The sequence below is a fragment of the Micromonospora cathayae genome, from assembly GCF_028993575.1.
GTDB classification, from domain to species: domain Bacteria; phylum Actinomycetota; class Actinomycetes; order Mycobacteriales; family Micromonosporaceae; genus Micromonospora; species Micromonospora cathayae.
Window position 1 is genome coordinate 5,887,902 of record NZ_CP118615.1, and the last position, 230,686, is coordinate 6,118,587.

Annotated in this window: 212 protein-coding genes, 2 tRNA genes and 2 pseudogenes (1 of these 216 running past the window's edge); 95 read left to right on the forward strand and 121 right to left on the reverse strand. The window is 71.5% G+C overall.

Annotation, left to right across the window (positions count from 1 at the left end; genetic code table 11):
* Positions 1–7: 7 nt before the first annotated feature.
* The 15 genes from PVK37_RS25890 to PVK37_RS25960 all read left to right on the forward strand — a co-directional run bounded on the left by PVK37_RS25890 (position 8) and on the right by PVK37_RS25960 (position 18,062).
* Entirely contained in the window at positions 8–823 is an 816-nt protein-coding gene (locus PVK37_RS25890; protein ID WP_275030423.1) for an IclR family transcriptional regulator, read from the forward strand.
* A gap of 276 nt (positions 824–1,099) precedes the next feature.
* The gene (locus tag PVK37_RS25895; protein WP_275030424.1) at positions 1,100–3,190 is read left to right on the forward strand and encodes a hypothetical protein; all 2,091 of its coding nucleotides are present in this window, start codon (positions 1,100–1,102) and stop codon (positions 3,188–3,190) included.
* 32 nt (positions 3,191–3,222) lie between these two features.
* Positions 3,223–5,430, forward strand: a complete 2,208-nt coding sequence (locus PVK37_RS25900) for a hypothetical protein (RefSeq protein WP_275030425.1) — start codon at positions 3,223–3,225, stop codon at positions 5,428–5,430.
* Positions 5,431–5,462: 32 nt separating this feature from the next.
* Entirely contained in the window at positions 5,463–6,725 is a 1,263-nt protein-coding gene (locus PVK37_RS25905; RefSeq protein WP_275030426.1) for a Gfo/Idh/MocA family protein, read from the forward strand.
* A gap of 23 nt (positions 6,726–6,748) precedes the next feature.
* A complete protein-coding gene (locus tag PVK37_RS25910) occupies positions 6,749–7,984 on the forward strand; it encodes an ABC transporter substrate-binding protein (protein ID WP_275030427.1) in 1,236 nt (411 codons plus the stop codon).
* Between the two features lie 91 nt (positions 7,985–8,075).
* Positions 8,076–8,978, forward strand: a complete 903-nt coding sequence (locus tag PVK37_RS25915) for a carbohydrate ABC transporter permease (protein ID WP_275030428.1) — start codon at positions 8,076–8,078, stop codon at positions 8,976–8,978.
* Complete coding sequence (locus PVK37_RS25920) at positions 8,975–9,874, forward strand: carbohydrate ABC transporter permease (RefSeq protein ID WP_275030429.1); 900 nt, start codon at positions 8,975–8,977, stop codon at positions 9,872–9,874. The genes PVK37_RS25915 and PVK37_RS25920 overlap by 4 nt, the downstream gene beginning before the upstream one ends.
* A gap of 5 nt (positions 9,875–9,879) precedes the next feature.
* Positions 9,880–10,902, forward strand: a complete 1,023-nt coding sequence (locus PVK37_RS25925; RefSeq protein WP_275030430.1) for an NAD-dependent epimerase/dehydratase family protein — start codon at positions 9,880–9,882, stop codon at positions 10,900–10,902.
* Position 10,903: 1 nt separating this feature from the next.
* The gene (locus PVK37_RS25930) at positions 10,904–11,911 is read left to right on the forward strand and encodes a dihydrodipicolinate synthase family protein (RefSeq protein ID WP_275030431.1); all 1,008 of its coding nucleotides are present in this window, start codon (positions 10,904–10,906) and stop codon (positions 11,909–11,911) included.
* Entirely contained in the window at positions 11,895–12,962 is a 1,068-nt protein-coding gene (locus tag PVK37_RS25935; RefSeq protein ID WP_275030432.1) for a hydroxyacid dehydrogenase, read from the forward strand. Before PVK37_RS25930 ends, PVK37_RS25935 begins: the two co-directional genes overlap by 17 nt.
* A gap of 56 nt (positions 12,963–13,018) precedes the next feature.
* Positions 13,019–13,849 carry a fumarylacetoacetate hydrolase family protein gene (locus PVK37_RS25940; protein ID WP_480212889.1) on the forward strand — a complete coding sequence of 277 codons (831 nt, stop codon included), beginning with the start codon at positions 13,019–13,021 and terminating at the stop codon, positions 13,847–13,849.
* The gene (locus PVK37_RS25945; protein ID WP_275030434.1) at positions 13,846–14,787 is read left to right on the forward strand and encodes a GNAT family N-acetyltransferase; all 942 of its coding nucleotides are present in this window, start codon (positions 13,846–13,848) and stop codon (positions 14,785–14,787) included. Before PVK37_RS25940 ends, PVK37_RS25945 begins: the two co-directional genes overlap by 4 nt.
* Complete coding sequence (locus tag PVK37_RS25950; RefSeq protein ID WP_275030435.1) at positions 14,784–15,644, forward strand: SMP-30/gluconolactonase/LRE family protein; 861 nt, start codon at positions 14,784–14,786, stop codon at positions 15,642–15,644. The genes PVK37_RS25945 and PVK37_RS25950 overlap by 4 nt, the downstream gene beginning before the upstream one ends.
* 356 nt (positions 15,645–16,000) lie before the next feature.
* Positions 16,001–17,326: a sensor histidine kinase gene (locus tag PVK37_RS25955; RefSeq protein ID WP_275030436.1), complete on the forward strand. Its 1,326-nt coding sequence runs from the start codon at positions 16,001–16,003 to the stop codon at positions 17,324–17,326.
* 55 nt (positions 17,327–17,381) lie between these two features.
* The gene (locus PVK37_RS25960; protein WP_275030437.1) at positions 17,382–18,062 is read left to right on the forward strand and encodes a response regulator transcription factor; all 681 of its coding nucleotides are present in this window, start codon (positions 17,382–17,384) and stop codon (positions 18,060–18,062) included.
* A 41-nt stretch (positions 18,063–18,103) separates the two neighbouring features.
* On the opposite strand, the gene PVK37_RS25965 is transcribed toward PVK37_RS25960, so the two are convergent.
* The 4 genes from PVK37_RS25965 to PVK37_RS25980 form a co-directional block, all read right to left on the reverse strand.
* Positions 18,104–18,868, reverse strand: coding sequence for an enoyl-CoA hydratase-related protein (locus tag PVK37_RS25965; protein ID WP_275030438.1), 765 nt, complete (start codon positions 18,866–18,868; stop codon positions 18,104–18,106).
* A gap of 16 nt (positions 18,869–18,884) precedes the next feature.
* Positions 18,885–20,237: a ferredoxin reductase domain-containing protein gene (locus PVK37_RS25970; protein ID WP_275030439.1), complete on the reverse strand. Its 1,353-nt coding sequence runs from the start codon at positions 20,235–20,237 to the stop codon at positions 18,885–18,887.
* Complete coding sequence (locus PVK37_RS25975; protein WP_275030440.1) at positions 20,234–21,886, reverse strand: amino acid adenylation domain-containing protein; 1,653 nt, start codon at positions 21,884–21,886, stop codon at positions 20,234–20,236. Before PVK37_RS25975 ends, PVK37_RS25970 begins: the two co-directional genes overlap by 4 nt.
* 382 nt (positions 21,887–22,268) lie before the next feature.
* Positions 22,269–23,294, reverse strand: coding sequence for a hypothetical protein (locus tag PVK37_RS25980; protein WP_275030441.1), 1,026 nt, complete (start codon positions 23,292–23,294; stop codon positions 22,269–22,271).
* A 117-nt stretch (positions 23,295–23,411) separates the two neighbouring features.
* Between PVK37_RS25980 and PVK37_RS25985 the strand changes: the two genes are divergently transcribed.
* The 6 genes from PVK37_RS25985 (at position 23,412) to PVK37_RS26010 (ending at position 31,872) form a co-directional block, all read left to right on the forward strand.
* Positions 23,412–24,089, forward strand: a complete 678-nt coding sequence (locus PVK37_RS25985) for a TetR/AcrR family transcriptional regulator (protein WP_275030442.1) — start codon at positions 23,412–23,414, stop codon at positions 24,087–24,089.
* A 55-nt stretch (positions 24,090–24,144) separates the two neighbouring features.
* Positions 24,145–27,240, forward strand: coding sequence for a type 2 lanthipeptide synthetase LanM family protein (locus tag PVK37_RS25990; protein ID WP_275030443.1), 3,096 nt, complete (start codon positions 24,145–24,147; stop codon positions 27,238–27,240).
* Positions 27,241–27,320: 80 nt separating this feature from the next.
* Entirely contained in the window at positions 27,321–27,602 is a 282-nt protein-coding gene (locus tag PVK37_RS25995) for a hypothetical protein (RefSeq protein ID WP_275030444.1), read from the forward strand.
* A 38-nt stretch (positions 27,603–27,640) separates the two neighbouring features.
* On the forward strand, positions 27,641–30,541 hold the full coding sequence (locus tag PVK37_RS26000) for an ATP-binding protein (RefSeq protein ID WP_275035231.1): 2,901 nt from the start codon (positions 27,641–27,643) through the stop codon (positions 30,539–30,541).
* A gap of 124 nt (positions 30,542–30,665) precedes the next feature.
* Positions 30,666–31,049, forward strand: coding sequence for a hypothetical protein (locus tag PVK37_RS26005; RefSeq protein ID WP_275030445.1), 384 nt, complete (start codon positions 30,666–30,668; stop codon positions 31,047–31,049).
* Positions 31,050–31,128: 79 nt separating this feature from the next.
* Entirely contained in the window at positions 31,129–31,872 is a 744-nt protein-coding gene (locus tag PVK37_RS26010) for a proprotein convertase P-domain-containing protein (RefSeq protein ID WP_275030446.1), read from the forward strand.
* Between the two features lie 57 nt (positions 31,873–31,929).
* On the opposite strand, the gene PVK37_RS26015 is transcribed toward PVK37_RS26010, so the two are convergent.
* From PVK37_RS26015 to PVK37_RS26045, 7 genes are all read right to left on the reverse strand, one after another.
* On the reverse strand, positions 31,930–33,027 hold the full coding sequence (locus tag PVK37_RS26015) for an SAM-dependent methyltransferase (RefSeq protein ID WP_275030447.1): 1,098 nt from the start codon (positions 33,025–33,027) through the stop codon (positions 31,930–31,932).
* 32 nt (positions 33,028–33,059) lie between these two features.
* Positions 33,060–34,172, reverse strand: a complete 1,113-nt coding sequence (locus PVK37_RS26020; RefSeq protein ID WP_275030448.1) for a scyllo-inosamine-4-phosphate amidinotransferase — start codon at positions 34,170–34,172, stop codon at positions 33,060–33,062.
* Between the two features lie 2 nt (positions 34,173–34,174).
* Positions 34,175–34,780 carry a MaoC family dehydratase gene (locus PVK37_RS26025; RefSeq protein WP_275030449.1) on the reverse strand — a complete coding sequence of 202 codons (606 nt, stop codon included), beginning with the start codon at positions 34,778–34,780 and terminating at the stop codon, positions 34,175–34,177.
* A complete protein-coding gene (locus PVK37_RS26030) occupies positions 34,770–36,011 on the reverse strand; it encodes an 8-amino-7-oxononanoate synthase family protein (protein WP_275030450.1) in 1,242 nt (413 codons plus the stop codon). The genes PVK37_RS26025 and PVK37_RS26030 overlap by 11 nt, the downstream gene beginning before the upstream one ends.
* Before the next feature lie 48 nt (positions 36,012–36,059).
* The gene (locus tag PVK37_RS26035) at positions 36,060–36,902 is read right to left on the reverse strand and encodes an HpcH/HpaI aldolase/citrate lyase family protein (protein WP_275030451.1); all 843 of its coding nucleotides are present in this window, start codon (positions 36,900–36,902) and stop codon (positions 36,060–36,062) included.
* Positions 36,902–37,933 carry a quinone oxidoreductase family protein gene (locus PVK37_RS26040; RefSeq protein WP_275035232.1) on the reverse strand — a complete coding sequence of 344 codons (1,032 nt, stop codon included), beginning with the start codon at positions 37,931–37,933 and terminating at the stop codon, positions 36,902–36,904. Before PVK37_RS26040 ends, PVK37_RS26035 begins: the two co-directional genes overlap by 1 nt.
* Before the next feature lie 139 nt (positions 37,934–38,072).
* A complete protein-coding gene (locus PVK37_RS26045) occupies positions 38,073–39,407 on the reverse strand; it encodes a preATP grasp domain-containing protein (RefSeq protein ID WP_275030452.1) in 1,335 nt (444 codons plus the stop codon).
* 307 nt (positions 39,408–39,714) lie between these two features.
* Here PVK37_RS26045 and PVK37_RS26050 point away from each other — a divergent pair, with 307 nt between their 5' ends.
* The 3 genes from PVK37_RS26050 (at position 39,715) to PVK37_RS26060 (ending at position 41,892) form a co-directional block, all read left to right on the forward strand.
* The gene (locus tag PVK37_RS26050) at positions 39,715–40,344 is read left to right on the forward strand and encodes a DUF4291 domain-containing protein (protein ID WP_275030453.1); all 630 of its coding nucleotides are present in this window, start codon (positions 39,715–39,717) and stop codon (positions 40,342–40,344) included.
* A 169-nt stretch (positions 40,345–40,513) separates the two neighbouring features.
* Complete coding sequence (locus PVK37_RS26055) at positions 40,514–41,377, forward strand: MBL fold metallo-hydrolase (RefSeq protein WP_275030454.1); 864 nt, start codon at positions 40,514–40,516, stop codon at positions 41,375–41,377.
* Positions 41,378–41,394: 17 nt separating this feature from the next.
* Complete coding sequence (locus PVK37_RS26060; RefSeq protein ID WP_275030455.1) at positions 41,395–41,892, forward strand: MarR family winged helix-turn-helix transcriptional regulator; 498 nt, start codon at positions 41,395–41,397, stop codon at positions 41,890–41,892.
* A 51-nt stretch (positions 41,893–41,943) separates the two neighbouring features.
* On the opposite strand, the gene PVK37_RS26065 is transcribed toward PVK37_RS26060, so the two are convergent.
* Both PVK37_RS26065 and PVK37_RS26070 read right to left on the reverse strand, forming a co-directional pair.
* Positions 41,944–43,149: an ARPP-2 domain-containing protein gene (locus PVK37_RS26065; RefSeq protein ID WP_275030456.1), complete on the reverse strand. Its 1,206-nt coding sequence runs from the start codon at positions 43,147–43,149 to the stop codon at positions 41,944–41,946.
* Positions 43,146–44,573, reverse strand: coding sequence for a hypothetical protein (locus tag PVK37_RS26070; protein WP_275030457.1), 1,428 nt, complete (start codon positions 44,571–44,573; stop codon positions 43,146–43,148). Before PVK37_RS26070 ends, PVK37_RS26065 begins: the two co-directional genes overlap by 4 nt.
* Positions 44,574–45,027: 454 nt before the next feature.
* Between PVK37_RS26070 and PVK37_RS26075 the strand changes: the two genes are divergently transcribed.
* Positions 45,028–46,140, forward strand: a complete 1,113-nt coding sequence (locus tag PVK37_RS26075) for a glycoside hydrolase family 53 protein (RefSeq protein WP_275030458.1) — start codon at positions 45,028–45,030, stop codon at positions 46,138–46,140.
* 554 nt (positions 46,141–46,694) lie between these two features.
* A complete protein-coding gene (locus tag PVK37_RS26080) occupies positions 46,695–47,999 on the forward strand; it encodes a CE1 family esterase (RefSeq protein ID WP_275030459.1) in 1,305 nt (434 codons plus the stop codon).
* Positions 48,000–48,069: 70 nt separating this feature from the next.
* Here PVK37_RS26080 and PVK37_RS26085 read toward each other — a convergent pair whose 3' ends face one another.
* Genes PVK37_RS26085 through PVK37_RS26095 form a run of 3 tightly spaced genes read right to left on the reverse strand, consistent with a single transcriptional unit; the run spans position 48,070 to position 51,593 of the window.
* Positions 48,070–48,900, reverse strand: a complete 831-nt coding sequence (locus PVK37_RS26085) for a M23 family metallopeptidase (protein WP_275030460.1) — start codon at positions 48,898–48,900, stop codon at positions 48,070–48,072.
* Positions 48,901–48,943: 43 nt separating this feature from the next.
* On the reverse strand, positions 48,944–50,023 hold the full coding sequence (locus tag PVK37_RS26090; RefSeq protein ID WP_275030461.1) for a LacI family DNA-binding transcriptional regulator: 1,080 nt from the start codon (positions 50,021–50,023) through the stop codon (positions 48,944–48,946).
* Between the two features lie 16 nt (positions 50,024–50,039).
* Positions 50,040–51,593, reverse strand: a complete 1,554-nt coding sequence (locus tag PVK37_RS26095; RefSeq protein ID WP_275030462.1) for an FAD-dependent oxidoreductase — start codon at positions 51,591–51,593, stop codon at positions 50,040–50,042.
* Positions 51,594–51,785: 192 nt separating this feature from the next.
* Between PVK37_RS26095 and PVK37_RS26100 the strand changes: the two genes are divergently transcribed.
* The 7 genes from PVK37_RS26100 (at position 51,786) to PVK37_RS26130 (ending at position 64,378) form a co-directional block, all read left to right on the forward strand.
* Positions 51,786–53,474 carry an FAD-dependent oxidoreductase gene (locus PVK37_RS26100; protein ID WP_275030463.1) on the forward strand — a complete coding sequence of 563 codons (1,689 nt, stop codon included), beginning with the start codon at positions 51,786–51,788 and terminating at the stop codon, positions 53,472–53,474.
* Between the two features lie 91 nt (positions 53,475–53,565).
* Positions 53,566–55,098, forward strand: a complete 1,533-nt coding sequence (locus PVK37_RS26105; protein ID WP_275030464.1) for an FAD-dependent oxidoreductase — start codon at positions 53,566–53,568, stop codon at positions 55,096–55,098.
* Between the two features lie 5 nt (positions 55,099–55,103).
* Positions 55,104–58,676 (forward strand): glycoside hydrolase family 38 N-terminal domain-containing protein, encoded by a 3,573-nt coding sequence (locus tag PVK37_RS26110; protein ID WP_275030465.1) that lies wholly within the window; start codon positions 55,104–55,106, stop codon positions 58,674–58,676.
* Positions 58,669–60,282 carry an extracellular solute-binding protein gene (locus PVK37_RS26115; protein ID WP_275030466.1) on the forward strand — a complete coding sequence of 538 codons (1,614 nt, stop codon included), beginning with the start codon at positions 58,669–58,671 and terminating at the stop codon, positions 60,280–60,282. Before PVK37_RS26110 ends, PVK37_RS26115 begins: the two co-directional genes overlap by 8 nt.
* A gap of 54 nt (positions 60,283–60,336) precedes the next feature.
* Positions 60,337–61,275 carry an ABC transporter permease gene (locus tag PVK37_RS26120; RefSeq protein ID WP_275030467.1) on the forward strand — a complete coding sequence of 313 codons (939 nt, stop codon included), beginning with the start codon at positions 60,337–60,339 and terminating at the stop codon, positions 61,273–61,275.
* A complete protein-coding gene (locus tag PVK37_RS26125) occupies positions 61,272–62,213 on the forward strand; it encodes a carbohydrate ABC transporter permease (protein ID WP_275030468.1) in 942 nt (313 codons plus the stop codon). Before PVK37_RS26120 ends, PVK37_RS26125 begins: the two co-directional genes overlap by 4 nt.
* An 83-nt stretch (positions 62,214–62,296) precedes the next feature.
* Positions 62,297–64,378, forward strand: a complete 2,082-nt coding sequence (locus PVK37_RS26130) for a hypothetical protein (RefSeq protein ID WP_275030469.1) — start codon at positions 62,297–62,299, stop codon at positions 64,376–64,378.
* A gap of 214 nt (positions 64,379–64,592) precedes the next feature.
* Here PVK37_RS26130 and PVK37_RS26135 read toward each other — a convergent pair whose 3' ends face one another.
* Positions 64,593–64,985 carry a VOC family protein gene (locus PVK37_RS26135; RefSeq protein WP_275030470.1) on the reverse strand — a complete coding sequence of 131 codons (393 nt, stop codon included), beginning with the start codon at positions 64,983–64,985 and terminating at the stop codon, positions 64,593–64,595.
* Between the two features lie 385 nt (positions 64,986–65,370).
* Entirely contained in the window at positions 65,371–66,003 is a 633-nt protein-coding gene (locus tag PVK37_RS26140) for a TetR/AcrR family transcriptional regulator (RefSeq protein ID WP_275030471.1), read from the reverse strand.
* Positions 66,004–66,094: 91 nt separating this feature from the next.
* Here PVK37_RS26140 and PVK37_RS26145 point away from each other — a divergent pair, with 91 nt between their 5' ends.
* Positions 66,095–67,063 carry an NADP-dependent oxidoreductase gene (locus PVK37_RS26145; protein WP_275030472.1) on the forward strand — a complete coding sequence of 323 codons (969 nt, stop codon included), beginning with the start codon at positions 66,095–66,097 and terminating at the stop codon, positions 67,061–67,063.
* A 151-nt stretch (positions 67,064–67,214) separates the two neighbouring features.
* Here the strand turns inward: PVK37_RS26145 and PVK37_RS26150 are convergent, their stop codons facing one another.
* From PVK37_RS26150 to PVK37_RS26210, 14 genes are all read right to left on the reverse strand, one after another.
* Positions 67,215–68,249, reverse strand: a complete 1,035-nt coding sequence (locus PVK37_RS26150) for an extracellular catalytic domain type 2 short-chain-length polyhydroxyalkanoate depolymerase (RefSeq protein ID WP_275030473.1) — start codon at positions 68,247–68,249, stop codon at positions 67,215–67,217.
* Between the two features lie 305 nt (positions 68,250–68,554).
* Positions 68,555–69,256, reverse strand: coding sequence for a hypothetical protein (locus PVK37_RS26155; RefSeq protein WP_275030474.1), 702 nt, complete (start codon positions 69,254–69,256; stop codon positions 68,555–68,557).
* Entirely contained in the window at positions 69,244–70,215 is a 972-nt protein-coding gene (locus tag PVK37_RS26160; RefSeq protein ID WP_275030475.1) for an NAD-dependent epimerase/dehydratase family protein, read from the reverse strand. The genes PVK37_RS26155 and PVK37_RS26160 overlap by 13 nt, the downstream gene beginning before the upstream one ends.
* On the reverse strand, positions 70,212–71,600 hold the full coding sequence (locus tag PVK37_RS26165; protein ID WP_275030476.1) for a nucleotide sugar dehydrogenase: 1,389 nt from the start codon (positions 71,598–71,600) through the stop codon (positions 70,212–70,214). Before PVK37_RS26165 ends, PVK37_RS26160 begins: the two co-directional genes overlap by 4 nt.
* A 57-nt stretch (positions 71,601–71,657) precedes the next feature.
* Positions 71,658–72,659 carry a glycoside hydrolase family 191 protein gene (locus tag PVK37_RS26170; RefSeq protein ID WP_275030477.1) on the reverse strand — a complete coding sequence of 334 codons (1,002 nt, stop codon included), beginning with the start codon at positions 72,657–72,659 and terminating at the stop codon, positions 71,658–71,660.
* Positions 72,656–73,552: an NAD-dependent epimerase/dehydratase family protein gene (locus PVK37_RS26175; protein ID WP_275030478.1), complete on the reverse strand. Its 897-nt coding sequence runs from the start codon at positions 73,550–73,552 to the stop codon at positions 72,656–72,658. Before PVK37_RS26175 ends, PVK37_RS26170 begins: the two co-directional genes overlap by 4 nt.
* Complete coding sequence (locus PVK37_RS26180; protein WP_275035233.1) at positions 73,549–74,394, reverse strand: sugar phosphate nucleotidyltransferase; 846 nt, start codon at positions 74,392–74,394, stop codon at positions 73,549–73,551. The genes PVK37_RS26175 and PVK37_RS26180 overlap by 4 nt, the downstream gene beginning before the upstream one ends.
* A gap of 39 nt (positions 74,395–74,433) precedes the next feature.
* A complete protein-coding gene (locus PVK37_RS26185) occupies positions 74,434–76,086 on the reverse strand; it encodes a hypothetical protein (RefSeq protein ID WP_275030479.1) in 1,653 nt (550 codons plus the stop codon).
* Positions 76,083–77,798: a GT4 family glycosyltransferase PelF gene (gene pelF, locus PVK37_RS26190; RefSeq protein WP_275030480.1), complete on the reverse strand. Its 1,716-nt coding sequence runs from the start codon at positions 77,796–77,798 to the stop codon at positions 76,083–76,085. The genes PVK37_RS26185 and pelF overlap by 4 nt, the downstream gene beginning before the upstream one ends.
* Before the next feature lie 47 nt (positions 77,799–77,845).
* On the reverse strand, positions 77,846–79,984 hold the full coding sequence (locus PVK37_RS26195; protein WP_275030481.1) for an Agd3-related carbohydrate-binding protein: 2,139 nt from the start codon (positions 79,982–79,984) through the stop codon (positions 77,846–77,848).
* A gap of 772 nt (positions 79,985–80,756) precedes the next feature.
* Positions 80,757–81,104, reverse strand: coding sequence for a pentapeptide repeat-containing protein (locus tag PVK37_RS31930; RefSeq protein WP_423791113.1), 348 nt, complete (start codon positions 81,102–81,104; stop codon positions 80,757–80,759).
* A 386-nt stretch (positions 81,105–81,490) separates the two neighbouring features.
* Complete coding sequence (locus tag PVK37_RS26200) at positions 81,491–82,312, reverse strand: alpha/beta fold hydrolase (RefSeq protein ID WP_275030482.1); 822 nt, start codon at positions 82,310–82,312, stop codon at positions 81,491–81,493.
* A 19-nt stretch (positions 82,313–82,331) separates the two neighbouring features.
* Positions 82,332–82,901: a DJ-1/PfpI family protein gene (locus tag PVK37_RS26205; RefSeq protein ID WP_077939326.1), complete on the reverse strand. Its 570-nt coding sequence runs from the start codon at positions 82,899–82,901 to the stop codon at positions 82,332–82,334.
* A gap of 87 nt (positions 82,902–82,988) precedes the next feature.
* A complete protein-coding gene (locus PVK37_RS26210; RefSeq protein ID WP_275030483.1) occupies positions 82,989–83,732 on the reverse strand; it encodes a GntR family transcriptional regulator in 744 nt (247 codons plus the stop codon).
* A 456-nt stretch (positions 83,733–84,188) separates the two neighbouring features.
* Between PVK37_RS26210 and PVK37_RS26215 the strand changes: the two genes are divergently transcribed.
* The 7 genes from PVK37_RS26215 (at position 84,189) to PVK37_RS26245 (ending at position 92,584) form a co-directional block, all read left to right on the forward strand.
* Positions 84,189–85,553 (forward strand): extracellular solute-binding protein, encoded by a 1,365-nt coding sequence (locus PVK37_RS26215; protein ID WP_275030484.1) that lies wholly within the window; start codon positions 84,189–84,191, stop codon positions 85,551–85,553.
* A complete protein-coding gene (locus tag PVK37_RS26220) occupies positions 85,550–86,500 on the forward strand; it encodes a carbohydrate ABC transporter permease (RefSeq protein ID WP_275030485.1) in 951 nt (316 codons plus the stop codon). The genes PVK37_RS26215 and PVK37_RS26220 overlap by 4 nt, the downstream gene beginning before the upstream one ends.
* A complete protein-coding gene (locus PVK37_RS26225) occupies positions 86,500–87,411 on the forward strand; it encodes a carbohydrate ABC transporter permease (protein WP_275030486.1) in 912 nt (303 codons plus the stop codon). The genes PVK37_RS26220 and PVK37_RS26225 overlap by 1 nt, the downstream gene beginning before the upstream one ends.
* Positions 87,411–88,478 (forward strand): ABC transporter ATP-binding protein, encoded by a 1,068-nt coding sequence (locus tag PVK37_RS26230; protein WP_275030487.1) that lies wholly within the window; start codon positions 87,411–87,413, stop codon positions 88,476–88,478. The genes PVK37_RS26225 and PVK37_RS26230 overlap by 1 nt, the downstream gene beginning before the upstream one ends.
* Entirely contained in the window at positions 88,478–89,554 is a 1,077-nt protein-coding gene (locus PVK37_RS26235) for an ABC transporter ATP-binding protein (protein WP_275030488.1), read from the forward strand. Before PVK37_RS26230 ends, PVK37_RS26235 begins: the two co-directional genes overlap by 1 nt.
* A gap of 174 nt (positions 89,555–89,728) precedes the next feature.
* Complete coding sequence (locus PVK37_RS26240) at positions 89,729–91,189, forward strand: NAD-dependent succinate-semialdehyde dehydrogenase (protein WP_275035234.1); 1,461 nt, start codon at positions 89,729–89,731, stop codon at positions 91,187–91,189.
* 186 nt (positions 91,190–91,375) lie between these two features.
* On the forward strand, positions 91,376–92,584 hold the full coding sequence (locus tag PVK37_RS26245; RefSeq protein WP_275030489.1) for an iron-containing alcohol dehydrogenase: 1,209 nt from the start codon (positions 91,376–91,378) through the stop codon (positions 92,582–92,584).
* A 94-nt stretch (positions 92,585–92,678) separates the two neighbouring features.
* On the opposite strand, the gene PVK37_RS26250 is transcribed toward PVK37_RS26245, so the two are convergent.
* The gene (locus PVK37_RS26250) at positions 92,679–92,942 is read right to left on the reverse strand and encodes an SbtR family transcriptional regulator (RefSeq protein WP_275030490.1); all 264 of its coding nucleotides are present in this window, start codon (positions 92,940–92,942) and stop codon (positions 92,679–92,681) included.
* 534 nt (positions 92,943–93,476) lie between these two features.
* Here PVK37_RS26250 and PVK37_RS26255 point away from each other — a divergent pair.
* A complete protein-coding gene (locus PVK37_RS26255) occupies positions 93,477–95,012 on the forward strand; it encodes a ricin-type beta-trefoil lectin domain protein (protein WP_275030491.1) in 1,536 nt (511 codons plus the stop codon).
* A 139-nt stretch (positions 95,013–95,151) separates the two neighbouring features.
* Here the strand turns inward: PVK37_RS26255 and PVK37_RS26260 are convergent, their stop codons facing one another.
* Positions 95,152–96,456, reverse strand: a complete 1,305-nt coding sequence (locus PVK37_RS26260; RefSeq protein ID WP_275030492.1) for an alpha/beta hydrolase — start codon at positions 96,454–96,456, stop codon at positions 95,152–95,154.
* Between the two features lie 224 nt (positions 96,457–96,680).
* On the opposite strand from PVK37_RS26260, the gene PVK37_RS26265 reads away from it, so the two are divergent.
* Positions 96,681–97,934: an ROK family transcriptional regulator gene (locus tag PVK37_RS26265; protein WP_275030493.1), complete on the forward strand. Its 1,254-nt coding sequence runs from the start codon at positions 96,681–96,683 to the stop codon at positions 97,932–97,934.
* A 169-nt stretch (positions 97,935–98,103) separates the two neighbouring features.
* On the opposite strand, the gene PVK37_RS26270 is transcribed toward PVK37_RS26265, so the two are convergent.
* Positions 98,104–99,075 (reverse strand): glycoside hydrolase family protein, encoded by a 972-nt coding sequence (locus PVK37_RS26270; protein ID WP_275030494.1) that lies wholly within the window; start codon positions 99,073–99,075, stop codon positions 98,104–98,106.
* Between the two features lie 148 nt (positions 99,076–99,223).
* On the reverse strand, positions 99,224–100,249 hold the full coding sequence (locus tag PVK37_RS26275) for a LacI family DNA-binding transcriptional regulator (protein ID WP_275030495.1): 1,026 nt from the start codon (positions 100,247–100,249) through the stop codon (positions 99,224–99,226).
* 377 nt (positions 100,250–100,626) lie between these two features.
* Between PVK37_RS26275 and PVK37_RS26280 the strand changes: the two genes are divergently transcribed.
* From PVK37_RS26280 to PVK37_RS26325, 10 genes are all read left to right on the forward strand, one after another.
* Positions 100,627–101,988, forward strand: a complete 1,362-nt coding sequence (locus PVK37_RS26280) for an ABC transporter substrate-binding protein (protein WP_275030496.1) — start codon at positions 100,627–100,629, stop codon at positions 101,986–101,988.
* Complete coding sequence (locus PVK37_RS26285) at positions 101,985–102,941, forward strand: carbohydrate ABC transporter permease (protein ID WP_275030497.1); 957 nt, start codon at positions 101,985–101,987, stop codon at positions 102,939–102,941. Before PVK37_RS26280 ends, PVK37_RS26285 begins: the two co-directional genes overlap by 4 nt.
* Positions 102,938–103,762, forward strand: a complete 825-nt coding sequence (locus tag PVK37_RS26290; protein ID WP_275030498.1) for a carbohydrate ABC transporter permease — start codon at positions 102,938–102,940, stop codon at positions 103,760–103,762. The genes PVK37_RS26285 and PVK37_RS26290 overlap by 4 nt, the downstream gene beginning before the upstream one ends.
* A gap of 3 nt (positions 103,763–103,765) precedes the next feature.
* Positions 103,766–104,923 (forward strand): serine hydrolase domain-containing protein, encoded by a 1,158-nt coding sequence (locus tag PVK37_RS26295; RefSeq protein WP_275030499.1) that lies wholly within the window; start codon positions 103,766–103,768, stop codon positions 104,921–104,923.
* 59 nt (positions 104,924–104,982) lie between these two features.
* Positions 104,983–106,866 carry an alpha/beta hydrolase-fold protein gene (locus tag PVK37_RS26300; RefSeq protein WP_275030500.1) on the forward strand — a complete coding sequence of 628 codons (1,884 nt, stop codon included), beginning with the start codon at positions 104,983–104,985 and terminating at the stop codon, positions 106,864–106,866.
* A 114-nt stretch (positions 106,867–106,980) separates the two neighbouring features.
* Entirely contained in the window at positions 106,981–107,307 is a 327-nt protein-coding gene (locus tag PVK37_RS26305) for a hypothetical protein (RefSeq protein WP_275030501.1), read from the forward strand.
* Positions 107,304–107,696: a GntR family transcriptional regulator gene (locus PVK37_RS26310; RefSeq protein ID WP_275030502.1), complete on the forward strand. Its 393-nt coding sequence runs from the start codon at positions 107,304–107,306 to the stop codon at positions 107,694–107,696. The genes PVK37_RS26305 and PVK37_RS26310 overlap by 4 nt, the downstream gene beginning before the upstream one ends.
* Positions 107,697–107,866: 170 nt before the next feature.
* On the forward strand, positions 107,867–108,523 hold the full coding sequence (locus PVK37_RS26315) for a vWA domain-containing protein (RefSeq protein WP_275030503.1): 657 nt from the start codon (positions 107,867–107,869) through the stop codon (positions 108,521–108,523).
* Positions 108,520–109,374, forward strand: a complete 855-nt coding sequence (locus tag PVK37_RS26320) for a protein phosphatase 2C domain-containing protein (protein WP_275030504.1) — start codon at positions 108,520–108,522, stop codon at positions 109,372–109,374. Before PVK37_RS26315 ends, PVK37_RS26320 begins: the two co-directional genes overlap by 4 nt.
* Positions 109,371–111,005 carry a protein kinase family protein gene (locus tag PVK37_RS26325; RefSeq protein WP_275030505.1) on the forward strand — a complete coding sequence of 545 codons (1,635 nt, stop codon included), beginning with the start codon at positions 109,371–109,373 and terminating at the stop codon, positions 111,003–111,005. Before PVK37_RS26320 ends, PVK37_RS26325 begins: the two co-directional genes overlap by 4 nt.
* 832 nt (positions 111,006–111,837) lie before the next feature.
* On the opposite strand, the gene PVK37_RS26330 is transcribed toward PVK37_RS26325, so the two are convergent.
* Positions 111,838–112,212: a hypothetical protein gene (locus tag PVK37_RS26330; RefSeq protein ID WP_275030506.1), complete on the reverse strand. Its 375-nt coding sequence runs from the start codon at positions 112,210–112,212 to the stop codon at positions 111,838–111,840.
* A gap of 53 nt (positions 112,213–112,265) precedes the next feature.
* Here PVK37_RS26330 and PVK37_RS26335 point away from each other — a divergent pair, with 53 nt between their 5' ends.
* From PVK37_RS26335 to PVK37_RS26345, 3 genes are all read left to right on the forward strand, one after another.
* Positions 112,266–115,133, forward strand: a complete 2,868-nt coding sequence (locus tag PVK37_RS26335) for a CHAT domain-containing protein (RefSeq protein ID WP_275030507.1) — start codon at positions 112,266–112,268, stop codon at positions 115,131–115,133.
* 169 nt (positions 115,134–115,302) lie between these two features.
* On the forward strand, positions 115,303–116,235 hold the full coding sequence (locus PVK37_RS26340; RefSeq protein ID WP_275030508.1) for a LysR family transcriptional regulator: 933 nt from the start codon (positions 115,303–115,305) through the stop codon (positions 116,233–116,235).
* Positions 116,232–117,152, forward strand: coding sequence for a serine hydrolase (locus PVK37_RS26345; RefSeq protein WP_275030509.1), 921 nt, complete (start codon positions 116,232–116,234; stop codon positions 117,150–117,152). Before PVK37_RS26340 ends, PVK37_RS26345 begins: the two co-directional genes overlap by 4 nt.
* Before the next feature lie 114 nt (positions 117,153–117,266).
* Here PVK37_RS26345 and bla read toward each other — a convergent pair whose 3' ends face one another.
* From bla to PVK37_RS26365, 4 genes are all read right to left on the reverse strand, one after another.
* Positions 117,267–118,172 (reverse strand): class A beta-lactamase, encoded by a 906-nt coding sequence (gene bla, locus PVK37_RS26350; RefSeq protein ID WP_275030510.1) that lies wholly within the window; start codon positions 118,170–118,172, stop codon positions 117,267–117,269.
* A gap of 226 nt (positions 118,173–118,398) precedes the next feature.
* A complete protein-coding gene (locus PVK37_RS26355; RefSeq protein ID WP_275030511.1) occupies positions 118,399–119,283 on the reverse strand; it encodes an NAD(P)H-binding protein in 885 nt (294 codons plus the stop codon).
* Between the two features lie 64 nt (positions 119,284–119,347).
* Positions 119,348–119,950, reverse strand: a complete 603-nt coding sequence (locus tag PVK37_RS26360; RefSeq protein WP_275030512.1) for a response regulator transcription factor — start codon at positions 119,948–119,950, stop codon at positions 119,348–119,350.
* On the reverse strand, positions 119,947–121,101 hold the full coding sequence (locus PVK37_RS26365; protein WP_275030513.1) for a sensor histidine kinase: 1,155 nt from the start codon (positions 121,099–121,101) through the stop codon (positions 119,947–119,949). Before PVK37_RS26365 ends, PVK37_RS26360 begins: the two co-directional genes overlap by 4 nt.
* Before the next feature lie 107 nt (positions 121,102–121,208).
* On the opposite strand from PVK37_RS26365, the gene PVK37_RS26370 reads away from it, so the two are divergent.
* From PVK37_RS26370 to PVK37_RS26385, 4 genes are all read left to right on the forward strand, one after another.
* Positions 121,209–122,090, forward strand: coding sequence for an ABC transporter ATP-binding protein (locus PVK37_RS26370; RefSeq protein ID WP_275030514.1), 882 nt, complete (start codon positions 121,209–121,211; stop codon positions 122,088–122,090).
* Positions 122,091–122,116: 26 nt separating this feature from the next.
* The gene (locus PVK37_RS26375) at positions 122,117–122,836 is read left to right on the forward strand and encodes an ABC transporter permease (RefSeq protein WP_275030515.1); all 720 of its coding nucleotides are present in this window, start codon (positions 122,117–122,119) and stop codon (positions 122,834–122,836) included.
* Entirely contained in the window at positions 122,833–123,531 is a 699-nt protein-coding gene (locus tag PVK37_RS26380; protein WP_275030516.1) for a GOLPH3/VPS74 family protein, read from the forward strand. The genes PVK37_RS26375 and PVK37_RS26380 overlap by 4 nt, the downstream gene beginning before the upstream one ends.
* A gap of 257 nt (positions 123,532–123,788) precedes the next feature.
* Positions 123,789–125,120, forward strand: a complete 1,332-nt coding sequence (locus PVK37_RS26385) for an SMI1/KNR4 family protein (protein ID WP_275030517.1) — start codon at positions 123,789–123,791, stop codon at positions 125,118–125,120.
* A gap of 213 nt (positions 125,121–125,333) precedes the next feature.
* On the opposite strand, the gene PVK37_RS26390 is transcribed toward PVK37_RS26385, so the two are convergent.
* Positions 125,334–125,906, reverse strand: a complete 573-nt coding sequence (locus PVK37_RS26390) for a GIY-YIG nuclease family protein (RefSeq protein ID WP_275030518.1) — start codon at positions 125,904–125,906, stop codon at positions 125,334–125,336.
* Positions 125,907–127,015: 1,109 nt separating this feature from the next.
* Here PVK37_RS26390 and PVK37_RS26395 point away from each other — a divergent pair.
* Complete coding sequence (locus PVK37_RS26395) at positions 127,016–127,714, forward strand: helix-turn-helix domain-containing protein (protein WP_341483458.1); 699 nt, start codon at positions 127,016–127,018, stop codon at positions 127,712–127,714.
* A 38-nt stretch (positions 127,715–127,752) separates the two neighbouring features.
* On the opposite strand, the gene PVK37_RS26400 is transcribed toward PVK37_RS26395, so the two are convergent.
* Positions 127,753–128,760: a zinc-dependent alcohol dehydrogenase family protein gene (locus tag PVK37_RS26400; protein ID WP_275030519.1), complete on the reverse strand. Its 1,008-nt coding sequence runs from the start codon at positions 128,758–128,760 to the stop codon at positions 127,753–127,755.
* A 587-nt stretch (positions 128,761–129,347) separates the two neighbouring features.
* The gene (locus PVK37_RS26405; RefSeq protein ID WP_275030520.1) at positions 129,348–129,680 is read right to left on the reverse strand and encodes a MerR family transcriptional regulator; all 333 of its coding nucleotides are present in this window, start codon (positions 129,678–129,680) and stop codon (positions 129,348–129,350) included.
* 450 nt (positions 129,681–130,130) lie between these two features.
* Here PVK37_RS26405 and PVK37_RS26410 point away from each other — a divergent pair, with 450 nt between their 5' ends.
* A complete protein-coding gene (locus tag PVK37_RS26410; RefSeq protein WP_275030521.1) occupies positions 130,131–130,538 on the forward strand; it encodes a RidA family protein in 408 nt (135 codons plus the stop codon).
* Positions 130,539–131,144: 606 nt separating this feature from the next.
* Here PVK37_RS26410 and PVK37_RS31935 read toward each other — a convergent pair.
* The 4 genes from PVK37_RS31935 to PVK37_RS26425 form a co-directional block, all read right to left on the reverse strand.
* Positions 131,145–131,684 carry a transposase gene (locus PVK37_RS31935; protein ID WP_423791114.1) on the reverse strand — a complete coding sequence of 180 codons (540 nt, stop codon included), beginning with the start codon at positions 131,682–131,684 and terminating at the stop codon, positions 131,145–131,147.
* A 272-nt stretch (positions 131,685–131,956) separates the two neighbouring features.
* Positions 131,957–132,691, reverse strand: a complete 735-nt coding sequence (locus PVK37_RS26415) for a hypothetical protein (RefSeq protein ID WP_275030522.1) — start codon at positions 132,689–132,691, stop codon at positions 131,957–131,959.
* A 658-nt stretch (positions 132,692–133,349) separates the two neighbouring features.
* Entirely contained in the window at positions 133,350–133,955 is a 606-nt protein-coding gene (locus PVK37_RS26420; protein WP_275030523.1) for a hypothetical protein, read from the reverse strand.
* Positions 133,956–134,316: 361 nt separating this feature from the next.
* Complete coding sequence (locus tag PVK37_RS26425) at positions 134,317–134,643, reverse strand: hypothetical protein (RefSeq protein WP_275030524.1); 327 nt, start codon at positions 134,641–134,643, stop codon at positions 134,317–134,319.
* Positions 134,644–134,795: 152 nt separating this feature from the next.
* Here PVK37_RS26425 and PVK37_RS26430 point away from each other — a divergent pair, with 152 nt between their 5' ends.
* The 6 genes from PVK37_RS26430 to PVK37_RS26455 all read left to right on the forward strand — a co-directional run bounded on the left by PVK37_RS26430 (position 134,796) and on the right by PVK37_RS26455 (position 141,262).
* A complete protein-coding gene (locus PVK37_RS26430) occupies positions 134,796–134,942 on the forward strand; it encodes a hypothetical protein (RefSeq protein WP_275030525.1) in 147 nt (48 codons plus the stop codon).
* A complete protein-coding gene (locus tag PVK37_RS26435) occupies positions 134,935–135,156 on the forward strand; it encodes a hypothetical protein (protein ID WP_275030526.1) in 222 nt (73 codons plus the stop codon). Before PVK37_RS26430 ends, PVK37_RS26435 begins: the two co-directional genes overlap by 8 nt.
* Positions 135,157–136,741: 1,585 nt before the next feature.
* A complete protein-coding gene (locus tag PVK37_RS26440) occupies positions 136,742–138,169 on the forward strand; it encodes a hypothetical protein (protein ID WP_275030527.1) in 1,428 nt (475 codons plus the stop codon).
* 1,431 nt (positions 138,170–139,600) lie between these two features.
* On the forward strand, positions 139,601–139,840 hold the full coding sequence (locus PVK37_RS26445; RefSeq protein WP_275030528.1) for a hypothetical protein: 240 nt from the start codon (positions 139,601–139,603) through the stop codon (positions 139,838–139,840).
* Positions 139,833–140,537: an RNA polymerase sigma factor gene (locus tag PVK37_RS26450; protein ID WP_275030529.1), complete on the forward strand. Its 705-nt coding sequence runs from the start codon at positions 139,833–139,835 to the stop codon at positions 140,535–140,537. Before PVK37_RS26445 ends, PVK37_RS26450 begins: the two co-directional genes overlap by 8 nt.
* A gap of 11 nt (positions 140,538–140,548) precedes the next feature.
* Entirely contained in the window at positions 140,549–141,262 is a 714-nt protein-coding gene (locus PVK37_RS26455; RefSeq protein ID WP_275030530.1) for a hypothetical protein, read from the forward strand.
* Positions 141,263–141,758: 496 nt separating this feature from the next.
* Here the strand turns inward: PVK37_RS26455 and PVK37_RS26460 are convergent, their stop codons facing one another.
* The 23 genes from PVK37_RS26460 to PVK37_RS26570 form a co-directional block, all read right to left on the reverse strand.
* Entirely contained in the window at positions 141,759–142,682 is a 924-nt protein-coding gene (locus PVK37_RS26460; RefSeq protein ID WP_275030531.1) for a tyrosine-type recombinase/integrase, read from the reverse strand.
* Positions 142,675–142,926, reverse strand: coding sequence for an AbrB/MazE/SpoVT family DNA-binding domain-containing protein (locus PVK37_RS26465; RefSeq protein WP_275030532.1), 252 nt, complete (start codon positions 142,924–142,926; stop codon positions 142,675–142,677). Before PVK37_RS26465 ends, PVK37_RS26460 begins: the two co-directional genes overlap by 8 nt.
* Positions 142,927–143,491: 565 nt before the next feature.
* On the reverse strand, positions 143,492–143,989 hold the full coding sequence (locus tag PVK37_RS26470; RefSeq protein WP_275030533.1) for a hypothetical protein: 498 nt from the start codon (positions 143,987–143,989) through the stop codon (positions 143,492–143,494).
* Positions 143,990–144,005: 16 nt separating this feature from the next.
* Positions 144,006–144,425 carry a hypothetical protein gene (locus tag PVK37_RS26475; protein ID WP_275030534.1) on the reverse strand — a complete coding sequence of 140 codons (420 nt, stop codon included), beginning with the start codon at positions 144,423–144,425 and terminating at the stop codon, positions 144,006–144,008.
* The gene (locus PVK37_RS26480) at positions 144,422–144,895 is read right to left on the reverse strand and encodes a hypothetical protein (protein WP_275030535.1); all 474 of its coding nucleotides are present in this window, start codon (positions 144,893–144,895) and stop codon (positions 144,422–144,424) included. The genes PVK37_RS26475 and PVK37_RS26480 overlap by 4 nt, the downstream gene beginning before the upstream one ends.
* A 415-nt stretch (positions 144,896–145,310) precedes the next feature.
* Complete coding sequence (locus PVK37_RS26485; RefSeq protein WP_275030536.1) at positions 145,311–145,490, reverse strand: hypothetical protein; 180 nt, start codon at positions 145,488–145,490, stop codon at positions 145,311–145,313.
* A gap of 128 nt (positions 145,491–145,618) precedes the next feature.
* The gene (locus PVK37_RS26490) at positions 145,619–146,671 is read right to left on the reverse strand and encodes a ParB/RepB/Spo0J family partition protein (protein WP_275030537.1); all 1,053 of its coding nucleotides are present in this window, start codon (positions 146,669–146,671) and stop codon (positions 145,619–145,621) included.
* Positions 146,672–146,812: 141 nt separating this feature from the next.
* A complete protein-coding gene (locus tag PVK37_RS26495; protein WP_275030538.1) occupies positions 146,813–147,076 on the reverse strand; it encodes a hypothetical protein in 264 nt (87 codons plus the stop codon).
* A gap of 220 nt (positions 147,077–147,296) precedes the next feature.
* A complete protein-coding gene (locus tag PVK37_RS26500; RefSeq protein ID WP_275030539.1) occupies positions 147,297–148,202 on the reverse strand; it encodes a recombinase family protein in 906 nt (301 codons plus the stop codon).
* Between the two features lie 440 nt (positions 148,203–148,642).
* On the reverse strand, positions 148,643–149,314 hold the full coding sequence (locus PVK37_RS26505; protein ID WP_275030540.1) for a hypothetical protein: 672 nt from the start codon (positions 149,312–149,314) through the stop codon (positions 148,643–148,645).
* Positions 149,263–149,616, reverse strand: coding sequence for a hypothetical protein (locus tag PVK37_RS26510; protein ID WP_275030541.1), 354 nt, complete (start codon positions 149,614–149,616; stop codon positions 149,263–149,265). The genes PVK37_RS26505 and PVK37_RS26510 overlap by 52 nt, the downstream gene beginning before the upstream one ends.
* 161 nt (positions 149,617–149,777) lie before the next feature.
* On the reverse strand, positions 149,778–150,068 hold the full coding sequence (locus tag PVK37_RS26515; protein ID WP_275030542.1) for a hypothetical protein: 291 nt from the start codon (positions 150,066–150,068) through the stop codon (positions 149,778–149,780).
* A gap of 84 nt (positions 150,069–150,152) precedes the next feature.
* On the reverse strand, positions 150,153–150,392 hold the full coding sequence (locus tag PVK37_RS26520) for a hypothetical protein (protein WP_275030543.1): 240 nt from the start codon (positions 150,390–150,392) through the stop codon (positions 150,153–150,155).
* Positions 150,393–150,584: 192 nt separating this feature from the next.
* Complete coding sequence (locus tag PVK37_RS26525) at positions 150,585–150,902, reverse strand: hypothetical protein (RefSeq protein WP_275030544.1); 318 nt, start codon at positions 150,900–150,902, stop codon at positions 150,585–150,587.
* 70 nt (positions 150,903–150,972) lie between these two features.
* On the reverse strand, positions 150,973–151,509 hold the full coding sequence (locus PVK37_RS26530; RefSeq protein ID WP_275030545.1) for a hypothetical protein: 537 nt from the start codon (positions 151,507–151,509) through the stop codon (positions 150,973–150,975).
* Positions 151,506–152,588 (reverse strand): AAA family ATPase, encoded by a 1,083-nt coding sequence (locus PVK37_RS26535; protein WP_275030546.1) that lies wholly within the window; start codon positions 152,586–152,588, stop codon positions 151,506–151,508. Before PVK37_RS26535 ends, PVK37_RS26530 begins: the two co-directional genes overlap by 4 nt.
* A 41-nt stretch (positions 152,589–152,629) precedes the next feature.
* Positions 152,630–152,875 carry a hypothetical protein gene (locus tag PVK37_RS26540; protein WP_275030547.1) on the reverse strand — a complete coding sequence of 82 codons (246 nt, stop codon included), beginning with the start codon at positions 152,873–152,875 and terminating at the stop codon, positions 152,630–152,632.
* 2 nt (positions 152,876–152,877) lie between these two features.
* A complete protein-coding gene (locus PVK37_RS26545) occupies positions 152,878–153,582 on the reverse strand; it encodes a hypothetical protein (protein ID WP_275030548.1) in 705 nt (234 codons plus the stop codon).
* A gap of 192 nt (positions 153,583–153,774) precedes the next feature.
* Positions 153,775–154,077, reverse strand: coding sequence for a hypothetical protein (locus tag PVK37_RS26550; RefSeq protein WP_275030549.1), 303 nt, complete (start codon positions 154,075–154,077; stop codon positions 153,775–153,777).
* Positions 154,078–154,416: 339 nt separating this feature from the next.
* Positions 154,417–155,334, reverse strand: a complete 918-nt coding sequence (locus PVK37_RS26555) for a glycine-rich domain-containing protein (protein ID WP_275030550.1) — start codon at positions 155,332–155,334, stop codon at positions 154,417–154,419.
* Positions 155,331–156,416: a hypothetical protein gene (locus PVK37_RS26560; protein ID WP_275030551.1), complete on the reverse strand. Its 1,086-nt coding sequence runs from the start codon at positions 156,414–156,416 to the stop codon at positions 155,331–155,333. The genes PVK37_RS26555 and PVK37_RS26560 overlap by 4 nt, the downstream gene beginning before the upstream one ends.
* Positions 156,394–160,158 (reverse strand): hypothetical protein, encoded by a 3,765-nt coding sequence (locus tag PVK37_RS26565; RefSeq protein ID WP_275030552.1) that lies wholly within the window; start codon positions 160,156–160,158, stop codon positions 156,394–156,396. Before PVK37_RS26565 ends, PVK37_RS26560 begins: the two co-directional genes overlap by 23 nt.
* A complete protein-coding gene (locus tag PVK37_RS26570; protein ID WP_275030553.1) occupies positions 160,159–162,978 on the reverse strand; it encodes a hypothetical protein in 2,820 nt (939 codons plus the stop codon).
* A 277-nt stretch (positions 162,979–163,255) separates the two neighbouring features.
* Here PVK37_RS26570 and PVK37_RS26575 point away from each other — a divergent pair, with 277 nt between their 5' ends.
* The 10 genes from PVK37_RS26575 to PVK37_RS26620 all read left to right on the forward strand — a co-directional run bounded on the left by PVK37_RS26575 (position 163,256) and on the right by PVK37_RS26620 (position 168,825).
* Positions 163,256–164,125 (forward strand): helix-turn-helix domain-containing protein, encoded by an 870-nt coding sequence (locus tag PVK37_RS26575; RefSeq protein ID WP_275030554.1) that lies wholly within the window; start codon positions 163,256–163,258, stop codon positions 164,123–164,125.
* Between the two features lie 14 nt (positions 164,126–164,139).
* Complete coding sequence (locus tag PVK37_RS26580) at positions 164,140–164,346, forward strand: DUF397 domain-containing protein (protein ID WP_275030555.1); 207 nt, start codon at positions 164,140–164,142, stop codon at positions 164,344–164,346.
* 210 nt (positions 164,347–164,556) lie between these two features.
* Positions 164,557–164,976, forward strand: coding sequence for a hypothetical protein (locus PVK37_RS26585; protein WP_275030556.1), 420 nt, complete (start codon positions 164,557–164,559; stop codon positions 164,974–164,976).
* On the forward strand, positions 164,973–165,374 hold the full coding sequence (locus PVK37_RS26590; RefSeq protein WP_275030557.1) for a hypothetical protein: 402 nt from the start codon (positions 164,973–164,975) through the stop codon (positions 165,372–165,374). The genes PVK37_RS26585 and PVK37_RS26590 overlap by 4 nt, the downstream gene beginning before the upstream one ends.
* 26 nt (positions 165,375–165,400) lie before the next feature.
* Positions 165,401–165,727: a hypothetical protein gene (locus PVK37_RS26595; RefSeq protein ID WP_275030558.1), complete on the forward strand. Its 327-nt coding sequence runs from the start codon at positions 165,401–165,403 to the stop codon at positions 165,725–165,727.
* Positions 165,728–166,001: 274 nt separating this feature from the next.
* Positions 166,002–166,850 carry a peptidoglycan recognition protein family protein gene (locus tag PVK37_RS26600; protein ID WP_275030559.1) on the forward strand — a complete coding sequence of 283 codons (849 nt, stop codon included), beginning with the start codon at positions 166,002–166,004 and terminating at the stop codon, positions 166,848–166,850.
* Between the two features lie 31 nt (positions 166,851–166,881).
* Entirely contained in the window at positions 166,882–167,211 is a 330-nt protein-coding gene (locus PVK37_RS26605; RefSeq protein WP_275030560.1) for a hypothetical protein, read from the forward strand.
* A gap of 43 nt (positions 167,212–167,254) precedes the next feature.
* Positions 167,255–167,776, forward strand: a complete 522-nt coding sequence (locus PVK37_RS26610; RefSeq protein ID WP_275030561.1) for a hypothetical protein — start codon at positions 167,255–167,257, stop codon at positions 167,774–167,776.
* A 22-nt stretch (positions 167,777–167,798) separates the two neighbouring features.
* Positions 167,799–168,122, forward strand: a complete 324-nt coding sequence (locus PVK37_RS26615; protein WP_275030562.1) for a hypothetical protein — start codon at positions 167,799–167,801, stop codon at positions 168,120–168,122.
* A 229-nt stretch (positions 168,123–168,351) separates the two neighbouring features.
* Positions 168,352–168,825, forward strand: coding sequence for a hypothetical protein (locus PVK37_RS26620; protein ID WP_275030563.1), 474 nt, complete (start codon positions 168,352–168,354; stop codon positions 168,823–168,825).
* Between the two features lie 248 nt (positions 168,826–169,073).
* Here the strand turns inward: PVK37_RS26620 and PVK37_RS26625 are convergent, their stop codons facing one another.
* The 18 genes from PVK37_RS26625 to PVK37_RS26710 form a co-directional block, all read right to left on the reverse strand.
* Complete coding sequence (locus PVK37_RS26625) at positions 169,074–169,304, reverse strand: hypothetical protein (protein ID WP_275030564.1); 231 nt, start codon at positions 169,302–169,304, stop codon at positions 169,074–169,076.
* Positions 169,305–169,348: 44 nt separating this feature from the next.
* The gene (locus PVK37_RS26630) at positions 169,349–169,699 is read right to left on the reverse strand and encodes a hypothetical protein (protein WP_275030565.1); all 351 of its coding nucleotides are present in this window, start codon (positions 169,697–169,699) and stop codon (positions 169,349–169,351) included.
* Between the two features lie 9 nt (positions 169,700–169,708).
* Positions 169,709–170,140: a hypothetical protein gene (locus PVK37_RS26635; protein WP_275030566.1), complete on the reverse strand. Its 432-nt coding sequence runs from the start codon at positions 170,138–170,140 to the stop codon at positions 169,709–169,711.
* Entirely contained in the window at positions 170,140–170,400 is a 261-nt protein-coding gene (locus tag PVK37_RS26640) for a hypothetical protein (RefSeq protein WP_275030567.1), read from the reverse strand. The genes PVK37_RS26635 and PVK37_RS26640 overlap by 1 nt, the downstream gene beginning before the upstream one ends.
* Before the next feature lie 5 nt (positions 170,401–170,405).
* A complete protein-coding gene (locus PVK37_RS26645) occupies positions 170,406–170,948 on the reverse strand; it encodes a hypothetical protein (protein ID WP_275030568.1) in 543 nt (180 codons plus the stop codon).
* Positions 170,945–171,727: a hypothetical protein gene (locus tag PVK37_RS26650; RefSeq protein ID WP_275030569.1), complete on the reverse strand. Its 783-nt coding sequence runs from the start codon at positions 171,725–171,727 to the stop codon at positions 170,945–170,947. Before PVK37_RS26650 ends, PVK37_RS26645 begins: the two co-directional genes overlap by 4 nt.
* Before the next feature lie 7 nt (positions 171,728–171,734).
* The gene (locus PVK37_RS26655) at positions 171,735–172,652 is read right to left on the reverse strand and encodes a PKD domain-containing protein (protein ID WP_275030570.1); all 918 of its coding nucleotides are present in this window, start codon (positions 172,650–172,652) and stop codon (positions 171,735–171,737) included.
* Positions 172,653–172,804: 152 nt separating this feature from the next.
* Positions 172,805–173,188 (reverse strand): hypothetical protein, encoded by a 384-nt coding sequence (locus tag PVK37_RS26660; RefSeq protein ID WP_275030571.1) that lies wholly within the window; start codon positions 173,186–173,188, stop codon positions 172,805–172,807.
* An 84-nt stretch (positions 173,189–173,272) separates the two neighbouring features.
* A complete protein-coding gene (locus PVK37_RS26665) occupies positions 173,273–173,557 on the reverse strand; it encodes a hypothetical protein (RefSeq protein ID WP_275030572.1) in 285 nt (94 codons plus the stop codon).
* Positions 173,557–173,985 carry a hypothetical protein gene (locus tag PVK37_RS26670; protein ID WP_275030573.1) on the reverse strand — a complete coding sequence of 143 codons (429 nt, stop codon included), beginning with the start codon at positions 173,983–173,985 and terminating at the stop codon, positions 173,557–173,559. The genes PVK37_RS26665 and PVK37_RS26670 overlap by 1 nt, the downstream gene beginning before the upstream one ends.
* Positions 173,982–174,485 (reverse strand): hypothetical protein, encoded by a 504-nt coding sequence (locus tag PVK37_RS26675; protein ID WP_275030574.1) that lies wholly within the window; start codon positions 174,483–174,485, stop codon positions 173,982–173,984. The genes PVK37_RS26670 and PVK37_RS26675 overlap by 4 nt, the downstream gene beginning before the upstream one ends.
* Positions 174,482–175,006 carry a hypothetical protein gene (locus PVK37_RS26680; RefSeq protein ID WP_275030575.1) on the reverse strand — a complete coding sequence of 175 codons (525 nt, stop codon included), beginning with the start codon at positions 175,004–175,006 and terminating at the stop codon, positions 174,482–174,484. The genes PVK37_RS26675 and PVK37_RS26680 overlap by 4 nt, the downstream gene beginning before the upstream one ends.
* A gap of 145 nt (positions 175,007–175,151) precedes the next feature.
* A complete protein-coding gene (locus PVK37_RS26685) occupies positions 175,152–175,541 on the reverse strand; it encodes a hypothetical protein (protein ID WP_275030576.1) in 390 nt (129 codons plus the stop codon).
* Positions 175,542–175,643: 102 nt separating this feature from the next.
* Positions 175,644–176,645 (reverse strand): N-6 DNA methylase, encoded by a 1,002-nt coding sequence (locus PVK37_RS26690; protein ID WP_275030577.1) that lies wholly within the window; start codon positions 176,643–176,645, stop codon positions 175,644–175,646.
* 266 nt (positions 176,646–176,911) lie between these two features.
* The gene (locus PVK37_RS26695) at positions 176,912–177,238 is read right to left on the reverse strand and encodes a hypothetical protein (protein WP_275030578.1); all 327 of its coding nucleotides are present in this window, start codon (positions 177,236–177,238) and stop codon (positions 176,912–176,914) included.
* A gap of 382 nt (positions 177,239–177,620) precedes the next feature.
* Complete coding sequence (locus tag PVK37_RS26700) at positions 177,621–178,034, reverse strand: hypothetical protein (RefSeq protein ID WP_275030579.1); 414 nt, start codon at positions 178,032–178,034, stop codon at positions 177,621–177,623.
* Positions 178,035–178,042: 8 nt separating this feature from the next.
* A complete protein-coding gene (locus tag PVK37_RS26705; protein ID WP_275030580.1) occupies positions 178,043–178,870 on the reverse strand; it encodes a hypothetical protein in 828 nt (275 codons plus the stop codon).
* Positions 178,871–178,931: 61 nt separating this feature from the next.
* Complete coding sequence (locus tag PVK37_RS26710; protein WP_275030581.1) at positions 178,932–180,578, reverse strand: major capsid protein; 1,647 nt, start codon at positions 180,576–180,578, stop codon at positions 178,932–178,934.
* 210 nt (positions 180,579–180,788) lie between these two features.
* Between PVK37_RS26710 and PVK37_RS26715 the strand changes: the two genes are divergently transcribed.
* Positions 180,789–181,781 (forward strand): DUF4238 domain-containing protein, encoded by a 993-nt coding sequence (locus PVK37_RS26715; protein ID WP_275030582.1) that lies wholly within the window; start codon positions 180,789–180,791, stop codon positions 181,779–181,781.
* Here PVK37_RS26715 and PVK37_RS26720 read toward each other — a convergent pair.
* From PVK37_RS26720 to PVK37_RS26745, 6 genes are read right to left on the reverse strand one after another with little or no spacing between them, the layout of a single operon-like run.
* Positions 181,771–181,929 carry a hypothetical protein gene (locus PVK37_RS26720; protein ID WP_275030583.1) on the reverse strand — a complete coding sequence of 53 codons (159 nt, stop codon included), beginning with the start codon at positions 181,927–181,929 and terminating at the stop codon, positions 181,771–181,773. The two genes, PVK37_RS26715 and PVK37_RS26720, sit on opposite strands and share 11 nt — an antisense overlap.
* Before the next feature lie 11 nt (positions 181,930–181,940).
* On the reverse strand, positions 181,941–184,139 hold the full coding sequence (locus PVK37_RS26725; RefSeq protein WP_275030584.1) for a phage head morphogenesis protein: 2,199 nt from the start codon (positions 184,137–184,139) through the stop codon (positions 181,941–181,943).
* 2 nt (positions 184,140–184,141) lie between these two features.
* Entirely contained in the window at positions 184,142–184,411 is a 270-nt protein-coding gene (locus PVK37_RS26730) for a hypothetical protein (RefSeq protein WP_275030585.1), read from the reverse strand.
* On the reverse strand, positions 184,404–184,631 hold the full coding sequence (locus PVK37_RS26735) for a hypothetical protein (RefSeq protein ID WP_275030586.1): 228 nt from the start codon (positions 184,629–184,631) through the stop codon (positions 184,404–184,406). The genes PVK37_RS26730 and PVK37_RS26735 overlap by 8 nt, the downstream gene beginning before the upstream one ends.
* The gene (locus tag PVK37_RS26740) at positions 184,628–186,514 is read right to left on the reverse strand and encodes a hypothetical protein (protein WP_275030587.1); all 1,887 of its coding nucleotides are present in this window, start codon (positions 186,512–186,514) and stop codon (positions 184,628–184,630) included. Before PVK37_RS26740 ends, PVK37_RS26735 begins: the two co-directional genes overlap by 4 nt.
* Before the next feature lie 3 nt (positions 186,515–186,517).
* Complete coding sequence (locus PVK37_RS26745; RefSeq protein WP_275030588.1) at positions 186,518–186,832, reverse strand: hypothetical protein; 315 nt, start codon at positions 186,830–186,832, stop codon at positions 186,518–186,520.
* 119 nt (positions 186,833–186,951) lie between these two features.
* On the opposite strand from PVK37_RS26745, the gene PVK37_RS26750 reads away from it, so the two are divergent.
* Positions 186,952–189,366, forward strand: a complete 2,415-nt coding sequence (locus PVK37_RS26750) for an NACHT domain-containing protein (protein WP_275030589.1) — start codon at positions 186,952–186,954, stop codon at positions 189,364–189,366.
* Between the two features lie 143 nt (positions 189,367–189,509).
* Complete coding sequence (locus PVK37_RS26755) at positions 189,510–189,755, forward strand: hypothetical protein (protein ID WP_275030590.1); 246 nt, start codon at positions 189,510–189,512, stop codon at positions 189,753–189,755.
* 331 nt (positions 189,756–190,086) lie between these two features.
* On the opposite strand, the gene PVK37_RS26760 is transcribed toward PVK37_RS26755, so the two are convergent.
* Positions 190,087–190,326: a DUF1360 domain-containing protein gene (locus PVK37_RS26760; protein ID WP_341483459.1), complete on the reverse strand. Its 240-nt coding sequence runs from the start codon at positions 190,324–190,326 to the stop codon at positions 190,087–190,089.
* Between the two features lie 658 nt (positions 190,327–190,984).
* Here PVK37_RS26760 and PVK37_RS26765 point away from each other — a divergent pair.
* On the forward strand, positions 190,985–191,803 hold the full coding sequence (locus tag PVK37_RS26765) for a hypothetical protein (protein WP_275030591.1): 819 nt from the start codon (positions 190,985–190,987) through the stop codon (positions 191,801–191,803).
* Positions 191,804–191,818: 15 nt separating this feature from the next.
* Here the strand turns inward: PVK37_RS26765 and PVK37_RS26770 are convergent, their stop codons facing one another.
* From PVK37_RS26770 to PVK37_RS26790, 5 genes are all read right to left on the reverse strand, one after another.
* Positions 191,819–192,643: an abortive infection family protein gene (locus PVK37_RS26770; protein WP_275030592.1), complete on the reverse strand. Its 825-nt coding sequence runs from the start codon at positions 192,641–192,643 to the stop codon at positions 191,819–191,821.
* Between the two features lie 180 nt (positions 192,644–192,823).
* A complete protein-coding gene (locus PVK37_RS26775) occupies positions 192,824–195,274 on the reverse strand; it encodes a DEAD/DEAH box helicase (protein ID WP_275030593.1) in 2,451 nt (816 codons plus the stop codon).
* Positions 195,271–196,839, reverse strand: coding sequence for a site-specific DNA-methyltransferase (locus PVK37_RS26780; protein WP_275030594.1), 1,569 nt, complete (start codon positions 196,837–196,839; stop codon positions 195,271–195,273). Before PVK37_RS26780 ends, PVK37_RS26775 begins: the two co-directional genes overlap by 4 nt.
* A 191-nt stretch (positions 196,840–197,030) precedes the next feature.
* Positions 197,031–197,915 carry a hypothetical protein gene (locus tag PVK37_RS26785; RefSeq protein ID WP_275030595.1) on the reverse strand — a complete coding sequence of 295 codons (885 nt, stop codon included), beginning with the start codon at positions 197,913–197,915 and terminating at the stop codon, positions 197,031–197,033.
* 144 nt (positions 197,916–198,059) lie between these two features.
* Positions 198,060–199,394 carry a helix-turn-helix domain-containing protein gene (locus PVK37_RS26790; RefSeq protein WP_275030596.1) on the reverse strand — a complete coding sequence of 445 codons (1,335 nt, stop codon included), beginning with the start codon at positions 199,392–199,394 and terminating at the stop codon, positions 198,060–198,062.
* A 152-nt stretch (positions 199,395–199,546) separates the two neighbouring features.
* Between PVK37_RS26790 and PVK37_RS26795 the strand changes: the two genes are divergently transcribed.
* Together PVK37_RS26795 and PVK37_RS26800 are read left to right on the forward strand one after the other, a co-directional pair.
* A complete protein-coding gene (locus tag PVK37_RS26795; protein ID WP_275030597.1) occupies positions 199,547–200,332 on the forward strand; it encodes a DapH/DapD/GlmU-related protein in 786 nt (261 codons plus the stop codon).
* Entirely contained in the window at positions 200,329–201,546 is a 1,218-nt protein-coding gene (locus PVK37_RS26800) for an acyl-CoA dehydrogenase family protein (RefSeq protein WP_275030598.1), read from the forward strand. Before PVK37_RS26795 ends, PVK37_RS26800 begins: the two co-directional genes overlap by 4 nt.
* Positions 201,547–201,598: 52 nt before the next feature.
* Here the strand turns inward: PVK37_RS26800 and PVK37_RS26805 are convergent, their stop codons facing one another.
* The 9 genes from PVK37_RS26805 to PVK37_RS26845 form a co-directional block, all read right to left on the reverse strand.
* Positions 201,599–202,081 carry an NUDIX domain-containing protein gene (locus tag PVK37_RS26805; RefSeq protein ID WP_341483400.1) on the reverse strand — a complete coding sequence of 161 codons (483 nt, stop codon included), beginning with the start codon at positions 202,079–202,081 and terminating at the stop codon, positions 201,599–201,601.
* Between the two features lie 205 nt (positions 202,082–202,286).
* Entirely contained in the window at positions 202,287–202,736 is a 450-nt protein-coding gene (locus tag PVK37_RS26810) for a hypothetical protein (protein ID WP_275030599.1), read from the reverse strand.
* A gap of 12 nt (positions 202,737–202,748) precedes the next feature.
* Positions 202,749–203,483: a hypothetical protein gene (locus PVK37_RS26815; protein WP_275030600.1), complete on the reverse strand. Its 735-nt coding sequence runs from the start codon at positions 203,481–203,483 to the stop codon at positions 202,749–202,751.
* Between the two features lie 26 nt (positions 203,484–203,509).
* Positions 203,510–205,099: a ParB/RepB/Spo0J family partition protein gene (locus PVK37_RS26820; protein ID WP_275030601.1), complete on the reverse strand. Its 1,590-nt coding sequence runs from the start codon at positions 205,097–205,099 to the stop codon at positions 203,510–203,512.
* 87 nt (positions 205,100–205,186) lie between these two features.
* Positions 205,187–206,581, reverse strand: a complete 1,395-nt coding sequence (locus tag PVK37_RS26825; protein WP_275030602.1) for a terminase large subunit domain-containing protein — start codon at positions 206,579–206,581, stop codon at positions 205,187–205,189.
* Positions 206,582–206,584: 3 nt separating this feature from the next.
* Positions 206,585–206,959 (reverse strand): hypothetical protein, encoded by a 375-nt coding sequence (locus PVK37_RS26830; protein WP_275030603.1) that lies wholly within the window; start codon positions 206,957–206,959, stop codon positions 206,585–206,587.
* Entirely contained in the window at positions 206,956–207,096 is a 141-nt protein-coding gene (locus PVK37_RS26835; RefSeq protein WP_275030605.1) for a hypothetical protein, read from the reverse strand. Before PVK37_RS26835 ends, PVK37_RS26830 begins: the two co-directional genes overlap by 4 nt.
* Entirely contained in the window at positions 207,074–207,694 is a 621-nt protein-coding gene (locus PVK37_RS26840) for a hypothetical protein (RefSeq protein ID WP_275030607.1), read from the reverse strand. Before PVK37_RS26840 ends, PVK37_RS26835 begins: the two co-directional genes overlap by 23 nt.
* Before the next feature lie 72 nt (positions 207,695–207,766).
* Positions 207,767–208,048 carry an Acb2/Tad1 domain-containing protein gene (locus tag PVK37_RS26845; protein ID WP_275030608.1) on the reverse strand — a complete coding sequence of 94 codons (282 nt, stop codon included), beginning with the start codon at positions 208,046–208,048 and terminating at the stop codon, positions 207,767–207,769.
* A 275-nt stretch (positions 208,049–208,323) separates the two neighbouring features.
* On the opposite strand from PVK37_RS26845, the gene PVK37_RS26850 reads away from it, so the two are divergent.
* Positions 208,324–208,890, forward strand: a complete 567-nt coding sequence (locus tag PVK37_RS26850) for a hypothetical protein (RefSeq protein ID WP_275030609.1) — start codon at positions 208,324–208,326, stop codon at positions 208,888–208,890.
* Here PVK37_RS26850 and PVK37_RS26855 read toward each other — a convergent pair.
* The 3 genes from PVK37_RS26855 to PVK37_RS26865 form a co-directional block, all read right to left on the reverse strand.
* Positions 208,875–209,795: a ParB N-terminal domain-containing protein gene (locus tag PVK37_RS26855; protein WP_275030610.1), complete on the reverse strand. Its 921-nt coding sequence runs from the start codon at positions 209,793–209,795 to the stop codon at positions 208,875–208,877. The two genes, PVK37_RS26850 and PVK37_RS26855, sit on opposite strands and share 16 nt — an antisense overlap.
* Complete coding sequence (locus PVK37_RS26860) at positions 209,792–211,144, reverse strand: putative antirestriction adenine methyltransferase (RefSeq protein ID WP_275030611.1); 1,353 nt, start codon at positions 211,142–211,144, stop codon at positions 209,792–209,794. Before PVK37_RS26860 ends, PVK37_RS26855 begins: the two co-directional genes overlap by 4 nt.
* 24 nt (positions 211,145–211,168) lie before the next feature.
* Positions 211,169–211,240: transfer RNA gene (locus PVK37_RS26865), tRNA-Gly, on the reverse strand.
* A gap of 173 nt (positions 211,241–211,413) precedes the next feature.
* Between PVK37_RS26865 and PVK37_RS26870 the strand changes: the two genes are divergently transcribed.
* Positions 211,414–211,593 (forward strand): helix-turn-helix domain-containing protein, encoded by a 180-nt coding sequence (locus tag PVK37_RS26870; protein ID WP_275030612.1) that lies wholly within the window; start codon positions 211,414–211,416, stop codon positions 211,591–211,593.
* A 192-nt stretch (positions 211,594–211,785) separates the two neighbouring features.
* Here PVK37_RS26870 and PVK37_RS26875 read toward each other — a convergent pair whose 3' ends face one another.
* The 3 genes from PVK37_RS26875 to PVK37_RS26885 all read right to left on the reverse strand — a co-directional run bounded on the left by PVK37_RS26875 (position 211,786) and on the right by PVK37_RS26885 (position 213,763).
* Positions 211,786–212,091, reverse strand: a complete 306-nt coding sequence (locus tag PVK37_RS26875; protein WP_275030613.1) for a hypothetical protein — start codon at positions 212,089–212,091, stop codon at positions 211,786–211,788.
* 27 nt (positions 212,092–212,118) lie between these two features.
* Positions 212,119–213,426, reverse strand: coding sequence for a tyrosine-type recombinase/integrase (locus PVK37_RS26880; RefSeq protein ID WP_275030614.1), 1,308 nt, complete (start codon positions 213,424–213,426; stop codon positions 212,119–212,121).
* A 250-nt stretch (positions 213,427–213,676) separates the two neighbouring features.
* Positions 213,677–213,763 (reverse strand) — tRNA-Leu (locus PVK37_RS26885).
* A gap of 156 nt (positions 213,764–213,919) precedes the next feature.
* Here PVK37_RS26885 and PVK37_RS26890 point away from each other — a divergent pair.
* A pseudogene (locus PVK37_RS26890) lies at positions 213,920–214,201 on the forward strand (hypothetical protein); the annotation flags it as partial.
* Between the two features lie 1,082 nt (positions 214,202–215,283).
* Here PVK37_RS26890 and PVK37_RS26895 read toward each other — a convergent pair.
* Entirely contained in the window at positions 215,284–215,556 is a 273-nt protein-coding gene (locus PVK37_RS26895) for a hypothetical protein (RefSeq protein ID WP_275035344.1), read from the reverse strand.
* Between the two features lie 463 nt (positions 215,557–216,019).
* Between PVK37_RS26895 and PVK37_RS26900 the strand changes: the two genes are divergently transcribed.
* From PVK37_RS26900 to PVK37_RS26920, 5 genes are all read left to right on the forward strand, one after another.
* Entirely contained in the window at positions 216,020–216,595 is a 576-nt protein-coding gene (locus tag PVK37_RS26900; RefSeq protein WP_275035345.1) for a fibronectin type III domain-containing protein, read from the forward strand.
* A gap of 271 nt (positions 216,596–216,866) precedes the next feature.
* The gene (locus tag PVK37_RS26905; RefSeq protein WP_275035238.1) at positions 216,867–219,425 is read left to right on the forward strand and encodes a fibronectin type III domain-containing protein; all 2,559 of its coding nucleotides are present in this window, start codon (positions 216,867–216,869) and stop codon (positions 219,423–219,425) included.
* A gap of 34 nt (positions 219,426–219,459) precedes the next feature.
* Positions 219,460–220,455 (forward strand): AAA family ATPase, encoded by a 996-nt coding sequence (locus tag PVK37_RS26910; RefSeq protein ID WP_275030615.1) that lies wholly within the window; start codon positions 219,460–219,462, stop codon positions 220,453–220,455.
* A 10-nt stretch (positions 220,456–220,465) separates the two neighbouring features.
* On the forward strand, positions 220,466–221,602 hold the full coding sequence (locus PVK37_RS26915; protein WP_275030616.1) for a DUF58 domain-containing protein: 1,137 nt from the start codon (positions 220,466–220,468) through the stop codon (positions 221,600–221,602).
* The gene (locus PVK37_RS26920) at positions 221,578–224,022 is read left to right on the forward strand and encodes a transglutaminase TgpA family protein (RefSeq protein WP_275030617.1); all 2,445 of its coding nucleotides are present in this window, start codon (positions 221,578–221,580) and stop codon (positions 224,020–224,022) included. Before PVK37_RS26915 ends, PVK37_RS26920 begins: the two co-directional genes overlap by 25 nt.
* Positions 224,023–224,143: 121 nt before the next feature.
* Here the strand turns inward: PVK37_RS26920 and PVK37_RS26925 are convergent, their stop codons facing one another.
* From PVK37_RS26925 to PVK37_RS26935, 3 genes and pseudogenes are all read right to left on the reverse strand, one after another.
* Positions 224,144–224,881, reverse strand: coding sequence for an META domain-containing protein (locus PVK37_RS26925; RefSeq protein WP_275030618.1), 738 nt, complete (start codon positions 224,879–224,881; stop codon positions 224,144–224,146).
* 333 nt (positions 224,882–225,214) lie between these two features.
* Entirely contained in the window at positions 225,215–226,030 is an 816-nt protein-coding gene (locus tag PVK37_RS26930; protein ID WP_275030619.1) for an SDR family oxidoreductase, read from the reverse strand.
* 112 nt (positions 226,031–226,142) lie between these two features.
* Positions 226,143–227,099 (reverse strand): annotated as a pseudogene (locus PVK37_RS26935) (LLM class F420-dependent oxidoreductase); the annotation flags it as partial.
* A 100-nt stretch (positions 227,100–227,199) separates the two neighbouring features.
* Between PVK37_RS26935 and PVK37_RS26940 the strand changes: the two are divergent.
* Entirely contained in the window at positions 227,200–228,459 is a 1,260-nt protein-coding gene (locus PVK37_RS26940) for a low temperature requirement protein A (RefSeq protein WP_275030620.1), read from the forward strand.
* Between the two features lie 77 nt (positions 228,460–228,536).
* Positions 228,537–228,989, forward strand: a complete 453-nt coding sequence (locus PVK37_RS26945; RefSeq protein WP_275030621.1) for a YbhB/YbcL family Raf kinase inhibitor-like protein — start codon at positions 228,537–228,539, stop codon at positions 228,987–228,989.
* Between the two features lie 67 nt (positions 228,990–229,056).
* Here the strand turns inward: PVK37_RS26945 and PVK37_RS26950 are convergent, their stop codons facing one another.
* Positions 229,057–229,944: a phosphatase PAP2 family protein gene (locus PVK37_RS26950; protein WP_275030622.1), complete on the reverse strand. Its 888-nt coding sequence runs from the start codon at positions 229,942–229,944 to the stop codon at positions 229,057–229,059.
* Positions 229,945–230,031: 87 nt separating this feature from the next.
* Between PVK37_RS26950 and PVK37_RS26955 the strand changes: the two genes are divergently transcribed.
* Positions 230,032–230,686, forward strand: partial view of a DUF3159 domain-containing protein gene (locus PVK37_RS26955; RefSeq protein WP_275030623.1) — the 5' portion only. 38 nt of this gene lie beyond the right edge of the window; only the first 655 of its 693 coding nucleotides appear in the window; the start codon lies at positions 230,032–230,034; the stop codon falls past the right edge of the window.

Consider the following 230,686-nt stretch of genomic DNA (forward strand, 5'->3'; position numbering starts at 1 on the left):
AAGGACCATGACCACCACCGAAGACGGGGACGCCTCCCGCTACCTGGTGCGCAGCGTCAGCCGCGCGGCCATGGTGCTGGAGGTGCTGGCGGCCGCCGCCCCCGGCGAAGGGCTGAGCGTCACCGACGTCGCCGCCACCTGCGGGCTGTCCAAGAGCGCCGCGTTCGCCACCCTGCACACCCTGTGCCACCACGGCCTGGCCGCCGACGACGGCGAGGGGATGAACCGTCGCTACCGCCTCGGGATGGCGCTCGCGCGCCTCGGCGTCCGCGCCCAACAGCAACTCTCGCTGCGGGACATCGCCCGCCCGATGCTGGCCGCGCTGACCCGCGAGACCGGGCTCAGCTCCCGGCTGGCCGTCCCCGAGGGCGCCCACGCCGTCGTCATCGACCAGGTCAGCAACGGCGAGCGCATCCAGATCGAGCTGCGGATGGGCACCCGCGAACTGCCGCACTGCACCGGACTGGGCAAGGCCCTGCTGGCCGAGATGTCCACACCGCAGGTCACCGAACTGATCGGTCGCGTCGGGCTGCCCCGGCGCACCGACCACACCATCACCGACCTGGACTCGCTCCTGGCCCACCTCGACGACGTCCGCAAGGCCGGGTACGCCCTCGACGACGAGGAGGACGCCGAGGGGGTGTTCTGCATCGGCAGCGCCCTGCGCGACCACACCGGGCGGTGCTGCGGCGCGATCAGCGTGACCGGGCTGAAGCTGGGTCTGCCCAGTTGGCGCTACCAGGAACTGGGACGTCAGGTGCGGCAGACCGCCGAGGCCGTCTCCGCCCGACTCGGCCACATCCCGGCCGACGCCACCCCTTGACAGCCGCTTCACCAGCTGTTTAACGTTCCCGCCAACGCCGCGACCCAGGTCACGGCGGGTCGCGGCCCCCGGCCGCGACCACCTCGGGCGAACAGCTGACTCCCGACGCGCCGCAGCCCCGGCGCCGGGCGTTCCGGTCAGCAGCTCCGCCGCCTGCGCGCCTCGCGCGTTTGCCCGACCTTCCCCCGCACCGCGGCGTCCCGTGACGCCCGCGGACCCCCAGCACCGCCGTCCGACGCCACTCGGACGGCTGGCCCGCGAAGGTTGAGGCTCGACATGGGTCTACTCGGCACGTCCACACTCACTCCCCGGGACCAGGTCCCGTGCGTCGACACCGTCACCGGCCTGTCCACCGTCGCTCCCGCCACGCTGACGGCCCGCGGCCTGGTACGGGTCGTCGGCTACCACACCCCCGGCGACGGCGGCGGCGGACTGCTGCGCTGGGACCCCACCAGCACCGCCCCCGCCAACGGCGGCACCGTGCACGACCCGTACCGGAGACCGCGCGGCCGGTGGCTGGCCCTGCACGACGGGATCGGTGACTTCCGACGGTTCGGGATCTTCGGCCGGGACACCCCCGCCGACGCCGCGCTGGCCGCGATGGTCGCCGATCCGGCGATCCGGCGGATCGAGGCCCACACCGACCTGCGCTTCGTCAAGCGGCACACGTTCGGCCGCAGTGACGTCGAGCTGGACTTCGGCGGGCACACCGTGCACACCGACGGCATCGAACGCAACACCCACGACAACCCGTTCGGCGCGGTGCTCTTCTTCCGCGGCACCGTCACCGACACGGTGATCACGCACACCCTCACCGAGACCGTGCCCGAACTGACCGACGTGTTCCCGGTGCCCGACTCCCGCCGGTTCACCGTCGGGCAGTGGTGGACGGCCACCAGCGACTCCCTCACCGGCGCCGACGAGCGGGAGCTGCAGAAGATGGTCCAGGTCACCCAGATCGTCGACGGCACCCACATCCGGGTGGGCTACCTCAACGGATGGCCTCTGGAGCCCGGCCGCACCATCACCTGGCGCCGGGTCGAGCCGGTCCAACGCGCCCACGTCCGGAACATGGTCTTCCGGGGCCACGTGGCCTTCACCGGCGAATACCCCGGCTCCGGCCCGGACGACCGCGAGTACAGCGGCTCCCACCCGGTCGCCTACGAGTACGCGGTGCGCTGCGACGTCTCCGGTATCGACGCCACCGGCACCTGGTGGCCGGTGATCATGCGCCGCTGGTGTACCCACTTCACCACCGCCGGCTGCGTCCTGACCAACCCCCCGACCGTGATGTACGGCGGCGCCGGCTACCTCACCCAGCAGATCTACTGCCTGTACGGGCACGTCGTGGACTGCCGCACCTCCAATGTCCGGCACCTCAACGACTGGACCGCCTCGGCGTACTGCACGGTGGAGAACTGCCACGGCGACGGCGACGACGCCGGGGGCAACCCGTTCACCACCCACGGCCAGTACGAGCACGACCTGGTCTTCACCGGCAACTCCGGTCTGATGGACATCGCCAACAGCGGTGGCCAGTGGGGCATCAGCGCCAAGCGGATCACCGTCCGCCGGCACGTCTGCTCCTGGTTCGTCGCCGGCACCAAGATCACCGACCTGACGCTGGAGGACGTGCGGGTGATCGCCCGCTCCACCTTCGACCCGGCCGGCACGCTCCAGATCAACGCCGACGGCGCGCAGCTACGCGGCTGCTCGGCACGGACGTTGAGCATCGCCCAACGCTCCACCCGCTCCCGCCGACCCACCGTCGTCGCCGACTGCGACTTCGATCAGCCCGCCGGCACGGTCGTCGTGCAGACCCCGGTCAGCAACCCGGTGCACTTCGTGCGTACCACCTTCCGGGGCCTGGACGGGGCGATCCTGCGCGGCTCCGGTCCGGTGCACCTCACCGACTGCACGCTCACCGGGTCACCCGGGGCCGCCCCGCTGCTGGTCGGCGCGGCGCAGGTGGTGATCCACGGCGGCACCCTGACCGACACCGGCATCGAGCTGTCCGCCGTCCGCGACCAGCGCCTCGCCGTCGGCGGCGGCGCGGTGTTCGCCGGCACCAACGCCCGGCGGGCGCTGCTGACCCGGGCCGCCGGCCCCGGGGCGGTCCGCGTGGAGCTGGGCGACTACACCAGCACCGCAGCCGACCCGGGCACCGCCCACGTACGGCTGGACACCGGCGTCAACCGGTACCGGGCCGTCGGCTCGCGGTTCACCGGCGGCCGGCTGACGCTCACCGACGCCGCCTTCGGCGCCACCTCCACGCTGCTGCACACCGGCTGTGTCGAGGAGGGCGTCGCCCGGGAGCTGCCCGCCGACTCCGACCGCGTCGCCACCGCCGACAACCTCACCCTGTGAACGCCCCGGCCCCTGGAAGAGGAGACACCCCCATGGACCGCTCCGAACCGACCTCCCGCCGAACCCTGCTGCGCGCCTCCGGCCTCGGCGGACTCGCCGTCGCCGGTACCGCCCTCGCGCTCTCCCCCGCCACCGCCGCGTCCGCCGCACCGGAGCCGGGCGCCGCCGCGGCCCCGCCGGCCCCGGGTCGCGACGCGATCCTGCACGTCGGCACCGTCGCCGCGCTGCTCGACCTGCCGACCCGGGCGCTGCGCGACGGGCAGGTCGTGCACGTCGACGGGTACTTCGCCGCCGGCGACGGCGGTGCCCGCCTGGTCCGCTGGGACGCGACGAGCACCGCCGTGGACAACGGCGGCACGGTCCTCGCGCCCGACAGCGCCGGACCGCGCCGCGGGGACGGCCGGCGGGACCGGCCCGGCCGCTGGCTCCAGGTGCACCACGGGGTCGTCGAGTTCCGGCACTTCGGCATCTTCGACGCGAGGACCCCCGCCGACGCCGCCCTGGACGCCATGGTCGGCGATCCCACCGTGCACCGCATCGAGGCCCACTCCGACCTGCGCTTCGTTCAGCGGCACCGGTTCACCCGCAGCGACCTGGTGCTCGACTTCGGTGGGCACACCATGTCCACCACCGGCATCGCCGACGCCGGCCGCGACGACCCGTTCGCCGCGGTGCTGTTCTTCCGTGGGAAGGTCACCGACGAGGTACGCACCCACACCCTCACCGAGACCGTCCGCGAGGGTTGGGACTCCTTCCAGGTCGCCGACTCCGCCGCCTTCGCGGTCGGCCAGTGGTACGCCGTCGAGGTCAACCGCCTCGCCGGCACCTGGGAACGCGAGCTGCAGAAGCTGGTCCAGGTCACCCAGATCGTCGACGGCACCCACATCCGGGTCAACTACAAGAACGGCTGGGAGCTGGCCGCCGGCCGGACCCTCACCTGGACCCGGGTCGAGCCGGTCAGCCGGGTGCACGTACGCAACCTCGTCTTCACCGGTGCCGGGGCCGACCAGTACACCGGCTCCCACCCGATCGCCTACGAGTACGCGGTGCACTGCGACGTCACCGACGTCGACGCCACCGGCACGTTCTGGCCCGTGATCATGCGACGGTGGTGCACCTACTTCCACACCGCCCGCTGCACGCTGACGAACCCCACCTCGGTCACCTGGGGCGGCGCCGGCTACCTGACCCAGCAGATCTACTGCCTGTACGGGCACGTCGAGGACTGCCGCACCTCCAACGCCCGGCACCTCAACGACTGGACCGCCTCGGCGTACGGGTACGTCACGAACTGCCACGGCGACGGCGACGACCAGGGCCCGTTCGTCACGCACGGCCAGTACGAACACGACCTGGTCTACACCGGCAACTCCGGGCTGATGACGTTCGCCAACTCCGGGGCGGCCTGGGGCTCGGCGGCCAAGCGGATCACCGTGCGCAAGCACGTCTGCTCCTGGTTCGTGGCCCGGGTGAAGGTGACCGACCTGACCCTGGAGGACGTCCAGGTCATCCGTAAGGCCGGGCTGGCCGGCTCCGGCATGATGTGGGTCAACGCCGACGGCGTCCAGCTCCGTGGCTGCTCCGCCGACGACACGCTGATCATCTCCCAGCAGTCCACCCGGTCGCAGCGGCCCAACGTCATCGAGGGCTGCTCCTTCACCCTGGCCACCGCCGGCACCGACGTGGTGCAGGCCAACGTCACCACGCCGGTGCATTTGGTCCGCACCACCATCCGTGGCGTCGACGGGCACACCTTCGGCGGCCCCGGGCGACTGCACCTGACCGACGTGACCCTCGTCGGCGCGCCGGACGCCGCGCCGGCCACCGTGAAGTCCGCCGACCTGCGCGTGACCGGCGGCACCTTCACCGACACCGGCATCCGCCTGGCCGGCGCCACCGACCAGCGGATCAGCGTCGGCGGCGGGGCGGTGATCAGCGGCACCAACGCCGCGAAGGCGCTGCTGTCCCGGGCCGCCGCCACCGGTGCGGTGCGGTGGGAGCTGGGCGGCTACCTGAGCACCACCAGCGACGCCGGCACCGCGCACGTGAGCGTCGACGGCGGCGTCAACCGGTACTCCGCCGTCGGGTCGCAGTTCACCGGCGGGCGGCTGCGGCTGGCCGCTGCCGGCTTCGGCGAGGGGTCCCATCTGCACCACACCGGGTGTGTGGAGGAGGGCGTGTCCCGGGAGCTGCCCGCCGTCGGGCCGCGCGTGCGCGACGCCGGGAACCTGACGGTCTGACCACACCGCGACGAGAGAAGGCGAGGAGCCAGGTGCGACAGCAGGACCGGCCGGTACGGGTGGCGCTGGTGGGCGCGGGCAACCGGGGCCAGACGTACGCCCGGTGGGTGGCCGCCCATCCGGGACGGGCGCGGCTGGTGGCGGTGGCCGACCCGCGCCCCCACCAGCGGGGGATGATCACCGCCGCCCACCCGGGCGCGGCGGACTTCGCCGACTGGCGGGACCTGCTCGCGGCGGACCCACCGGTGGACGCCGTCATCGTGGCCACCCAGGACCGGATGCACGTGGAGCCGGCCGTCGCGTTCGCCAGGGCCGGCCGGCACCTGCTGGTGGAGAAGCCGCTCGCGCCGACCGCCGACCAGTGCCGCGAGATCGTCGACGCGGTACGCGCCACCGGCGTGCTGTTCGCCGTCTGCCACGTGCTGCGGTACACCCCCTACACCGACCTGGTGAAGCGGGTGGTGGACAGCGGGCTGCTGGGCGAGATCGTCTCCGTCCAGCACCTCGAACCGGTCGGCTGGTGGCACTACGCCCATTCCTACGTCCGTGGTCCGTGGCGCCGGGAGGACCTGGCCACCCCGATGTTGTTGGCCAAGTCCAGCCACGACCTGGACTGGATCGGGTACGTCACCGGCCGGCGCATCGAGCGGGTCGCCAGCTTCGGCGGGCTGCGTCACTTCCGACCCGACCAGGCGCCGGCCGGGGCGACCGCCCGGTGCCTGGACTGCCCGGTCGAGCCGGCGTGTCCGTACTCGGCGCCGAAGCTGTACCTGCCGGTGCTGCGCGAGCACGGGCCGATCTGGCCGGTCAGCGTGGTCACCGACGGCACTGACGAGGCCGCGCTGGTCAAGGCGCTGCGCACCGGCCCGTACGGGCGGTGCGTGTACTCCGGCGACAACGACGTCGTCGACCACCAGGTCGTGGCGATGGAACTGACCGGCGGCGTCACCGCCACCTTCACCATGGCCGCCTTCACCGAACAGACCCACCGGCAGACCCAGCTGTTCGGCACCCACGGATCGCTGTCCGGTGACGGTGAGCGGGTCCGGGTGCACGACTTCCGCGCCGACCGGATCGAGGTCCTCGACGGCGGCACGGTCGGCGGGTCCACCGCCGCCGACGACCACGGCGGCGGCGACACCGGGCTGATGGACGCCTTCGTCCGTGCCGTGGCCACCGGCAACCGCCACCACATCCGGTCCGGGCTGGACGAGACCCTCGCCAGCCACCTCGCGGTCTTCGCCGCCGAGACGGCCCGGCTCACCGGCACGGTCGTGACCGTGCCCGCGCAGTGAACCACTTCGAGAGGAACGCACAGATGAGACTTCGCAGGTTCGCACCGGTCGCGGCCGTCGTGCTGGCGGCCGGGCTGCTCACCGCCTGCGGCGGCGGCTCCGAGGCCGGCGGCGACAAGCAGAGCGTCACCATGTGGATCTACCCGGTGGTCCCCGACGAGGCCGCCCACAGGGGCTTCTGGGACAAGCAGGTCACCGCGTTCGAGGCCGACCATCCGGACGTCGACGTCAAGGTCGAGATCTTCCCGTGGGCCAAGCGGGAGGAGTCGCTGACGGCGGCGATCGCCGGCGGCAAGGGCCCGGACGTCGTCTACCTGATCCCCGACCAGCTCGGCAAGTTCCACAAGATGATCGAGCCGGTGGACGACTACCTGCCCGCCGACGCGAAGGCCGACTACCGGGAGAACGTCCGGGCCGCCGTCACCCTCGACGGCAAGATGCTCGGCGCGCCGATCCTGACCAGCAGCAACCCGCTGATGTGCAACGCGAAGGTGTTCGCCGCCGCCGGGCTCACCGAGTACCCGAAGACCTGGGCCGAGCTGCTGGCCCTCGCGCCGAAGCTGAAGGCGAAGGGCTTCGACGCCACCAACTACTACGCCGACCCGAGCGCCACGCTCAACCAGTCCTTCTACCCGCTGCTCTGGCAGGCCGGGGGTGACGTGTTCACCGCCGACGGCACGTCCGTGGCCTTCGCCGGGCCCGAGGGCGTCAAGGCGCTCACCTTCCTCAAGCAGCTCGTCGACGGCGGCTACGTCGAGAAGGACCTGATCACCAGCATCCCGGCGTTCGAGCAGACCAACGTGGCGAAGAACAAGGTCGCCTGCACCTGGCAGCACGTCCCCGCCGACGTGGAGAAGTTCTGGGGCAAGGAGAACATCAAGATCTTCCCGCCGCTGAGCGACGTCAAGAGCGTCGGCTACGGCACCGTGGGCAGCCTCTCGATCCTCAAGGGCAGCAAGGCCAAGAAGGCCGCGGGCGAGTGGATCACCTTCGTCACCGCGCCGGCGGTCGCCTCCGCGTACGACGTCGCCGGCGGCTACTTCTCCGCCAAGACGTCCGCCGGGTCGCTGTACCCGCAGGACCCGGTGAACACCGAGATGGAGAAGACCCTGGGCACCACCACGGTCGGCCCGCTCAACGAGAAGAGCCGCGAGGTGATGGGGGTGCTCGCCCCCGAGATCCAGGCCGCGCTGATCGGCAAGAAGACCCCCGAGCAGGCGCTCGCCGACGCGGCCAAGGCCGCCGACGCGCTGCTCTGACCCCACCGGCCCGTCGCCGCGGGGTGGCGGCGGGCCGGGCACCGCCCACCGGCCGACTCGGCCGGTCCGACCTGCGAAGAAGGATGGCGAGATGGCCGTACCAGCTCAGTTGCCGGCCCGGCGGGCCCGGCGGGTGATCGCCCGGCGCGAGGCACGATGGGGTCTGCTCTTCGTCCTTCCCGCGTTCCTGCTGTTCCTGGCGTTCCGCTTCGGCCCGGCCATCGCCGGGCTGGTGCTCGGGTTCATGGAGTACACGATCGGCGGCGACGCCGAGTGGACCGGTCTGGAGAACGCCCGGCGGCTCGCCGACGACCCGGTCTTCTGGCAGTCGCTGCGGGTCACGGTCGGCTACACCCTGCTGTACGTGCCGTTGACCGTGGCCACGTCGGTCGGGCTGGCGTTGCTGGTGCGGCGGGGTTTCCGGGGCGTCGGCTTCTTCCGGTCGGTGTTCTTCCTGCCGGTGGTCACCAGCCTGGTGCTGGTCGCCACGGTGTTCTCCTGGGTGTTCTCCTCCGCCGGCCCGTGGTCGCGCATCCTGGGCTGGCTCGGCCTGCCCGACGACTCGTGGCTGGCCTCCAGCACCCTGGTGCTGCCGGCGCTGGCGATGGTCGGCGTCTGGTCGCACTTCGGGTACGGCATGCTGATCGTGCTGGCCCGCCTGCAGGACCTGCCCCGCGAACAGGAGGAGGCGGCGCTCACCGACGGCGCCGGACCGTGGCAGCGGTTCCGCTGGATCGTGCTGCCCCAGCTCAAGCCGGTGCTGTTCTTCCTGCTGGTGATCGAGACGACCGCCTCGTTCCAGGTCTTCGACCTGGTGTACGCGATGACCGGCGGCGGTCCGGCCCGCGCCAGCTACACCCTCGTCATGGCCCTGTACGAGCAGGGTTTCAAGTACTTCGACCTCGGCTACGCCAGCGCGATCGGCGTCGCCCTGTTCGCGATGACCCTGGTCGTCGCCCTGATCCAGCGGCTGACCTTCGGGAGGAACACGTGACCGCCACGAGCACCGCCCCCACCCGCACACCCACCGCGCCCGGCCCGCCGGCCCGGCGACGCCGCTCCTACCGGGCGCTGCAACCGGGACCGGCCGGCACCGTGCTGCGGTTCGTGCTGCTCACCGTGGCCAGCGTGGTCACCCTCTTTCCGTTCTACGCGATGGTCGTGTTGAGCTTGAAGCCCGCCGCCGCCGTCGAGTTCCCGGGCAGCCTGCTGCCGTGGCCGCTCGGCGTCGACGCGTACGCGACGGTGCTCGACTCCCGGAGCATCCTGCGCTGGCTGCTGAACACCACCATCTACTCGGTGGTCAGCGTCGTCGCGGTGCTGCTGCTGGCCGCGATGGCCGGGTACGCGTTCGCGAAGAAACGGTTCCCCGGCCGGGAGACGATGTTCTGGTCGTTCCTGGCGATGGTGATGGTGCCCTACCACGTCACCCTGATCCCGACTTTCATCCTGATCGCGAAGGTCGGCGGGGTGGACACCTACTGGGGGCTGATCCTGCCCACCCTGGCCAACGCGCAGGCGGTGTTCCTGATGCGGCAGTTCATCCAGGGGCTACCCGACGAGCTGTTCGAGGCGGCGAAGATCGACGGCGCGTCGGAGTGGCGGATGTTCGTGCGGATCGTGCTGCCACTGTGCAAGCCGATCCTGGCCACCCTCGGCGTCTTCGTCTTCCTGTGGCACTGGAACGACCTGCTCTGGCCGCTGATCATCGGGCAGAGCGGGGACATGCGCACCCTCACCGTCGGCATCGCTTCCCTCCAGCAGGAGCAGGTGCCGCTCAACGTCATGCTCGCCGGCTCGGTCGTCGCGTTCGTGCCGATCTTCGCCGCCTACCTCGTGGGCCAGCGGTACTTCACCGAGGGCGTCACGATGTCCGGAATCAAGGGATGAGTGCAGTGTTCAGAAGTGAGTCCGAGGTGGAGGACCGGCTGGCCCGGCCGTCCGCGGCGCTCGTCGCCGACCTGGCCGGCGACACCGGCGACCTGGTGGTGCTCGGCGCCGGCGGCAAGATGGGCCCGTCGCTGTGCCGGCTGGCGCGCCGGGGGCTCGACGCCGCCGGCCGCACCGGCGACCGGGTGTACGCGGTGTCGCGCTGGTCGGACCGGGCGGCAGCCGACGCGCTGGCGGCCGACGGGGTGGAACCGGTGACGTTCGACCTGCTGGGCGACGTCGACCTGGCCGGTCTGCCGGACGCCGCCGACGTGGTCTTCATGGTCGGCGCGAAGTTCGGCACCGCCGCCGCCCCGCACCTGGCCTGGATGGTCAACACGGTGCTGCCCGCCGCGGTGGCCCGCCGTTACCCGACCGCCCGGATCGCCGCCTTCTCCACCGGCAACGTCTACCCGATGGTGCCGGTCACCAGCGGGGGCTCGGTGGAGAGCGACCCGCCCGGCCCGATCGGCGACTACGCGATGAGCTGCCTCGGCCGGGAGCAGGTCTTCGCGCACGCCGCCGCGACCCGGGGCACCCCGGTCGCGGTGCTGCGCCTCAACTACGCGGTCGACCTGCGGTACGGGGTGCTCGCCGACATCGGTCAGGCGGTGCTGGCCGGTGAGCCGGTGGACGTCACCACCGGCCACGTCAACGTGGTCTGGCAGGGGTACGCCAACGAGGTGGCGCTGCGGTCCCTGCGGCACGCCTCACCCGACGTGTTCGTCCTGAACCTGACCGGCCCGGAAACCGCCTCGGTGCGTCGGATCGCCGCCCGGATGGGTGAACGCCTCGGCCGGCCGGTCTCGTACGTCGGTACCGAGGCGTCGACCGCGCTGCTCAACGACGCGACCCGCTGCCACGCGCTGTTCGGCTACCCGGACGTGCCGTTGGGCACGCTGATCGACTGGCAGGCCGACAGCCTGGCCGCCGGCCTGCCGACCTCCGGCAAGCCCACCAGGTTCACCGTCCGCGACGGCAGGTTCTGACATGTCCCTGGATCTGCTGCGCGGCGGGACCGTCATTCCCGCGCACCCGCTCGCGCTGACCGCCGACCGTCACCTCGACGAGCGTCGGCAGCGGGCGCTGACCCGCTACTACCTGGCCGCCGGAGCCGGCGGACTCGCCGTGGGCGTGCACACCACCCAGTTCGGCATCCGCGAGGCCGGGCTGCTGCGACCGGTGCTCGCCCTGGCCGGCGAGACGGTCGACGCCGAGGCCGGCCGGCCGGTGGTGAAGATCGCCGGGGCCTGCGGCGACACCGCCCAGGCCGTCGCCGAGGCGGAACTGGCCGCCGGTCTCGGCTACCACGCGGTGCTGCTGTCCCCGGTCGTGCCCGGCGTCGACGAGGCGCACCTGCTGGACCGGGCCCGGGCGGTCGGCGAGGTGCTGCCGGTGATCGGCTTCTACCTCCAGCCGGCCATCGGCGGGCCGCTCCTGTCGACGTCGTTCTGGCGGGCCTTCGCCGACCTGCCGTCGGTGGTCGCGGTGAAACTCGCCCCGTTCGACCGCTACCGGACCCTGGAGGCGGTACGCGGGATCGCCACCGCCGACCGGGGCGCCGAGGTGGCGCTCTACACCGGCAACGACGACCACATCCTCGGCGACCTCCTCGGCGACTTCGCCGGCCGGCGCTTCGTCGGTGGGCTGCTCGGCCAGTGGGCGGTGTGGACGCGCGCGGCGGTGGCCATGGTCGACCGGGTACGGGCGGCCCGGGCGGGCGACGCGGCGGCGCTGGCGGAGCTGACCGCCCGCGCGGCGGCGGTCACGGACGCCAACGCGGCGGTCTTCGACGCCGCGAACGGGTTCCACGGCTGCATCGCCGGGGTGCACGAGGTGCTGCGCCGGCAGGGCCTGCTCGACGGGGTCTGGTGCCTGGACCCGGCCGAGGGGTTGTCACCTGGCCAAGGCGCGGAGCTGACCCGGGTGGCCGCCGCCTACCCGTGGCTGACCGATGACGACTTCGTCGTGGAGCACCGCGATGACTGGCTCCGGTGACCGGCCGCCGGCGGGCGGTGGACCGGTGACCCCGCCCGGCCGTGGCCGCCGTCCGGTGACGGTGGTGTCGGTGTCCGCGCCGCTGCGCGCCCAGTTCTTCCCGGACCGGATCGGCGACCGGCTGACCACGATCACCGACGCCACACCGGTCGACGACCACGCGGCGCTCACCGGCGTCGACCTGGCACCGCTGCTGGCCCGGGCGGAGGTGCTGGTCACCTCCTGGGGTGTCCCCCGGCTCGACGCGGCCCTGCTGGACCGGGCCCCGGCGCTGCGGCTGGTCGCGCACACCGGCGCCTCGGTCAAGCCGTTCGTGACCCCCGAACTGTTCGCCCGGGGTGTCGCGGTCACCCAGGCCGGGCAGGGCATGGCCCGGTCGGTGGCCGAGGTCGCCCTCGCCTTCACGCTGGCCCTGCTGCACCGCACGCACCGGTTCGACCACGCGTTGCGCGCCGGCACGAGCTGGGACCGGGCGGAGCAGGCGCCGCCCCGGCACGAGATCCTCGGCTGCCCGGTCGGCGTCGTCGGCGCGTCCCGCACCGGTCGGGCGTACCTGGAACTGGTGCGCGCGCTGGGCGCGGAGGTCAGCGTGTACGACCCGACCCTCAGCGTGGCGGACGCCGCCCGGCTCGGCGTCCGGCTGGTCGGTCTGGACGACCTGCTCGCCGGCAGTCGGGTGGTGGCGTTGCACGCGCCGACCCTGCCGGAGACCCGGCACCTGCTCGGTGCCCGTGAGCTGGCGCTGATGCCCGACGGCGCCGGGCTGGTCAACACCGCCCGGTCGTGGCTGGTCGACGAGGCAGCCCTCGTCGCGGAGTTGTCCGGCGGCCGGCTCGACGCCGCGTTGGACGTCTTCGACGACGAGCCGCTGCCCACCGGCCACCCGCTGCGGGCGCTGCCCAACGTGTTGCTCACCCCGCATCAGGCCGCCGGCACCGTGCAGGGCCGCCGGCGGCAGGGCGAGATCGTCGTCGACGAGATCGTCCGCTACCTGGCCGGCCGGCCCCTCGTCCACGCGGTGACACCGGACCTGCTCGCCCGCACGGGCTGACGCCACCCATGTCGCAATCCCCGCCCAGCCCTCCTGGAGAGGACACCATGAGATTCATGCGGATCGGCCCGGTCGGCGCCGAACGGCCGGTGCTCTTCGACGGCGACCGTCACTTCGACCTCAGCGGCGTCACCACCGACATCGACGCGGCGTTCCTCGCCGCGGACCCGACCGGACGGGTCCGGGCGGCCGGGCCACTGCCGCAGGTCGACGTGACCGGGCAGCGGATCGGTGCCCCGATCGCCCGGCCCGGCGCGGTGCTCTGCATCGGGCAGAACTACGCCGCGCACGCCGCCGAGTCCGGTGCGGCCCCTCCGGACCGGCCGATCCTGTTCCACAAGTCACCGAACACGGTGGTCGGCCCGTACGACCCGGTGCTGATCCCGCGCGGGTCGACGAAGACCGACTGGGAGGTCGAGCTGGCCGTGGTGATCGGGACGCGGGCCCGCTACCTCGACTCCCCGGCGCAGGCCCTCGCCCACGTGGCCGGGTACGCCGTCACCAACGACGTGTCCGAACGGGACTACCAGTTCGCCGACCCCGGCGGACAGTGGTCCACCGGCAAGTCGTGTGAGACGTTCAACCCGCTCGGCCCGTGGCTGGTCACGCCGGACGAGGCCGGTGACCCGCAGGCGCTGCGGCTGCGCTCGTGGGTCAACGGCGAGCCCCGACAGGACTCCCGCACCGCCGACATGATCTTCGACGTGGCCTACCTGATCTGGCACCTGTCCCAGTTCACCGTGCTGGAGCCGGGTGACGTCCTGAACACCGGCACCCCGCAGGGGGTGGCGCTGTCCGGCCGGTTCCCGTACCTGGTGGCCGGCGACGTGCTGGAGACGGAGATCGAGGGGCTCGGCCGGCAGCGCAACCCGCTCGCGTCGGCGTGAGCGCCCCGGTCGAGTTCCGCCCGGCCACCGCGGCGGACGTACCGTCGCTGCACGCGCTGTGGGACGAGGCGTTCACCGACGCGCACGTCACCGAGTTGCACGGCCGCGACCCCGGCAGCCTCCCCCGTACCCTGCTGGCGGTGCAGGCCGCGACGGTCGTCGCCGCCGTCCACTACCTGCCCCGTCGGATCCGCAACGCCGCCGGCGGCATCGACCTGGTCGGGGGCGTCGCCAACGTGGCCAGCCGCGCCGAGTCGCGGGGCCGGGGCCACGTCCGTCGCCTCCTGGAGCTGGCCGGCGCGGTGATGGCGGCGGACGGCTGCGCCTGGTCGTTGCTGTTCACCGGCACGCCCGGCGTCTACCTGTCCAGCGGCTACCGGCCGTTCACCCTGCGCTACCCGAGCGGCCGGCCGGCGGCGGTACCCGCCCCGGTCCCGTCGGGCTGGACGGTGCACGCGCCCGCCGCCGTGGACTGGGCGGAGCTCGCCGGGATGCACGCGGCGTTCAACGCGCACCGGCCGCTCAGCACGGTGCGCGACGCGGCCGACTGGGAGCTACGGGTGCCGGTGTGGTACGCCCCGCCCACCCGGACGCTGGTCGCCCGGTTCCGCGGGCAGCCAGCGGGCTACCTGGTCTCGCGCTGGACACCCGGGCACGTCCAGGTGGTGGAGGTCGCCGTCCGACCGGACCGGCCGGACGCCCTGTCCGTCCTGTTCGGCGCGGTCGCCCGCGCCGCCGCCGACCACCACGTACGACGCTGCACAGCGCGGCTACCGGCCGACCCGGCGGTCGTGGCGGCGCTGCCCGCCCTGTTGACCGAACCGGTGACGGAGACCGACGACACCGGCATGGTCCGGCCGGTCCACGCCACACCCGGGCACGTCCGGGCGATCGTCGAGGCGCCCGGTGCCTTCCACTGGCCGGCGGACTACCTGTGAACGCCGGCCCGCTGGAACAGGTCACCGCGCCGGTAGCCGAGCACGGGGAAGGGCCGGTGTGGTGTCCCGCCGACCGGCGGCTGCGCTGGGTCGACATGCTGGCCGGCGACATCCTGACCCTGGACCCGACCAACGGGGCGGTCAGCCGCCGACACGTCGCCCCGGTGGTCGCCGCCGTCCGGCCACGAGCCGGCGGTGGACTGGTCGCCGCGGTCGAGCGGGGCTTCGCGCTGCTGCGCGACGACGCGGTGGAACTGCTGCCGGAGATCTGGTCTGACCCGTCGGTCCGGATGAACGACGGCGGGTGTGACCCGTGGGGACGGTTCTACTGCGGTTCCATGGCCTACGACGCGGCACCGGGTCGGGCGGCCCTGTACCGGCTCAGCCCCGGCGGTGCGGTCGAGACGGTGCTCACCGGGCTGACCGTCTCCAACGGCCTCGCCTGGACCCGGGACGGCACGACCGCCTGGTACGTCGACTCGGCGACCCGGCGGGTCGACACCTTCGCGGTCGCCCCGGCCACCGGCGAGTTGCGGGACCGCCGGCCGGTGGTGGTGGTACCGCCCGACGTGGGCACGCCGGACGGTCTGTGCGTCGACGTCGAGGGTGGCGTCTGGGTCGCCCTCTGGGACGGGGGCGCGGTCCACCGGTACGCCCCGGACGGCCGGCTCACCGCCGTCGTGTCGCTGCCGGTCCGGCGGCCCACCGCCTGCACGTTCGGCGGCCCGGACCTCGCCGACCTGTACGTCACGACCTCCCGGCAGGGGCTGCCGGCCGGCGACCGGTCCCCGGCGGGGGCGCTGTTCCGGATCCGGCCACGGGTACCCGGCTTCCCCGACCACACGTTCGCCGGCTGACCGGGAGCACCCCGCCACGAACGGTCTCCGCAGCGTCGACGCGGCACTTCTCGGCGGGCTGGTGGTGCTGGTCGATGCCGTCCCGCCCACACCTCGCCCGGTTGCCAGTGCGGGGACGGCTCCGGCAGATCGACGTGACCGTTGGGGAAGCGGAGCAGCTACCGGGTGACGCTTCATCGCCACCCGCACCATTCGCTCCCCACCGACCGCCAACGTCATTGCGGAGGCCCGCCATTCGGGAGGACCCTCCGATCCCTTCCGATCCGATGGGTGATGTGCCATCTTCGATGGATGCGGGTCGGTGGCCGCGCTGGCAGACGAGGTGGCGCCCGCGCACGCAGGCACGGGGCGGCGCGGTGCCGCTGACCGTTCGGGTGCGGCCGGCCACCCGCGCCCGGCCCCGCACCGGGCTGGCCGTCGGCCTGCTGGTCGTCACGCTGCTGGCCCTGGTCGGGGGCCTCGCCTACGCCGCCCTGCTGCACGTCCAGCAGGCGAAGATCCGCCACGAGCTGAGCTGGGCGATGGAGCACGGCCGACCCGCCGACCCGACCGGCTGTACCTGGATCTTCGGGGGTGCCAGCGACACCGGACACGGCGGCGCGCTCCCGCCCGGCTTCCCGCAGCACGCGGCCATCCGTGCCGTTGCCCGCACCGGCCGACCCCAGGTCGACCAGGTGGCCCGTAACGGCACGGTCTACTACGTGCGCACCCAGCAGCGCGGCGACGAGGTCGTCCAGGTGATCTTCGACGCCCGTTTCCAGCTCGCCGAACGGCGGCACCTGCTCTGGGGGGTGTCGGCCGCCGCGGTGGCGGTCCTGGTCGCGGCGACCGCGACCGACCTGCGGCTGCGTCGCCGGTCGGTGCTGCCGCTGACCGAGGCGCTCGACCGGCAACGCCGCTTCGTCGCCGACGCCAGCCACGAGCTGCGTGCCCCGATCACCCGGGTGCACACCGCGGCCCAGTTGCTGGCGCAGCGGACGGCCGACGCCGAGCACGACGCGGATCGGCAGGACCTGGACCGGCTGCTGCGCACCACCCGACGGCTGGGCGAGATCGTCGACGAGTTGCTGCTGTCGGCCCGACTGGCCGACCCGGCGGCGGTGACCCGGCCGCCGGCCACGGTCGACCTCGCCGCGCTCGTCGTCGAGGCGGTCGAGGCCGACGCGCCGCGCGCCGCCGAACACGGCGTGACGCTCACCGTGGCCGGTGCGGGCGCGCCGGTGCCGGTCTGCGGCGTCGGGCCCGCGCTGGTCCGGGTGGTGGCGGAACTGCTGGCGAACGCCCTGCACCACACCCCGGCCGGTGGTCGCGTCGAGGTGCGGTTACGCCCGACGGGCGTGGGCCAGGTCGAGCTGGCGGTGAGCGACTCCGGCCGGGGGTTCGACCCTCGGCACACCGACCGGATCTTCGACCGGTTCCATCGTGGTCCCGGTGCCGGGGACCGCCGGGCCGGCCTCGGGCTGGCACTGGTCCGCGAGGTGGTCACCGCACACGGCGGCACGATCAACGCCACCGGCCGACCGGGGGCGGGCGCCACCTTCACCGTACGGCTGCCGGTGCGTGGTGCCGGGCAGGCCGGCCCGCCGCCGACGGACGGCGACCCCGCCGGCTCACGGTGGCCCTTCTGCTGGCGGACGAACCGGGACCGGGCGGACGAGCAGCACGACATGAGCCGGTTGTGACCGGCGAGAAATTCCACCGGTCAACCTTCGCCCGTTTCGATGCGACCATGAACAGATGACCGACCCGCCGATCCCGGCACACAGCCCGTTGCTCCTCGTCGAGGACGACGCGGAACTCGCCGACATGCTGGTCGAACTGTTCCGCCGGGCGGGGTACCGGATCGATCTGGCCCGGGACGGCCAGCGGGGCCTGCACCTGGCGCTGCGCGGCCCGTACCAGGTGATCATGCTGGATCGACGGCTACCGGCGATCGACGGCGTCGACCTGCTCATCCGGCTGCGGCGGTGCGCGATCGCCGCCCGGGTGCTCATGCTCAGCGCCCTGGCCGACCCCGACGAGCGCATCCGGGGCCTGGACGCGGGTGCCGACGACTACCTGCCGAAGCCGTTCGAGGTGACCGAGCTGATGGCCCGGGTCCGGGCGCTGACCCGCCGCCGCTTCGACGGTGCCGAGCTGATCCCCATCGGCGCCGGGCAGCTCGACCTGGCCCAGCGCGGGGTACGGCTGCCCGACGGCCGGGAGGTGACGCTCAGCGGGCGGGAGTTCGAGCTGATCCGGCTGCTCGCCACCCAACCCCGGATGGTGCACAGCCGCAGCCAGCTGCGCGGCCGGGTGTTCGGCGCCGACCGGACCGAGGCGGTGGTCGACACGTACGTGCACTACCTGCGGCGCAAGCTCGGCGACCAGGTGGTCCGCACCGTGCACGGCCTCGGCTACCAGATCGGCGCGCTCTGAGCCGGCGGCCCGGGACCGGCGTCCCGGGCCGCCGGGTGGGCTCAGCGACCCGTGAACCGGGCCGGTCGCTTCTCCAGGAAGGCGGCCATGCCCTCCCGCTGGTCCTCGGTGGCGAACAGGGTGTGGAAGGCCCGCCGCTCGAACAGCACCCCGGCCCGCACGCCGACCTCGTCGGCCTGCCGGACCGCCTCCCGGGCCAGCAGCGTCGCCAGCTTGGGATGCCCGGCCACCACCGCCGCCGCGGCCTGGGCCTCCGCCAGCAGCCGCCGCGTCGGCACCACCCGCGACACCAGACCGCACCGGTGCGCCTCCGTCGCGTCGAGCTGCCGTCCGGTGAGGACCAGGTCCATCGCCCGGGCCGCGCCGATCAGCCGGGTCAGTCGCTGGGTGCCGCCGATGCCGGGCATCACCCCCAGTCGCAGCTCCGGCTGCCCGAACCGGGCGTTCTCCGCCGCGAAGATCAGGTCGCACATCATCGCCAGCTCGCAGCCGCCGCCGAGGGCGTACCCGGCCACCGCCGCGATCTTCGGGGTACGCAACGCGGCGAACGCGTCCCAGCCGGCGAAGTGGTCCTCCAGCGCCACGTCCAGGAACGACTTGCCCGCCATCTCCCGGATGTCGGCGCCGGCGGCGAACACCTGCTCCGATCCGGTGAGCACGAAGCAGCCGACGCCCGGATCGCGGTCCAGCGGTCGCAGCGTCTCCACCAGTTCCGTCAGCAGCGCCGTGTCCAGCGCGTTGCGCGCCTCGGGCCGGCACAACCGCACCGTGACCACCCGGTCGTCCTTCTCCACGGTGATCCTCATCGTCGCCTCCATGTCGTCAGGAATCCCAGATGGCGCCGTACGCGGGCACCCCGCGTTCCTCCATGCCCCGCACCACCTGCCAGGTCAGCGGGCGGTTCGAGATGCAGATGACCGCCTCGGCGTCGAACCGGCGGTACGCCTGCCAGGCCAGTCGCAGCATGTCGGGTTTGCCGTCGCGGGCGGTGTCCCACAGCAGCGCGTCGGGCTGGTGGACGAGGATCTCGTCGACCAGGTCGTCGCCGAAGGTCTCCCGGTGCCGGCGGGCCACCCAGACCAGTCGGGCCGGCACCTGCCCGGCCAGCAGGTGCGGCAGCACCGGGCCGATCCCGCTGCCGGTGGCCACGTACACCACCCGCCGGAACAGGGTCTCGATGTTCGCCACCCCGGCCGTGCTGATCCCCTTCACCCAGACCCGGTCCGGTGGGTCGTCGATGAACCGCCCGGTCCAGTCGCCGGCCCGGGAGACGGTCAGCCGGAACCCGCGGCGGCCGGGCGTCGGCACGTTGGCGAAGGAGTGCCACTCCCACAGCGGGCTGCGGCTGACCGCGGTGGACGAGCCGGGGAACGGGGTCACCCCGTGGTCGAAGTGGGCCAGCGCCACGTGCGACGAGGGACGGTCGACCACGACGGGCACCCGGCGCAGCCGCAGCCAGGGCAGGGCGACGCTGACGGTCAGCACGGCCAGCACCCCGCCCTGCGGGGAGGCCGCCAGCGCGACCGGCCCACCGGCCAGGAAACCGGCCTGTACCCAGAGCAGCAGCAGGACCGCCCAGCCGCCGAGCCGGTGGGTGCGTTCGAACAGGTCGTGCCGGCGGGACCGCACCGGCGGCAGCGCGGTGCCGACGACCGCCAGCAGCAGGCCGGCGACGGCGTACCCGGTGACCAGTGCCCCCGCCCCGCCGGGTCCGTCGCCGACGGTCAGCGCGCCGAGCTGCGCCAGGAACCAGGCGGTCCCGGCCAGCGCCGCGCCGACGTGCAGCCCGCCGAAGTGGTAGACCTTGCCCAACGTCGCGCGGACCGGCAGGGGCCAGTGGGTGGGTGCCCGGGTGGCCAGCCAGAACAGCAGGTTGATCACGTACTGCTGGCGTACCAGCACCGCCAGCGCGACGTTCGCCAGCGCGGCGGCACCCAGGGCGTCGGGCGCGCCGGGGCCGTGCCACCAGCCGGCGGCCAGCCCGTACGCCAGCAGCGCGGTGTTGGTCGCGCCGACCGCCGCGACGAGCCGGTGGTGGTGCATGAACCGGGGGTGGGCGAGGATCCGGCGCAGCGTCGAGACCGGTGGCGGCGGCGCGTCACCGGGCGCGCTCGCCGGGTCGGTACCCGGGTGCGTCGCCGGGTTCGGCGCGGGCCGGAGATCGGTGGTGGTCACGCCGCCGCCTCCTCGATGTGGGCCCACTGCCACCGCAGGTCGAGGGCGAGCCGGCGCAGCGCGTCCCGGTCGACCTTGCCCCGTCCGGTCATCGGTAGCTCCGGCAGCGGGTGCACCGCCGTCGGCACGCAGTAGTAGGGCAGCGCGGCGGCCACCGTGTCCCGGCACCGCTGCGGGTCCAGCTCCGCCGGGGCGACGAAGGAGACCAGGTCCCGCTCGGTCAGCTTGAGGGTGACCGCCCGCCGGCAGCCGGGCACCGTCTCCAGCACGGCGGAGACGGCGTCCAGCTCGACCCGGAAGCCCCGGACCTTCACCTGGTCGTCGGTGCGGCCCAGGTGCTCCAGTTCCCCGTCGGCGCGCCAGCGGCCCCGGTCGCGGGTGCGGAACATCAGTCGGCCGCCGCCCAGGAACGGGTCCGGGGCGTACCGCTCGGCGTTGAGCGGGTCGTTGTCCAGGTAGCCGGCGGAGACGCAACCGCCGCCGGCCCACATCTCACCGACCTCGCCGATGCGGCAGGGTCGCCCGTCGGCGTCGAGGACGTAGACGGTGTTGTTCGGCGTCGGCCGGCCGATGGTGAGCGCCGCGCCGGGCCGGTGGCGGTGCATGGTGTTGACGATGGTGGTCTCGGTCGGGCCGCAGCAGTTGTAGAAGACCCGGCCGGCGGCCCACCGGTCGGCCAGCGGGCGGGGGCACGGCTCCCCCGCCACGGCGACCACCCGCACCTGGTCGCACCGGTCCAGGTCGATCCGGCCGAGCACCGAGGGGGTGGCGATCACCACCTCGGCGCGGGCGGCGGTGGCGGTGAGGTCGCGGTCGCGGACGAGCAGGGTGCCACCGTTGGCGAGGCAGCCGAGGATCTCCCAGGCCGCCATGTCGAAGGCGACGTTGAGCAGTTGGGCGACCCGCCGGCCCGGTCGGATGCCCAGGTTGCCCGGGGCGGTGAGCAGGATGTTGGCGACGTTGCCGTGGGTGACGGTGACGCCGTTCGGGGTGCCCGTGGTGCCGGAGGTGAACAGGACGTAGCAGCCGTCGTCGGCGCGCACCGGACGGTCCGGGGCCGCGGCGGTCAGGTACCGGCCCGGTGGCAGCGGCTCGGCCATCACCTCGTCGACCGCGAGCCGGGCCACGCCGGGCAGCGTCGGCACGGCGTCCAGGGTCGCCGACGTGGTCAGCAGCACCCGGCACCGGGCGGTCGAGGCGACCTGCCGCAACTGTGCGGCGGGGGCGATCCGGACGTCCTGCGGGACGTAGGCCGCCCCGGCCTTCAGCGTCGCCAGGATCCCCACCAGCATCGGGATGGACCGGCTGGCGAAGACGCCCACGGTGTCCCCGGTGCGTACGCCGAGGGCCGTGAGCCGGGCGGCGAGCCGGTTGGCCTGGCGGTCCAGTTCGCGGTAGCCGATGCGCACCCCGAGGTGTTCGGCGGCGACGGCGTCCGGGGTGGCGGCGGCCCAGCGGGCGAACGCCTGGTGGATGCGCAGGTCGGGCACGGGCACCAGCGGTCCCCGGCCGAACCGGTGGAAGAGCCGGCGCTCGCGCGGTGGGAGCTGGTCCAGCAGGGGTCCTTGCCAGCCGTCCGGTTCGGCGGGGAGGGTGCCGACCGGGCGGGTGGTGGGGTCGTCGATCGTGTCGAACTGTCGTACGGACATCGGCTGCTCCTGTTCCGACAGCCGCCCTACGCGGCCATCAGAATCGATGCTCGCCAATGCAAATGGGAAATCTCTTAGATCCGGGGCCCGGCAGCCGACCGGGGCGGCGGCACCGCGATCGCGCCGGACGACCGCGCGGCGCCGGCGGCGACGGCGACCGGCCGTCGTCCTGCTGCTCATCGCCGGCGCGATTCCGCCGGCCCGCCTGCCGCCGGTCCGCCTGCCGCCGGTCCGGCTGACGGCGGACCGGCGACGCCGGCACGTCGAGCCTGGCAGGGCGTCGGAGGGAGCCGGCCGTGGTCGACGGCCGGCTCCGGCCACCGCCCGGACCGTGCCGGCCCGGTGCCGCAGATCCCGGGCCGTGGTCACCGACGCGGGCCGGTCACCTCCGGTACCGCTGCGCCACGGCCGCGAAGGCGGCCTTGGGTTCCCATTCCAGGTCGGGGTAGGTCCGTCCCCGGTGTCCTTCGAGGAGCTTGACGATGCCCGGGCTGGCCCGGTCCAGGTCGTCCCGGGGGTCGCCGTCGGGGCGGTGCGGGTAGCCGGTCAGGGCGAACAGGAACACGAACGCGCTGTCCACGCCCTCGGTCTCGAAGATCTCCAGCAGTTCGTCCAGATAGGTGGCCTGACCGGCCTCGTCCCGCTCGTAGTCGCCGTTCAGCCGTACCGGGGCCTTGGTCTCCGGGTCGTACTCGACCACCTCCAGCACCCGCCCGCCGCGGTCTCCCGCGCCCCGGTAGGCGGCGGTGCCGAAGCCGGTGATGGCGAGCGGCTTCGGACCCTGGGCCAGGGTGCGCACCGCGTCCCGGAACCGGTCGGCCACCTCGGCGGAGCGGATCAGCTCGAACGTCACGATGTCGAAGGGTTCCCAGTCGACCTGCTCGAACTGGATGGCCGAGTAGGTCAGCCGGCCCTGGAAGCGCTCGCGTACCGTGGCCACGGCGTCGCTGAGGAACGCGTTCATGCGCACGCCGAGTTCGCGCATCGCGTCAGCCCGCCGCTCGGGCTGGCCCAGCAGCTGCTCGACCCGCTCCTCGGGACTGTCCCCGGGCAGGAACCCACGGTTCATCACGCTCAGTTCGACCCCGGCGACGAACACGACGGTGGCCCCCTGTCGCCGGAGCCGTTCCGCGCGCTCGGCGCAGTCACCGAAGAGGGTGAGGATCTGCGCCGGGTCCAGCTCCAGCGGGTAGGGCGAGAACCAGACCTCCAGGCCGAGTTCGGCGGCGGCAGCGGCGGCCGACTCCAGTCGGTCCGGGTCGCCGCCGATGATCTGGACCGCGTTGCAGTGCAGGTCGTCGCGGATGATGGCGAGTTCGCGCCGGACCACCGCCGGGTCGAAGTGCTCCCGGGATGTCTGGCCGTGTACGACGAATCCGGTGTCGTAGGTCATTCCTCGTGCCCGCATGGCGACGCCCTCTCGGTCGGTTTTCTGCGGGGTCGACACTGACAGACAAGTTGCGCGCACGCAAGTTTACGTGTGCGCAGATTTTCGTCCGCGCAGTGTTTGTGGAACACTGTCGTCGTGACGACACCGCCACCGAGCCTGCGGGAGCGGAAGAAGCAGGCCACCCGCGAGGCGCTCCGCGAGGCGGCCCTACGCCTGGCGGTGGAGCGCGGACCGGACCAGGTGCGGGTCGAGGACATCGCCGAGGCCGCCGGGGTCTCGCCGCGCACGTACAACAACTACTTCGCCAGTCGCGAGCAGGCGATCGTCTCCGCCGTCACCGCCGACCGGGAGGCGCGGGTCGCCGCGGCGGTCGCCGCCCGGCCCGTGGCGGTACGGCTGGCCGACGCCGTCACCGAGGCGGTGGTCGAGCAGTACACGAACACCGGCGAACGCGAACGCGAGGCACTGCTGCTGATCACCGCCCGGACCGCGCTACGTGACGCCTTCCTCGACAGCACCGCCGACATCGAGGCCCCGCTCACGGCGGTGATCGCCGAACGACTGGGTGACTCCGCGGCACCCACGGCCCACGTCCTCGCGGCGAGCGTGGCCGCCGCCGTCCGCATCGCGTTGGAAGGCTGGCTCCGGCCGACCGGAGACACCACGGGTGCCGGCGGGCTGGTGGTGCCCTCCGGCTCGATGCCCGACCGGCTCCGCGCCGCGCTGGCCCCGCTCGCGCCCGCCTTCGACGCCGCCGAGCGACACGCCCACCGGGACGTCGACCCGACCGGGACGTCCGCCCGACATCGATAAAAGTGCGTGTCCGACACGCATGAACCATGGGTACCCGGACCGGCACCGTTGGCGCATGAACACCGCACCGGCCCTGCCGGCCGCTGACGCCCCCGCGGCCCCGGGCCACGACGACTGCTGGTGGGCTCCCGCGCTGGCGTTGCACGAGCGGACCCACGGGGTCGACCAGCTCAGCGGGCCGGTGGACGGGGCGGCCCGGGCCCGGCTCCACCGGTGGCGGGACCGTTACGGACCGCACGGCGAGCCGATGTTCCGGCAGCGGCTGGCGGACCTCGGGCTCGACGAGGCGGGCCTGCTGCGGCTGCTCGCCGAACCGCCTGCGGTGCTGGCCGCCCGGACCGGTCGGCCCGGCTGGGCGCGGATCGTGGAGGAGGCGCTCGGGGCCACGGTGCCCCCGGCCGCGGGGACCCCGGTGCCGGCGGGATGGCAGAACGCGTTCGCCTGGCCGGTGCAGCCGTTCGTGGCGGCGGCGGTGCGACAGCTCGCCGACCGGCTCACGCCGTACCGGTCGGTGGCGTGGTTGGACGTGTCCGCGGTGCTCGCCGGATTCGGCAGCGACCTGCGCCGTCGGCTGGTGACACTGGCCGCCCCCACCCTCGTCGCCGAGCTGCACGCCTGGCGGGACGCCGGTCGGCTCAGTGGTGCCGACGGCCGGCAACGGTTCGTCGACTTCGTCCGGCGGGTGAGCGAGCCGGCCGGGTTGTGGCAGCTGGTGACGGACTATCCGGTGCTGGCCCGGCTGCTGGCCGAGACCGGCCAGGGCGAGGTCGAGGCGTTGGCCCGGCTGGTGAGCCGGTTCGCGGCGGACCGGGACGGGATCGTCCGCGTCGTCCTCGGCGGCGTCGACCCGGGGACGCTCTACGCCGCCAGCGCCGGCCTGGGCGATCCGCACCAGCGGGGGGACAGCGTCCGGGTCGTCCGGTTCACCGGCGGCGCCCAGATCGTCTACAAGCCACGCGGCATCCAGGCCCAACTCCACTTCGACGAGCTGGTCGACTGGCTGACCACCGCCGTCCCCGGGCTCGGCCTGCGCAGCCCGGCGGTGCTCGCCGTGGCCGGGCACGGCTGGCAGGAGTTCGTCGCGCCCCGGTCGGCGGCCGACACCGACGCGGTGTCGGCCTACTACCGCCGGCTCGGCGCGCTGCTCGTCCTGATGCACGTCACGCACACCACCGACATGCACTGCGAGAACCTGCTGGCCGCCGGCGACCAGCCCCTGGTGGTCGACGCGGAAACCCTGTTCCATCCGCATCTGCCGGCCATCCACCACGACGACCCCGCCATCCGGACCCTGGCCGGCTCGGTGGCCCGTACCGGGCTGCTGCCCTCCGCCGAGTTCGGTGGTTCCGGCGGCCCGGACACCTCGGCGTTGGCCGGGTCCACCGGGTCCGCCGTCGCCTGCTGGGAGGCGGTCGACACCGACCAGATGGCCCCGGCCGGACGGGTCACGCACCGGGAGGTCGGCCCCAGCCGCCCCCGCCTGGCCGGACAGCCGACGGATCCCGGCGGCTACCTGCCGGACCTGCTGCGTGGGTTCCGGTCGGCCTACGACGCGGTGCACCGGGACCGGGACCGGCTGGCCGCCATGGTGGGTCGTTGCGCCGACCTCGACGTACGGCTGGTGCCCCGCCCGACCCGCCGTTACCGGGCGATGCTGGAGGAGGCGAACCGTCCCGAGGCGCTGCGTGACGGAATCGACCGGGACCAGGCGTTCGATCCGCTGTGGATCGAGGCGCACGGCCCGCTGCTGCGCGCGATCGCGGCGCACGAGGCGGCCGACCTGTGGGCCGGCGACATCCCGCTGTTCCAGGCCCGGCCGGGCGGTCGTGACGTGTGGACGTCGCACCGGAGCCGGCTACCGGGGCTGCTGGACCGGCCGGTGGGCGAGCGGATCGGGGAGACGCTCGACCGGCTCGGCGACGTGGACCGCCGGGACCAGGAATGGATCGTCAAGGCGGCCCTGGCCACCCGGGTGGCCGTCCCGGCCCACCGCTCCGCCGGCCGCGCGCTCACCAGGGTGGACTCGGTCGCGGCCCCGCCGCAGCGCCTGCTCGCCGCCGCCTGCGAGATCGCCGACCGGCTCGTCGCGTCCGGCATCTCCGACGGCGACCGGGTCAACTGGTTGGGGCTGGAACCGGTGGACGAGCAGCGCTGGCTGCTCCTGCCGGCCGGAGCCGGCCTCACCCACGGCAGCCTCGGTATCGCCCTCTTCCTGGCCCAGACGGCCCGGCTGAGCGGGGTGCCGAGGTACGCCGAGGTCGCCCGGCGGGCGATCCGTGGCTACCCCCGGCTGAGCCGGCTGCTGACCGACCACCCGGAACTGGCGTCCGCGATCGGTTGCGGCGGCCTGTCCGGGCTGGGCGGCATGGCGTACGCGCTGGCCCGGTTGGCGGGGCTGCTGCGGGACGCGGAGCTCGCCGCGCTCGCCGAGGACGCCGTCGGGCTGGCCGCCAGCGCGGCGGAGCAGGCCCCGCCGGACTGGCGGGACGGCCTCGCCGGTTGCCTGGTCGCGATGCTCGCCGTACACCACGAACTCGGGCTGGCCTCCGCGTGGCGGCTCGCCCGGCGCTGCGTCGACCTGCTGGCCCCCGTCGTGTCCGGGGCTGAACCGGACGACCTGCCGAACACCTTCGCCACCGGATGGGTCGGCGTCGGCTTCGCCCTGCACCGGATGGCCGGTCCCTTCCCCCGCTACCGGTCCCTCGCCGCGCGGGCCGTGGCGCTGTCGGCGGCCGCCCCGGCGGCGACCACCGATCCCGGCTGGTGCTCGGGCAACGCGGGACGGCTGCTGAGCGCGGTCGTCGGAGCAGCTCCCGGCGGCGACGTCGAGCGGGGTATCCAGGCGGTGGCCAGCCAGCCGATCCTGCGGGACCTGAGCCTCTGCCACGGGGAACTCGGCGTGACCGAGGCGCTGACCGCGCTGGCCGGGACCGGCCGCCACCCCCGGACCGCGCAGATCCGCCACCGTCGGGCGGGCCTGGTCCTCGACGCCATCCGTCGGCACGGCCCGATCTGCGGCACCCCCGACGAGGTCGACACGCCGGGACTGCTCACCGGGCTGGCCGGTATCGGCTACGGGTTGCTGCGCCTCGGCTTCCACAGCCAGGTCCCCTCGGTCCTGCTGCTCGAACCCTCGGCGGACCGGTGGTGAACCGGTCCCTGGCCGGATCCACGGTCGCCGCCCGCCACTGTCCGCCGCTCCACACCGTCCAGTCCCACCGGGAGGATGACATGCTCAGCGACCACGACACGGCGACCGGCACCGACCAGAACCCACCCGAGCCGAACTGGCGGCGGGACCCGGCGCGCCCCGCCGTCTCCCTCGGGGTCCGGGCGGCGATCCTCGCCGGGCTGGTCGTCGCCACCGCCGGCGGCGGCCTCGCCGCGCCGGAACCGCACGACGAGCCGGTCCGGCTGATCAGCGGCGGCAGCTCGACCTGCTGCCCACCGAACTGGCCGGCGGCCGACCCCGGTGCCGACCCGGAAGCAGCCGAGCCGGCGGTCACGCTGTAGACCACCGCCACGACAGGCGGTAGCGTCCGCCCGTGGGGATGCGTTCATCGATCATCGTTGGCCGGGAGGACGAACAACGGAGGATCCGGCAGGGGCTGTCCGCCGCCCGGGCCGGTCATGGCGGTGCCATCTTCCTCGTCGGCGAGGGCGGGATCGGCAAGTCCCGGCTGGCCGCGGCCGTCGCCGACCTCGCCTACGGCTCCGGCATGCGCCTGATGCGCGGGCGCAGCAGCACCACCGGGCCACTGGTGCCGTACCGGTCGTTGACCGAGGCGGTGCTGTCGCTGCTGCGTGCCGGGGAGCCGATCGACCTCGACGCGCTCGGGCCGTACCGCCCGCTGCTGGGTCGGCTGGTGCCGGATCTGCGTCCGAGCGCCGGCGACTACGGCGACGCCTCCCTGGTCGTCCTCGCGGAGGCGGTGCTCCGGCTGATGGGAGTCGCCGGGCGGGAGACCGGCTGCCTGTTGACGTTGGAGGACCTGCACGACGCGGACCCGGAGACCCTCGGGGTGACCGAGTACCTGGTCGACAACCTGACCCAGCAGCCGGTGCTGCTGCTCGGCACCCTGCGCCCCGAGCCCGGCCCGGCGCTGGACCTGGTGCGCTCGGTCGCCCAGCGGGGCCACGGCCTGCTGCTCGAACTGTCCCGGTTGGACCGTCCCCAGGTGCTGCGGATGGCGGCGTCCTTCCTGGACACCGACGAGGCAGCGGTGCCGGAGGCCGTCACCGACCTCGTGTGGGCCGGCAGTACCGGCAACCCGTTCCTGGTGGAGGACCTGCTCACCGGCATGTGCGAGAGCGAGGTGCTGACCCAGAGCACCACCGGCTGGCGGATCCACGACCATCTCCTGGCCAGTCGGCCGGACACGTTCGTCCGTAGCGTCCGACGCCGGGTCGGGCAGCTCTCCGACCGGACCCGGGACCTGATCATGGCCGGCGCGTTGCTCGGTTCCCGGTTCCCGCTCGCGGTGGCCCAGGCGGTGACCGGCATGCCCGACCGGGAACTCCTCACCCACCTTCAGGGACCGCTGGCCGCCCAACTGGTGGTCGCCGACGACCAAACCCCGGACTGGTACCGCTTCCAGCACCCGATGGTGCAGGAGGCGCTGTTGACGCTGTCGGAGCCCGCCGAGCTGACCCGGCTGGCCCGGCGTACCGCCGACGCGGTCGCCGCGGTGCACCCCGGTCTGCCCGGCGAGTGGTGCCAGGTCGCCGCGGCGCTCCGACTGGCCGCCGGCGACCGGGCAGCCGCCGGGCGGCTGTTCGCCGAGGCGGGTCGACGCAGCCTGACCGAGGGCGCCGCCCTCTCCGCCGTCACCCTCCTGCAACGGGCCTGGGAGTTGCTGGCCGACGACGACGCGACGGTCCGGGCCGAGACGCTCGAACCACTGATCCACGCGATGGCCGAGGCGGGCCGGATCGACCAGGCCCTGGCGTTCGTGGGCATCGTCGAGCAGGTTGCCGGCGTGCTCGACGAGCGGCGGTTGGCCCGGTTGCACACCAGGCTCGCCTGGGCCGCGATGCTGGCCGGCGAACTGGACGAGGGGCTGGACCGGGTACGGTCGGCCCGCGACCTGCTCGGCCCCGACGCCCGACCCGCCGACCTCGCCGAGGTCGACGTGGTGGCCGCCCACCTCGAACTCGACCGCCCCGGGCCGGGCCGGTTGGAGCTGGTGGAGGCGATGGCCCGACGCACGGCGACCATCGCGGAGTCGACGCCCCTGCCGGTGGTCGCCTGCCAGGCATGGCAGTTGCTCGGCGCGCTGGTCCGGCACCGCGATCCGGCCGAGGCCACCGCCTGCCTGGACCGGAGCCGGGCCATCGCGGTGGCCCACAACCTGCCGATCTGGGAGATCCACGCGCTGGTCCGGCTCGGCAACGACGACGCGCTCCGCGCGGCCGACCCGGGGCGGCTCGAACAGGCCCGGACGAAGGCCACCCGGATCGGCGCGGTGACCGCCCGGTACCAGGCGGAGGCGAGCCTCGCCCTGCAGGCGATCCTGCGGTGCGATTTCGACCAGGCGGGCACCCTGATCGACGAGGTGTGCACCGCCACCGGCCGGCTCCAGCTTCTGGAAACCACCGAGTACGTCATGCTGCTGCGGATGGTTCTCGCCGCCCATCAGGGCCGTCGCCGGGAGATGGACGAGGCGTTCCGGCACCTGGAGGACGCCCACGGCGACCAGACGCGCAACAGCCCCCGGGTGCACGGTCTGGCGCGCGCGGTCTGCGCCCTGCTGGAGGAGAACCGTCCCCGGGCAATGGACGAGATGGCCGAGGCGCTCGCGGCGGACGCCCGCAACCCGAGCACCATCCAGCTGGTCGGACGAGACGGGATGCACCTGCTGCTCGTGGCCCTGCGGGGGCGGGACGAGGAGACCGAGCGGAGGCTCGCCGGCCCGCTCACGCCGTTCCGCTGGGACCGGCAGTTCGCCCTCTTCGCCCGGGCCGTCGTCGCCGGGCGGGCCGGCGACGGACCGGCCGCAGCCGCCGCCGTCGCCGAGGCGACCCGGGTCGGGCAGCCGTACCCGATGGGTCGGCACCTCGGGCTCCGGTTGGTCGCCGAGGCGGCCCTGGCCGACGGTTGGGGCACCCCGGTCGACTGGCTGCGCGCCGCCGAGGCCCACTTCCACGCCGCCGACGTGAGCGCCGTCGCCGGCGCCTGCCGTACCTTGCTGCGCACCGCCGGTGTCCGTGTCTCGCAGCGGCGCACGGGCTTCCAGCAGATCCCCGGTGCGCTGCGAACCGCCGGGGTCACCGTCCGGGAGTTCGAGGTGCTGCAACTGCTGGTCGAGCGGCTCAGCAACCGGGAGATCGCCGAACGCCTGTTCCTCTCCACCCGGACGGTGGAACGGCACATCTCCAACCTGATCGTCAAGACCGGGCTACCCAACCGGATCGCGTTGAGCGAGTTCGTCGCCCGGGAATACCGGGGCTGACCGACCCGTCCTCGATTCGTTGACAGCGAAACTATCCTGATGGATCGTTGGCATCGACAACGATGACTCCGACTCGGAGTCGGACCCGCTCCTCTTTCCTGCACACCGCCCAGGAAGGACACCCATGCCCACACCCGTCACCCGGGTCGCCGCAGGCGTCGCCGCCGCCGTGATCGCCACGCTGACCGTGGCCGTGCCGGGCTCACCGGCCACCGCCGGGGAACCGTTCCAGAGCCCCGACCAGGGCCTGGTCTTCTACTCCAGCTACCCGACCGAGGTGGTCGGCCGACAGGCCACACCGGACGACCTCTGCCGGCCGGTCCCGGCCGGGGCGACCTGGGCGCTCGGCTGGAGCGGCGGCTTCCACGTCGTCGCCGGCTACCGGACCGCCGACTGCAGCGGCCCGGCGGGCAACCTGAACAGCTTCCACAGCTGGCCGGAGGGCTCCTACCTCTCGTACCGGGCGCCGGCGAACCTGTTCGAGATCCCGTCCCTCGCGACCCGCTGACCAGCGCTCCCGGTGGCCGTCCGCGGACGGCCACCGGGCGGGTCCGACTGGATGGCGGCCCGGCGCGCGCCGGGCCGGCGTGCCCGACGGTGCCACGGCCACCTTCCGGCCCGCGGGCATTCCCTCGAACGGCAGCACCGGACTCACCATCACCACCGGACCGGGAACGGCGGCCGGCAGCTACACCGTCACGGTCATCGGCACCGGGCCGAGCGCCACCCGGTCGGCGACGTTCCAGTTACGCGTCGACGACCCGCCCGGCTGCGTCGGCTCGTACGGTGCCGACACGCGGATCGACCCGGACCTGTTGTTCCACACCGGTGGCAGCGGCGACGACATCGACCACACGTTCAGCTACGACCTGTCGGCCGAGACCGCCAACGGCACCTGGCGGTTGTACGTCAACGATCCCCGCTACCCCAACTCCGGCCCGCTCGACTCGTGGCGGATCAACCTGGCCGGCGAGGACCTGCCGGCACCGGCGTGCGGCGGCGTCGCCACCGCTGACGTGACCGTCCCGGACGTCGGGGTGGCCGAGTCGCCGCTGACCGTGGCCGCCTGCGGCCGGGCGCCGTCGGCCACCAGCTACGTCGAGGTGCAGGTCCGGCACCGCTGGGTCTGGGCCATCAGGGTCACCCTGGTCGCGCCGGACGAGCGGACGTTCGTGCTCAAGGACCCCGGTGGGATGGGGCCGACGAACATCTACCAGACCGTCGCCGTGGACCTGTCGGGCACGTCGACGGGCGGCACCTGGAAGCTGCGGGTCGAGGACCTCCACGCCGGCGACGAAGGCGTGATCGAAGGCTGGAAGCTGACCCTCTGATCTGGTGGGCCAGGCGGGTCTTCCACCGGCCACCGGTTCCGGCGGCGGCCACGCCGGCTACGGGAAGAGGTGCCGGTGGATGGGGTGGTCGCGGAACGGGCCGCCCCGGTACGGGGAGGTGTGGCTGCCCGTACGGCTGCCGGCGGACGTGTGCAGCACCGCGTCGAGGTGGTAGTCCGGGTGCACCCCGTCGTCGCCGAGGGTCGACGTGACGGTCAGGTCGAGCGTGTCGCCCGGCTCGACCGGGTGCTCGGTGTCGAACAGCGGGAAGTAGATGGACGCCCAGTTGCTCGCCTCGCGCAGCGCGTCCAGTGGCTCCCCGTCCGGCAGGGACCACAGCCGCAGCCAGGTGAGCACCCCGTCCACGACACCCGGCCGGTCGACGGTTAGGCGGACCGTGCGGCGCTGCTCCAGCGGCAGGTGCCCGTTGAGGTCGAGCACCTCCACCACCCGGCCGGCGCCGAGCAGCGCGTCGCGGGCCGGGTCCGTGACGCGCAGGCGCACGTCGAAGGGGCCACCGTGCCACGCGAAGATGGTCCGCAGGTAGCCGACCGTGTCCGCGCCGAAGGCCACCGGGCCGCCGCCGAGGAGCCGGCGGAAGGCGACCGGCGCGGCGAGGGTGACGCACCGGTGCGGCACCACCACGGCACCGGGGGCGAGGTGCCGGCGTCGGGCGTCGGCGAGCACCGCGGCGACGCCCTCCGCGCCAGCCAGCGACCCGATGATCTCGGCGACGCAGACGTCCGCCAGCGGGGTGACGTCGAGTTCGGTGGAGAGTCCACGCAGCAGGGTGACGCGTTCCCCGAGGTCCGGTTCGGCCAGCCAGGTCCCGGCCCGGCGGAAGGACTCCTCCATCGCCTCCACCGCGACGACCCGGCGGGCGCCGTACCGGACGCTCTCCCGGGCCCAGAGCAGGTCCGCGCCGGTGCCGACGTCGAGCACCACCCGGCCGGGGGCCAGCCGGGCCAGCGCGGCGCGGAACCGCCGGTTGCGCTCCTCGTCGTCGGTCATCCGGGCGTACGAGGCCGGGTCGTAGCAGGGGTACTCGCCGATGCTGGGGCCGAGGGTGGGGACGCCGGGCGTGGTGCCGCCGGCCGGGTCCACCCGGACCCGCACGGTCGACCCGGCCACCACCATGTCGACGGAGGTGGTCATCGTGCTCCTCGATCGGGCTGGAAGGGGTCCGCTCAGTCCAGGTAGTTCTCCGGTCCGCCACTGCGGACGGTGTCCAGGGTGACGCAGTGGAAGCCGCCGCCGAGCAGCCGGGAGTGCCGCAGCCGGTGCGGCAGCACGGTGATGCCGTGCCGCTCCAGGGCGGCGATCAGCTCCGGCTGGTCGGCGTCCACGACCGCGTGCTCCTCGTCGACCATCAGCAGGTTCATGCTGATCCAGTGCTCGCTCAGGGTGGGCTGCGGGCTGGCGGTCCGGCGGGGCTCCGGGCACCACAGCACGTCCCAGCCGCGCAACGGTTCCGGTACCGCGTCGGGCCGGACCCGGCCCGGGTTGAGCAGCACCAGGCCGGGCCGCAGGAACGAGATGGTGCTGTCGATGTGGGTGTAGCCGTAGATCCCGCGCAGCGGGTGCACCCGGACGTCCCCGAGGAGCCGGACGGTGGACTCCAGCCAGCGCAGTCCGAGTTCGTTGCCGCTGCGGGACACCTGGTAGAAGAGGTCCCGGCCGAGGCGGAGCACGTTGGCGGCGTCGAAGACCGGCTCGGTCTCCCCCAGGTCGGGCAGGCCGTCCGGGTCGAACAGGTACAGCTCGTCGGCGAGCTGCGGCCGGGGGGCGGCCAGCCAGGTGGCCCCGCGCAGCAGGTAGTCGTGGAAGAGCGGGCGGAGCCCGAACAGTTCGAAGTAGCGGGCCCGGGTCGGGCTCGCGGTCTCGATGATGGTGGAGCCGACCACCAGGGTGAGGTCACGCGGGCAGTACGACTTGAAGCCGGCGCTGCGCCACTGCGGGGTGCCGAACTCGACGCTGTGGTCGACGGGCGCGGGCCGGTGCACGGTCACGCCCAGCGCCCGCAGGCTGGCGCAGAACTCGGCCAGGTCCTCGTTCGTCTCCTCGACGATCTGCGCCGGCACCTCGCCCACCTGGAGCCGGCTCAGCTCGGTCCGGGTCAGCTTCGGGAAGCAGGTCAACCAGGCCGACGGGTCGTCCTGCTCGGGGAGGCGGATGTGGGTGGCGTCCCCGACGACGATCTCGTGCAGCCGGCTGAACTCGTCCCAGGAGTTCACCGCCGGCAGCCCGGTCCGGCCGGGCGTGGACGCGGCCGACGTGGTGACGATCTGGTCTGCGGTCACGGTCAGTATCCTGTCCTGTGGTCGGTGCGGGTGCGGTGGGTCGGCAGCAGGAAGCTGCGCTCGAAGGTGATCACCACCTCGCCGGTGGCCTTGAGCCCGGTGGTACGGCAGCTCACGATGCCCTCGCCCGGACGGCTGGCGGAGAGCCGCTTGCCGGTCACCTCGCTCTCGGCGTAGAGGGTGTCGCCGACGAAGACCGGGTGGGACAGGCGGATCCGGTCCCAGCCGAGGTTGGCGATGGCCCGGCCGCTGGTGCTGCGGGCGGTCATCCCGCCGACGATGCTCAGCGTCACCAGGCTGGACACCAGTGGCCGGCCCCACCGGCCCCGGGTGGCGTACGCGTCGTCGATGTGCAGCGGTGACGCGTTCATGCTCAACATGCTCATCAGCACGTTGTCCATCTCGGTGACGGTGCGGCCGGGGCGGTGCTCGATGACCGTGCCGACGACGATCTCGTCGTAGTGGAACCCGACCTGTTCGCGGTACCGGTTCTCCCCCACCCTGCGGTACCCGGCCGGGTGGGGCCGGTCGGCGGCCACGCGGTGGGCATCGGGGTCGGGCCCCGGGGCGGCGTCGGTGGTCGGTGCGTCGTCCGGCTCAGTCGACATCGGTGAGCTCCCGGACGTGGTCGGCGAAGGTGGCCAGGGTGGCCCGGTCGAGGTCCGCGCGGATCATGATCCGCAGGCCGGCCTGACCCTGCGGCACGATCGGGAAGAACACCGCCGAGCTGTAGAAGCCACGCCGGTACAGCTCGGCGGAGAGCCGGACCGCCCGGTCGGCGTCGCCCACGGTGATCCGGCGCACCGGCAGGCCGTTGCCGGCGAACGGGGTGGGCAGGAGTTCGTCGAAGTACGCCACGTTGTCGTGCAGCCGGCGCTGCAACTCGCCCAGCTCGGGTGAGCGGTGGATGGCGGCGCTCGCCAGGGACGCGCCGACCAGCGGCAGGGCCATGTTCTGTGACCAGCCCACCGGTCCGGCGTGCCGGGTCAGGAAGCCGTACCTGGCCGGGTCACCGAGCATGGCCACGCCGCCGCCGGTACCGAAGCCCTTGCCCAGGCTGGTGACGATGACGGTGAGCGGGTTCATGGTCAGCCGGGACCGGACGAACCCCTCGCCCCGTTCTCCCACGATCGACAGCGAGTGCGAGTCGTCGACGAACAGGAACAGCCCGTACCGGTCCTGGAGTTCCAGCAGGCCGTCCAGGGCCGCCGCGCCGCCCATCGAGTACGCGCCGTCGGCGACGTACGCCACCCGGGGGTACCGCCGGCAGACGTCCTCCAGGTAGTTCAGGTCGTTGTGGTCGCAGGTGAGGACCAGGCTCTCCTCGGCGCAGATGGGCTTCACGTACGACATGCAGAAGTGGCAGAACCGGTCGAAGACCATCACCCGGGGGCCGCCCGGCGCGAGGTGGCCGGAGGCGACCAGGGGCAGGATGCCGGCGGTGAGCGCGCTGCACGAGGTACCGGGCAGCACCCGCGCGCCGAACAGGTCGCCCAGTTCCTCCTCCAGCCGGGCCAGCAGGTCGTGCCGGATGCGGGTGGTGGAGGTGACCAGCCAGGTGGCACCGGTCTCCCGCAGGGCCGACACGGCCCCCTCGATCACCGCCGGGTGGTGGTTGAGTCCGAGGTACGCGCAGGAACACATGTTGACGAACTCGTGGCCGGTGTCCCGGTCGACGAGCCGGTTGTTCGCGTCGCCCGAGGGCGTCCCGACCCTGATCCCGGTCAGGCCGTGGTCGGCCGCCGCCTGCCACACCGGGTCGGCGGTCCGGATCATCTTCTCGCCGTTGCGGTACCGGTGCGGCCCGACGACGCTCTGCTGTTCACCGGTGCTCGTCATCTACCTCTCCCTGCCGATGGACGTGCCGGTCGGGGTGCCGACGTGGGGTCAGCCGGACGGGTCGAACTCGTCGAGCAGCCGGCGGGACGCCTCGAAGAAGGGGCGGCCCACCATCACGCCGTCGACGGTGGTGACGCCCTGGCCGCTGCTCTGCCCGGCGGCCACCACCCGCCGTGCCTGCGCCAGCGACTCGGCGTCCGGTGAGAAGACCTGGTTGATGACGGCCACCTGGCGGGGATGCAGGGCGATCTTGCCGCTGAAGCCGAGGTCCTGGGCCAGGGCGGCCTCCCGCCGTACCGCGCTCAGGTCCCGCACCTGGAAGGTCGGTGAGTCGATCGCGTCGACGTCGGCGGCCCGCGCGGCGTTGACGATGCGGGTCCGGGCGTGCAGGAGCGGCTCCCAGCTCAGCCGGATACCGAGGGCCGAGGCGTAGTCCGCCGACCCGAAGATCAGCGCCCGGGGCCGGGGTGCGGTGGCCGCGATCGCCGCGACGTGCTCCACCCCCCGGGGCGTCTCGATCACCGCGAACAGTTCCAGGTCCGGGCGGACCGGCCGGAGCAGCCGCGCCACGATCTCGAGGTCCCGGGGTGACTCCACCTTGGGCACCAGCACGATGGCCGGCGGCACCGGGTAGTCGCGCAGGGCGAGCAGGTCCCGCATCCCGTCCGGGTCGGTGATCACGTTGACCCGGACGGCGCACCGGCGACCGGTCGCGCTGTCGCCGGTGAAGAACGCCGTCGCCCGCGCCCGCGCGTCGGCCTTGGCCGGTGCCGGCACCGAGTCCTCCAGGTCGACCAGGCAGATGTCGGCACCGGAGCGGTGGCAGGTGGCGTACCGGTCGGACGCGGTCGCCGGGGTGCAGAGCATGGACCGGCAGTACCGGGTGAACATCACACCTCCCGGCGTACGTCGACGAGGACCTTGCCCGTGGTGGCCCGGGCGGCGACCGCCGCGTGGGCCGCGCCGACCTCGTGCAGCGCCACCGTCCGGTCGACGTGCACGGTGAGCCGGCCCTGGGCGGCCAGGGCGAAGAGCCGGTCGGCGATGCGGCACAGCAGGTCCCGGTGGTCGACGACGTGCCGCATCCAGAACCCGGCGCAGCCGATGGAGCCGTGGGCCAGTTGCGCCGTGGTCACCGCGACGACACCGGCGTCGGCCGGGTCGACCGGGCCCGGCGGATGGGTGCCGGCCGGCGGGTGGGTGCCGGCCGGGGCGTCGGGTCCGGGTCGCCAGCCGAGGCAGACCAGCCGGCCGAACGGGGCCAGCGCGGCCAGGCCGGCCGAGGCGACCGCACCGCCCACCGAGTCGACGAACACGTCGACCCCGATGCCGCCGGCGGCCTCGCGCAGCCGGTCGGCCAGTTCCGGGTCGGCCGGGTCCAGCGCCACGTCCGCGCCGAGCGCCGTGACGAACCGCCGCTTGGCCGGGGTGGACGCGAGCCCGATCACCGGGGACGCGCCGAGCGCCAGGGCGAGCTGCACCGCCAGGTGGCCCACGCCGCCGGCCGCCGCGGAGACCGCCACGCTCTCGCCGGCCCGCAGCCGACCGGCCAGCAGCAGCGCGCCGTACGCGGTGCCGCCCTGTTCGAACAGGCCGACCGCATGCGCGTCGTCGAGGCCCGCCGGGATCTCCACCGTGTACGCGTCCCGCGCCGCCACCACCTCGGCGTACCCGCCGCCCCGGCGCAGCAGCGCGACCACCCGGCGGCCGTCGGTCCGGCGGCGGCCGGCCGCCTCCAGTCCGAGCACCGTGGGCAGCGGCAGTCCGGGTTGGGTGCCCGAACGTTGCTCCAGGTCGTCGAAGTTGATCCCGCTGAGGCTCACGTCGATCAGGCTCTCGCCCGGCCCGACCGACGGTTCGGGGACGTGTTCCACCCGGAGGGCCTCCGGACCGCCCGGACGACGCAGCACCGCCGCCCGCATCCGCCGGGTCACCGCGGCCACCGGGGGTCGGCCGGAGCGCCGGGTCCCGTGCCCACGCCGTCGTCGCGGGTCCGGGCGTGCCGCGGAACGCGGGTCGGCACGCGCCCTCCGGGCCGGGCCCGTCCAGCCGGAACGCGGGTCACCGCAGGTTCTCCGGGCCGAGTCCGCCCAGCCGGCGGTGCATCTCCTCGGCGGCGGCCAGGTCCCCGGCGATCGCGCAGCAGGTGACGGTACCGTCCGCGTCGACCTCGTTCGAGGTGACCACGACCCCGGTACGGCTGGTCGGGTCGTAGCCCAGGCCGGCGGCGGCGAGCCGCTCGACGGCGGCCGGGAACGACGGCACCGCCCAGCCGGAGCGTTCCAGGAAGACGCGTTCGTCCCGGTGGTCGGCGTCCACCACGCGACCGTCGAGCACCAGGTGCACGTGGGTGGAGCCGGTGAGGCGGCAGTTCGTCTCGGTGAACAGCACCGGCCCGTCCGGGGTGTGGATGGCGTCGGCGCTGACCACGCCCCGGTAGCCGAGCACGCGCAGGGACTCGACCAGCCGCTGGGCGCCGTCGAGCAGTTCGGCCCTGGTCTGCGGGCCGATCGTCTGGGCGGGCAGCACCGCGCCGATCGCCACCGGTTCCATCAGCAGCTCACCCACCCCGATCAGCCGGGCCCCCTCGTCGGCGACGAGGTACTCGGCGTAGAGGGTGGTCGAGTCGGGGAAGAAGCGTTCCACCACCAGCCGGTGCGCGCCGCCGGCGGTGAGCCACTCCCACCGTCGTTCCAGGTAGGACAGCACGGCGGCCCGGTCCGGCAGCACCTCGACGCGTGGCGCGCCGGCCGGCGCGACCCCGCCGGTACGGCTGAGGATCTCGTTGCCGTATCCGCCGCCGTTGAACTCCAGCTTCACCATCACGCTGTGGCCCCGGTCGAAGAGGTCGGTGACGGCGGTCAACGCCTGTTCCGGTCGGGTGACCACGGTGCCCGGGGCGATCGGCACGCCGGCCCCGGCGGCCAGGGCCCGGAAGCCGGCCTTGCTGTTGACCAGCGCGTCGCCGGCCTGGGCGCTGAACGGGTAGCCGGGCAGGGCCGTCTCGGCGGCGAGCGCGCGGGCGAGTCCGGTGACGGTGACGTCCTTGTAGACGGCGAGGATCTCGTGCGGCGGCTGGTCGCCGAGGGCGTGCCGGAGCCGGCGCAGGAAGCCGGGGTCGGTGAGCCGGTCCGGGGCGAGGATCTCGGTGCCGAGGCGGCCGGGTGGCGGTACCACCACGGCGAGGGTGTCGGGGTCGGTGCCGGTGAGGCCGGTGACGTAGTCCCGGTACTCCGGTGGCGGGGCGAACGGCAGTACCAGTACGTCGCCGTCCCGGGCGAACCAGAGCATCCGCTGGGCGACGCAGCCACCGGCGCGGAGCTGGGCCGGGGTGAGTGCCGCGAGGTCACCGACCATCTCCGAGGTGCGACTGTTGCCGATGATCAAGGTGGTCATGACCGCTCCGTCACTGTCGGCGGTATGCCTGGGCCAGGGGTCCGCGCAGCCGGAGACGGCCGGCGTTCGGGCGTGTGGCAGCAGGTCGACCGGAGGTCACCACCTGCAAAGACATCGATATATCGACATGCTTAACGGTTCGGATACCGTACCAACCGCCGCCGGCGACCGCAAGGAGTGATCTTGCAGGCACCCAGGGTGATCTCGAACCGCTCCGGTCGACCAGGGCCGGGGCTCCACGTCCGGCACCGGCGGGAACACCGAAACCCGGTGGAGCGGTCGGGCCCGGCCGGCGAGGATCGGGGGTGTGGCCGTTCCCGACCGTCAGATCCGTGCCCGCCACTCGGCCGACACGATCACCGTGTACCAGGCGTACTCGCCGCAGATCGCGCTGCCCGCCGTGGCGGCCGGCCGCTTCGTGGCCCCGTTCAAACGGGACCGGATGACCTGGATCAAGCCGTCCTTCCGCTGGATGATGTACCGCTGCGGTTGGGGCACCAAGCCGGGGCAGGAGCGGATCCTGTCCATCGACATCACCCGGCAGGGCTTCGAGTGGGCGTTGGCACGGGCCTGCCTCAGTCACTACGACCGTGCGGTGCACGGCGACCGGGCGACCTGGTCGCAACACCTGAAGACCAGCCCGGTACGCGTGCAGTGGGACCCGGAACGGACCCTGCGCCTCGACCCGCTGCCGTACCGGTCGTTGCAGGTCGGACTGGCCGGCGAGGCGGTCGACCGGTACGTGGACGAATGGATCGTCGCGGTCACCGACGTCACCCCCACCGTCCACCACATCCGGGACCTGCTCCGCGCCGACGACGCACGGGCGGCAGCGGCCCACCTTCCGGTCGAGGCCGCCTACCCGCTGCCGGCCCGGATCGGCGACCGCCTCGGCGTCAGCCCGGACGGCACCGGCGACCCGGCGTCCGGGCGGTGACGCCCGCCAGCCGGTGAACGACGTCCGGGCGGGCACGCCGAGACGGTGCTCGAGGCCACCAGGGCGGACCGGACGACGGACTGAGCCCGGCACCACCGCGGTGACCGCCCACGGGTCCGCCCGGCCAAGTATTCTTGTCTCAGACTATCTTGAGTCGTACGATGCCGTGATGAAGCCCCTCGTGGCACCGCCCGCCTGGACGCAACCGCTGCCCGAAGCCGACCCACCCGCCGGCATGGCCGTCCATCAGCTGCCGACCGGCACGTACGAGACGCCCGCGGCCCTCGCCGTGCGCGGCGGATCGTTCCGCGACAAGCGCCAGTTCGCCGCGTCGGCGATCCTGGTGCGACATCCCAGGGGTGACCTGCTCATCGACGCGGGCTTCGGCGCCGACCTCGCGGCACACGTCGCGATGCTCCCCCGGTTCATGCGCTCCGCACACCACGTCGGCCGGACGGTGGGCGAGCAGCTCGACGCCAGCGGCTACGACCGCAGCCGCCTGCTCGGCGTGGTGCTGACCCACTCGCACTGGGACCACGCGAGCGGTCTGGACAGCCTCCGCGACACGCCGATCTGGCTGAACGCGCACGAGCGGCGGCACGCCGCCGAACACTGGGACGGCAAGGTCTTCCGGCACGTGTCCCGGGGCCACGAGATACACGAGTACGGCTTCGACGACCGGCCGTACCTCGGATTCCCGTCCAGTCACGACGTGCACGGCGACGGCGCGGTGGTGATCGTCCACGCGGGGGGCCACACGACCGGATCCGTCATCGTCTTCGTCACCGTGCCCTCCGGCACGCGGTACGCCTTCATCGGCGACCTGACCTGGCAGCTCGACGGCATCCGTCGGCGCGCCGAACGACCGTGGCTGATGAGCAGGCTCGCCGACCGCGATCCCCACCAGGTACGCCAGGATCTGCTGCGCATGATCGCCCTCGAGGGGACGATGCACATCGTCCCCGCTCACGACCTCCGCGCCTACGAGGGCATCCCCGGACTGACGCCGGAGCCCGCCGGCCCTGCGCACTGAAGGCATAGGCTCCCCGCATGCGCCGCCCGACACCGCCGACGCCCGCCGGCCCCGCACCCCCGACCGCAGGTCCCGGCCCCACCGTCGACTCCGAGATCACCTGGCTGCTGCACCGCGCGGCCCAACGCATGCGCCACGCGACCGGGGAGAAGGCCGAGAAGCACGGACTGACGCTGCGCGACTACATCGTGCTGAGCGCGCTCCGGAAAAGCCCGGGCCTGACGCAGGGCGACCTGGGCAGATCCCTCGGGCTGGACAAGACCACCCTGATGAGCCAACTGGACCGGCTCGAACAGCGGGGACTGATCGTGCGCCACAGCAGTCCCCGCGATCGTCGCCTCCGCATTCCGGTCATCACCGAGGAGGGCGAAGCCCTGCGGGCCACCGTGGCCGACGCCTGCGCCGCCGTCGAGGACTCCGCGCTCGCCGGCTTCCACCACGACCAGATCCAGGCGTTCCGGCACCTCCTCATCACGCTCATCGGCGACAGCGAGGACCCCGGATCCTGCCTCTGACCGGCCGCCCGTCGCCGGCGAGGTGGGCACCCGGTACGACGTCGTACCCGGTCATCGGCTCCGGTCCGGTGGTGGGCCGGCCGTCGTCGCCCGGCCGCGCGGCTCCCGGGCGTGCCTGCGGCTGGAATCGACGATGTCGGGGCGGAGCAGGTGGCCGAGTCCGGCGCGGTCGAGTCGTCGGATCAGCCCGTCGCGGTCGGTACGGAGCGCGGTGGCGGTGGCGTCGAGGTTCCAGTCGGTGGCGGCCAGTTGGGACAGCAGGTGTCCACGGCGGATCTGGGCGGCCGACAGCCGGAACGTCTTGAGGTAGGCCGTCCGGCCGACCTCGTCGGTGATGGTCTCGCCGATGTGGTTCTCGGCTTCGGGGTCGAAGGCGGGCAGGAACCGGGACAGGGTGAACCGACCCATCCGGTGTACCGGGGTGACGGTGCGTCGCCCGGCGCTGAGCAGCCCACCGGCCATGCCGGCGTGGAACGCGGTCCACTCGGCGCCCACCTGGGCCAGCTGGGCACGCAGGTCGGCGACGCTGGCGATGCGGGTGTCGTCGAGACGGGTCGTGAAGTCCGGTACGGCGGGATACAGGTGGGTGTAGTGGAACAGCAGTTCGCCGTAGAAGTCCTGCAACAGGGTGGGGTGCAGGGCGCGGTAGTCGTCCGGGTGCGGGACCACGAACGCGGCGGCGAGGGCGTCGGCGGCGTAGAGCATCATGCCGCACTGGTCGGGGTGGATCTCGAAGACGCGCAGCGCGTCGTCGAGGCCGGTGACGGCGGCACCGGTGTAGCTGGCCTCCACCCGGGGGGACAGGCCCCGGGTGACCGCGTTGCGGGTCCATTCCTGCCAGGCGACCGGCGGGCCGCCGAACTGCAGCGTGAGGTACCCCTCCATGGCCAGGTGCAGCGGCAGGAAACGCAACCGCTGCCGGTCCTCACGGCGAGCCATCCGGCGGCGCGACACCAGCCGGATGCCGGTGGGAGCGCCGGTGTCGGCGGGGCCGCACAGCTGGGTGCCGTACGCGGCGGCCGGGGCGGTGTCGGTGCTCCAGGTGGCGACGAACGCGTGCGGGACGTACGAGAGGTAGGCGGTGCGTGGCGAGGTGTGGACGATCGACAGGTCGTCGGGGTGGTGGAGGCGGGCGTGCAGCCGCAGGTCGGTGATGGGGACCGGCCGCAGGAGCGGGACGAGGCGGATCGCGCCCCACGTCTGGGCGGGGCCGGGGGTCAGCCCGGTCAGGTCGATGCCGTCGGCGGGGGCCGTCACGACGCCGCCGGCCCGGCGTTGAGGAACCCCTCGACCCGGTCGGCGAGGTGGCGGCGCAGCTCGTCGAAGCCGGCGCTGCCGGTGGCGAAGCGGGCCAGTTCGACGAGCGCGGCGACGTCCTCGGCGTCGCGGACGCCCACGGTGGCCACGCCGGCGGCGAGGCGGCGTACGTCGAAGGTGTCGGCGTCGTAGACGGGGTTGAGGTGCACGACGCTCGTGACCTGGTGGGGGTCGAGGCGGGTACGCCAGACCCGCAGCACCTCGGCGGCCTGGCCGGGTGGGTCGTTGTCCCAGCCGTCGGAGACGATGACGAGCCGGTCGGGGCGGCGTTCGAGGGCGTCGACGAGGCGCACGCCCAGCCCGGTGGCGCCGATGGGGTGCACCAGCAGCGGGTCGCCGCGGTGGTGCAGCCACAGCCCCGTGTAGTCGGTGGCGAGGGCCTCCAGCAGATAGTGGGTGGCCAGGGCGACGGCGAGCGGGCGGCAGCGCTTCACGCCGGAGCCGGCGGCGGAGTAGCTGTCGTCGAGGACGGCCACCACCCGGCCCCAGGTGCCCGCCTGCCGGCGGGCGGCGCGGCGCGCGGCGGCCCGCAGCGCGCCGGTGAGCTCGTCGCGTCGCCGGGCGCGTTCCGGGCGGGGCAGGGACAGCGCGTAGGTCGCGAGGCGGGTCAGGGGTGCGGTGGCGAGGTCCATGGCGACCGCCGCGACCCGGTGCCGTACGGCGGCCCCCTGCAGCCGCAGCCGTTCGCCGTCGGTGAGCCTGGGCGCGATGCCGGACAGGAACCGGGCCCGGTCGATGCCGTGCTGGGCGGCCAGGCCCTCGGCGACGGTGTAGGGCAGGTCGTACAGGGCGCGCTGCTCGTAGTGGGCGCGTCGCCACGCCTCCAGGATCGGTGTCTGGTAGCGCTTCGGGCGACGCCAGTCGAACAGCACCGTACCGACCTCGCCGGGAAGGGGAAGGTGGGCGTGGCGGGCGGCGAACGACAACGACCGGCGGTACTTGACCGCGTCGAAGGCCGGGTCGGGCCGGGCCGCCACCCAGTCCCGCACGATGGCGCGGGTACGGCGGTTGTTGATCCTCAACCGGCGCAGCTCGCGGAAAACGCCGTACACCCGCTGCGGTGGCAACGTCCGCAGCCGCGCCGCGATCAGCCGCCCCTCCGTCGCGCGCTGCTGGTCGCTCGCCTCCCGCGCGGTGCGCAGCAGGTTCGTCACGACCATGGCGGTGTTGCCGTGGTTGACGTCCAGGGCCAGCGTCGCGGCGTACAGGTCACGGTAGTTGCCCAGCACGTACTCGTGCAGGAAGGCCAGCGACAGGCGCTGGGCGGCGGCTCCGGAACGGAACTCACGCTGGCCCGTCGCGGCGATCGCGGCGTTGACGAACATCACCACGTCCTCGCACGCGACCCGATCCGCCCGTGACACGACCGCGGCCCACCCTTCCACGCCATGCTGATGGGGCCGACCGGGGATCGGGGGCACGAACTGCGAAGCATCGCTTCAGAGGCGGGTTCCGGAAGTCGCACCGGAGTCCCGCGGCCGGCCCGGCCACGATACCCGTCACGATTCCGGGCCCGCAGGCCGCCGACCGGCCCGGGGAGACGCCACCGCCGGACCCGGTGCGGTCACCCTCCCCCGCGCGGCCGGCACCGACCGTGGGTGACGGCCGGTGGTCTTTCCGCCCATCGACCGTACGGACACCCCGCGCGACCACGCGCAGCATCGCCCGGACATCTACTATCGTCACTTGAAGGCCCCACCGTGCGTGACCGCTGGCCGGCACCCCCCCGGCCGGTACCCCCCGCGACACCAACCAGGTCAGGTCCACCGGCCGCCGGGCGCCCGGCCCGGCCGGCGGACCAGGTTCGAGGAGGTCGGAATGGTCGTCCGCAGCCGTCGGTGGAGGGCAACGCTGGCGTCGGCGGTCGTGGTGGTGACCACGGCCGTACTCGGCGTCGCCGCGCCCGCCTCCGCCGCCCCGCTGACCATGCTGGGCGCCGACGTCTCCAGCCTGCAACGCGCCAACGACCTGGGCGCGCCGTACCTCGACGCGAGCGGTGTCCGGCGGGACGCGCTCGACATCCTCACCGGCGTCGGCGTCAACTACGTCCGGCTGCGGGTCTGGCACAACCCCCGCAGCGGCTACAACAACAGGGACAAGGTCCTCCAGTACGCCCGCACGGTCAAGGCCAGGGGCCTGAAACTGCTGATCGACTTCCACTACTCCGACACCTGGGCCGACCCCGGTCGGCAGGGCAAGCCCGCGGCCTGGTCCGGCCACGGCATCGACCAGCTCACCACCGACGTCCACGACCACACCTACGACGTGTGCCGCAGCCTGAAGGCGCAGGGCACCGCCCCGGACAGCGTGCAGATCGGCAACGAGATCAACACGGGCATGCTGTGGGACGACGGGCGGGTGACCAACGACGACTTCCGCAACCTGGGGCGGTTGCTGAAGGCGGGTTACCAGGCGACGAAGTCGTGCAACAGCGGCACCCAGGTGATGATCCATACCGCGTACGCCGACAGCATGGCCAACGCGCGCTGGTTCTACGACGGTATCCGCGCGCAGGGCGTGCAGTGGGACCTCACCGGGCTGTCGTACTACTGCGTCTGGCACGGCTCACTGACCAACCTGTACGACGTGATCGTCGACCTGCGGACCCGCTACGGCAGGCCGGTCGTCGTCGCCGAGACCGCGTACCCGTTCACCTCCGCCAACGCGGACGGCACCGGCAACCACGGGGCCGCCGGCTGCTCCGGCTACCCGCTGACCTGGCAGGGGCAGGCGACGAACTTCGCCCACGTGCAGAACACCGCCCGCAACGCCGGCGCGGTCGGCGTCTTCTACTGGGAGCCCACCTGGTACGCGGTCCCCGGCAACGGTTGGGACCCGGCGGACATCACCGGCAGCGGCAACGGCTGGGACCACATGGCCGTCTTCAACTGGAGCGGACAGCTCAACCCGCACATCCGGTGGACCCCCTGACCCCCGGCCGGTAGGCGGCTCGTCCATCACGGCCCGCACGGCTCGTCGTGGCCCTTCACGGCTCGTCGCCGCCGGCCGCCCGGCCGGCCATCGTCCGCGACGACGTGTCACCGATAACAGGCGACGTGTTACCGATAACAGCTTCCGGTCGCCGCGCGTCGTCTGCGCTGCGGTTCGATCGCCGAAACGGGCAGCTCGCCGCCACCGGCACCGGACGGAGGCAGCGAAAGGTTGAGCATGTTATCGATAACCTGCTATCTTCGACCCCGGGAGCGAAGGGCAGGCTCCCGTCACCAGTCAGCCGGTGCAGGCACGTGAGGGCCGTGATCCCGTCGCCTCCCGGACGGCGACAGTTCGGGCCACTGTGCCGACGCCAGGCGATCGCGGGCGGTCGTCGATCGATGTCGCTCCGCCGCATGCCCAGCTTCCGACCTTCGTCGCAGGCCGCGCACGCCCGGTGCCGACGGGTGGCCCGCAGGCAACCGCGCACGTCGTACGGTCCGGCCGGAGCATGCCGGCCGGTCGACCGGACGACCGGAGACAGGAGTCATGCGATGTCGAGACGTAGATACGGCCTCCCGGCCCTGGCGGCGGCGGCGATGCTGCTCGTGGCCGCCGCCGGGGCCACGCTCAGCGGCGGGTTGGGCGAAGCGGCGGAGGCCGCCACGCCGGGCACCCTCGCGGCGACCGCCGGTTGCGGCAAGGCCCCCACGCTGACCAGCGGAAACCGTACGATCCAGAGTGGCGGACAGAGCCGCAGCTACATCCTGCGGATCCCGGACGGGTACGACCGGAACCGCCCCTACCGGCTGGTCTTCGGCTTCCACTGGCTGAACGGCTCGGCGAACAACGTCGCCTCGGCCGGCTACTACGGCCTCCAGCCGCTGTCGAACAACAGCACCATCTTCGTCGCGCCCCAGGGCCTCAACGCCGGCTGGGCCAACACCAACGGTCGGGACCTCACCCTCTTCGACGACATCTCCCGGCAGGTCGAGAACGACCTCTGCGTCGACACCACCCAGCGCTTCGCCCTGGGGTGGAGCTACGGCGGGGCGATGAGCTACGCGGTGGCCTGTGCCCGGCCCACCGTCATCCGCGCGGTCGCCGTGCTGTCCGGAGCCCAGCTCAGCGGCTGCAACGGCGGCACCCAGCCCGTCCCCTACTTCGGCATCCACGGCATCTACGACAGCGTGCTGAACATCTCGCAGGGCCGGCAGCTGCGCGACACCTTCGTCCGGAACAACGGGTGCACCGCGCAGAACCCGCCGGAGCCGGGCCGGGGCAGCCTCACCCACATCACCACCGTCTACTCCGGATGCCGTGCCGGCTACCCGGTGCAGTGGGCCGCTTTCGACGGGGACCACACCCCCAGCCCGGTCGACGGGTCGTCCAGCCCGAACGACTCCCGTACCTGGACCTCGGGGGAGATCTGGCGGTTCTTCAGCCAGTTCCAGTCCACCACTCCCCCCACGTCAGCGCCGCCGACCACCCCGCCGCCGACCACTGCCCCGCCCACCACGCCGCCCCCGACCACCCCGCCGCCGACCAGCGGGCCGGCCGCCTGCACCGCCACCTACCGCACGGTGAACAGCTGGAACGACGGTTTCCAGGGTGAGGTCACGGTGACCAACACCAGCGCCGGCGCTCTCAACGGCTGGACCGTGCGGCTGACCCTGGCCAGCGGTCAGGCCATCAGCAGCCTCTGGAACGGCACCGTCACCGGCGGCACCGGTACCGTCGTCGTCGGCAACGCCCCCTACAACGGCACGCTGAGCCCGAGCGGCACGACCACCTTCGGGTTCACCGCCACCGGCAACGGCGCCACCCCGCCCGGCGCCCTCACCTGCACCAGCCCCTGATCCACCCCGAACGGGCCCGGAGCCGGACGGCTCCGGGCCCGTTCCGGACGGCCCGACGGGGCGGCGTGCCTCAGCCGATGCCGTCGACGGCGGCCCTGAGCGCACTGATCGACGGGTCCCAGCTGAAGTTCAGCACGGGGATGCCGGAAGCGGCGGCGTTGCTGTCGCCCCCGAGGACCACTGCGCGCGGCTTACCGGTGCCCTGGGGGACCACGAGGTACCAGTTGCCCTTCACGTTCGCGATGAACACTTCGTCTACCTCCTGGTCGGGCGGGTTCGGGTTGGCGACGTCCCCGACGTGGTTCTCGAAGTCCACCGTCGCGGCGAAGTTCGTCGGGCTGCCGGTGTTCAGCCAGAGACTCGTGTGCACGTGCGGTCCGACACCCTGGTCACTGCCGTACGCCGAGGCGCCGGAGTAGGCGATCGGCTGGCCCCGCGACACCCGTTGGCCGGTGGCGACGGTGATCCTCGACAGGTGCAGGTGCCGGGTGTAGTTGCCGTCGTCATGGGCCATCCCGACGACGCGTCCGGTCGCGGTGGAGGTGTCGGTCTTCACGTAACGGATCGTGCCGTTCGCCGCGGCCACCACGGGGGTACCGGTGCCGACCGCGTAGTCGGTGCCCGGCTCGCCCGAGGGCGGCGTCCGGTTCCGGTGGTCCTGCCAGGAGCTCGAGATCCGGACGTTTCCGCACGGCCGTTGATAACTGCCGGCAGCCTGGGCGGACCCGGGCAGCAGAGCGAAGGCGGCCGACACCCCGGAGGCCGCCAACGCGGCGCTGGTGATGAACCCCCGCCTGGAGAGCGCGCGCAGGTAGGCGACGCCACCGAGATCCTCGGGCGGCAGGTCACCGGGGCCGACCTGCCGAGGAGGATCAGGGTGGGACTCCCCACTGAGGATCATCAATGCAACCTAAGGCCACGAGCGGTGAAGGACAAGGGTTTCCCTACGGGCGATCGCCGACGGCGCTGCGGGGCGGGGCGGTGGTCGGGCCCAGGGTGTGCGCGCAGGGCAGCAGCACCTGCCGCTCGTGGTCGCCGGCCGGGTCGTTGAGCAGGGTGGCGAGCATGCGTACGGCCCGCCGGCCCATCGCGTTGCGGGGGATGTTCAGCGATGCCCACCGGCTGGGGCCGAACTCGCCGCCCGGGTCGTCGACGAGCAGCACGACGGACAGGTCGGCGGGAATGGCCAGCCCCCGGAGGCTGGCCATGGCGGCCAGGACCCGCAGCAGGCTGACCGACTCGACCAGGACCGCGGTGGCCCCACCGGCGACCGCCGTGTCCAGCCACTGCGCGGTGAGCTGGTCGGGACGGGTGAACGCCGGGGCGGGAACCGGCAGGCCGAAACGGTCGAGGGCGGCGGCGAAGCCCTCCCAGCGGTCCACCTGGGGTTCGTGTCGGGTGGTCTCGCCGAGATAGGCGAAGCCACGGTGGCCGAGCGCGACGAGGTCGTCGACGATCCGGCCGGTGGCCGACCGGTAGTCGCCACCGACGTAGCACATGTCGACACCGGGCATCTCCCGCCGGCCGATGTAGACGTACGGGTGGCCGTCCTCGGCGAGCCGGAGCAGGTCGTCGCGGTTGGCGTGGTGGCCGAGCAGGACGCTGCCGGCCGCCTGGCCCAGCGCGTTCACGCCGTCACGGTAGATCCGGCGTACGCCGTTCTCGTCGCGGGCGGCGGTGAACAGCACGAGGTTGCAGCCTTCGAGTCCGGCCTGCTCCTCGATGCCCTGGAGGAACTCGAAGTAGTAGTCGCCGGCGCTGGTGGGGAAGATCGGCTCGAAGGTGTGCACGCCCATCAGGTACGGCGCGACGGCATGTCGTTCGACGCCGGCCCGTGGCGGGTTGGCGGTGGTCGTCCGGTAGCCGAGGCGGCGCGCGACGCCGAGCACCCGGCGTTGGGTGTCCGGTGAGATCCGGCTGAGGTCGCCCGCGCCGCGCAGCACCATGGACACGGTGGACTGTGACACCCCGGCCTCGCGGGCGATGTCGGCCTGCCGCGAGGTCTGCCCCCGTCGATTGCTCACTCCGTTTCCTCTCCGGTCACGCCGACGGCGGCCACGTCAGCACCGATCCACCGCGTAGCAGGGCCTTACGCAGCGTCTCATAGTCGACCTCGGGTACCGAAACCCTGCGCTCGACGGCCTGGGCGGCGGCGTAGCCGGCGGCCTCGCCGACCATCATGAACACCGGTTCCATCCGGGCCGAGGAGAACGCCACGTGTGAGGCCGACAGGGCCCAGGTGACCAGCAGGTTCGCGCACTCGTCCGACTGCGGGACGATCGACCGGTACGGCACGCCGAACGGCACGGTGACCGGGTGCTGGACGTTGCCCTCGTTGCGGGGCCGGCCGTCGACGAGTACCCGCTTGGTGTTGTGCGAGTCCATCACGTAGGAGGCGAGGGCGACCGGGTCGGCGGCGGCGATCCGGCCGGACGCGTCGTGCTGGGTGATGACGTAGCTCGACACCATCCGTCGGGCCTCCCGCACGTACAACTGGTGCGGCCAGTGGGCGGTGCCGGTGAACTCGGCCGGGGCCAGGCCGTAGCGCCGGGTGTCCTCCCGGACAGCCGCCGGCAGCCGGGGGTCGGTGGCCATGAAGTGCAGCAGGCCCGCCTGGTAGCGGACGTGGTCCTGGAAGATCTCCTCGCGCCGGGCGTAGCCGGCCTCGGGCCAGTCGTAGTTGGCGCCGATGTGGTCGGAGGAGACCGCGCCGTGGTTGTTCATGTCGAAGACGCCGGGGCGGACCTCGGTGGTGCGGCCGAACAGCTCGTACCCGCCGGCGTCGACGTAGCGGCGCAGCAGTTCGTACCGGTCGGGGTCGTAGCCCTCGGGTTCGGGGAACGGCAGCCGGCGGGCGGAGGTGGTGACGTGCAGCCGGAAGTTGTACGCCTGGACGCGGTGGTCGCCGGTGCCGATCGCCTCGTACGGGTCGGCGCTGATGCCGGGCAGCAGCCCGCTGGCCGGGCGGCCCGGTTCCCGCCACGGGTCGACGTCGAGGGTGAACTGGTGGTTGTCGCTGTACTGGACGCCGGCCAGCGGTTCGCCGTAGCGGTCCCGGGATTCCCGGCCGACCGTGTACGTCACGCCGGCCGCGGCCATCAGGTCGCCCTCGTACGACGCGTCGACGTAGACCGTGCCCCGGTACCGGTTGCCGTCGTCGGTGCGTAGCTCGGTGATCCGCCCGTCGGCCGTGGTGACGTCGGCGAGGTGCTGGCGGTGGCGGACCCGGACACCGGTGTCGCCCAACCAGCGGGCGAAGATCTCCTCGGCGACGTGCGCCTCGACGCCCCAGTGCGGGTCGGGGGCGTGGTAGGCGGCGGCGACCTGGGCGTAGAACCGGCGGGCGAGACCGCCGACGGTCTCCGGGCGGCCGACGTCGGTGGTGCCGAGTCCGGCGGCGCTCATGCCGCCGAGGTGGTCGTCGAAGGCGAGCAGCAGCACCGACATCCCCTCCTGGGCGGCGCGCACGGCCGTGGCGACACCGCCGGAGGTCGCGCCGTAGACGACGACGTCGGCGTGGGTCGGCTCGGCGTCGTGCGCGGTGACCGGCGGGAGGTGGTAGCGCAACCCGGGCAGCGCTGGTGCGGTCTTCATGGTCTGCGTTTCTAACATGTTGCGGACCGGTTGGGAATCGCTAATAAAAGCTAATCGCAAGTTACCGCATCGTCACCGAAACTCCTGGCTGTGCGCGTCTTGACATTCCGGCGATGGCGAGATGTAACGTACTCGCAATCGATCGGGAGCGAATCGATCAGCAGATATTAGCAGACGCGAGGAGCGCGCAGCATGGGTCATCCCTCCGAACGGCACACCGACCTACTCGTGGTCGGCGGCGGGCTCGGCGGCGTCGCCGCCGCGCGGACCGCCGCCCGGCTCGGGCTGCGGGTCGTGCTGGCCGAGGAGACCGACTGGCTCGGCGGCCAGCTCACCGCCCAGTCGGTGCCGTCCGACGAGCACCCGTGGATCGAGTCCGGCCACACCTCGCCCGGCTACCACGAGCTGCGCACCCGGATCCGGGACTACTACCGGCGCAACTACCCGCTGCGGCCGGCCGCCGTCGAGCTGCCGACCCTCAACCCGGGCCTGGGCAACGTGAGCCGGCTCTGCCACGAACCGCGGGTCGGCGTCGCCGTCATCGACGAGATGCTGGCCGGCTACCGCTCGGCCGACCGGATCAGCGTGCTGTACGAGCACGTCCCGGTCGCCGCGACCACCGACGGCGACCGGATCACCGCGGTGACCCTGGAGAACCGCCGCACCGGCACCCGGACGACCGTCACCGCGCCGTTCGTCGTCGACGCCACCGAACTCGGCGACCTGCTGGACCTGGCCGGCGTCGAGCACGTCGTCGGCGCCGAGTCGCAGGCCGAGACCGGCGAGCCGTACGCGTCGCCGGTCGCCGACCCGACCGACCAGCAGGCGATCACCTGGTGCTTCCCGCTGGAGTACCGCCCCGGCGAGGAGCACGTCGTCGACCGGCCGGCCTCGTACGACCACTGGAAGACACACGTCGACCCGTTCTGGCCCGGACCGCAGCTGTCCTGGGAGAAGATCGACATCCACACCATGAAGGGGCGGACCAACCGCATCTTCGAGGGCGACCTGGACGGCGTGCACCTGCCGGACCTGTGGCACTTCCGGCGGATCCGGGCCCGCAGCCAGTTCGACCCCGCCCTGGTCGACACCGACATCACCCTGGTCAACTGGCCCAACATCGACTACTGGGAGTCGCCGCTGGTCGGCGCGGACATCGACCAGGCCGCCCGGCAGACCGCGCTGCGCCGGTGCCGCGAGCTGTCGCTGTCGTACCTGCACTGGATGCAGACCGAGGCGCCCCGCCCGGACGGCGGACACGGGTACCCGGGGCTGCGGCTGCGCCCCGACCTGACCGGCACCGACGACGGGCTGGCCAAGAGCGCGTACATCCGGGAATCACGGCGGATCAAAGCCCGGTTCACCGTGCTGGAGCAGCACGTGGCCGTGGTCGACCGCCCCGACGGCGCCGGCGCGGTCGTCTTCCCCGACTCGGTCGGCATCGGCCACTACAACATCGACCTGCACCCGAGCACCGCCGGCGTCAACTACGTCAACCTGGAGTGCTACCCGTTCCAGATCCCGCTCGGCGCGCTGGTCCCGGTCCGCGTCCGCAACCTGCTGCCGGCCAACAAGAACATCGGCACCACGCACATCACCAACGGCTGCTACCGGCTGCACCCCGTCGAGTGGAGCATCGGCGAGGCGGTCGGCGCGCTGGCCGCGTACTGCGTCACCGCACACAGCGAGCCGCACGCGGTCGCCGACTCCCCGGAGCGCACCGCCGACGTGCAGCGCCTGCTGGCCGACACCCTCGGCATCCCGACCGCCTGGCCGGACGAGATCCGCCGGATGCGACCGTCGCAGGCGGCCAGGGGTGCGACGCCGGTCCTGGCCAAGCCGCGCCAGCGCAGCGTGCCGGCCGTGACCCGGACCATCTGACCCCCGCCCGCCACCCCAGAACGCCGCCACCCCAGAACGCCGTGAAACCCGAACGCCGCGACCCGCGACGCTCCGAAAGGACCCGCCGGACATGCCGACCCCCGAGCCCACCCCCGCCGACGACGGGTACGACGTCATCATCTACGGCGCCAGCCTCGCCGGCATCATGGCGGCGCTGCGGCTGCGCCTGCGCGGCCTGAGCAGCCTGATCCTGGAACCCACCGGACACGTCGGCGGCATCGTGGCCGGCGGCCTGGTCAAGACCGACACACCGAACGTCGCCGAGGCGCTCGCCGGGCTGACCCTGACCCGGTTCTTCGCGGGCATCGGCGCGGAGTACGGCCACGACGGCCCCGAGTACCGCTTCGAGCCGAAGGTCGCCGAGCGGGTCTCCCGGCAGTTGCTCGACGAGGCCAAGGCGACCGTGCTGCTGCACGAGCGGATCCACGGACCCGACGACGTCGAGGTCAGCGGCCGGCGGATCCGGGGCGTCCGCACCACCCGGGGCTGGCGTCGGGCCCGGTTCTTCATCGACGCGTCGTACGAGGGCGACCTGATGGCCGCCGCCGGGGTGCCGTACACGTTCGGCCGGGAACCCCGCGCCACCTACGACGAGCCGTTCGCCGGCTTCCAACCGGTGCAGGCGTACCGCAAGCGGGGGTTCACCCCGAACACCCTGTACCCGGTCCGGCCGGTGCCGGACCTCGCCGCCGGTGACGGCGACGACAAGACGCAGGCGTACAACTTCCGGGGCGTGCTGTCGACGAACGCCGACCGGATCCCGTTCCCCCGGCCGGACGACTACGACCCGGCCCGGTACACGTACCTCGGGCAGCTGCTGCGGCAGCGGCGACTGCCCGGCCTGTCGTCGATCGTCACGCACACCGCGCTGCTGCCCAACGGCAAGTACCAGACCAACCAGGCGCTCTACTTCGGCTTCGACCTGCCCGGCGCGAACTGGGACTACCCGGACGGCAGCTGGCGGCGGCGCGAGGAGATCATCGCCGAGCAGGTGGCCTGGCACCAGGGGCAGCTCTACTGGCTGGCCAACGACCCGTCGCTGCCGGAGTCGTTCCGGGCCGACGCGCAGACCTTCGGCCTGCCACCGGACGAGTTCGTGGACAGCCCGTACGGGCCGGGCTTCCCGCACGCCCTCTACATCCGCGAGGCCCGCCGGATGATCGGCGCGACCGTGCTGACCCAGCACGACCTGCTCAAGCCGAACAACACCAAGGCCCGCCCGGTCTGCTGCTGGAAGTACGGCATGGACAGCCATCTGGTGCAGTACTACGCCGAGGGCGACGACACGGTCGTCGGCGAGGGCACGCTCAGCGGCGACGAGACCAACCCGCCGGTCGACCTGTACCAGATGCCGGCCGAGTGCCTGTTCCCGGCGCGCGGCGGGATCGAGAACATCACCGTCGGCATCTGCTTCTCGGCCAGCCACGTCGGCTACACCTCGCCCCGGATGGAACCCAACTACGGGATGCTCGGCGAGGCGTGCGGCGAACTCGCCGCCCAGTCGCTCGCCACCGGCCGACCGGTGCAGGAGTACGGGTACGCCGAACTGGCCGCCGCCCTGGTCGAACACGGCAGCGTGCTCAGCCTGCCCGGACTGGACTGACGGCGATGTTCCCGCTGACCCTCGCCGTACCCGGCGTCGACCTGCCGGCCTTCCAGCCGGGGCCGCTCAACGCGTCCACCGGTTGGCAGCCGCACCGCGTCGAACTGCCGGTGCGGATCGGCGCCGACCACGCCGCCGGCTGGCTGCTGCGGCTGGAGTTCGCCGCCGGGCACGGACCCTGCCCCGACCTGGAGATCGACATCGACGGCGTACACCGGGGGTTCTTCCACCCGACGGTGCGCCGCGAGGACCGGTCGGAGACCTACCGGCACGGCCCGATCGCCGGTGACGTGCTGCTGGAGGTGCCGCTACCGGCCGAATGGCTGGCCGAGGGCGACCACGTCGTCACCGTCACCACCACCGTCGACCCGGCGGCGGCGACCGGGCCGGTCGAGCCGCCGGACGGCGAGCGACGCCGGCACCGGGAACAGTTCGGCAACCACTTCGGCAGCGGCATCACCTGGCACCGGCTCACCCTCGACCAGACCGCGCCGCCCCCGGCCGGGATCGACGTCGACCTCACCCCCACCCCGCTGTACCTGGACCGCGACGGGGAACTGCACGAACTGGTCGAGCTGACCGTCTCGGTACCGGCCGGCACGCCCGGCTGGCCCCGGTTCGCCCGGGTCGTGCTCGCCGGCCACCGCTACGAGTTCGACCTGCGGCGTCCCGGCCGCGACTTCGGCCAGGTACGGGTCAGGTTCGCGGTGCCCGTCTTCGACACGACCACCGCCGAGGTGCGCGTCGACGACGTACCGGCCGGGGTCTTCGACCTGGTCGCGGCCCGGCGGTGGACCCTGCACCTGGTCCCGCACGTGCACCTGGACGTCGGCTACACCGACGTGCAGGGCAAGGTCCTCGAACTGCACAGCCGCAACCTCGACCGGGCGTTGGACGCGCTCGACCACGACCCCGGCTTCGCGTTCTCCGTCGACGGGTCGCTGGTCGTCGACCAGTACCTGGCGACCCGCTCGGCGCAGCGGGCCGAGCGGATGCTGGCCGCGCTGCGCTCCGGCCGGCTGGCCGTGAACGCGTTCCACAGCCTGTTCCTGTCCGGCATCGCGTCGCTGGAGGAGGTGTACCGGGCGGCGTACCTGGCCAGCCGGCTCCGGGAACGCCACGGGGTGCCGGTGACGTACGCGAACCTGACCGACGTGCCGTCGTACAGCGCGGCCGTGCCGTCGATGCTGCGGGCGCTGGGCATCGACGCGTTCGTCGGCATCGAGAACCACCACCGTGGCGGCAACGCCGACAGCGACCTGCAACACCTGGCCAGCCCGGTGCTGTGGGAGGGCGTCGACGGGGCCCGGGTGCTGACCCACTTCTCCGACACGTACTCCCAGCTGCGGTTCATGGTCGGCGACCCGCAGACGATCGTCGGCGGCGCGCACGCCCTGCCCCGGCTGCTGGCCCGCTACGACCGGCCCGACTACCTGCCGACCGACCTCGCGGTGATCGGCACCCACGCCGACAACGAGGACCTGGCCGACGGCGACGCCGGATTCGCCGCCCGGTGGAACGCCCGGTACGCGTACCCGAGGATCCGGGTCTCCACCATGGAGGAGTACCTCGCCACCGTCCGGCCGCTGGCCGACCGGCTGCCGGTGTGGCGGGGCGACGGCGGCAGCTACTGGGAGGACGGCGTGGGCACCGGCGCGGCGGTCACCGCCGAGCACCGCCGGGTGCAGGCGCTGCTGCCGACCGCCGAAGGGCTCGCCGCCCTGGTCGGGCTGGTCGACCCGGCCTACCGGCCGAACCGGGCCGCGCTGGACGCCGCCTGGGAGGGCGCGCTCTACGGCTGCGAACACACCTGGACCTGGGCGCACGGCACCGCCCACCCGCACGGGCAGCAGGTCGACGACCAACTGGACTGGAAACGGCACCAGGTGCACGGCGCGTACCGGGGCGCGCTCGACGAGGTCCGCCGGGCCCTGAGCCAGCTCGGGGAGCTGGTCAGCACCGACGGCCCGACCCTGCTGGTGCACAATCCGCTGGGCTGGCGGCGGGACATCGAGGTGCGGGTGGAGACCGTCCGGGCCGACCCGGTCGGTCCGGACGGGCCACTGCCGGTCGAGGTGCTGGCCGAGTGCAACGGGCTGCGGACGCTGCGGGTGACCGTGCCGGACGTGCCCGCCTTCGGCTACCGGGCGCTGCCGATGGACGCCGCCCGGACGCTGTCGCCGGGCGAGGAGGCCGGCACCCCGGGCGGCGGGCCGAACGCGGTCGAGCCGGCGGACGGCTGGCGTCCGGTGCCGCCGACGCTGGTCACCGCCCGCTGGGAGGTCACCCTCGACCCCCGGACCGGCGCGGTACGCGGGCTGCGGCACCGGGCCACCGGCCGGGACCTGCTGGACACCACGCGGTGGACCCTCGGGCAGGTGCTGTACGTGCTCGACGGCCCCGAGACGCTGACCCGTGGCGACGGCAGCGCGGCGTCGGCCGCCGGCGGCGGCGGCGCGGCGTCGACTGCCGACGGCAGCGCGCACGGTGGGCAGCCGCATCACCATCCGCACAGCGGGCAGCCGCACCACCATGACCCCTACCCGCGCAGCACCCTGCTCGGTCGACGCCCGGACCGGAACCTGCCGGACCTGACGGTGCTGCCGGCGACGATGCGGCCGGTCGGGCTGCGCCGCACGTACGACGGCTGGCGGCTGCGGACCGTCGGCGACGCGCCGAGCCTGCCCCGGATCGAGGTCGACGTGCTGCTGCGCGACACCGACGACCGGGTCGACGTGCTGGTCGACCTCGACAAGCGGCGGGTGCTGGCCAAGGAGTCGGTGTACGTGGCGTTCCCCTTCGCCGCCGCCGACCCGACGTTCCGGTACGACCGGCAGCAGGGCTGGATCGACCCGGCCACCGACCACGCGCCCGGCGCCTGCCACGACTGGTTCACCACCGCCTACGGGGTGCTCGTGCAGGACGGCGCCGACGGGCCCGCGGTGGCCTGGACCTCCGCCCACGCCCCGCTGTTCACCGCCGGGGACATCGTGCGCGGGCACTGGCACGAACGGTTCACCCCGGCCGGCGGCGCGGTCTTCTCCTGGGTGCTGAACAACTACTGGCCGACCAACACCCCGCCGGAGCAGGACGGGCGGCTGCGGCTGCGCTACGCGTTCACCCCGCTGCCCAGGCCCGATCCGGTGGCCGCCGGCCGGTTCGGTCGGGAGGTACGCGCCGCCCCCGCGGTCTCCGAGGTGACCCGGCTCGACAAGTTCGACGTCGAGCCCCGGCCACTGCACCGACCCGCCGGCAGCCTGCTCGACCTGGGGTTGCCCGAGCACGTGCACGCCAGCGTCGCGCCGGCGCGGGCCGGGGCCGGGCTGCTGCTCCGGCTCCAGGACCTGTCCGGCCGGGCCAGCGAGTTCTCCGTACGGCATCCGGCCGGGCCGGCCGCGCCAGCCGTGCGGTGTCACGCCGACGAACGCGTGATCGCGGCCTGCCCGGCGGATCCGGGCGGCGCGGTCCCGGTCCGCCTCGGCGCGTGGCAGGTCGTTTCCCTGATCCTGTACCCCCTCGACGCGGCCGAGCCGGCCCCGTCCACCACCGCACCAGATCGGAGCGTGGACCATGTATGACCACAGCCTGACCAGACGCCGGTTCCTGACCATGGCCGGTGGTGCCGCGGTCACCCTGGCCGGTGCCGGCGCACTCGCCGGATGCAGCGGCTCGACGTCGTCGAGCGCGCCGGACGGCGCGAAGAGCGCCGTGCTGCCGGACTACGTGCCGTCGCAACTGGTCCGCCCGGATCTGCCGCCGACCCCCGAAGGGGTGATGGCCGGCTATTACCGGTACCCCCGGCAGCTGGTCAACGCGTTCGACGGCAAGCCGGCGGCCGGGCTCGGCGACGTCCGGATCCTGACCAACATGTTCAACCCGGTGCCGCCGGCCGCCGGCAGCAACCAGTACTGGCAGGAGCTGAACAACCGGGTCGGGGCGAACCTGGACATCACCATGACCCCGTCGGCCGACTACCTGAACAAGCTGTCGACCACGCTCGCCAGCGGCGACCTGCCCGACATCATCCTGATCTCCGCCCGGCTGGCCCGCCGGGCCGACGTGCTCACCCGGCTCTGCGCGGACCTGTCGGACCTCCTCGCCGGTTCGGCCGCCGCCGACTTCCCGTTCCTGGCGAACATCCCCCGCGACTCGTGGCTGTCGACCGCGTACGGCGGGGGGATCTTCGCGGTGCCGATCTCCCGGTCGGTGGTGGGGACGATCATGTTCGGTCGGACCGACCTGATCGCCCAGCGGGGCCTGAACCCGGCACCGGGTAGCTACGCCGAGTTCCTGGCGTTGGCGCGGGGCCTGACCGACGCGCGGGCGAACCGGTGGGCGTTCGGCAGCGCCAAGGGAGTCATCACCTTCGTCGGCAACATGCTCGGCGTGCCGAACGCCTGGCGGGAGGAGGGCGGCCGGTTCGTCTCGGAGATCGAGACCCCGCAGCGCAAGGAGGCGGTCGCCCGGGTCGCCGAGATGTACAAGGCCGGGGTCTTCCACCCGGACGCGATCGGGGGCCGGCTGCAACTGCGCGACCTGTTCGGCAACGGCACCATCGCGCTGAACTCCGACGGCTACGCGGCCTGGGACATCCTCGCCGACACGTACCCGGTGCAGGTCGGCGGGATTCCCGCCCCCGGCTTCGACGGTGGCAAGCCGGTGCACCGGGCGGGCACGCCGACGTTCGCCCTGACCGCGTTCCGCAAGACCGACAAGGACCGGTTGGGGAAGCTGCTGCGGCTGGCCGACTGGCTGGCGGCGCCGCTGGGCACCAGCGAGTACATGTTCCGCAAGTTCGGCGTCGAGGGTCGGCACTACACCTGGCAGGACGACGTGCCGGTCCGCACCGACCTGGGCAACGTCGAGGTCAAGCTCCCGCTGGAGTACGTCGCCGACTCGCCGCACGTGCTCGGACCCGCCGACCGTACCCGGGTCGACGCGCAGCGCGCGTACCAGGAGAAGGTGGTGCCGAACCTGTTGCGTAACCCGACCGAGGGGCTGAACTCGGAGACCTCGGTCAGCAAGTCCGGCGAACTGCTCAAGATCATTGACACCGCGGAGCTGGACATCGTGGCCGGTCGGAAGCCGATCAGCGCCTGGGACGACGCGGTCGCCCAGTGGAAGGCCGCCGGCGGGGACCAGATCCGTGGCGAGTACGAGAAGGCGCTCGCCGACCAGAAGTAGGAGCCGGTCGCGGCGTCTCGCCCCACCCCCAGCGGAACTCGGATCGGAGGCAGTATGGCTACCAGCGCGCCGGCCAGGCGCAACACCCGCTGGCAGCGTTTCAAGCGGGACCGCTTCCTGCTCCTGCTCGCGCTGCCCGGCGTCACGCTGGTACTGCTGTTCCAGTACGTGCCGATGCTGGGCAACGTCATCGCGTTCAAGGACTACCAGCCGTACCTGACCATCGCCGAGTCGCCGTGGGTCGGGTTCGCCAACTTCGAGGTGATCTTCAACGGGGATCCGGCGTTCCTCAACGCCCTGAAGAACACGCTGATCATCTCGTTCCTCCAGATCGTCGTGGTGTTCCCGATCCCGATCGGGCTGGCCCTGCTGCTCAACAGCCTGCTCAGCGAACGGATCAAACGCGTCGTGCAGTCGGTGCTCTACCTGCCGCACTTCATGTCCTGGGTGATCGTGGTCGCGCTGTTCCAGCACATGCTGGGCAACGCCGGCATCTACAACAACTGGGCCCGCCAGCACGACCTGCCGCTGCTCAGCATCATCGGCGACCCGGAGTTGTTCTTCGCCCTGATCACCTCGCAGGCGATCTGGAAGGACGCCGGCTGGGGGACCATCATCTTCCTCGCCGCGATCTCCCGGGTCGACCTGGAACTGTTCGAGTCGGTCGCCGTCGACGGTGGCGGCCGGCTGCGGCAACTCTGGCACGTCACCCTGCCGGCGATCCGGTCGGTCATCGTGCTGCTGCTCATCCTCAAGCTCGGCGACGTGCTCACCGTCGGTTTCGAACAGATCGTGCTGCAACAGGGGCAGGTCGGCCTGGAAACCTCGGAGGTGCTCGACACGTACGTCTACAACCGCGGCATCGTCGGCGGGAACTGGGGCGTGTCGGCGGCGGTGGGGCTGGTCAAGGGCCTGGTCGGCGCGATTCTCGTGCTGGGCGCGAACAAGGTCGCGCACCTGTTCGGGGAGAGGGGGATCTACTCGAAATGGTGACCACGACCGAGCGCCGCACGATGCCGTCGCGGCCGCCCGGCGGCGCACCCGGCCGCCGACGACGCACCGTCAACGGCGCGGCCGAACCCCACCTCGCGGTACGCGGCCTCAAGGGCGTCGTGCTCCTGCTCTGCTGTGCCGTGGTGGTGCTGCCGTTCGTCGCCGTCATCGCCACCTCGCTCGCCGACCAGGCCCAGATCACCGAGGCGGGCGGCTACGTGCTGTGGCCGACGAACCCGTCCTTCGACGCGTACGCGGCGATCTTCCGCGGTGGCGTGGTGACCAGGGCGACGCTGGTGTCGGTCGGCATCACCGTGGTCGGTTCGGCGCTGTCGGTGTCGGTGGTGGCGTTGCTGGCGTACTCGCTGTCCCGGCCCGGCAGTTGGGGGCACCGGCCGATCCTGCTGCTGGTGCTCTTCACCATGCTGTTCAACGCCGGCATGATCCCGAACTACCTGCTGATGAAGGAACTCGGGCTGATCGATTCGTACTGGGCGCTGATCCTGCCCGGCCTCACCTCGGCCTTCCAGGTGATCATCATGCGGGCCTTCTTCATGGAGGTGCCCCGGGAGATCGTCGACGCGGCACGGATCGACGGCGCGGGGGAACTCCAGATCCTCACCCGGATCATGTTGCCGCTGTCCAAGGCGGTGATCGCGGTCATCGCGCTGTTCAACGCGGTGGCGTACTGGAGCGCCTTCTTCAACGCGGTGCTCTACATCAACTCGACCGAGAAGTGGCCCCTGCAACTGGTGCTGCGCACGTACGTCGTCGACAACACGCAGATCGGCACCGACCTGCCCGGTGAGGTCGTCCCACCGCAGCAGTCGTTGCAGATGGCCATCCTGGTCGTCTCCCTGATTCCCATCTGCCTCGTCTACCCCCTGCTCCAGCGGCACTTCGCCAAGGGCGTCGTCATCGGTGCCGTGAAGGGCTGAACCACCCCCACCCCCACCCCTTGCCCGCGACCGGCGCCGATCCGGCGTCGCGTCGCCGGCTGCCCGGAAACAGGAGAATCCCCATGGACGAAAGGTCCCCCGGCACCGTCCGGCGACGCGCCCTGGCCACCTTCGGCCTGGCCGGCCTCGCCGCCGGCTCGCAGCTCGTACCCGGCGCCGCCGTCGCGTCCCCGGCGCGACCGGGCCGGGTCTTCGCCGGTGCCGACGCCCGGGCCAGCGTCGCCGACCTGCGGGGCACCGCCGGAACCAGCGACGGCGAACAGGTCCAGTTGCTCGGCTACCACGCCGATGCGCCCGGCGTCGGCGGCGGGCCGCTGTACTGGGACGCCGACGCCACCGAGGACGACAACGGCGGCACCGTCTTCGCGGTCACCGGCGTCGCCACCGGCCGGTGGAAGCGCCCCCACGACACCCGGATCGACCTGGCCTGGTTCGGCTGGCGGGGCACCGGCACCGAGAACGACTCGCCGAAGGTGCAGGCCGCCGTCGGTGCCCTGCCGGCCGGTGGCACCATCGCCGCCGGGCCGGGCAAGGTACGTCTCGACGACACCATCGAGGTGGTCGGTGTACCGATCGTGTTCCAGGGCGCCGGGGTGAGCGACAACGACGAGTACTCCACGCAGTACGTGGTGGCCACCGGCGCCGACGACGGTTTCCGGCTGTCCGGCGTACGCGGCGGCGGGCTGCGCGACCTCCAGGTGCGCGGTTCCGGCCTGACCGGCGGGAGCATCCTGTCCACCAGCCGCAACGGCACCGACGGCAACTACATGCTGACGTTCACCAACGTCCGGTTCAAGGACGGCTACAACGGGTTGACGCTGCGCGGATGCAACACCGTCCGGTTCGCCAACTGCGTCTGGAACGGCTTCACCGGTCAGCAGGTGATCCTGCTCAACGGGGTCAACAACGACTCCCGTGCGGACCCGGTCGAGTTCGTCCAGTGCGGGATCGCCGCCGGCAGCGCCAACCCGGGCACCGACAACCTCGTCATCGACGGTCTCGGCGGCTCCATCAAGTTCTTCGCCACCGCCATCCTGTTCGGCCGGCACGGCATCTGGATGAAGAACACCCCCGGGGCTTCGATCCCGAAGTTCCTCTACTTCGAGGGCGGTGGCTTCGAGAACGGCCACGGCGTGCCGGTGCTGTTGGAGGCGGGCGCGCAGGCCCAGTTCACCAACACCTACATCTCGGCCGACAACGAGCACGACAACGTCCGCATCGGCGCGGGCTTCACCGGAAGCGCCACCTTCAGCAACAGCATCATCCGGGGCAGCGGCCGCAACGGCCTGGACATCGCGTCGACCCGGATCACCGTCACCGGCTGCCTGATCGGCAACAACGGCCGCACCGGGCATCCCAGCTTCGCCCGGACGATCACCGGCGCGGCCGACAACGGTGCCGGCAAGGTACGGCTGACCACCGGCTCGGCACACGGCTGGGAGACCGGGGACCGGATCTCGATCCAGGGGGTCACCGGCGCCAACGGCACCCGGTCGATCGAGGTGGTCGACCCCACCACGTTCGACCTTCCCGAGGTCGCCTACTCCGGCGGCTACTCCGGTGGCGGCACCGGCTACCGGCTCGGCGCGGGCATCAACATCCGCTCCACGGCCAGCCGGGTGGTGATCGTCGGCAACGTCGTCGGCGCGCTCGCCGACGGCATCTCCCGTCAGGACTACGGCATCGTCAACGCCGCCGCCGACGTGCTGATCAGCGACAACGACCTGAACGGCAACACCGTCGGGCCGTACCGGCTGACCGGCGTGACGACCGCGCAGACCCGGATCACCGGCAACAAGGGCGTCGAACAGATCGACGGTTGGCTGACGGTTCGGGTCGCCGGCCCGGTCACCGACGGGCTGTTCGACTTCGGCAACCTGCTCTACCTCGACGCGCAGCGGATCCGGGTGGTCCGGGTGACCCGGGTGCTGGAATCCGGTGGCTGCGACGTGCGCCTGGACGCCGACGGGGTGAGCGCCGGTGGCGCTGCCGTCGCGGCCGGCACCACCGTGCAGACCACCAGCCTCGCCACACCGTACCTGGTCGACGGGGCCGGCGGCCCGAAGCGGATGCAGGCCCGGGTGCTGAACGCGACCGGTGCCGCCGGCCTGCTGGTGCAGTTCGGCTACCAACTCGTCAGCTAGGGCTACGAGCGGGTCCGGTCCCGGCGTCACCGCCCTGCCGCCACCGTCGTGACGTGCAACGGCACCGCCGGGACCGCGGCACCGTCACAGCACCGCCAGGACCGCGCGGATCGCGGCGGCCATCACCCTTACGGCGTGGTGTCCCGTGGGGACAGCCAGCCACGACCCGAGCGATCCTCCCGTGGCCCTCGCGGTCCGCGTGCGACGTCTGGCCTCAACGCCGGACAGCAGGGGCACCGATGATCCGCTCGACCAACTCCGGCACCCACTCGACGTACTCGACCTCTGCCCCACCAGCATGCCGGGCATACAGGTAGCGGCCGGTCGGACTGGTCGCCTCCGGCGTGGTGATCTCGCCGCCCGCAGCGGTCAGCCCGGTGACGACAGCGTCCAGATCGTCGACGATCACGGTGGCGGAGGCATGCCCGTACCGGGCCCGCTCCTCCGCAGGGCCGGCGATCACCAGGAAGTCGCCGATCGCGGCCAACTCGATCGCGTCGAACGCGAACCGCAGATCCGGCTCCGCGCCGACCAGGGTCCGCAGCGACGGCAGCGAGGCATCAAGGTCATCCACCCAGAGCCGGGCGTACGTCTTCAGGACGGCCATGTCCCCTACCGTACGTCGAGATCGTCGACCCGACCGTACGGGAGCCTGGGGGCGTGCGTCATCCGGTGCGGCGCGGAAGCCTCCACCGGCGGGACCGGCGTGGTGGCGGCCGAGCGCCACCGCGGCCCCTGCCCCCGGCCGCATCCGGATCAACGGCGACCGGCCGCAGGTCGGCAGGGGGTTCCCGTCGCCCCGCCCGGTGCCCCCGCGGTGGGCGAACGCCAGCGGGGCCGGCGCGTCGAGGGAGGCGTGGGACACGCCGGCACAATCCGCTGCCGATCGGGGAGGTCGTGACCGTGTGGGAGGACCCGCACGGGCAGTGGGACGTCGCGCTGATCAGGATGTGACGAGGTCGGCGAGGGTCCGTGACGCCTGTCGATCGGAATCAGGGCGGTGTCGAGAGTCGCGTCGACGAGCCGGCCGATGCAGCCGGTGGCGGGTGGGGCAGCGGGTGGGCGCCTTCTGGGCGTAGGCCGTCGAAGATGATGGACAGGTATCGTCGCCACAGGTCAGGCGGGGCATCCGGCACGTAGCTGGTGACATGGTTCGGTGCGCACATCAGCAGGATGATGTCCTCGCCGGTGACGTCGGCCCGCACGGCCCCGTGCTCGCGGGCCCGGTCGACCAGCGTCTGCACGATGTGGAACATCCGGGTGCGGACCCTGGTGACCTCCGGGGCCAGCTCGCCGGCCTCCTGCAGGAACGACAGGTCGCGTTGTTGCCGCTGATGCGCGGCGACGGTGAGGAACTCCAGCAGCGCGGCGCCCGGATCAGCCGCTTCGAGCAGTCGTTCGCCGACCGTGTTGAGCGCGTCGATCCGGTCGAGGACGATCGCGGCGATCAGGTCGTCCTTCGTGGGAAAGTGCCGGAACACGGTGCCCTTGCCGACACCGGCCCGGCGGGCGATGTCGGCGACCGAGGCGTCCAGCCCTCGCTCCGCGAACTCGTCTGCGGCCGCAGCCAGCAGCAGCCGCCGGTTGCGGGCGGCGTCGGCGCGCAGCGGCCGGGTCGAGGTCATTCAGCCACCCTAGCAAGTTGACCGCGCGGTCCGCTTATTGCTAGCTTGACGACCAATAACATGACCACTCGGTCCGTTTCTGGAGGGGCCCATGAAGGCAGTTGTCGCAACCGGCTACGGGCCACCCGAGACGTACACGCTGGCCGACGTGCCAGCGCCCCGGCCCGGACCAGGGCAGATCCAGGTACGGATCGCCGCCGCCTCGATCAACCCAGCGGACGTCCGGCTGCCTGGTGGCGATTTTCGCGACGTCATGCCGCTGGAGTTTCCGCACGTGCCCGGCAACGACTTCGTCGGCACGGTCAGCGAGGTCGGTACCGGCGTGACGGCCTACCAGGTGGGCGACGAGATCTTCGGCCTGGCCGTGCCCCGGGCACTGCGGGCGACGGCGGGTGCGACCCGGCCGTCGTTGAGTACCGGCTCGCTGGCCGAGTACGCCGTCTTCGAGGCCGACACCCCGTTCCTGACACACCGCCCGGCAGGCCTCGACATCGAGCAGGCGGCGGCTCTGCCCACCGTCGGATTGACCGCACGGGCACTGATGGCTACCGCCGACGTGCAGTCTGGTGAAACCGTCCTGGTGGTGGGTGCTACCGGCGGCGTCGGTACTGCGGTGGTCCCGCTGCTCTCCAGAGCGAAAGCCCGGGTGATCGCCACCGCGACCGCCGCCGATGCCGACGTCCTGCGAGCTCTCGGTGCCGAGGAGACCATCGGTTACGCGACTTCCGAGTACCCCGCAGGCGTCGACGTCGCGTTCAACCTGGCTCTGCCGAGCGACCACCTCACCGGAGTCGCGAGTGCCGTCCGCCCGGGCGGACGTCTCCTCACGATCACCTACCCCGTGCCGCAACAGGAGTGGATCGGCCGCGACGACGTGGGTCTGCACTTCGTGCTGGACATGGACGGCACGCTCGGCGGGATGCGCGAGGTCGGCGACCTGGCGGTTCGCGGCGAACTGCCGGCCACCATCGGCCGCCGCTACACCCTTGACGAAGGCGTTCGTGCGTGCGTCGACTTCGTCCGCCTGCATACGACAGGCAAACTGGTCGTCACGATGTGAAACACACTGCGCAGCGCGTACGGCGCGACAACTCCACGAGGGCACCGGTGGTGTGTCGGCCCGCCGCCTCCCGGGTGACGACGGCGACCCGTGACGTGGCAGACGCCGGCAACGAGCCGGCTCCGGACCAGCGGAGCCGGCGCCGCCGCGGTCAGCCGTCCAGCCGACGGACCATGTTCATGATCGTTTCGAGCTGGGCGCCGCCCTTGATCGGGTAGTTGGTGGCCCCGAGGTAGCCCCACCAGTCCCAGCACCCGTTCGGGTTCACCGCCGTCGGGATCGCCTGCGGGTACAGCACGATGAGCTGGTTGGTGTCGGCGTACTGGTTGAGGTTCGCCCGGTCGACGAACGCGGTGCCGACCCTGCTGTGGCCCTGGGCGCAACCGTGCAGGGCGACCAGCAGGCGGCAGGTCTGGCCGGCGGCGCAGGCGCTCGGGACGTACGCGAAGCCGTTGGTGTCCATGCTGAGCCCGTTGGCCCAGCCGTTGACCGCGAACGAGTCCTGGCCGAACCGGATCAGGGTGCCGCCGAGCGGGCCGGTGTTCGGCGGCGACACCGCACCGAGCAGCTTGCCGAGGAAGGTGCGCTGGGGGTCGGTACCGCAGTCGTTCAGGAACGGTGCCGCGGTCTGCGCGCAGCCGACCGTACCGTACGGGGTCACCCAGGCGTGGCCGGCGGCGCTGCCGGCGTCGTACTGGACGCTGGCGCCGAAGTCCCGGTAGTAGCGGGCCAGGTCGTTGGTGACCGAGGTCTTCACGACCCCGTCGTTGCTGCCGTGGTGGACGTAGACCGGCTGGCCGGAGAGGTTGGCGGTGCCGTCCACCCAGCCGTACGACGCCCAGGTGCGGGTGTGGCTCTCCAGCGTGGACAGATAGGTGGGGTAGATGTTGTCGCCGCAGCCGTACAGGGCCTGCGCGGCGTTGTTCTGGGCGCAGTAGTACGGGCCGGCCGCGAAGATCGCGGCTCCCCGGATCCGCGCCGAGTAGGCGACCTGGAGTTGCGTGGCCATGTATCCGCCGGAGGAGATCCCCGCGACGTAGACGGCGGAGACCGGGTAGCTACGCAGCGAGCCGGAGACCGGGATCTTGGTGTGGGGGGTGCCGGCGGCGTGGGCGGCGACACCGCCGGGCAGGACCAGCAGGGCGGCGGCGACGAGGGCGACGAGGGCTTTCCACGGTGTTCTCATGACGTTCTCCCGTCGGAGCGCCGGCGGGACGGCCGGCGTGCGGAGACGGTAACGTGACATCGAACACAGCCAATATCCTCGCGATCGACATCTCGGCGTCGGGCACGGTGTGGGCAACCCACCCGACCGTGTGTCTCGCGGCGACCGCCCCGTTGACCGGCACGACTCCGACCACGGCTCGGCCCGTCCTCGTCGCCGGCCGCAGCCAGAGCCCGACCCGCAACCGGGAGAGGCTGCCCGAGCAGGACGTACCGATGACCGACCCCCCGACCGGCAGCCGAGGTCGGAGGGTCGGCGTCGGCGGGTCAGAGCCGGGACAGGGCGCGGTCGCTGACCACGGACTGGAGCCCGAACTGGCGGGCCCGACGCTCGGCGAAGTCGGTCAGCCCGGGGGTGTCGGCGTAGTCCAGGCTGTACAGGTCCAGCTCCAGGTGGAGCAACTGCTCGGCGATCTGGGCATGGAACTCCAGCGTGTCGGGTGGCCAGGGGGCGTAGCCGTCGTCGACCCACCGGGTCGAGAACGACTCGAAGACGATGCCGTCGACGATCTCGGCCAGCCGGGGCAGCATGCCGAAACCCCGGTTCGCCAGCAGGTACGCCGGCTTGGCCTCCTCCCGCACCGCGGCGATCAGGGTGAGCAGGTGCGGCACGTCCTCGGGATAGGTCAGCTCGACGTTGAGGGTGTCCAGGAAGAGCCCGGCGAACCCCTGCGCGATGGCCGCCTGCGCCGCGCCGACCACGTGCGCCACCCAGAGCGGATGGCCGACCTTGACGAACGCGCCGCCCCAGTCCGGGTTGCGGTCCGGGCGTTGCCAGGGCGCGGGTGGCCCCTGGTCCTCCGAAAGGGACAGGTAACCGAGGGTCTGCACGTCCTGGTCGGCCAGGTGACGCAGCTCGGCGGGCCGATAGAACTCCGGCTGGAGGATCACCCGCTGGTAGCCGAGGATGTCGTCCAACCGTCCGTCGCCGTAGTAGAAGCAGATGGGGCGGCGGTTCACGACGGCCATCCGTGCTCGCGGTACCAGGCGAAGGTGGTGCGTACCCCCTCCTCCAGGCTGACGGTCGGTTCGTACCCGGTCAGTTCGCGCAGCCGGGTCAGATCCGGGCAACGGCGGCTGACCGAGCCGGGCGGTGCCGCCTGCGCCGCGATGGCGGGGCTCACCCCGGCCACCCGCAGCACCAGCTTGGCGAGGTCGCCGATGTTGGTCTCCTCGCGGTCGTTGCCGATGTGCACGATCTGCCCGGCGGCGGCCGGGGTCGCCATCAGCCGCAGCATCGCCTCGACCGCGTCGTCCACGTGGCAGAACGCCCGGTACTGGTCGGCACCGGGGACCGGGAACGGGTCCGCGCCGCGCATGGCGCGCAGCGACATCTCCGGGACGACGTGGTCGGCACCCATCCGGGGGCCGTACACGTTGTGGAAGCGGCCGACCACGGTCTCGAAGCCACGGGCCCGGGCGGTGTGCAGGAAGGCCGCCTCACCGAGGAGTTTGCTGGCCGCGTACGCGAACCGGGGCGCGGTGATGTCGGAGATCATCGTGGGCACGGTCTCGGCGGTGGGCACCGGCACCACGCCCGCCTCCACTCCCCCGGCGTAGACCTCGCTGGTGGAGGCGAAGAAGACCCGCTCGCCGGGGGCCACCCAGTCGAGCAGGTGCAGCGCGACGAGCGTGTTGATCCGGACCACCCGGGCCGGGTCCTGCTCCACGTTGCGCACGCCGACGACGGCGGCGAGCAGGTAGATCTGGTCCCAGCCGGACGGCGGCAGGGCGGCCCAGGTCGCCGGGGCGGTCAGGTCCCCGGAGACCACCCGGACCGTCGGACAGCTGCGCAGCCGGTCGAGGTCGGCGTCCTGCCGGCCGCGCGAGAAGTCGTCCACGATGGTGACCTCGTGGCCGTCGGTGACCAGGCGGCGGGCGAGGTGCAGGCCGATGAAGCCGGCCCCGCCGAGCAGGAGCACCTTCATGCCGACACCTCCGTGACCGACGGGTCCGACCCGACCGACCCGACCGACGTACCCGATGGGGCGGTGCCGGCGACCGCCGGCGCTTCCGGGGCGGGCGGCAGATAGCCGAGGCCGGCGTAGCGGATCCCGGCGGCGCGTACCGCGTCCTCGTCGAGCACCCGCCACGAGTCGTAGACGAACGACGGTCGGGCCGCGCCCAGCACCTCGGGGACCCGGATCGCCCGGTAGTCCGGGTGGTCGTTGATGATCAGGACGGCGTCCGCGTCGGTGAACGCCTTGTCCAGGCTGACCGGCTGCCCCCCGTACTGGCGGATCACGTCGTCGGTGACCATCGGGTCGTGCCCGAGGACGGTGATCCCGGCGGCGGCGAAGACCCGCATCATGGTCGCGATCGGGGTGCCCCGCATGTCGTCGGTCGCCGGCCAGCCCTTGTACGCCCAGCCGAGCACCGCCAGGCGCGCGCCGTGGCTGTGCCCCCGCGCCTCGACCAGCATCCGGACCACCGTCTCGCCGACGTGGATCGGCAGGTACTCGTTGAGCTGCCGGGCCTTGCCGACCAGGAACGGCCGCCGGTCCCCCGCACTGTCGATCATGATGTACGGGTCCTTCGAGAGGCAGCCGCCGCCCACGTACCCGGGCTTGGCCAGGTCCGGGCGCGGATAGTCGACGTTCGTCGCCCGGATCACCTCCAGCGGGTCCAGTCCGTGCCGCTCGGCGATCAGCGCGATCTCGTTGCCGAAGGAGTAGATCAGGTCGGTGTGGCAGTTGTTGGAGAGCTTCACCAGTTCGGCGGTCTCCAGCCCGGAGACCGGCACGATGCTCTGCGCCAGCCCCTCGAAGAACGCGATCCCGGCTTCCAGGCTCGCCGCGTCCAGGCCGCCGACCACCTGCGGCAGCTCGACGAGCTCCCGCAGCGCCTGACCCTGGATGGTCCGTTCCGGGGCCATCACCAGCTTGACCCGGTCACCCCAGGCCGCCCGCAGCTCCGGCAGCACCACCCGGCGGCTCGCGCCGACCGGCACGGTGCTGCGCACCACGACCAGCGTGTCCGGGCGGCAGCTGGCGGCGACCGCGCGGGCGGCGGCGGCCAGGTTCGCCAGGTTCGGGCGGTGGGTGACGTCGTCGACCGGCGTCGACACGCTGATCACCGCCACGTCCACGGTGTCCTTGGGCAGCTCGGTGTCCACGTGGATGTCCCGGCCGATCCGGGTGGCGAATATCTCCTCTACACCGGGCTCGAAGATGTGCGGCCGGCCCCGGGACAGCGACGCCAGCACCGCCGGCGAGACGTCCGCGCCGTACACGGTGAAGCCCTTGTCGGCGAGTGCGGCGGTGAGGGTGAGCCCCACGTAGCCCAGGCCGACGACTCCGACCTTTGTCCCCATCGTTGTTGTCCTTCCGGTTGTGGTTCGTCCTGGTCCGGCCGGCCGCTGCGGTGCGGTTCAGCGGCAGGGCGTGGTGAGTCGGTCGAGGTCCCGGACGGTGACCGTCCCGGCGAACCCCTCCGTCCGGTACCGGCCGCAGGCCGTCCGGACGTGGTCGGTGCGCACCGCGTAGTCGACGGCGAGGACGAACTTGCCCGCGTCGCGCAGTGCCCGGGTGTGCGCCAGGTTCTCCGCGCACCAGTCCCGGGTGCACGGTTCGTCCGTGGCGCGGTAGAAGAGTTCCTCCATCGCGATGCCGTCGACGGCGGCGGGGTAGCCCGGCTGCTCGCGCAGTTCGGGGGAGTTCTGCGGGACGACCAGGAAACCGGGGCGCTGTTCTTTGGCGTACCGGCTGATCCGGACGATCAGGGCGGCCATCTCGGCGGCGAGTCGCGCGCGGTCACGGCCCTGCGCGGCCGTCAGGTCGATCTCCTCGTACGCCAGCGGCGTGTCCAGGTAGACACCGTCGAAGCCGGCGCGTAGCGCCTGGTCCACCCGGGGCCGTACCACCCGGTCCCACCAGCGGGCGTCCCAGTAGCGGACGAAGTACTCGCCGGGCCAGTCCGGCCATTCGTTGGCCAGCAGGTCCGCCGCGTCCCGTCGCAGCGGCGGGTACTCCGGCCGGAAGTCCTCGATGCTGCCGATCTCGAAGTACGCCAGCACCCGCTTGCCGCTGCGGCGCACCGTGTCGATCTCGGCGGCGGTGAACCAGTCGGTGTGCGCGTCCCGGGCCAGGTCCACCACGGCGAGCTGGTAGGGGCCGCGGGTCAGCGCGTCGAGTCGACCGTCGGGGTACCCCTGGAGCTGGTACGCCCAGGTCGTGATCGCTTCGGGCGGAGCCGGCCGGGAGCCGGCCCCCGACGGCGGACCGGCACTCGACGTTGGACCGGCCCCCGACGGCGGACCGGTGTCCGGCCGGTCGGCGGCGACCGCCCACACCGCGACCGCCGCCAACACGGTCGCTCCGGCGAGGACGGCCACGAACCGTCGCCATCGGCGTCGGGTGGCCCGCAGGTTCACCGCTGCTCCCCCGCGGCCCAGATGTCCTTGACCGAGGTGGCCAGATCGCGCAGCGGCGTCCAGCCCAGTTCCGTGCCGGCCCGGCCGACATCGGCCCGGATCCAGTCGACGGCGGTCGAGCGTTGCGGCCCGACCCCGGCCTCCCGGATCCGGCCCCGCCACCCGGCGGTGGCGGCGAGCAGCTCCACCGCCGACCGCGCGGTGACCGCCCGACCGCTGCCCGCATTCAGCACCCGGTGGCGAAGCTCGGGCGCGAGCACCACCGCGACGATCAGCGCGGCGAGGTCCCGGACGTCCACGAAGTCCCGGTACGCCGAGAGCGGCCCCAGGGTGATCTCCGGGGCGTCCTCGGCGAGCGCGGCGCGGATCCGGGCCGCCGCCCGGCCGAGCAGGTTCTCCTCCGACATGCCGGGGCCGATCGGGTTGAACACCCGCAGCGACACCGTGTCGGCCTGCCCGGACTCCCCGGCGAGCTGGAACAGCCGGGTCCCGGCGAGGTGGCTGACGCCGTACGCGCTGAGCGGTTGCGCCGGGTCCTCCTCGGTGACCGACTCCCCGTCCGGTACGACGCCGTACTCGCCGGCCGAGCCGAGCCGGACCAGCCGGGCCTGCGGGGCCGCCCCGCCGGCCGCCGCCAGCAGCTTCGCCGCGACCAGCGTGTTCGCCACGAGCAGTTGCTCGGCCGAGCCGGTGAGGGCGCCCACGCAGGTGACGACCGCGTCCGGGGCGGTCGCGCGCAGCAGCTCGGCGAGCCCGTCCGCGCTGCCGCCGAGCAGGTCGTAGCTGGCCCGCCCGGGGCAGATCACCTCGGCGATCCGCGGGTCGGACTCCAGCGCGACCCGGGCGTGTCCGCCGATGAAGCCGGACGCCCCGAAGAGCAGGACCCGCGTCACACCAGCTCCCCGGTGGCAGTGGCACCGACCGGCCCGCCGGCGACGGTACCGACCGCCTCACCGACGGGGAGGGCGCCGACCGTTTCCCCGACGACCAGGGCCCCGACCGGGTCGCCGACGGTGAGGGCCACGGCCCTCGGGCCGGCGGGCAGCAGGATCGGCTGGAGCTGGGCGAACGTCCGGTTCGCCTCGTCGTAGTCCTCCGGCCGACCGATGTCCAGCCAGAACCCGTCGAACGGGTAGGTGGCCGGGTGCTCGCCCGCCGCCAGCAGGTCCAGCACCAACCGGTCGATGCCGAGGGCCAATCCGGGCGGGTACGGCGTGAGCGTCGTGCGGGACATCCCGTACGCGCCCATGCTGACCGGGTAGCGCAGCGCCGGCTTCTCCCGGAAGCCGACGATCCGCCCGGCGTCCACGTCCAGGACGCCGAAGTCGATCTGGTGCACCCGTTCGGTGGTGGCCACGGTCAGCCCGGCACCGGAGCGGGTGTGCGCGCGGAGCAGGTCCGCGTAGTCCAGGTCGGTGAGGAGGTCGCCGTTCATGACCAGGAAGTGGTCGGGCAGCCGGTCCTTGAGCCCGAAGAGCGGGCCGACCGTGGAGAGTGGCCGGTCCTCCTCGACGTAGTCGATGGCGAGCCCCCACCGGCGGCCGTCCCCGACGAACGCCCGGATCAACGGGCCGAGGTGGTTGATCGCCAGGGTGACCGAGGTGAACCCGCGCGAGGCGAGCTGATCGAGCACGATCTGCAGGATCGAGTGGCTGTCGCCGATCGGCATCAGGGGTTTGGGCAGCGCCGTCGTATACGGTCGCAACCGCACCCCCTTGCCACCGGCCAGGATCACCGCGTGCAACGCAGACCTCCCCAAAGGTCTCGAAGCGGACTATCGGTAGTGCCGGACCTGCCCGACCACCGGAAGGAGACCGAGCGCGAACAGGGCCTGGAGCAGCAGGACGCTGCCCAGGTGGATCGTGGTGTCGGCGAGCGGCGAGCCGCCCTGGCCGAGCAGGGGCGCGACGCCGAGCGCCGCGCCGACCGCGAGGTGCAGCGCGACCGCGATCGTCATGGCGAGACAGAGCCAGCCGTACCGCCCCCGGCCGACCAGCAGGAACGCCAGGTAGTAGGCCCCGGCGAGGGCGACGTGCGCGGCCGTCATCACCACGCCGGCGGCGGAGAGCATCCCCGCGTGGGCCAGGCCGGCCAGCAGCACCGCCCCCAGTGCCGCCGGGACCGCCAGGCAGGCGGCCAGCTCCCGGCCGATCGTGCGCCACACGCCGGCGGCGAAACTCTCCGGCCGGCGGGCCGACCGGGTCAGCTCGATCGCCCCCGGCCGGAACCGGCTGGTCCGCCACTCCACGAACCCCATCGACAGGATCAGCGGTGCGGCAGCCGCCGCGACGTCCAGCCGACCCAGCAGGTACGGCGCCTGGGCGTGGAAGAGCAGCACCGCCGAGCAGAGGCCGTAGCCGACGACACCGAGGAGCGCGGACGCCGCCGGCCAGAGCGGGTCGCGCGCGGCCGGTTCCCCGGCCGCGGCGGCGGACCGGGTGGCCACCAGGGCCGCGGCGAACGCCGCCACCACCCCGGCCGCCGCCACGGCCACGGACCACCAGCGCAAGGCCGCACCGCCCTGGAACAGGTGGGCGGCCCCGGTCACGAAGGCCGGGGCCATCGCCCCGGCCAGCCATGCCTCTCGCCGGTAGAAGATCAGGAGGGTGCTGGCCATCTGGTACGTCAGCAGGCAGACCGCCAGCACGGCCAGCGGCAGCCCGCCGAACGGCAGCAACGCCGCGCCGAGGGCCGCCCCCAGCACCGGGCCGGCCAGCGCCGCCGTCCGCAGCACCCGGGCCGCCGACCGCGGCCGGCTGAGCCCGAGCAGGCGATGACCCGCGTACGCGGCCACGCCGGACCAGACCCAGCCGAGCGTGCCGGCGAGAACCAGCCCGAGCACCAGCCCCGGTCGGCCGACGGTCGACAGCACGGCCGGGAACGCGGCGCTCGGCAGCACGTAGAGCGGCCCGTGCGCGATCAGTCGCAGGGCCGCCCACCGGCCGGGGCGGGTCGTCGCCGCCGCACCGCCCTCGTCGTCCGGTGTAGGTGGACCCAGGCGCTGGTACACCTCGGCGGCGAGCACGAAGACGTCCCGGTAGCCGTACTCGACCTGGGCGGTCCGGTCGGTGTGCCCGTCGGCCTCCAGCGCGGCGGCGACCTGGAGCGCGTCGACCGCCCGGGCCAGCCTGGGTCGGACCCGGTCGGCAAGTTCGTCGACCGGGTCGGTGGAGATCCGGGGCAGCAGGATGGTGCGCTCGGGCTCAGCCGCCCGGTCGCCCTCGGCCGGTGCCGCCTCGATGTTCGCCGGGTCCGGCGACCGCCGGTCCAGGATCACCGTCTCGGCGTCCACCGACTGCCCGGAGGAGGCCGCGGCCGGCCGCCGGTCCAGGATCACCGTCTCGGCGTCCACCGGCTGGCCGGTCGGTGCGGTGCGGTGCCGCGCCCGCAGGATGACCGTGTCGGCGTCGTGGGGGGAGACGGTCATCGGGGCTCAGCCGCCAGGCGTACGGTCCCGACCGTCGGCTCGGGGCGGACGGGTGTGGCCGCCGGCCGCGCGGAGCGGTCCAGGTCACGGCCCGGGGCGTACGGCGGGTTGGTCCGGAGGTGTTCCTCGGGGGCCCGCTGTCGGGGCACGCGGGCGGTGACGGCCGCCACCCCGGGCCGGGTCCTGCGGTCCGGGACCCGGACCACGCCCTGCGCCTGGCCCCGCAGGTGCCGGGGCGGCGCGGCGGGCGTGCGGGGCGTCGTGAGCCCGTCGTAGATGTCGCGGTACGCCTGGAGCGAGCGTTGCAGCGTGAACCGCTCCAGGACCCGGGCCCGGGCCACCGCCCCGAGCCGTAGCCGCAGTTCGCGGTCGTTGAGCAGCTTCACGCAGGCCGCCGCGACCGCGGCGACGTCGCGCGGTGGGACGACGATGCCGGTCTCCCCGACCGCCTCGGCGACGCCACCGACGTTGGTGCAGACGGTCGGCCGCCCGCACGCCATCGCCTCCACCACCGTGTACGGGAAGCCCTCGGAGATGCTGGTCAGCGCGACCAGGTTGCCGGCGTGGTAGGCCTCGACCGCGCTGCCGACCCGGCCTTCCAGGGTGGCGTGCCCGGTCAGCCCGAGATCGTCGATCAGGGCCTGACAGCTGGCGTGGTAGACCTTGTTGGCCGCCGGGGTCCCGCCGAAGATGCGCAGTCGGGCCGCCGGGATCTCCGCGCGCACCAGTGCGAACGCCCGGATCAGGGTGTGCAGGTCCTTGAGCGGGTCGACCCGGCCCATGAAGGAGATGGTGGGCACCTCCGGTTCCCCGGCGGCCGGGGGGAACTCGTCGGGGTCGACGCCGTTGTACATGGTCCACATCCGCTCGGGGTCGGCGCCGTTGTGCAACTGCCAACGCCGGTTGTACTGGGAGTGCGGCGCGAGCGCGCTGGTCATCAGGTAGGCCGCTCCGGCGAGGGAGCGGAAGAAGCTCAGCACCAACACCCGGACGGCGTGCGGTGCCTTGTCGTGCAGGTAGGAGATGTACCGTTCCCGCAGGTAGATGCCGTGCTCGGAGAGGACGGTCGGGGTGCCGTGGGCCCACGTCGCGGCCATCCCGACCAGCGTGGCGAGGCCGTTCATCGACGAGTGGACGATGTCCGCCCGCACCGGTGGCGCGCTCAACGGCCGCATCATGTGTGAGATCAGCCAGGCCGCTTCCAGGGCGTCGGCGACGGTGAGCGCCGGCCCGGTCTCGTCGACCCGCAGGGTGTGCCAGGCGTCCAGCATCATCCCCAGGGCCTGGTTGGAGAGGATGCCCGCATCCAGGTCGCCGCCGTCGGCGGCGTACTCGAACATGCCGCGCAGCGCGAGCAGGAAGGTGCTCCGGTTGACCGCGCCGGCCTGGGAGCGGGTCGACTCCAGGGGCGTGACCAGCGCCCGCAGGAACACCTCGTACGACTCCACGAATCCCGCACCGGGTCGCCCGGTCGGGACGAGGGTCCCCCGCTGGGGGCGGCGGCCCTGCGGCCGTCCGCCCCACAGCGGGATCGAGTGCACCCGGTCCAGGTTCTCCGGTCGGTCGAAGACCGGTTTCTCGGTGCCGTCCACGGTGAGCGCCACGACCTCCCACCGGTGGTCCGGCATGCCGCGGATGAGCTGCTCGCACCAGATACTGACGCCGCCCATCGCGTAGGGGTAGGTCCCCTCCGAGACCAGTGCGATCCTCACCGAGTGCTCCCGTTCACTTCTGCTTCACCGGTCTCCGCGCTCAGGTGTCAGGGGCGCGGAGCGGCGTTGAACGTCACGGCGGTGTTCGCCGTGAGGGTCACCGGCACGGTGACGTCGGTGCCGTAGGTGGTGGCACCGGAGGTGGCCGTGGTCACCCCGGCCAGGCGGAGCGAACCGGCGGCCGGCGAGATCACCGAGATGGTGCCGGTGGTCCGGTCGTAGACGGCGTCCGCTCCGGCGCTGAGGGCGGCGAAGTGGGCGTTGCGGGCCAGGCCGTACGCGGCGATCTGCGTCCACGACTGGTTCAGCAGCGGCACCGAGAAGTAGCTGGTGTACTTCGCCAGCACCGCGCCGGTCCAGTCGGTGAGCAGGGTGTTGCCGGATCCGTAGTCGCGCACGTTGGCGATGTGGAAGGTGTGCGGGTAGATCGAGCCGGACGCCACGTGCTGCAACGCCACCCCGGCCTCGTAGTCCAGCAGCTGCGGGTAGGTGCGGTTGCTGGGCCAGTACGGGAAGAGCCCGTTCGGGCCGTAGAAGGAGTTGTAGAAGACGGTCTGCTCGGCCGGCGTCGTGGTGTGGTAAGCGATGTTCGTCGGCCAGCAGGGCATCACCTGGATGGTCGGGTTCAGCGGGTGGATCCGGCCGGCGTTGAAGTGCGCCGGCTTGTGGCTGTTGAACGACATGTTCCCGGCCATGGTGGTGACACCGAGGTCCTCGGCCGCGTCCAGCAGCGCCGTGTTGGACGCCTCCAGCCCGTGGTCGGTGGGGGTGCCGGTGTCGTCGTCCGGGTCGTCGTTGTAGACACCGAGGCCGGAGTACTCGGGGGTCTTCAGCACACTGGCCGGGGCGTTCAGCCCGATCGCGTTGCCGGCGGTCCGGTTGTCGTCGATCTCCGCGTAGGAGGTGGCGTAGTTGGTGCTGTTCAACTCGGGATGGTTGAACGTGTGGTTGATCCACCGGAAGTTGTTCTTGAGGCACTTGGTGGTGGCGGTCAGCGTGGTGGCGTCCCCGTTGGGGCTGCACTGGTCACCGGCGAACGGGTCGATGTCCGAGCCGTTGTACGCGATGTTGTAGGTGAGCCCGGCGGCCTGCGGGTACGCGGTGCGCAGCGCGCTCTGCTTCGCGTCGAGGTTGACCAGGTCGTGCCCGCTGACCTGGAAGCCGGGGCTGTACTCGACGGTCCCGTCCTCCTTGTAGTGGTCGGAGGTGTTGAACCAGTCGTCGATGTCGACGTTCAGGTGGTGCTTGCGCTCACCGAGGTGCAGGCCCTTGCTGGTCCACCGGAACAGGCCGTAGACCAGCAGGTCGGAGTGGAGCAGGTACTGGTTCGAGGTGAAGGTGAGCGCGATCCGCTCCCGGCCGTCGGTGGAGGTGGTGCGGACGGCCAGCACGTCGGATCCGTTGGTCATCAGCGCGTCGGCGGCGCAGCCGGACCGGATCGAGGTGCGGTAGACGTACGACTGGGTGACCGGGATCTGGGCGCTGCTGTTGAGGTAGTCGAAGACGCCGGCGCCGGCGGTGGTGAGCGAGACGTTCAGCGGGGTCTCACCGATCGCGGTCTCGCCGTTGGAGGTGAGGCAGTAGTCCTCCGGCCAGGTGCCGTAGCTGGTGTAGAGGGCGGCCTGCCGGACCTGGAAGTTGCGCTCGTACGCCCAGAGGGTGTTCCACTCGGTGCTGGTCAGCCCGCTGAGGTAGTTCCCGTTGTGCTCGTACATCTGCATGCTGTTGGTCAGCATGACCGCGTTGTACTTGCCGACGCCGTCGGAGCGGACGAGCGTGCCGGCGGTGATCGTGTCGGTGGCGGTGTAGACGATGTCGTACTGCGCGCCGACCCGGTCGAGCGTGGTGGTCAGCGTGGGTACGCCGAAGTCGCTGGTGTTGGTGGCCACGATCAGCGTCCGGAGCGCGACCTTGTCGTTGAGCGCCTGGGTGCCGACGTCGCCCTGCCCGACGGTCAGCTTGGACCCGGTGGCCTGGACGGTGCCGGCCTTGCGGGGCAGCGGGCCGGGCCGGGCCTGCTGCGGGTACGCCACCTGGCCGAGGCCGGGGACGGTTGGCGGCTGGACCGGCTCGGCTGCCGGCCGGGCGAGCCCGGGGGCCTGGGTGCCGAGGACGACCGTGAGTGCGGTCAGCCCGGCGAGGGCGAGTCGTGTTGCGCGCAGGCGCGCAGGTCCGGTGTGGACCATCTACTGACCTCCGATGAGGAGACGACCGGGAAGCTGGGTCCACTGTGGACTGTGGACTGTGGACGTGTCGCCGAAGGCTACCAACGGGAAATTCCTGACGGCAGAGGTCGCAGCTGTCTCCTGGGGCATTGACGGAGATACGGCGAACTGCTAGCCCGAGATCTTGGCCCGACGATTCTGATCAAGCGGCTCCGATCCTGTGGAACTGCGGGACGGAGCTTGGGCCAACCGCCCTGAACGGCCATGGACTCCCGACTCGGTAACCGCGCCGCAACATTTCCGTCATGAATTCCCGCGCCGCCAAGGCGCGGAGCGACGGCCGCCGGACAGCCGTGCACGGCCGGGACAATCGACCGAACAGCGGCCGGGCCACCCGACCGGGCGGTGGAGTACATACGTTCGACGGGCGACACGCGCCGTCCGTGCCACAGATCCATGACACCGACATGAGGAACCGGCCCGGCAGATGTCGGATATTCGAGGCTTGAGCCGACCGCCGGCGCAATCCCGAACGACGGGCACTCCCCTACTTCCCGGACCCGTCCCCGTCATTCGATCGAGTGTCGCAACCCGTCAGATAATCATTGTTTCTGGACATCGATCCGACAGCTGAGCGATACCACTACGGAAACCGGGGCGGGGTGGGCGGCCGGGACCAGGCCGAGAGGGCCCGGCTCCGTCCCGGGACGCGCCGGGGCCTCGGCCCGCCGATTCTGTCGCCACGGCCGCAAGATCATTGTTCCGGGACAGCGGGGTGTAGGCCCTGTGGACGTCAGTCATCGCACGGCACCGGCCACGGCAGTCCCGCAGGCCGCCGCGTGCGGTCATCAGTCTTGGCGCACGTCAGGTTCGCGTCGGTCAAGTCCGCACGAGCCAGGTTCGCGGTCGAGTTCGCCAACACATTCGCGATTCTCGCGCTGATCCGCCTGTCAGGTTCGTGCCGTTCAGGAAACCCTTGGGTCAGGTTCGCTCGGGTCAGGTCCGCGCCAGCCGAGAGTGCGTGAGTCAGGCTCGCGTGGATCAGCGCCGCGCCGGTCAGCTCCGGGGGTGCGGCCGAAAACCTACGCAGTCCCTCGCCGGCAGCTCCGATGATGTCCGCAACACCCTGCGGAACGCCCACAGCGACGACAAGAGCAAGGTCTACCGCGAACTGGGACTCGCCCTCACCGACAAACAAAAATCAGCGAGGCTGGGCCTGACTCTGATTACTGCTTGGTAACTGGACGCGGCCGAGGGGTGACCTCGATGACATATCCATGGTCACCATCAGGCATGTGCTGGTGCTGTCACCTCAGGCGACAGCCCACCGAACCAGGGCCGGTCTGCTACGCCGCACGGCCCGTCCGCCGGCGGCGAAGCGTGCGACCTGGTAAACGCGTTGATCGGGCGCGTCGAGGACGTTCAGGACCAGGTCGACCACGATGGGCCCCGCATGTGGGCGCAGATGGTCGTCGACCGTCGCGGTTGACTACACGAGCCGGGACGCTTTGGGGCCTGCCGCAGCGATCAGTGACAGCGGTCCCGGCGGAGGAAGACCGACAGCAGCTGCCTGAACTCGTGCGGGTGCTCGATCGCCGGCACGTGCCCGCATCGGCCGAGCACGTGCAGACGGACATCGGCCAGGTGTGCGAGTAGGGGCAGGGCTGCCGTCTCGAGCGGGGTGACCCGGTCCTCGGCGCCGTGCACGAGCAGCACGGGCGCGCGGACCGCTGCCAGCGTCCGGGCCGGGAGGGTGAGATCGGCGACCCAGCGTGCCCTGGGCGGAGGGAACAACGGCGCGAACGCGGCCGCTCCCGCCCGCATCGCGGCTGCCCGGGCGTCGACGGCCGCGTCGGTCACGAGCGCCTGGTCGAGGACGAGGCGGCTCAGCATGTCCCGCGCCCCGGGCGGGCCGGCGGGGGCGGCCCAGACCGCGTCGAGGTCGGCGGAGAGCGGCGCGCCGGGGGCACCCATCGTCGAGACCGCCACGACCCGGGTGACCTGCTGGGGGCGGGCGGCCGCCAACGCCAGCGCCACGGCACCGCCCATGGAGTGACCCACCACGGCGTAGTCCTCGATACCGAGCGCGTCCATCAGGCCCGCGGCCTGCTCCGTCCACAGTCGGAGCCCGCCCCGGGAGCCCACCGGGACAGGTGTACGGCCGAATCCCGCCTGGTCCGGAGCCACCAGGCGCCAGGACGTGCCCAGCGCCTGCGCCGTGGTCGCCCAGGCTCCGGACCCGGTCGTGCCGGGTCCGGAGCCGTGCAGCATCAGCACCGCGGGCCCGGCACCACTGTCGAGGACGTGGACGGGTGAGCCGTCGACGGTGACGGTCCGACGTGCGGTCACCGGGGCGGGCCGGGGGTGCTCACGCCGACGCGGGGTCGACGGACTTCGAGAAGACCTCCATCATCGCCCGGCCGAACTGCGGCATGTCGGGCCAGCCCCGGCAGGAGACGAGGTTGCCGTCCACGACGTCGGGAGCGTCGATGACCGTCGCGCCCGCGTTCTCCATGTCACCGGTGATCGGCGGGAAGCAGGCCGTCTTCCGACCCTTCAGCAGCCCGTACACCGCTGGCACCTGCGCGCCGTGGCACACCAGCGCGATGGGGAGGTTGCGGGCGAAGAAGTGCTCGGTGATGCGCCTGACGTCGGCGTCGACCCGGATCCATTCGGGGGCCCGGCCCCCGGGGATGATGAGGGCGTCGTAGCGCTCGACGTCGACCTCGGCCCAGGGCACGTCGACCGGCAGTTTCCGGCCGTTCTTCTCCACGTAGGCGTCGGAGTTGGGGTCGAACTCGTGGATGACCAGTTGCACGTCACGCAGCGTCCGGGACGAGACGTCGACGTCCCAGCCGCCCTCCTGCACGCGGTAGTAGGGATACATGGTGTCGAGTTCCTCGGCGGCGTCGCCGGTCAGGAGCAGCGCTCTGGGCACCTGCTTCTCCTCGCATCTGGTGGCGGTGAGGTGGACGCGATCCAATCCGATCCGATTGGGCTAGCATTCCTCTGCCCCGCCCGCCCGTCAAGCCTCCACCGTCATCGCGTCCGCACCCTCGGCCTGGTCGAAGAGTCGTCGGAAGCGTTCGCCGGAGCGCAGGATGTGGCGCCGCATCGCGTAGGCGGCGGCGTCGGGGTCGCGCGCGGCGATCGCGGCCACCACGTCCTCGTGCTCGGCCATGGCCAGGTGGGTGACCTGGGTGTCGTGGTGCAGCCGGAAGAGGTGCACGTGACTGTGCAGGCGGGCGAGCACTTCCCGGATGACCTGGTTCTCCGCGCTCAGGGCGACGAGATCGTGGAAGGCGGCGTCGCGTAGCCCGAAGGCGCCGTACGCCGTGGGCCCGCTGCCCCCCTCCAGCTCCGCCATCTCCGCCAGCATCCGGCGCAGACCGGCCACCTGCTCCAGGGACGCGCGTTCGGCGGATCTGCGCGCCGCCGCCGGTTCGAGGAGCAGGCGGACCTCGAGCATGTCCTCGAACCGGCGTCGGGTGATCTGGGGCGGAATGCGGTAGCCGGCGTGGGGCACCCGCACGACCAGGCCCTCGGCCTCCATGCGGTTCAGCGCGTCCCGGATCGGTGTCTGCGAGACTCCCAGCTGCCGCGCCAGGACGTCGATCGTGACGCGGGAGCCAGGCTCGATCCGTAGCGACATCAGCTGTCCGAGCAGCGTGTCGTACACCTCGTCGGCGAGCCGGCCGCCAGATCTTCCCGACGACGTTCCGCCCGTCACGGCCCTCCGGCCCCGCGCGCTCATCGCTTCGTCGTCCATCGTGACGTGAGGTCCTTCCTTGCATCCCCGGGAACCTGTTGACACCAGTCACAACGCTGCGACATGCTGACGCCCCCCGCTCGATCGTATAGGAAAAGCGGCGGACCCCCGTCATCCTGCACCGCCGGAACCACCCACCACCGCTCCACTCGATCATCTGGAGCTCCCATGAGCATGCTCGACGTCCCGCCCGGCCCGCCACCGGGCCGCCGGTGGACCGACGCACCTTCCGACGGCACGACGACCCGGCACGTCGCGGCGTACTCGTAGCGCCGGTCCGCGGGTTCGGCCCCCGCGACAGCCCGGCGACACGCCCGCACCACCCAGCAACTGCTCGGCGAAACACCTAGCGAGGCTCCCGTCCCGACCCAGAAAGCAGGCCAGAAGATGCGGCAGCGAAAGCTGACAGGACGATTGTCCGTTCCCGGGCGAAAGGTACAGCTGGCGACCGCGGCCATGCTGCTGGTGGCCACGACCGTGGCGGCCTGCGGCGACGGCCAGGACGACGGCGCGAAGGTGAGCGCCCCGAAGGCCCCGGCGACCATCCCGGAGCTCACCAAGGACCCGCTGACCCTCAGCTTCATCTGGTTCGACTGGCCGCCCGCCCACGCCCTGGAAGCGTTCGCGAACGCGGAGTACAAGAAGGAGCGGCCGAACGCGACCATCAAGGTCAACACCGTGCCGAACGCGAACTGGCACGACGCGATGTTCACCCAGTTCGCCGCGCGCAAGACCGACTTCGACATCGCGATCCTGGACTCGCAGCACATCGGCGAGGCCGTGACGAACGGCAACATCCTCGACCTCACCGACTTCGTCAAGAGCAACATCGACGTCAACGCCTACAACCCCTACCTGCTGGCGGCCTACGGCCAGTTCCCGCAGGCGGAGACCGGTAAGCGCGACGAGAACGCCAGCCTGTACGGACTGCCGCTGCTCGGCGACACCTGGACGATGATCTACCGCAAGGACCTGATCGGCGACAAGCCACCGCAGACCTGGGACGAGATGATCTCCGTCGCCGGGAAGTGCCAGGCCGAGAACCCGGGCGTCAGCGGGCTGGCCTTCCACCAGGCCAACGGCTCCGACGCCGCGGCCGTCACCTACAACACGGTCAACGGCGTCTACGGCGGCAACCTCTGGGACCCCAAGACGCGCAAGATCCAGGGCGTCCTCAACGACGCTGCGGGCCACGAGGCGATGGACGTCCTGGTCAACAAGATGAAGCCGCTGACCGCCAAGGGCTCCGGCAACTGGTTCATCGACGAGGTGAACGCGGCGGTCGCCCAGGGCAAGGCCTGCATCGCGTTCAACTGGATCGCCGCGAGCGGCGGCCTGCTCGATCCGAAGCAGTCGACGCTCGGCACCACGCGGGAGCAGATCCTCGACAAGCTGGGCTTCGCCACCCTGCCGAGCCAGAAGACGAACCTGGTCCCGCTCGGCGGCATGGGGATGCACGTGTCGGCCTACTCCTCCACGGCGAACCAGGCGGAGGCGCTGAACTTCATGAAGTGGTTCGAGCGGGCCGACATCCAGAAGAAGTGGGCCGCGGCCGGTGGCGTGCCAGCGCGTACGGACGCCCTGGAGTCGCCCGAGTTCCTCAACGCCGGGCCGTTCAACCAGGTGTACGCCGACTCGGTGCCCCGGATGCGGGACATGTGGAACGTGCCCGAGTACGCGCGCCTCGTCGACATCGAGAACACCAACGTGAACGCGGCTCTCAACGGCGCGAAGAAGCCGAAGGACGCGCTCGACGACATCGCCAAGGAGCAGCAGAGCGTGCTCGACTCGAGCGGCCGCAAGGGCGGCGGCGGGCTGTGAGTGACCCCGTCCCCCTGACGACCGACGACCCCGGGCAGGTGGCGTCCGCGACACCACCTGCGCCGGGCCGGTCCCGCCGGCTGGGCGACCGCGGGCTCGCCGTGGCCTTCATCTCCCCCGCGCTGCTGCTGTTGCTCGCCATGTCGGTGTTCCCGTTGCTGTGGGCGTTGTACCTGTCCTTCACCGACTACTCGGCCACCCGCGGCGGGCCCGCCAACTTCGTCGGGTTCGGCAACTACACCGCCATCCTGACGTCGGCGCAGGTCCACGCGAGGGCCCTGACCACGTTGGTCTACGTGGTCGGCGCGGTCTCCCTGCAGACCGGGCTCGGTTTCACCATCGCCTACCTGATCTCCCGACGTACGCACGGGCGGGGTGCGCTGACCACACTGTTCCTGGTCCCGATGATGCTGTCGCCGGTCGTGGTCGGGCTGTTCTGGCGGTTCATGCTCGACGCGCAGTTCGGCGTGATCAACAGCATGCTCGGCTCGGTCGGTCTGGGGCAGGTGGAGTGGCTCACCCGGCAGCGGACGGCGCTGGTCTCCCTGATCGTGGTCGACACCTGGCAGTGGACGCCCTTCATCATGCTCATCGCGCTCGCCGGCCTCACCGCGGTCCCCAAGTACCTGTACGAGGCCGCCTCGATCGACCGGGCGTCCGAGTGGTTCCGGTTCCGCACCATCACCCTTCCGCTGGTGTGGCCGCTGCTCCTCATCGCCGTGCTGTTCCGGGCCATCGAGGCATTCCGGCTGTTCGACCTCGTCTACATCCTCACCAGCGGAGGCCCGGGGGTCTCCACCGAGACGTTGTCGTTCCACGTCTACAAGGTCGCGTTCCTGGGCTTCAACACCGGAACCGCCTCGGCGTACGGAATCCTCATGGTCCTCGTCGTCGTCGTCCTCACGCAGCTCTACCTGCGCTACCTGAACAAGCTCAAGGAGGGCTGATGGCCGTCTCCGTCGACGAGGCCGTCTCCACAGGTCCCGCCCGGGACCGGACGCCTCCCGCGCGCCGCTTCGGCGGTCGGGGCCGCTCCGCGCTGGAGATCGTGCTGCTGGCCCTGCTGGCCGTCGTGATGCTCTTCCCGGTGCTGTGGATGATCGAGACGTCCATCAAGGAGAACCGGGACGTCTACGCGATCCCGGCGAAGTTCTTCGACTTCGACGTCACCATGGACCATTTCAGGGACGTGTTCGTCGCCCCCGACGGCGGACGCTCGGCCCTGTCCGTCGCGTTCCTCAACTCCGTGGTGGTCGCCGGGGTCTCCACGCTGCTGGCCACCGTGCTGGGGGTGCCGGCGGCCTGGGCCTACTCCCGCTTCGGGGTGAAGGCCAAGAAGGACCAGCTGTTCTTCATCCTGTCCACCCGGTTCATGCCGCCCGTGGTGGTGGTGATCCCGATCTTCCTCATGTACCGCCAGGTCGGGCTCATCGACAGCAAGCTCGGCCTGATCCTCATCTACGCCGCGTTCAACGTCCCGTTCACGATCTGGATGATGAAGGGTTTCGTCGACGAGGTGCCCGCGGAGTACGAGGATGCCGCCATGCTCGACGGCTACACCCGGTTGCAGGCGTTCTGGAAGTTCACCCTTCCCCTGCTCGTGCCCGGCATCGCCGCGACGGCGGTCTTCGCCCTGATCTTCTCGTGGAACGAGTTCGTGTTCGCCATCTTCCTCACCTCCAGCGACGGCGTACGGACGGCCCCACCCGCCATCGCCGGCCTCATCGGCGGCACCACCGTGGACTGGGGTCTGGTGGCCGCCGCCTCGGTGGTGTTCGCCCTACCGGTGCTCGTCTTCGCCTACCTGGTGCGCAAGCACCTCGTGGCCGGTGTGACACTCGGGGCGGTGCGACGCTGATGGCCGGCATCGAGGTGACCGCCCTGCACAAGCGCTACCCGGACGGTACGGTCGCGGTCGAACACGTGGACCTGTCCATCGGCGACGGCGAACTGTTCGTGATGCTCGGCCCGTCCGGCTGCGGCAAGACCACCACGCTGCGGGCGATCGCCGGCCTGGAGCGGCAGACGACGGGCGACATCCGCATCGGCGACACGCTGGTCAACGACCTGCCGCCCGCCGAACGCGACATCGCCATGGTGTTCCAGTTCTACGCCCTCTACCCGCACCTGCGGACCCGCGACAACCTGGCGTTCCCGCTGCGGGCCGAGGGACTACCCAAACCGGAGGTGCAGGCGCGGGTCGCCGAGGCCGCCCGGCTGATGCGGCTCGGTCCGCTCCTGGACCGGCGACCGCGCCAGCTGTCCGGCGGGGAACAGCAGCGCGTCGCGCTGGCCCGCGCCCTGGTGCGGCGACCGCGCGCGTTCCTCATGGACGAACCTCTCACCAACCTGGACGCCGAGCTGAGGGCGGACATGCGTACCGAGATCAAACACCTGCAGGGGGAACTGGGGACGACCATGGTCTACGTCACCCACGACCAGGTCGAGGCGATGTCGCTCGGTCACCGGATCGCCATCCTGAACAAGGGCCGCGTCGAGCAGGTCGGCACGCCGCTGGAGGTCTACGACCGTCCGGCGAGTCTGTTCTGCGCCGCGTTCATCGGCTCCCCGCCGATGAACCTGATCGAGGTGGAGGTGGCCGACGGGAAGCTGCGCGGTCAGGGCGGACTGGCCCTCACGCCACCGCCGGGTCTGCCCCGCGACCGTCGCCTGGTGGCAGGCGTCCGGCCGGAGGCGCTGGAGGTCACCGCACCAGGGGCGGACGGTTCCATCCCGGCCCGCGTGGTCTCCGCCGAGTGGCTCGGCGACGAGATCATCTACGTGGTCGACCACAGCGGCGAACGCGACGTACGGGTCCGGATGCCTCCGACCGTCCGCTTCTCCGTCGACGCACCGGTCGGGTTGCGGCACACCGGCGGGACCCCGGCGGTCTACGACGTGCGCACGGAAGAGCTGGTGGCCTGATGGGAACCGTGGCAGCGCACGGACTGCGTAAGTCCTTCGGCAAGGTGCAGGCCCTGGACGGGGTGACGCTGGACGTGCCGGACGGCTCGTTCTTCGTCGTGCTCGGGCCCTCCGGTGCCGGCAAGACGACGACCCTGCGGGCGATCGCCGGCCTCGAGAAGCTCGACGCCGGGTCGGTGCATCTGGACGGCCGGGACGCGACCGGTGACACCCCGGCCGCACGCGACCTGGCCATGGTGTTCCAGAACTACGCCCTCTACCCGCGACGCACGGCGTACGAGAACATCGCCTCGCCGCTGCGGGCCCGCCGCTGCTCGTCGGGCGAGATCGCCGCTGCCGTCGAGCGGATGGCGAGCCTGCTGCACATCGAACGCCTGCTGCAGCGTCGTCCCGCGCAGTTGTCGGGCGGTGAGATGCAGCGGGTCGCCCTGGCCCGGGCGCTGGTCCGTCGTCCGCGCGCGTTCCTGATGGACGAGCCGTTGACGAACCTCGACCTCAAACTCCGTGTCGAGATGCGCACCGAGCTCACCCGCATCCACCGGAGCCTCGGCGCGACCTTCGTCTACGTCACCAACGACCAGGTCGAGGCCCTGTCCATGGCCGACCAGGTCGCGGTTCTCAAGGAGGGGACGGTGCAGCAGGTCGGCACGCCGACCGAGGTGTACGAGCGGCCGGCCAACCAGTGGGTCGCGGGATTCGTCGGGAGCCCCCCGATCAGCCTGCTCGCCTGCCGCGCGGAAGGAGACCGTCTGGTCGGTGCGGACGGCTGGACGCTGCCGCGGCCCCGCTGGACCACGGCCGAGGACGGTCGTGCGCTGCTGCTGGGCCTGCGCGCCGAGGACCTGTCCGTCGAGCGGCGCGGGGACGCGTCGTTGCCGGGTGAACTCTACGGCCTCGAGCCGCTCGGGGACCGGACGGTGGTCGACGTCCGGGTGGGGACGGAGATCCTCAAGGTCAAGGCCCGCCCCACCGTCACCGGTACGCCGGGTGAGCGGCTGCAGGTCACGGTCGACCTGGACCGTGCGCACCTGTTCGACGCGGGCACCGGGCTGTCGCTGTCCGCGGCCGGGCGGTAGCCGCACCGGACGGCCGCGCGGGGTGTCACCCGCAGCCGGGGCAGGCCGGCCGGCCGTGTTCGACCCGCTCGGCAACCTCGCCCCCGACGGGGCGGGTGACCCGTCCGGCTCCGCGTACCGCACGACCGCCGCGGCAGGCCGGACATCACCATGAAGATCACTGGAGGCGACGCGATGAGTGACCCGACGAACGTCCTGGCCCCCGAGCACCGACGGCTGCGGATCGGCGGCACCTGGCGCGACGCCGCGAGCGGAGCCACCTTCGCCGTCGAGGACCCGGCCACCGGCCGGACCGTCGCCGAGGTGGCGGACGCCGACGTCGTCGACGGGCTCGCCGCGCTGGACGCGGCGAGCAGGGCGATGGCGGGGTGGGCGGCGACCCCGCCGCGGAAACGGTCGGAGTTGTTGACCGCGACGTACCGGGCCCTGACCGCGCGGTCCGAGGAGGTCGCCCGGCTGATAACGCTCGAGATGGGCAAGCCGCTCGCCGAGGCTCGGGCGGAGGTGGCCTACGGTGCCGAGTTCTTCCGTTGGTTCGCCGAGGAGGCGGTGCGTGTCGAGGGGCGCTACCGCACCGCTCCCGCAGGTGGGTACCGCATCCTCACCGTACCGAAGCCGGTCGGACCGTGCGTCTTCGTGACGCCCTGGAACTTTCCGTTGGCGATGGGCGCCCGCAAGATCGCTCCTGCGCTGGCCGCCGGCTGTACGACGATCACCAAGCCGGCAGCCCAGACGCCACTCACCATGCTGTTGCTGGCCCGCATCATGGAGGAGGTCGGCGTTCCCCCGGGCGTCGTCAACGTGGTGACCACCAGGCGTTCCGGCCCGGTGGTCTCCGCGCTGCTGGCCGACAGTCGGACCCGCAAGCTCTCGTTCACCGGGTCGACCGAGGTCGGGCGCGTGCTGCTCCGGCAGGCCGCGGACAACGTGCTGCGTACCTCGATGGAACTGGGCGGCAACGCGGCCCTGATCGTGTGTGCCGACGCCGACCTGGACGTCGCGATCGACGGGGCCCTGGTGGCCAAGATGCGCAACATCGGGGAGTCCTGCATCGCGGCCAACCGGATCTACGTCGAGGAGCCGGTGCGCGAGGAGTTCACGGCGCGCTTCGCCGAGCGGATGGGCGCGCTGTCGGTGGGCCATGGTCTCGACGACGGCGTGGACGTCGGGGCGCTGATCGACGAGGCCGCGGTCACCACGATCGACGAACTCGTCGCCGACGCGGTCGGTCGCGGCGCCCGGGTCCTGGTGGGCGGCGGGCGTCCGGACGGGCCGGGCCACTTCTACCCGCCCACCGTCCTCGTCGACGTGCCCGACGACGCGCGGATGCTGCAGACGGAGATCTTCGGCCCGGTGGCACCGATCATCTCGTTCACCTCCGACGACGAGGTGTTGGCCAAGGCCAACGACACCGAACACGGCCTGGTCGGTTACGTCTTCACCCGTGACCTGCAGCGGGCGCTCCGGTTCGCCGAGGGGCTGGACACCGGGATGGTCGGCATCAACCGTGGTCTGATCTCGGACCCGTCAGCTCCGTTCGGGGGCGTGAAGCAGTCCGGGATCGGCAAGGAGGGGTCGCACGAGGGCATCCTCGAGTACCTCGACCTCACCTACGCGGCGATCGACCTGCCGTGACCGGCCTGCCGCTCCCGGCGTCCGCCGGGAGTCACCGCGCCCTGTGCACACCCGACCTGAACGGCCTCCTCTCGGCGCGCGCCCGCGCCGCCCGGACGGCCGACCCCGCCGACGCCGTCCCGGTCCCGCAGGTGACCTGGAGGTCCGTCCGACGAATCGCCGCCGACGTTCCGGAGAGGCACCGACATGCTTGAGACCGTCCGCGCACCACGCCAGCTGATAGTGGGCGAAGGGGTCGCACAGAACATCCCACGGGTGGTGGCCGAGAGTGGCTCGCGGGTCCTCATCGTGACCGACCGGGTTCTGCTGGGGCAGCCGGGCGTGGCCGGGATCGTGGCCGCCGTACGGGAGAAGGTCGGGGCCGTCGAGGTGTTCTCCGACGCGACCCCCGACGTGCCCCTCACCGATGTCGCGCTGGCCGTCGCGGTCGCCGCCGAGGTGGACGCCGACGTGATCCTCGCCGTCGGGGGTGGCACGGTGATCGACCTCGCCAAGATCGTCGGCGTCATCCGGCGGCACGGCGGGACGCCGCGCGACTTCTACGGCGAGTCGAAGGTGCCGGGGCGGACGATTCCGCTCGTCGCGGTCCCGACCACGGCAGGCACCGGCTCCGAACTCACCCCCGTCTCGGTGTTGACCGACCCGGACCGCGAGCTGAAAGTGGGGGTATCCAGCGTCCACATCGTGCCCGACTTCGCCATCGTCGACCCCGAACTCACCTACACCTGCCCGGCCACCGTCACCGCCCACTCCGGCATCGACGCGTTCTGTCACGCCGTGGAGAGCTACACCGCGCGACCCCGGGCCCACGGACCGCGCGACCCGGTGGAGCAGGTGTTCCTCGGCCGCAACCCGATCACCGACCACTACGCGCTCCTGGCCGCGGAACGGATCGCCCGTAGCCTGCGGCGTGCGGTCCGGGACGGAGGCGACACGGACGCGCGCGCGGACATGTCCTACGGGTCCGTGCTCGCCGGGCTCGCCTTCTCCCACGCGGGCAACGCGGCCCCGCACGCTCTCCAGTACCCCATCGGCGCGGCCACGCACACGCCGCACGGCCTGGGCGTCGGGCTGCTCCTGCCCTACGCGCTGCACGCGGCCAGGGACGCCATCGGCGACCGGTTGGCCGTCCTCGCCGGGGTGTGCGGACTCGACGTGACCGACGCCTCCGATGCCGAGGCCGCCGATGCGTTCCTCACCTGGCTCGACGGGCTCCTGGCCGACATCGGCATCCCTGCCACCCTGGCGGACATCGGCGTGGCACGCGCCGACCTCCCGCGCTTCGCGGAGATGGCCGGTGGCGTCACCCGCCTGATCCAGAACCATCCGGGTCCGACCGACACCGCCAGCCTGACCGCGATCCTCGAAGCGGCCTGGACCGGGGACCGGACCTGACACGTCCTGACTCCGGACGGAGCTGGTGACGGGCCTACAGGTCCCAGTGGGCGGCGTAACGCAGGGTGCCTAGCCCTGTGCCTGTCCACCGGGATCAGGGCGCTGCCGGAGAGCGCGTTGGCGAGCCGGCCGGTGCAGCCGGTGGCGGGTGGGGCAGCGGGTGGGCGCCTTCTGGGCGTAGGCCGTCGAAGATGATGGACAGGTATCGTCGCCACAGGTCAGGCGGGGCATCCGGCACGTAGCTGGTGACATGGTTCGGTGCGCACATCAGCAGGATGATGTCCTCGCCGGTGACGTCGGCCCGCACGGCCCCGTGCTCGCGGGCCCGGTCGACCAGCCTGTGCACGGTGTGGAACATCTGGTTGCGGACCCGCCGCTACACCCTTGACGAAGGCGTGCGTGCGTGCGTCGACTTCGTCTGTCCGCCTGCACACGACAGGCAAACTGGTCGTCATGATGTGACACAAGCCGCGCCCTCGCATGGATCGACTCGGTCGTCCGGGATTGTGGTACCGGGCGACGACCACACGATCCTCATCGGCCAGATGGTGGCCGTCCATTACAGGACCACGCCGGCAGCAGGCACCCGACGCCCTCGCCGTGGTCGGAATCCAGCAACTGCGCCGCGTACGACTGGTCCACGTACCGGCTCAGGCCAGCACGGGCCGGGCGGGTCCATCACGTCTGCGCTGCTGGAGGAGAACCGCACCCGGGCAGTGGGCGAGATGGCCGATGCCTGCCGGGCTGCCGAGGAACTTCTTGACACCTTCTTAACTGATCGACAGACTTGCCCGTGTGAGAGCGCTCTCTGGTGGCGCGGACCGTCGTTCAGTAGGCCCTGCGCCGCCCGGACCGCCGGACGGGCCGTAGCCCCTGTGTGGAAGGACAACCCATGACCCGTGCCTACCGAGTGATCGCGGTGGCGGTGGCGGCGACAGTCGCCGCCACCCTCTCCCCGCTGGTCAGCTCCGCCGCCGTACCGTCGACGACGCCGGCCGCGCGGCCGGCGCCGGACCTGCCACCGGACATGCTGGCCGCGCTGCGCCGGGACCTGGGGCTCACCGACCAGCAGCTCGCCGTCCGGCTGCGCGTCGAGGCGACCGCCCCGGCCGTCGAGCAGCGCCTCCGCGCCGAACTGGGTGGACAGTTCGGCGGCGCGTGGCTACCGGACGGCGGTTCCCGGCTGACCGTCGCGGTGACCAGCGAGGCGGCGGCGGAGAAGGTCAGGCGGCACGGGGCGGACGCGACGATCGTCGCGCGCGGGCAGGCGGACCTCGACGCGGCCCGCGGCAGGCTGGACCGGCACGGCGCCGACGCGCCCCGGGACGTCCGGGGCTGGTACACCGACGTGCTCACCAACAGCGTCGTGGTGCTGGCCAGACCCGGTGCCGAGGAGGTCGCGACGACCTTCGCCAGGACCAGCGGCGCCGGCGAGGTGCGGGTGGTGCCGATGGCCGAGCAGCCCCGGCCGATGTACGACCTGCGCGGCGGCGACCAGTACGTCATCAACGGCAACACGCTCTGCTCGGTCGGCTTCCCGGTGGCCGGCGGCTTCGTCACCGCCGGGCACTGCGGCGGCGTCGGCAGCCCCACCCTCGGCTACAACAACGTGTCGCAGGGCCAGGTCGCCGGTTCCTCGTTCCCCGGCAACGACTACGGCTGGGTACGCACCAACGCCAACTGGACGCCCCAGCCGTGGGTGAACAACTACGCGGGCGGGAACGTGACCGTGGCCGGCTCGCAGGAGGCGGCGATCGGCAGTTCCATCTGCCGTTCCGGGCGGACCACCGGCTGGCGCTGCGGCACCCTGCTCGGCCGGAACGAGACCATCAACTACGCGCAGGGGGCGGTCTCCGGGCTCAGCCGCAGCAACGCCTGCGCGGAGGGCGGCGACTCGGGCGGCGCGTGGATCTCCGGCAACCAGGCGCAGGGCGTCACCTCCGGAGGTACGGGCAACTGCTCGTCCGGCGGCACCATGTGGTTCCAGCCGGTCAACGAGATCCTCGGCGCATACGGCCTCACGCTGACCACCACCGGCGGCGGGAACACCAGCGCCGTGATCAGCAACTGGAACAACAAGTGTCTCGACGTGCCGAACTCGAACTTCTCCGACGGCGTCCTGGTCCAGATGTGGGGCTGCAACGGTACCGGCGCGCAGCGCTGGACGTTCGTCAACGGCACCCTGCAGACCGCCAACAACAAGTGCCTGGACGTGGCGTGGGGCTCGACGGCGAACGGCGCGAACATCCAGATCGTCACGTGCAGCGGCAACCCGGCCCAGCAGTTCGTGCTCAGCGCCGCCGGTGACCTGGTCAACCCGCAGGCCAACAAGTGCGTGGACATCCGCGACTGGAACGGCAACGACGGGGCGCGGCTGCAACTGTGGGAGTGCGGCGGCACGTTGAACCAGAAGTGGCGTCGCGGGTGAGCCCGGTACGCCGTGGCCGGGAACGTCGGTTCCTCGACAGGACCGCCGCGGCCGACGGCAGGTGACTCCACGACGGACGCGGGCTCCGACCCCTTGCTGGTCGGAGCCCGCGTCCGTCGGTGGGTTCAGTGGGACGCCCTCACTGGGCCAGGAGCCAGCGCAGGATGGTGCGGTCCTCGTAGGTGGGGGCGGCCGCGAGGTGGTAGTCCGGCTCGGAGAAGGCCGAGTCGGCGTACTCGGTGTACTTGATCACGGCGTTCGCCTGGGCGGGCGTCTTCCCGAGCGCGATGTGGGCGTTCCAGATCCGGTTGTACGAGGTCTGGGCGGTGGTGACCACGTTGAGCAGGTGGTCGTGGGTTCCGTGGGTGATCCAGACCGGGGTGCCGTTGGCGGCGATGGCGGTCGCCTGGGCGGCGCTGGCACCGAAACCTCCGGTGATCAGGGCGGCGTCGAAGAGCCTGGGGTGGGTGGCGAGCGCCGCCCACGCCAGCGTCGAGCCGTACGAGACGGTGGACGCGTAGATCCGGTCCTGGTCCACCGAGAAGTCCCGGGTGAACGCGTTCAGGAGTTCGACCATGGCGTCCGCCTGGGCGGCCGGGGTCCCGACCCGCTGGTTCTGCGGGGCCAGCACGATGACGTCCTCGTCGGTGCCGGTCCACTTCTCCTGCGACCACGCCGTCGCGGGGATGTCCGCCGCGACCTGCACCCCTTCGTTGGTGCCGTTGAATCCCATGCCGTGGCCGGGCAGGACCACCACGACCGGGTACCTCCTGGCGGCGTCGTAGCCGGCGGGCAGGTGGTACGCGTAGGGAAGCAGGGTGCCCGAGGTCGTGGTGAACCGCTGGTACACGAAGTCGTCGGCCAGCAGGTTGACCGCCGGTCTGGTGGGCCGGTACGCCTCGGTGGACGCGGCGGCCAACCGGGGGCCCCGGCCCTGTCCGGCCCGACCGGGCTGGGCGTGCACGTCCTCGTTCTGCTTGACCTGCGTCTGCAGGTCGGGGTTGACCTTGACGTGGTTCCCGGTCGCCATGATGGTGTTGCCGCCCGGATCCCGCGCATCGAGTTCGACGATGACGTACCTGCCGGGGTCGGACTGTCGGTCCGCGTTCAGGTCCGGGGTGTCGTTGGTGTAGACGGCGGTGACGGTGCGGTCGGCCCGCTTGCTCGGATCGGTGAGGTCCGCGACGGGGTTGAAGCGGAAGTTGTAGAGGCTGTCCGAGACGGTGTAGGTGTCGCGGCTCAGGGTCCGGGGGTTGACCTCGGCCGAGTACTCGACCGCGACGGCCGTGACCTTCTGGCCGAAGGCCAGGATCTGCGTGATCGGGATGACGTTCCGGACTCCGTCGCCGCGGTCGCCGGCCGGGGCCGCGGTGACGCTGCTGGGGGCGATCAAGGCCGCGCCGACGACGACGGCCGCCGCGGCCAGGGATGTTCGCTTGGACACTGGTCGTCCCTCCGATCGGTGCACCCCGTCAGCGGGGGGCGCCCTGGCACGGCACGCTACTTAACAGCCCGGAAACCGTCAATACACAAAAACAAGCGGAACGGGGCCCGATATTTGCGACAGTCTTGTCGTAAGTGGGCTGACCGGATCCACCCACGATTATCAGTCGTCAGGCGACCATCCTCGGTAGCGGATTTATGACGAGCCAGCTATAAATACGGACTGTGTCCATCACCTCCGACGGCGACCTCGACAACGTCGCCACCGGCACCGAACGCGCGGTCCTGCGGGTGCTGTCCGACGGACGGCGACGAACCGTCGCCGAGGTCTGCGCCGAACTCGCCACCGCGCGCAGCAGCGTCGTGCACGCATTGAACCGCCTCCGGGCGGCGGGGGTCGTCGTGGAAGGCCCCACGCAGCGGACGACGAGAGGGCGACCGGCCCGCGCGTGGTCCCTCGCCGCGTCGCCGGGACTGCTCGCCGTCGTCGTGGCGGCGGCCCACGGGTTCCTCGCCGGGGTGGTGCGCCCCGACGGCGAGATACTGGCAGCGGTGCACGGCACGGCTGACTGCACCGCACCCGGGACAGCGCTGGAGCTGCTCGACCGTGCCCTGACCCGGGCCGCAGTGACGTCCCGGGACATCGCCCTCGCCGTACTCGGGCTTCCCGGTCCCTCGATGTTCGCGCGGACGCCGGGCCCGCCCTCGTTCGCGGCCTCCCACCTGCGGCGGTTCCGGGAGTGGGACGGGCGGCCCGCCGCGGACGTCCTGGGTGAACACCTCGCCCGCCCGGTCTTCTGCGAGAACGACGCCAACCTGGCAGCGCTCGGTGAGGCCGTCTACGGCGACGCCGCCGGCGCCGCCACCATGCTGCACGTCTCCCTCACCCACGGCACCGGCGCCGGTGTGGTCATCGGCGGCAGGCTGCACCGTGGCGGCTCGCGACTGGCGGGTGAGATCGGACATCTCCATGTGGACGACGGTGGACAGCTCTGCGAGTGCGGTGCCCGCGGTTGCTTCTGGCAGACCACCAGCATTCCGGCGCTGCTCAGCGAGCTGGCGGTGGCCCACGGAAGGACCTTCACGGTGCGGGACCTCGACGCTGCCGCCGCCTCCGGGGAGTTGGAGATCGTGCGGGCCCTGCGGGGGTTCGGCCGTTCCCTGGGTCGTCGGGTCGCCGACTTCGTCGTGTTCCTCGATCCGGAGGCCATCGTCGTGGACCCCTCCCTGGGTGCCGCCTCCGACGTCATCGCGGCCGGCATCCGCGAGGCGGTGCACCAGTACACCCCGCCGATGATGGCGGCGTCCGTCCGGATCTCGTCCGGGTCTCTCGGCACCACCGCGCATCTGAAGGGGGCTGCGGCCCTGGTCCGTACGGAGAACCTCCTCGACGTCGCCGGGTCCGGCCCCACGGGCGTCCCGGGCGGGCCCGGGGTCCGGCGCCCGGTCCGGGTCCCGCCGACGGCCGACGCCCGCTGACCGGGGCGGGTGACAGCGGTCGTCCCCGGCCCCGCCGGGAGCGACGCCTCCCCGGCGGCCACTACCGGCCACCACCGGCCACCACCGGCCGGCCCTGGTGGCGGCCGGTCGGGTCGCTCAGGCTCTCAGCCCTCGGCGTGCGACGGATCGCTGCCCGGTCGGGTACCGGTCAGGCGGGCCCACCCTCACCGCTGGCCGCCGGGCCGGCCGGTGCGCCGGGAGTCAACCCGGTCACCGGGTCGTAGCGGACCGGCAGGGGGTCGGAGAGGTGGCCGGCGAACTCGCCGTCGACGTGGTCGAGAAAACCGATGAGGGACCAGGTGTCGTCCAGGTCGGGAACCAGGCGGGGGGCGTACAGATGGGGGTCCGGGAACGGTCGGGCCGCGCCGATGTCCCACGGGCCGGTCACGGTGGGGGCGGTGGCGGTCCAGATCCGGTGCGCGGTGTGCCGTGGGGTGGCTCCGGCGTTGGTGCAGAACAGCAGGACGGGCTGGCCGTCGACGACCGCGACCTGCGGGACCTCCAGGTGACCGAACCCGGCCGGCCGGGACAGCGGTGGCCGGACCGTCCAGGTGACCAGGTCGGTGGAGGTGGCGTGGCCGACGACACCGCGTTCGGCTGCCGGGCCGTGGTTGGCGCGGGCGGTGATCAGCATGTGCCAGCCGTCGCCGGTGGGGTCGGGGAAGACCCAGGGGTCCCGCCACGCCTGTTCGTACCACACGTCCCGGTCGAGGAGTTCGTACCAGGTCGGGTCGGCCTCCACCACGGGGTCGGGACCGAGCCGGTGCCAGGTGATCAGGTCGTCGCTGACGGCCAGCCCGATCCGTTGCACCAGCCCGTCCTCGGCGCGGCCGACCCCGGTGTAGAACAGGTACCACCGCCGGTCCGGTCCGCGTACCGTGCTCCCGGTCCAGGTGGCCAGGTCGTCCCAGCTCGGCGTGTCGGCCGGGACGAGCGCGTCGGCGACCAACCGCCAGGAGCGCAGGTCGGTCGAGACGGCGTGGCCGATGGTGGCGCGCAGGTGGCGGCGGTCCGGGTCGAGCAGGGCGCGGGAGGCACGCAGGAAGAACGCGTGCCGCAGCCCGTCGTCGTCCCGGGCGTACCAGCTGTCCCACACCCAGTGGTCGGGCAGACGTAGCATGGCCGCGAAGGTAACAGATAAATCGGTTTAGCACGACGGTCAGGGACCCCACCGCAACCGGTGTCGACCGCCGGCCCGGCACGCAGCGGCGCGGGCCGGACGGTGCGCGGCCCGGCACGAAGCCGCGCGCGGGGCGGACGGCCGGCGGTCACGACGCGGGGCGGGCGACGGACCGCCGCCGTCGCAGCGGCATCGGGACGAGCACCGGTTCGGCGGCGCGGCCGTCGAGGAGGATCTCCACGGCGCGGCGGCCCATCTGCTCGTGCGGCAGCGCGGCGGTGGCCAGTCCGGGGCGCAGCCAGGCCGCGATCGGGTCGTCGTCGAACGACACCACCGAGATGTCGTCGGGGATGCGCAGGCCGGCCTCACCGAGCGCCTGGTACGCGCCGAAGGCGAGCCGGTCGTTCATGCAGATGACCGCGCTGGGCCGGGTCGGCCTGGCGAGCAGGGACCGCATCGCGGCGTATCCGTGCTCGGGCAGCCAGTCGGCGCAGGTGGCCTCGGCGAACAGCGCCGTCCCGGCGGCCGAGAGGGTGTCCCGGACCCCGGTCAGCCGGGCCTGGGCGGCGAGGGAGACCTCCGGGTCGCGTTCCTTGAGCCGGTGCCGGCCGATGAGCGCGATCCGGTCGTGGTGACCGCGCTGCAGGAGCGCGGTGGCGACGGTCCGGCCGGCGCGTTCGTCGTCCGGCAGTACGCACGGCAGCGGTTCCGGGCTGGTCGCGTTGAGCAGCACCACCGGGCCGCCGAGGAGGGCCGGCGGTACGGCGAGCCGACGGGTGGCCATCGCGGCGTAGACGACCCCGTCGACCTGCCGGTCGAGCATCGCCTCGATGGCGTACCGCTCGAACGCCTCGTCGCCCTGCGTCTCGGCGATGAGCAGCACGTGGTCGCGTTCGCGGGCGGCGTCCAGGGCACCCCGGATCAGGCCGCCGGCGAAGCGGGTGGTGGCCACGATGTCGGAGACGAACGCGATGGTGGCCGTCTTGCGGGTGCGCAGGCTGCGCGCGGCGACGTTGGGGCGGTAGCCGAGTTCCTCGGCGGCCTCGAAGACCCGTCGGTGCGCCTCGGGCGAGAGCCGGCTGCCCTCGCGCCCGTTGAGCACCATCGACGCGGCGGTCTTGGACAGCCCGGCGAGCCGCGCGACGTCGGCCAGCGTTGCCCTGTTGCGGCCCATCAGTCCCTCCGAATCGGGGCGGTGATCCACACTCCGCCCGCCCCATCATGCGGGGTCGGCGTCCGGTGTCCAGTGCGGCGGAGGCCCGGGATCCGGTCGGACCTCGGTGAACGGGCTGTTTCGAAGCTGTTGCGGACTCGTTCTTGACAGCTTCCCGAACCGCGCGCATGCTCTGCTAAATCAGTTTAGCAGCAGGTTTTCCACTCCAGGTCAGGCGACCCACCGCCGTCCTGGAGGTCAGGGTCGGATACCGCCCACCCCCGGGTCGAGGCGCGGGTGCGACGTGCTCTCCACGTGGCGACCACCCGAGGTCCCGGACGCAGTGGCAGTGGACCGCCGGCCGGTCAGGTACGCGGAGAAGTCAAGGAGCCGAGAAGGTGTCTGGTTGTTCGACGAAGTACCCGCGGCGTCGACTGGGGCTGCTCGCCCCGCTGCTCGGCGTCGCCGTGGCGATCACAGCATGCAGCTCACCGGGAGCCGACCAGGCACCCACCGGTGAACGGTCCGGGTCGGTCAGCACCGAACTGGGGACCGAACCGATCAAGCTGGAGATGTACGCCGAGACCGGCTTCCCGCTGGCCAAGGCGCTCGCGGACGAGTTCACCAAGCAGCACCCGAACGTGACGTTCAACGTCCGGGAGGACCAGTTCACCGTCATCGTGGAGAACGCACCCCGGGTGCTGGCCTCGGACAACGCACCCGACATCATCCGGCTGCCCACCATGGTCGACCTGGTCAAGGACGGGCTGCTGGCGAACCTCGACCCCTACTTCACCGCGTACGGGTGGGACAGGTTCCCGGCCTCCCAGCTTGTCCAGCTCCGCGTCGGCGAGGGCGGCCGGCCCCGGGGCACCGGTTCGCTGTACGGGATGGGGCTGGGCTACAGCGTCACCGGCGTGTTCTACAACAAGGACCTGGCCGCCCGGGTCGGGATGACCCAGCCGCCGGCCACCATCGCCGAGTTCGAGGACCTGCTCGCCCGGGCCAAGACCGCCGGGGTGCAACCGATCATGCAGTTCAACAAGAACACCGCCGGCATCAACTTCCCGCACCAGGCGTTGCAGAACCAGTTCGGCGACCCCGCCCCGATCGCCGACTGGATCTTCCAGAAGCCGGGTGCCACGTTCGACACGCCGGCCGCCCTGAAGGCCACCGAGACCATCCAGAAGTGGGCCCGCGCCGGCTACTTCCCCGCCGACGCCAACGCCATCGACTACACGGCGATGATGGGCGAGTTCCAGAAGGGCAACGGCCTGTTCATGTTCAACGGCGACTGGGAGTCGGGCAACCTCGACAAGTCGATGGCCGGCAAGGTGGGCTTCTTCCTCTTCCCCGGCGAGACCGCCGGGGCCCGGCACGTGGCGATGTCGGCCCCCAACACCTTCGGCATCGGCGCGAAGGCCAAGAACCCGGACGCCGCCGCGTTCTTCCTCAACTGGGTCCACACCAACGACAAGGCCCGCCAGATCTCGGTCACCGTCGGCGGCTCGCACCCCGGCGGCCCGTCCGACCTGGCCGTCCCGGCCGTCGCCGAGGGCAGTCTGCTGGCCCAGACGCTCGCCGCCTCCCAGCAGCTCGGCGCGGAGAACGGCGCGGTGGACTTCACCGCCAACGCCACCGGCGGCATCTTCGCCGCGGCGATCACCCCGGAGATGCAGAAGCTGGTCGCCGGCCAGCAGACCCCGCAGGGGTACGTCAAGGCGGTGCAGGCCGAGTACGAGAAGGAACTGTCCCGATGACGCCTGCCCCCGGCAGCGCACCGCCCGGACGGCAGGCGACCCGGTCGTCGACGGCATCCGTGCGGCCCCACCGGAACCGGTGGGGCCGCACGGCCCGGTGGGCCGGCTGGTGGTGGGTGCTGCCCGCGCTGCTGATGTACGCCGTCTTCGTGCTGCGCCCGCTGGCGCTGACCTTCCAGTACTCGCTCTACCACTGGAACGGCATCGGGGTGGCCCGCTGGGCGGGCCTGGACAACTACCTGACCGTCTTCACCGACCGCGACCTGTTGAAGATCATCACGAACGCCTTCGTGCTGATCGTCTTCTTCAGCTTCGTCCCGGTCGCGCTCGGGTTGCTGGTCGCCAGCCTGGTCCGCCGGATCACCACCGGGACGTTCGGCACCGTCGTCCGGACCATCCTGTTCCTGCCGCAGGTGATCCCGCTGGTCGCGGCCGGCATCGCCTGGAGCTGGCTGCTCTCCTCCAACGGCCTGGTCAACCAGGTGCTCCGCGCGGTCGGCCTGGACGGTCTCACCCGCTCCTGGCTCGGCGACTTCGACACCGCACTGCCCTCGGTCGGCATGATCGGCGCCTGGGTGATGCTCGGCCTCTGCACCATCCTGCTGGTCACCGGCATGAGCAAGATCGACCCGGCGCTGTACGAGGCGGCCCGGATCGACGGCGCCGGACCGGTACGCGAGTTCTTCGCGGTCACCCTGCCCAGCCTGCGCCAGGAGATCGGGGTCTGCCTCACGGTGACCGTGATCGCGGCGCTGGCCAGCTTCGACATCGTCTACATCTCCACCAGCGGCGGCCCCGGCATCCAGACCACCGTGCCCGGCCTGGAGATCTACCGGCTGGCGTTCTCCCAGCGCCAGGTCGGACTCGCCTCGGCCCTGGCCGTCGTCCTCATGCTGCTGGTCCTGGCCTGCGTACTGCCCATCCAACGGCTGACCCGGGAGGACAGGGGATGAACCTGAGCCGACGCGAACACCTGACCGGGCGCGTCTTCCTGATCGCCCTGGTCGTCGTCACACTCCTGCCGTTCGTGAGCATGCTGTCGGCGGCGCTGCAGCCACGCGGTACGGTCCCCACCGGCCTGACCTGGCCCAGCGACCCGCAGTGGGGCAACTTCGTCGACGCGTTCACCGCCGCGAACATGGCCGCGCTGCTGCGGTCCAGCCTGCTCATCATCGTCGGGGTCGTGCCGATCTCCGTGGTCATCGCCACCATGGCCGGCTTCGGCCTCGGTCACCTGCGGGTGCCCGGCGGCCGGATCGCGTTCGCGCTGCTGCTGCTCGGCCTGACCCTGCCGTTCGAAGCCGTGATCACCCCGATCTACTACCAGATGCGTGACTTCGGCCTGCTCAACACCCGCTGGGCGATCATCCTGCCGCTCGTCGGGCTCTACATGCCGTTCGCCGTGTACTGGATGCGGGCCCACTTCGTCAGCGTGCCGCCCGAACTCTCCGAGGCCGCGCGGACCGACGGCAGCAACACCTGGCAGCTGTTCTGGCGGATCCAGGTGCCGCTGGCCCGACCGGCCATCGCCTCCCTGACCATCCTGCTGTTCCTCTGGACCTGGAACCAGTTCCTGCTCGCCATCGTCCTCGTCGACGACGCCACCAAACGCACCATGGCCGGCGCGCTCGGCGCGTTCCAGGGCCAGTGGGGCACCGACCTGGTGCTGCTCTGCGCCGGGTCGCTGCTCATCCTGACCCCCACCCTCGTGGTCTTCCTGATCTTCCAACGCCAGTTCATCAAGGCACTGCTCCAGGGCTCGGTGAAGGGTTAACCGATGTCGACCCACCCCAGCATCCACGGCGACGTCGCCGACGGGTTCGGCCACGTCGCCGACGTGTTCACCGACAACTTCGCCACCCGCGGCGAGGTCGGCGCGGCGGTCACCGTCTACGTCGGCGGCCGCAAGGTCGTCGACCTGTACGGCGGGACCGCCGACGCCCGGTCCGGACGGCCCTGGACCGCCGACACCCCCGCCGTGGTCTTCTCCTGCACCAAGGGGATCCTGGCGATCTGCGCGTACCTGCTGGTCCAGCAGGGCCGGCTGGACCTGGACACGCCGGTCACCCGCTACTGGCCCGAGTTCGGCCGCCACGGCAAGCAGGACGTCCCGGTCCGCTGGCTCCTCACCCACCGGGCCGGGCTGCCCGCGCTCGACCGGCCCCTCACCCTCGCCGACGTGCTCGCCTGGACCCCGGTGATCGAGGCCATCGAGGACCAGCGCCCACTGTGGCGACCCGGCACGGCACACGGCTACCACCCGATGACCTACGGCTGGCTGGTCGGCGAGGTGATCCGCCGGATCACCGGGCAACCGCCCGGGGAGTTCCTCCAGGACTCGCTGGCCGTCCCACTCGGTCTGCGTACCTGGCTCGGACTGCCGGACGCCGAGCGGGACACCGTCGCCTGGACCCTCGCCCCACCGGCCGAACCCGGCATCCCCGTCGACCCGGTCGCCGAACGCGGCCTCACCATGAACGGTGCCTTCGCGTTCCCCGCCGACGAGCAGGGCCTGGTCAGCTTCAACGACCCCAGCATCCGGGCCGCCGGCATACCGGGGGCCGGCGCGGTCAGCACCGCCGACGGCCTCGCCCGCCTCTACGCCGCCTGCGTGTCCCCGGTGAACGGTCCCCGCCTGCTCACCGCCGCGACCGTCGACGACGCGACCACCGTCCGGTCCCGGGGCCAGCAGCGGTACGGCCCGCCCGACACCGGGCAGCGCTGGGGCACCGGCTTCCTCCTGCACTCCCCGCCGGCCCGGCCGCTGCTCGGCGACCGGAGCTTCGGCCACGACGGCGCGGGCGGGCACCTCGCGTTCGGCGACGACACCCACCAGGTGGGCTTCGGGTACGTCGTCAACCAGATGGGCGGCCCCGACGACGACCGCGCCAACCGGCTGACCGCAGCCGTGCACACCTGCCTGACCGACCGGTAGCCGGCCGCCCTCGATCAACCGTGTCCGAACAACAGACCTACTCGAAGGAGTGTGCTCAGATGGGGAAAGCGATCGGAAGACGCAGGTTCACGCGTACGGTCTCGTTGCTCGCGTTCATGTCGCTCGGCGCAGGTGCCGTCGTCTTCCCGCCGGCCGCCGTCGCCGCCGAGCCCCCGGTCGTGGAAGGCGCGACCGTCACGGCGGATCCCCAGTCGCCGACCGGATACACCGCCACGTTCGTCTACCGCAATCCGAACGCCACGCAGGTCCGTCTCGCCGGGGACCTGACCCTGCTCGACCTCGGCACCGGCAACACCCGGTACCAGCCGGAGGCGTGGCAGCCGGGGCGGTACCACGCCGGAGGTACCGAGTTCCTCAGGGACATGACCCGGGACGCGAACGGATACTGGTCGGTCTCGGTCCCGCTGCACGCCGGCGGCCTCAGCTACTGGTACCGGGTCTGGGACCCGACCCGGGGCTGGGTGAACAAGCGCATCTGGGATCCCGCCTCGACGAACCCCCGACCCCCGGGTGAGTCCTCGTTCCGGGTCAGGAACAACGACGTTCTCGACGCCGTGTACGTGCCGTACGCCGAGAAGCAGAACGATCCGGTGCTGAAGAGGCGCGCGGAGTACGAACTGCCGGTGGCGGACCCGGCGAAGCGGGGCACCGTCCGGTACGTCCCCTACACCACCATCCTCGGCGACAGCGGCCACCACCTCGGCGTCTACCTGCCGGCCGGCTACGACGCCGACCGGGCCGAGCCGTACAAGGTGGTGTACCTCGCCCACGGCATCTTCGGTGACGAGACCGACTTCATGGTCCCGGCGAACGTCCCGAACATCCTGGACAACATGACCGCGAGAGGCGAGATCGAGCCGACGGTGGTCGTCACCATGGGGAACCACTTCACGGGCACCAGCCTCGGCTTCGCCTCCTACAACCAGACCAACGCCGCCGACAACCTGGTCCGGACGATCCTCCCGCTCATCGAGCAGAACTACCACGTCTCGACCGAGCGGGCGGGACGCGCCTACGCCGGGTTCTCGTACGGCGGGATGACGGGGGCCCACGTCATCAGGGGCTACCCGACCACGTTCTCGTTCTACGGACACTTCTCCGGCAACCCGTCGCTCAGCACCCAGGACTACGACAACGTCGCGGCCGCGGTCGGGGACGACGACCTCTTCGTGTTCCTCGGCAACGGTGTCTTCGAGGGCAACCTCAACGTCCAGAACGGCATCGCGGACAACTTCCGGGCCCGCGGGTACCGCGCCGCGACGACCCAGGTTCCCGGCGCGCACGACGGGATGACGGCGAGCCAGCTGTTCACGATCTTCGCCCGGGACCACCTGTGGACGGGCGTCGACTCCGTGTCGGTGACGCCCGCGTCCGTGGACCTGACCCGGGGCTGGAACTGGGACAGGCAGTTCGGGGCCCGGGTGACGACCAACGCGGGGGTGAGCCCGGCGGTGACGTGGTCGGTCGAGGGGGCGAACTCGGCGGGCACCACCGTCTCCGCGACCGGTCTGCTCTCGGTGGCCGCTGACGAGACCGCGTCGTCGCTCACGGTCGTGGCGACGTCGGTGGTCGACCCGACCAAGGCCGGCCGGGCCCGGGTCACCCTGACGCCGGCGGGCACGGCAGCAGTCGTGGTCAAGGCGAAAGCCGCACCCGCGTCGATCGTCGGTGGTGGCGTGTTCACGCTGGACGTGGACGTGCGGGCACAGTCCCGGCACCGGAAGGCTCCGACGGTGACCGGTGAGATCGCTGTCTCCTTCGGCGGCACCACGCAGGTGGTTCCGCTGACCGGCGGCTCGGCCGTGGTCTCCCTGCCGACCGCCGGGCTGCCGGCCGGGGTGTACCCGGTCCACGTCGCCTACTCGGGTGACCCGACCTACGCGGCCGACGACGCGGTGCACCAGCGACTGCGGGTTCGGTAGCCACCGCGCCAGGTGGGCCGGCCACGTCCCGTCGTCGGCCCACCCGGCGCGCCGCCAGGCGATGCGGTTGCCGCCCGGCGTCGTCGCCTCGGACGGCCCCGGCGGCGAGGGCTGGTGCTGGCCCGGTCGCTGCTGGACCGGTGGGTGCGGCAGGTCGACCGGCGGGCCGGGGCGACCCTGTCGCGACGGGCGGCCCACCCGGTCCGGCTCGGCTGGCGCACCGTGCTCGGCTGGCCGCGTGCCGCGTTCGCGGTCACCACCTTCGCGGGCGCGGTGGCGTTGGCGATCGCCGCCCTGCCCCGACCGGACTCCACCACGAGGTATGCGGCGGTCGTCCTGCTCATCGTCCTGAGCGTCGTCGCGCTCGCCGTGATCAACGCGCGGACCGCGCGCAGCGGCATGGTGGCACGGCAGGCCACGAGCACCCGGCGAACCGGATGATCGTCATCGACTCGATGTCGCCCGTCCCGCCGTTCGAGCAGCTCCGCGCCCAGCTCGCCCAGCAGATCCAGGACCGCACGCTGGCCGTGGGCACCCGGCTGCCGACCATCCGCCGGCTGGCCGCAGACCTCGGACTGGCCGTCAACACCGTCGGCCGAGCCTACCGGGAGCTGGAGGAGGCAGGGTTGATCGAGACCCGCGGGTCGGCCGGCTCGTTCGTGTCCGCAGCCGGCGGGAAGGGGCGCGAACGGGCAAGCCGGGCCGCCGCCGAGTACGCCGCCGTCGTCGCCAGCGTCGGCCTCGATGCCGACGAGGCCCTCCGCATCGTCCAGGCGGCTCTGACCAGGGGCATCGCCCTGTCCCCCGGCACACCCGAGGCCGAAGCGTGAACTGGCCGCGCCCGGGGGCCGCCCGGGGCTGCCCAGCCAGGCGACGGGGGTGACATCCGGTGGTCCGTGCCCCCGCCCTGACGCCGTCCCCGCATAGACGGCCGGTGTTACGTTGAAGCGTCCACTTGCGATGGTTGCCGGAGGTGTGCATGGCTGAGACTGCCGGACGGGTGCTGCCGGTCTATCTGGTGGCGGACGAGTCCGTCTCCATGACCCCGGTCGTGGACGAACTGAACGCGGGACTGCGGTCGCTGCACGACGCCCTGCTGCGCGAGCCCCTCGCGGCGGCCAAGGTCCGCTTCTCGATCGTCGGCTTCTCCGAGGACGTGATCGTCCATTCGGCGCTGTCCGACCTGCGCAACGAGACGGCGCTGCCGCAGCTGTCGGTGCGGGCCGGGACCGCCTACGGCGCCGCGTTCAGCCTGCTGGTCGATCGGATCCCGGCCGATGTGCGGGCCCTCAAGCGGGAGGGCTTCGCGGTCCATCGGCCGGCGGTGTTCTTCCTCAGCGACGGGCAACCGACCGATCCGGGCGAGTGGGAGCCGGTCTATGCCGAGTTGATCGATCGGGAGCGCACACCGACCGCGCCGAACATCATCGCCTGTGGCATCGGTGACGCGCGTGCCGAGACGATCCTGCACGTGGCGACCCGGCCGGAGTTCGCGTTCGTGGCCACGCCGGGCGTGGAGGTGGGTTTCGCGATCGCCGAGTTCTGCACCGCCCTGACCCGCAGCGTCATCAGGTCGGGGCAGGCCGTCGGCGGTGACACGGCAGAGCTTGTCGTGGAGCGGCCGGACAGCTTCCGGATGGCCGTGGACGTGGTGTGACCTTCGACTGGACGCCTCCGCTGATCGGGGCGACGGGCCCGGAGTCGCCGGCCCGCGCCCCGCAGACGCAGCCGTACCGGCCGGACACGGTGATCGACGGCTGGGCGGCGGCCGGCTTCGAGGTGCGGGCGGCCTCGGTGCGTGGGCCCGGCCACCGGGCGTCCGGCGTACCCCGGCAGGATGATTTCGCGCTGGCCACGGTGGCCGATTCGGTGATCGCGGTGGTGGCCGACGGGGTCTCCAACGCCCCGCTGTCCCACCTGGGCGCCACCGTGGTGTGCCGGACGGTCGTCGACTATCTGCTGCGCGCCGACGCCGCGATCGACTGGCACGACCTGCTGCGCTGCGCGGGATGGGCGCTGGTGGAGTACGCCGGGCGGCAGCTGGGTGAAACCGATCCGCAGCGGGCCGAGACGCTGTTGGCCAGTACGGTGGTGGTCGCCCTCGTCCGGCCGGACGGCCCCGGTCGGGCCGTCGCCCAGCTGGTCCGGGTCGGCGACTCGGCCGCCTGGCGGGTCCGCGACGGCAGCTGGGAGCCGCTGTTCGCCGCCCTGTCCGACCCGCAGGACGAGCTGCTCCCGGACGGTGTCGCCGCCCTGCCCCGGGTGCCCGCCGAGGTCGACCCGGTGGAGGTGGCGATCGCCGAGGGCGAGGTGTTGGTGCTGGCCACCGATGGCTTCGCCGAGCCGTTCGGCCACGGCACCGGAGACCTCGGGCGGCTGTTCACCGACGGGCTGGCCACGCCGCCCCCGATGACCAGGCTCGCCTGGATGCTCGACTTCGCCGGCGGGTCGTGGGACGACGACCGCACCGTGCTGGCCGTCTGGCCGGTATCGCCCGCCCCGTCATGACCGGCCCGCTGCCGCCCGAGGTGAGCCTGTCCGCCCTCGGCCCGCGTACCCGCATCGGGGCTGGCGGTCAGGGCACCGTCTACGCCCTCGCCGAGGATCCGCGGTGGGTCTACAAGGAGTACGCGAGCCGGTTCGTCGACGACGTCGACGTCACCACGTTGAACCGCTTCGTCCGGCTCGCCGCCGAGGCCGGACCGGATGCGGACGCGTTGCTCGGTCTCGCCGCCTGGCCCACCGCGATCGTCCGCAAGCAGGGCGTGGTCCACGGGTTCCTGATGCCCCGGGTACCCGACCGGTTCCGGGTCCGGATCCAGCTGCCGGGCGGGCCGGACACCGTCCTGGCGCAGGTGCAGTATCTGCTGAACAGCGACGGCTATCTGCTCGACCGCGGGCTGCGCATCGACAACCGGATGCGCCTCGAGCTGCTGCGTGACACCGCCGAAGCGCTGACCCTGCTGCACCGGCTCGGCGTCTGCGTCGGTGACCTGTCGCCGAACAACCTGCTGTTCAGCCTCGACGCCCGGCCACGGTGCTACTTCATCGACTGTGACGCGATGCGCCTGGATGGCGACTCGGTGCTGGCGCAGGTCGAGACCCCCGAGTGGCACGTGCCGGACGCGGACGCCGAGGAACTGGCCACACCGGCCACCGACGCGTTCAAGTTCGGACTGCTCGCGGTCCGCCTGTTCGCAGGTGACCAGCAGACACGTGATCCGGACGCGGCCCGGCGGCGGCTCCACCGGGAGCTACGCGCTCTCGCCGGCAGGAGCCTCGACCCTGCTCCGGAACGCCGGCCGGCTCCGGAGCAGTGGTTGGACGCACTGGACCGGAGCATCCGACGCACGCCACCGACGCCGCCGGCGGAACCGGTTGCTCCCTCGACGGGCCAGGAGCCGTACCGCCGGGAGCCGACGCGCCGGAACGCGTCACGGCAGAATCCGGTACGCCGGCTCGTCCCCGGGCCCGGGGCGGCCGTTCGCCAGCCGGTCGGCTGGGGCTGGGGGCTCGCCGTCGCGGTGATGGCCGCGGTGATGGTGCTGGTCGGCCTGATCAACGCCGACGACGACCCGTCGGGCACGGCCCCGTCCGCCCGGCAGAACCTGCCGACGACACGCTGGTGGGACGTCACCCGGCCGTCACCCTACCCCGGGTTGCCGACGACGATCCCGGGCCTGGTCCCACCCACCGGCGTCTCCGGAGCGGACCCCCGGTATCCCGGCCTGTCCCTGCCGACCTATCCCGACCTCGGGCGCCCGCCCCTCCTGCTCTGCCCCCTCACCGACGTCAGGGTGGGACGGGGCCTGAACCCGACGTCCGCCCGGACGAAAGCCGCCGTCCCCGCCGTCGACAGCTTCATCTGCTCGATCAACAACGAGACATCGCCGCTGGACGACGAGCGCGGCACCCAGGCCACCCGCGCCGCCACGTTGATGAAGCACGGCCCGTTCGACGCCGCGACGATCATCGGTATCCGCACTGCCGGTGACGGTCCTCAGGTCAACGTGGTGTTCGAACCGGCCGGTGACGGCTCGTCGTCCGGCTGCTGGCGTTCCCGGCTGACGCTCGCCGAGGACGGCGACGGACTGCGCGTCAGCGCGCTCTCCGCACCGGCCCGGGTCTCCTGTCCGTGACCGCTGGCACCCTTGTGCAGCAGGTCGTTGACGGCGTCAGCGGTGGCTGACGCCAGCGGACGACCCTCCTCGACCGGGAAACCCAGCTCGGCGACCAGGCTGCGGTGACGCAGGTCGACGGTCGCCTCCACTAGGTCGGCGAGCAGGCCCGCCGCAGACCGGGCCCGCCACCAGGAAACCACGCCGAGGGTCGCGCCGAGCAGCACCGCCGGCCACCACCACGGCGTCAGCGCGAGGTAGAGCAGCGCCCAGCCGGCCACGGTGACGGCCCGGTCGAGCCGGTCGCGCGCCTGCATCACGTCGGTCCGTGCGTCGGTGTCGAGCATCAGCCACAGCCGCGACCAGATCAGGCCCAGGCGGAGGCCGTACTGCGCGGCCACCCGGTCGTCGACGAGCCGGATCCGGTCGGCCATCCAGGTCGGACGCGCGGGCAGGTACACCGCCGGTACCACCCGGCCCTGCTCGGCGATCCGGCGCCGGGCGGCGGCACGCCGGCGCGTGGTCACCGTGGCCGCGATCCGGCTCGCCGGCCCGGCCCAGACGCCCAGCCAGACGTGACGGACGGCCCTGCCGGCCGCCTGGGCGCTGACCGCTGCCGCCGCGGCGGACGCGACGACGAACGACCCGACCACCACGGCCAGGCTGACCCGGTCCTTGAGCTGGTCGAGCGCGTCGGCCGCGGCGAGCGCCGCCCCGGGTACGTCGAAGACGGCACGGCGGCCCGGGAGCACGGCGAAGGCGGCCACCGCGCACCACAGCAGGGCCGGGCCGAGCGCCCGGGTCAGCCAGCGGTCGTTGATGCGCCGGCCGACCTCGCCCAGCAGCACTTCGATCATCGCTCGGACCGGTACGTCATCGGTGTCCCGGCGAGCGCGCAGGTGGGCACCCGGCCCCGGTCGTCGCGGTGGGCCCGACGCGAGCACCGGTCACGTGGGCAGCGGTAGTCGCCGTCCAGCACCACCGGAGCAAGGCCCTCCAGCCGGGCGCCCTCGGTGTAGTCGGGAAACGCCGGGTCGTTGTCGGCGTTGCGCTCCGCATCGGTCTCGACCGTCCAGCCGAGCTGCCGGCAGACCTCCACCACCGGTCTGCCGGCGGCCAGGTCGTCGAGTACCTCGTCGAGCAGGTCGGTCCACAGCCCCGCCTCCGCGCGTTCGCGCAGGGTCGGTACGGCGGCGCACAGCGATGCCAGCAGACGGCGTTGCTCCATACCCGACACTCCCGTCGATTGACGCCCCGGCTGTGGTCGAATCTACTGAGCCGGTGCCATCCGGGGAGGAAGCCATCGAGGCGGTGGACCCACTCATCGTCGCGTACAACGACAGCGGCGACGAGTCTCTGCTGGTCCGGGCGGAGAGCATGGCGCGGAACCTCCTCGTTGCCGATCCGTCCCGGGTGGACGTGCTCGTCGCACTCTCCACCGTGTTGGTGTTGCGCGGCCGGACGTCGGACCCGGCGTGCCTCGACGCCGCCGTGGCCACCGCCGAGAAGGCGACGGCGGTGACCACGCCCGGTGATCCGTGGTGGCCGTACGTCAACGCCCAGCTCGCCTTCGTTGCCGGCGTCCGGTTCGAACATCGGCGCGAGGTGTCCGACCTGTCCGTGGCGAGGCGGCACGCGGACGTCGCGGTGGCGGCCGTCGGCGAGGGCGACCCGGGCCGGACGGACGTCCTGATCCGCTGTGTGAACGTGTACCGGCTCGGTTTCGAGAGGTTCGGCCGGCTGGCGGACATCGACACCGCCGTCGGCCTCAGCCGGGAGATCCAACGGTCCGCCGACCCCGACCACGCGCTCACCGCCCGTCAGCTGCTGGCGCACTGCCTGGTCATGCGCTTCATCCGTACCGGCGGCCCATCCGATATCGACGAGGCGATCGAGCACTGCCGCAGAGGTCTGGCCACCATGCCTGACCGGCACGTCGACCGGGCCGCCCTCAACGGCGTACTGGTGATCGCGCTGTTGCAGCGCTGGGTGAGTGTCGACGGTGACGACGCCGATCTGCACGAGGCAGTCCAGGTCAGCCGGCGGGTCGTCGCCGACCTGCCGAACATCGGCATGGTCCGCGCGCAGCTGTTGGCCACCCACGGCATCCTGCTGGTCGTCCACAGCCTCAGCAGCAACTCGTCGCTGCACCTGGACGAGGCGATCCGTAGCGCCCGGGAGGCCGTCGACTCGCCGACGGCCGGCACACAGCGGGCCGGTCACCTGATCAGCCTGGCCCACTCGCTGCTCATCCGGGCCCGGATGAGCAGCGACCCGGCCGGGGTCAGCGACGCTGTCACGACCGGCATGGCCGCCCTGACCGGGTTCTCTCCCGGCCACCCGGACCGGGCACGGGCTCTCAATGTGCTCGGCACGGCACTGCGGGTCCGCTACCTGATCGGTCACGACCCGGCCGACCTCGACGCCGCGGTCGGCATGTGGCGCTCGTCGTCGGCTTCCCGGGTGGGTGCGATCCAGATCCGGATGACCGCGGCCCGTAGCTGGGCGCAGGCCGCCGCCGAAGCCGACGACGCGGAGCTGGCCCTGGAGGCGTACGGCAGGGCCGTGGGTCTGCTGCCGCTGCTGGCGTGGCGCGGCCTGGACCGCGCCGTGCAGGAGAATCGGCTGGCCGCGGTGACCGGTCTGGCCGGCGACGCGGCGGCCTGGGCCGTCGCCGCCGGGCGGCCGGAACGCGCGGTGGAGCTCTTGGAGCAGGGCCGTCAGGTGCTGTGGTCACAGGCCCTGCAGACCCGCAGTGACCTGTCCGAGCTGGCCGCGGTCGCGCCCGCGCTCGCCGACGAACTGGACCGGGCGCGCCGGGAACTGGACGGAGCCGAGGCTTCCCAGCTCGTCGAGCTGCCGGCCGGCCCCGGCTGGGACGTTGGCCGCGACCTGCTGACCAGCGCACTGGGTGGACCGTATCGCGCCGAGACCGAGGACGCCGGCCATCGCCGCCGGTTGGCGGAACGCTGGGAGGATCTCGTGGCCGAAGCCCGCCGCCAGCCGGGCTTCGAGAACTTCCTGCATCCGCCGTCGTTCGCCACGCTGCAACCCGCGACCGCCGGCGGTGCGGCGGTGCTGGTCAACACCTCGCGGTGGCGCAGCGACGCGATCGTCGTCACCGCCGACGAGGTACGGGCGGTGCCGCTCCCGTGGCTGTCCCACGACATGGCACAGCAGCGGGCCGCGGCGTTTCTCGAGGTGCAGCGGGCGGTGGAAGAGGGCGGCGGGCCGGCCGAGCGGGTCGCGCTGCACCAGACGCTGGTGTCGCTGCAACGGTGGCTGTGGGACACCGTCGGGGAGTCCGTCTGCGCGGCCCTCGACGACGTGCTCGGTGGCGTGCCGGATCGGCGGCACCGCGTGTGGTGGTGCCCGACGGGGCCGCTGACGATGCTGCCGCTGCACGCCGCCGGCCGGTTCGGGGCGCGCGAATCACTCGCCGCGAAACGCCGGATCTCCATCGCCGCCCGCTGCGTCTCGTCCTACACCCCGAGCCTGTCGGCGCTGCTGCGCGCCCGCGCCACGCCGGCACCATCCGGGCCACCGCGGGCTTTCGCGGTGGGACTCGGCACTCTGCCCGGCGAGGTGCCGCTGCCGGCGGTCAGTGACGAGCTGCGCGCGGTCAGCTCGCACGTGCCCGGCCTTCGGGTGCTGTCCGGCCGCAGCGCCACTGTCGCGGGTGTGTTGACGGCGCTCGAACGGCACAGCTGGGCGCACTTCGCCTGCCATGGAACCCAGGACTTCAAGCGGCCCAGTGCCGCCGCCCTCCGCCTGGTCGACGGCAGGCTCAGCGTCCTGGACCTGGCCGGCCGTCTCGCCGCCCGCAGCCGGTCGGCCGGTGGTGCCGATCTCGCCTACCTGTCCGCGTGCCGCACCGCAGCGGGTGGCCGTGACCTGCCCGACGAGGCCATCCACCTCACCGCGGCGCTGCAGATGGCCGGTTTCCGGCACGTCATCGGCAGCCAGTGGGCGGTCTCCGACCGGGTGGCGGCTCAGGTCGCCGACGACGTCTACGCCGGCTTGAAGGCCGGGGGGCGGCTGGACGCGGACAATGCGGCCCTCGCGCTGGACAAGGCCATCGATCGGGTGCGACGTGAGCACCCGGATCGCCCGGAGCTGTGGGCGGCGTTGGTCCATACCGGCCCGTAGCGTCCGTCCGCGCCGTCGACCGGCGGGCCGGCGGCGTGCTCTCGATGCGGGCCGGCGGTGGGAGGCTCTCCGACTGTGGTGGCGGCGGTCACGTCGGCGGTCCACGAGGCCAACACGCTCCCGGAGGCCACACCGGTTCGTCCATTCGCTACGGGTATAGGTTCGGTGGGTGGATGTGGTCGCCGCCTGCCGGGCCTTCGTCGCGGTCAGCGGCCACGGCAGCTTCACCTCCGGCGCCGCCGCGGCGGGCATCCCCCAGTCGGTCGCCAGCCGGCGCATCGCCGCCCTGGAGGACCACGTCGGCGCACGACTGTTCGACCGGTCGTCCCGCGCGGTCAGGTTGACCTCGTTCGGGCAGGACATGCTGCCCACGGCCCGACGCCTGGTCGACCTCGCCGACGCGATGACCGACGACGCCGAGCGGGCCCGGCTGCGCCCACTGCGGGTCGCCGTACCGGAGATCTGCCCACCACACCGCCTCGCCACCCTGGTGGCCGCAGCACGGCGGCAGCGGATCCACCTGGAGGTACGGCCGGCCGGCCCGCAGGAACGCGCCCGGCTCTGCCAGGCCCTGGAGGTCGGTGCCGGAATCGTGGCCGTTCCGGACCCGACAGCCGCCTGGCGGGTGCCACTCGGGCTGGCCGCCCGGACCCCGTTCCCGGCCCCGACGGTCTACCTGGAGACCCTACGCAGCGGCCGGGCCCGCACCCAGGCCCGCCGGCGGATCCTGATCCAACCCGAGGACGACGTCGCCCACCTGCGGGACCCGTTGACCCGCGCCGGCCAGTCGACCGGCCTGGCACCGGCCCAGGTCACGGTCGCGCCGTCCCTCGTCGACGCCGCCGCGACGGCCCTCGGCTCCCCCGACCTGCTGCTCTGCTCCCGCCAGCAGGCCGAGGACTTCGGACTGCACTGGTGCCCCCTCGCCGGCCCGCCACTCGTGCGGGGCTACGACGTCGCCGCCGGCGTACGCGACGACCTCGAACAGTTCCGCACCGTCCTGCACGCCGACATCGCGCGATGCCTCGGTGCGCCCGACAATCACCGGACGTCGCTCGGGGGCGCCACACCCGGTCACCGCCGGGCGAAGGATCCGACGTGAGCGCCTCCGCGGTGGTACGCAACGCCCGTGACCTGCTAGACGAGGCGGGGTTGCGCGGCGCCTTCCTGGTCCGCGACCTCGACACCGGCGAGGAGATCGGCTTCGACACCGACACCCCGTATCCGGCGGCCTCCCTGGTGAAGGTGCCGCTGGCGGTCGCCGTCGGGGAGCGGGTGGCCCGCGGCGAACTCGATCCGGCGATGCCGCTCGACGTCGCACCCGGTCGGATCACCGCACCGGGTCCCACCGGGCTGAGCCGCTTCCGTCACCCCGCCCGCATCGCCGTGGACGACCTGCTCTACCTGAGCACCGCCATCAGCGACGGCGTAGCCGCCGACGCCCTGTTCGACCTCGTCCCGCCGGCCGCGGTCGCCGCCGAGCTGCGGCGACTACGCATCGACGGCATCACCGTACGAACCCGGGTCGGCGACCTCGCCGACACGCCCGCAGAACGACTCGGCCCCGACGACGTCCACCTGGCCCACTCCCTCGCCATCGCTGCCGCGACCCCCGGGCAGGGTCACCCCGTCGCCCAACTCGACGTCACCCGCGCCAACACCGGATCCGCCCGGGCCTTCGTCGACCTGCTGCACGCCCTCTGGCGACCATCGACGATCCACCAGGACACCGCCGCACGGGTACGCGCCCTGATGGGTGACAACCTGCACCGGCAGCGACTCGCCCCGGACTTCACCTCCGACGCGTCCCGCTGGTCGTCCAAGACCGGCACCCTGCTGCACCTGCGCCACGAGATGGGCGTGGTGGACCACGCCGACGGGCGGTCGTATGCGGTCGCCGCGCTCACCGCCTCCCGGGTACCCGCCGCCGCCCAACCCGGCAGCGAAGCGACGATGGCACAGGTCGCCCGCTCCCTGCACGACCACCTGCGCACGGGCACCCTGCCCTGGTGGAGTTAGGGCCTGTGTCGAAGTCCCTGGCCGGCCTACGGCGGGCCCAGACAACGGCCGGCGAGGGTGCCCGGGCCCCACGCTCGGTGGGCCGGGCCCCACGCTCGGTGGGCCGGCACGCCGTCACAATCCGGCGATCACGACCTCGGCCGCCCGGGCGATCAGGGCGTTGTCGTAGCCGGCGTCCTTCTCGTCGCGGCTGGACAGCACCGCCAGCACGATCGGCGCACGGTCCGGCGGCCAGACCACCGCGATGTCGTTGCGGGTGCCGTACCCGCCGGAGCCGGTCTTGTCCCCGACGACCCAACCGTCGGGCACACCGGCGCGGATCAGCTCACCGCCGGTGGTGTTGCCCCGCAGCCAACCGTTGAACACGTCGCGGTCCCCGGGTTCGAGGGCGTCACCGACGGCGTACGCCCGCAGGTCCTGAGCCAGGGCCCGTGGGGTGCTGGTGTCCCGCCGGTCGCCCGGCCGCGCCTCGTTGAGCGCGGTCTCGTAGCGCGCCGGGTCGGTGACCTTGTCCCCGATTCCGCGCAGTTCCCTCTCGAACCCCTGCGGCCCGCCGAGCTGGCGCAACAGCAGGTTACCGGCGGTGTTGTCGCTGTACCGCACGGCCGCGTCGGCGATCGCACGCAGCGTCATGCCCTCGCCGACGTGCTGCTCCGTGATCGGCGAGTAGGTCACCAGGTCGTCCGCCGAGTACCGCACCACCCGGTTCAGCTCGGCGTCGGTGGTTCCGTCGAGGACCTCCGCGGCCGCCAACGCCTTGAACGTCGAGGCGTACGCGAACCGCTCGTCCGCCCGGTACCCCATGGTGCGGCCGGTGCCGGTGTCGATCGCGTACACCCCCAGTCGCGCGTCGAACTCCTTCTCGAGCTGCCGGAACTCGCCGTACCGGTCGGCGGCGGTGGAGGCGGTGACCGTCCCCGTACGGTCGCGCGTCGGCTGCTCGGCGGCGCCGGCCGGGGCGCAGGCGGCCAGGGACACCACTGCCGCTGCGGCCACCAGGCGGTGCATGGCACTGATCATGATCACTCCTTGTCGGTGCCGTGGGTCCGGCGCGGGTGGCGCCGGTTGGACAGGACTCGACCCTGGCAGGGATCCGGCATGCGATCGAAGACGGAACTGTCGGAGTTCATGCTGATCCGGCATCACCGCAGCACACCGGCCCGGTCGGGGCCGGCCCGTGCACGGACGGGGTGAAGGCCCGCAGGGCATGGCTCGCAGGGCATGCCCGCAGCTGCGACGTCCCGTGTCAGCGGCTCGTGCGTCGCAGGGCCGGTCCGTTGGCGGACAGGAAGTCCTGCAGCGTCGTCGGCGCCGTGCCGGTGACGCGAGCGACGGTATCGGTCACCACCGCGAAGCTGCCGGCGCGTACGCGCTCGAACGTCAGCCTGTTGAGGTCTCGTTCGAAGCCCTCGGTCCCGGCCACGGCCTCGTCCACGGTCAGGTCGCGGTGGATCACCGGGTGCCCCGCCGCGGCGGAGAGCAACTCCGCGGTACGTGGCAACGACAGGCTCTCCGGACCGGAGAGCTGGTACGTGCGACCGACGTGCCCGTCGGAGATCAGTGCCCGCTCGGCGACTGCGGCGATGTCGCGGGCGTCGATCCAGGCCAGGTCGGCGTCGCCGCTGGGGAACGGCAACTCGCCTGCGTCGGCGATCTGGTGCCGGTAGAAGCGCGGGTCGGTGAAGACCTGCATGAACCAACCCGGCCGCAGGATCGTCCAGGGACGCCCACTGCCGCGTACCACGCGCTCGACGCTCGGTGCCCAACCGGCCGGGTAATCGGAGCCCGGGTGGCCACCGTCCCTGTCGGACAGCAGGACCACCCGGGTCGAGGGTGCGGCCTTCGCTACCAGTGCCCCGATGAGTTCCGGCGCGTCCACGCGATCCGGCCGGACCACGTACACGGCGTCGACGCCATCGATCGCCGCCGCCCACCCGGCAGGCTCGTCCCAGGAGAAGGCGATGGGGTGGACGCCGTTGATGCCGACGGTGGACGGATCACTACTGCCGCCGAGCACCTCGACGCCCTGCCGTGCCGCGAGTGACTCCGCCAGCGGTAGTCCCGTCTTGCCCCGGACCCCGGTCACCAGCACCCGAGCCACGTCGGCCCCGGTCGAGTTCGCATGCCGCATCGTGTGCTCCTCCTGTGCGCTACCTGGGTGACATGGCGGACGGCCCTGACCGGTCGAGCGCCGGTCACAGCCAGTCGTGTTCGCGGGCGTAGCGCGCCGCTTCGTGGCGGGTCCGGGTCTGGGTCTTGCGCATGGCGTTGGACAGGTAGTTGCGCACGGTGCCCGGCGCGAGGTGTAGCCGGACGGCGATGTCGGCCACCGAGTAGCCCTCGCCGGTGACCCGCAGCACGTCGGCCTCACGGTCGGTCAGGGGGCAGTCCTCGGTGACGGCGAGCGCGGACACATCCGGGTCGATCCAGCGTTTCCCCGCGTGCAGGGTGGCGATGACCGAGGTGATGTGGGCCGGCTCGGCGGACTTGCTGACGAAGCCCTGGACGCCGAGCCGCAGCGCCTTGCGGAGCACGCCGGGGCGGGCGTGCCGGGTCAGCATGAGGATCACCTGCTCCGGGAGCGCGCGACGGATCTCGGCGACCGCGTCGAGCCCGTCCATGCCCGGCATCTCCAGGTCGATGACCAGCACGTCGGGCCGCTGCCGGAGGGTGGCCTCGACGGCGGTCCGGCCGTCCTCGGCCTCGGCGAGGACGGTGATGTCGCCCTCCATCGGCAGCAGCGCGGCCAGGGCGGTACGCAGCAGGACCTCGTCGTCGACAAGCACGATGGTGATCATCGGCCGTCCTTCGTCGATGCTGTCGGGGACGCGTCGACCCGAGCGGGCGGGAAGACCGCAGCTGTCAGGAAACGCTCGTCGGTCAGTTCGACGGTCAACTCGCCTCCATCGTCCGCCACCCGTTGCCGCAGCGCAGAGAGCCCTCTGAGCTTCGGCGGAGAGTCGCCGTTCACCCCGTCGTTGACGACGGTGATGCCCGACTCGGTGAGGGTGATCCGCACCCCGGTGGCCTGCGCGTGCCGCAGGATGTTGGTGGTCGTCTCGCGCAGCACCTGCCCGAGCAGTTCGCTGAAGCGGGCGTCGACCTCGGCCTCCCGGGTCACCCGGACGCGGATGCCGGCGGCCTCGAACAGGTTCTTCGCGTTCTCGATCTCCGCGGTGAGGTTGAGCCGCCGTTGGCCGTTGGCGAGTTCCTTGGTCTGCGCGATGGTGTCACTGACCAGCGCGTACGTCTCCCGCAACTCCTTCGCCGCCCGATCGGTGTCGCGGTCCAGCAGTTTCTGTGCCAGAGCGATCTTCAGCTTGACCACGTGCAGGGTGTGGCCCTGGATGTCGTGCAGGTCGCTGGCGAACCGGACGCGTTCCCGCACGACGGCCAGCTCCGCCTCGCGTTCCCGGGTCTGTTCCAGTTCCCGGATGAGGTCGTAGAACCGCTCCCCCAGCACCGTCAGGACCGCCACGACGACGGTGAGGACGGTCGGCACGAGGACGTAGGTCACCAGGACATCACCGGGGTCGTCCCGCTGCACCAGCAGCCGCATCGCCCCGATCACGGCGACGAAGGAGAACAACCCGGTCAGCGCCAGAGCCCGGTGTCGCCGCACCTCCCGCATCGCGAGGGAACCCACGGCGCAGATCCCCCAGTACCCGTTGGGACTGCCGGTCACCAACACGCCGAGCGGCCACACCGCCCCCGCGACGAAAAGGCAGGGCAGCGCGAACCGGGCGAGGTCGTTGGCCGTCCACCGCTCGAAGGCCACCAGGGCCGCCACCGCCCCCGGCGCCAGGACCACGACGTGCCACCAGGCACGGGCGTCGAGGTAGACCAGGACCACGGCGGCGAACACCACCGGCGGCAGTGAGGCGGCAAGGTTGAGCCGGCGCAGCCTCCTCTGCGTCGAAGCGGTGAAGCGCGGCGATGGTGCGGTCACCACCCCAGTATCCGGCGGCCACCGGCCCCGACCAGTGACACCATGTCACATCCGGTCGTGACACCGTGCCACTGACGCCTCGGTCGCGTCCGCGCTGTCATGGGTGCATGTCCACCACACCCGTCATCGACGTCGACCGACTGAACCTGACCTACGGTGACTTCCACGCCGTCAAGGACCTGTCCTTCGAGGTGCGCCCCGGTGAGCTCTACGCGCTGCTGGGCACCAACGGGGCCGGCAAGACCTCGACGCTGGAGGTCGTCGAGGGACACCGGAGGCAGACCTCCGGGACCGTACGCGTCTTCGGGCAGCGTCCCGGCGACCGGCGCGCGGTCCGTCCCCGGATGGGCGTCATGCTCCAGGAGAGCGGGTTCTCCCCGGACCTCACCGTCCGTGAGTCCGTCGGCCTGATCGGTCGGCTCAGCGGGCGCAGCGACGACGTCGACCGGGTGCTCGACCTGGTCGACCTCACCGACCGGGCCGGCCGGAGGGTGTCACAACTGTCCGGCGGGGAGAAGCGGCGGTTGGACTTCGCCACCGCCGTCTACGGCACCCCGGAGCTGATCGTCCTGGACGAGCCGACCACCGGTCTGGACATCGCCTCCCGCGACGCCGTCTGGACAACGGTGGACCGGCTACGCGAGAACGGCGCCACCATCGTGCTCACCACCCACTACCTGGAGGAGGCACAGCAGCGCGCCGACCGCATCGGGCTCATGCACCAGGGCACCCTGCACCGCGAGGGCACCGTCTCCGAGCTGACCCGCAGCCTGCCGGCCGTCATTCACTTCTCGCTACCGGTGGCGACGCCGACGCTGCCGCTGCCGGCCGTGGTCGACGGAGCCGGGAAGGTCCGGGTCGAGACCTTCGCCCTACAGAAGGACCTGCATGTCCTGCTCCGGTGGGCTCAGGATCACTCCGTCGAACTGCAGGGCCTGGAGGCCGGGCCGACCCGCCTCGACGACGTCTTCCGCGCCCTCAGCAACTGACCCGCCGCCCCGACAGGAGTGCCACCGTGTTGCCCATCGCCTCCAGCGAACTGATCCAGATCTTCCGTAACCGGCTGGTCATGGTCACCAGCCTCATCATCCCGTTCGCCGTCTCCGCCCTCTTCGTCCGCCAGCACGAGACCTTCGCCGACATCGGCAGCCTCGGCTACATCGCCGCGATCGTGCTGTTCACCGTGGCCGCTTTCGGGCTCTACGCCACCGCCGTCACCACGCTGGCCAGCCGACGCCAGAACCTCTTCCTGAAGCGGCTGCGCTCCACCGCCGTCGCCGACTCCACCATCCTGGCCGGCCTGCTGCTGCCCCCCACCACGATCGCGGTGGTGCAGGTGGCCGCGATCCTGACCGCGCTGGCCATGGTCGCCGGCGGGCCGGACAACGTCGCCCTGCTCGTGCTGGCGGTCCTCGCGACCCTGGCCATGATGATCGGCCTGGCCCTGGCCACCGCCGGACTGACCACCTCCCCCGAACACGCCCAGGTCACCACCCTGCCCGTCACCCTCGGCGTGATCGCCGTGGCCACCTGGGTGGGCATCTCCGGCACCGAGAACCTCGCCTGGCTCAAGCGGCTGCTGCCCGGCGGCGCGGCCACCGAACTGGCCCGGAACGCCTGGAACGGCGGCGTCCCCGTGACCGACTCCCTGCTCCTGCTCGCACCCACCCTGGCCTGGGTCGTCGTCGCCGTCGCCCTCGCCACCCGACTCTTCCGCTGGGAGCCCCGCCGATGACCACCGCCCCCACGGAGCGCACGAACCCGCCGACCCTGGTGGAGGATCTCCTCCTGCTGCTGTTCCAGCCCGCGTCCGGGACCATCGCGGGAGAGAACACGCTCTTCTACGTCCTCGGCGGCGCCGCCCTCGCCGACCTCGCCCTCGGCGACCACCTGACCACGACGGGCCGGGGCCGGGTCAGCAGTGTGGCGGGTCACCCACCGCCGGACGGCCTCCTCCGGCCGGCGTGGGACTACCTCGCGGAGAAACCGAGGGGGGTGCAGACGGCCCTCGCGGCGATCGGCCCCGCCCTGCGCGAGCCGGCGCTACAGCGGCTCATCGCACGAGGCGACATCGACCAGCAGCCCCGCAAGGTGCTCGGCCTGTTCCCGTCCACCGCCCTGCGGGAGGGACGGACCGAACGCCGGGCCCGTCTCCTCGCCGACGTCCGACAGGTGCTCGTGGAGGGCGTGGAGCCGACGGCCCGGGTCGCCGCGCTCACGGCACTGGTCTCGGCGAGCGGGACGCTCCCGTGGTTCCACCGTGAGATCCCCTGGACGTCGCCGGTGATCACCCGGGCCAAGGACCTCGAACGCGGCGACTGGGGTGCCGACGCCGCGGCGGCGGCCGTGACCCGCACCGTGACCGCCACCGTGGTGAGCAGCACCATCGTGGCCGTCACCGTGCTTCCGCACCCCACCCCACCGCGCTGACCCGGCCCGTGAGCGCCGCAGGCGGTGGCGGGTCGACGGGCCGGAGGCCAGCTCTGGGCCTTGCCGCTGGTGAGCCGGGCCAGGACGAACGCGACGAGGTTGACACCCCTTGCCGCCGTCGGGGCCGATCCCACCGATGACGAGGCCGGGGACTTCGCGCCCGCCGACGGCGATCAGGGCGTGCACGTCGACGGTCCGGCCTTTCTCGCGGACCGTCGACCTGTCGGGTCGTCAGACGCGCTGCCTACGATCAGACGATGATCGACGCTACGTTGTTCCAGGCCGATGTCTGGCGTCCGTTCGTCACCGCGCTGCGCGACAGCATGCCCCTTGAGGCGGCGGAGGCCGAGTTCCGGGGCACGCTGGCCCCGGACACGTTCGGCGGATCGATCACCTACGACGGCGACCACCGCCTCGCCGGGCTTGACCTGGAGCCGGGTGAACAGCCGACGGACAAGCTCCGCGCGCTGGCCGGGCTGACCGGCGGGCAGGCCGTCGCGGTGCGCGGCGTCACGACCCGCTCCGGGGCGGCGGTGGTGAGCATCGTCCCCAGCGCGCCGCAGGTTTCGTTCGGGATGCGTGATCTGCTGGAGAACGTGCACCTGGTCGCCGGGGCGCACCCGGAGCCGTACCGTCGCGAGCCGATCCGCTACGACGTGGCCGTCCCCGCCGAGGCCGACGCGGCCACCGTCACCGCGCTGGTCCGGCAGCTGCTGCCGGACGCGCGGCCGGCCGACCCGTCGGAGCTGGCCACGGCGGAGGCGGACCTCGGCGTCGCGTTGCCCGACGACGTCCGAGCGCTCTACCTCGCCGCCGCCGAGGGCACCCTGGTCCTGCAGCCCGCCGACCAGGAACGTTTCTACGGTCTGCGAATCGTGCCGCTGGCCGACGCCGCCGCCCGAGCCTACCTGGAACCGCAGGCCCGGTACCTGTCCTGGACGTACGGCGCGACCGAGGTGGTCGCACCCGACCCGTACGGCCGGATGCAGCCGCTGGCGGCGTCGCCGGCATGGTTCGTCGTCGGGGACGACGGTGGCGGCAACCTCTACGTCGTCGACCTCGCCCCCGGGCCGCGAGGAACGTTCGGCCAGGTGCTGTTCGTCGACCACGAAACGTCGGCCGGCGCCCGCTGGCTGGCGTCCTCGCTGACGGCGCTGCTCACCGAGCGGCCCGCCACCCTGGCGGAGCTGGGCCCGGAAGGCGGGCTGCTCGTGCGGGTCGGATCGCGCAGCGGCAGGACGCTCGCCGATGTCCAGCCGGAGACCGAGGTGCTGTACGTCAGCGCGGCGACGGTGCCCGCTGACCTGTCCGCGCTGAGCGGCCACCGTCGGCTGCGTACCGTGATCACCGAATCCGCCGTCGTCGCCGATCTTTCCGCCGTCACCGAACTGCCCGCGCTGGAATACCTGCAGCTCGACGTCGCGGGCTGGCGGCAACTGCTGCGCGCCGGGCAGGTCCCGTCGACCCTGCTGGCCGCCGGCCTGCGTGGCCGTGCCGGCTGGACAGACACGGTCGAGGTGGTGAACGGTCTGCTGGCGGCCCGGAACCAGGACCCGGTCCAGGTGATCGACGTTGCGGTGCAGCTCTGATCGCCGGCCCGGGTCAGGCGGACACCAGCCGGACCGCGAGGACGTCGACAGCTGGTGTCGCATCGTGGGAGGCTCCGAACAGCGACACGAGGTCACTTCCGGCGAGACGGCGCAGGTGGATCTCCCGGGCCGGTAAGGGAACGCGCACGGGAGCTGTCGTCCGCCCGGGCGGACATCGACGTCTGCGCGAACGTCGTGCGTGCCGGGAAGCCGTTACGGCGCTCGTGGAGGCTCGCCCGGGCGGCTGCTGGCGTTGTAGGAGTTCTTGGCAGCGACCACGGCCGCCTGGAGATGCTCGGGGTTGACGCCGTGCACGTTGAGGGGCGGGTGCACACGCGGGACGAGCGCGGCCTCGATGGTCGCCGGTTCCGGGTCCTCCGCCCAGGTCAAGCGTAGGTGCGTGTGCATCCACGCGGTCAGCCGCGCCTCGTCCTCGGGGACCAGGACGACGCGGTCGGTCCAGGTCGTTCGGTAGCCCTCGGCCACCAGAAGCCCGGCCAGGGTACGGCGCAGCGTCGAGCTGCCCGAACGCCTCAGATGGTTGCGCAGGATCCGCCCCCGCAGGCTGGTCGCCCGTCCGAGGTACAGCAGGCGCAACGACGGGTCGTTCTCATTCGGCAGCCCGGGGAGGTCGGGAAGGACCGAGGGAGCAGCCCACCAGGCGTAGACACCGCTACCACGGCCGAGCCGCTTGACGGCGACACCGAGTTCGACCGGGACACCGGAGAGCAGCCGGAGGGCCTCGTCGATCCGGGCCTCGTCGGGCCGTCGTTCGGGAATGGTCATCCGGACCATCGTAGGCCCCGGGGGGATCGTGGCCGGGACCGGAGGGACCGGGAACGCCGCCGAGGGCCCCCTCCACCCGGGCGGCGTGATCGCCTACGGCTGCCGGGACCGGAGCGAGCGCTCTGCGCTCCGCCAGGCAGCAGCTGGCCTCGACGCGGCGGTGGACATGCGCAGCGTCGAACTCGCCCCGCCGAGCAGCGGATACGTGCTCGTTCACCGGGCTTCACGCGAAGCATCTCTACGGCCAACACCATCACCACCACCCACGCCACGGTCGGAGCCAGCAGGAGCATGGAGGCCGCTCGCCGCTACCGGCGTGATCCAGCTGGTGATCAGCACAGCACGGTTCCAAAAGAGCCGGGTCGACTCGCTGCGTGCGACGGACTGAGCGCCCTCGCCACAGCGTGCCGACGTTCGGGGAGTCGCCCGACCAGCCGGATCGACTCCCGCACGCGCGACCGGGGACGAGAGCTCCTCGACGGGCTGGAACTCACCGCAGGTGACGTCCGGCGGGGCGACGTCGACGACTGGACTGACCGGCATCGTGGATCCTTTCGCCTCGGCACACTGTCTCGGTCCGCGTCGAGGTCGTGCATCGCGTCCGGACGCGGCGGGACCCGGACGGCCGTGGCTCCGGTCAGATCAACCGCGATCGGGTACGAGCGCACCGCGTCGAGCCCGACGCCTGGCTCAAGGGGTACCGACCAGTTCGACCGGGTCGTCAGTGGACTGACCGAGCCGCATCCTCCCTCCGCGCTGTGGTGCCGTCCCCTGAGGCGGATGCACATGGATGGCGGTAATGCGCACACATGCGAGGATGATGACGCGGTCGGCACGCGTCGACCGGATCGGAGTCGGGTGATGCAGCGACCGCATCAGGTGGTGGTCCTCGTACTCGACGGGGCGCTCCCGCTGGACGTCGGGATCCCGGCGGAGGTGTTCCATCCGGGGTCGGGTTCCCCTACGAGGTGTCGGCCTGCGGGATCACCGCCGGAACGGTGCCGTCTCACGGGAGCTTCGGCTACGCGGTCCCGCGGGGCCTGGAGGCACTGGCCGACGCGGACACGATCGTCGTCCCGGGCTACGCTCCGGCGGGTCGGCCGATACCGGTGGAGGTGTGCGAAGCGCTCCGGAGCGCCGCAGCCCGGGGGGCACGCATCGTGTCGATCTGCTACGGCGCATTCGCCCTCGCGGATGCCGGCCTGCTCGATGGCCTGCGGGCGACGACGCACTGGGATGCGGCGGAGAAGCTCGCGGAGCGGCATCCGCAGGTCACGGTCGAGCCGAACGTGCTCTTCGTCGACGAGGGAGCGATCCTCACCTCGGCGGGGGCCGCCGCCGGTCTGGACCTGTGCCTGCACATCGTTCGGCGCGACCTCGGCGTGAGCGCGGCGAACGAGATCGCACGAGGACTCGTCACCGCCCCCTACCGGGCCGGGGGTCAGGCCCAGTACCTGCCGAAGGCCAGCTCGGTAGTTCACGGCGAAACCCTCGCCGCGACGCGCGAATGGGCCATGACGCGGCTCGACCAGCAGCTCACGATCGCCGGACTCGCCGCACACGCGCAGATGTCGCCCCGCACGTTCCTGCGCCGCTTCGCCGAAGAAACCGGCAGCACCCCGCTGCAGTGGATCCTCCGGGCGCGGGTCGACGCCGCCCGCGAACTTCTGGAGAACACGAGGCTGTCGGTCGACCGCATCGCGGACCAGGTCGGCCTGGGAACCGGATCGAACCTCCGACTGCATTTCCGCCGGCTCTTGGACGTGTCCCCTTCGGAGTACCGTGCCACCTTTTCCGGACGGGGCTGACCACCCGCGATCATCGCCCGAGCGCCTGGCGCGTTCCACTACGAGATGCGCGGGGGAAGCGCGACAGTCTCGCCCGCCACATCGATCGCGACCTTGCCGCGGAGTGCGTACGACCGCCTGTTCTCCAGGAGTTCATGAGCCTCGCCCATTCGAGCGAGCGGAAGAGTCGCGCCGATGACCGGTTTCACGAGACTGCGCTCGACCAGCGTGGTGAGCGCATCCAGCTTCCCTCGGTTCTGTCGCGTGAAGACGAAGTGATAGGCGGCGTTCCTGCCCCACGCCTCGATGAGGTTCTGCGGCTGCGCGATGTCGACGATGCTGACAACGCGGCCGAAGTCGGCGAGCGTCAGCGGACTTCGGGTGAGCGTGTCTCCACCGATCGTGTCGAAGACGACATCGACCCCCTTGCCTCGCGTCAGCTCGGCCACGGCATCGACGTAGCCCGTTGACGTGAAGTCGATCGCCGCATCTGCTCCGAGAGAGCACACGAACTCATGGTCGCCTGGCTTCGCGGTGGTGATCACGCGTGCGCCGATCACCTTCGCGATCTGGACCGCGATCGTGCCGACACCGCCCGCGCCCCCGTGGATGAGGATCGTCTCTCCCACGGTGAGCTGAGCTCGCGTCACCAGGGCCTCCCAGACCGTTCCGCCGACGAGCGTCAGGCTCGCCGCCTCCAGGTGCGTGAGGTTTTCCGGCTTGCGGCCGACGAGGTCGACGTCGGCGACGTGCTGTTCGGCGTAGGAGCCGGGGCCGCCGAAGATCCGGGGCGTGTAGTACACCGCATCGCCGGCGCGGAACTCGGTCACGTGGGATCCGACTTCCTCGACCACGCCGGAGATGTCGTGCCCGATGATCGCCGGGAGCGGCACCTGATCCGCGTAGTCTCCGCGCCGGATCTGGAAGTCGAGCGGGTTGACGGCGGTCGCATGGACGCGCACCCGCACCTGGCGGGGTTCGACTCGCGGTACGGAGACGTCGCGCAACTCGAATGCATCGGCCCCTCCGAAACGGGTGAGCACAACGGCCTTCATCGAATCAGTCATATCGGTGTTCCTCATAGTCTTTCTGGGGTGTGCGGCGCGCCGGGACGGGCGGTTCTCTCTCAGCGTCGCGCGCACGATCCACACACTCCAGTGGCGACAATGCCACAATCCGCGAGGATAGTGACACTCTGTCGCGCGGTGCTCGGGCACGCTCCTGCCGCGGATGCTCGGGCTTGAAGTGGCCTGAGGATCCTCGCGGGTACGTGATCGAAGATGGCTGATGTCTTCGGTGGATGGTTCGGCGACCAAGCAGAACCTGAAACCGGAGACCTCGTGGACGCCCCAGCGATGACGACGCGGTTCAACCTGGGTGACGTGCAGTGGGCGGTGCTGCACCCGTTGCTGCCGGTGCCGAAGCGGCCAGGTCGACCGTCGTGACGGAAGCTTCCTCACTCACATCCATCACCCGAGTGGACAGAGTCAGTCGAGCCCATGTCGCCGGACACAGTCACGATCAGCGGATCTCCACCGGCGGTGCGATGACGCTCTCGGCACCCCTTCACCCCGATCGTCTCGTCCGCGTCGGACGGCAAGGCGTCACGATCGACGCCGGCGCGGTCGGCATCCGCTTCGACCACCTGACGCGACTAGGCCGGTGCATGGTCGCGCAGGAGGACGGCGATGTCGCGGCGGGCGCGAGTGAGACGCTCTAGCTCCGAAGCGAGGCCGGCGTCGACCTGGCGCAGCACGTCGGCCGTGACCAGACCCCGCGATCCGGCGGCGCCGATCTTGGCTAACGGCACACGCAGCTCGACGAGCCGCCGGATGCGGCGCAGGCGGACGAGGTCCGGAACACCGTACTGCTTGTAGCCGTTGTGCCGCCGTGGCGGCTCCTCGAGCAGCCCGATCCGGTGGTAGTGCCGGACGGTGTTCACCGTCGTGCCGGCCAGCTCGGCAAGTTCGCGGGTACTCCAGGCCACGTGACTTCCTTCCCGAGCCGTCATTTCCGGTGTGGCCGTGCGGCCGACGACGTCGGCTCGCCGGTCCCGATCGTGCCGGACGACGTGTACGGATCACCGCGCCGCACTCTCAGCGGGACGTCGCGTACGGCATGAGGACCGTCGTTTCCCAGGTTTCGCCGGTCGATCTCGATGACAGTTGAAGAGCTCATCGCCCCGAGGATCGCGCGACGACATCCGCACGGTCAGTGCCGCCACGTCAGGGAAAGACATGACGCGGCGGCACTGGCCGGCCCGGACCCGGCGACCGTGCCAGGCGTCGACGGACGTCCACCGCGGACCGCCGGCTCCGGGCTTGACTGTGTTCCCCGCACACAGGTTGCACTGGGGCGAGACGTCCGCAGGGACGCCATGCAGAGCACGCAGCGCGGCCCCGCGTCGCCAGCAGCGGTAGTACGACAGGGAGACCCAATGACCGTGGAACTCATGCACCCGGACGGACTGCTCAAGCAGACCGACTACTCGCCGGTCGCCGTAGCCACCGGATCTCGACTGGTTCTGCTGGCCGGACAGGCCGGCGTCACCCCGGACTTCAGGCCCGCCGCCCCGGATCTGGCCGGTCAGGCCCACACCGCGCTGCGCAACGTCATCATCGGTGTCAGAGGCGCGGGAGGGGACGTCGGCGACCTTGCGCGACTGACCTTCTACGTCGTGGACTGGGTGCCGGAGAAGTGGGACGAGTTGCTGGCCGGCATCGCTCGGGCGCAGCAGGACGAGGGGCTGCCCGCACCGACTCCGCCCATCACCGTCATCGGCGTCCAAGCTCTCTTCACGCCCGAGTTCGTCGTGGAGATCGAAGCGACCGCCGTCCTCGACTGAGGCGCTCGACCAGGACAGCGAACCGGTTCGTGGCTCGCTGCTCCGCGCCTCTGCGATCGCCGAGCTTCACATCGCCGGGCTCCTGCGCACAACTGCACCATCCGCGCCTTCGCCTACCGGTTCGACCACGAGATGCCGGGTCTACGCAAGTCTCTGTTCTGTTCCATCGCCGTGCATCGCGGCGGATGACCGCACCTCCGGACCACGGCGCGCGGCGACCACCGACAAACTTGACGGCAGGGGCCTGGCCCGGTGCTCGACCAACATCGGCCCCGGCGCTGCGGCGCACACCGTGTCCCTGGCCGGCGGCTTGCCGGTCAGCAGCGTCGATCGTGGCAGTCGCGCAGGCGCTCAGCCGAGCGCGCTGCACGCCGAAGTACGGTGCGGCTTTCCCGCGGGCGGCCACGGCGGCCGGCCAGTGCACGGCCGCACTACGCGACGCCGAACCGGAACAACAAGCCGGCCGTCCACCGGAGCCTCGGCCTGCACCTGTCGCACCCCAGAAACACAAACGGTGCGGGCAAGTGTTGACCTTGCCACGCACCGTCGGGATTCGGTTCGTGTCCGAGGGGGGGGGACCTCAACACGAATTTGCGGCGCCCATGCTCAGCATGGGTGCTCATGCCGAGAGTCTATAGCAATGGAGTCCCACCGACATGAAAGAGTATGGGTGTCCCATGTTGCTCGGGACACGGCTGGCCCCGAGCGCGACCAGCCGAACTCGGCGCGCCATCCGACGCCACGGCCGGCATGATCATCTGCGCCTGAGTGCAGATGTCCGGCGGTCCTGCACAGGCCAAGCTGGTAGACGCGGTACCAGGCATGCCCCTGGACAACCAGTGCCGGCATCGCGCTGATTCGAAGCCGCCAAGCGGAGCGCCTTCCGCGCCGTCGCCTCCCCGCTCGGCGAAGCCGGCGGTTCTCCTCGGCCATCTCGCTGGTAGGCCGATCCGTGCGCTCACCCGCCTCGGCCTCGGCCTGCCGGATCCAGTTCCGCAACGCCTCGTGATGCACACCGAGTTGCTCGGCCAGACGCCGGATCACCGGCTTCGAATCCGACTCACGGTACAAGCGCACAGCGCGCTGACGCAGATCATCGGGGTACTTCTTCGGTGCTGCCACGGACGACTTCCTCCCCACGGCCATCAGACCATGATCAAGAAGCTCCACGAAGGCGGGGGTAGCTCAACCGCGGCGGCGACCGACCCTTCAACCGAGCGCTCTACACCGTCGCGCTGGTCCGCATCGACCACGACCCTCGCACCCACGAATACGTCACCCGCCGCACCCGCGAAGGACGCACCAAACGCGAGATCATGCGCAGCCTCAAGCGCTACATCAGCCGGCAACTCTTCCGGACCCTGAACGGCGCCCACTCAGCCACCAGCACCACTGACAGCTATAGAAGCATCTCACTACTAAGAAGAAGCGCGCCTAAGAGCACGGATCACGACGCCAAGGAGACGAGACCGCAGGGCGAAATAGGATAATTCCCCTGGCGCCGCAATCTTTCGGCGATCCGGATTGGCTAGGAACGCGGTCTGGTCACGGCGCAGCTCCAGCCTTTTCTCGAGGTAACCTTCCGGCAGTGATGGTGCGTCCACCGCTTCAGTTGCTTGATTCCACTCCCGGAGATCATTGATTGCCTCGACGAACTGGGCGCGCCCCTCGCTTGAGGTTTCCCGCCCCATCGCATCCTTAAGCGCCTTCTCGGCTGATTGGGAATTGAGCCGAAACGAGGTGATCACGTCGAGGGCCCCAGTTTTGGACTTCGAGTCATCGAGGAAGCGAACGTATAGATCGAGGTGGGCCTCAAGCAACTGCCGGCACAAGACGATCAAATTGGTCGGCTCGCCCCGCCACTGTATGTAATCTGGGCTCGCGGCTTCAGCGTTCCCAAGCCTTCGCAAGAGTGTCAACAACAATGCAGGGTCGGGAGTCTCGATGCTGCGAAGGTCGTGCACTATTCGACAAATTGCATACGGTGTCGCTTCATAGGCGTTTTCATTCCACGCTAGATCATGCACAAGCGTCATGAACGCGCGCTCCCGCACAACTGCATCCTTTGACACAAGTTGCGCCAAGAGAATCGGAATGTGCTCAGACAAACCACCCGCACATCCGATCCTGGACCAGTCCGGGTCGATCCCCATGACAGCAATTCTACAGCAAGCTCATCTCATCACCAATGCTCGGCCATTCATCCGCGGACGAGTGGCTCTTACTTTGAACCTCAACGGACAAACTCCAGCTGGGCCCTGGAGGAAGGCTAAGGGCAGGAGCAAGGGCACCAGAAGGCGACGCACCCCTTACTGAAAGGCGAAATCAGAACTCTCCAAGGACCTCTGGCCCGGCGGCAGCCGCAGCAATTCACCGGACCAGAGGCCGCAGAGTCAAATTCACCGTGACCGAATTTGCCGAGCCCTACAATACTCCGATCAGGGCGCTCTCTTGTTTCACGGTTACTGTTACCGAAAGGCGGTACCTGGGGGGAACTGGTGCGGCCGGAGACCTGACAATTGGCACACCAGACACACGTCCCACGGAACCCAGCCTGCGCTTCTATTGTAGCCTAGCGGAGTTGAGTAGCGCAGGGCTCGGGAATCTAGAAGGCCACCGACGGATTCGCGGATCTTCAGCTCTGCGATATCTTCCCCGCAAAGGTAGATGCTCGCAGGAGTATCCATCGAGACACTTACATATTCGAGTTAATGACAGCCCGCGACGGGCTCTTACCCGTCCCGGGCGGCCGATATGATCGATAGAAGTCGATCAGTGGACTCGGTCACATCATCTGAGGGCTACGGGTCTTCACCGGCCTTCGCCGGTCTCGTCGTCGGGCCGGTCGCGGATGCGCTGCTGCTCGGTCAACCACTGCACGACCGCCCGCTTGCCCGCCCGATAGTTGAGGTAGTCCTGCGCGTCGACCTTGCCGCCACTGAACTTGTCCAGAATGGCGACCACCTGCTCGGGCGGAAGAGTGAAGTTCTCCAGTGACTCCAGGCCGTACACCCGCCGCCCCTCGTTCCTGCGGTTGAAGCGCCTCCTGATCCGCGCACCGGGCGCCACCTGGATCTCCAACACCGGGTTGCTCCAGTCGGTGCCAATCTGCACCGCCGTCAACATCTCCACCGAACTCCACGGCAGCCGCGTCGTGGCACCACGCGTCCGAACAGTCATCCCCGCCTCGTCGATGTCGATGTAGAACGACCAGAAGAGGGCGACCAACGCCAAGGCGGCACCGAGAAACATAGCCGCGCTGGCGTACATGAAAGGCCCTGAGTTGTTGAAGGCAGAGGTCGGATCCGCCGCAGAACCCAGGGCCGCGCCCCAACCACAAGCTCCAAGGAGAGCCACAAACAAAGCGCTCCCGCGCATCTTCGCCGTGTTCCGTCGCAGCCGCACCCCTTCGCCCATCAGACCATCATCACCGCACGGCCCATCCGACCGAAGACCTCTACACCCGGGTATCTCCTCGACCGGCGTCCCGCACAACCGTCAGATCCACCGCCACCACACGCGCTCTTGGCGGCTGCTGTGCTGGTGTACGCCCTAGCCCGGTCTGGGTAGGCACCCGCCTGGATCGCCTCCGACGTACCCTGGCCTGCGACCGCGCCTCTGCTGCCACCCCGCCCGCCAGGGCCGTACCACTACGCCAAGCGCAAGCCCCTCAACCACCGCAACATGCCTGCGGGTTCCTGTCCGGGCTCTACACCGCGATCCCCTGGGAGTAGGGTCTGCTGCACCGATCGATGACACCTGACTGGGCGTTCCAACCTCAGTCGAGGTCGTGAGTAACTATGGCGTCGTGCCCGGCGGCCTGCAGGACCGCAGCGAAGCCGTTAGCCCAGGCGGTCGCCGGTTCGTAGTCGAACGTCGGCGCGCTCAGCGTGACCCCGTCGCCGTCTCCGTCGCGGTGGGCGTGCTCGTGCTCGATCAGCCAGGCCGAAAGCGGAGTGGTGTGGTCGGGAAGGTGGACCCAGGCGAACCCCACCATTCCTTCGGGGTAGACCTCGACGCCGTCCGGGCCGCCTTCGAGCGCCAGTGGTGTCGGCCGACACGCACGTTGTGCCGCGTCGGCAATCTCAACGGCGATCGCATACAACGCGGCCGGGTCACCTGTGGCCAGGGCCTCGTCCTGCTCGACCAGGTGGTCCTTCTTGCCGGGGGTGACGGTGACAAGTTGGGCGGGACTACGACTTCGACGGTGGCCGCTGGACCGCGCGGGACGCCTCCGGCGAGGAGCCGTTCGCCTCGGTGATCGCGGGAGTACTGAGCGGCTGGGACCCGGAGTACGACGAGGCTGGCCAACTGATCGGCGGCACCATGCACGTCGGCGACCGGGCGGTGCGGCTGGGACTGTGGGAGGGTGAGGTGACCTCGTACGCTGTCGGCCGTGGGTGACTTCCTCGAGGCGACGCTGGCTCGGGTGCCGGGCGGATTCGACCTGCCGGAGCCGCTGCGCCTGCTCTTCGCCTGGGTCGACGAGCAGGGTTTCGTGGTGAAAGGGACCGACGGGGATCTGTACGGATCATTGAGCAATAGCGGCTGGGTGGGCACCTCGATTGAGTTGCGTGGCTACACCGCCGAGCAGACTCAGCGCCGTGGGTTTAGGTAGATTTCGGTGGCGGCGGACGGGGGCTGCTGTGTGGGCTTGGGCCGCTGCTGCGGCCTGGGTCTTCGGCACCACAGTTTGGCCGCGGATTCCCCTTGCCGTAGGTGATGCCGGCCGGGGCTTCCAAGCCGCCGCGAGCCTGGCTATGTCGGCCATTGTCGCCGCGTTGCTGGTCCTGCTGCCGACAGTTGGGCTGGTCGCTATGCAGCTGCTCTCGCCGTTCTCCTGGCGGGCTGCGAGGGTCGTCTTCAATTGGTCCAGCGCCATGAGTGTGTGGCTGCCGTCGCTGGCCTGGGCGTCGTGCTACCCATGGTCGCGGCGGTCAATCCCTCCCCGTTCGCGACCCGCCTGGCGTTCGCCGGCTTCGGAACGGCGCTGCTGCTCTTGGCCGATGCGATCTGGCGTGGATGGCGTCGGGCCAACCCAGGTTGGCTTGTGAGCCACACAGCGCGGAGAGTTGCCGCCCTCGCTGGCCGTACTTCCCGAGAACAACGGGCTCTGGCAGCCGCGACGGAGTTGCTCGCCGAGCTTGTCGGCACCACCCGCCTGCCCATCGGGCAGTACCGGACGGCGGCAGCAACCTGGGCCCTAGTTCTCGTGCGGCGCTGGCACGCCGGTGAGCGACCGGAGGAGATCGCCCGAGCCGTCCGGCTGGTGGCGGCCGGCCTGCGTCGGGAGCCTGACGCCGGTCGGGAGGACGTGATCGCCGCGCTCGCGGCCCTGGGTGTTCACCTCAGTCGTGATCGCGTGGTGGCCGAAGCGGTGATCGAAACTCTCGGCGACCTAGCGCAGCGGGCCCGAGGAGCCGGCCGGTACGTACATGGTGAGATCCTGCTCGACGCCCTCGTGGACGTCATCGGGGCGCGGCTGGCCAATCTCCTACAACCGCGCATTCTTCCGGCACTGAGACCGCCGTCGCCCACCGTCAGCGGCCGTCGGCGGCACCGCGCCTTAGCTGAACTGGACGGGAGGCCGGCACACGCTGCCGAAGACAGACTCCAACTCTTCGCTGAGCGCAGCAGCGTCGAGAACGGGGACACGGTCGGTATGCGGCGAGGGCACGGCCCGACGGATGCATTTAGTCCAGGGCAGGGGCGCCGGCGACGGGTGTCACGCTCGGTGCGCGAGGCGATGGACGATGCGACCCGTCTTGACGATGCGACCCGTCTTGCAGTGGACGCTCAGAAACTTCTAGCGATCTTCGCATCGGTCGCACACACGCAGCCCGCGACACAAGTGACGGCGGGCTCATCAGCCGACATGCGGACGAGGAGCGGTGACGCCTACGACCTCTTCCTTGCTGAGGTGAATCGTCTCGCCTCCATGCTCGCCGCGCCCGCGCCGGAGAGTGCGGCCTGGCCAGCCGGGTGGCAGGGCAGTGCCGCGTTTGAAGTCGACGTACGACGCCTCGGGCATCTCGCAAACCAGCTCTACTCGACCTATCGGATGCCACCCACCGATGCCGTCGAAGAACAACTAGAACTCATCGCTTCCCGGCTGACCGAGGACATCAGTCCGGCCCGTCCGCTGCCCCCAGATCGCACCGGATGGCGCACCACCCACACGCCCGACCCGACTGGGCCCCGCCGTGGCCGTCGGCGAGACGCTGGCCGAGCTCGCGGTGGCCGCCTTCCAGGCCGGCTTCGATCGGCAAGCGCTACTGGCGGGGCGGAGGCTCCTCAGCGCAGCGACGATGGCAGCCACCGCAGGCGATGGACGAGCGGTCCAGGTCTACACGCAGGCACTCGACCGCGTGGCCCAACAGCTCAGGCGGGGTCCCAGTAGCGATACGGACGCCAACCGGCACCGCTCATCGCTGGTGCTCGCCGGCCTTATCGCCGAGTTTGACCCGCTCCTATCAGCGGCTCCGCCCGGCCACCAGGCAGACGAAGCAATCAACGAGCTGGTTGACTGGCTGCCGTGGCGGACCGAGGGAAATCCCTACCCGCTTGCCGCCGCAGCCTGGCAGGCCCGATTGATCGCCGCCGGCTGGCTGGTCCACAGCCCAGCAAGGCGCCGCCGCCGGCCTGCCCTCGCCATTCAGCCACAGACACTCCCGCACACCCTGATCGCGAAGGCTGAGGAAGAACTCCGCCTCCACCTGCGCGTCGATGATCCGACCTACCCGGCCGTCTACCTGTTCACTCTGTGGGCCCACGCGATCGCCGCCGTTCACGAAGGCGACCGTGGCGCCGCCCAACACCTACACGAGTACCTCACACGGGTCCTAGACGAGTACGACACGGACGAGCAGGACGATGACGATGCCAGCTGGCCGGCCACCGAGCAGGGAAACCAAGTCGAAGACGAATGCGACGAGGTCCCCGGCACCCGACGAATGCATCCCCAGCTTCGTCGTCTCATCGCAGGGGCCATCGACTGGTCGGCAAATGCTGAAAACGGTCGACGTGAGGTGGTTCTACCGGGGCCGCGCGCGCCAGGCCTACACGACAGCCTTCGGAAGGCTTTAGCAGCGTCCGGCCTCATCGAACGGCGCTACCACGGCTTACCCGAACGTGGTGGTTCGTACCTCGTGGTGGTCGAGGAACCAGACGGCAGCCGGCGGCTCCTGCGCGACAGCGAAGCAGGCGCCCGGGGCCTGTTCGCCTGGGGCTACGGCGGCACCGGCCCCCACACCTTGGCCGACGTCCTCACCGACGATATCCTTGCCGACTTCAACCGCTGCCCTGACTGCTTCGGCGCCGTCCAATGCGCCGCCGGTCTCATACGCTGCCGGACCTGCCACAACACAGGACTCCGGGTGGAACGGTGGCACATCGCCAGCGCACTCGTCCGCAGGGTGATCTCCTCGTTGCCCAAGCATCCGGCAGCCGCGCCAACCATCCCCGAGGCCGAATGGTCCATGACGCGCTCAGCACTGCTCTCCGAGGCATGCCGGATCCAAGCGGGCGGCCACGGTGACCAGGCGCCGACAAAACAGCGATCACAGCGGTCTCTACCCACAGAGGGCTGTCCCCAAGTCCCTCGGTCTTCGGCTGAGCCGCTTCCGGCCTGAGTCGCAGCGTCCCCAGAAGGTCCGCGTCCTCCACGCGGCGCTGTTCCCCCGTAGGACGGCGGCCAGCAGGAACTCCCCACGGGCGGCCAGTTAGCGGGGAGCTATCTGGCCGCGTCCGATTACCCTGCGTGGATATTGGGATGGAGTCGTCGTCCGTTCAAGCTAGCCTCGCCGAGTGAGTTTCAGCGCCTACGCCCGGCATGTTCGCAACCCAGCGCTGCCCCATCGACGCCGGGTATCGGCGCTCCGGTCCTGAGTGCAGATGTACCGGCCGATCGGCTTTCACGCGACCCTGAGTTTCCTGCGAGTGGTGGCTGGGCCGTTCGAGCGTGACGAGGTAGCCCTGCTGCGCGCGCTCAAAGCCCTGAGCGCGAGCCGGACCGGCTGGCACGCCGAACTCCGCGAGTACGCCGCGCCGCGCCGCCAAGCGTCGGGGGCAGCGAAGCCCTCGCCCGAACGACCCGAATCCCAACCAGGGCCCTCGATGCTGGTACGGGGCACCGCAGCAGGCCGCCGTGCATGCCTTGGCGTTCTGGCGTCGCAAGCGCCTGCCCTCCCTGCTGGCCTGGCCCGACACGATCGCGTCGCAAGTCGATTCCTGCGTCACCGCATGCCTTACGACGGGAGGATCTCACGCCCGTCCAACGGCAACATCTGGCCGCCGCGGTCGATACGCTCCAGCACCGAACTCAGGCCGACCTGTGGCATGAAGTCCAGGCCGCCTACTTCCGGACGCGAGATCTGTTGACGGTCGCTTGGTATGTCCGTACCGCCGCCGATGCCATGCCGGGTTCAGGGCCACCGGTTTTCGATCACAGAAAGTGACGAGCGAAGGTGGCCGTACCCGGGGAGTACAGCTGGCCACCAACAGCCGTACCAGAGTTTCCGCTCTCTAGCGCCGGGGGCAGGCGAAGGACGAGGTGGACAGGGACTACACCTACGCCGAGGCCGCGGCGAAGCTTCGCATCGCGCATCCTCCAACAGGCCGCCCGCCACCCGGCGCAATACGTGGCCTTCGACCTCCTGGCGGACAGTTGCTCCTCGACGCCCCGCTCATCGAGCGTCGCGCCCGACTGGCGTACCTGCTCGCAGAGGCTCCGCCGCAAGTCATCCTGACTTCGCAGGCCGAAGTTTCCGAGTGGCTGACTGGGCGGCGGGAATTGAGGGCGTGTTGAAGCTTGAACTCCGAGCGGGTCTCCATGCCGGAGCGGCCAGCGCTGCGGTCCACCTGAATCCGACACGCCGCCGCCCCGCTGCCCGATGCCGGGCGCGGGGCGGCGTCGCTTGGCCGCCGATTACCTCTCTCGCAAACTGACCCGATCGCTAAATTCAAAATCTTGGAGACGGCGTTTCACGCTCGGCCTACCAGGGCCCTCTTACCTACCGGAGCCGCGCGCACCGGGTGCCGGCCGAGGACAAGCGAGGTTCGGTTTGGACATCATCAGCTGGGGTTGGATCGTCGCCGCGGTGGCCGGCGAACTCACCGCTCTGGCGGCGTTTTGGATCCGCGCGCGGTGGCGCGCCCAAGCGGAGAAGGCCCGGGGCGACTCGCTGATCGCAATCGCCGAGGCGCTGCCCGGCGGCAGCCGGCTTCGCGAGCAGCGGGCCGACGGGTCATGCACCACGCTGACGGTGCTCACCACCAGCCGGCAGGGGGGCCGCCGTGGATGACCGCACCCCCGATAAAACGAGACCGGTTTCGGGGTTCTCTACTCACCAGCATCGCGACCTGGTCATTCGCGACGAGGACGACCTGGTCGTCCGCGAAGCCGTCTACCTTAAGACCGACCTAGTCGTCCGCGAAGAATACGACGACGCCAGCGAGTACGAGTGCAAGCGGACGCCCGCCCAAGAGAGACCTGAGAAGCCAACTCGACAGCAGGTCGTCGAGGAGTTCAGGGAGTTCTTCCTCAGGTTCGCTGGACGGCTCGCCGCCTGGCTTCAGTACCTGGGTGTCCCACCCGCTGAGGCCAAGGACGTCACGCAGGAGACGATGCGAAAGGCATACCGCCGGTGGGACAGCATCGACAACCCTGAGGCATGGGTACGGGTGGTCGCGTCCAGGGAATGGGCAGCCCGTTTGGCGAAGGTCGACGCTATCCCTGTTGAGGACGTCGAAGAGCACCTGCGGCACAACGCCGGCGGGTGCGAAATCGCGGCGGCCGATACACGACACGACGTCCGCGAAGCGGTCCGGAAGCTGCCGCCTCGGCAGCGGCAGGTGCTGGCCTGGTCGTACGAGGGATACACGCCGGCCGAGATCGCCGAGCACTTGAGCATGACGCCGGAGGCAGTGCGCAGCAGCCTCTACCAGGGGCGCCAGAAGCTAGAGAGGCTCCTACGGCCGCAGGAATCGGGGGACCAGTGAGCGAGGGGGGCATGATGATCGACCAAACCGCGCAGGCACAGGATTGGATCGCGGCGGCTGCTCACGCCGAGCTCGACGCGATCCAGCGGCGAGTCGAAGAGACCTGGGACATCGAGGCGAGCCTGCGAGAGATCCTTCTGGAGGAGCACTACCACGCATTTGTTGAAGAACGGACCCGCAGCTTCGACGCCAAAGCGTCCCTGGCAGACATCCTCGCCAGCGACGTAGCGGGTGTCGGCCCCCTAGGAATGGTCTGGAGTAGCTCGGAAGTGGCGGACTCGCCCAAGGCCCCGCGCCGGGCACAAGCCCGGCACTGCGGCGCCTGGGAGCCGGCATCAGACCCGATCGATCAAGTGCGGCAGGTGGCTGCGGAAGCGACAGTCGCACTCTTGGCAATCAAGAAGGCGGAGACGACTGCGGCGACTCCCGACTACATCGTGGCCATGACTGAGGCGACCCGCCGTTCCGTGGAACTCCTCATCCTCGCCGAGGACCTCGACAGGAAGCTCATCAGTAAGGAAGACGCCCTCGATGTTGTGCACGAGACGGCAGGCGCTCTCCTGGACCTCTGCAAGATCCTCGACAATCAAGACGATCCGTCTGTCGAGAATGCAAAACATTTCATACGCGTGGTATTCACCCTGGCCACCGATGCTAATCGCCTGAAATCGGCGATTAAGTGCCTGTTTGACCCGTCGGACGACACGGTGGGTTCACTGCTCTAAGCGGCTGGGGCGGGAGTTGATTCACCCATCCGTCGGAGCACCTCGCCCGCGTCGAGGGTGCCGTCCTGTCCCTGCCGGACCAGGTCGAGCAGGTCGGCGTCCCGGCGGGCGGCGGCCCCGTCGCGGGTCCGCTCCTCGAGGCGAGCTGCTCGGTCCGGCCAGGATGCCCGTACGACGCCAACGACAGTTCGGCGGAGTCATCAACGAGTACCACCGAGCAGCCTGACGCGATCTCCAAACACCAGGTCAAAAGCCACCGAACGAGCTTTGGCACCATACAGGACATCCGGACGTGGATCGCCGACTGGAACAGCAACCCACGCGCGTTCATCTGGACCGCGACCGCCGAGGAGATCCGCGACTCACTCGCACGATTCGTACGCGAGCTTCCGGCGCAGGGCCCTAGCTCAGGGGATGCGGCTCATTGGTAAGCGCCGACAACGCGGCGGCGACCTCCTGCACCGTCGCCCGCACGTAGGTGGCTGTAGTACCAGCATCACCGCCGCCTTCTGAATGACCGGCGTAGGCCCGAGCGATGGCATAGCCGAAGTTCCTTTCCACCCAGGTCAGCGTGGTGTGACGCAACCAGTGTGCTGACCTGTTGTGTATACACCCACGGCAGGTGCTCGCCGATCCGCACCCACAGATGATCATAACATCGATACGTGATGGGCTGCCCACTTCGATAGCGCAGCAGTTGCCCCGCCTCCGTCGCGCCCCGCTCCTCAGCATGCCGTTGCAGATACCGCATCAGCGTCGGAGATACCGGTTGCCACCGCCTAGAGTCCGCCTTCTCTCGCAGCAGGATCAGGCACTGGTCTTGGTCCAGATCGGCCGGACGAAGCGCCAGCGCGCCACCGCGCCGACAGGCCGTCTCGGTGTGCAACCTCAGAAGCAAGGTGTCGAGCGCCGGATCGTCGCCGGTGCTGGCTGCAACTTCGTTGATCTCGGCCAGCCGGGTATCCGCCACGGCCCGGCGTGTGCTCGGCAGCCGCCGCGGTTTCGCCACCTTCAACGCAGGGTTCTCCGACGCCATGATGAACCCATCAGCGACTGCCCTCTTGTAGAGACAACGCAAGGCGGCAATCGGATGCTCCGCCGCGCTTCGACCTCCACGGGCGTTCCGCCGAGCCACCACGTGCGTCTTGACATGCTCCGCCAACTGCTCAATCTCCGACGGGGTGGGCTCGTCCAGTCTTCGATGCCCCCAGTGCTCCACCACCCGCTTCCAGTAGGAGCCGTAGGCACGCCGTGTACCCGCCGTGACCGCAGCCGCCACCACCGGGACATACTCGGCGAAGGTCGGCGACGGAGGCCGAGCCACCGCGGCGTCCAACATCTCAGCAGGCGAGATACCCATCCGGGCAAGCAGCAGCCGAGCCGCGTCCAATTCAGCATGATTCGCCGATGCATCACTCATGCTCGCCGCCCCCGAACACCGCATCATGAGCCTGGGTGATCAGCTCGTCGAGCTTCGCCGGCGGGTGAACCACCAGCCGTCCGCTGGCCGGTTCAGCCACGATGAAAACGCGGTCACCGGCCGCGAGACCGCACCACTGACGAACCACCGCCGGCAGCCGGACATGACCCTCCTTGGCCACCTGAAAGACACCTTGTGGATCTGCGGACACCACAATCAGCCCGCGGCGCTCCCTGATGCTCAATCGCCGTCCGGGCACCCACTGGAGCACCCTCATCGCCGACCGATCAGCGATCCGGCCGTGCGCATTCAGCGTGACCAGCCCGTAGACAGCCAGACGACTGCGAGTGGCGGCGAGAGTTGGAAGCGGTAGCGGAGGTCGCCTCATGGCCGCAGCGGGAGAACCAGAAGCACCACGTGCGCTGGTCTGCTGACCGGGCAGGGCAACAGCAGGAATGACAGCCGAGATGGCGTGTGTTGTCGCAGCTCTCGCTCCGGAGGGCTTGCCACGAGGGGCAGCACCGGTGCCTGTGTCGTAGGAGCTTCGGCGGTGGTCAAGCATACTTGACCACCGCTACGTCATCTTGTGCACAAATGAAAGATACTGGTGTCCGAGGGGGGACTTGAACCCCCAAATAGCGGGCCGCTGACCTGCGCCGATCCTATCGACCCTGCTCAGCTTGTGTCTACTCGTGCCCCGTTGTGGCCGCTTGTAGCCCTGTGTTCCCGCCGGTGATCCCGCCGGGAACACCGTTGATCTTGCCCATGCGAAGGGGACCGGCCCAGCGGACCGGCCCCCAGCTGTACGGTTACGGTCGTTCGACGACCCCGTGCACGGTGTCGGCTGCGTCGACCGGCACCTCTTCCCACATCCAGTGGCCGCCCATCACGTCGTACCGACCGCGCTCGTCCGGCTCGATGCGCAGCTCCGGCTCGTCGAGCGCCGAGCGGTCGACCACGATCACGTCACCGTCCCACCGCATCTCCGGCACGTCGGCGTTGAGCGCGCGGCTCAGCCTCGGCTCGGTCATGCCGTGTGCCCGGTACTCTGCCCGCCAGTGCCGGCGGGCGTGCTCCTGGTCGGTCACCACCGCGGCGGCGACGTCGCGGGTGCAGGACCACACCGCCCAGCCGTTCCACCGCCGGACCAGCGTGCCGGCGTACGCCGCCTCGAACCGTCGGCCGCCGTCGTACGGGTACTCCAGCCACTCCCCCGCGAAGTACCCAGACTCGCCGGGCTGGAGGAACGGGTCGAGGTCGAGCAGCATCCCCGTTTCGGGTCGGGGACGCTCAAGAGTCAGTTCCACGTGAACTCCTTCGTCGTCAGAACAGGGTCAGGGCCGGCGACTGGCGTGGCCGGTCCAGCTCGGGCACTTCCTGGTTGGTCTGCTCTTCCCACCAGGCCGCGAACATGCGCCGGTGGCACCAGTTGTCCGGCGGCGGCACGTTCAGGTCGCAGAAGCAGAGCAAGACGAGCCGGTCGGTGCCGGCCTTGTCGGCGATCTCGGCGAACTGCTCGGAGATCAGGTCGACGCCGTGGGCTTCCAGCCGCTCCAGGTAGATGTGCCGGTACGGGCCCTCGGCCATCTTGAGCATCGAGTAGGTCGGCGCGAGGAGCTGGGCGAAGCCGGCCAGGTCGTACGGCAGGCCGAACCGTGGCTTGCCCACGGTCGTCCGGACCGGCGCGCCCTGGTCAGGCTGGAACCGCTGGTAGCGGTTCGTGAACAGATGCAAGTCGGTCACGCCGCCGCCCTCGCCTCAGTGCTGGCCTCGGCCGGCGTCGACAGCGGCACGACCGTCGCCGGCCGTTCCGCCAGCCACTGCCGTCCGACGCGTGCCAGCCGCTCGACCAGCTCGTTGCGCACCTTCTCGGCGCCCTCGGCGTACTGCTCCAGACGGGGAAGCACCCTTCGGGTGTCGGGGTCGGATTCGGCCTTCTTCCGCGCTGGGGCGAGCAGCCACCGCTCGTTGGCGGCCACCTCCATGTCGGCGACAGTGACCGCGAACGCGATGCCTCGCAGCTCGGCTGCCTTGTGGATGGCGTCGACCACGGCGGAGGCCAGGTCTCGGGCGTCCCGCTCGCGCAGGTCCAGGTCGAGGTCTGCCGCCATCGTGGTCAGCGCCGCGGTGGCCAGGTCGCGGACCTCGATGTAGCCCGGCAGGGCCTTCTTGACCTGGCTGGCCTCGTCCTCGATCTTCGCGTTCCGGCTCATGCGGCACCACCCGGCCGGCATCGGTGGCCGCAGTCGGGCATTGCGGCCGTACAGCTCGCGGGCACAGTTGTCCCCTCTCCGTTCGGTTTCGGCAGCTGGGCTGCCCTGACTTCCGCGACGAGCGCCGGGCCGGCGTGGGTGTCGAACACCGCCCGTCGGGCGACCCGGAAGGCCGCCGGTCCGAGCGGGACCGCGTTCAGCATCCGCGCCTGCCGGTAGAGCTCGGCCTGCGCTCGTCGCATCGCCTGCCGGAGGCGGGCCGGCTGGTGCGGCAGCGGCCACGCCCACAGGACCGTGACCACGCGCCGCGCACCGATTACCTCCAGCAGTCGGGGGTTGTACATAAACATTGTATCTGACTGGGTACGTGCCGTCAAACTGCGACCGTACAGGCGGCGACCACGACGAGGCGGCCTCACAAGTTCAACGCCCGCCGCTGCTGGTCGTCGAGCGCCGCGCGGGCCTTCTCAACGAGCGGCCCGCCGTCGCAGGCCAGGCACAACACCACTGGGTCCCGGTCGCCCCGGCGCACCCGCACCCGGGCCCGCCGGCAGATGCCGCAGGGTGGCAGGTCGATCGGCCCGAGGACCGGCATCAGCGCGCTCCACGCGAACAGGCGTCCACGCCCGGAGCATACGCACTCCCACTGCACCCGCACAGGGTTCGCCAGGACGGCAGACGCCCCGCGGGTCAGCCCGCGGGGCGTCCACTCTCACCGGCCGCTCAGTGCTGGCACACCGAGCAGAACCCGACCTCCTGCACCGCGTCGGCGTGGCCCTCCCACGTGCAGTCCGGGTCCACCTTGATCGTGCCGTCGTTGACCAGCGGCCCCGGCACCGGCGCCACGTCGACCAGGTCCGCCGGAATCGCCACGACGTCCGGGTGCAGTTCCACCGTCACGGCGGCGGCGAGCGCCTGAGCCTTGCGCAGCTTCGTCGCCACCTTGCCCGCCAGCGACCGCAGGTCGTCGACGCGCTGCCGGTGCGCGGCCACGCCGCCCTCGGCGCCGGCGAGCAGCTTCGCCAGCTCCTTCTCGTCCATCTGCGCCAGCTCGTACAGCAGCTTCCCGGCCGTCTCCAGCCGCTCGATCTTGCTGACCACCTTCTTGCGCTCCTGGACCACCTTCTCCTGGGCCTCTTCGTCGTGCTCGGCCTCGTCCAGCTTGAAGAACTCCACCTGCTCCTCAGCCGCCTTGCACGCCTTGGCGAACGCCTCGGCGTCCCGCGCCGACGAGAACTCGCCGCGCGCCCACTTCACGAGGAACCGCCGCTGCTGGTCGGCGGACAGCCGGCACACGTACCAGGCGACCCCCACCTGCAGCTGGCCCTTGGCGACGAGCTGCTTGGCGTCGTCGATCAGGCCCAGCAGGTCGATCCGCCACCCGATGTACGGCTGGCTCTTGCCGAACAGCTCGGCAATCGCCGACGTCTCCCAGCCCGCGTCGGCGAGGCGCGCGTACGCGGCGGCCTCCTCCATCGGCGTCATGTCCTGGCGGTTGACGTTCTCCGCGACCTGCGCGATGAACGCCGCTTCGTCGTCCATCTCCCACACCAGCGCGGCCAACTCCTCGAGGCCGCCCTGCTGGGCGGCCCGCCAGCGCCGCTCGCCGACGACCAGGCGGTAGTGGCCCGCCTTGCCCGTCTTGCGCACGGCGATCGGCTGGAGCTGACCGATCTTCTTCATCGAGGCCGCCAGCTCGGTCAGCTCGTCCTCGGTGAACAGCTTGCGCGGCTGGCCTGGGTCCGCCTCGATCTTGCTGACGGGGATCGTCCGCACCACCGGCTTCGCCGGCTTGGTCGCAGTTGCAGTGGCAACCATCGTCTTCCTCCACAGTGAACGGGGTACCGTGTGGTACATGTTCATTGTAGGGGACAAATGATCTTGCCGTCAATATTTTATGTACGGCGCGCGGCTGGATCACGAGGCCAGCGCACCGTACCCAATCGCCGCGATCATCAAGCTGCCCGTCTGGCTCGTTGCCACGACGCGGGCGGTGCGGCGCATCCGCCACACCGTCCCCCCAGCAATGCGCGCCAACTCGACCGACAGCAGCGGGAGCAGCACCTCAACCACCCGCCCCGCTTGGTCGTCGGTCAGGTCGACGTCATCAACCCGCCCCGAGGCCAACTCCGCCTCGATCCGGTCGGCCAGCTTCTGGATCTCGATCGTGCGCTTCCGCAATGTGCAGCTCCCCGTGCTCGTGTCGATGCGCCAACAGTCTGACTGCGACCGCATAGGGGCGGACGACTTAACCAGGACCTAAGGAAGATCGGAACCTGGATCATAAGCTGCCCCACACGAAGAGCAACAGGGCGATAGTTGACAGTAAGGAATTTTTCCCTCTATCTGTTACGCCGTTCGGACCAGCAACGATGCAACCTAACGGGGCACTGTCCACTTTTCACTTCCAGACGAACTCCAGCCGGTCGAGGTCGAGCTGGTTCGCCCCGGCCCGGGTCGCTGGCTTGACGATGATCTTGTCCAGCACCAGCGCCAGCAGCTCCATGCGCTGCTTCAGTGGCGCGTCGACCCACCACTCAGCCAGGCCCTCCGGCGTGGTCGCCGGCAGCGCCTGCAGTCGCACCGCCTGGGCCATGCGCTCACGCAGCTGCTTCTGCTCGCTCCTCGCCTCTTCCTCGATCGCCATCAGCGTCACCATGCTGATCTCCCGCTTGGCGTACGCCTGGCCAGCTTCGGCCAGGCGATCGTCGATCGCCTTGAGCGCCGCCTCCGTCGTCTCGTTGCCGCTCATCGCCGCCCTGGCGGCGTTCTCCAGTCGAGCCCGAACCTTCGGCGACGCCAGCCGGGCGAGCGCCCGCGCGGCGACCTCCTCCTCCAGGCTCTCCGCTGCGATCCGGATGCGCCCGCACCCGTAGCTGGGGCTGCCGGCCCGACACACATAGCCACGCTTGCCGCTGTTGCTCGGCTGCGTGTACAGCGGCTTGCCGTCGATCCGCTCGCCGCCGTTCTCGTCGGGCAGCGGGAAGCCGCACACGAGGAAGCCACCAGACAGCAGGTACTTTCGCTGGTTCGTGGCATGCGGCTGTTTGCGATCCGGCGCGTCCAGCAGTTTCAGCAGCCGCCGGTGCGTCGGCATGTCGAGGATCGGCGGCCAGTCGCCCTCGCCGACCACCTCACCCTTGTAGGTCTTCAGGCCCGCCAGCCGCGGATTGCGCAGCAGCCGAGAAAGCGACTGCTGCGTCCACGGCCGCCCAGCCGATGTCATGATCTCCCGCGCTCGCAGATCCGCGACAACCGAGCGCATGCTTTCTCCGTCGAGGACCCGCTTGGCGACGTCGCGGATCATCGTGGCCTCAGCCTCGATAACCCCCCGCCCCGTCGCGTCGTACCCATAGCACCGCACCGTTTACCCCCAGGCAGGTTCCCGGTCTGAACTCGACCGGGCTAGAGGGTAGCAGTGGGGCAAGGCAACGTACTACGTACACGCGCCTGTGAGATTCCACTGAGTCACTGTCACTTTTTGCACACTGCACCCCTACACCCTGACGTCCCGCCTTCGTCACGCACAGAGCCCGGGATTCCCTTGTGTGGGAATCCCGGGCTCTGGGTGGTTTTGCCCGGCGCAGGCCGGTCAGGTCTTGCTGTCCCCCGACGGCTCTCCTGACCGGTCCTGCTGACCAGACGGCACTGTGGGACAGGGCCGGTCACATTCAACCACTGCGACCGGACTGATAGCCACTACAGCGAAACCCACCGAACGCCGTCGCGGTATCTGACTCTCCTCCTCTACTGGACCCCGGCGCCGACCGGCACCCGGGCTTCCTGCTGGTCGGTTCCGGCGGCGACGCTGCCGGCTCCCTTCTCGGCCCGGACCTCCGCCTTGGCCTCCCTGATCCGACTTCGGCCCCACCGCTCTTTGCGGCCGAACTGCGCACCGAGGGCCTGCGCGGTCAGCGGCTTCCCGGCGGCGACTGACTCCCGCCACGCCTTCCGGGCGGCAGCCCACAGCTCCGCCGTTGCCGCGTCCGGCGGCGCTGTCGGCTCGGGGTTCGGCATTGGCCGCCGGGCCGGCCACGGCACCGGTGGGACCACCGGCTCCATGCGCGGCAGCGGCACCCGCGCCGTCGGGGACACCGGCGGCACGGCCGGCAGCGACACCGGCACCGGGTCCGGCAGCGGCTCGGGGTCCGGCACCGGCTCGGGCTCCGGGTCCGGCACCGGCACCGGCAGCGGCTCGGGCTCCGGGTCCGGCACCGGCTCGGGCTCCGGCACGGGCACGGGCACTGGCCCCTGGGCTGACAGGGGCTCGGGCTCGGCGACTGGCGGTGCCAGCACAGGCACCGAAGGCGGCGGCACCGGCGCCGGCGGCGCGCTGGCGGCCGCCGGGGCGGCAGCGCGCTCGGCATTCATTGCCGCGCGCCGCATCTGCGACAGCACCACCAGCGCGATCGACGCCACGACCACCAGGCCGTCGACGGACAGCTTGCCAGGGCGGCGACGCCGGCAACGATCAGCGTGCCGCCGATCTGCACGCCCCTCAGTAGCAGGTGCCGCGGTGCCGGCACCCGCGTCATCACCTCCGAGCACAGCAGCAGCGCCAGCGGCGCCCAGCCGGCAACTGCCTTCGCGCCGGCACCGGCACCGGCGTGCGCGATGTTCGCCGCCAGCGACGCGACGATGCCGGCACCAAACGCCAACCACGCCGACACCCAGGCGCCCTTGCTCGGCCGCTCCGGCACGTCCCTCTCCACGTGAACCACGGCCGGCACCTACCCGGCAGCCCTGGCGGCAGTGCCGCCGTCGAGCGGCAACACTGCCGCTTCCGGCAGTGCCGGCAGTGCCGGCACCGTCTTGCTCTCCATCGGTTTCCCTCCAACAGGTCGAGGCCGCCCGGGTTACCCCGGGCGGCTCTCGTGGGTGGCTACAGGCGGGTCAGCGTTTCGCCGACCAGCGGCCCGCTCTCCGCCCGCGCCCGCTCGTGCTCGGCCAGGTGGTCGACGCACAGCAGCTGCGTCTGCGTCCACGGGTCCAGCTCCAGGCCCTCCTCCGGGTCGAACAGGCACAGCCCGCCGTCCCCGCACTTCTCGCCGTCGTGCTCGGTCACCAGGCGAGCGACCGCGACAGCCGCGCAGGCGCCGCCGTCCTCCTCCGGCACGAACTCGGCGTTGAAGGTCGGCACCACGATGCGCTCGGTGCAGCTCAGGTTGGTCATCTTTGGCTCCTCAGGTCAGGGTCGGGTTTGGGCAGGCAGGAAAGGGAAGCGGCGGGCGCGCTCGGGGCGCGCCCACCGGCTCGGTCAGCGGTACCGCTTGAGGCTCAGGGTGTACTCGCGGCCGTCGGTCAGCCGGATGACGACCCCGTTGTCCTGGCCCATGAAGCCCGCGTCGGCCAGCGTCTGGACCTCGCGGACCTCGACCGGCTCGCCGTCCTCGTCGGTCAGCGGCTGGTCGCCCGCCGTCTCGGCCGCCTCCTCCAGGGCCAGCTCCTCGGCGGCGACCAGCAGGGCGCGCTCCAGGATCTCCTCGTAGCTCAGCATCGGGCTCACTCCTTAGTGCAGATTGGGGGGCGTTGCGTACAGATTCATTGTATGCGTTTGACGTTCCTGCGTACAAGTTTTATGTACGCCTCGGGCCGTGTAGCAGGTCACACAGACCGGCGTCCACCCGTCCACGGAGAGCGCCGAACGCGCCGGGTCGGGTAGTGGAGTGAGGGTGTGGCCCGGCCCGGCTTAGGCGGGCTGTGACCGGTCGGGGCGCTCCCCCAGCCGCCGGGCATCCAGCTCGGCCGCCGCCTCCAGCACCCACGCCGGCGGGCCCGGCCGCCGTCCCGCAGGGCGTGGCAGTGCCCGGCCGCCCGGCGCGGTCCGCTCCGCGCCGCACGCCTGGCACCTGGTCGTCAGCCACACCAGGCCGCCGCCCTCCTGCGCCGAGCCGTCGAGCATCCCGGCGCAAACGTCGCACACCCCCACCACACCAACCTCGGCGGCAGCGGCGAACGCCTCCACGTCGACCTGGCCGTCACGCACCAGCCTCGCGTCGATCGCCACCGCTCACCTCCGACCTCCGATGTGGGACAGGGCCGGGCAGAGGACGTCCTCCGCCCGACCCTGCGCCGCCCTACTCCTGCGAACTCGCCGGCAGTGCCAGCAGGTCCGGCAGCGCCAGCCGGCCGTCCCGGTAGGCCCGCGCCACCTCCTCACGCCCGCCCGTCTTCCAGGTCATCCGCGTTGACGGCGGGGGCGGCTCCGCGACCTCCACGAAGTCGAGAACCCGGCCCGTCTCGCCGTCGACCACCGTGCCGTCCGGCTCGACCGCCATCCGCGCGAGCAGCGCCTTCCGCCACGCCGGCCGCACCGACTCGACCGGCGCCGGCACGGTCACCTGGACCTCCGACGGGTGCTCCTGCTTGCACCAGGCGAGGAACCCCGCCTCGTCGACCACGAAGCCCGCCTTCGGCTCGGAGAGCGTCACCTGCGCCACGGGCGCGTCGTGGCCCGGCAGCCGGACCTCGATCGCCTTGACGCCGAACGACTGGTTCAAGCCGACCATGCCGGCGTCGGCGTCGGCTCGGGCCAGGTCGTACGCCTTCTTCACCTCGTCGAGCAGCGCCTTGAGCACCGCCGCCCGCATCGCTCGCTCCTGCGGCCCCTTCATCGGCCCGCTCCCGCCGTCTCGGGCTGCCGGCCGTTGGCCATGCGCCCAGCGTCGCGGGCCATCTGCGCGCCGGCCGCCTCCGAGGTGTCAGGGTCAGCGGCCCGCGCGCCGGCCGCGTCGGCCACTGCCCGGTCGAGCTGGGTGCCCGGGGCCTCGGCCGCCCGCCGCGCGGCGGCGATCTCCGCGCCTCGCGCGTTGAAGGCTTCCCGCAGCTTCTGCGTCTTGCCGAGGCGCTGCGCCCGCTGCCACAGCACCTCCAGGTCCTCCCGCGAGGCGCACGCGGCGAGGGCCTTCGGCCAGTCGACGTCCTTGGGGGGCTCACCGTTGTCCAGCCAGTCGAGCAGCTGGTGGCCCAGCTCCGCGCCCGGCTTGTGGATCACCTGGTCGGCCAGGGCGTCGCACCGGCTCTTCGTCACCCGCAGGTAGTGGCCCTGGTCGAGGTCGCCCACCAGGTCGAACTCGTACTCCAGTCCGTCTCTCTGGTCGGGCTGCATGCCCAGCTTGGACACCTGCTTCTTGCCGTCGCTGCCCTCGGTGATTTCGTACCTCTGCTTCGACCGCAGGCACACCACGACGTGCCCGGGAAAGCTCATCAGTGCCTCGATGTACGCCCGCTCGATCGGGCGCACGTCCTTCCAGCCGTCCATCGACCGGCCGCCGTGGTTGCGGGCGAACAGGTCAACCAGCTCCAGGATGCCGCCCGGCCCGAACCAGTAGTGCGACGCCGAGTCGAGCATGAACCCGGTGAAGCCGGCGTTCGCCGCCTCGTCGATCAGCTCGACGAGCTGCCGCGGGTCGTACCTGACTGGGGAGAACTTCTGGAAGCCGTAGCCGCCGGCCTCGTCCGGCGTCATGTCGCCGACGCCGGGCAGCTCCGGGTTGACCGCGTACTTGTCGGCCGAGTCGCGCTCGGTGTCGACGAACGCGATCCGCTCCAGGCCGTCCGCGATGGTCTGCGCGCCGGTCAGCGTGTAGAGCAGCTTCAAGCCGGTCAGCGTCTTACCGGCACCGCTCGGCCCGGCGAGGGCGATGCGCGCCTTCGCCTTCTTCCGGGTGGCCGGCATGAACCTCGAACTCATCCTTCGTCCCTTTCCACGTGAACGAACGTCCTACATAGATTCTATACGGTCGCAATGCGGCACTGCGACCCGACACCCACAGCCCACAACAAAGCGCCCGCGTGGCCCGCGCAGGCCTCGCTGCCGACGGCGGCCGGCAGGCCGCAGTCGTCTCGCCGGCAGATCACCGGCGTGGCCAGCTCGGTGCAGCCCGTGCCGCCCTCGCGGTGCCGCCAGTCGTCCCCGGCGGGCACGAGCACGCCACTGCACGTCGCGCACTGCGCGACGTCGATCAGCGCGAGGTTCACCCTCATTCCCCGATCACACTCCTCTCTCGCTTGGAAACGACGTTCAGGCGCCGGCTGTGTAGTGGTGCCGACCGCTTGCATCCGGGCATGGCGCACTGGCCGTTCGGCCCTTCGATGTAGGCGTGGTCGTCGACGCCGCTGCCGCGTTCGGAGGGCGACCCAACCGTTTCTTGTTCCCTGTATGTATTGCGTCCGCCTGACGGACCAACTCGGTCCGCCTGGCGGACTAGAGCTAGTCCGCGACGCGTACCACTACCGACCTTCACTGGTCCGCCTCTCGTACCAGCCGAACCGGACGAGTCGGGCGGGTCGGACCGAGCTGGTCCGGCACGCGGACCAACCACGCCCAGCTCGGTGAGCCGCCGCAACAGCTCGGGCGGCACGCCCAGGCGATAGACCGTCCGGGCCTTCTTGCGGCGGGCGTCCGCGACCGTCGGCCGCTCGCGCCACACCCACTTGTTCTCCGTGCGCTCCGCGCCGTCCTCGCCGTCCTTGCCCTCCAGCACGTTGAGCCACTTCGCGACCGACGACCGCGCAAGCCCGGTCGCCTTCTGCAAGTCGGTCAGGCTGGGCGTGAACTGCTCGGGGATCACCGCCGTGGCCGCGTCGGACCACGTGAGGAGCGTCAAGACGAGCTGCCGGCCGGGAGGGTCGAGCGTGCAAAGCTCGTGCCTCACCGCGCGCTCGACCGTCCAGCGGTCCACCATGCAGGCGGCCTCTCTGTGCAGCGCCGCCAGCGCACCGTCGCCCAGGCTGGCGTACGATGCGCGTGCGACCCGTTCTCCGTTCCGGGTACGTCCATTTCGGCCCCGCCAGATGACCGCCTGGCGGGGTCGAGACGTTTTCCGGCACCCTACACCGGCTCTGTACGGCCGCAGTGGGTTCCGACGTGCTCATACCTACGCCGCTGCCTCGTCGGGTTCGAGGACGTCCCACGGGTCCCACACGATCGTCCGGTTCGTGTCCTCGGCCCAGGCGTAGATCGTCGCCAGCTTCCACTGGGGGTTGTTGCTGAGCTCGCCGTCCTCCTTGGGCAACTGCCCCTTCGACCGCCACTGATACGGCGTGTTGTCCTTCACGCCGAACATGCGGACCAGCTCCTTGAGCCCGACCGTCACCGGCAGCTCCAGAGGGCCCGGCTTCATCAGGTCGGCCGCGATCTGCCGCGTGACCGCCTTGAGCTTGCCCTGGTTCACCTTCACTGTCCCTCTCCTCCCACGGCCGGATGCCATACAGGGTCAATGTACGGCACCCGCCGGGGACATCTAGGCCGCCACCGAGGCGGCGCACGGCTCGCTACACAGCAGGGATCGCACCGGCCTGGCCAGTGCCTTTCTCATCCATTCCTCCTCGTAGAGATGGCGAGGCGTACAGAGTCATTGTATACAACTCGGCCCCGCGCGTCAATATTGTATGTACGCGCCGTGTCGGCTTTGCCCACCGTCGCCACGGGCCGCTATGCTGGTGTCTCCACGTGAACGCAGCGCAGCCCCGGATTTCGCGATCCGGGGCTGCGCTGTTTCCGAGGCCAGGTGGGGCGGCTAGTAGATGACCTCCACGATGCACAGGCCGCCACCGCCGGCCCCGCCCAACCGCGACGTCGTCGAGGCGATGCCACCGCCACCGCCACCGCCGTGCCCGCCCGCGTTGAGCCCGTTCACGCCGGTCGACACCGGAGCCGCCCCGCCCATCCCCAGCAGCGAGTTGCCGCCGAATGCCGCGAACACGTGCTGGGCGTCGAGTGTCCGGCCCGGCCCGCCGCCCGCGCCCAGGGAGTTGAGGACGTTCCCGCCCGTCGCTGCGCCGCCGCCACCTCGGCTGCCGCTTGTGCTCGCCGTGCCCGCTGTGGCCCCGTTGCCGCCGGTGCCGCCGCCAGCCGTCCACAGCCCGCCGAAGCTCGTGCTGCCGCCGGCCCCGCCCTGCGCACCGGCCAGGCCCGCAGCGCCGGCCGCACCGACGGTCACCGCCACCTCGGCCGGCAGCTCCTCCGCCGGCCACACGCTCTCGCAGTACCCGCCGCCACCACCACCCCCGCCCGCGCCGTGGCCGCTGGCCGCCCCGATCACGCCGCCGCCGCCACCGCCGCCGCCGACCCCGTACGCCCGGATCCACCGCGCCCCGGCCGGCACCGTGAACTCGCCGTCCTCCGTGAACCGCTGGACCAGCGGCGCGGCCGGCAGGCCCGCCGCCGGCGTACCCACCCAGCCGACGATGTGGTTCCCGGCCGGCGGCGTCTTGAGCACCATCACCCGGGCGCGCACCGCCACGGGCCCGATCATCGACGCCACCCGGATCGGCTGGGTGTCGCCGTCGTGCAGCACCCGGATCGTCCCGTCGTCGGCAACGCTCATCACCGTCGCCGGGCGTAGGCGCCATGTCAGGCCGAGCTGGATCGCCCTCTCCAGCACCGCCTCGGCCAGCGCCTTCACCGGTACCGCCATCCCGCCGTTCCCGCTCACGCCTCCCCGCCCTTCGTCTCCGGGTACGCCCGCCGCAACGTGTGCCTCATCTCCCCGCCCGGCACCAGCGGCATCGTCCAGCCGACCTCCAGCCACCGCAGCCCGTCCCAGCGCACCACCTCGTAGGCGTCGTGCCGCGGGTCGACCGGGGTGCTCAGCTCCACGACCTCGTACACCGTCTGCTGGAGCCCCAGCGTCCGGGCGTACACCGTCGCCTGCGCCTGCGACCGCACCTGCACGTCGACCGTCTTCGGCAGCACGAACCCGCGCCGCTCGATCGAGTGCGGCGCCGACGCCGGCACGTCGTACGTCCCGACCACCGGCTCCGCGTCCGAGCCCGGGTCGTTGGACACCACCACGAAGCGGTTCGGCGCGACCAGCAGGTCACTCGTCCGCGAGATCGACCCCCGGATGACACGGCGGGAGGCATCCAGGTCGATCGTGACCGCCTGGCTGGCTGGATCGAACGCGCGGCGCAGCCGCAGCCAGCCCTGGTGGTTGACCCACGGCATGAAATACCCACCCTGCGCGGCCAGGTCCCGCAGCGCGTTCGCCCGCGACGTGCCCGGCGACCAAGCCGACGCCGACGTGAACTCGGTCGCGTCGACCACCAGCGGCCCGATCGGCAGCCCGTCGACGAGCCGTGCCGCCGCCTGGTCGACGAGCTGCCCGCCCGCGTCGAAGCCGACGTCCAGCTCCTGGTCGACCACGAACATCTCGTCGAGCAGCGTCAACGGCGCGGTCGAGCCGGCGCTGGTCACCAGGTCCGACGAGTCCGACACCATGTAGCGGCCCAGCTGGTACGAGGTGCCGTCGCCCAGCAGCATCCGGGGCGCGATCCGGTCCGTCATCTGGTTGATCCGCTTCGCGTCCTCCACGCCGAGGGTCACTCCGGACAGCCGGCGCGGGATCGTCGAGGTGCTGTCGTGGCTCAGACTCGGCGGCGAGCTGCCCCGCAGCGGCGTGAGCTCACCCCGGCGCACCCCGTTCCGGCCGTCGATGAGGTCGAAGCGGAACGAGGCCGACCGCTGCCCGCGGTACGCCGGCAGGTCCAGCAGATCAGGCGGAGGCGCAGATGCCACGGCCGTCCACCTCCCACTGGTTGCCCTGCCCGTCGACGAACGTCGTCGTGCCGGCCGGCTGCGACTCGAAGTCCGGCGCGGCCAGGACCGGACCGTCGATGCCGTCGCGCACCTCGATCCGGGCCACGCTCACCGCGCCGGTCAGCACCAGCGCCAGCCGGCCCGGATCGATCGTCGGCGGCTCCGGCGGCAGCTGGTTCGCGCCCAGGTTCTCCCACGTCACCCCGTCGTCGGACCGCCAGAACAGCACGAACGCCTGGCCGATGCCGTCCTCGTTGCCGTACGCGACGCGCAGCCACCGCCGCTGCCGGGTAACCACCAGGTCCTGCGTGTCCCGGCAGTCCTGGAGTCCGGCGCCGCCCCATACGGTCAGGCACGTCGACACCGGCCCGGCGGCCAGCGTCCACCCGGTCGCCTCGTCCTCGTCGGTGCGGGAGAGCTCCGCCGTCCACTCGTCGCCGGTCGGCCGCAGCTCCACCCGCACGTCCAGGTCGTTCGTCGACGGCTCCCGCGCGGTCAGGGCGGCGACGCTGACCGTCGGGCTCACGTTCGTGTTGCCGGTGGTCAGCACGCTGCGCATACCGATCTGGCCCGCGCCCTGCACGTCGGTGTCGGACGCGGACTGCTCCCACCGCAGCATCCCCGGCCCTGTGTCCGCCCACACCGCCACCCGGATCGACGAACCGCGGATCTGCAACCGCATCCAGTACCACGGCCCCGCCTGGTAGGGCAGGGGGTCGCCGAATCGATCCCGCACCGGAGCCAGCGCCGTGACGTTCGTCAGTACGCCGCTCACGATCTTCTCCAGCGCCACAGCCAGCTTGCCGTCGGTCTGCGCCGCCAGTCGCGCCCGATAGTGCGTGCCGGTGGACACCTGCCGCCCGATCAGGTACCCGTTGATCGCCGCGCCCGTCGCGACCGCGCTGAACCGGAAACGGGCCTGGACGTCGACGTCGGCCCAGCCCGAGCCGACGACCGCCGTGCGGGGAGCAGTGGCCGCCAGCTCGATCGTCGCCGCCTCGCCGCCCACCGAGAAGTTCGTCGCCACGCCCTCCTGGATCGTCCAGCCGCCCCCCAAGCCGTCCGCCACGGTCCGGTCGAACGGGTCGCTGAACACCTGGCCGGCGATGCCGGCGGCCGGGACCGGGGTGCTCGCCGTCACCGCCGACACCTGGCCCTCCGGGCGCAGACCCTCGCACGGGGCCAGGCCGCCGTCCAGCGGGGCCGGCGTCGCGGTCACCTCCACCACCTGCACCTGCGCCAGCTGGAGCTGGCCGGCCTTGCGGCGCTTCACCTGCCCGGACGGCACCAGCAGCGTCGACAGCCACCGGCCGCTCAGCTCGTCGCGGACGCACACGTACGGCACCGTGTCCCACGCCAGGTCCCGCAGGTCCTGGAAGCCGCGGTCCAACGTCTCCGGCGGCACGGCCGCCGCGTTCACCAGCACCGCCCGGGTGAACTCCACACCGCCGCGCTCCAGTGGCCGGAACGCCGTGCGGTAGTCCCGGTCGAACATCTCCTGCAGCTCGACCTGGCCCGCCTCGGGGAACGTGAACTCCTCCACCGTCGACCGGTCGAAGTTCGCCACGTACGCCAGGTTCCCGCCCGGGTTGTGGTTGCTCGTCAGGATCAGCACGCCGGTGTCGACGTTGCGACCTTCCACCCCCGGCGCGGCGATCGTGGCCGCGACCGACGCCGACCAGGGGCCGGCGATGCCGAGGCGATGCATCATCCTGATCCTGTACCTCGACTCGACGCCCACCCGCGCCTCGTAGTCGTCGACCGCCGCCACCGCCGGCTCGACCACCTTGGCGATCGTCTCCCAGGCATCGGCGGCCATCGTGTCGTCCTGGCGCTGCACCTCGTAGTAGCCCCAGCCGGCCACCACAGCCGTGTTCAGCGGCGTCCACGACAGCCGGTGGAACCGGATACCCGTCGGGATCTTGCTCGTCGGCCGGCCGCACTGCTCGTCGACGACCGACAGCGGCTGCACTGCCGGCTCCACCGTCAGGCCGGTCACCGCGTCCATCTCCTGCGCGAACATCAGCGTCAGGTCGGCCGACTCGTCCGACTGCCCGTCGACGACCGCATGCGCAGGCTTACCGCCGTACCCGGGCTCCGCGTACACCCCGGCCGGCGCGGTGGTCAGCGGGTTCGCGTCGGCGCCGAGGACCTGCCACGGCGACTGGCCGTCCGCACCGCTGGTGAACGCCCACCACGTCAGCCCGCCCAACCCGTCGGACAGGTACGGGGGGTCGAGGCGCACCGTCACCTCCCGCCAGCCGTCAGCGATCTCCGGAAGCGCGTCGAACTCCTCCACCGTCACCCGGGCTACCGGGCCAAGCCGCTGCGTCGTGTCCAGCGGGTTGACCTGCGCCAGCTCCAGCGCGTCCCCGGTGCTGGGCATGTGCCGGGCGTAGAAGCGCGCCCACACCCAATCGGCGGAACGCTCCTCGACGATCTGCTGCATCGTGTAGCCCGGCGGCGTCAGCTCCGACACCGTGGCCACCGCCTGCGTCAGGTAGCTGTGCCCGCTCAGGTCCGGCGTGCCCGGGGAGCTGCCACCGCTGAGCAGCACCACCGACGGCAGCTCCTGCGCGGTCTCCACCGTCGGCGTCTGCCCTTCGCGCAGCGTCTTGCGCAGCAGCACGCCCCGGTGGCTGGGGAATGGTTCGACCGGGCCAAGTCGGTCCGCCCTCACCGGGACCGGCGACGCCACCGACAGCTGGCCGGCGTACGCCTGGCCGACCGTCACCGCGTACTCCCGGCCGGCGATCAGCTGCACCGAGCCGGCGAACCACCCCGTGTCCCAGATCGGCACCTCGTAGTAGTACCCATTGATGTAGCTCACCCCTTCGGACAGACTGAGGCCGCCTCCGCCGACCCGGTTCTCCTCGCCGTACGTCACCTCCAGCGCGAGGTAGTGCAGCTGGAACACCATCGCCGGAGTCGCGGACGAGGACGCCTGAAGCCGGACGTTGATGTTCGTCCCGCCGGATGCGGACAGCGAAGACAGGCCCGCCGGCACGCCAGAGCCGGCGATGTTCTGCGCCCGCCACGGGGTCCGGCCGCGCTCGACGGTCGGCGCGGCAGCCGTGTTCCACCAGGGGTTCAGCTCGCCCAACCGGGATCTGCCAACGGTGGTGATGCCGCTGTGGATGGCCGGTCCGGTCAACGTGTCGTCCATCAGCCAGTTCACCCCGGCCGACGGGCGCTCAAGGCCGAGGGTGACCGCGGGTGCCAGGTCGGCGAACGGCCCGCTCATGACGTACAGCACCGACACGTCGAGGATCCGCCGACCGTCCAGCCGCGAGTGGGTGCGCTGCGAGTTGGTGTCGAACCAGCATCGCGCTGCCGCGTTAGGCCCGGTCAGCGTGATGTGCCGCGGGTCCGAGGGGTTCTGCACGGCGTCTTGCGGCGTCGACGCGCCGCCTGCGAGCGCGGCGCCGGTCAGCAGCGTGCCGTCCCGCATGGGGATGACCAGCTTGCGGACCGGCCCGGTGCCGGCGACCTGGCCCGCCGGGTACAGGTTGACCAGCAGCTCCTTGCGTGCGGGCAGGCCCGGCGGCGGGGTGGCCACGTCCAGGTGCACGCGGCGCAGGCCGTCCCCGGACGGGTGGCTGGTGCGGGCCCGGAACGTGTATCCGACCTCGCTGCCCGTGTCCAGCAGCACTGTGTCGGCCAGCAGCGGTGCCCACTGCATCCCCATCACATAGGGCCGGTCAGGGTTGTATTCGCCCACTCAGATCGTCCTCACGGTCGTGGCCACGTCCCGACGGGCCAGCGTCTCCATGACGCCTTCGCCGACCGCCCGGCCGGTGTCCAGCGCCTCCTGCCGGGTTGGCAGGACACCCTCGAAGGTCACGTGGATCGCGTCGCGTCCGAACACGACCGACGCGCCGCCGTCGCTGCCGAGTAGCCGCATCAGCCCGGACTGCTCGGCCAGTTCCCGCGCCCGGCGTGGCCGGGTCAGCGGCACCACGACTTCGTCGCCGGCCTCGCCGCCGACGAACAGCGTCGGCCGGCGCAGGATCGCGCCGTTGGCCAGCATCGGGATGCGCGGCAGGCCGCCCGGCAGCTTGGCGTCGATGGACGCAATGCCGAAGTTGATCTTGCGGATGACGGCATTGATGAACCCCGTCAGGGCCGAGGTGATCGACCCGGCGACGTCGCCGATGAACGAGCCGACGTTCTTGAAGCCCCGCATAAAGCCATCGATGAGATTCTTTCCCGCTGACACGAAGCGTCCTGCCAGATTGGCGATCTTCCCGGGCACGCTGGACACGTACTGCACCACGGCGTTCGCGCCGCTGACGGCCGCGCTCCTGGCCGCCGCCCACGCCCTGCTCAGCGCGCCGCTGAGGATGCCCGGGAGAGCCGCCAACGCCGACATGGCGCGGCCGGGCAGCCCGGCCACGAACGTCACCACCGCGTTGACGCCGGTGGTAGTCAGGGACCGGGCGGTGGCCCACAGCGAGGTGAAGAACCCGGCCAGCAGGCCCGGCAGCGCCTGAAGGCCGGCGAGGACCATGCCGGGCAGCTGGGTCACCGAGAAGATCAGCAGGCCGATGCCGACGCCGACGGCCTGCAACGCCATCCCCAGCGCCGACGTGAACAGGCCCCACAGCAGGCTCGGCAGACTGGCCAGGAACAAGCCGATCTTCCCTGGCAGCTCGGCGAACCACGTGCCCAGCGAGGAGAAGAACCCGACCACGGCAGTCCACGCCGACGAGAAGGCCCCACCGATCGCCGACCCGACCCCACCCCAGTCGATCCCGTTCAGCCAGCCGGCGACGCTGGCCAGCCAGCCGGCCACGCTGGACAGCGGCGACAGCAGCCACGCCAGCGCGCTGGCGATCGCCGAGATCAGTGGGGCGATGGCCTGCGCGGCGAGGAACCCCAACAGCAGCGCCGCGACCTTGAGCAGCGGCGCCGCCACGGCGATCGCCACGGCGGCGAGCTGCGCCACCAGCACGATGAGCGGCGTCAGCGCCACCACGATCTCGACGAGCGGCGGCAGCAGCGACACGATCGTCGGGACCAGCGGCATCAGCGCCTGGACCACCTGCACGATCAGCGGGCCGAGGGAGGTGAGGGCCGGCGCGAGCGCGGTCCCCAGGGCGGCGACGACCTGGCCCAGCGGCGGGCCCAGCTGCGTGAACAGCTCGGCGAGCAGCCCGGCGGCCGGGGCGAGGACCGCCGACAGCGCCTGTCCGATCTGGAGCAGCACCGGCCCTAGCGCCGACACCAGCGGCCCGGTCAGCGGGCCCAGCGCGCTCAGCGCCGTCGCCAGCGGGCCGACCAGCATCGTCGCCAGCTGCCCGATGACCGGCAGCAGCGGCGCGACCGCCTGCAAGATCGACCCGATGACCTGTGCGATCGGGCCGAGCGCCGGGGCGAGCGCCTGGACGCCGACCGACAGGGCGCTGATCACCGGGCCGAGGGCTGTGGCGAGCGTAGCGATGGCCGGGCCGAGCGCTGACGCGACGGCCTGCAAGGCGGGCACGACGGCCTGCACGATCGGCAGCAGCGCTGGCACCAGCGACTGGCCGACGATCTGGAGCAGCAGCATCAGCACCGGGGCCAGGCCCGACGCCGCCGCGCTCAGCGCGGTGAACACGCCACTCAACGCCGTCGCGCCCTCCGCCGAGGCGAAGAACTCGCGCAGGGTGCCGGTCGCCGCCACCAGGCTGCCGAGGAACCCGCCGCTGCCGGCCGCCTGGTTGACCGCCTGGAAGACGGAACTGAGGACCCCGCCGACGTTGGAGGCCACCTGGCCGAGCTGGCGCAGGATGCCCAGCGCCGTCTGGATCGACGCGGTGGCCCGGCCGCTCTCCGCCATCGCCGACAGCCACGCGCCAAACCTCGCCGCCAGGCCGCCCGCCGTACCGGACAGGTCCTTCACCGTCGGCAGCGCCACCACGGCCAGGTCGCGGAACCCGACCAGCAGTGGGCGCACCGCCACGCCAAGGCTCGCCACCGCCTCCCGGGTGGTCGACAGCACCCCGCGCAGCGCCGACACGGTGGCGCCCTCCCGGGCGAACTCCAGGGCCCGCCTTGCTGCGGTGCCGTACTCGGCGGCGATGCCGGCCAGGCCGGTGCGCAGCGGCCCGGCCAGCACTGCGGCGGTCTGCTGGATCTGCCCGACGAGCGGTGCGGCGAACGCGTCCTGCGTCGACTTCCTGACCGCCTCGATCGCCGGCTGGACCGCCATGAAGTCCTTGGCCAGGCGCTGCGCCTGCGGTGACAGGTTCTCCAGCGCCTTCTCGAACGCCTTCGCGTCACCCTCGACGACCGCACTCATAGCGTCGCCGAGGCCAGCGGTGGCGATCCTCGCCGCGCCCATCGCCGCGCCGTACACGCTGACCGCGCCGGGAATCGCCAGGGCCGCCCCGCCGACCTGCGCCAGCGCGCCGGCCAAGCCGACCAGCGCGTTCGTCGCGCCGCCCGCGATGCCCGCGACAGCGCCGAGCTTCAGCGCCCTCGTCAGGCCCGCCTTCAGCTGCGGCGCGAACTTCTTAACGTCGCCGATGATCTCGATGTACGCACGTCCCAGCGCCACGCCCCCAGCGTAGGCCAGCAAAGGCGGTCGCAATCCTCCATTGCTACCCGACACGTCCGCGCGACGACGAAGGGCCCCGGTGACGCAACCGGAGCCCTTCGCCTGCGCTCATCCAGCGAGCCTGACCCGTCCCGCGCGCCGAGTCGTGCCGATCAGAGTAGCCACGACGCAGTACCGCCCGAAAGCCTCACGCATTCCGCCCGTCGTCGCCGCCGCGTACCCTCAGCGCAGGTCCGTGCCATCCTGGCACCGTGCCAGTCTTCGGAGGTGCAGAGACGTGATCAGCCCCCTCGCACGACGTCTGCGGCTCGGTCACGCCATCCGAGAGCTGCGGGAGGCGTCCGGCCTCACCGGCGCCGCGCTCGGCCGCGAGGCCGGACTGGACCGTACCGCGGTGTCGAAGGTCGAGAACGGCGAGCGCAGACCGTTGGACACCATCCTCAAGCTTCTTGACGTGCTGCTCCCCGAGAGCGACGAGCGGTACCTGGCGCTCCAGCGAGTCGCCCGCGACGGCCTCGCCCGTGGCTGGTGGACCGGCCAGGAGTACGCCGCCATGGGCGCGCGACAGGCCCGCACCGCCGAGATCGAGTGCGGCACCCGCGCCATCCTCGAGTACCAACCCGCGCTGCTGCCCGGCCTGCTCCAGACCGAGGCGTACGCCCGCCACCGGGGCCAGGTCGCCCTCGACGACGGAGCCGACTTCGACCTCGGCGGCACCGTGGCCGGCAGACTGCGCCGGCAGCAGCAGATTTCCGGCCCCGACGGGGCGGAGTACGACGTCGTGCTGGAACCGCAGGCCATCGAGCGGCTACCCGTGCCGCCCACGGTCATGCGGGAGCAGCTGCACCACCTGCTCACTCTGGCCACGACCAGGAAGAACGTCAGCGTCCGCGTCCTGCCGGTTGACGCCCGGCTCGGGCGCGGGTACGTCCCCCGCTCGCCGTTCTCCCTGTACGCCTACCCGGACCCCGAGGACCTGACGCTGGTCGCCGTCGACACCGTGACGACCGACCTGCTGATCACCGAGGCCCTGGAGGCGCAGCGGTACGCGCGGCTGTTCGACCAGCTGCGTGACGCCGCGCTGTCCCCCGAGGCCAGCGCGGACCTCATCCAGAAGGCGGCCGATCTGCTGGCCGCCGAAGCCTGACCCAGGGAGTCACCATGAGTGATCTCGCCTTCCGCCCCTGGCGGAAGTCCACCAAGTCCGACGGCGGCCAGAACTGCGTCGAGGTGTCCGACGCCGTTGACGGCAGCACCATGCTGGTCCGCGACAGCAAGGACCGCAGCGGACCCGTCCTGACCTTCGGCAACGCCGGCTGGACAGCGTTCATCGCCGGCGCGAGGAACGGGCAGTTCGACCTGACCTGACCGACCGCACCACCCGACCCGAGGGGCCGACACCGCACGGTGTCGGCCCCTCGCCGCGTCCACGGCCGACACGCACAGTCACTTTCTTCGTCCCCCTTGTGACATCGACCAGCTCCGTGCCATGCTGGCACGGTGCTGAACGGCACGGTGCCAACCCGGCAACGTGCTGGAATAGATCACCATTGAGAACGGCACCCCAGGGGGCAGCTCATGGTCCAGTCAGGACATCCGCTACTCGCGGCACCACCGCCGCCCGCCCTGGCCGGCGACGTCCCGCCGCCACCTCCCGGCGAGCTGGTCCCCCACGAGGGCTACATCGTCTTCAGCAGCCCCCTCCACCGCGCGGCCGTCGCCGACTACATCCGGGCCGTCCACCTGCCCGGATGGTCACGCATCGAGGTGCGCTGGCCGTTCAGCGTGCGGATCCACCGCCGCTGCGCCTGGTGCAAGGCCACGTTCCCCTGCGCCGCTGTGCGATGGGCCCTCGACGTCGACTCGGAGGGGCCGGCGGCACCGGCAACCCCGGCCCCTCCGCACCAGCACCAGCCGCTGTGGGACGGCCCGACCCTGATCCACACCCAGGTCGTTACCCCCGCGCAGCAGGCCCGAGGGAACGGCGGCCGGCGATGAGCAGCCTCCCCGGGCCGGTCCGGCCGCGCGCCGACATCATCACCACCCTGCCCGGCAGCGTGCTCTTCCGCGCCGCCGTCGACGTCTACCTGCGACACCAGCCCGGACCGATGGGCAGCTGCTCCTGCGGGCAGCTCGGCTGCCGGTCCCGCTACAACGCAACCCAGGTGATCGAGGCGGCCGGGGTCGAGCCGCTGTCGGTCACGGCCGCCGACGCCGCGCCGAGGCCGTGGCACGAGCGGCCAGTTCCGTCCGCCGCACCCGCGTGGGGGGCTGGGGCGGCGCAGTGTCCGGCATTCCCGACGGGCGTCGCGTCAGCGCCCGGCGCGGCCCGGCCGGCACTGGTCGGGGGGCAGGCGGGAGGTGAACGCCGCCCCCCGGCAGACGGACCGTGGTAAGGCCGCCGATCCCACTGCGGTCCAGGATGACCACCACCAATGACCCGTACCTGCTGCGCCGCCTGCTGTGGTGCGGGCCCTGCGAGGTGCACTTCGTCTGCATCAACAAGGCCGAGTTCGACCCGCAGAAGCAGGCCCACGTCCCGAAGCGCCACTACAAGTGCCCCCTCGGCTGCCGCCGCGAACTCCTTTCCGCCGAGGCCATCGAGTCGCAGGCGTGGACCGAGGCCGAGCGACGCGCCACCATCAGCGACATACAGCCGCCCTGCCGCCAGTCGGTGCTGGAGATGCTGCTGGTCAAGGTCGTCATCGGCCGCACCTTCGCCGATGTCGAGTTCACCTGGCTCACATAGACCCCCGCCGGTCATCGCACCCGCGCAGCATCACGCGGTGGCCGGCGGGCCTCAACCCCGCGCGACGTCGTCCCCCCAGGCGGCGTCGCGCGGAGAGCGGACCCCGTTGCCGACTGTTGCGGGCGGCGACCGGATCCACTCACCCAGGGCGGGCGCGTCGGCCAGGCACCGACGCGCCCGCCCCATCTATTTCCGGCCCCTGACCGTCGTCCCGGCCGGCTACCGTATGGACCGTCCCCCGACAGCTCGATCACTGCTGCCGGGAGGACATTCAGTGGACATCATCAGCCGCGCCGAATGGGGCGCCCGCCCGCCGGAACACCGCGACACCGTGCCCTGGTCCAAGCGGACCGTCTTCATGGGCCACTACTCCGCCGCCAGCGCCACGCAGACGCCCCGCGAGATCCAGGACTACCACATGCGGGTCAAAGGCTGGAGCGACATCGGCTACAACTTCCTGATCAACTCGATCACCGGCGACCTCTTCGAGGGCCGCGGCTGGACGACACTGGGCGCGCACTGCGCCGGCCACAACACCGAGGCCATCGGCGTCTGCGTCATCGGCACCGACAAGGCCGGCCGCCAGGACGTCTCCGACGCCGCCCGCCGCGCATTCAAGTGGCTCTACGAGGAGGCCAACGACCGCAAGGGCCGCAAGCTGACCCTGCTGGGCCACCGGGATCGTGGGGCCACGAAGTGCCCCGGAGACGAGATCTACACCTGGCTCAAGGCGGGCCTACCGATCGTCGGCGGGACGCCCACCCCGAAGCCACCGGCCGCCGGCAAACCCGCCCCGGGAACCCCGATCGCCTTCCCCCTGCCGAGTGGCTGGTACTTCGGCCCGGCGTCCGGCCCGGACTACTCCGTCTCCGGTCGGCACGAGCGCTACTTCAAGGGTCGGACCGACCGGGCCTGGCTGCGCGAGTGGGCAACCCAGCTCAGCCGCCGGGGCTGGTCGGTCGGCAAGGGCCGCACCTGGCTCGACCAGCACGGCAACGACGGCGTCTACGGCCCCGAGTACCGCGCCCTGGCGATCGCGTTCCAGAAGGACCAGGACCTCCGGCAGGACGGCCTGATCGGCGTCAACACCTGGAACGCCGCGTTCCGCAACCCGGTGCGCTGAGCACCAGCCAGTCCGATGAGGGGGCAGGTAGGTGTGGCTGGGCGTACAGATCGTCCGGGCCGCCGGCGGCGACGTCTCCGGCCTCACCGTCGCGGTCGCGGCCCTGGCGGTCGTGGCGACGGTCGCCACCGCGCTGCTCGGATTCCGGGGCACCCTGCGCACCGTCGAGGTGCAGCGGGAAGCCGCCTACGGCAAGCGGGTCGACGAGCGGCTGGCCCGGCTGGAGGAGCGCAACCTGTTCCTGGAGTCGGAGCTGGCCCGCTACCGGGAGATGTACACCCAGCTGCGGCTGGACGTCATCGCCCACGGCCTCGACCCCGACGCGATGGGCGGGAGGGCGAGCTTTGACGAGGCGCCGTGAGCCCCGGCCGTACGGGCTACTGACCGACCGGCCGGGGGTTGTCGTGCACAACCCCCGGCGGCAGCTCGCCAAACTCCTCACCCTCTACGCCGCGCTGCCGCTGGTCTGCGCGGCGGCCGCGGCGTACATCGCCGTCACCCTCGCCAACGCCACGATGGACCGGCGGATCGACGCGCTGGAGCAGGACCAGGCCCAGCGACGCTCGGCGGCAGCGGCCGAGGCCCGTGCGAGGGACGCACGGCTGGGGCTGGAGCAGACCCGCCGGGACCTGTGCGTGGCCCTGGACCGGCTGGCACCCCGAGACAGGCCCGTGCAGGAACTGCGCTGGCGGTACCGCTGCACCGCCCCGGAACCGGCCCCGTCCCCGACCGCCACTCCCACGCCGGACGCCGGACGCACGGCACCAGGGCGGCCGGGCGCATCCCGCCCGATGCCAGTCCCCGGCCCTACCCGACCGGCGGGCCCAACCGGGCCACCCGGCTCCCCTGGCTCCCCCGCTCCCACGCCGACACCCCGGCCCAGCCCGGTGCTGATCTGCGTGCCGCTGCTCGACCTGTGTGTATAACCCACCGAGGAGGGACACACCCATGACCGACCCGAGGCAGACCCCCGCCCCCAGCACCCAGAACCGCTACCCGTGGCGGGCTGTCGCTCGCACCGTCTTCGCCGCCGTCGTCGCGCTGCTGTCGCTCTTGCCGACCATCGCCGCCGTCGCCGGCGTTGACGCCGTGCCGCTCGTCGCCCAGGCCATCGCCGTGGCGGCCGCGGTGACCCGCGTTCTCGCCATCCCCGGCGTCGACGCCTTCCTCCGCCAGTACCTGCCGTTCCTGGCGTCCGCTCCCGCCGACGAGCTTCCACCGGCACCGCAGCTCTCCCCTACCGGCGCCCGCAGTGCCAAGCGGCACCCATAAAACGTGCCCACAGCGCCGCAGACGGTCGTACAGCACAGCCCGAGGGCAGTCTGGACGAGTGGCTATCGGCGGTTCTGACGGCCGTTTGGCGGCTCCGTCTCGTGTACTCCACCCCACTCATGAAGAAAATCTTGAGTAGCAGCATGGAGACGATCTTGACTGCTATTTAAGCTAACGGCAGGCAAGGCAGCTAGCTGCCGCAAATTTGTCCACCTGAGAAGGAGAGCCTATGAAACGCACCCTGATCGCGTTGATCGCAACCTCAGGACTGATTCTTGGCCTACCCGCCAGCGCGAGCGCGCACGACACCAATGACTGGGCCCACATCTCCTCTATACCGTCGGGGTACGGCTACGTCGGGTACGCCGAAAGCCAGGTTGGCGGCGTGTACCAGCGGGTCACTATGTGGCGCGACAATTACAATGTACTCGTGCTGCAGGCGTACGCGTCCGACACCGAGGAGGACGGATACTGCGGATCCGTTCAGATCACCTACGAAACGCCTACCTCGGGCGGAGGATGGTCAGGACACTATCACACTCGCGGCTTCGGCATTACCGACTGCACGACCAATGGCGCCGGGGTCTACTACCGGTATGCGTTAAGCACAACCCGGTTCCGTAACGTGTATGCGCGTGCGTGCCACTCTGATCCCGCCGCCAATATCATCCACTGCGAATCGAACTGGCACGGACCTATCTGAGCATGGATTTGCTCGTGCCTGTCGTCAAGAGAGCACAGCCGGTTGCTCCGCTCGTGCTCCACACCAGCCGCGGCTATGCCCCACAACAGGCGCAGATCAATTGCCCGAACGATCTTGCGAGCTACCGTGGCGGCCGTGCGAACTGGGATGAAGTACTGCCGGAACCCGAGCACCACGTTCCGGGGCGACAGCTTCCGTAGCTGACCCGCGCACGGAGGAGGGCGGCCCCCGCACCGGGCCGCCCTCCTCTATCTCGACGCCGCGCGCTGCATCCCGCCCAGCGCGCGGGCGAACGACTCGTCCGTCTCCTCGTCGGACCACTCCTCGCGGCCCTCCAGGTCAGCCGAGGCCGGCGGCGTCTCCAACGCCTGCCGGAACTTCGCCACGTCCTTCTCCGTGCCGCTCTCCACCCACCAGGCGTAGATCACGTCCAGCAGCGACGGCAGTGGCAGGTCCAGCGGCTCCCGGCCGGTCCGCATCAGCAGCGTCCCGTGGAACTCGGGCCAGCGTTTGACCGCCAGGGTCAGGAGGCGCTGCCCGACCCAATAGGGCGGCCGGACCACTCCTCGCACACGTGGGTGAAGATCCCCATCGCGTCGGTGAAGTCGAACTCGTCCTCCGTGTTCAGCAGCCGCCGCCGGAACACCGCCAGGCTCGCCGGGTCCAGCGTCTGCTCGAAGAAATCGAGCACCGCCGCCACCTGGTCGGCCTCCGTGCGGCTCGACGAGGCCGCCGCCATTAGGTACGCCAGCTGCGCATCCTTCGGCGCCCGGCACACCATCTCCACACCGTCCAGCTTGAAGGGCACGTCGGGCAGCTTCTTGCCGTCGCCCTGCTTCGCCACCTTCGCGCTGGTCGTGAACTCGCGCATCATGCTTCCTCCCTATGAGCGGACGAGCCGGAACCCCGCCGGCACCGCCACCTCTTCCATCGCCTCGCGCAGCCACGGCTGCGCCCGCGTCCCCGGGTGATGCACCACCGTCGTGAACACCACCTGGCCGCCCGTCTCGAACCGCAGCACGCCGCCTGGCCGCCGGGGCCGGATCACGTGCGCCGCGGTGCCGTCATGGACGGCCGCCGCGTACTCGACGTTGTTCTCGACGAACCCGTACACCTGGCCCGACCGCACGCCGACCTCCTCGCGGTGCGCCGCCCGCAGTCGGCCCGTGTCCACCGGGCACTTGAGCACCGCCCGGGTCCGCACCTTCCGGGCCACGCTGCGGACGAACCGCAGCACCGGCCCGGTCGGGCCGGTCAGCAGCTGGCGCACCTCGCCGGCGAACAGGTCGACGCGCGGCTTGACCACGAGCGCCATCAGCGGCGCGCCCGCCGGGGCTTGCCGTCGCCCTCGGCTTCGGCCGGCGGCGGGGGCGTCGGCGTGGGCTGTGTCGTGTCCGGCGGCTCCAGGTCCACGGTGGCCGCCTGCTCGGCCTCTTCGCCCTCCAGCACCTGGTAGCGGCCAGCCTCGACGAGCTTCGCCAGCCGCGGCCCCCACTCCACGTGCAGCACCGCGCCGTCCGCGACGCCCGGCATCGCCGTCAGCGCCTTCACCGTCACCTTCTGGCCCTTGCGCATCGGCCTCACTCCTCGCACACGCAGATGTTCGTCATCACCGCGACCAGGACCTCCTGGCCGACGCAGCCGCCGGACGGGCCGACGCTCGACTGCTCCCCGATCCACAACGCCTCGACCTGCTGGAGCTTCTGCAGCTCGCACAGCACCGTCCGCCGGATCCGGCCGGCGTCGTCGGCCAGCTCGGCGGCGCTGCACTCAAGCTGCGCCGCCGTCGGCGGGTTGCCGGCGTCGTCGGGGCTCGGCGCGCACCGGGCGGTGCCTGCGCCCAGCTCCACCGCCCAGAACGCGCCCGGGTCGGCACCCTCATCGAGCGGGGTGCCCCGCCCGCCGGGGAACTCCTCCGGCAGCACCGGGTACGTCCGCACGATCCGCACCCACGCCTGCCCGTCGCAGCACGAGTCGATCGCCACGTCCCGGCCGGGCACCACCGCCACCACGGCCGGGGTGCCTCCGAGCGCCCCGGTCAGCGCGACGCCGATCAGCTCCCGCAGCCGCACCGCCACCGGCCACGCCACATCGTCCTGCGGCTCGGCCACCGGCTCCGTCACGACGTCCTCCTTCGTCCACGATCGAGGTCCGGCGACCACACCACTGAGTCGCGGGGCAGCCGGTACGGGTTCACCACCCGCAGCCACTGGTCGACCTCCGGCAACCCGGTCATCCCGTCACGGGCAAGCTGTGCCGGGTCGACGAACGTCTGCTGCACGCCCTGGCGCACCACCGACTGCACCCGCCTCGGCAGCCGGCACGTCGTGTCCGCGACCATCGCCTTGGCCATCTCGCAGGCGAGCGCGCCGGCCGCGACCTTCCCGCCCTCCGGCACCGGCACCCCGCGCTGGTAGGTGACCGCCCACGCGCCCGGCTGGTCGTCTGCCACCGTCAGGTCCTGCCGCGTCGGCCAGCTGCCCCCGTCGATCCGGACCAGCCACCGCCGGTCGTACACCGCGTACGACCCGGCCGGCAGCTCCTCGCCGTCGACGAGCACCCGGCTGACGGCGTGGATCGGACCGGGCAGGCTCAGCTCCCGCCCGGCCGGCCCGCACGCGCACGCTCCCACCGGGCAGCCGCAGAACGTCACCGCAAAGCTTCCCCCGTACGGCAGGTCCAGCCACGACTCCCAACGCCGCCACGCCTCGCCGTCGCCGCGCCGCACCGGCCGCACCGTCGAAGGGCACACGCCGAACCGGCGGCCGGACAGCGCCCACAGGACTTCCGTCGCCAGGTCCGTGGCCGCCGTCCGGATCGCCTCGTCGTGCTGGTCCCAGCCCTTGCAGTACGCCGCGTTCAACGGCCAGTCGCACGGGCCGGTCCGCACCGGCTGCGTCACCGCCGCCTCAGACTGCCGGCGCGACGAACGACTTGAACCGCTGCGCCCCGCTCGCCGTGTGCGTGACCGTGATGAGATACGTTCCGGCGGTCGCGTACTGGTGGCTGACTGTGGCGTCCTCGGCGGGCCCCGCCGACGACGCCCCGTCGCCCCAATCCACCGTGTACGTGTTGTCCGGCGCGGCCGGCACGAACGTCGCCGTGAACAGCGCCGTCATGTCCGTCGCGTCCGACGGGTCCGCGGTCAGGGTGCCGTCCGGCGGCCGCGCGGTCAGCCCGCACGTAGGCGCGGGCGGCGGCAGCAGGGTCCAGTCGAGGTGGAGCAGGTCCTGGTCGCCCATCGGGTCCAGCAGCGGCCCGACGCCCGTCGACCGCAGGTAGACGTCGTACGGCCCGACGTCCCAGCCCGGGTTCTCGATCGCCTTGCCGGTCAAGGTGAACGAGGCCGCCCCGTTCTCGATCGTGAAGTCCCCGATTTGTCCGTCGATGATCTGCGGGAGCAGGAAGTAGCCGAACCTCGGCCGCTGCACCGCCCCGGACAGGCACTTCTTGAGCTGCGTGCCCGACCACACCTCCAGCGCCACCGCGCTGTTGAGGTTCACCGCCGACGTGACCCGCATGCCGGTCGCGTTGCCGTCCTCGTCGAGCACCACCGGCATCCCGGTGAACAGCGTGTACAGCTCCGGGTCGACCCGCCCGCAGGTCACCGTCACGTTGTACAGCTTGATCCGCCGCCGGGCCGGCTCGTACACCAGCGGGTCGCCGTTGGCGTCCTTCTGGTCGATCTCCTCGCCGTCGTCGACCTCGGCCGCGTACTCGACCGAGACGAAGCCCTTCGACGTGACGTGGACCGGCCATCCTCCGGCGCCCAGGACCGGGTCGCCGCACACCCCGAGCTTCGTGGCCCGGAGCATCTTCCCCTTCACCGGGGTATCGCACACTGCTGGCATCAGGCATCCCTCAATAACGAGAGTCCATGCCCGGCCCGCAGCCAGCGGCGAATACCCCGTCAGCGTAGCCGAGAGGGCGCTGGCCCCGGGTGGGACCAGCGCCCTCGTCGACGAGCTGGTGGACCGTGCTACCGCTGCGCAGACGGGTGGTTGCCGAGCACCAGGTCGCGAACCAGCGTCTCGATCCGCTCGGCGTCGCCATGCGGCACCCGGAACGAGATCGTCGTCGCGCCGGCCACCACCGCCACGGCGGTGTGCAGGCCGTCGCGCTGCGAGGCGACCGACTGCACCGCCCGCATGGCAAGCATCTGCCGGCCCTGCTCCTTGAACCGCGGGCGGCACGCCGGGATCAGCAGCGACAGCGCGACTGTGTAGATCGCCAGGATCACCAGCAGCACGTTCGCCACCGTCGTGCGCCCCGGCTTGCTCCACTCGATACGGTCCGGCCAGATCACCACCCGCGCGTTGCGTCCCGCGACGTGACTCTCGAACGCCGCCAACGGCTGCTCCATCGTGCTTCCTCCACAGTGAACGGGGCCGCTCCCCCTGGGTGCGGCCCCGATACTCTCACGGCTGGCACAGCGCCAGCCCTCCCGTCACAGCTGTCGGCCGTCGATCACCTCGACCTCCCTGCCCAGCTTGGCGGCCAGCGCCCGCAACGCGGGCTCCGCCTCGTCCCACGCGGGCCCGTCGAGCACGTGGATGGTGCGGTGGTCACCCTTGACCGTCGTCACCATCACCGCCCGGTCGACGTCGAGGGCCACACCGCTGCGCTCGCAGAAGATCGCCCGCATCACGGCCTGCCGCAGGAACTCCCTGTCGAGGTAACGGTCCCGCTCCTCGTCGCTGTCGGCCATCAACGCCCGCAACACGTCGCCCATCAGTATCTCCCGGCTGGGGCGTGCGACGCGAACCACGGTGCCGTGGACGGCACGGGCGGGGCCGCGAACGGCGGCGGCGTGCTTTCCTCGTCGATCCGGTCGAGGCAGCTGGGGCACCAGACGTCGGGCACCGGGCCCTGCGCCAGGTCGACCGGCGTCCGTGCCACCCTCCCGCAGCCGCCCGCGCACGACAGCCGCAGGAGCCGAGGCAACCGCATCCCCAGCAGCATCATGCCGCGCGGCACCAGCGTCTCCCTCGGCTGGCCACCGTGGCGCGGTCGGATCACCAGGTTGACGCAGGTCGGGAAGTCGACCACCGGCTGCACGTCGAAGATTTCCACCAGCTGCCCGAACAGCAGCACCTCGTCGCGGCGGTGCAGCGACTCCGCCCGGACCACGTTTTCGTGTCCCTCCATCGCAGCGGTCACGCCGCCGCCTCCTCTCGCTCCAGCCAGGACAGCCTGGCCTCTACGTCGATCACCAGCTGTGTCGTCAGCCCGGCCCACACGTCGGCCGGCAGGGTCGCCAGGTGGTGCCACCGGCCGCCGTGCGAGGCGTAGACGTGCAGCGCCTCCAGCCCGTGCTCCCACAGGTACGCCCACGCCGGCTCGGTCGGGCGCTCAGCGGGCAGGCTGCCGAAGTGGGTCATCCCGGTTTCGGCCATCGGCCAGGCGCGGCCCACGCCGCTGACGAAGGCCCACTCGGCGGTGCTTGCCTCGGCGACCGGGTGCGGCCACTCCGAGTTGGCCAGGACCGACCAGTCTCGGTGCAGCAGCTCCTCGACCATCCGGAACGTGTCCCCCAGGAACTTCCGCTGCCACATCAGCCAGAGCTGGGCGAGGGTCCAGCTCGGCTGGCCCTCCAGGTCGACCGGCCGCGCCCGGTAGTCCCTGCCACCGGGGGCGAGCTGCCCCACCAGCGCCTTCATCGCGCACCCTCCCTGAAGGCGGCCCGAACCGCCGCCATGTACTGGCGGTAGCCCGACGCCTGCCACTGCACGGCGTAGCCCGCCTTCTGGACATCCAGCAGGTCCAGCTGTGTCAGGCTCGGCAGTTCGCCCACCGACCAGCACGCCCACGCCCGCCACCGCTTCGGGCCGCGCTCGGGGAGCACTCCCAGGTAGACGTGCAGTCGGTGGGCGCCGAACAGGTATGCCCACTCGCGGTCACCCGCCGGCGTCTCGGCGATGTTGCCGACCTGCGGCTCGCGGCCCTCGGAGGGCACGCCGACCAGGCGGCCGGTCGGCCCGGTGGCCGGCAGGGCGTACAGCCGCGACCAGTCGGAGTGCAGCAGCGTCGCCACCGCCGTCTCCGCGTTGTGGTCGCACAGGTCGTGCAGCAGCACCGACAGTGCCGGGACGACCATCGTCGGGCAGCCGTCGTGCTGGACGTGCCGCGCCAGGTACGTGCCGTCGGCACCTTCGATGCCGACCAGCGCGCGTAGACCCATGGTTACCTCCACGTGAACCGGGTCTTGCTCGGACAGTTACCTTGCTCTGTCCGGCCGCAATCGTCAACTGTGACCGGACAGCCAGAGCCGTCTAGGGACTCCGCACCGGGGCCGGGCGCACCGCCCAGCCCCGACTGCGCAGCCACTAGCCGCGCTCGACCACCTCACCCGACGCCAGGCGGGCCACCCCGACGAACTCGGACGGACCGTGCTCCCGCTTCTCCCACACGCCCGCCACGTCCCGGTGCAGCCGGAAGCCCGCGCGCTTCAGCGCCTCCAGGACGTCGCACCCGACGCCGAGTCCGTCGGCCGCACGCACCTCGACGTGCACCTCAAACACCTCCTCCGCCGGCCGCGCGTCGCACTCGTCGACCGGCTCGTCCGAGTGCGGGCACGTCGGCTGGTGCGGGTCGGCGACGTGCTCCCCGCAGTGCTTGCAGCAGAGTTCGTCGTCGTTGCAGGCACCGAACGGCTCACACTCGATTACCGCTCGCCCACCTTGCTGGATCGCGCTCTTGCCCATCTCAACCTCCACGTGAATCAGGGCAGGGTGTACACATTCATTGTATGCGATCAGCCCTCTTGTGTACAGGTTTTATGTATGCTAGGGGCTGTGTAGCAGGTCACACAGGGCCGGTCAGAACAGCCGAGCCTGCCGGTAGACCGCCTCGGCGTCGAACGTCGACGAGGCCGGTGCGGGCGGGGGCGGGGGCGGGGGCGGCTTCGGCTGCGCCCGCCGCAGGTGCGCGCTCAGCGGGTCCTCCGGGTGTGGCAGGTCGAGCAGCCGCCGCACCCCCGCGATCTGCCTGGCCACCTGCCACGCACGCTCCATCTCGTCGATCGCCACCTGGCGGACCCGCAGCGCCTCATGCATCCAGTCGTTCAGCAACCCGTCGCCGCAGCCGACGACCACCCGCCAGCCCAGCCCCCACAGGTGCAGGTTCACCGCGCACAGCGCCGCCGCCAGCGGGTCCAGGTCGTTCGCCCACCACTCGCACGTCGTCGGGTCGAGACCGTCCTCCCGCATCGCCTGCGCCGCGCCGAGCAGCATCGTGCCCGTGCCCGCACACGGCTCCAGGACCCTCTGGCCTTCCTTCGGCGTGTTCATCCGGCCCAGCAGTAGCGTCACGCTCTCCGGCGTCAGGAACTGGCCGATTCCGTTCCGCGCGCCCCGGCTCTTCATCGTCTGGAGCAGCATCCCGAGCAGGTCCGTGTCGCCCCAGCCGTCCGGCCCGAACCGCTCGAACACGCCGCGCCGCAGCGCCGCCTGGCCGACCGCGTGGATCGCCCGCAACACCGTCTCGTCCTGCTCCTCGTCGATCCACGACCACAGGTGGATCGTCCGCGGGTTCAGGTCCGGCCGCAGCGCCGCGAACTCGCACCACAGCCGCTGGATCAGCAGCCCGAAGCCCTCGTGGTCCAGGCGCTCCGCCGCCTCGCCCAGCCGGTCCAGCTGCTCCGGGCCCGGCGCCTCCCGCGCCACCAGCGCCAAGGCGGCTACCACCGACATCGGCACCTCGATCCGCGAGCCGCCGTACCGGCCGTGCCACGCCTCGTCGACCGCCTCCGCGATCGACCGCGCGTGCTCCCTCGGGTCACTCGGCACGGCTTTCGCGCGCCGCGCCATCGTCGTCCTCATGCTCTTCCTCCACGTGAACCCCGGCGACCTCCCGCCGGCTGGAATGGGAGCGCCCCCCGCAGCCATCGGCTACGGGGGGCGCTCGGTCAGGTCAGCGTCGGCCGCCGCACCCGGCGTGGCCACAGCCACCGCAGAACCCGCCGCTGTTGCACGCGCACGGGCACGGGCGGACCCGCTTCGCCGCCTTCTTCATCTCGTTCACCTCCCCTCGCCCTCTGTCGGCCCGGAACGCGCCGGCCGGGAATTCCCGGCCGGCGCGCATCGGTTCAGCTCGCCCGGCCGGCCTTCACGCTCTCGGCGGCGAACGCCAGGGCCGTCCGCCGCTCGGCCACCTTCATGAGCGCCGCGTCGACCGCCGCCGCCTTGCCGCTCACGGCGGCCAGCAGGTCGCCGCGCACCGACGTCCGCAGGTCGCCCGACTTCGCGGCCACCACCGCGTTCTCGGTCGCCACGGTGAGCTCGGCGGTGTGCCGCTCCAGCTCCCGCTCGGCCTCGGCCACCCACGCCGCCATCCGGGCGACCATCCCGAACGGCTCGGCACCCTCGGCCTCCACGCCGAACTCGGCGAGCAGCTCCTTGATCCGGTTCTCCATTTCCCTGCCCTCTTTCTGTGTTGAGGTCGCTTGCTGTACATATTCATTGTATGCAAATGACACTCCCCCGTACAAATTTTATGTACGCCCCAGGCTGTGTAGCGCGCCACACAAGCCCCACCACCCGCGCCCCTTGAGCACGAGAAACGCCGCCCGCCGCCACCCACCACCCGCGCCCCTTGAGCACGAGAAGCGCCTTGCCGCCGCCCCACCGCTCGCCGCTCGCCGCCGACAGCCGCCCACCCCCCGGGATAGGAAAAGGGGAGCCGCCGGCTTTCCGACCCCGACCACCCAGCCCCGAGGCGCAGACACAAAAAAGCCGCCCCACCTGGCACGGGGAAGCAACCAGGTGGGGCGGCGAGTCCGAGGCTGGGGTCTACGGTCAGCGGCTCCGCGAGGAACGCGACCGCGACGCCTTCGGCGGCGGCTGGGAGGCTCCCTCCGCCTCGGCGTCCGCCTCGGACACGTCGGCCCCGGCATCGGCCGACTTGCTCTCCTCGCCGGCACCCGCCGCCGGCTTCGATTCCGGCTCGGACGTCGGCTCGGGCTCGGGCTCGGGCTCCGGCCCGCGGGTCAGCCCCGGCGTCTCGACGTCGCCCTCCTCCCTGAGGTCGACGACGTCGTACCCGTCGACCACCTCCCGGGCCAGGTCCTCAGGCACGTCGAACGCCAGCCCGATCGGCCCGTCGCTCGTCGTCCGCACCTCGTCGTGCCGCTCCTCGCCGGCCGCGTCGAGCAGCTGCCGCGCGAGGGCCTGCGCGTCCGCGCGGTCGTTCGGGTAGATCAGCGGTGCCATGTCTCCTCCTACGCCGGCACGCCCGGCAGCTTGACCTTTACCGCCGCCACCACGCAGCTCCACCCGACTGTGTAGAACCGCTGGGCGACCGCGAACACCTCGTTGTCCTTGCGGTCCAGGGCCTCGGGCAGCTTCGGCAGGAACACCGCCGACCGCCGCACCATCACCGGCCCGGTCCCGTACAGCCACGCCTCACCGGCCCCCGGTGCCGCGCCGCCCGGACCGACGCCGGTCGTCTGCGCGAACACGATCGGGTTGCCCAGCGGCCCTACCAGCCGCGGGCCCTCGATCCGCGACTGGCCCTTCTCCGCGAACCACCCGCCTGTCCAGCGCGGCGCCCACAGCACGCCGAGCACGCCGGCCCGGTCGCCGATGCGCGCCTCCAGCAGGCCGACCCCCGTCTCCAGCGGCACCGGCGTCACGTCGGACCCGGCCAGCACCTCCGTGCCGGCGTCCGCCAGGTACACCTCGGTGTCGCCCTCGCCGGTCCACACGTAGTGCTCCAGCGACTGCTGCTCCACCGCGCCGAGAGCTCGCCGGGCGCGCTCCAGCAGATCCGGCCGGGCCACCGACCGGCCGGTCAGCCCGGCGTACAGCCGGATCACGCCCGCCTTGACGCTCGGCACGCCGTCCGGCAGCACCATCGTCGCCCGGTCTGGATCGGACGCCGCGGCGATGTTCGTCGGCGCCGGAGCGTCCACGCACAGCGGCTCCCACTCGACGCCGGCCTGAAACTCGCGCTGGTCGGCGGGGTCGACCACCGCCGCCGCCGAGAACAGCCCGTACCGGTACGGCGTCGTAGCTGGGGCGTCCACGTACACCAGGGGCTGAGTCACCCGTCACCTCCTCCAGGGTGAGGGCCGCGCCGCCAGGACGCGGCCCTCTGGAACGGGTAGCTCAGGCCGCCGCGCAGTCGAACGCGACGGTGCTGCCGGTGACGCCCGTCGGGCACAGCGGCACGCTCACCTTGTAGGACACGTAGCACCGCTTCACCAGCAGCGTCGCCTGCTCGGTGAACAGCGCGATGTACTCGTTGTCCTTCAGCTTCGTGCTGTCGTAGACCGCCGACAGGTCGATGATCGGCTTGCTGCCCTTCACCCACGTGCCCGGTGCGTAGATCAGGAAATCGACCGTGCCCGGCCACTGGCCCGGGGCCGTGGTGCCGCCGAAGCCGTTGCCGCCCGCGTCGGCGTACCCATCCTGCCAGTCGTAGACGAACTGCGGCCGCAGGTGCCGCCGGGTGAACCACGCCGTGATCTGCTCGTCGGTCACGTCGAGATAGTTCACCCCGGCCCGGCGCGACATGTCCGCCCGGATCCAGTCGATCAGCCACAGCGGCGCGACGCACTCCAGCAGTTGCCGGCGGCCCAACCGGTACCGGTACCGGTAGTCCGTTGCCGCCAGGGAAATCGCGCCAAGCAGCGCCGTCGTCGTCTCGTCGCCGTCGATGTCGCCCCCGAGGGTCAGCGCGAACTGCGTCGACTGGCCCGGAACGTTGGCCATCCGCTGGATCAGCCGGGCGTTGATCTTGTGCTCATGGGCGGTCAGCGCCCGCCGCACCACGTCCCGGGTCAGCTCGGGCCACACCGCGTTCTGCACGATGTCCTGCTCGATCTGTACCCCGTCCACCTCGAGGCGCGTCTCGGTCCAGTTCACCGTCGGCACCCGGTACGAGGACTTGTCAACCCCCGCAGTGCTGTCGGCCTCGGTCTGCACGAAGCCGATCCCCGAATACATGTCACGGAAGTCGAGGTTGGCCGGCACCTTGATACCGCCGCCGCGCGGGATCGTGATGCCCGGAAGGTCCAGCAGACCCTCGGTCGTCTCCAAGCCCTCGCACAGCTCCCACAGCGTCTCCGACGGGGCACCCCATCCGCCGGCCGCGACGAGGTTGCCGCCTGACAGCCGCGACTCCGACGCGGCCAGATCCACCAGCTCCATGTCGGTCAGACCCCTGCCCCCGGCGACAAGCGCCTGGTTAACGGGCAGCTCCACCCGAGCCACGTTCTGCTTGATGCGGGTCGCGACCCCCACCCCACGGGGGAAGCCGGCGAACTTGTCGTCGAACGCCGACGCGACCTCCGACACGGAGGAGAACACGTGACCGTGCGGCACGTTCGGCACGTCCGCCGCCGCCTTGATGACCGCTGACTTGCCGGTGCTGGCCACCTTCGGCTTCGACTGACGTCGGGCCGCTCGGCGAGCCAGTGACGCGACGACCGGCGTCGGCTGCTGCTGCGCCGGCTCCTCGGCCGGCGCCTCCTCGGTTGACGTCTCCTCAGCCGGCTCCTCCTCGGCTTCGCCGCCGTTGCCCTCGTCACCGTCGCCATCGCCGCCCTCCGGAGCGCCGTGCACCGTCGCGGTTAGGTCGTCCAGCTCGGAGGCGACCTGCTCCGCCGCCTGCTCGATCCGCGCCTGTTCGGTACGCATCGACTGAACGAACGCGGCCAGCTCCCGCAGCCGGGCCAGGCCGTCGGCGTCCAGGGCCGGGTCGTCGCGGAGAGCATCGAACGCCGCGACGGCCTGGTTCTCCAGCTCGGTCAACGCGTCGAGGTCGAGCCCGTCGAGGCTCGAAGGGATCTGAAAGTCCACCGTCGGCTCCTCAGCACGGTAGGGATCTCATCCCCGACCGGCCCGCAGCCAGCATCGGCGGTACAGCCACAGCGTAGCCCGCCGCTGCGGTGCATGTCGCCCGGCGGGCACCCCCGCCTCGGCGCTCCGAATCCGCTGGCCAGCTGCCGTAGCCTTGAAGACGTGGCGGGCAAGGACAAGTTGCGGCGCCGGCATCACATCGTGCCGCGGTTCTACCTTCAACGGTTCGCAGACCAGCGAGGGCTACTCAGGCGCATCGTGCTACCCGGCGACGTCCGCCACTCTGTCTCTGTCACGGACGCTACAGTGGCCAAAGACTTCTACCTCGTTGAGGAGGAGGACGGCAGCCGCACCGACCGGGTGGAGCAGCTGCTCGGCGACTTCGAGACCGAGGCCGCAGATGCGTTCCGCACGGTCGTCGACAGCCAGGTATGGCCAATCCCGGACGACGCGCGGCTCGCCATCGCTTGTTGGGCGGCCTTCCAGATTCTCCGCACCACAGTGCAGCGGCAATCCGGCGCGGAGCTCGCCGACATGCTGTTCAAGCTACAGATGGGCGCTGGCGGCAAACCCCAGCTCCGCAGCATGCTGCGCAAGAACCTCAATCGGGAGCCTACCGAGGCAGAGGTCGAGGAGCTCTGGACGAAGGTCAGTGACTTCGACTCCTACGCCGTCGCGCCCCATCCGAATTCCCACATCAAGACGATGCTGGATCTGATGCCCAGGGCAGCGTACTCGTTTTATGAGCGAGGCTGGAGCCTGATCCGCTGGAAGCGCAAGGCCCTCGCAACGAGCGATCATCCGGTTGTCCTGGTGGCCGATCCGGATCGACCACAGTGGTCCGGCGTGGGGCTGCGGACAGCCGGTGCCATCCTCGTGCCGCTCGACCGCCGCGCTGCACTCTGGATGGAAGCGCCAGAGGCAGCCGACGAGCAACTACCCGGGACTACAGCCATGGCCCACGTTTACAACTGGTTGATCGTCGGCCAGGCCCACAAGGCCCTATTCCACCATCCTGACGACGATCCACTCGCCGGCATCGACCTGCCACAGCCGCGCGGCAGGCTCATGGGAGGCTATGAACAGGTCAAGGGCTTCGTTTATCCGGACGGCATGCCTCCTATCTCGGCGGGTGATGACCTCCCTACTTCTTGACGAGCCGAATCGTCCCGCCGCCGCCCTTGCGCACGTCGGCGATCTCCGCATCCGTCTTCGACCCGTACTCGCCGCCGGTCCGGCCGTCCCCGTAGGACAGCACCCACACCGTCGCGCCCCGGCGCCGCGCGCCGCAGTTGCAGCCCACTGCTTCCTCCCCTACTCCCCATGCACCTCGGCGGACAGCGCCGCCACCAGCGTCCTTCGGTCCCGGCCGATCGACGCGGCAATCCGCTCGGCCACCGCCGCGTTCACGGCACGCTGTCGCTCGGCGGCGAACCCGGCGGCCACCGCCCGCCGCACCGCCGCCTCGAAGGCGGCCGGCGACAGCGGCGCCTCCGGCCGCCGGCCTTCCGAGTCGGACGGCTTCCAGCCCGCCCAGCCCGAAGCGACCATCGCGTACGCCCGCCCGCCCGACGAGCGGCCCCGCACCACCGGGAAGCCGCCGACGTTGACGCACAGCGCCGCGACGAGGTGTCGCGCGCCGCCGATCCACCGCCAGTCCCCCGACAGGGGCGACCGGCGCAGCAACTGCACCTGCTCCTCGGTGGCCTCCGGCACCAGCGACCCCGCGACCCACGTGCCGTGGGCGTCCCGCCCGGCCCGCACCACGGCGACCTGCGTGCCGGTGTCGTCGTAGTGCTCCACGGCGGCCGCCGCGCTGGCGGACAGGTCGGCGTGCCCGGTGCTGGCCGTGATGTGCCCGACCGCGACCAGCTCCCCCTCGGCGGTCTGGATCTCCGGCCGGTGGAACCAGTCGAAGCCGCCCTCGTCCGGCGGCAGCACGCACTGCCCGCCGGTCAGGAACGACAGGTGGCAATCCCGGTCGGCGAGGTGCCCGAACACCCGCCCGTCCGCGGTGACCGTGATCGGCGTCAGCTCGGCCAGGCCCGGGTCGTCGAACCAGGCGCGCGGCGGGTACAGCGGCGCGACCTGCTTCTTCGTCGCCACGCCGGCCGCGGTGACCGGCTCTTCCTCCTTTTCCTCCTCATCGGAGGGCACGTCGTCGGCCGGCTCCTCGTCGTCGACCAGCTCCAGCTTTGCGTCGGGGAACGCCTGCGTGCCGACGAGCGTCACCGCCATCACCCGGCCCTTGGTCACCATAATGTACGGCTCCTCGCCGGCCTTCATGAAGGCTTCCCACTCCTCGTCGGACATCTCCTCGATCGGGGTGCCCTTCTCGTCGGTGAACATGAACTCGAAGTCGTCCAGGTCCACGCTCGGGAACAGCACCCCGGCGCGCAGCAGCTCCAGGGCCTCGCCCAGCTCCGGCACCGCGTCGATGAAGTCGCCCGCCCCGCTCAGCTTGCTCTTCTGCACCTCGCCGGCGGTGATCCGGCCGATCGTCACCGCGCCCTCGTGTCCGGGGGCGTCCTCGCGCGCCCACCGCAGCGGCAGCGGCAGGTCGCGGAACGACCACTCGCCGTCCGCCGCGAAGATCCGCCGGTCACCCGACCTGGCACCCAGCGGCGCCAGCGTCCCCTTCCACGTCGCCATCTGCTTGCCACCCTTCGCGGCTGCCGCCGCCGTCACCGTGATATCCAGCCCGGTCGCCCGGTCGCGCCGGGGCCACGGGTGCTTCGGGACCACAGGCAGGGGCTCGTCGGCCTCCACCTCGATCATCGTGCAGCGGCAGTTCACCGTCTGCCCCGGCGGCGCGGTCGGGTCGCCCGGGAACCGCATCGGCACCCCGCCGACCATGAACACCCCGTCCAGGGCGACGCGCTGCCCGTCGGCGTCCCGGTGGTCGTCCCGGGTCCGCTCGTCGTGCGTGGACACCCACACCTTGTCCAGCTTCTCGTCCAGCGCCTGCTCGGCGGTCAACCAGGCCGTCAGGGTTCCCGCGTTGTACGCGCCGATCGTCTCGGTCCGGGCGATCGTCACCACCCGGTCGTCCCACGACCGCTCCCCCAGGATCGCCTCGATCGCGTCACGGATCTGCGGGATGCTCGCGCCCTCGGCGGTCAGCTCGGCGACCGCCGCCGTGACCTCCTGCCACGCACTGTCGGGCACGCCCTGGAGCCGGTTGGGCAGGGACGCCAGGTACTCGTCCTTCATCTGCGCGACCCTCAGCAGCTCCAGGTCGCCGCCCGCGTCGCGGACTCCCTCAAGGAACGTCTGCTCGACGGCGGGCCGCAGGTGTGCCGTCATCGCCTCGAACCACGCCTGCCCGGCACCGGCGAGCGCCGACGGGTCGGGCGGCAGCAGCGCTGCGGTGACCGGCAGGGTCACGGTCCGGGCGTCGCGCAGCCAGGCGCGCAGGGCGGCCCGCGCCGCCCGCAGCACCCGGCGCTCGGCGGCCACCACCCGCGCCTCGTGGTCGAGGCGCAGCGGCAGCCAACGGTCCGGCTCGGCCACGGTCAGCCGTCCGCCAGCTGTTCGGGCGGCGGGTCGGTCGGCGCCGGTCCGACGGACGGCAGCGCGGCGACCACCTGAATCCGGGTGCCGGTGACCTGCACGCCGCCGTCGGGCAGACCCATAGGCAGTCCGGCCGGGCTCCGCACCAGCCGATAGATCGTCAGCGTGTCCTCCGTCCAGTCGAGCCGCACGAAGTCCTCGTCGATGACGATGGACAGTTCCGCGAACACCTCGCGCAGCTGGGTCAGGCTCACGCTTTCCGGGTCAGGCATTGCTCCTCCTGCTCTCCTGGTGTCGCGCCACGTCGGCCGGGTCGCACACGTGGCCGGCGTCGGTCAGCGGCGGCTGGTCGCCCTCCCACAGGTCGCCCCACCAGCCGCAGGTGCGGCACATCGTCCAGCGCAGCTGCTCGCAGCCCTTGCCGCGCCCGGACCGCCGGCATGCGTGCCCATGGGCCTCCACCAGGTCCGGCACGAGGGCGGCGGCGCTCATGCCGGCACCAGCTCCCCGGCGACGGTCTGGGCCAGGTGGTCGTGCAGCTCGGCGACGTCGTGCCGCGTCCCGGTGACCAGCAGCCCGCCGACGTAGGTGGCCAGGGCGGCGGTCAGCTTCTCCGGGTCGACGTCGAGCTTCGTGGCCACCGCCGGCACGGCCGCCCACGCGCCTTCCAGCAGCCGGGGCACCGACGTCGGCGTGGACTGGCGCACCGTGTGGTACTCCCACGCCTTCAACCCGCTGTGGCGGTACCGCTCCCGGCCCAGCACCCGCTTGCCGGCGATCTCAAGCGCCCGCAGCGCCAGGACCTCGCACGCGGCGAGGAACGGCGCGGTGATCGGCCCGGCCGCCGACGCGGCGACGGCCGCCCGCTCAGGCGGGCCGCGATTCTCGGTGTCGCCCGGCGGCGGCTCCTCCGTCGTCGGCTCCTCCTCGGCCGGCGGCGGCTCGTCGCCGCCGGGCGGCAGCTCGGCCGGCTGTGGCGGCGGCTTCAACGCCTCCGGGTCCAGGTCGACGCTGACCCCGGCGACTTCCAGCAGCCGAGTCACGAGCAGCGGCCCGGCTGCCGGCACCGTTCGGATGATCTCCAGCAGCCGGCGCAGCTCGCGCTCCTGGTCGGTCGGCTTGTCGTGCTCGCCGAAGCCCGTCTCCCGGCGCAGCGCGTCGCCGGAGAGCTCGCCGAGGCCGAACAGGTCCTTCGCGTCGGCGCCCTTGTCCGGCGTCTGCGTCAGCTCGCTGGTGTCGTACCAGACGATCCACCGCCGGGGGTCGGCGACGCCCTGCGCGCCTTCCAGTGCCGGCCACAGCATCTGCTCGGTGAGCGCCGCGCAGAACAGCTCCAGCTTCGACTCGACGTGGTACTTGATGGTCGCCTCGTCGGTCATCCAGGCACCCCAGTGGTTCGCCTGGGTCATACCCAGCAACATCTCCGGCGGGGCGTCCAGGCCAAGGGCTAGCCGCCGGATCGCCCCGTCGAGCATTGCCGGCACCGCGCTGCTCAGCTCGGTGGCGAACGACAGCAGCCGGGCCTTCTCCAGGTGCTCGGCGGGGCCCTGCACGACGATCGGCACGAGGGCGGCCACGCTGTCACGGTCCTTCACCGCGGTGGTCATCGCCTCGGTCAGAGTGGACAGGAACGACGTCACCCCGTCCTCGGCGTCCTCCTCCTGTTCGGGCGCAACGAAGCTCAACTCGTTGGGCAGCAGCAGGATACCCGCGCCGGCCAACCGGGAGTCGATCTGCGACTGCACGTACTGCGTCAGCCGCTCAATCAGCCGCAGCACCCGCCGGTTGCTCTGCACCTGGCTCGACGGCAGGGCGTGCCGGCGGGGACTCGGCACCCAAATCCGCACGATCACCGTCTCCTCCGGCTCCAGCTCGCGCGCCCCGTCGCCCTGGTCGAGCACGTACTTCCCGGCCCGCTCGGTCAGCTCCTCCACCGACGCGATGAACCACCGCTCCCGGTCCGTGGCCTTGCCTTCGGCGTCGCGTTCCGGCTCGCCGATCAGGTAGCACTCGCCGGGCACGCCGAGCTGTATGCCGGCGTCGCGCAGCAGCTCGACCTGGGTGCTGGGGCCGCCGAGGAACGTCTCGTTGACGCCGGCCGGCGCCTGGTCGGGCGTCTCCATCGGACGGCCTTGGTCGTCGACTTGCGTGATGTACAGCCGAGCGCGGCCCATCGCCTTGGCGATCAGGTCGACCAGGAACGCGAACTCGCCGCACTCCTCGTAGTGCCGCCACGCCTCGTCCTGCCACTGCTGCTTGGTGACCTTGCGCAGGCTGCCGCTGGAGTCGTAGCGCATCTTCGCCGCCGAGGCGACCACGGCCGTTGCCTTGCCGACCTCACTGTCGACGTTCGGCTTCGTGCCCCACCACGCCATGCACTACTCCTCGGGCTCGGCGCGCACCAACAGGCCGGTCGCATACGACATAGCCAGCGCGATGGTGGGCACATCCACCCACCAGTAGCCCGACCAGCGGGGCATGTCGGAGAGGTACCACCAGCCAGCTACGGCGGGTGCAGCGATCCACACGGAAAGGCACCAGCGGCAAACCAGTAGGTACGCGAGCGCGCTGAGTTCCGGTAGCCGCCTCACAATCGCCTCCCGGGGTCGCCGGGTGATCTCGTCGGCGACGACCAGCCGAGTCACCCGCGCGACGAAGAGCAGTACCACCGCGATCTCGATCAGCGCCGTCACGGCTATGAGCATAGGCAACAACACTGCGACCGCACAGACGTCAGCGAGGCTGTTCGCATGGGTGACCGCGTGTGACGTCGAGCCGTACTCTATGGCGGCGGTAGAGGGAAGGATCACCCATGGACATGGCGACGCTCGGCCAGTTGGCCACCAAGGCGGCCGTCAACTGCAGCACCGTCATCGGCCGGAAGCTGTTGACCAGGTACCAGCGAAACAAGATCGCCACCGAGGCCGCCGGCATCCTGGTTGCCGGAAACACCGAACGGTTCATCGAACACCTCAACCCGCAGCAGCTCCGTCGGTTTCGGGCGTTCGCCGAGTCCGCTCAGTTCGATCACCTCGTACGCCAAGCCATGATCTCCTCCCTCGCGTCGACAACCGACGACACGCGGAGCGCGATCCGTGAGCAGCTTCGGCACGGCCTGCGTCACCACGGCGAGTTCGCCGAAGCAGACCTGCTACAGGCCACCGACGTACTACACGAATTGGTGGACGCCGCAGTGCACGCGGTACGACAGACTGCGGCATCAGGAACGCTCGACAGTGGCCGCGCCGTGGCAATGGCGGCCAGGGTGGCCGCCGCCGGGGTACTCAACAGCGAGCTGCTAAACCGCCTCAAGACGCTTGACGAAATCAACCAGTTCGCCAAGGCGGTTCGATCTGCAACCAAGGCCGGCAACGCGAAGCTGCGCATGACCGCGCACGACTTGAACCGCCAGGTCGACTACGCCCAGCTATACGTCACCCCAGTACTGCGCCCGGCCGCCGCCTCCCCCCTGTGGGTTTCATCGAACTCAGAGACGTTCACGCTGGCCGACGGCATGAACAACGCGGTTCGCTTCGTCATCCTCGGCGACCCCGGCGCGGGAAAGTCCACGCTGGCCGCGAAGCTCGCCCACGACCTGGCCGCCGACAAAATTGGCGGCCTGGAGGGGCAGGTGCCGATCTTGCTCGTCGTGCGTGCACACACTCAGTCACTGCGCACCGATCACCACACGCTGCTGCACTACCTCGAGGCGGCGTGCCGGCGTCCTGGCAACGTCAACCCCCCACCTGACGCGCTCGAGTATCTGCTGCTTAACGGTCGCGCCACGGTCATCATCGACGGCATCGACGAACTCGGCGACAGCTCCTACCGGCAATCATTCGCCCAGCTCGTGGATGGCTTTGCCCACCGCTACCCGCTTGCCCGCGTCATCGTCACCTCCCGAGTCATCGGCTATCCAGACGCCCCGCTTGACTCTGACCTGTTTCCGACCGTCGACATCGCTCCCTTCAACGACACCCAGGTCAACCAGTACGCCAACCGGTGGTTCAGGCTCGATGCCACCTTGGACGCCGACCAGCGCCGGCAGTTGACTGAGGCTTTCATGCGGGAGAGCGAGGTAGCGCGCGATCTGCGGGTCAACCCGCTGGTGCTGTCGCTGCTGTGTGGCCTGTACTCGACCGTGCACTACATCCCACGCAACAAGCCCGAGATTTACGAAAAGTGCGCCGAGCTGCTATTCGAGACCTGGGACCGATCACGGGGCATCGAGGTCACACACCGATACGGGGCACACATCCGCCCAGCAGTGCAACGCCTCGCCTGGCGGCTCTTCACCGACCCGCAGGGCCGCCAAGCGCTGCCACGCGCAGAGCTGATCACGTTCCTCGCCGAATACATGAAGACCAAGCGGTTCGAGGACCCAGACGAGGCAGCTCAGGCCGCTGCCGACTTCCTTGACTTCTGCGCCGGCCGCGCCTGGGTACTCACCGACGTGGGCTCCGACACTCTGCAACCACACTACGGGTTCGTGCACCGCACGTTCCTGGAGTTCTTCGCCGCCGCCCAACTCGTTAAGCATCAACCCGACCCCGAGGTGGTATGGGGCCAGCTGGAGCCGCACCTCGTCGACAGCACCTGGGACGTTGTCGGTCAGCTGGCAGTACAGATCCTGGACCGCCATTGCGACGACGGCGCGGACCGGATACTGCGCCTCGTGCTAGCCCGCGTCGGCGAGGTCCCCAGCGCCTCGCTAAGTCACCTGGCCTTTGCCGCCCGGTGTATGGAGAACGTCGCCCCAGACAACGCCACGCTCCGCGATGTGGTCACCCGTGTGGTGGCCCTCTCGTGTGCAGTACCAGCCGCCGAGCGCCGGAGGACGCAGTTGGAGCTTTTCCCGGAGAACGACGTTCCACTATCGGCGCTGCTGGCGGTCACCGCGCCGGACAACGCCACCCGCATAGCCCGTGCGATGGCTGACGCCCTTGAGCACCACGCCAGAGTTATGCCCCTGAGCAGTTCAGCCGGGTTGCTTTACTACGCTTTGCTGAAGAACCCAATCGCCCTTAACGACGGCAGCGGGGAGTTGATCAAGCGGCTGGTCGCGGATGATCTGTCCCAGCGTGTCGTACCCGAGACGGCCCGGTATGGCACCGCCTTGTTCAGCGACCCACCGCCGATGACCTGGACGAATACGGCCTCTCGATCCTCTACGAGCTCACTTACGTTGCCGGCGCTGGTATACTGCCTGTTCTCGCTTGGATCCTGACGGGAACGGTCTCCCCGCCCGTCGGCCGGACGGCAGCAACCCTTGGCCAGTGGGATAGAACCCTTGAAGGTTATTACCCCCAGATCATCGCCAACCGCGACTGGCTCTCCCGCGCCGCGTTGCCGCGGAACGTGTGGGAGCCAGTGCTGACCCGGTTCGAGGAGGCAGCACTGCGCGAGATGAGCAAGCACAGCCGCGCCGCCCTGATCCTGCTGTTGCTCCCGATCATCCGGGTTGCAAGGAACCGACGCGACGTTGATCAGCTTGAGCAGCTTATGACCGCTGTCGAAGGCCGCTACCACGAGGCCGCCATCGACATCGTTAACTCCTGGGCGTTGCCCCCCGAAGCCCACGACTTCCTCGTTGAATGGGTCCGGCAGCCCGGCTGAACGGTAATGTCGCCGCATGCGCGCCCGGATCGAAAGTCGTATGGGGCAGTCTCAAGCCCCGATGACAGGTGCCGGACAGAGCAGAGAGGTCCCCAGTAATTGATCCCTGGACCCCAGCCTTCAGATTCCGACGAAGCCACTACCGGCCCACAGGCAGACGTCCACTCGCCTGACCGGTCAGCCCGGAGCATCGCTCGACTTTGACACCCGCGCCCACGACACGACGCCTGTCGGCGTACGGGCCAACGTGCGCAACCGGGCACCCCAGAAAGCGCTGGCCCCGCTGGTCTCGCCGTCGACGTTGGGCTTCGTGCCCCACCAACCCGTGCGGTTACTCCTCGGACGCGGCGCGCACCAGCAGCCCGGTCCCATAGGACAGGGCGAGCGCGACGGTGGGCACGTCGACCCACCAGTAGTCCGACCAGCGGGTTATGTCGGAGATGTGCCACCAGCCAGCGGCCACCGCCGCAGCGATCCACACGAACAGGCACCAGCGGCAAAACAGCAGGTATGCGAACGCACTCCCCTCGGGCAGCCGCCTCTCGGGGTCGCCGCGTGACCTCGTCGTCAGTAACCAGCCGGGTCACGCGGGCGACGACGAAGAGCATCACCACAACCTCGGTCAACCGCCGTCACGGGTATGAGCATAAGCGGAGACATTGCGACCCAGTGGGTTGCGGCTCTGGCCCGATGCCGGAATGCTCATCAGTCCTAGCGGGTGCGCTCCAAACGAGCAATGCCACAGCAAGGAGGGACCGGCCGTGGAGGCCAACTTCTGGTCGTCGCCAGCGGCATGGCCCCACCAGGTCCACCAACGTGTCCGGCGCATCCGCCACTTGAGGATCGAGGGTGAGCCGGAGGGTAAGGGTAGGCGGGGAACACGTGCGGCACCCGCGTTCCAACGCCAGGTCATATCCCAACTCGACCGCGTCGGCCACGGTGCGATGACTGGCCCCGTTGCCCTCGATATCCACTTCCAGGCAGCCCGGAAGAATCCTACGGCCATCCACAGAGTTACCAAGTGGGCGCTGGATGCCCTGGAAGGCCCAGCCGTTGACGGCCCAGGCGCGCACAGACGAGCCCTGCTGTACCGGAACGACCGGCAGGTCAAGCTCCTACACGTACATCTTCAGCAGACCTGGGACAGCGACGGGGACCTGATCGAGCCCGAAGCTGGGATTACTCGAATCATGGCACGGCCCGTTCGCGACGTCGTAGAAGACCTACGCATGTTCCATCGACTGGGCGATGACGGCGATCATGACGACGAGTGGACCGGCGATGACTTCGACGACGACCCGTCTCCGATCATGATGCCCATGTTCGGCGATCCCGAGATGCGGCGGGTAGCCAGCGCAATCAACGACTGGAACCTGTTCCGACTGCGTGAAAGGACGCAGCGGGTCCTCCTCGACAGCGCTGATCAGCTGATCTCACATGCGCTGCGCGCGGCGCCGTACCGGATAGCGGGCGCCCGTCGCCCCAGGGATCCCGCCGGCGACGGCGAACCCTGGCAATTGCTGCACCAGGCCATGCGACACAGAGACATTGGGTGGGACCACCTGCTCTCCGGGCCGCTGACAGTCCCGATGCCAGGGCTGCCCACAGCCAGCGGAGAGCGCAGCCGGTTTCGAGACGAGGTGCGCAGACAGCTTGAGGAGTTTCGACGGCGTCGTCCGATCCTCGATCCGCTCGTCGTGCCCCTGAAAATCACCATCTTGGTCGTGCCGCCCGAGCAAGGCAAGGATCTGGACAACATCGCTCTTGATGTCCTGCCCACGGCACATGAAGTGCTGAAGCCGCATGTCGAGCCCTGGCTACTAGCGCCCACCTTCGGCGAGATCGGAGAGCACCGCGAAAAAGCGCTACGACGGATGAGATCGATCAACGCACAAAGCGTCACGACGTACCAGGTAATCGAACTCCAGCGGATACCTGAGGATCCGGAGGCCGGACTGTTGCGCCTGGCTCTAGGCCGAGGAGACCAGTACGACAGCTTCTGGACAGAGACATACGATCTGGTACGAAAGCGCGTGTATCGCATATGAGACCAAATAGGCCCTTCACCTTTCGATCGGCCGATCGTGCAGCGTCTCCAACATGAACGAGCACCATGCAACCGCCGCGCGTACCGCGAGTCGCCCGTGACGCAGGTCGACGCCGACGGCGACCTGCTCCGCGCCATGTCCGTCTCCGATCTTGTTACGCATGGCTGCGACGCCATTTGTCAGAGCATGCAACTGACCCATGAGCACCGCTGCGTCTTGGTCATGCCCCTCAGTGGTGCGCCGATCCACCCCTAGAGCCTCCATCGCGGCACGCGCCAGTCCTGGAACCTGCTGGTTGGCGTCCCATTGACGGTTCGTAGCGACCAGCACGGCCTTTGCCGTGGCTTCGATCAAATTCTTGGCCTTCCCGACCGCTACTGACGGGTCCTGGTGCATTGCCGCTTCGATGCGTGCGAGTTCGACGCGGATGGCTGCAGGATCCTGCAGGGCCAGCTCCGCTTGCCGGCCCAGGCCGGTGATCGTTGCCTGGGGGTCGCCCACGACCTGGTCGTCGATGCGGCGCTGCAGCTGCTGGGCGACCGGCTCGTACAGCTCTCGCAAGTACTGACGCCGACCGGCGTACGTGGGCTGCATGGTCTTCGCGAACGCGACTGCCTGGGCCACTGTCGGCCACGTGAAAGGCGCGGCAATGCCTAAATTGTCCAAGATTGCGTCTAGTTGGCGCCGACGGCGCCGGTACTCCCTCTCGTTCGGCTTGGGCGCATCCTTCTCAGGTGCGACCGCCGACAGCAATTCGGTGAACTGCGCAGCGAGCAAGCCCAGGGCGTGAGTCGCGTTGGCGTCGACCTCATCATCTTCCACCAGTTCATCGAAGAACATCCGCCTAGCCTAATGCCCCGAGTACCTCAATGGGCACGACCACACCGGCGACCTGCCCGTCCGCGATTGGCGGCCATGCACCTGCGGCGGACACCTGGCCCTGCCAGCCGCGCACGCAGGCGCCTGCGAGTCGAGCCGGCGACCGCCGAAGGCTGCGACGAAAGCGGGAGGCGGAAGAATCTACCGCTCCGGGCGCGTCCGCACTAGCAACTCCTCCCAGCTCTTGGCCTGCTTGATGTGCGTCTCAGTCGCAAAGACGTAACGCCAAATTCCGAACCGCCCGTCGTCACGGACCGTCCTGGCCCACTCTTCCCCGCTCCGCTTCTTGTCAAGCACATCGATGTCGCCCGCATCGCGGTCGGACTTGCCCTCGACGACCCAATATGCGCCGTCCGTGTCCAGAACGATGAAGTCCGGGTAATACTTTCGCCCGTTGTCGCGCTCGATCCACACCTCGCCGGGCTCATAGAGCCGAATCCACCATTCCACTAGGCGTGACGTGTCGAACATGTGGGCAAGGGCCCATTCGGTGGTCTTGGCATCGAAGCTGGCGACTGGCTGGATCGAGCGGTCCCAACCCTCGTACCACCGGCGTTTGATGAATTCGCCCCATTTGCTGTCAACATCACCTGGCATGGACCGCCGTATCGGTATGTCCACCGGACGGAAGGCGTACTGCGGCTGGAGCTTGCGCATGTTGAAGTTGGTCCGGATCAGCTCCGCGATGGCTCTTGCTGCCTGCTGAGCCCGACGCTCGCTCCACAAGGCCTCGTCGTCATCGTCGACCACTCCAGCACCGAGCAAAAACTCCCGCGTGATCCGTTGGGCAGCGTTGAGTTCAGGAAGCGACTGCTCGACCAAGCCAAGGCCCCAGATCCGATCCTCCAGGTCCTTGCGCACCTCAGGTACCGGAACATAGCGCTGCGTGGCGTCCTCTTCCTCCACCCGCTGTTCCCGCACGTTAACGTTGCCGAGCATGTCGCGCTCGGCGATCAGGGCCTTGCGCGAGAGCTGGACCGCGAACTCGTGTCGAAAACCCGCCCCCTCAGCCTGGGCGTCAGCGTTCCTGATCGCACTCAGCGAGAACTGGACCGGCAGTACCTCCCGCTCTCGCCGCGGGAAGGTGATCGTCGGCGCGCCCTCCACCTTGTAGAGGATCTTCTGGGTGGCTTGCTCGTCGCGGTCGTGCTGCGCTGACGCCGCTTCGACCGAGGAGAGCTGCAGCATCAGTGACCCGTCGACTGCCTGGCCACCTGCGATCCTCGCCGCTCCGACGAGGCTCAGCGTTCCTTGGCCCTCGATTTCCTGGACCCCGGGGAGTTTTGGCTGCCCCCCGATCGGTAGCGGCTGTTGGGTTGCGTCCGGATGCGGCTTGGGAGCCGGCTGCTCCGTCGGCGGCACCACCCGCTGAAGCAGCGCGTTCTTCTGCGCCAACAACTGCCGGTAAGAGTCATGCGCAACGAGGTCGACCTGGTCGATCGCCGGCACGCCGACGCGTTCACCAAACGGCAGGCGCAAGCCCCGGCCTAGGACCTGCTCGGTGAGAGTCTGGGACGCGAGGGCTCGGTAGCCGACGATGACGCCGATGTTCTTGACGTCCCAGCCCTCCTTGAGCTTGTCCACGGACACGACAGCGCGCACGGGCGATTCCGGGGCCTCCACCGCCGCAAGTGCACTGAGGGCCTGGTCGCTCGACTGCGAAGTGATGAGCAGGACTCGTCCCTCGCCTGGCAAGTAGGTGTCGCCGGTCAGCGTCTCGGCGACCCGTTCCGCGTCGGCGATCGACTGGCAGACGACGAACAAGACGGGCGTGACCGCTGCGCGACCGTTGTGTTCGGCCCAGGAGCGCCAAACCGCCTCCTTGCGCGCACGCAGGTGACACGCGTCGGCGAGCTGGGTGTTGATGTCCTTGATCCCATCCTCGCGGTAGACGATGACGGGGATCTTCACCCACCCATCCGCAATGGCATCCGCGAGCGTGTACTTGTAGATGACCTTCCGCAGGTCACCTTCGTCCGGTGTTGCGGTTAGCCCGACGAGAGCCCGCGGCGTCAACTCCCGAACAGCCGCACCAAACGCCCGCGCGCTGGACCGGTAGACGTGGTGTTCATCAGCGATGATCACCAGGTCATCCGCTTGTTGGAGGTGCTCGTACAGGCCAGAGCCGATGAACTCGTCCGTGTCCCGCACCTTGCGCGAGGTCAGAGCGGTAGGCCTGATGAGCTGCTGAACGTTGAACACGAACAACTTGACGACTGATTCGTCATGCAGGGCGTCCCCCACCTGCCCCCGCGAGAAGTTCTCTGAGGTGATGAGGATGGGCTGGAACTCCGCCCCGGGAATGAACTTGGGGTGCCCTGGCGTGAAGTTTGCAACCGTCTTGTCCTGGATGGTCTTCCCCGGCGTAACGAGAAGGACGTTCCGCACCCCCTTGCTCGCGAGGTAATCCAAAAGCGCCGCAGCGAGGTAGGTCTTACCAACGCCGGTCGCGAGGTCACAGACCACCTCAATGCCATCACCCTCGGCCACCGCTTTCGCGACAGCGCTAAGCGCCTCGGCGTTTGGCTCACGCAACGCCATGCGGGCCGTGATCTCGTCGACGAGCGCTTCGTCGTACGGTAGCCAGGTCATCGCACGACCTTCCCGCGACGCACCAGATCGCCGGGAGCCTTGAGCAGGCGTGAACCCTTGCTCATCTGGCGCAGAAGCTCAGCGGCGTCGGGGGCAGCGCTCTTCGCCACGATGGTTACCCGTTCTTCCTCGTCCAGGTAAGACACGATGGACTTGACCACCACGTCATCAGCCACGCCATCAACAACAGCGAGCCGGGTACGTCCCTTGCGACCGGCGAACGGGCCATCGAGTTCATACGCGAACCCCATCTGGGACGCGACAGCCCGTGCAAACATGTCACCCTTCGCCCAATCGGCAAGCAGCAGCCGATCCGCGGCGCGTTCGTACAGCGACGGCCCGACCTCCAGGACCCGAAAGCCGCCGCCCCCATTCCACTCGACTTCCTGCGTGATTCCGCCCGGGTCCTCACCGTTCACAACCTTCGTCAGCCGTGGCTTGGTGAAGGTCTCGACCGTGCTCGGCGACACCTCCGCCAGTACCCACTGGCGCCCCATCTTGTGCGCCACGGCACCGGTCGTTCCCGACCCACCGAAGCAGTCCAAGACGATGTCGCCGGGGTTGGTGGCGATGTGAATGATGCGATGGAGCAGGCCCTCCGGCTTTGGCGTCGCAAAGGCGGCCACGCCAGGGAAGAGCTTCCTCAGGTGGTCGCGTTTCGCGCTCATGTTGCTGCCAACCTCGTTGGCCGGCCACCACGTGCGTGGTACGACACCCGCTTGCACCTCAGTGAGGTAACGCTTAACAATGGGCATACGGTCACCGTCGACCCCGAAATAGACCCGGTCCTCGGCGAGGGCTCGTTCGAAGTTTTCTTTAGAGAACCGCCAGTACACACCTGACGGTGGGTACACCACCCTTCCGGACGGCAACGTGATCGGGTAACGCAATGCTTCTGTTCCGGATCGGGCGGTACTGTCGGCGCCCTGCAACCAAGGGCCACGCGGGTCGCCGTCGGGATTCTTGTAGCGCTTCTCTTGCTCGGCCGTACGCGGAAGCAGATTACGCGCGTTCCGCCAGGACGAGCGATCGGCCGCGTACAACAAAATGTAGTCTTGCACGATCGAGATGTCGGTGTCGTTTCTCCGGCCTTGGTCCGTTTCCCATACAACCGTCGCTACAAAATTTCCACGGCCAAAGATCTCGTCCATAAGCACTCGGCAGTAGGCCATCTCGGCATCATCGAGATGAACCCACACCGAGCCGTCGGGAGCCAGCAGTTCCCGGATGAGTAACAACCGTTCTCGCATCATGCCGAGCCACACGGAGTGTTCCAAGGCGTCGTCGTAGTGCTCGAACGCCTGCCCGGTGTTGAACGGCGGGTCGATGTACACGAGCTTGACCTTGCGGCGGTAACGGGCGGCGTACTCGGGCGTCCGGATGAGGGCGTGGAGGGCGTCGTAGCTGTCTCCCCGGATGAGCAGGTTGTCGTTGAGCGTGTCCGTCACCTCGCCGATCCGCTCGGCCTGATGAAGCAGGCGCACCTCAGTGACCCGCGGGTCATCACGGTCGACCCACTGGTATCCGCCCTCGTCGGTCGGCACCAACGCCTGGTCCTTGTTCACCCACGACAGGGTGAGGCGGCCACTCATATTTCACTCCCCGCTCCACGTTGACGGTGAGCCTATCGGGGGCATGGCGGCGCATCATAGACACCCATAGCGACCAAACGGAGAAATAGGGCCAAACGTCCAACTCTCGGCCTGTCTGGCCGGTGGCGGGTCACGGCGACGCCATGACCCGCCCGCTACCGCCCTTAAGCCAGTTGCCGCTCCTTGGCCAGCCGGCCCAGCATCCCGGCCGTCGCAGCGATGAGGGTCGCGCCGTCCTCGCGGCTATACGAGAAGTCCTTCGTCACCCCGTCGTTGTGCAGCGCGCCACTCAGCGTCGAGAACAGGTCCTCGACCATCACTGCCCACCGCGCACGCAGGTCGCGCTGCGCCGGGCGCTGCTTCACCGCCTCCTTGTAGACAGCCTCCGTGCCGTACGAGGCGCGGACCACCTCCAAGGCTTTGCGGGCCGCCAGCAGCGCAGGGTCGACCTTATTGTCCCTCAGCAGCGTTCGCGCCTCGCGCAGCAGCGCAACGGCGCCGGCGTAATCCTCGCCGCCCGCCATCGACACTAGGACCTCGACGAACGTGCCGGCGTCAACGTTCTCCATCTGTTCGGACCACTCACCGGCGCCCACGCTGAAGCTAAGGTCCCCGGCGGCCTCCGCGAGCCGGGCCACCTTGCCCTCAACCAACGACACATTCAGCGCAAGAATCAGCCACAGCCCTTTGCCGGCACGCAGCTCTTCGAGAACGCGTAACTGCTGGTCTGGGATGAATCCGTACACGCGAAACTTCGTGGACCGCTCGACGGCGGTCACCAGGTGCTCGGCCTCCAACTGGCAGAGGTACCGACGGTCCTGCTGGGGCAGGCGCGTGCTCACGTACAGCGCGGCTGTCACCCGGTGCCGCTGCTCGGCAGCGGGCACCACGTTCGGGGACGGGTTCGCAATCGGTTGGACCGGCACACGGGCGACCGTCAGGCCAAGCTCGATCCGGGCACCACCGATGGCCGGTGTCATTCGCAGGGCCTCGCGGTACGCATCGATCTCAAGCCGGTCCCCGTCGCTGAGTTGGATCGAGGCTGTCATGGGCTCACCGTCTCTCTGGGCGTTGGCTGGTCCACTCTGCATGGGCGCAGCGCCGATGCGCCACTTCAAAAACGCACGCGAGCCACGGCTCCCTATATCCGCCCGCGTGTACGCCGAGCGGACACCCGCGTGGCGTGAGGCGGGTCAGAGCACCCCGACGCGGCCAGCGAACTCGCGCACGCCTGGCAGGCTGTGGCTGTTGCGGGAGAGCAGGTCGGCGGTGAGCTGCTGCGCCCAGGGCCGGAACCGGACCTCCTGCGGGGTGTCCCGTTCGGCAGCCAGCAGCGCCTGGAACGTGGCCTGCGGGCGGCCGCGGCCGTGCAGTGCCAGGGCGGTGTCCTCCCAGTACCGAGCACGGCGCTCCGGCGAGATGATCCGGGTCGGGTCGACCAGCCGCGCGTAGTCAACGGCGGTGCCGTAGTCGCCAAGCACCCGCGATACGCTGATCTTGTAGACGGCCAGTTCGAGCATGTTGAACCGGTCGGGCTTGGTGCCGCCGGCCCTGCGGGCGGCCTCTTCGGCCTCGCCGAGCAAGGTCCAGGCGCTGTCGCGGTCGTCGCGCATCGCGGCGGTGTACGAGGCCGCAGCCAGCAGTTGCCCATACAGTGCGCTGTGAGCGGCGTCGGGCAGGCCGGTGTCGGCCTGCAGCGCTCGGGCGGTGTCGAGCATGAGCTTTTGCGCGCCGTCGCGGTGCTGGGTGCGGCGCATGACTGTGGCGGCAAGCCTGCGTGCTTCGGCCAGCACCATCGGATCGTCGCCGCCGCGGGCGGCCTGCACCGCGCGATCGGCGGTGGCCCAAGCCATGCCGTTGTCGTGCAGCTTGATCAGCAGTTGGGTGGCCACGTTGTACGCCTGAGCCAGGCGGTTGGCCGCCCGCGGCGCATCATCGACGGCGGCGGTGTCGTGGCCGACGATGGCCTGCGACAGCAGCCGGGGCAGGCGGCGGGCGAGCTGGCTGTAGCGGGTAGCCCGGAAGTCGGCGCGGGCGGCGGACAGCTGCGCGGCCAGCTGATTCCCCGGAATGGGTGCAACGCTGACCCGGCCAAACAGCACGTCCTCGACGGTGTCGGCCATGCCGTGCGCGGCGGCGGCATGGTCCAGAGGTAAAACCATCGTTCCCGTCACCGCGGCGGCGGTCGTCGCGATCAGCTCGCGTCGGCGCATCGGGTCACCATCCTCATCGACACCTGTGCTCAGGCTAACTGTGCTGGTGTCGAAGGTCGATCGCGACAGCCCGAACAGGTGCGCCGGGATGGCGAACACCTCGGCGAGGCGGCGCAGGTCGCGCACGTCCCAGTGGCGGTTGCGTTTGGTCTCCATCCGGCTCAGCGTCGAGGCGGAGAACCCGGCCAACGCGGCGGCCTCCTCCAGGTTCAGCCCGGCCGCTACTCGCGCGGTGCGCAGCACGGTGCCGTAGTCGCCGCTGCTGGCCGCCTGCGCGACGGCCGGCATCGTGGTCCACGCGGTCCAGGTGCTCAACCGGCACCTCCATCACGATGGGGGGAGTTTGAGCGTGACCGATGTTTGCGGGTTGTGCAAGCAGGTTGCGCCCTGCCCGGTGACGTCTTCGATTCGGCCGCGTAAGCCGGTGTGCTGGGTACATCCACCCAGGCGAGACAAGGAGTTGCGCGATGATGCATCTGACCACACCGGACACCCCGGCCACCGTCACCGACCTCGTGCACGCTGGACTGCTGGAACTCGGCGACGGCTGCCAGATCCACCCTGCCGCAGTGTTCCTGCCCGCCGACATGCTGGGCACTATCCGACCGATCGCGCTCGGCGACCGGGTCGCTGTCGGCGCGTTCACGGTCGTGCACGGCGGCACCACGGTAGGCCGCGACACTCGCATCGGGCACCGCGCGACGGTGGGCGAGCCCGAGTACGGCTACGCCCTGCGCCGCGTCTACCAGGGTGCGGGCTCACCCACCACGATCGGCTCCGGGGTGGTGCTGCGCGCCGGCGCGACCGTCTACGCCGGAGCCAGCATCGGCGACGACACCACCATCGGTCACAACACGCTGCTGCGCACCAACGTCAAGGTCGGCACCGGCAGCCAGCTTGCCGCGAACCTGACCGTCGAGCGCGGCTGCACCATCGGCGACGGGGTGCGCTGCTCGCCCGGCTCACACCTGACCGCCGACACCGTGGTCGAGGACCGGACGTTCATCGGCGCCGGGGTGCGCACCATCAACGACAAGGAGCTGATCTGGCGCGACCCGGACAACGAGCAGCCACTGCTGCCGCCGAGCTTCGCCTACGGCTGCAAGGTCGGCTCCGGCGCGGTCATCCTCGCCGGCGTCACGATCGGCGAGCACGCCCTGGTCGGCGCCGGATCGGTCGTCACCAAGGACGTGCGTGCCCGCGCCATCGTCTACGGCGTGCCCGCCACCCAGCACGGAAAGGTAAACCTGTGACGAGCGCGATGACGTGGCTCGACCCGCTGCGCACCACCGTGCCGGAGATCGACGACACCGGCTGGCTGGACCTGCACCGGCTGGCCGACGCCTTCGGCGGCCTGTGCGCGACCGCATCGACCTCCCCACAGGATCCGGCCGCCTGGTCGCGGTGGCTGCTCGGCCTGCGCCGCGAGCTCGCCGCCCGGGGGCACCGCGCCCCGGCAGGGCGGGCGGGACTGGTCTGGCAGACCCTGGCACAGTTCACCGCCGGGTTCCACGACCTGGACCTACGCGATGCCACAGGACCGGGGCACGGGGCGATGATCCTGGCCGAGGGCACCCCGCAGGCCGGCACCCGCTGGGGCGCGCTGCTTGCCGCCGGGGAGCTGGTCGGGATCGCCGCGACCGAGCGGCACGGCGGCTCACGTATCCAGGAGATCACCACCAGGGCTACCGTGCGCCGTGATGGGACCTGGCGGCTGACCGGCGAGAAGTGCTGGGTGTCGCGCTTGATGGAATCGGCCGGGTTCGTGGTGTTCTTCCGCGACCCGGACGGCCGGATCAGCGCGGCCGCGGTCGACGTGGATCAGCCGCGGCTGGAGCGGGAGGTGATCGAGCCGTTCGGCCTGGGCGGTTGGTCGTGGGGCGTGCTGCGCCTGCACGAGGTGCCCGTCGACCCGGCAACCGACATGGTCGGTCGCACCGGTGATGGTCTCGGGGTGTTCCGGCGGCACTTCGCTCGGTTCCGGCCGCTGATCACTGCGACCGCGTTGGGCACCGCCGCCGGGGTGCACACTCTGGTCACCGACGCCCTGGCCGCCAAGACCCGGGTCGGGGTGCTGCCCCGGGTGCGGGACAACGCCCTTGTGGTTCTCGGCCGTACCCATGCCGAGATAACCGCCGCGCTGCTGGCCGCGATCACCATCAGCCGTCTGGCCGGCGACGCGCACCCGCACGCCGACTTCGCGGCGCGGGTCGGCAAGGCGGCCGGCGTCGACACCGCCGTGCGGGCCGTCGCGGACCTCGCGCCGCTGATCGGTGCGGCCGGGTTCCAGCGGGCTCACCCGGTCGCCAAGGCCCGTGCCGACCTGACCGGGCTGCTGTACGCCGACGGCATCCACGACAGCCTTTACCGCTCTGGTGGCATCACCCTCCTGGGCGAACCGGTCGCCCGTGTTGTGCCGATCCGGCCCGGCATCGCGGCCGCCGACCGCTACGGCAAGACGGCCTGAACAGAGAGGCGGCGCGCTTCATCCTCATGAGGAAGCGCGCCGCCGACGCACGTCAGTGCGTGTAGAAGCCGTTCTCCAGGTCGAACATCGTGCCCTCGGCCTTGGCCCGCAGCGCAGCGACGACCCGGCGTGCCAGCAGCTCCGACATCCGCTCCCGGATCTGCTCCTCGGCGCACCAGGCCCAGCTGCTCAGCTCGTCCGGCGGCAGGTGGATGTCGGCCGTGCCCACCTCATCGAGGGTGCCGCCGTCGTAGACGAACATCACGCCCTCGGTGCGGCCCGGCCGCGGCGGCACCCAGTCGGTCACCAACAGCCGGCCAGGCATGATCGACTTGCCCAGCTCCTCCTTCACCTCGCGGACCGCCGCCTGCCGAGGGGACTCGTCCGCGTCGACGCACCCGCCGACGATCTCCCAGTAGTCCTTGTAGACAGGCTCGACCAGCAATGCCCGCCCGGCAGCGTCGGTGAACAGAACTGCCGCGCCCATGCGCTTGCGGGGAAGCGTTGCCGTGTAGTCGCCGGATGGTGTGCTCACCTTCGCAGGCTACCCGCGCCAGCGGCCCCGGCACGTCACCTCCGGCGGTCTCGGACGGCTGACGAACTTCCGCACTGACCCACGACGCGGGCCCGCCGGTCAGCGACGGGAACTGCGGCACGGAGGGGCGGGCCACGTCTCGGTGACCCGCCCCAGGTTGGTCCGCCACGCGGACTAGCGTCGCATCGCTAGTCCGCCTCGCGGACTAGCTCGACAGCCGAGGTCGACCATCGCCACCGCCGAGGTGCTGGACGACCGCGCCGCCGCGCCGCTTCGTCTCCGCCACCGCACACGGCAGGCACAGCGCTACCGTCGCGTTTGGCGCCCGACTCGCTGCCTCCCGCTGCTTCGAGCCGATCCACATGTCCGTGCCGCACTCCACGCACTGGGTCAGCGTGTGGTCGACCGTCGGAACGTACTGCGGCATGCCCTGGCCCGCCAGCAGCTCGTTGATGTTCGTCGGCGGGCACGCCAGGATGAACCGCTTCTCCCGCACCACACCCGTGCCGTCCCGCTCGGCGATCCTCACCACCGCGCCGATCTCTACCTCGTCCGCGCCCGCCGCCCGCAGCCGGTCCGGGTCGAGGGTCCCGTAGCGGGCAAGCAGCGCCTCCCGCGCCAGGTCGAACGCGCCGCGCTTCCCCTCGTTCTCCACGTGAGCCCTCCCTCACTCTCCGGCGATCAGCGACTCGACGACTGTGCCGTCCGCGTTGACGCGCACGTGGGGGCCAACAACCTTGCCGCCTGCCGCGTGCACCGCCTTGATCCGCTCGAACACCTGCTTGGACGCCAGCCCCAACTGCTCAACCGAGGGCACCGCCACCATGTCGGCCCGGCCGGCGGCGAGGTCGTGCACCGTCTCCCGCCAGCCGCGGGTGCCGACGTGCACACCGACCAGCTCGTAGCCCTGCTCGGCGCACCACCGGCGCACCGGTTTGGCCAGCTCCTCGATGGTGGCCCGCCCGCCGCGCATGGCCCTGCTGAACGCCACGGCACGGCACCGCCTCCAGCGGCGGGCGGCCGAGTCCCAGCGCGCGTGCTCGTACAGCCGGCTCAGGTCCGGGCCCGAGCCCTCCACGTCCGGCGAGCACCGCTCCCACCGCTGGGCGTCGGCGTCCCACCGGACGTGCCAACCGAACTCGCGGGACTCCGCGTGGCCCGGCCACCGGCCGGTCCAGTCGGCTCGGCCGCAGTCGTGGCCTGCCGAGTCGCGCTGCGCCCGGCACCACATGCGCTTGCGGCCGGTGGCCAGGCACTCGGCCACGTCGCAGTCGTCGGCGTGCGTCTCGCCGATGGCCACCTCGCAGGCCGGGCAGCTGCCGCGCAGCAGCTCGACGTCCACCAGGTCCTCCATGTCGTCGGTCGGGCAGGCGCCTGCGGTGCGCACCGAGCTGGTGCGCACCGCAGGCTGACCCGTCGGGGTCACACTCACTCGCTGGCCTCGGACTCGCCCGTGTCCAGGTCGGCCTCCGCGCACGGGTCGGGCTCGCTGTCGCCCGGCTCGACGTCGTGCTCGGGCAGGTGGACGTCGACGACCGCTGGGGCGTCGCCGTCGTCGTGGGCTACCTCGGCTTCCAGCTCGGCCAGGTACCTCGCCTCTTCCTCCTCTTCCTCGGCCTCGGCGTGCTTCCGCTCCTCCTCCTCGGCGATGAGCTGGGCGCGCATCGTCGCCTCGGCCTTGGACAGCTCGTAGCCGTCCTCCTCCAGGCGGTTTAGCCACAGCACGATCAGGTCCTTGTGCGCCGACCACCGGCCGTCGGCGACCCGCTCCGTGTTCTCCTCCTGCGCGCTGATCAGCCGGGCCACCAACAGCCGGTTCAGCCGGTCCTGCCCGGCGGTCACGCCCTCGGTCAGGTCGCCGCCGCACAGCTCCTTGATGAGTTCCCGGGCGAGGCTGTGCTGGAGAAAGTCGGGCCACACCACGGCGAACCGCATCGCCTCGACCAGGAGCGTCTTCGCACCCTTCGCGCTGCCGTACTTCTCGACGAGGAACTTCCGCCGCACGGCCGCGGACTGCTTGAGCCGGGCCCGCAACTCCTGCTGGGCCTTTGCGGCAGCCTCCTTGGCGGCGATCTCGGCCGGGCTCTTGTAGTAGCTGTGCCCGGTCCGCTTGTACCCGTGGGACTCGGGGTCGAGGCAGACGATGAACGCCCCGGCCGAGTCGTACCGCTCCTCGATGATCGCGCCGTACCCGGCGAGCGCCTTCACCGCCTCCGGGTCGATGTCCTGACCGTCTGCCGTCTGGAGCTGGTCGACGCGCGCCATCGCGCAGTCGTACGGCCACCCCTTCGGCTTTTTCACGATCGTCACGCCGGCCGCTTCCAGCTCGGCCGTGATCGCGGCGACGGCCTCCTTGACCTTCCGCTTGCGGCGCTCGTCGCTGACCTTGTGCTTGATGCCCCAGCCGCTGGAGACGTCCTTGAGGATCTTCTCCATCGTCTCCGGGTCGTCCTCGAACTCGGCCAGCTCGGCGACGTCCTCCAGGGTCAGCCGGCCCTCGTCGGCCGCTGCGGTGGCCGCGGTGCCGAGCTTAGTCAGCTTGAGCGCGGACTGGACGTGCTCCTTCTTCCGGCCGGTGCGCCGGGCGATCTCGGCTACGTCCAGGCCGAACAGCTCCAGCTGCGCGTACCCGGCGGCCCGCTCCGACTCGGTGAGGTTGGCGCGCTGGTCGTTCTCGACCAGCATGGCGACGACCTGCTCGGGGCTCAGGCCCACCATGTCCGGGCGGACGAGGCACGGCACGGTCTGTGCCATGCCCTCCGGCCACTCGCCGGCTTCCAGTGCCTCGGCTGCGGCGGCGGCCCGCCGGTGGCCGGCGACGATGCGGTGGCCGCCGTCCTCGGGGACGACGGTCAGGGCCTGCCACACGCCGTACGCGGCGATCGAGGCGCGCATCTCGGTCAGGTCGCCGAGGGCACGCCGCAGGTTGCTCGGGTGCGCGACCAGCTCTCGCGGGTCGAGCTGGGCCAGGTACGGCGCCTTCGTCTTGGGACGCCGGGCCTTGGTTGGTGCGGTCACCTCTTGGTCCTTCCTTCTCCACGTGAACACGTGTACGGATCAGAGCCGTACATAATCATTGTATCAGTCAAGATCATTACCGTCCAATCAGGAACCGCCCTGACCTGGGACTTTGCGCCGCAACGGCGACGCCACCACCGCCCGCCGAGACTCCTTCGACCGCAGGTACGTCACCCCGTGCACCAGGGCGTCCAGCCGGTCCGGCGAGTCCCCCGACTCCGGCGTCCAAGTCGTCAGCTGGTCCTCCAGCGCCGGGAACGTCCCCACGTGATGCACCCGAGGCGGGTCGACCTCGTACCGGGCGGCCACCGGCTCGGCGCGCACCCGCTTGCTGGACCGGGCCTGCACCACGTCGATCGGCGGGTCACCGCCGCCGACCAGGCCCTCCTTCTGCATGGCCACCCACGCGTCGACGAGGATGTCCCGCAGCCACGCCGACGACCCCTCGTAGATCACCACGTCGGCGTCGACGTCCAGGTAGCACTGCCAGATCCGGCGGGCCGCCGCCATACCGGCGATCTTCATGCTCCGGTCCGCCAGCACGTAGTGCTCGCCGTCCTCGCCCCGGCCGACCGCGACGATGCCCGTCTCGTCGCTCGTCTCCGACACCGTGTCCGCCGGGTCAACCGACACGACGGTCCGCACCAGCGGCGGCACGTCCTCCTTCTCGACCCGGCCAGCTTCGATCCACGCCGACTTCCACAGCGCGCCGTCGACGTCGGACAGCAGCTCGGCGTCCAGCTCCTGCCGGCCTAGCCGGGTGCCGCCGTACTGCTCCAGCAGCTCTTCCAGCGCCTCGGGTGACAGGTTCTCGGCGTTGTCCAACGTCCGGCCGCGGGTGATGACCACCCGGGGTCGGCGGCCACGCGCGGCCTGCTTCTTCGCCCGCGCCAGCAGCTTCTTCACGTGCGGCAGCGGCTTCGGCGTCGTGCTGATGACCATGCGCGGGCTCGCCGCCTCGCGCATGCAGAACCACAGCATGTCGAACACGCCCTGCGCCGTCTGCAACGGCCACGCCGCGTACTCGTCGAGCCAGCAGCCGTCGAAGTCGTAGCCGCGCAGCGTGTCCGGATCCTGCGCGCCGAAGCCCCGGATGATCGCCCCGTTGGTCAGCTCCAGGTACGGCTCGCTCTTGTTGAACGTCCGCACCTCCTTCGGGGGGATGACCGCCAGCAGGCCGGCACGCCGGGCTGTGAAGCAGACGTTGTACACCTCGCGGTGCGTCTTGGCGATCACCGCGTAGTGCCCGCCCGGCTTCGTCCCCGCCCAGCCGCGCACCGTCTCGGCACCGGTGCGGGTCTTACCGAAGCCACGGCCCGCCAGCAGCATCCAGATCCGGTAGAACGCCGGCTCCATCTGCTCGGGCCGGGCGTGCCGCCGCCAGTCGTACCGGACGAGGCCCTGCACCTCCGACACCTCGCGCAGGTACGCGGCCAGCTCGGCGTCGGTCATCAGCGCCGGGTCCGGGTACGCCAGCAGCACGGCTCAGCCCTCGGCCCGCATCTCGGCTTCGCGCTGGCGGCCGTCGACCGCCGCGCACCAGGCCAGCGTCAGCCCAACCGCCACCATGACCGGCAGGCAGCCCAGCGACGCTGGCCCGACCCACCGCAGCCCGGCCCACCCGGCGGCCACGGTCAGCGCCGTCCAGGCGGCCAGCAGCGCCCGCCAGGCCCACGCCCTCCGGGCCAGGGCCCGCCGCTGCGCGGGAGGCAGCGGCGGGGCCGGCGGCACGCTGAGGCTCGGCGCTGGTGACAGGGGGCCGGCTCCGGCCGGGCCGTGGACCGGGCCGCTCGGCTGGTACGCCGGGGCCGGCGTCCGGTGCGCGGTCAGCAGCCGCGCCGACCGAGGGCCGCGTCTCACCACCGCAGCGCCACCAACGCCACGCCGGCCATCCCCATCAGCACCGAGCCGGCCGCCACGACCCACACCGCCCAGCGCGGCATCCGCACCTCCACGGCGATCCACGCCTCGCCGTCAGGCTTGCTCCGCTGGCCCATCGGCCACCTCTCCGTCCTCGTCGTCCTCGTCGCCGCCCGGGTCGCCGGGCTCGGCACCAGGGGCCGCCTGGCCGGCGCGGGCGGCGGCCTCGGCCATCAGCGCCCGGAAGAAGTCGGCGCGCTGCTGTTCGGTCATCTGTTCGACCTCGGCGCGGATCGGCCCGCCGTCCGGGCCCGTGTGCGCCGTCGTCGAGTCGGGCAGGCCCAGGGCCAGCCGCTCGACCCGGGTCGCCACCTCCAGCCACCGGGCGATGTCGCCGGGGCTGAGCTTCGACGCGTCCAGGGACTGCAACCGGGCGACGATCTTCCCTTGCAGCGCCGACGCGATCCGGGCGTGCCGCCTGGCCATGTCGCGCCGCTGCTCGGCCAGGCCCTCGGCGTACAGCCGGTCCTCTTCTCGGTCCCACGCCTGTGCCCGCTGCACCCACCTCCACTTGGTGGCGAGCTTGTGGAGGTATTCCCGGCTTTTGTGGACCTCCGTGGCGACCTTCGCGACGCTGCGGGTGCGGCCGAAGTCGCGGTACACGGCGAAGTAGCCGTACGCCCTCTCGGGCTCGCCGCGCTGGCGGTCCCAGGGCAGGATCTCCGGCTCGCTCAAGGTCACCTCCTCGTCGTGCTGGTGGTGCGGGCTGCCCGGCCGGCGGGGAAGGGCTGGCCGGGCAGCCCCGTCTCAGTGGCCGCTCTTCCTGCCTCCCGGCATCGGAGGTCGGGCGATGGCGGCGTTGCCGTACATCAGGGCGTCGTCCAGGGCGCTCAGGGTCATCGACGTCTCGCGGCCGGAGGGCAGGTGCTGCATCGCGTACGCCATCGCGTCCTTGATCGTCTTGCGCCACGCCTGGTGCTGCTCGACGGCCGCAGGGCTCGGCGGGTGGTGGTCGCAGCGCCGGTCCAGTTCGTACCGCTGGCGGTCGTCGAGGCCGGTGTACGGGTTGCTGTGGGAGCTGTCGCTCATCTCTTCCTCCTCAGGGGTCGCAGTGATGCATTGCGGCTCCATAGCCGCAGCTCAGTGACGTGCCGTACCGCTCGCCCGGGTTGCCGGGAGCGGCGCTGCTGGCTTACCGTGGCTCTCACGGTGGCTCTGCGCCGCCGGTTTCTCCTGCCGCGCCGGCCCACGCCCGGTGATGCGGCACCGAGGGACAAGGCGTTGACCGTCACGCAGGTCTTGTGGCTCCGGTGTATCCAATGACGCCGGTGGTCGCGTGGGGTCCACCGGAGGATGGATTGACCGTGAGCAGGGACAACCGGGCCAAGAAGCTGGCCCAGCAGCAGGGCATCCCGTACGCGGAGGCGCTGCGCCTCACCCGCACCGACGGCGCCAAGGCCCATGTCCTCAACCAGAAGCTCCTCGCCCTGGTGAAGAAGGAGTGCTGGGACCTCGTCGGTGACCACATCCAGTACCGCTGGGGCGGCGGAATCGTGGCCGGCAGGGTGTTCGACGACGAGCTGCGGCTGCCGTCGCCGCCCCAGGTCGAGCAGTTGCGGATCCACGTCATGGACGTCGACTACGACGCGTTGGCGTGGCGGCCGGTGGAGTCGACCGGGACCGGTGTGCAGTCCGGCTACGTGACGGTGCCGGCCAGGGTCGGGCTGCGTGGTGAGGCGAAGACGGCGAACCTGCCCGACGATCCGACTATGCGGGTGGTCGACGAGTACGTGGACGAGAGCACCGTCATCGTTTCGCTGGAGCGGAACGTCGTGCTGCGCTGGCACTGCGTCCTGGTGCCGGGCAAGGACCCCGACTTGCTCTTCGGGCAGGCGGAGCCGCAGTCGTCGCATCCCTACCCGGCCAGGTAGTCAGCGGCGAGGAGTTCGAGTGCCCGCCACCTCTGGTCGGCGGGCACGTCGCCCTTGCGGACGAGCTGGTCGACGGCGCGGGTGAGAACGGCCGCCGCGTCTGCCGGCATGGAGCGCGTCTCCAGCACCGTCTCGATCGGCACCAGTCGGTGCGCGTTGCCGATGGGCTCGCCGGTCTCCGGGTCGTACCACACGCCGTCGCGCAGCTCGCCGAGGTGCCGCTCGAACACCGTGAGGATCAGCCCGAGGGCGGTGGCCACGTTCCCGACGTTGTGGGCACCGTGGGTGGTGGCGAGGGCGTCCAGGGTGGCTTCGTAGTCGACGTACCCGGCGAGCCAGCGGCCGTCGGCCTGCACGAGCTTCCGCGCCTCGTCGAAGCTGGTGCGGGCGGCGTCCAGCTCGTGCGGCAGGAACACCAGCTGGATCGTGGCGAAGTCGAGGTTGGCCTCCGCCAGGCCCTCGAGGTCGACCTGCGCGAGCAGGTCGAGCTGCTTGTCGTCGAGGCCCGAGTAGGCCCGCCAGTCCACGTCGTCCAGCTCCTCGTACAGCTGCTTCAACGTGGCCGGGTCGTCCTCGCCGGCGATGGCGTTGTGCGAGAGCTGGAGCGCGACCTGTCGGGCACGCGACAGTTGCTGCTGTACGACCATGACCGTGATCTCGGTGAGCCCGGCGTCGATGGACGCCATGACCCGGTGGTTGCCCGACAGCACCACCTTCCGGTCGTTGGCGACGTCGTGCCACACCAGCGGCACGCTGGTCAGGCAGCCGTCCCGCTTGACGTTCGCCACCAGGCGGTCGTACTGCTCCTTGCGCATGTACCGCGCGTTGACCTCCAGCAGCGTCAGGTCCTGCGGCCGGACGGTCATCAGCCGCGGGTCCAGGGGCAGCTCGTCGACGTCGCTCATCGCATGTCCTTCCCGTGGCGGCGCTTCCACTCCGCCAGCGCCTCGGCGAGGGTCCAGTCGCCCAGCGGGCCGCCGTACTGGAGCTGGTAGCGGTGGATGCCGTCGGCGGCCGGCTCGCTGCGCTTCTGCAGCTTCACGCCGGGGATGCCCCGGCCGTACTTCGCGCTGTTCGGCCGGTCGGTGAACGCCGTAGTCGACCAGCCCGTGAGCCGCTTCGACAGGGACCTCTGGAGCAGCAGCTGGGCCTCGCGGCTGGCGGCCGCCATCACGATCAGCTTCGCCAGCCGGCGGTACCGGGTCCACGACACGGGGAAGTCGCTCATGAGGTAGGCGGTGCTCGGGTCGAACTTGGGTGGCAGGTAGGCGAACGCCCCGATGAGTCGGCCGTCGACGCTGACGCCGCAGGCGAGCAGCGGCGACCCGGGCAGGATCGTCTTGCTCATGAACTGCGACCGGACGGCGGCGAACTGGCCGCCGTTCAGCACGTGCAGCGCCATGCGGTCGCCAAGGTCGTCCGTCGGTCCGATCTTCGGCATGAGGATCGGCGCGACCTGCTGGGTGGGCGCGACGACGCGCCGGGCGCCCGAGGAGGCGTAGACGTAGATCGGCATGCCACGGTTGCTGGTCTGGACGACGCCGCGCAGCCAGGGGCGCAGCTCGTCGCGGGCGATGTGCAGGCCAAGGATCCAGTTCGGCCGGTCGAGGACCGCGCCGATGATCTCCTCCTTGCCGTCCTCGTCGAGCAGGTCGTAGCTCGGCGCGGGCCAGTCGAAGAACTCGTCAATGCCGGCGAACTGCGCCTCGTAGTCGCCGGCGTAGAACGGCGGGAACATCGCCACCGGCGCGTCGGCCGGCACGACGTCGCGCAGGTAGTCCCGCACGTCCCCGCAGTAGAAGTCAGCCAGGCGCAGGGTCAGCGCGTTCAGCTTCGCCACCGTCTTGGCGTGCATCGTCGGGAACTGGCCGGCGGTCGCCCGGACCATCCGCTCGTAGTAGACGCCCTGGCGGCCGACGTACTGGAGGAACCGGGTGCCGAGCATCAGCGTTGCCAGGGTGTCGGTCGACGTGGCCAGGTACGGCTCCAGCCAGGCCAGCTCGTCGCGGTGCTCCTCCTTGAGCCGGTAGTCCAGCTCGCGGCCGGCGAGCCACCAGCCCAGCGCGCTCGAGTACGCCTGGACGTCGTTGCCGTGGATGGCCCGGCGCTCGCCCGGCCGGCTGTGGAGGGTCCGCTCGATCGTGAAGTTCCCCGAGCACCCGACGTAGAGGTCGGTGTCCGGCCAGGACTCGGCGTGCTCGTAGATGATCGAGCGCAGGTCGGCCGGGATGCTGCCGTGGAACACGCCGCTCACCACCTTCCCCGTGGCCGGGCGTCGAGCGCCGGCCAGGACTCGAACCTGGTCCTCCGCCCCGGTAGGGCGGCGTGCCACCAACAGCACTTCCAACGCGCCGTGCGCAATGCACACGCAGTGCCAGATGGTAGCCGCATAGCCGGCGATCGGCGAGACCGGCGGCATGGTGCCGATCTCGTCGTGGCCTGGCGTAGCCCACCGTAGACCTAGAGGGCCGCAATGGTCTACAGTGACCCGGCAGGTGATGCCGAGGAGCTGGGGAGGACGAGGTGCCTACGGACTACACCTACGCCGAAGCTGCGGCGAAGCTGCGCATCGCGGAGAGCACTCTCCGGCGCTGGGTGTCCAAGGGCCGCATCTCCTGCCACCGGCTCGGTCGCTGCGTCCGCTTCACCGACGCGGACCTGGAAGCCGCCTACAAGAAGTACCCGGCGCTGGCCCGCCGCTGATCGTGGGGGCCACCGGCCAGCGATCGCTACATCGCACCCATCGGTTCCACGCCGGTCAGATGCCGGCACCCGGTGGCCCCCGCACCACCTCTGGTCCGTCCTAGGAGACTCCGGCCCGGCGACCCGGGTCGGCACACGAAGCGGGCGGCGAGCCCACCCCCTGTGGCTCGCCGCCCGCTTCTTCGTACCCGCCTACCGGCCGCCGGCCTCCGGGTCTGCGGCTGGGGCGTCTGGCCGGTAGTGCGCGGCGATCAGCTCGGCTCGCTCGACCACGTTCGGCGGCACGTCCAGGGCGCGCAGCTCGTCCGGGTCGGCAGTCCCCGCATACTCGATCGTCCACGCCAGTTCGGCCTTGGCGATCCGGGGCCAGTCGGGCGACTCCGGGCCGCAGTACGGGCAGGTGGCCTGGTCGCGGCACGAGTATTCGACCTCGCCCGTGTGGTCACACGCGATCCACCCGCACTCTGCGTGCGAGCAGTGCGGACCGTAGACCGTCATCAGCGTCCTCCTCTGTTCGGCTTCCCGCTACCGGCCGGGCCCGGTCTTGCCGGCTGCCGCCGTCTGTCTCGTCGCCCGGTGGACCCGTCCGCGAATCTCGCCGGCCCTGGTGACGCCAGAGGCCCGCTGCTCCTCGCCAGCGCGGATGCTGGCCTCCAGGAAGCCGCCGACGATCCGCCGGACCGGCTCGTGGTGGGACGTCGTGGCGTGCACGTACACGTCCATCGTGGTGGACACCTGGGCGTGCCCGGCGAGGTGCGTCAGGCCAGCCAGCTCCAGGCCCTCGTTCGCCAGCAGCGTCAGCAGCGAGTGCCGCAGGCCGTGCATCGTGATGTGCCCGCGCAGACCCCGTGACTCGGCGAGCATGCGGATCTTCACCCACCGCCAGTCGTAGAAGTCCTCGTACCGCCAGTGGTTGCCGTGCGGCGCCACGAACAGGAACTTCGTGCCGGCGGCCGCGCGCCGCTTCAACATCTCCATGACCATCGGGTGCACCGGCACCGAGCGGTAGCCCTTCTTGGTCTTCGGCTTCGGCTCGACGACCCAGCGCCGGTTGACCTTCCGCAGGACCTGCCGCACCTCGACGGTGCCGAGGTGCAGCCGGACCGCCTCGGCGGTCAGGGCGGCGACCTCGCCCCAGCGCAGGCCGGTGGCCAGCGCGGCGAGGATCAGGTCGGCCGCCTCCGGGTCGACCTCGTACGCCGCGGTGAGGAACAGCGCCGCGTCCTCGGGCGTCTCCAGGATGTCCCGCTCGTACTTCACGCCGTCGGGCAGCGCCAGGCCCTCCAGCGGGTTGTACGACCGCACGGGCGGCTCCCCGTCCTCACCCCGGCGGCATGCGGCGCGGAAGATCGGGTACACCGACTCGCCCCGGATGTTGGCGATCGTCTTGCGCGAGAGCCCGGCCTCCAGCAGGCCGGTCTGCCACTCGCGCATCATCCGGAGGGTGATGTCGGTGATCGGCTTGTCGCCCAGCACGGGGAAGACGTGCTTCTCCAGCCGCTCCCGGTACTTCCGCTTCGTCTCGACGTGCGGCTTCGTCAGGGTGTCCAGCCACGCCAGCGCGTACTCGCGGAACGTCATCGGGGCCGGCTCGTCGACGGGCGTCGTAGCTGGGGCGGGCGCCAGGTGGGCGAACCCGTGCTCGACCAGCTGCGCGGGGGCGGGCCGGCGGTTGCCGGCCGCGTCGACGAGCGCCTTGAATCGCTTGGCGTCGGCCTGGTAGTCGAACGTCTCGCCGTCCCAATCGCCGTCGCGGCCTCCGCCTTCGCGCCACTTCACCCGCCACCGGGTGGTCTTGCCGTCCTTCGTGGTCCTCTTCTCGACCGTTGCCACTGTTCCTCCACGTGAACAGGCGGCCTCCCGGCGTCGCGGGCTCTGCCGCCAGCCGCACCTATATGCGCAGCAGTGGGACCGTAACCGGCTCACCTGGTGGAGGCAAGATCGGGCCATCGGCGGACGCCGACGACGCGTCACAGAGCCCGTGATCCCACGGTGATCCCACGGCGGCAACAACCCGGGAAACGACCAAGGCCGCTGACCTGTGTTGTGCCAGGTCAACGGCCTTCTACGTGAGTTTTCGTACTGGTGTCCGAGGGGGGACTTGAACCCCCACGCCCTATACGGGCACTAGCACCTCAAGCTAGCGCGTCTGCCATTCCGCCACCCGGACCTACATCGTCCAGCCTACCCTGGCCGCCAGAGTGGTTTTGACCGCCCTCTGGCCGCCCGGCGGGCCGCACGGGGCATTACTTTACACCGCCGATCTCGATCATGCACATCGCGTTCCCCGGCCCCGGAGCAGAGCGGGTCCGCCCTGGTCAAGCCCATGATCACTGGACAACCCGATGGGAATCCCAGGCGGAACGAAGATCCGGGACAGCTCGTCACACACCCGGGGTGGCGGGTCACCGTCGGCTACCGGCAGCATGGCGGTGTGTCCCAGCCTTCTCCCCTGTCCGCCGTCCGCAACCGGGCTCTCGCCCTCCGTGCCGGAGGCGATGCCGCCGGCGCCCGTCAGCTCCTCGCGGACACGATCGAGGCGGCCCGCCCTCGGCTGGGCGAGGACCATCCGGACCTGCTGGGCACCGCCCACCTGCTCGCCCGACTGCACCGGGAGGCCGACGACCCGCCCGCCGCCCGCCGGGTACTGGAGGAGGCGTTCGCCGCCGGGGAACGCCGCTGGGGCCACGCCGACCCGCTGATGCTGGCCATCGCGTTCGACCTGGCCGGCGTGGCCGAGGAACTCGGCAACCGGCACGAGGCCCGCCGCAACTACCGACGCGTCGCCAGTGCCGGGCCCGCCGTGCTCGGCGACGACCATCCGGCGGTACGGACCGCCCGGGAGTACCTCGGTCCGGGCGCACCGCAGCCGGCTCCGGCGGAACCGACGCCGCTCAGCCTGCCCGGGGACGACCCGACCATGGCGATGACCTCCGTTCCCGCCCCGCGTCAACCGGAGACCGCACCTCGGCCGGCAGTCCACGTCGGCCCACCGGACACCGGTCCGGTCCCCCCGGCTGTCCCACCGGAACCGACGCCGGTCCGGCATCCGCAGCAGTCCGCGCCCCCGCAGCAGCAGGCTCAGTGGGCCCCACCCCGCCCGCGCAGCGCGCCCCCGGCCCCACCCGGGCCGTCGGTACCACCGCAGGGCACGCCGGCCCCACCGCAGGTGACACCGGCCACCGCCCCCGGTCCGCAGCACCCGCAGCAGGACAGGGCACGACCGTTTCCACCGCCGCAGCATCCACAGGATCGGGTACGAGACTCCCCGGCATCGCCGGTCGCCGGGCCGTCCGACAGCGGGGAGGCATCGCCGATCTCGGCCCCGGCGTCGGCCGGCGAGGAGGCCACCCGGCCGGTCATGGGCCGGGAGTGGGACGAGCCGACCGTACTGGTCCAGCAGATCAACCCGCTCGACCCGGGGTCTCGGCCGCCTGCCGCCCGATCGTCCACCGCGCCGGCGCCCTCGCCCGGCGAGTCCGCAGGCGGCCCGGCGCCGGTGAGCGTTCCTCCGGTCAGCGGACCCCCGCACCCCCAACCGGTGAGTGGCCCGCCGCATGCCCGGCCCGTCAGCGGGCCGCCGCACGCCCAGCCCGTCAGTGGGCCGCCGCACGCCCAGCCCGTCAGTGGGCCGCCCTACGCGCAACCGGTGAGCGGGCCGCCGTACCAGGAGCCGGTGAGCGGGCCGCCCTACGCGCAACCGGTCAGTGGCCCGCCGTACCAGGAGCCGGTCAGCGCACCGCCCGGTCCGCCGGTCAGCGGACCGCCGGGTTCCCCGGTCAGCGGACCGCCGTACGCCCAGCCGGTCAGCGCCGTGCCGTACCAGGAGCCGGTCAGCGGACCGCCGGCAGTCACGCCGTACAGCGGGCCGCCGGCAGTCAGCCCGTACAGCGGGCCGCCCGCGCCCACCTCGTACGACGGCGGGCCGGTGCCGCGCAGTGGACCGCCCGGCCCGGTTGCCACCGGGGTGCCCAGTACGCCGGCGTGGGACCTGATCGACCCGGTGCAGGGGTCACCGGCCCCGGCCTCCACGTCCGGGCCGGGGGCTGCCGCCCCGGCCTGGCCGGAGGCGACGGTTCCCCGGTCCGGGGTCCCCGCGCCGCGGCTGGCGCCGGACCCGGCGGTTACCGGTGGCTACCCGACACGGACGGTCGACCAGCCCTGGTCCACGCCCGGCCAGCCCGGTGCCCCGGCCGGACCCGGCCAGCCCGGTCCGGTAGCGGGGACGGGTCACCCCGGGGCCGTGGCGGCAACAGGTCGTCCCGGTAGCGTGGCGGGGACGGGTCACCACGGGCCCTCGGCGGGGACGGGTCACCACGGGCCCTCGGCGGGGACGGGTCACCCCGGGCCCGTGGCGGGAGCAGGCCAGGCCGGTCCCGCAGCGGGATCGGATCACCCCGGCACCGTCGTCGGAACCGGGCAGCAGGTGGCTCCTGCCGTACCGGACAGGACGACACCGGAGCAGGCGAGCGAGTTCTTTGCGCCCACGTACCTGCAGGTGGTGGAGAGCCGACCGGCGGCGTACCCGACCGGCGAGCCGGAGTCGCGCGGTGGCCGGCGGTTGCTGGTGGCGGTGGTGGCCGCCGCCGCGGTGGTGGTCGTGGTGGTGCTGGCCGGCGCGGCGGTGCTGATCGTCAACGTGCTGAACGAACGGACGGCGACCCTGCCGCCGACGGCCGGGGAGCCGGCGCCGGTGCCGGTGCCGACGGCCAGTTTCGAACCGCCGGCCGCGCTGCGGTTGCGGGACGACTCGACGAGCATCCGGCTGACCTGGGTGGACCCGTCGGGCGGGGTGGTGCCGTTCGTGGTGGCCGGTGGGCGGGCCGGGCAGCCGCTGGGGGCGATGGCCACCCTCGACCCGGGCCGGACGAGCTGGACGGTCAACGGGCTGAACCCGCGTGTCGACTACTGTTTCACGGTCCTGGCGGTGTACTCGACGGAGCAGTACGCGACGTCCACTCAGGTCTGCACCAGCCGGGAGCCGCGCCCGTCTCCGAGCTGAGCCCGACATACTCCCTGCATACGCTGGGTGTCCGCAGCCGGACGGTGCGGGTTGGCCCGGTATCGACCGGGCCATATGATGGCACCCGGCTCACGGGCGGGTCGCCGGGGACGGCGCGCCACCCCGGCCCGACGCTCGGGCGAGTCCGATCACATGGGGGAGGCAGCCGGCTGTGGCCACCACCGACGACGCCGCCAGCACCGACGACACCACCGGCCCGGACGTCACGGCGGGCGGCGGGAAGCGCCGCCGGTCGCGGCTGCGCGGCGGCATGGTCACCATCGGTACGGTCAGCGCGCTGCTGGCCGCGATGGGCCTGACCGTGCTGAACCTGGGGTACGCCGACAACGCGGTGGCGAACTTCGACGCCTCCTCCTGGTTGTGGAGCACCGCCCGCAGTGAGCTGGCCCGGGTCAACGGGATCACCGCCAAGGTGGACACCCGGGTCGAGGTGCCGCAGGCGAAGCGCCACCAGATGCAGGTCGCGCAGACCGACCGGCTGCTGGTGCTGCGGGACCTGAACACCGGTCAGGTCAGCGCCCTGGACCTGGCGACCCTCCAGATCACCGCGACCACCCGGACCACTCCCGGGCTGGGGGTTAACGTGGCGTTGCACGAGGACGCCGCGTTCGTGGTGGACGCGGTGCAGGGCGTGGTCCGGCAGTTGGACCCGCGGTCGCTGGTGCCGGTGGGTGAGCCGATCCAGTATCCGCCGGGCATCACCGGCGGCGCGTTCGACGGCAAGGGCCGGCTGTGGATCGCGGTGCCGAGCGAGGGCACCGTCTCGGCGATCACCGCGGCGAAGCTGCCGGACCAGCCGGCCTCGGCCGCGAACACCGACGGCGGGTTGAGCCCGAAGCAGATCCGCACCCACACGGTGGCCGACGGCGCGCACGAGCTGGTGGTCTCCACCCTGGACGACGGGGTGGCGGTGCTGGACCGGACGGCCGGGGCGCTGGTCACGGTACGCGGGGACGAGGTCCGCAAGGTCGCCCTGCCGGCGGCCGGGCCGGGCACCCTGCCGGCCCGCACCAGCGGCGCGCGGGTGCCGGTGACGGTGCCGGACGCCCGTACGGTGCACGTGGTCGGCGACGACGGGACGGTGACGGAGTTCACCGTGCCGGGTGCCGGGGCCGGGCTGGAGCCGGCGGTGGCCTGGTCCGGCCGGTTCTACTGTGCCGACGAGACCGGCGGGGTGATCTACGCCTTCGACGGCGACGGTCAGCTCGTCGACACCATCAAGGGTCGGGGCTCCCGGGGGCCGGTGGAGCTGGAGGTCCGGGAGAACCACCTGTTCATCAACACCCCGGACTCGTCGACCGCCCGGGTGGTGGACGACAAGCACAAGGTCAGCGAGGTCGACAAGTACGCCAACGACGTGTTGGGCGGTGACCCGCCGCCGGCTCCCCCGCCGCCGCCTCCGCCGAAGAAACCGCAGGTCGGCAAGCCGGGCGCGCCCCGCAACGTGACCGCCGCCGCCGGGGACGCGTCGGCCCGGGTGAGCTGGCGGGCCGCCCCGAGCAACGGCGCGGAGATCACCCGGTACGTGGTGGAGGGTGGCGGCAAGCAGCTCGAGGTGGGCGCCAACCAGCGGGCGGTGGACGTCACCGGGCTGACCAACGGCGAGACGTACCGGTTCACGGTGCACGCGGTGAACGCCAAGGGCGCGGGCCCGTCCCGGACCAGCAACCCGGTGGTGCCGACGGCGGAGGTGCCGGACGCGCCGACCGAGGTGACCGCGCAGGAACGCCCGGACGGCACGGTCCGGGTCCGCTGGCCGGCGGCCGACGGGCAGGGCGCGAAGATCGGCAAGTACGTGGTGACCGCCGCGTCGGCCGGAGCGAACGCGCCGGCCGGCGAGACGAAGGGCACCGAGCTGGTGGTGCCGGCCGGTGAGCTGGAGTACGGCCGGCAGTACGCGTTCACCGTGGTCGCGGTGAACGACCGGGGAGCCGGGTCGAAGGCGTCGCCGGTGAGCAACACGGTGGTGCCGTTCACCGCGCCCGAGCGGCCTGCGGACCTGCGGGCGGCCACCGTGCCGGACCGGCCGGGCGCGGTGGTGGCCGACTGGACCCCGGCGGTCGACAACGGCCGGCCGGTGACGAAGTACCAGGTCGAGGTGGGCGGGAAGACCGTCGAGGTGACCGACACCCGGGCCACCGTGGACGGGCTGGGCAACGGGCAAAACGTCACGGTGACGGTGAAGGCCGTCAACGAGGCCGGGCCGGGCGGGGCGGCCACCGACACCGCGCGGACCGTCGCCGAGCCCCGGGTGACCGTAACCGGGTCGTCGACCACCGCCACCTCGGTCACGGTGAACGTCACCGTGGACGCCGGCGGCGGGCAGGCCACCTGCACGATCACCGCCGACGGCCGGACCGGCAAGGGCAACTGCACGTCGCTGAGCATCGCCGGGCTGTCGCCGGGCACGTCGTACCCGGTGACGGTGACCGCGGCCAACGCCGCCGGCCAGGGCACCGCGAAGACCACCGCGACCACCAAGCCGCTGTACGGGACGGCGACCTGCGTGAACGGCCCGGACGGCGACCAGCGCACCTACTGCGACAAGGACGTGGACGGCCGCAACGGCAACGAGGTGTTCGAGGTACCCCGGCAGGACAACGACCGGCAGGCCGGCTGGGCCAGGCCGGGCACCCGCTGGCAGGCGTACTGCAAGGTCAAGGGCGAGCACGTCGACTCGTGGATCTACAACGACCAGAAGGCCAGCACCTGGTGGGTCAGGATCAACTACAGCGGGAAGAACTACATCCCGTGGTCCTGGCTGAACCTCGACGGCGGAGACGACATCAAGGTCCTGCCCGACTGTTGACCCGCCCGACCCCGCGTAGGGAGCACCACGGACCGTGACACGCCAGCAGCCACTCACCCAGCAGGAGGTGCAGGGTTTCGCCGCCCTCGCCGCCCGGCTCGCCGAGAACGTCAACTCCGTCGTGCTCGGCAAGCCGCAGGTGGTACGCCTGGCGTTGACCGCGCTGTTCGCCCAGGGGCACGTGCTGCTGGAGGACGTGCCCGGGGTGGGCAAGACCACCCTGGCGCGGGCCATCGCGGCCACCGTGAAGGGTGAGTGGCGGCGCATCCAGTTCACCCCGGACCTGCTCCCCTCGGACGTGTCCGGGGTGACCATCTTCAACCAGGCCACCCGGGGTTTCGAGTTCCACCCCGGGCCGGTGTTCGCCAACATCGTGATCGCCGACGAGATCAACCGGGCCTCGCCGAAGACCCAGTCGGCGCTGCTGGAGGTGATGGAGGAACGCACCGTCACCGTGGACGGGGTCCGGCACCCGGTGCCGCAGCCGTTCCTGGTGGTCGCCACCCAGAACCCGGTGGAGATGGACGGCACGTACCGGCTTCCCGAGGCGCAGCTCGACCGGTTCCTGGTGAAACTGTCGGTGGGGTACCCGGACGAGTCGGTCGAGGTGGAGGTGCTGCGCGGGGCCACCGTCCGCTCCCCCGAGGCCCTCGCGGCGGTCACCGACACCACCACCGTCGCCGACATGATCACCATGGCGCAGCGGGTGCACATCGCCGAACCTCTCTACGCGTACGCGGTGCGGCTGGCGGCGGCCACCCGCAACCACCCGCAGGTGCGGGTCGGGGTGAGCCCCCGGGGCGTCATCGCGTTGACCCGGGCCGCCTGCGCGTACGCGCTCATCGACGGCCGGGGCTGGATCATGCCGGAGGACCTGAAGGCCCTCACCGGGCCGGTGTTCGGGCACCGGCTACTGCTCTCCTCCGACGCGCAGGTGCGCGGCATCAACGCCGCCGAGGTGCTCCGGCAGGCGGTCGCCTCGGTGCCGGTGCCGCTGCCGTCCGGGCAGACCGTGCCCGCGCAGAGCTGACCGCCCACGGATGGGGATCACCGCCCGGGGCTTCGGGCTGTTCGCCGCCGCCGTCGCGCTGCTCGCCGCCGGCTTCGGGTTCGCGTACCCGGAACTGACCGTGCTGGGCGCGGCGGCCGGCACCGCCGTCGGGTACGCCCTGGTCAACGCGGCCTGGCGACCGAGGCTGACGGTGACCCGGCAGGCCGACCCGGACCGGGTGGCCCGTGGCGACGCGGCCCGGATGACGCTGACCGTCCGCAACAGCGGCAAGCTGCGCGCGGCCAACCTGGTCGCCGAGGAACGCTGCGGCGACCGGTCGTTCCCGGTGCCGCTGCTGCGGCTGCGGCCCGGCCGGGACACCGTCGTCGACTACGACGTGCCGACCGTCCGGCGCGGCGTCGTGCCGGTCGGCCCGCTGCGGGTCACCCGCCGTGACCCGCTGGGCCTGGTGGCGCTGGCCCGCCCGTACGGCGGCACCGTCCCGGTCTGGGTGCACCCGCGCGTGCACCCGCTGACCGCCGTACCCACCGGCGCCGGGCGCAGCCTCGACGGCCGGGTCGACGGCGTCCCGCACGGCTCGATCACCTTCGACAGTCTCCGCGAGTACGTGGTCGGCGACGAGCTGCGCCGGGTGCACTGGCGGACCAGCGCCCGGGTCGGTGAGCTGATGGTCCGGGAGAACGTGGACACCAGCCTGCCCCGGATCGTGGTGCTGCTGGACAACCGGCGCACCGCCCACCCCGGCCACGCCCACGGCACCGCGGACAGCTTCGAGGCCGGCTGCGAGGCGGCGGCGTCCGTGGTGGTCGCCGCGCTGCGCGAGGACCTGCCGACGCTGCTGCTGACGGTGGTGCCCGACGACGACCCGGACGCGCCCCCACTGGACCGGCTCACCACCGTCGCCCTCGCCGACGGTTCCCTGCCGGACGCCACCACCCGGCTGCGGCAGCAACGCGCCGGCGACACCCTGGTCTTCCTGACCGGCCCGGGTGGACGTACCGACCTGGGGCACGTCGGCGCGCTGCGCGGCGCGTACCCGTCGGTGGTGGTGGGGGTGCTCGGCGCGACCGACCGGACCCCGGCGGGCGCGGCCGGTCTGGTGGTGGTCGACGCCGCCGACGGCGCGGCGTTCGCCGCCGAATGGGACGGGGTACGCCGGTGGTGACCGTACGGCGGATCCTGCGGGCGGTACCGGTCCCGCTGGCCCTGATCGGCATGATCGCCCTGGCCGGGCTGGTGCTCGGCCGGGTGTACGCCGGGGACCTGCTGACCCGGCTGGTGGTCGGCGCGGCGGTCGGTGCGGTGCTGGTCAGCGTGGCCGCCCGCCGGCTGCGGTCCTGGCTGGTCGCCCCGCTGTCGATCGCGGCGCTGCTCGGGTACACGGCGCTGGCGCTGCGGCTGGCCGCCCGGCGGGCCGATCTGCCGGGCAGCCTCGCGCAGATCACCGTGGACGCCGCCGGCAACGGCATCGCCCGGCTGCTCACCGCGATGATCCCGGTCGAGCCCACCCCGGACACCGTGCTGGTCCCGCTGGTCGCGGCCTGGCTGGCCGGGCTGGCCGGCGCGGAGGTGGCGCTGCGCGCCGGCCGGGTGCTGCTCGGCTACCTGCCGCCGGCGCTGCTGTACGCCGGCGCGGTGTACGTGGTCGGCCCGAACGCCGAACCGGCGGTCTGGCCGACCCTGGCGTTCGCCGCGTTCGCCGCGCTCGGTCTGGTCGCTCCGGCCGGGGCCGCGCCGCAACCCGACGACGGCCTGTCCCCGCAGGTCCGCGCGGCGGTCCGGGCCGCCCGGACCGCCACCACCGCCGTCGGACTGGTGGTGGTGGCGGCGCTGGTCGCCGTGCTCGCCCCGGTGGTGGCCGGTCAGGTGGACGACCGGCCGGTGGACCCCCGCCGGTACGTGGAGCCGCCCCGGGTGGAGACCCTCGACGAGAACCCGCTGATCCGGATCTCCGGTTGGGCGCTGAACCCGGAACAGAAACTGCTGGACGTGACGGTCGGCGGGACCGGCGGCGCGGCCCCGGCCCCGTCCACCACGGATCCGTCCGCCGCCGCGCCCGGCGGGTCGACCCCGGGGCCGGCCGGTGCTCCGGCGGGCGGCCCGACCGGCGGCGAGGTGCGGTTGCGGCTCGGGGTGCTCAGCGACTACGACGGGGTGACCTGGCGGGTCGGGGCGACCTACCGCAACGCCGGCCGGGTCCTGCCGGCCACCGAACCCTCCCCGGGCAGCCGGCTCGACACGGTACGCCAGGAGATCACCGTGGCCGACCTCAGTGGTCGGCTGCTGCCGGCGGTCGCCACCCCACGGGAGGTCAGCGGGGCCCGGGTGGCGTACGACCCGGCCACCGGCACCCTGATCCGCCCGGAGGGGCTGACGCCGGGGCTGCGGTACACGGTCACCTCGGCCCGGGAACGCCCGGACGTGAACCTGCTGTCCACCGCCGAGGTACCGGCCGGACCGGAGGTGGCCCGGGTGCTGCGGGTCGCCGACGGGGTGCCGGACCCGATGCGCCGGCTCGCCACCCAGCTCGCCGAGGAGAACGGCGCCCCGTACGCGCGGGCCACCGCGATCGAGCAGTTCCTCGCCGAGCACTACCGGGTGGTGGCGGACGCGCCGAGCGGGCACGCGTACCCGAACTTGAACTTCTTCCTCTTCGGACCGCGCAACGCGGGCGGCCAGCGGGGCACCTCGGAGCAGTTCGCGGCGGCGTTCGCGGTGCTCGGCCGGTTGACCGGGCTACCGACCCGGGTGGTGGTCGGGTTCAGCACGGCCGGCAGCGGCCCGGTGCGGGCGGCCGACGCGTTCGCCTGGCCGGAGGTGCTCTTCGACGGGCTCGGCTGGGTGGCGTTCGACCCGCTGCCGCGCCCGGAGAACGAGCCGCGCCCGGTGGAGGAGGACTTCCGGCCCACCCCGGAGGACCCGCCGCCGTCGGAGGTGCCGGAGCCGACCGTCGAACCGACCGCCACACCGCCGGCGGTGGCCGCGCCGCCCCGCCCCGACCGTGACGGTGTGCCGACGGCGGTGCTGGTCGGGGCGGGAGCGGCCGGTCTGCTGCTGCTGGTCACGGCGGTGCTGACGGCGCTGGTGGTGGCACGCAGACGGCTGACCCGGCACCGCCTCGACCGGGGTGACCCCGCCCACCGCATCGCCGGCGCCTGGCGGGAGCTGACCGACGCGCTGCGGTTGGCCGGCCGGCCGGTCGGCGACGATCTCGCGGCCACCGAGGTCGCCGTGTACGCCGAGCAGGTCCTGTCCGACGCCCGTACCCGGGTTCCGGCCGGGCGCAACAGCCGACGGGCCACCGGCCCGGACCGCGCGGAACCCGGCCCGGCCCGCGCGGAACCCGGACCTGAGCGACCGGGGCCCATGGCTGAGCGACCGGACGGCCACGAGGCGCCCGCGCTGGGCGAACTGGCGGACCTGCTCAACCGGATGGTCTTCGCCCCGCACGGCATGGCGGACGCCCAGGCCGTCCGGGCCGGGCAGCTCGTCACCGACTACGTACGCGCGCTGCGGGCCGCCCAGCCCCGCCGGCGACGGCTGCTCTGGTCGGTCCATCCGGGGCCACTGCGCCGGACCGACTGACCGCCACACCGACCACCCTCAGCGCCACCGGCCACATCCGCCACCACACGGGCACCGCCGTGCCGCCGGGCTGCTGACAAGGACCGGCACGGCTCCGGGGCACCAGGCGAAGCCCCGGGCGTCAGCCGACGGGGTGCAGCCGGCCGGTCTCGGTGCCCCGACCGTCGAGCAGCACCAGGGTGTCACCGTCGAAACCGGCTCGCCGTCCTTCCCAGAGCCAGTACCCGACCGGCACGCGGGCCGCGCAGGCCGCCAGCGTGACGGCCCCGGCGGTGGCGAGCAGCGTCCCCCCGTCCGCCGTGATCCACCGGCCGTTCTGGTCGTTGCAGCCGTCGGAGCCGCGCCACCCACCGTCCGCCGTGAACTCCAGGTACGCCCCCCGGTGCCCACGGGTGGGAACCCACCGACCGGCCAGCCGCTGCGGGTCGACGGGAGTCAGCGCCGCCGGTAGCGGCACGGCCGGCGCGAAACTCCGCCGGGACTCGTCGGTGACCATCGGCGGCTCCAGCACGAACGGCGCCAGGTCCGGCCAGGCGGTCGCGGTGGTGCCGGGGACCAGCCGGGCGACCGGCTGCGCCAGGTCGTCCAGCAGCACGGGTAGCCCGTTGCCGTCGAACCGGTACGCCGTCACACGCCGCAGCCAGCCGGGAGTCTCCTGGCTGGCCCGCGCACAGCCCGGGGTGCCCTCCACGACGTCGCTGGAGGCGGAGTCGACACTCGCCAGAAAGACGCCGTCGGTGTCGGCCCGCCATGCTCCGCCCAGGGTGCCGCAGCGGCTGCCGACCAGGTACAGCTCGAAAGGAGAGAGATGCAGGCTCTCTCCCCCGCCGGGGTCGGCGAGGCCCGCGATCGTCCACACGCCGAACAGCCTCTCCGGGGCCAATGACCGTGCACCCGCTCCGATGCCCAAACCGGGCCCCGGATCTGCGGAACCGGCACCGGTGGGTGCCGCACATCCGGCGAGCAGCACACCGCACGCGATCACCGTCGCCCATTGGCCCTGACGCACAGCCGGTTCACCGTCCCGTCGTCTCCCCCGGTCCCGCGGGGCCGCCGACGGTCCGCTATCGGGATGACACCCCGACCGCTGGACGGCCCTCCCCTGCCCTGACCAACGAATGACCGGTCACCCGGCAGCGGCCCAGCACCGGCGGCCGGGCACCCCGGCAGCGGCCGGGTACGGGGACGACCGCTACCGCTGAGGTCCGGCCTGGGCGTCACGCCGCAGCCGGCCCATCAGTCGACGCAGGCCGGCCTGCCAGCCGTCCGGGTCGTCGGCGCGGCGTCGGGCGTAGTCGGCCACCTCCGGATGCGGCAGGATCAGGAACCGCTCCTCGGCCAGTCCCGTCACCGTCGCGTCGGCGACCGCGTCCGGGGTGAGCACCGGCCCGGACGCGGCGATCACCCGCGCCCCCAGGTGTCCCTCGGCCAACCCGTCGGCGAGCATCGGCGTGTCCACGCCCTGCGGGCACAGCGCGCTGACCCGGATGCCCCGGTCCCGGTAGGTGATCGCCAGCCACTCGGCGAACCCGACCGCCGCGTGTTTCGTCGCCGTGTACGGGGCGTCCCCGACGGCGGTCAGCAGCCCCGCCGCCGAACAGGTGTGCAGCAGGTAGCCCTCGCCCCGGGCCAGCATTCCGGGCAGCACCGCCCGGGCGGCGTACACGTGCGCGACGACGTTCACCTGCCAGGACCGCTCCCAGTCGGCGTCCTCGGCGTCCAGCCCCCGTCCGGTCGCCACCCCGGCGTTGGCGCAGAACAGGTCGATCCGCCCGTACCGGGTTTCCACCTCGGTGACCAGGGCGGCCACCTGAGCGGCGTCGGTGGCGTCGAGACCGACACCCCGGGCGGCCGGGCCGATCGCCGCGGCGACCGCGTGGGCCGCGTCGGCGTCCAGGTCGGCCAGGACGACGACGGCGGCCCCCTCGGCGACGAACCGGCGGCCCAGGGCCGCGCCGATCCCACCGGCCCCACCGGTGACCACCACCACCCGGTCGGTCAACCGCATCTCAGTTCACCGCCGGAGCGACGCCGGGCACCCCACCCGGGCCGGGAGCGACGCCCGCCACCCCGCCCGGGCCGGGAGCGGCCACCCGGTCGGCGGCGGCCACCGGCGAGGTACCGAGCTGGGCGATCAGGGCCGCCAGCGCCGGCGCGCCGCCCGCGGTCAGCTCCGGGGTGGGCAGCAGCGCCAGCACCGGCACGTCCACCCCGGCGTCGGCGTAGCCGCGCACCGCCGCCCGGCACCGCTGGGGTGAGCCGTGCAGCACCAACGCGTCGACCAGGTCGTCCGGCACGGCCGCGGCGGCTCCGCGCCGGTCCCCCGCCGCCCAGGCCCGCCACACCGGGTCGAGCACCGGTGCCCGCCCCAGCCAGCGGTGGAACTGCGCGTACGCCGGCACGGTCAGGTAGGCGGCGATCAGCCGGCGGCCCAACGCACGGGCGTGCGCGGCGTCCTCGGTGGGGCAGACGAAGATCCGGGCCGCCACCTCGAAGTGCGGTCGTCGCTGGCCCAGCTCGGCGAGCACGGTGGGCACGTCGGTGGCGGCCAGCCAGTTGAGGATCACCCCGTCCGCCTCGGCGGCGGCCAGCCGCAGCATCCTGGGACGCAGCGCGGCCAGCAGGATCGGCGGCGGCACCACCGGCGGCCGGTCCAGCCGGAACCGGCGGACGGTGAACGTTTCGTACACCTCGTCGACCGTCTCGCCGCGCAGCGCCGCCCGCAGGAAACGCAGCACGTCCCGGGTGCGCCGGTACGGCTCGGCGAACCGGACCGCGTTCCAGTCCCGGACCACCACCGGCGACGACGCGCCGATGCCGAGCGTGAAGCGCCCCGGTGCGGCCTCCGCCAGCGCCGCCGCGCTCATCGCCAGCAGCCCGGGACCCCGGGTGAACACCGGGGCGACCGCCGTGCCCAGCCGCAGCCGGGGCTGCCAGGCCGCGGCCAACGCCAGCGGCGTGAACGCGTCCGCGCCGTTGACCTCGGCCGACCAGAGGTCGGTGAATCCGGCCCGGTCCAGGGCCTCGTACACCACGGCGTGGTCGGCGAGCGGCACCCCGTCCAGCGGGACCGTCATACCCCATCGATTGGTCACCGGCCGATCGTCCCCCGGGCCCGGGGGCCGGGCAAGATCCCGGCGGAGGTTCGCCGGATGACGCACCCGCAGCCGGCCGCGGATGTTACGACTGCCGGATGGACAGCAGCCCCAGGACGGGCCGGCGGTGACCCGCCCGGCCAGGGCCCGGATCGTCCCGGCACCGGACGGTCCCCAACGGGCCACCTTCCTGGAGCTCTTCTTCGACCTGGTCTTCGTCTTCGCGCTCACCCGCATCGGCACCCGGGCCTTCGAGGATCTCGCCCTGGAACCGGGCGGCGCCCAGGGCTGGTCACCGATCACCGGGGGCGGCAAGACCCTGCTGCTCCTGCTGGCCCTCTGGGCGGTCTGGCAGAGCACCGCCTGGACCACCAGCCGGTACGACCCGTACAACTTCTGGTTGCAGACCATCGTGATCCTCGCGCTGGCCGCCAGCATGGTGATGGGGGTGGCGGTCCCCCGGGCCTTCACCGTGGCCGGGCTGAGTTTCGCCGTCGCGTACGTGGTCGCGCAGATGTCCCGGCCGCTGATCCTGCTGTTCGCCCTCGGCCACGGCGAGGAACGTCAGCTGAAACTGCGGATGCTGGTGGTCTACGGGGTGACGGCGGTGTTCTGGCTGGGCGGGACGTTCCTCCCCAGCACCCCCCGGGTGGTGCTCTGGACGCTCGCGCTGGGCATCGAGTACACCGCCGGCCGGACCGGCTGGCCGGTACCCGGTCTGGGCCGGTCCACGGTCAGCCGGTGGCATCTGGTGGGCGAGCACCTCGCCGAGCGGTACCAGCAGTTCTTCCTCATCGCCCTCGGCGAGACGATCCTGGTCACCGGGCTGGCCTACGGCTCCGGGCCGCGTAACCCGGCGCGGGCGGCGGCCTTCGGGTTGGCGTTGGTGACGTCGGTGCTGCTGTGGCGGATCTACTTCCAGCGTGCCGGGCAGATCCTCGCCGAGGCGGTGGCGCGGGCCCGGCAGCCGGCGGTCATCGGCCGGTCCGCCGCCGACACGCACCTGGTGATGGTGATCGGCGTGGTGGGCACCGCGATCGGCTACGAGCTGGTCATCGGGTACCCGCTGGAGCACCCGGAGGCGGCCTGGATCGTGTTGGTGCTCGGTGGGCCGCTGGTGTTCCTCGCCGGCCGGGCCCGCTTCGAGTACGAGGTGTTCGGGCGGGTGTCCCCGTCCCGGTGGGTCGCCATGGTGGCGCTGGCCGTGCCGCTGCCGGTGCTCGTCCACCACCCGCCGCTGATCGCCGCCGGCACCGCGGCGGCCATCCTGCTCGCGGTGGCGGTGGTGGACGCCCGCCGGGCCCGCGGCCGTCCCCCGGAGGCGGCGTCCCCACCGTTCTGAGCCCGTACCCCCGGGCTCGCCCGTTTCGGCGGGGATCTGGCGGGTACCCGCGGCCGGACGACGGAGGGGGGTCGGTGATGGCCGGCATCGTGTTGCGGAGCACCGCGTTCAGCGACCACGACCTGTTGCCCGGGCGGTTCTCCCGGGCCGGCGGGAACGTCTCGCCGCCGTTGCAGTGGGCCGAGGTACCGGACTCGGCACGGGAACTGGTGCTGCTGGTGGAGGATCCGGACGCGGGACGGACGCCGTTCCTGCACTGGCTGGTCACCGGGATCGATCCGGCCTCGGGCGGCACCGACGAGGGCGCCGTCCCGGCGGGCGGCCGGGAGTGGCCCAACGACGCCGGCGGAACCGGCTGGTCCGGGCCGCATCCGCCGCAGGGCGAGGAGGCGCACCGGTACTTCTTCCGGCTGTTCGCGCTGGACCGGCCCCTGGATCTGCCGACCAGCCCGCACGCCCCGGACGTGCACCGTGCGCTGGCCGGCCACGAGATCGCCAGCGGCACCACGATCGGTACCTTCTACCGCTGACCGAACGGGACCGCCCGACCGGTCGCCGAGGTGGCATCCCGGCCGAACCGGCGCGGGTCGGCCGGGGTCAGCCCTTGACCCGGGGCACCAGCCGGTGCACCAGGGCGAGCAGCAGGGCCATCACCACGCCGATGGTGCCGACGATGCCGGCGGCGCTGCCGGCGTACCCGACGAACAGCGGCCGGCGGCCCAGCTCGCTGACCGCCAGTTTGGGTTGGCCGTCCAGCCAGGCCATCGCGGTCATCGAGACGACCAGCGCGGCCAGGCCGGTCAGCCCGAGCACCAGCGCCGCGGTCCGGTGCGCGTCGGCCGGTTCCACCTGGGCCTGCTCCCGTTGGGTGAGCAACAGCAGCAGACCACCGGCCGCCGCCCAGGCGCCGACCACCAGGAACGCGGCGACCGCGTCGCTGGGCCGGTGCCAACCGGCCGACAGGGTGGCCACCCCGTTGAGCGCGGCGTACCCGGCGCCGAGGAACGCGCCGAGCACCCGGACCTTGCGGGGCAGGACGAGCACCAGCGCCACCGCCACCGAGGCGGCCACGCAGGCATGCCCGCTGGGCAGGCTGTTGCCGACGGCGGCCCGCTCCGGGTCGATGCCGTAGTCCGGCCGGCCCAGCCCGTACTTGAGCAGTTGGGTGGTGACGTTCGCGCCGACGATCAGCGCGGTGGCGGTGACCGCCAGGGCGATGCGTCGACGCAGCAGCGCGATGAAACCGATCACCGCGATCGCGGCCAGCAGCGAGACCACGGACACCGCGTTGAGCACCTGGTTGACCGGGCCGTCGATGCGGTCCTGGCCGATCCGGTTGCCGGTCAACGCCACCGTGTCGAGCCACTGGCCGGTCTCGGTGTGCAGCGCGAGGCGCCACACCGCGAGCAGGGCCAACGTGTACATGACCGCGAGCAGCACCAGCCACACCGCGGTCCAACCCCTTGCCGTCGCTCGCACCCGCACACGGTAGCGCCACCTCCCGGTGGACCGGCGGCGGGTGGTCGGTGGTTCGGCGATAGGTTGGGGCGGACCGTCGAGGAGGAGGAGCCGGTGACCGGTGCACCACAGCGCGAACGGCCCTCCGCTCCCGACGCGCCGGGTCCGGAGTCCCTGGCGGACCTGCTCGGCGGGCGACGCGGCGCGGTCGACGCGACCCTTCCTCCGTTGGCGTTCGGCGTGGGTTGGCTGGCCGGCGGTGAGTCGCTCTGGGGTGGAGTGATCGCCGCCGTGCTGACCGGGGCGGCGGTCGCCGGGTGGCGACTGCACCGGGGCGACCGGCCCCGGTCGGTGCTGATCGGTCTGCTGGCGGTGTGCGTGGCCGCGCTGATCGCGTTGCGGACCGGCCGGGCCACCGACTTCTTCCTGCTCCAGGTGCTCGCGAACGCGGCCAGCGCGCTGGTCTGGGTGGTCAGCGTGGTGGTGCGCTGGCCGCTGCTGGGGGTGCTGGTGGGGGTGGCGCTGCGGCAGCGGGGCCGCTGGCGGCGGGACGGGGCGCTGCTGCGCGCGTACGGCCGGGGCAGTTGGGTCTGGGCGGCCAGTTACGCGCTGCGGGTGGCGGTGTTCGTGCCGCTGTACCTCGGCGGGCAGGTGGTGGCGCTGGTGGTGGCCCGGGTGGCGCTGACCTGGCCGCTGGTGGCGACGGCCCTCGGGGTGAGCTGGCTGGTGGTGCGCCGGTCCCTGCCGGCGGGGCATCCGGGGTTGCGCC

Excerpts from the sequence above, each read along its gene's own strand:
- PVK37_RS25890 (WP_275030423.1), top strand. The coding sequence starts at position 8 with ATGACCACCACCGAAGACGGGGACGCCTCCCGCTACCTGGTGCGCAGC.
- PVK37_RS25895 (WP_275030424.1), top strand. The coding sequence starts at position 1,100 with ATGGGTCTACTCGGCACGTCCACACTCACTCCCCGGGACCAGGTCCCG.
- PVK37_RS25900 (WP_275030425.1), top strand. The coding sequence starts at position 3,223 with ATGGACCGCTCCGAACCGACCTCCCGCCGAACCCTGCTGCGCGCCTCC.
- PVK37_RS25910 (WP_275030427.1), top strand. The coding sequence starts at position 6,749 with ATGAGACTTCGCAGGTTCGCACCGGTCGCGGCCGTCGTGCTGGCGGCC.
- PVK37_RS25915 (WP_275030428.1), top strand. The coding sequence starts at position 8,076 with ATGGCCGTACCAGCTCAGTTGCCGGCCCGGCGGGCCCGGCGGGTGATC.
- PVK37_RS25930 (WP_275030431.1), top strand. The coding sequence starts at position 10,904 with ATGTCCCTGGATCTGCTGCGCGGCGGGACCGTCATTCCCGCGCACCCG.
- PVK37_RS25935 (WP_275030432.1), top strand. The coding sequence starts at position 11,895 with ATGACTGGCTCCGGTGACCGGCCGCCGGCGGGCGGTGGACCGGTGACC.
- PVK37_RS25940 (WP_480212889.1), top strand. The coding sequence starts at position 13,019 with ATGCGGATCGGCCCGGTCGGCGCCGAACGGCCGGTGCTCTTCGACGGC.
- PVK37_RS25960 (WP_275030437.1), top strand. The coding sequence starts at position 17,382 with ATGACCGACCCGCCGATCCCGGCACACAGCCCGTTGCTCCTCGTCGAG.
- PVK37_RS25965 (WP_275030438.1), bottom strand. The coding sequence starts at position 18,868 with ATGAGGATCACCGTGGAGAAGGACGACCGGGTGGTCACGGTGCGGTTG.
- PVK37_RS25975 (WP_275030440.1), bottom strand. The coding sequence starts at position 21,886 with ATGTCCGTACGACAGTTCGACACGATCGACGACCCCACCACCCGCCCG.
- PVK37_RS25980 (WP_275030441.1), bottom strand. The coding sequence starts at position 23,294 with ATGCGGGCACGAGGAATGACCTACGACACCGGATTCGTCGTACACGGC.
- PVK37_RS25990 (WP_275030443.1), top strand. The coding sequence starts at position 24,145 with ATGAACACCGCACCGGCCCTGCCGGCCGCTGACGCCCCCGCGGCCCCG.
- PVK37_RS25995 (WP_275030444.1), top strand. The coding sequence starts at position 27,321 with ATGCTCAGCGACCACGACACGGCGACCGGCACCGACCAGAACCCACCC.
- PVK37_RS26000 (WP_275035231.1), top strand. The coding sequence starts at position 27,641 with ATGCGTTCATCGATCATCGTTGGCCGGGAGGACGAACAACGGAGGATC.
- PVK37_RS26005 (WP_275030445.1), top strand. The coding sequence starts at position 30,666 with ATGCCCACACCCGTCACCCGGGTCGCCGCAGGCGTCGCCGCCGCCGTG.
- PVK37_RS26015 (WP_275030447.1), bottom strand. The coding sequence starts at position 33,027 with ATGACCACCTCCGTCGACATGGTGGTGGCCGGGTCGACCGTGCGGGTC.
- PVK37_RS26025 (WP_275030449.1), bottom strand. The coding sequence starts at position 34,780 with ATGTCGACTGAGCCGGACGACGCACCGACCACCGACGCCGCCCCGGGG.
- PVK37_RS26030 (WP_275030450.1), bottom strand. The coding sequence starts at position 36,011 with ATGACGAGCACCGGTGAACAGCAGAGCGTCGTCGGGCCGCACCGGTAC.
- PVK37_RS26035 (WP_275030451.1), bottom strand. The coding sequence starts at position 36,902 with ATGTTCACCCGGTACTGCCGGTCCATGCTCTGCACCCCGGCGACCGCG.
- PVK37_RS26040 (WP_275035232.1), bottom strand. The coding sequence starts at position 37,933 with ATGCGGGCGGCGGTGCTGCGTCGTCCGGGCGGTCCGGAGGCCCTCCGG.
- PVK37_RS26045 (WP_275030452.1), bottom strand. The coding sequence starts at position 39,407 with ATGACCACCTTGATCATCGGCAACAGTCGCACCTCGGAGATGGTCGGT.
- PVK37_RS26055 (WP_275030454.1), top strand. The coding sequence starts at position 40,514 with ATGAAGCCCCTCGTGGCACCGCCCGCCTGGACGCAACCGCTGCCCGAA.
- PVK37_RS26060 (WP_275030455.1), top strand. The coding sequence starts at position 41,395 with ATGCGCCGCCCGACACCGCCGACGCCCGCCGGCCCCGCACCCCCGACC.
- PVK37_RS26075 (WP_275030458.1), top strand. The coding sequence starts at position 45,028 with ATGGTCGTCCGCAGCCGTCGGTGGAGGGCAACGCTGGCGTCGGCGGTC.
- PVK37_RS26080 (WP_275030459.1), top strand. The coding sequence starts at position 46,695 with ATGTCGAGACGTAGATACGGCCTCCCGGCCCTGGCGGCGGCGGCGATG.
- PVK37_RS26085 (WP_275030460.1), bottom strand. The coding sequence starts at position 48,900 with ATGATCCTCAGTGGGGAGTCCCACCCTGATCCTCCTCGGCAGGTCGGC.
- PVK37_RS26095 (WP_275030462.1), bottom strand. The coding sequence starts at position 51,593 with ATGAAGACCGCACCAGCGCTGCCCGGGTTGCGCTACCACCTCCCGCCG.
- PVK37_RS26100 (WP_275030463.1), top strand. The coding sequence starts at position 51,786 with ATGGGTCATCCCTCCGAACGGCACACCGACCTACTCGTGGTCGGCGGC.
- PVK37_RS26105 (WP_275030464.1), top strand. The coding sequence starts at position 53,566 with ATGCCGACCCCCGAGCCCACCCCCGCCGACGACGGGTACGACGTCATC.
- PVK37_RS26110 (WP_275030465.1), top strand. The coding sequence starts at position 55,104 with ATGTTCCCGCTGACCCTCGCCGTACCCGGCGTCGACCTGCCGGCCTTC.
- PVK37_RS26115 (WP_275030466.1), top strand. The coding sequence starts at position 58,669 with ATGTATGACCACAGCCTGACCAGACGCCGGTTCCTGACCATGGCCGGT.
- PVK37_RS26120 (WP_275030467.1), top strand. The coding sequence starts at position 60,337 with ATGGCTACCAGCGCGCCGGCCAGGCGCAACACCCGCTGGCAGCGTTTC.
- PVK37_RS26130 (WP_275030469.1), top strand. The coding sequence starts at position 62,297 with ATGGACGAAAGGTCCCCCGGCACCGTCCGGCGACGCGCCCTGGCCACC.
- PVK37_RS26135 (WP_275030470.1), bottom strand. The coding sequence starts at position 64,985 with ATGGCCGTCCTGAAGACGTACGCCCGGCTCTGGGTGGATGACCTTGAT.
- PVK37_RS26140 (WP_275030471.1), bottom strand. The coding sequence starts at position 66,003 with ATGACCTCGACCCGGCCGCTGCGCGCCGACGCCGCCCGCAACCGGCGG.
- PVK37_RS26145 (WP_275030472.1), top strand. The coding sequence starts at position 66,095 with ATGAAGGCAGTTGTCGCAACCGGCTACGGGCCACCCGAGACGTACACG.
- PVK37_RS26150 (WP_275030473.1), bottom strand. The coding sequence starts at position 68,249 with ATGAGAACACCGTGGAAAGCCCTCGTCGCCCTCGTCGCCGCCGCCCTG.
- PVK37_RS26155 (WP_275030474.1), bottom strand. The coding sequence starts at position 69,256 with ATGGCCGTCGTGAACCGCCGCCCCATCTGCTTCTACTACGGCGACGGA.
- PVK37_RS26160 (WP_275030475.1), bottom strand. The coding sequence starts at position 70,215 with ATGAAGGTGCTCCTGCTCGGCGGGGCCGGCTTCATCGGCCTGCACCTC.
- PVK37_RS26165 (WP_275030476.1), bottom strand. The coding sequence starts at position 71,600 with ATGGGGACAAAGGTCGGAGTCGTCGGCCTGGGCTACGTGGGGCTCACC.
- PVK37_RS26185 (WP_275030479.1), bottom strand. The coding sequence starts at position 76,086 with ATGACCGTCTCCCCCCACGACGCCGACACGGTCATCCTGCGGGCGCGG.
- PVK37_RS26195 (WP_275030481.1), bottom strand. The coding sequence starts at position 79,984 with ATGGTCCACACCGGACCTGCGCGCCTGCGCGCAACACGACTCGCCCTC.
- PVK37_RS26210 (WP_275030483.1), bottom strand. The coding sequence starts at position 83,732 with ATGGACGACGAAGCGATGAGCGCGCGGGGCCGGAGGGCCGTGACGGGC.
- PVK37_RS26215 (WP_275030484.1), top strand. The coding sequence starts at position 84,189 with ATGCTGCTGGTGGCCACGACCGTGGCGGCCTGCGGCGACGGCCAGGAC.
- PVK37_RS26225 (WP_275030486.1), top strand. The coding sequence starts at position 86,500 with ATGGCCGTCTCCGTCGACGAGGCCGTCTCCACAGGTCCCGCCCGGGAC.
- PVK37_RS26230 (WP_275030487.1), top strand. The coding sequence starts at position 87,411 with ATGGCCGGCATCGAGGTGACCGCCCTGCACAAGCGCTACCCGGACGGT.
- PVK37_RS26235 (WP_275030488.1), top strand. The coding sequence starts at position 88,478 with ATGGGAACCGTGGCAGCGCACGGACTGCGTAAGTCCTTCGGCAAGGTG.
- PVK37_RS26240 (WP_275035234.1), top strand. The coding sequence starts at position 89,729 with ATGAGTGACCCGACGAACGTCCTGGCCCCCGAGCACCGACGGCTGCGG.
- PVK37_RS26245 (WP_275030489.1), top strand. The coding sequence starts at position 91,376 with ATGCTTGAGACCGTCCGCGCACCACGCCAGCTGATAGTGGGCGAAGGG.
- PVK37_RS26250 (WP_275030490.1), bottom strand. The coding sequence starts at position 92,942 with ATGTTCCACACCGTGCACAGGCTGGTCGACCGGGCCCGCGAGCACGGG.
- PVK37_RS26255 (WP_275030491.1), top strand. The coding sequence starts at position 93,477 with ATGACCCGTGCCTACCGAGTGATCGCGGTGGCGGTGGCGGCGACAGTC.
- PVK37_RS26270 (WP_275030494.1), bottom strand. The coding sequence starts at position 99,075 with ATGCTACGTCTGCCCGACCACTGGGTGTGGGACAGCTGGTACGCCCGG.
- PVK37_RS26275 (WP_275030495.1), bottom strand. The coding sequence starts at position 100,249 with ATGGGCCGCAACAGGGCAACGCTGGCCGACGTCGCGCGGCTCGCCGGG.
- PVK37_RS26285 (WP_275030497.1), top strand. The coding sequence starts at position 101,985 with ATGACGCCTGCCCCCGGCAGCGCACCGCCCGGACGGCAGGCGACCCGG.
- PVK37_RS26290 (WP_275030498.1), top strand. The coding sequence starts at position 102,938 with ATGAACCTGAGCCGACGCGAACACCTGACCGGGCGCGTCTTCCTGATC.
- PVK37_RS26295 (WP_275030499.1), top strand. The coding sequence starts at position 103,766 with ATGTCGACCCACCCCAGCATCCACGGCGACGTCGCCGACGGGTTCGGC.
- PVK37_RS26300 (WP_275030500.1), top strand. The coding sequence starts at position 104,983 with ATGGGGAAAGCGATCGGAAGACGCAGGTTCACGCGTACGGTCTCGTTG.
- PVK37_RS26310 (WP_275030502.1), top strand. The coding sequence starts at position 107,304 with ATGATCGTCATCGACTCGATGTCGCCCGTCCCGCCGTTCGAGCAGCTC.
- PVK37_RS26325 (WP_275030505.1), top strand. The coding sequence starts at position 109,371 with ATGACCGGCCCGCTGCCGCCCGAGGTGAGCCTGTCCGCCCTCGGCCCG.
- PVK37_RS26330 (WP_275030506.1), bottom strand. The coding sequence starts at position 112,212 with ATGGAGCAACGCCGTCTGCTGGCATCGCTGTGCGCCGCCGTACCGACC.
- bla (WP_275030510.1), bottom strand. The coding sequence starts at position 118,172 with ATGATCAGTGCCATGCACCGCCTGGTGGCCGCAGCGGCAGTGGTGTCC.
- PVK37_RS26355 (WP_275030511.1), bottom strand. The coding sequence starts at position 119,283 with ATGCGGCATGCGAACTCGACCGGGGCCGACGTGGCTCGGGTGCTGGTG.
- PVK37_RS26360 (WP_275030512.1), bottom strand. The coding sequence starts at position 119,950 with ATGATCACCATCGTGCTTGTCGACGACGAGGTCCTGCTGCGTACCGCC.
- PVK37_RS26370 (WP_275030514.1), top strand. The coding sequence starts at position 121,209 with ATGTCCACCACACCCGTCATCGACGTCGACCGACTGAACCTGACCTAC.
- PVK37_RS26380 (WP_275030516.1), top strand. The coding sequence starts at position 122,833 with ATGACCACCGCCCCCACGGAGCGCACGAACCCGCCGACCCTGGTGGAG.
- PVK37_RS26385 (WP_275030517.1), top strand. The coding sequence starts at position 123,789 with ATGATCGACGCTACGTTGTTCCAGGCCGATGTCTGGCGTCCGTTCGTC.
- PVK37_RS26390 (WP_275030518.1), bottom strand. The coding sequence starts at position 125,906 with ATGACCATTCCCGAACGACGGCCCGACGAGGCCCGGATCGACGAGGCC.
- PVK37_RS26400 (WP_275030519.1), bottom strand. The coding sequence starts at position 128,760 with ATGACTGATTCGATGAAGGCCGTTGTGCTCACCCGTTTCGGAGGGGCC.
- PVK37_RS26410 (WP_275030521.1), top strand. The coding sequence starts at position 130,131 with ATGACCGTGGAACTCATGCACCCGGACGGACTGCTCAAGCAGACCGAC.
- PVK37_RS31935 (WP_423791114.1), bottom strand. The coding sequence starts at position 131,684 with ATGGCCGTGGGGAGGAAGTCGTCCGTGGCAGCACCGAAGAAGTACCCC.
- PVK37_RS26415 (WP_275030522.1), bottom strand. The coding sequence starts at position 132,691 with ATGGGGATCGACCCGGACTGGTCCAGGATCGGATGTGCGGGTGGTTTG.
- PVK37_RS26420 (WP_275030523.1), bottom strand. The coding sequence starts at position 133,955 with ATGGGCGAAGGGGTGCGGCTGCGACGGAACACGGCGAAGATGCGCGGG.
- PVK37_RS26455 (WP_275030530.1), top strand. The coding sequence starts at position 140,549 with ATGATGATCGACCAAACCGCGCAGGCACAGGATTGGATCGCGGCGGCT.
- PVK37_RS26460 (WP_275030531.1), bottom strand. The coding sequence starts at position 142,682 with ATGAGTGATGCATCGGCGAATCATGCTGAATTGGACGCGGCTCGGCTG.
- PVK37_RS26480 (WP_275030535.1), bottom strand. The coding sequence starts at position 144,895 with ATGAGCCGGAACGCGAAGATCGAGGACGAGGCCAGCCAGGTCAAGAAG.
- PVK37_RS26485 (WP_275030536.1), bottom strand. The coding sequence starts at position 145,490 with ATGCCGGTCCTCGGGCCGATCGACCTGCCACCCTGCGGCATCTGCCGG.
- PVK37_RS26500 (WP_275030539.1), bottom strand. The coding sequence starts at position 148,202 with ATGATCCGCGACGTCGCCAAGCGGGTCCTCGACGGAGAAAGCATGCGC.
- PVK37_RS26515 (WP_275030542.1), bottom strand. The coding sequence starts at position 150,068 with ATGACCAACCTGAGCTGCACCGAGCGCATCGTGGTGCCGACCTTCAAC.
- PVK37_RS26520 (WP_275030543.1), bottom strand. The coding sequence starts at position 150,392 with ATGCTGAGCTACGAGGAGATCCTGGAGCGCGCCCTGCTGGTCGCCGCC.
- PVK37_RS26530 (WP_275030545.1), bottom strand. The coding sequence starts at position 151,509 with ATGAAGGGGCCGCAGGAGCGAGCGATGCGGGCGGCGGTGCTCAAGGCG.
- PVK37_RS26535 (WP_275030546.1), bottom strand. The coding sequence starts at position 152,588 with ATGAGTTCGAGGTTCATGCCGGCCACCCGGAAGAAGGCGAAGGCGCGC.
- PVK37_RS26545 (WP_275030548.1), bottom strand. The coding sequence starts at position 153,582 with ATGGTGGACCGCTGGACGGTCGAGCGCGCGGTGAGGCACGAGCTTTGC.
- PVK37_RS26580 (WP_275030555.1), top strand. The coding sequence starts at position 164,140 with ATGAGTGATCTCGCCTTCCGCCCCTGGCGGAAGTCCACCAAGTCCGAC.
- PVK37_RS26585 (WP_275030556.1), top strand. The coding sequence starts at position 164,557 with ATGGTCCAGTCAGGACATCCGCTACTCGCGGCACCACCGCCGCCCGCC.
- PVK37_RS26590 (WP_275030557.1), top strand. The coding sequence starts at position 164,973 with ATGAGCAGCCTCCCCGGGCCGGTCCGGCCGCGCGCCGACATCATCACC.
- PVK37_RS26595 (WP_275030558.1), top strand. The coding sequence starts at position 165,401 with ATGACCACCACCAATGACCCGTACCTGCTGCGCCGCCTGCTGTGGTGC.
- PVK37_RS26615 (WP_275030562.1), top strand. The coding sequence starts at position 167,799 with ATGACCGACCCGAGGCAGACCCCCGCCCCCAGCACCCAGAACCGCTAC.
- PVK37_RS26620 (WP_275030563.1), top strand. The coding sequence starts at position 168,352 with ATGAAACGCACCCTGATCGCGTTGATCGCAACCTCAGGACTGATTCTT.
- PVK37_RS26625 (WP_275030564.1), bottom strand. The coding sequence starts at position 169,304 with ATGCGGACCGGCCGGGAGCCGCTGGACCTGCCACTGCCGTCGCTGCTG.
- PVK37_RS26630 (WP_275030565.1), bottom strand. The coding sequence starts at position 169,699 with ATGATGCGCGAGTTCACGACCAGCGCGAAGGTGGCGAAGCAGGGCGAC.
- PVK37_RS26635 (WP_275030566.1), bottom strand. The coding sequence starts at position 170,140 with ATGGCGCTCGTGGTCAAGCCGCGCGTCGACCTGTTCGCCGGCGAGGTG.
- PVK37_RS26640 (WP_275030567.1), bottom strand. The coding sequence starts at position 170,400 with ATGCGCAAGGGCCAGAAGGTGACGGTGAAGGCGCTGACGGCGATGCCG.
- PVK37_RS26660 (WP_275030571.1), bottom strand. The coding sequence starts at position 173,188 with ATGGAGCAGCCGTTGGCGGCGTTCGAGAGTCACGTCGCGGGACGCAAC.
- PVK37_RS26665 (WP_275030572.1), bottom strand. The coding sequence starts at position 173,557 with ATGGGCGACGTGTTGCGGGCGTTGATGGCCGACAGCGACGAGGAGCGG.
- PVK37_RS26675 (WP_275030574.1), bottom strand. The coding sequence starts at position 174,485 with ATGAAGGCGCTGGTGGGGCAGCTCGCCCCCGGTGGCAGGGACTACCGG.
- PVK37_RS26680 (WP_275030575.1), bottom strand. The coding sequence starts at position 175,006 with ATGGGTCTACGCGCGCTGGTCGGCATCGAAGGTGCCGACGGCACGTAC.
- PVK37_RS26690 (WP_275030577.1), bottom strand. The coding sequence starts at position 176,645 with ATGAGGACGACGATGGCGCGGCGCGCGAAAGCCGTGCCGAGTGACCCG.
- PVK37_RS26695 (WP_275030578.1), bottom strand. The coding sequence starts at position 177,238 with ATGGAGAACCGGATCAAGGAGCTGCTCGCCGAGTTCGGCGTGGAGGCC.
- PVK37_RS26700 (WP_275030579.1), bottom strand. The coding sequence starts at position 178,034 with ATGGCACCGCTGATCTACCCGAACGACCGCGCGGACGCGCAGGCCCTC.
- PVK37_RS26730 (WP_275030585.1), bottom strand. The coding sequence starts at position 184,411 with ATGCCTGACCCGGAAAGCGTGAGCCTGACCCAGCTGCGCGAGGTGTTC.
- PVK37_RS26735 (WP_275030586.1), bottom strand. The coding sequence starts at position 184,631 with ATGAGCGCCGCCGCCCTCGTGCCGGACCTGGTGGAGGCCCATGGGCAC.
- PVK37_RS26740 (WP_275030587.1), bottom strand. The coding sequence starts at position 186,514 with ATGGCGTGGTGGGGCACGAAGCCGAACGTCGACAGTGAGGTCGGCAAG.
- PVK37_RS26750 (WP_275030589.1), top strand. The coding sequence starts at position 186,952 with ATGGACATGGCGACGCTCGGCCAGTTGGCCACCAAGGCGGCCGTCAAC.
- PVK37_RS26765 (WP_275030591.1), top strand. The coding sequence starts at position 190,985 with ATGTTCCATCGACTGGGCGATGACGGCGATCATGACGACGAGTGGACC.
- PVK37_RS26770 (WP_275030592.1), bottom strand. The coding sequence starts at position 192,643 with ATGTTCTTCGATGAACTGGTGGAAGATGATGAGGTCGACGCCAACGCG.
- PVK37_RS26775 (WP_275030593.1), bottom strand. The coding sequence starts at position 195,274 with ATGACCTGGCTACCGTACGACGAAGCGCTCGTCGACGAGATCACGGCC.
- PVK37_RS26785 (WP_275030595.1), bottom strand. The coding sequence starts at position 197,915 with ATGACAGCCTCGATCCAACTCAGCGACGGGGACCGGCTTGAGATCGAT.
- PVK37_RS26795 (WP_275030597.1), top strand. The coding sequence starts at position 199,547 with ATGATGCATCTGACCACACCGGACACCCCGGCCACCGTCACCGACCTC.
- PVK37_RS26835 (WP_275030605.1), bottom strand. The coding sequence starts at position 207,096 with ATGGGCCAGCGGAGCAAGCCTGACGGCGAGGCGTGGATCGCCGTGGAG.
- PVK37_RS26845 (WP_275030608.1), bottom strand. The coding sequence starts at position 208,048 with ATGAGCGACAGCTCCCACAGCAACCCGTACACCGGCCTCGACGACCGC.
- PVK37_RS26855 (WP_275030610.1), bottom strand. The coding sequence starts at position 209,795 with ATGAGCGACGTCGACGAGCTGCCCCTGGACCCGCGGCTGATGACCGTC.
- PVK37_RS26875 (WP_275030613.1), bottom strand. The coding sequence starts at position 212,091 with ATGACGGTCTACGGTCCGCACTGCTCGCACGCAGAGTGCGGGTGGATC.
- PVK37_RS26905 (WP_275035238.1), top strand. The coding sequence starts at position 216,867 with ATGGTCACCATCGGTACGGTCAGCGCGCTGCTGGCCGCGATGGGCCTG.
- PVK37_RS26915 (WP_275030616.1), top strand. The coding sequence starts at position 220,466 with ATGGGGATCACCGCCCGGGGCTTCGGGCTGTTCGCCGCCGCCGTCGCG.
- PVK37_RS26920 (WP_275030617.1), top strand. The coding sequence starts at position 221,578 with ATGGGACGGGGTACGCCGGTGGTGACCGTACGGCGGATCCTGCGGGCG.
- PVK37_RS26930 (WP_275030619.1), bottom strand. The coding sequence starts at position 226,030 with ATGCGGTTGACCGACCGGGTGGTGGTGGTCACCGGTGGGGCCGGTGGG.
- PVK37_RS26940 (WP_275030620.1), top strand. The coding sequence starts at position 227,200 with ATGTTACGACTGCCGGATGGACAGCAGCCCCAGGACGGGCCGGCGGTG.
- PVK37_RS26945 (WP_275030621.1), top strand. The coding sequence starts at position 228,537 with ATGGCCGGCATCGTGTTGCGGAGCACCGCGTTCAGCGACCACGACCTG.